The organism is Alkalicoccobacillus porphyridii, from assembly GCF_007293315.1.
Taxonomy (GTDB): Bacteria; Bacillota; Bacilli; order Bacillales; family Bacillaceae_D; genus Alkalicoccobacillus; species Alkalicoccobacillus porphyridii.
Window position 1 is genome coordinate 115,344 of record NZ_VLXZ01000004.1, and the last position, 227,476, is coordinate 342,819.

At 40.0% G+C, this 227,476-nt stretch carries 233 protein-coding genes, 1 tRNA gene, 1 other RNA gene, 1 pseudogene, 3 riboswitches and 1 other annotated feature (1 of these 240 running past the window's edge); of the genes and pseudogenes, 101 read left to right on the forward strand and 135 right to left on the reverse strand.

Annotated elements, in window-relative coordinates:
- The 3 genes in view from nth to FN960_RS08015 are tightly spaced (at most 17 nt apart) and all read left to right on the forward strand, a layout consistent with a single transcriptional unit that may run on beyond the window.
- A protein-coding gene (gene nth / locus FN960_RS08005; RefSeq protein ID WP_143848183.1) for an endonuclease III crosses the window boundary here: on the forward strand, positions 1-342 show its 3' portion. It extends 315 nt beyond the left edge of the window; only the last 342 of its 657 coding nucleotides appear in the window; its start codon lies beyond the left edge, outside the window; its stop codon occupies positions 340-342.
- A complete protein-coding gene (locus FN960_RS08010; protein WP_143848184.1) occupies positions 342-851 on the forward strand; it encodes a YpoC family protein in 510 nt (169 codons plus the stop codon). Before nth ends, FN960_RS08010 begins: the two co-directional genes overlap by 1 nt.
- 17 nt (positions 852-868) lie before the next feature.
- On the forward strand, positions 869-4,429 hold the full coding sequence (locus FN960_RS08015) for a dynamin family protein (protein ID WP_143848185.1): 3,561 nt from the start codon (positions 869-871) through the stop codon (positions 4,427-4,429).
- 98 nt (positions 4,430-4,527) lie between these two features.
- Here FN960_RS08015 and FN960_RS08020 read toward each other — a convergent pair whose 3' ends face one another.
- Positions 4,528-7,266, reverse strand: coding sequence for a PBP1A family penicillin-binding protein (locus FN960_RS08020; protein ID WP_143848186.1), 2,739 nt, complete (start codon positions 7,264-7,266; stop codon positions 4,528-4,530).
- Positions 7,267-7,292: 26 nt separating this feature from the next.
- Positions 7,293-7,898: a Holliday junction resolvase RecU gene (gene recU, locus FN960_RS08025; protein ID WP_143848187.1), complete on the reverse strand. Its 606-nt coding sequence runs from the start codon at positions 7,896-7,898 to the stop codon at positions 7,293-7,295.
- A 150-nt stretch (positions 7,899-8,048) separates the two neighbouring features.
- On the opposite strand from recU, the gene FN960_RS08030 reads away from it, so the two are divergent.
- The 3 genes from FN960_RS08030 to FN960_RS08040 all read left to right on the forward strand — a co-directional run bounded on the left by FN960_RS08030 (position 8,049) and on the right by FN960_RS08040 (position 10,795).
- Entirely contained in the window at positions 8,049-9,008 is a 960-nt protein-coding gene (locus FN960_RS08030; protein WP_143848188.1) for a DUF2515 family protein, read from the forward strand.
- Positions 9,009-9,817: 809 nt separating this feature from the next.
- A complete protein-coding gene (racA, locus tag FN960_RS08035; RefSeq protein ID WP_143848189.1) occupies positions 9,818-10,354 on the forward strand; it encodes a chromosome-anchoring protein RacA in 537 nt (178 codons plus the stop codon).
- A gap of 42 nt (positions 10,355-10,396) precedes the next feature.
- Positions 10,397-10,795 carry a YppE family protein gene (locus FN960_RS08040; protein WP_143848190.1) on the forward strand — a complete coding sequence of 133 codons (399 nt, stop codon included), beginning with the start codon at positions 10,397-10,399 and terminating at the stop codon, positions 10,793-10,795.
- Between the two features lie 25 nt (positions 10,796-10,820).
- Here FN960_RS08040 and FN960_RS08045 read toward each other — a convergent pair whose 3' ends face one another.
- Positions 10,821-11,012: a hypothetical protein gene (locus FN960_RS08045; protein ID WP_143848191.1), complete on the reverse strand. Its 192-nt coding sequence runs from the start codon at positions 11,010-11,012 to the stop codon at positions 10,821-10,823.
- Between the two features lie 222 nt (positions 11,013-11,234).
- On the opposite strand from FN960_RS08045, the gene ilvA reads away from it, so the two are divergent.
- The 6 genes from ilvA (at position 11,235) to FN960_RS08075 (ending at position 15,324) form a co-directional block, all read left to right on the forward strand.
- A complete protein-coding gene (gene ilvA / locus FN960_RS08050) occupies positions 11,235-12,482 on the forward strand; it encodes a threonine ammonia-lyase IlvA (protein WP_143848192.1) in 1,248 nt (415 codons plus the stop codon).
- A 139-nt stretch (positions 12,483-12,621) separates the two neighbouring features.
- Positions 12,622-13,149, forward strand: a complete 528-nt coding sequence (locus FN960_RS08055) for a type 1 glutamine amidotransferase domain-containing protein (protein WP_143848193.1) — start codon at positions 12,622-12,624, stop codon at positions 13,147-13,149.
- Positions 13,150-13,170: 21 nt separating this feature from the next.
- Positions 13,171-14,097 (forward strand): ribonuclease Z, encoded by a 927-nt coding sequence (gene rnz / locus FN960_RS08060; protein ID WP_143848194.1) that lies wholly within the window; start codon positions 13,171-13,173, stop codon positions 14,095-14,097.
- Between the two features lie 15 nt (positions 14,098-14,112).
- Entirely contained in the window at positions 14,113-14,460 is a 348-nt protein-coding gene (locus FN960_RS08065; protein ID WP_143848195.1) for a thioredoxin family protein, read from the forward strand.
- Positions 14,461-14,467: 7 nt separating this feature from the next.
- The gene (locus tag FN960_RS08070) at positions 14,468-14,908 is read left to right on the forward strand and encodes a BrxA/BrxB family bacilliredoxin (protein ID WP_143848196.1); all 441 of its coding nucleotides are present in this window, start codon (positions 14,468-14,470) and stop codon (positions 14,906-14,908) included.
- Positions 14,905-15,324 (forward strand): TlpA family protein disulfide reductase, encoded by a 420-nt coding sequence (locus FN960_RS08075; RefSeq protein WP_143848197.1) that lies wholly within the window; start codon positions 14,905-14,907, stop codon positions 15,322-15,324. Before FN960_RS08070 ends, FN960_RS08075 begins: the two co-directional genes overlap by 4 nt.
- 407 nt (positions 15,325-15,731) lie before the next feature.
- On the opposite strand, the gene FN960_RS08080 is transcribed toward FN960_RS08075, so the two are convergent.
- Complete coding sequence (locus tag FN960_RS08080; RefSeq protein WP_143848198.1) at positions 15,732-16,454, reverse strand: metallophosphoesterase family protein; 723 nt, start codon at positions 16,452-16,454, stop codon at positions 15,732-15,734.
- A gap of 141 nt (positions 16,455-16,595) precedes the next feature.
- Between FN960_RS08080 and FN960_RS08085 the strand changes: the two genes are divergently transcribed.
- Genes FN960_RS08085 through FN960_RS08100 form a run of 4 tightly spaced genes read left to right on the forward strand, consistent with a single transcriptional unit; the run spans position 16,596 to position 19,885 of the window.
- Positions 16,596-17,729, forward strand: a complete 1,134-nt coding sequence (locus FN960_RS08085; protein WP_143848199.1) for a conserved virulence factor C family protein — start codon at positions 16,596-16,598, stop codon at positions 17,727-17,729.
- A complete protein-coding gene (locus FN960_RS08090; protein WP_143848200.1) occupies positions 17,729-17,953 on the forward strand; it encodes a hypothetical protein in 225 nt (74 codons plus the stop codon). Before FN960_RS08085 ends, FN960_RS08090 begins: the two co-directional genes overlap by 1 nt.
- Complete coding sequence (locus tag FN960_RS08095) at positions 17,950-18,426, forward strand: PH domain-containing protein (RefSeq protein WP_143848201.1); 477 nt, start codon at positions 17,950-17,952, stop codon at positions 18,424-18,426. Before FN960_RS08090 ends, FN960_RS08095 begins: the two co-directional genes overlap by 4 nt.
- Complete coding sequence (locus FN960_RS08100) at positions 18,419-19,885, forward strand: PH domain-containing protein (RefSeq protein ID WP_143848202.1); 1,467 nt, start codon at positions 18,419-18,421, stop codon at positions 19,883-19,885. The genes FN960_RS08095 and FN960_RS08100 overlap by 8 nt, the downstream gene beginning before the upstream one ends.
- Before the next feature lie 28 nt (positions 19,886-19,913).
- Here the strand turns inward: FN960_RS08100 and FN960_RS08105 are convergent, their stop codons facing one another.
- The 3 genes from FN960_RS08105 to FN960_RS08115 all read right to left on the reverse strand — a co-directional run bounded on the left by FN960_RS08105 (position 19,914) and on the right by FN960_RS08115 (position 23,039).
- Entirely contained in the window at positions 19,914-20,912 is a 999-nt protein-coding gene (locus FN960_RS08105; protein WP_143848203.1) for a DUF2777 family protein, read from the reverse strand.
- Positions 20,913-21,074: 162 nt separating this feature from the next.
- Positions 21,075-21,989, reverse strand: a complete 915-nt coding sequence (locus tag FN960_RS08110; RefSeq protein WP_260681959.1) for a hypothetical protein — start codon at positions 21,987-21,989, stop codon at positions 21,075-21,077.
- A 36-nt stretch (positions 21,990-22,025) separates the two neighbouring features.
- A complete protein-coding gene (locus tag FN960_RS08115; RefSeq protein WP_143848204.1) occupies positions 22,026-23,039 on the reverse strand; it encodes a toxic anion resistance protein in 1,014 nt (337 codons plus the stop codon).
- A gap of 578 nt (positions 23,040-23,617) precedes the next feature.
- On the opposite strand from FN960_RS08115, the gene gltB reads away from it, so the two are divergent.
- The 6 genes from gltB to FN960_RS08145 all read left to right on the forward strand — a co-directional run bounded on the left by gltB (position 23,618) and on the right by FN960_RS08145 (position 32,252).
- Positions 23,618-28,213 (forward strand): glutamate synthase large subunit, encoded by a 4,596-nt coding sequence (gene gltB, locus FN960_RS08120; protein WP_143848205.1) that lies wholly within the window; start codon positions 23,618-23,620, stop codon positions 28,211-28,213.
- A 72-nt stretch (positions 28,214-28,285) separates the two neighbouring features.
- On the forward strand, positions 28,286-29,773 hold the full coding sequence (locus FN960_RS08125) for a glutamate synthase subunit beta (protein ID WP_143848206.1): 1,488 nt from the start codon (positions 28,286-28,288) through the stop codon (positions 29,771-29,773).
- 37 nt (positions 29,774-29,810) lie between these two features.
- The gene (locus FN960_RS08130; protein WP_143848207.1) at positions 29,811-30,449 is read left to right on the forward strand and encodes a YpjP family protein; all 639 of its coding nucleotides are present in this window, start codon (positions 29,811-29,813) and stop codon (positions 30,447-30,449) included.
- A 178-nt stretch (positions 30,450-30,627) separates the two neighbouring features.
- Positions 30,628-30,897, forward strand: coding sequence for a hypothetical protein (locus tag FN960_RS08135; RefSeq protein WP_143848208.1), 270 nt, complete (start codon positions 30,628-30,630; stop codon positions 30,895-30,897).
- A 26-nt stretch (positions 30,898-30,923) separates the two neighbouring features.
- On the forward strand, positions 30,924-31,295 hold the full coding sequence (gene kapB, locus FN960_RS08140; RefSeq protein WP_143848209.1) for a sporulation phosphorelay system protein KapB: 372 nt from the start codon (positions 30,924-30,926) through the stop codon (positions 31,293-31,295).
- 39 nt (positions 31,296-31,334) lie between these two features.
- Positions 31,335-32,252, forward strand: a complete 918-nt coding sequence (locus FN960_RS08145) for a DMT family transporter (protein ID WP_143848210.1) — start codon at positions 31,335-31,337, stop codon at positions 32,250-32,252.
- A gap of 253 nt (positions 32,253-32,505) precedes the next feature.
- Here FN960_RS08145 and dapA read toward each other — a convergent pair whose 3' ends face one another.
- On the reverse strand, positions 32,506-33,396 hold the full coding sequence (gene dapA, locus FN960_RS08150; protein WP_143848211.1) for a 4-hydroxy-tetrahydrodipicolinate synthase: 891 nt from the start codon (positions 33,394-33,396) through the stop codon (positions 32,506-32,508).
- 116 nt (positions 33,397-33,512) lie between these two features.
- Positions 33,513-33,692, reverse strand: a riboswitch (Lysine riboswitch).
- 77 nt (positions 33,693-33,769) lie between these two features.
- Positions 33,770-33,925, reverse strand: coding sequence for an aspartyl-phosphate phosphatase Spo0E family protein (locus FN960_RS08155; RefSeq protein ID WP_143848212.1), 156 nt, complete (start codon positions 33,923-33,925; stop codon positions 33,770-33,772).
- A gap of 207 nt (positions 33,926-34,132) precedes the next feature.
- Between FN960_RS08155 and FN960_RS08160 the strand changes: the two genes are divergently transcribed.
- From FN960_RS08160 to FN960_RS08175, 5 genes are all read left to right on the forward strand, one after another.
- Positions 34,133-34,999 (forward strand): HAD family hydrolase, encoded by an 867-nt coding sequence (locus FN960_RS08160; RefSeq protein ID WP_185970966.1) that lies wholly within the window; start codon positions 34,133-34,135, stop codon positions 34,997-34,999.
- 672 nt (positions 35,000-35,671) lie between these two features.
- Positions 35,672-35,827, forward strand: coding sequence for a hypothetical protein (locus FN960_RS22780; protein WP_185970967.1), 156 nt, complete (start codon positions 35,672-35,674; stop codon positions 35,825-35,827).
- Between the two features lie 158 nt (positions 35,828-35,985).
- On the forward strand, positions 35,986-36,636 hold the full coding sequence (locus FN960_RS08165; RefSeq protein ID WP_143848214.1) for a ThuA domain-containing protein: 651 nt from the start codon (positions 35,986-35,988) through the stop codon (positions 36,634-36,636).
- 37 nt (positions 36,637-36,673) lie between these two features.
- Positions 36,674-37,849 carry a Gfo/Idh/MocA family protein gene (locus FN960_RS08170; RefSeq protein WP_221936798.1) on the forward strand — a complete coding sequence of 392 codons (1,176 nt, stop codon included), beginning with the start codon at positions 36,674-36,676 and terminating at the stop codon, positions 37,847-37,849.
- 27 nt (positions 37,850-37,876) lie between these two features.
- Entirely contained in the window at positions 37,877-38,839 is a 963-nt protein-coding gene (locus FN960_RS08175) for an aldose 1-epimerase (protein ID WP_143848215.1), read from the forward strand.
- A gap of 20 nt (positions 38,840-38,859) precedes the next feature.
- On the opposite strand, the gene FN960_RS08180 is transcribed toward FN960_RS08175, so the two are convergent.
- Positions 38,860-40,038 (reverse strand): ROK family transcriptional regulator, encoded by a 1,179-nt coding sequence (locus FN960_RS08180; RefSeq protein WP_143848216.1) that lies wholly within the window; start codon positions 40,036-40,038, stop codon positions 38,860-38,862.
- Positions 40,039-40,166: 128 nt separating this feature from the next.
- Between FN960_RS08180 and xylA the strand changes: the two genes are divergently transcribed.
- A complete protein-coding gene (xylA, locus tag FN960_RS08185; protein WP_143848217.1) occupies positions 40,167-41,498 on the forward strand; it encodes a xylose isomerase in 1,332 nt (443 codons plus the stop codon).
- Positions 41,499-41,511: 13 nt separating this feature from the next.
- On the forward strand, positions 41,512-43,008 hold the full coding sequence (gene xylB, locus FN960_RS08190) for a xylulokinase (RefSeq protein WP_143848218.1): 1,497 nt from the start codon (positions 41,512-41,514) through the stop codon (positions 43,006-43,008).
- A 272-nt stretch (positions 43,009-43,280) separates the two neighbouring features.
- Here xylB and FN960_RS08195 read toward each other — a convergent pair whose 3' ends face one another.
- Positions 43,281-43,481: a cold-shock protein gene (locus tag FN960_RS08195; protein ID WP_143848219.1), complete on the reverse strand. Its 201-nt coding sequence runs from the start codon at positions 43,479-43,481 to the stop codon at positions 43,281-43,283.
- 177 nt (positions 43,482-43,658) lie between these two features.
- On the reverse strand, positions 43,659-43,853 hold the full coding sequence (locus FN960_RS08200; protein ID WP_143848220.1) for a hypothetical protein: 195 nt from the start codon (positions 43,851-43,853) through the stop codon (positions 43,659-43,661).
- Between the two features lie 109 nt (positions 43,854-43,962).
- On the opposite strand from FN960_RS08200, the gene FN960_RS08205 reads away from it, so the two are divergent.
- The 4 genes from FN960_RS08205 (at position 43,963) to FN960_RS08220 (ending at position 46,907) form a co-directional block, all read left to right on the forward strand.
- Positions 43,963-44,397, forward strand: a complete 435-nt coding sequence (locus FN960_RS08205) for a MarR family winged helix-turn-helix transcriptional regulator (RefSeq protein ID WP_143848221.1) — start codon at positions 43,963-43,965, stop codon at positions 44,395-44,397.
- A gap of 11 nt (positions 44,398-44,408) precedes the next feature.
- Positions 44,409-45,386 (forward strand): ring-cleaving dioxygenase, encoded by a 978-nt coding sequence (locus FN960_RS08210; RefSeq protein ID WP_143848222.1) that lies wholly within the window; start codon positions 44,409-44,411, stop codon positions 45,384-45,386.
- A gap of 17 nt (positions 45,387-45,403) precedes the next feature.
- On the forward strand, positions 45,404-46,015 hold the full coding sequence (locus tag FN960_RS08215) for an alpha/beta hydrolase (protein ID WP_143848223.1): 612 nt from the start codon (positions 45,404-45,406) through the stop codon (positions 46,013-46,015).
- A gap of 175 nt (positions 46,016-46,190) precedes the next feature.
- Positions 46,191-46,907 (forward strand): hypothetical protein, encoded by a 717-nt coding sequence (locus FN960_RS08220; RefSeq protein ID WP_143848224.1) that lies wholly within the window; start codon positions 46,191-46,193, stop codon positions 46,905-46,907.
- A gap of 124 nt (positions 46,908-47,031) precedes the next feature.
- Here the strand turns inward: FN960_RS08220 and FN960_RS08225 are convergent, their stop codons facing one another.
- Positions 47,032-48,366 carry an alkaline phosphatase gene (locus FN960_RS08225; RefSeq protein WP_143848225.1) on the reverse strand — a complete coding sequence of 445 codons (1,335 nt, stop codon included), beginning with the start codon at positions 48,364-48,366 and terminating at the stop codon, positions 47,032-47,034.
- Positions 48,367-48,881: 515 nt separating this feature from the next.
- Between FN960_RS08225 and FN960_RS08230 the strand changes: the two genes are divergently transcribed.
- Positions 48,882-49,691 (forward strand): ABC transporter ATP-binding protein, encoded by an 810-nt coding sequence (locus FN960_RS08230; RefSeq protein ID WP_143848226.1) that lies wholly within the window; start codon positions 48,882-48,884, stop codon positions 49,689-49,691.
- Positions 49,649-50,230: a GNAT family N-acetyltransferase gene (locus tag FN960_RS08235; protein ID WP_143848227.1), complete on the forward strand. Its 582-nt coding sequence runs from the start codon at positions 49,649-49,651 to the stop codon at positions 50,228-50,230. The genes FN960_RS08230 and FN960_RS08235 overlap by 43 nt, the downstream gene beginning before the upstream one ends.
- 593 nt (positions 50,231-50,823) lie before the next feature.
- Here FN960_RS08235 and pepF read toward each other — a convergent pair.
- Complete coding sequence (gene pepF / locus FN960_RS08240) at positions 50,824-52,629, reverse strand: oligoendopeptidase F (RefSeq protein WP_143848228.1); 1,806 nt, start codon at positions 52,627-52,629, stop codon at positions 50,824-50,826.
- A 151-nt stretch (positions 52,630-52,780) separates the two neighbouring features.
- Between pepF and FN960_RS08245 the strand changes: the two genes are divergently transcribed.
- Positions 52,781-55,096, forward strand: coding sequence for a DEAD/DEAH box helicase (locus FN960_RS08245; RefSeq protein WP_143848229.1), 2,316 nt, complete (start codon positions 52,781-52,783; stop codon positions 55,094-55,096).
- Positions 55,089-56,657: a bifunctional metallophosphatase/5'-nucleotidase gene (locus tag FN960_RS08250; protein ID WP_143848230.1), complete on the forward strand. Its 1,569-nt coding sequence runs from the start codon at positions 55,089-55,091 to the stop codon at positions 56,655-56,657. The genes FN960_RS08245 and FN960_RS08250 overlap by 8 nt, the downstream gene beginning before the upstream one ends.
- Positions 56,658-56,965: 308 nt before the next feature.
- Here the strand turns inward: FN960_RS08250 and phnE (FN960_RS08255) are convergent, their stop codons facing one another.
- The 4 genes from phnE (FN960_RS08255) to FN960_RS08270 form a co-directional block, all read right to left on the reverse strand.
- Positions 56,966-57,748 carry a phosphonate ABC transporter, permease protein PhnE gene (phnE, locus tag FN960_RS08255; RefSeq protein ID WP_143848231.1) on the reverse strand — a complete coding sequence of 261 codons (783 nt, stop codon included), beginning with the start codon at positions 57,746-57,748 and terminating at the stop codon, positions 56,966-56,968.
- Entirely contained in the window at positions 57,745-58,545 is an 801-nt protein-coding gene (gene phnE / locus FN960_RS08260) for a phosphonate ABC transporter, permease protein PhnE (RefSeq protein WP_143848232.1), read from the reverse strand. Before phnE (FN960_RS08260) ends, phnE (FN960_RS08255) begins: the two co-directional genes overlap by 4 nt.
- On the reverse strand, positions 58,542-59,312 hold the full coding sequence (phnC, locus tag FN960_RS08265; protein WP_143848233.1) for a phosphonate ABC transporter ATP-binding protein: 771 nt from the start codon (positions 59,310-59,312) through the stop codon (positions 58,542-58,544). Before phnC ends, phnE (FN960_RS08260) begins: the two co-directional genes overlap by 4 nt.
- A gap of 111 nt (positions 59,313-59,423) precedes the next feature.
- Positions 59,424-60,389, reverse strand: a complete 966-nt coding sequence (locus FN960_RS08270) for a phosphate/phosphite/phosphonate ABC transporter substrate-binding protein (RefSeq protein WP_143848234.1) — start codon at positions 60,387-60,389, stop codon at positions 59,424-59,426.
- 376 nt (positions 60,390-60,765) lie between these two features.
- Here FN960_RS08270 and FN960_RS08275 point away from each other — a divergent pair, with 376 nt between their 5' ends.
- The 18 genes from FN960_RS08275 (at position 60,766) to FN960_RS08360 (ending at position 76,426) form a co-directional block, all read left to right on the forward strand.
- Positions 60,766-62,001, forward strand: coding sequence for a ribonuclease H-like domain-containing protein (locus FN960_RS08275; RefSeq protein ID WP_185970968.1), 1,236 nt, complete (start codon positions 60,766-60,768; stop codon positions 61,999-62,001).
- A 224-nt stretch (positions 62,002-62,225) separates the two neighbouring features.
- Positions 62,226-62,711, forward strand: coding sequence for a spore coat protein (locus tag FN960_RS08280; RefSeq protein WP_260681960.1), 486 nt, complete (start codon positions 62,226-62,228; stop codon positions 62,709-62,711).
- Between the two features lie 66 nt (positions 62,712-62,777).
- Positions 62,778-63,329: an SLOG family protein gene (locus tag FN960_RS08285; protein WP_143848236.1), complete on the forward strand. Its 552-nt coding sequence runs from the start codon at positions 62,778-62,780 to the stop codon at positions 63,327-63,329.
- A 99-nt stretch (positions 63,330-63,428) separates the two neighbouring features.
- Positions 63,429-63,746, forward strand: coding sequence for a cell division regulator GpsB (gene gpsB, locus FN960_RS08290; RefSeq protein ID WP_143848237.1), 318 nt, complete (start codon positions 63,429-63,431; stop codon positions 63,744-63,746).
- 16 nt (positions 63,747-63,762) lie between these two features.
- The gene (locus FN960_RS08295) at positions 63,763-64,161 is read left to right on the forward strand and encodes a reverse transcriptase-like protein (protein ID WP_143848238.1); all 399 of its coding nucleotides are present in this window, start codon (positions 63,763-63,765) and stop codon (positions 64,159-64,161) included.
- Between the two features lie 75 nt (positions 64,162-64,236).
- Positions 64,237-64,619, forward strand: an RNA gene (gene rnpB, locus FN960_RS08300) — RNase P RNA component class B.
- 184 nt (positions 64,620-64,803) lie between these two features.
- Positions 64,804-65,793, forward strand: a complete 990-nt coding sequence (locus tag FN960_RS08305; RefSeq protein WP_143848239.1) for an ABC transporter substrate-binding protein — start codon at positions 64,804-64,806, stop codon at positions 65,791-65,793.
- A 63-nt stretch (positions 65,794-65,856) separates the two neighbouring features.
- Positions 65,857-66,852 (forward strand): ABC transporter permease, encoded by a 996-nt coding sequence (locus FN960_RS08310; protein ID WP_143848240.1) that lies wholly within the window; start codon positions 65,857-65,859, stop codon positions 66,850-66,852.
- Positions 66,836-67,630: an ABC transporter ATP-binding protein gene (locus FN960_RS08315; protein WP_143848241.1), complete on the forward strand. Its 795-nt coding sequence runs from the start codon at positions 66,836-66,838 to the stop codon at positions 67,628-67,630. Before FN960_RS08310 ends, FN960_RS08315 begins: the two co-directional genes overlap by 17 nt.
- A gap of 595 nt (positions 67,631-68,225) precedes the next feature.
- Complete coding sequence (locus FN960_RS08320) at positions 68,226-69,362, forward strand: THUMP domain-containing class I SAM-dependent RNA methyltransferase (RefSeq protein WP_143848242.1); 1,137 nt, start codon at positions 68,226-68,228, stop codon at positions 69,360-69,362.
- A gap of 98 nt (positions 69,363-69,460) precedes the next feature.
- A complete protein-coding gene (locus FN960_RS08325) occupies positions 69,461-69,814 on the forward strand; it encodes a DUF4870 domain-containing protein (protein WP_143848243.1) in 354 nt (117 codons plus the stop codon).
- 142 nt (positions 69,815-69,956) lie between these two features.
- Positions 69,957-70,337, forward strand: a complete 381-nt coding sequence (locus FN960_RS08330) for a hypothetical protein (RefSeq protein ID WP_143848244.1) — start codon at positions 69,957-69,959, stop codon at positions 70,335-70,337.
- A gap of 44 nt (positions 70,338-70,381) precedes the next feature.
- Positions 70,382-71,944 (forward strand): gluconokinase, encoded by a 1,563-nt coding sequence (locus FN960_RS08335; protein WP_143848245.1) that lies wholly within the window; start codon positions 70,382-70,384, stop codon positions 71,942-71,944.
- A 113-nt stretch (positions 71,945-72,057) separates the two neighbouring features.
- Positions 72,058-72,828, forward strand: a complete 771-nt coding sequence (locus FN960_RS08340; protein ID WP_143848246.1) for an N-acetylmuramoyl-L-alanine amidase — start codon at positions 72,058-72,060, stop codon at positions 72,826-72,828.
- Between the two features lie 90 nt (positions 72,829-72,918).
- The gene (locus tag FN960_RS08345; protein ID WP_143848247.1) at positions 72,919-73,116 is read left to right on the forward strand and encodes a hypothetical protein; all 198 of its coding nucleotides are present in this window, start codon (positions 72,919-72,921) and stop codon (positions 73,114-73,116) included.
- Positions 73,117-73,362: 246 nt separating this feature from the next.
- The gene (locus FN960_RS08350; protein ID WP_143848248.1) at positions 73,363-74,622 is read left to right on the forward strand and encodes an ABC transporter substrate-binding protein; all 1,260 of its coding nucleotides are present in this window, start codon (positions 73,363-73,365) and stop codon (positions 74,620-74,622) included.
- A gap of 24 nt (positions 74,623-74,646) precedes the next feature.
- Positions 74,647-75,540 carry a carbohydrate ABC transporter permease gene (locus FN960_RS08355; protein ID WP_143848249.1) on the forward strand — a complete coding sequence of 298 codons (894 nt, stop codon included), beginning with the start codon at positions 74,647-74,649 and terminating at the stop codon, positions 75,538-75,540.
- A gap of 13 nt (positions 75,541-75,553) precedes the next feature.
- Positions 75,554-76,426: a carbohydrate ABC transporter permease gene (locus tag FN960_RS08360; RefSeq protein WP_143848250.1), complete on the forward strand. Its 873-nt coding sequence runs from the start codon at positions 75,554-75,556 to the stop codon at positions 76,424-76,426.
- 145 nt (positions 76,427-76,571) lie between these two features.
- Here the strand turns inward: FN960_RS08360 and FN960_RS08365 are convergent, their stop codons facing one another.
- Positions 76,572-76,880, reverse strand: coding sequence for an iron-sulfur cluster biosynthesis family protein (locus FN960_RS08365; protein WP_143848251.1), 309 nt, complete (start codon positions 76,878-76,880; stop codon positions 76,572-76,574).
- 137 nt (positions 76,881-77,017) lie between these two features.
- On the opposite strand from FN960_RS08365, the gene FN960_RS08370 reads away from it, so the two are divergent.
- Both FN960_RS08370 and FN960_RS08375 read left to right on the forward strand, forming a co-directional pair.
- Positions 77,018-78,526 (forward strand): carboxypeptidase M32, encoded by a 1,509-nt coding sequence (locus tag FN960_RS08370; RefSeq protein ID WP_143848252.1) that lies wholly within the window; start codon positions 77,018-77,020, stop codon positions 78,524-78,526.
- Between the two features lie 102 nt (positions 78,527-78,628).
- Positions 78,629-79,084, forward strand: a complete 456-nt coding sequence (locus FN960_RS08375; RefSeq protein ID WP_143848253.1) for an NADPH-dependent FMN reductase family protein — start codon at positions 78,629-78,631, stop codon at positions 79,082-79,084.
- Between the two features lie 423 nt (positions 79,085-79,507).
- Here the strand turns inward: FN960_RS08375 and FN960_RS08380 are convergent, their stop codons facing one another.
- Positions 79,508-80,140, reverse strand: a complete 633-nt coding sequence (locus FN960_RS08380; protein WP_143848254.1) for a MarC family protein — start codon at positions 80,138-80,140, stop codon at positions 79,508-79,510.
- Positions 80,141-80,296: 156 nt separating this feature from the next.
- Here FN960_RS08380 and FN960_RS08385 point away from each other — a divergent pair, with 156 nt between their 5' ends.
- From FN960_RS08385 to FN960_RS08410, 6 genes are all read left to right on the forward strand, one after another.
- Positions 80,297-81,349: an ABC transporter ATP-binding protein gene (locus FN960_RS08385; protein WP_143848255.1), complete on the forward strand. Its 1,053-nt coding sequence runs from the start codon at positions 80,297-80,299 to the stop codon at positions 81,347-81,349.
- Positions 81,349-82,887, forward strand: a complete 1,539-nt coding sequence (locus FN960_RS08390; protein WP_143848256.1) for an ABC transporter permease/substrate-binding protein — start codon at positions 81,349-81,351, stop codon at positions 82,885-82,887. The genes FN960_RS08385 and FN960_RS08390 overlap by 1 nt, the downstream gene beginning before the upstream one ends.
- A gap of 62 nt (positions 82,888-82,949) precedes the next feature.
- Positions 82,950-83,363 (forward strand): CoA-binding protein, encoded by a 414-nt coding sequence (locus tag FN960_RS08395; protein WP_143848257.1) that lies wholly within the window; start codon positions 82,950-82,952, stop codon positions 83,361-83,363.
- Positions 83,364-83,593: 230 nt separating this feature from the next.
- Positions 83,594-85,570, forward strand: coding sequence for a DNA topoisomerase IV subunit B (gene parE / locus FN960_RS08400; protein ID WP_143848258.1), 1,977 nt, complete (start codon positions 83,594-83,596; stop codon positions 85,568-85,570).
- Positions 85,563-88,007, forward strand: a complete 2,445-nt coding sequence (parC, locus tag FN960_RS08405; RefSeq protein WP_143848259.1) for a DNA topoisomerase IV subunit A — start codon at positions 85,563-85,565, stop codon at positions 88,005-88,007. The genes parE and parC overlap by 8 nt, the downstream gene beginning before the upstream one ends.
- Positions 88,008-88,111: 104 nt before the next feature.
- On the forward strand, positions 88,112-88,606 hold the full coding sequence (locus FN960_RS08410) for a TraR/DksA family transcriptional regulator (protein ID WP_143848260.1): 495 nt from the start codon (positions 88,112-88,114) through the stop codon (positions 88,604-88,606).
- A gap of 46 nt (positions 88,607-88,652) precedes the next feature.
- Here FN960_RS08410 and ytvI read toward each other — a convergent pair whose 3' ends face one another.
- The 3 genes from ytvI to motA all read right to left on the reverse strand — a co-directional run bounded on the left by ytvI (position 88,653) and on the right by motA (position 91,565).
- Positions 88,653-89,774 (reverse strand): sporulation integral membrane protein YtvI, encoded by a 1,122-nt coding sequence (gene ytvI, locus FN960_RS08415; RefSeq protein WP_143848261.1) that lies wholly within the window; start codon positions 89,772-89,774, stop codon positions 88,653-88,655.
- A gap of 194 nt (positions 89,775-89,968) precedes the next feature.
- Positions 89,969-90,781: an OmpA family protein gene (locus FN960_RS08420; RefSeq protein ID WP_143848262.1), complete on the reverse strand. Its 813-nt coding sequence runs from the start codon at positions 90,779-90,781 to the stop codon at positions 89,969-89,971.
- Positions 90,771-91,565, reverse strand: coding sequence for a flagellar motor stator protein MotA (motA, locus tag FN960_RS08425; protein WP_143848263.1), 795 nt, complete (start codon positions 91,563-91,565; stop codon positions 90,771-90,773). The genes FN960_RS08420 and motA overlap by 11 nt, the downstream gene beginning before the upstream one ends.
- A gap of 343 nt (positions 91,566-91,908) precedes the next feature.
- Here motA and FN960_RS08430 point away from each other — a divergent pair, with 343 nt between their 5' ends.
- On the forward strand, positions 91,909-92,778 hold the full coding sequence (locus FN960_RS08430; protein WP_143848264.1) for a YitT family protein: 870 nt from the start codon (positions 91,909-91,911) through the stop codon (positions 92,776-92,778).
- A 192-nt stretch (positions 92,779-92,970) separates the two neighbouring features.
- Entirely contained in the window at positions 92,971-93,852 is an 882-nt protein-coding gene (locus FN960_RS08435) for a DUF6612 family protein (protein WP_143848265.1), read from the forward strand.
- A 703-nt stretch (positions 93,853-94,555) separates the two neighbouring features.
- On the opposite strand, the gene FN960_RS22785 is transcribed toward FN960_RS08435, so the two are convergent.
- The 3 genes from FN960_RS22785 to FN960_RS08445 form a co-directional block, all read right to left on the reverse strand.
- Positions 94,556-94,693 carry a putative holin-like toxin gene (locus FN960_RS22785; protein WP_185970969.1) on the reverse strand — a complete coding sequence of 46 codons (138 nt, stop codon included), beginning with the start codon at positions 94,691-94,693 and terminating at the stop codon, positions 94,556-94,558.
- A gap of 158 nt (positions 94,694-94,851) precedes the next feature.
- Complete coding sequence (locus tag FN960_RS08440; protein ID WP_260681961.1) at positions 94,852-95,877, reverse strand: Gfo/Idh/MocA family protein; 1,026 nt, start codon at positions 95,875-95,877, stop codon at positions 94,852-94,854.
- Between the two features lie 14 nt (positions 95,878-95,891).
- On the reverse strand, positions 95,892-96,653 hold the full coding sequence (locus FN960_RS08445) for a sugar phosphate isomerase/epimerase family protein (RefSeq protein WP_143848266.1): 762 nt from the start codon (positions 96,651-96,653) through the stop codon (positions 95,892-95,894).
- A 366-nt stretch (positions 96,654-97,019) separates the two neighbouring features.
- Between FN960_RS08445 and FN960_RS08450 the strand changes: the two genes are divergently transcribed.
- The 3 genes from FN960_RS08450 (at position 97,020) to katG (ending at position 100,516) form a co-directional block, all read left to right on the forward strand.
- Positions 97,020-97,580 (forward strand): helix-turn-helix domain-containing protein, encoded by a 561-nt coding sequence (locus tag FN960_RS08450; protein WP_143848267.1) that lies wholly within the window; start codon positions 97,020-97,022, stop codon positions 97,578-97,580.
- Positions 97,581-97,703: 123 nt separating this feature from the next.
- Positions 97,704-98,060: a cupin domain-containing protein gene (locus tag FN960_RS08455; RefSeq protein WP_143848268.1), complete on the forward strand. Its 357-nt coding sequence runs from the start codon at positions 97,704-97,706 to the stop codon at positions 98,058-98,060.
- A gap of 221 nt (positions 98,061-98,281) precedes the next feature.
- Positions 98,282-100,516 (forward strand): catalase/peroxidase HPI, encoded by a 2,235-nt coding sequence (gene katG, locus FN960_RS08460; protein ID WP_143848269.1) that lies wholly within the window; start codon positions 98,282-98,284, stop codon positions 100,514-100,516.
- A 71-nt stretch (positions 100,517-100,587) separates the two neighbouring features.
- Here katG and FN960_RS08465 read toward each other — a convergent pair whose 3' ends face one another.
- From FN960_RS08465 to FN960_RS08475, 3 genes are read right to left on the reverse strand one after another with little or no spacing between them, the layout of a single operon-like run.
- Positions 100,588-101,424 carry an amidohydrolase family protein gene (locus tag FN960_RS08465; RefSeq protein WP_143848270.1) on the reverse strand — a complete coding sequence of 279 codons (837 nt, stop codon included), beginning with the start codon at positions 101,422-101,424 and terminating at the stop codon, positions 100,588-100,590.
- Entirely contained in the window at positions 101,421-101,849 is a 429-nt protein-coding gene (gene fucU / locus FN960_RS08470) for an L-fucose mutarotase (RefSeq protein WP_143848271.1), read from the reverse strand. Before fucU ends, FN960_RS08465 begins: the two co-directional genes overlap by 4 nt.
- A gap of 19 nt (positions 101,850-101,868) precedes the next feature.
- Positions 101,869-102,729 carry an AraC family transcriptional regulator gene (locus FN960_RS08475; protein WP_143848272.1) on the reverse strand — a complete coding sequence of 287 codons (861 nt, stop codon included), beginning with the start codon at positions 102,727-102,729 and terminating at the stop codon, positions 101,869-101,871.
- A 182-nt stretch (positions 102,730-102,911) separates the two neighbouring features.
- Between FN960_RS08475 and FN960_RS08480 the strand changes: the two genes are divergently transcribed.
- The 4 genes from FN960_RS08480 to FN960_RS08495 are packed head-to-tail and all read left to right on the forward strand — an operon-like array spanning position 102,912 to position 106,531.
- Entirely contained in the window at positions 102,912-103,682 is a 771-nt protein-coding gene (locus FN960_RS08480) for an SDR family NAD(P)-dependent oxidoreductase (RefSeq protein ID WP_143848273.1), read from the forward strand.
- A gap of 23 nt (positions 103,683-103,705) precedes the next feature.
- Positions 103,706-104,602, forward strand: a complete 897-nt coding sequence (locus FN960_RS08485; RefSeq protein ID WP_143848274.1) for a fumarylacetoacetate hydrolase family protein — start codon at positions 103,706-103,708, stop codon at positions 104,600-104,602.
- Between the two features lie 3 nt (positions 104,603-104,605).
- A complete protein-coding gene (locus tag FN960_RS08490; protein WP_143848275.1) occupies positions 104,606-105,703 on the forward strand; it encodes a mandelate racemase/muconate lactonizing enzyme family protein in 1,098 nt (365 codons plus the stop codon).
- 30 nt (positions 105,704-105,733) lie between these two features.
- Entirely contained in the window at positions 105,734-106,531 is a 798-nt protein-coding gene (locus FN960_RS08495; RefSeq protein ID WP_143848276.1) for an SDR family NAD(P)-dependent oxidoreductase, read from the forward strand.
- A 71-nt stretch (positions 106,532-106,602) separates the two neighbouring features.
- On the opposite strand, the gene FN960_RS08500 is transcribed toward FN960_RS08495, so the two are convergent.
- Positions 106,603-107,913 (reverse strand): alpha-L-fucosidase, encoded by a 1,311-nt coding sequence (locus FN960_RS08500; RefSeq protein ID WP_143848277.1) that lies wholly within the window; start codon positions 107,911-107,913, stop codon positions 106,603-106,605.
- Between the two features lie 352 nt (positions 107,914-108,265).
- Between FN960_RS08500 and FN960_RS08505 the strand changes: the two genes are divergently transcribed.
- A complete protein-coding gene (locus FN960_RS08505) occupies positions 108,266-108,868 on the forward strand; it encodes a CHRD domain-containing protein (protein WP_143848278.1) in 603 nt (200 codons plus the stop codon).
- Positions 108,869-108,915: 47 nt separating this feature from the next.
- Here FN960_RS08505 and FN960_RS08510 read toward each other — a convergent pair whose 3' ends face one another.
- The 9 genes from FN960_RS08510 to FN960_RS08550 all read right to left on the reverse strand — a co-directional run bounded on the left by FN960_RS08510 (position 108,916) and on the right by FN960_RS08550 (position 117,802).
- Positions 108,916-109,350 (reverse strand): SRPBCC family protein, encoded by a 435-nt coding sequence (locus FN960_RS08510; RefSeq protein WP_143848279.1) that lies wholly within the window; start codon positions 109,348-109,350, stop codon positions 108,916-108,918.
- Positions 109,351-109,397: 47 nt separating this feature from the next.
- Positions 109,398-109,772 (reverse strand): helix-turn-helix transcriptional regulator, encoded by a 375-nt coding sequence (locus FN960_RS08515; RefSeq protein WP_143848280.1) that lies wholly within the window; start codon positions 109,770-109,772, stop codon positions 109,398-109,400.
- A 251-nt stretch (positions 109,773-110,023) separates the two neighbouring features.
- On the reverse strand, positions 110,024-110,854 hold the full coding sequence (locus FN960_RS08520) for an ABC transporter permease (RefSeq protein WP_143848281.1): 831 nt from the start codon (positions 110,852-110,854) through the stop codon (positions 110,024-110,026).
- Positions 110,851-111,843 (reverse strand): ATP-binding cassette domain-containing protein, encoded by a 993-nt coding sequence (locus tag FN960_RS08525; RefSeq protein ID WP_143848282.1) that lies wholly within the window; start codon positions 111,841-111,843, stop codon positions 110,851-110,853. Before FN960_RS08525 ends, FN960_RS08520 begins: the two co-directional genes overlap by 4 nt.
- Positions 111,844-112,110: 267 nt before the next feature.
- The gene (locus FN960_RS08530; RefSeq protein ID WP_143848283.1) at positions 112,111-112,929 is read right to left on the reverse strand and encodes a carbohydrate ABC transporter permease; all 819 of its coding nucleotides are present in this window, start codon (positions 112,927-112,929) and stop codon (positions 112,111-112,113) included.
- Positions 112,926-113,828 carry a carbohydrate ABC transporter permease gene (locus FN960_RS08535; RefSeq protein WP_143848284.1) on the reverse strand — a complete coding sequence of 301 codons (903 nt, stop codon included), beginning with the start codon at positions 113,826-113,828 and terminating at the stop codon, positions 112,926-112,928. Before FN960_RS08535 ends, FN960_RS08530 begins: the two co-directional genes overlap by 4 nt.
- Complete coding sequence (locus FN960_RS08540; protein WP_185970970.1) at positions 113,821-115,119, reverse strand: ABC transporter substrate-binding protein; 1,299 nt, start codon at positions 115,117-115,119, stop codon at positions 113,821-113,823. Before FN960_RS08540 ends, FN960_RS08535 begins: the two co-directional genes overlap by 8 nt.
- Positions 115,120-115,482: 363 nt before the next feature.
- A complete protein-coding gene (trpS, locus tag FN960_RS08545; protein WP_143848286.1) occupies positions 115,483-116,469 on the reverse strand; it encodes a tryptophan--tRNA ligase in 987 nt (328 codons plus the stop codon).
- A gap of 107 nt (positions 116,470-116,576) precedes the next feature.
- Positions 116,577-117,065 (reverse strand) — a binding site (T-box leader).
- A gap of 17 nt (positions 117,066-117,082) precedes the next feature.
- Entirely contained in the window at positions 117,083-117,802 is a 720-nt protein-coding gene (locus FN960_RS08550; RefSeq protein ID WP_143848408.1) for a YebC/PmpR family DNA-binding transcriptional regulator, read from the reverse strand.
- A gap of 183 nt (positions 117,803-117,985) precedes the next feature.
- Between FN960_RS08550 and FN960_RS08555 the strand changes: the two genes are divergently transcribed.
- Positions 117,986-118,321, forward strand: a complete 336-nt coding sequence (locus FN960_RS08555) for a SoxR reducing system RseC family protein (RefSeq protein ID WP_143848287.1) — start codon at positions 117,986-117,988, stop codon at positions 118,319-118,321.
- Between the two features lie 282 nt (positions 118,322-118,603).
- Here FN960_RS08555 and FN960_RS08560 read toward each other — a convergent pair whose 3' ends face one another.
- From FN960_RS08560 to htpG, 8 genes are all read right to left on the reverse strand, one after another.
- Positions 118,604-120,223, reverse strand: a complete 1,620-nt coding sequence (locus tag FN960_RS08560; RefSeq protein ID WP_143848288.1) for an extracellular solute-binding protein — start codon at positions 120,221-120,223, stop codon at positions 118,604-118,606.
- Positions 120,224-120,252: 29 nt separating this feature from the next.
- Positions 120,253-121,158 (reverse strand): carbohydrate ABC transporter permease, encoded by a 906-nt coding sequence (locus FN960_RS08565; RefSeq protein ID WP_185970971.1) that lies wholly within the window; start codon positions 121,156-121,158, stop codon positions 120,253-120,255.
- 17 nt (positions 121,159-121,175) lie between these two features.
- A complete protein-coding gene (locus FN960_RS08570) occupies positions 121,176-122,030 on the reverse strand; it encodes an ABC transporter permease (RefSeq protein ID WP_143848409.1) in 855 nt (284 codons plus the stop codon).
- 285 nt (positions 122,031-122,315) lie between these two features.
- Positions 122,316-124,592 carry a helix-turn-helix domain-containing protein gene (locus FN960_RS08575; RefSeq protein ID WP_143848290.1) on the reverse strand — a complete coding sequence of 759 codons (2,277 nt, stop codon included), beginning with the start codon at positions 124,590-124,592 and terminating at the stop codon, positions 122,316-122,318.
- Between the two features lie 90 nt (positions 124,593-124,682).
- A complete protein-coding gene (locus tag FN960_RS08580) occupies positions 124,683-126,149 on the reverse strand; it encodes an alpha-L-fucosidase (RefSeq protein WP_143848291.1) in 1,467 nt (488 codons plus the stop codon).
- 125 nt (positions 126,150-126,274) lie between these two features.
- A complete protein-coding gene (locus tag FN960_RS08585; RefSeq protein ID WP_143848292.1) occupies positions 126,275-127,780 on the reverse strand; it encodes a phytoene desaturase family protein in 1,506 nt (501 codons plus the stop codon).
- Between the two features lie 19 nt (positions 127,781-127,799).
- Positions 127,800-128,360, reverse strand: coding sequence for a methyltransferase family protein (locus FN960_RS08590; RefSeq protein ID WP_143848293.1), 561 nt, complete (start codon positions 128,358-128,360; stop codon positions 127,800-127,802).
- 919 nt (positions 128,361-129,279) lie between these two features.
- Positions 129,280-131,157, reverse strand: coding sequence for a molecular chaperone HtpG (gene htpG, locus FN960_RS08595; protein WP_143848294.1), 1,878 nt, complete (start codon positions 131,155-131,157; stop codon positions 129,280-129,282).
- Between the two features lie 200 nt (positions 131,158-131,357).
- Here htpG and FN960_RS08600 point away from each other — a divergent pair, with 200 nt between their 5' ends.
- Genes FN960_RS08600 through yxiS form a run of 4 tightly spaced genes read left to right on the forward strand, consistent with a single transcriptional unit; the run spans position 131,358 to position 135,366 of the window.
- Complete coding sequence (locus FN960_RS08600) at positions 131,358-132,788, forward strand: spore germination protein (RefSeq protein WP_185970972.1); 1,431 nt, start codon at positions 131,358-131,360, stop codon at positions 132,786-132,788.
- A 12-nt stretch (positions 132,789-132,800) separates the two neighbouring features.
- Positions 132,801-133,892, forward strand: a complete 1,092-nt coding sequence (locus FN960_RS08605) for a GerAB/ArcD/ProY family transporter (protein WP_143848296.1) — start codon at positions 132,801-132,803, stop codon at positions 133,890-133,892.
- Positions 133,889-135,019, forward strand: coding sequence for a Ger(x)C family spore germination protein (locus tag FN960_RS08610; protein WP_143848297.1), 1,131 nt, complete (start codon positions 133,889-133,891; stop codon positions 135,017-135,019). The genes FN960_RS08605 and FN960_RS08610 overlap by 4 nt, the downstream gene beginning before the upstream one ends.
- Before the next feature lie 50 nt (positions 135,020-135,069).
- The gene (yxiS, locus tag FN960_RS08615; protein WP_260681962.1) at positions 135,070-135,366 is read left to right on the forward strand and encodes a protein YxiS; all 297 of its coding nucleotides are present in this window, start codon (positions 135,070-135,072) and stop codon (positions 135,364-135,366) included.
- Here yxiS and FN960_RS08620 read toward each other — a convergent pair.
- The 4 genes from FN960_RS08620 to FN960_RS08635 form a co-directional block, all read right to left on the reverse strand.
- On the reverse strand, positions 135,363-136,364 hold the full coding sequence (locus FN960_RS08620; RefSeq protein WP_143848298.1) for an LLM class flavin-dependent oxidoreductase: 1,002 nt from the start codon (positions 136,362-136,364) through the stop codon (positions 135,363-135,365). The two genes, yxiS and FN960_RS08620, sit on opposite strands and share 4 nt — an antisense overlap.
- A 57-nt stretch (positions 136,365-136,421) precedes the next feature.
- On the reverse strand, positions 136,422-137,444 hold the full coding sequence (locus FN960_RS08625; protein WP_143848299.1) for an LLM class flavin-dependent oxidoreductase: 1,023 nt from the start codon (positions 137,442-137,444) through the stop codon (positions 136,422-136,424).
- Positions 137,445-137,508: 64 nt separating this feature from the next.
- Positions 137,509-138,099 carry a hypothetical protein gene (locus FN960_RS08630; protein ID WP_143848300.1) on the reverse strand — a complete coding sequence of 197 codons (591 nt, stop codon included), beginning with the start codon at positions 138,097-138,099 and terminating at the stop codon, positions 137,509-137,511.
- A 53-nt stretch (positions 138,100-138,152) separates the two neighbouring features.
- Positions 138,153-138,225, reverse strand: a tRNA-Arg gene (locus FN960_RS08635).
- A gap of 123 nt (positions 138,226-138,348) precedes the next feature.
- On the opposite strand from FN960_RS08635, the gene FN960_RS08640 reads away from it, so the two are divergent.
- Complete coding sequence (locus tag FN960_RS08640) at positions 138,349-138,699, forward strand: DUF2606 family protein (protein ID WP_143848301.1); 351 nt, start codon at positions 138,349-138,351, stop codon at positions 138,697-138,699.
- A 175-nt stretch (positions 138,700-138,874) separates the two neighbouring features.
- On the opposite strand, the gene FN960_RS08645 is transcribed toward FN960_RS08640, so the two are convergent.
- Positions 138,875-139,633 carry an exodeoxyribonuclease III gene (locus tag FN960_RS08645; RefSeq protein WP_143848302.1) on the reverse strand — a complete coding sequence of 253 codons (759 nt, stop codon included), beginning with the start codon at positions 139,631-139,633 and terminating at the stop codon, positions 138,875-138,877.
- A 307-nt stretch (positions 139,634-139,940) separates the two neighbouring features.
- Between FN960_RS08645 and FN960_RS08650 the strand changes: the two genes are divergently transcribed.
- Positions 139,941-142,052 carry an ATP-dependent Clp protease ATP-binding subunit gene (locus tag FN960_RS08650; protein ID WP_143848303.1) on the forward strand — a complete coding sequence of 704 codons (2,112 nt, stop codon included), beginning with the start codon at positions 139,941-139,943 and terminating at the stop codon, positions 142,050-142,052.
- Positions 142,053-142,219: 167 nt separating this feature from the next.
- Here FN960_RS08650 and FN960_RS08655 read toward each other — a convergent pair whose 3' ends face one another.
- Positions 142,220-143,002 carry an SDR family oxidoreductase gene (locus tag FN960_RS08655; protein WP_143848304.1) on the reverse strand — a complete coding sequence of 261 codons (783 nt, stop codon included), beginning with the start codon at positions 143,000-143,002 and terminating at the stop codon, positions 142,220-142,222.
- 276 nt (positions 143,003-143,278) lie between these two features.
- On the opposite strand from FN960_RS08655, the gene FN960_RS08660 reads away from it, so the two are divergent.
- Positions 143,279-144,199, forward strand: coding sequence for a C40 family peptidase (locus FN960_RS08660; RefSeq protein ID WP_143848305.1), 921 nt, complete (start codon positions 143,279-143,281; stop codon positions 144,197-144,199).
- Positions 144,200-144,989: 790 nt separating this feature from the next.
- Here the strand turns inward: FN960_RS08660 and FN960_RS08665 are convergent.
- The gene (locus FN960_RS08665) at positions 144,990-145,973 is read right to left on the reverse strand and encodes an acrylyl-CoA reductase family protein (RefSeq protein ID WP_143848306.1); all 984 of its coding nucleotides are present in this window, start codon (positions 145,971-145,973) and stop codon (positions 144,990-144,992) included.
- A gap of 178 nt (positions 145,974-146,151) precedes the next feature.
- On the opposite strand from FN960_RS08665, the gene FN960_RS08670 reads away from it, so the two are divergent.
- Entirely contained in the window at positions 146,152-147,066 is a 915-nt protein-coding gene (locus tag FN960_RS08670) for a diacylglycerol/lipid kinase family protein (protein WP_185970973.1), read from the forward strand.
- 85 nt (positions 147,067-147,151) lie between these two features.
- Here FN960_RS08670 and FN960_RS08675 read toward each other — a convergent pair whose 3' ends face one another.
- The 16 genes from FN960_RS08675 to FN960_RS08750 all read right to left on the reverse strand — a co-directional run bounded on the left by FN960_RS08675 (position 147,152) and on the right by FN960_RS08750 (position 162,307).
- Entirely contained in the window at positions 147,152-147,736 is a 585-nt protein-coding gene (locus FN960_RS08675) for a DNA-3-methyladenine glycosylase (RefSeq protein WP_143848308.1), read from the reverse strand.
- The gene (locus tag FN960_RS08680) at positions 147,733-148,341 is read right to left on the reverse strand and encodes an ABC transporter permease (protein ID WP_185970974.1); all 609 of its coding nucleotides are present in this window, start codon (positions 148,339-148,341) and stop codon (positions 147,733-147,735) included. The genes FN960_RS08675 and FN960_RS08680 overlap by 4 nt, the downstream gene beginning before the upstream one ends.
- A 44-nt stretch (positions 148,342-148,385) precedes the next feature.
- Positions 148,386-149,279 (reverse strand): glycine betaine ABC transporter substrate-binding protein, encoded by an 894-nt coding sequence (locus tag FN960_RS08685; RefSeq protein ID WP_143848310.1) that lies wholly within the window; start codon positions 149,277-149,279, stop codon positions 148,386-148,388.
- Positions 149,280-149,298: 19 nt separating this feature from the next.
- Complete coding sequence (locus FN960_RS08690) at positions 149,299-149,946, reverse strand: ABC transporter permease (RefSeq protein WP_143848311.1); 648 nt, start codon at positions 149,944-149,946, stop codon at positions 149,299-149,301.
- Positions 149,947-151,107: an ABC transporter ATP-binding protein gene (locus FN960_RS08695; protein WP_143848312.1), complete on the reverse strand. Its 1,161-nt coding sequence runs from the start codon at positions 151,105-151,107 to the stop codon at positions 149,947-149,949.
- A 627-nt stretch (positions 151,108-151,734) separates the two neighbouring features.
- On the reverse strand, positions 151,735-152,223 hold the full coding sequence (locus tag FN960_RS08700) for a hypothetical protein (RefSeq protein WP_143848313.1): 489 nt from the start codon (positions 152,221-152,223) through the stop codon (positions 151,735-151,737).
- A 98-nt stretch (positions 152,224-152,321) separates the two neighbouring features.
- Positions 152,322-153,392, reverse strand: coding sequence for a sulfate/molybdate ABC transporter ATP-binding protein (locus FN960_RS08705; protein ID WP_143848314.1), 1,071 nt, complete (start codon positions 153,390-153,392; stop codon positions 152,322-152,324).
- Positions 153,393-153,404: 12 nt separating this feature from the next.
- Entirely contained in the window at positions 153,405-154,259 is an 855-nt protein-coding gene (gene cysW, locus FN960_RS08710) for a sulfate ABC transporter permease subunit CysW (protein WP_143848315.1), read from the reverse strand.
- 19 nt (positions 154,260-154,278) lie between these two features.
- Positions 154,279-155,112 carry a sulfate ABC transporter permease subunit CysT gene (gene cysT / locus FN960_RS08715; RefSeq protein ID WP_143848316.1) on the reverse strand — a complete coding sequence of 278 codons (834 nt, stop codon included), beginning with the start codon at positions 155,110-155,112 and terminating at the stop codon, positions 154,279-154,281.
- A gap of 19 nt (positions 155,113-155,131) precedes the next feature.
- On the reverse strand, positions 155,132-156,169 hold the full coding sequence (locus FN960_RS08720; protein ID WP_143848317.1) for a sulfate ABC transporter substrate-binding protein: 1,038 nt from the start codon (positions 156,167-156,169) through the stop codon (positions 155,132-155,134).
- Positions 156,170-156,389: 220 nt separating this feature from the next.
- A complete protein-coding gene (locus FN960_RS08725) occupies positions 156,390-157,193 on the reverse strand; it encodes an energy-coupling factor transporter transmembrane component T family protein (RefSeq protein WP_143848318.1) in 804 nt (267 codons plus the stop codon).
- Positions 157,193-158,650 carry an ABC transporter ATP-binding protein gene (locus FN960_RS08730; protein ID WP_306461608.1) on the reverse strand — a complete coding sequence of 486 codons (1,458 nt, stop codon included), beginning with the start codon at positions 158,648-158,650 and terminating at the stop codon, positions 157,193-157,195. Before FN960_RS08730 ends, FN960_RS08725 begins: the two co-directional genes overlap by 1 nt.
- Positions 158,651-158,655: 5 nt before the next feature.
- Positions 158,656-159,234 (reverse strand): ECF transporter S component, encoded by a 579-nt coding sequence (locus FN960_RS08735; protein WP_143848319.1) that lies wholly within the window; start codon positions 159,232-159,234, stop codon positions 158,656-158,658.
- Positions 159,235-159,345: 111 nt separating this feature from the next.
- Positions 159,346-159,443, reverse strand: a riboswitch (TPP riboswitch).
- 61 nt (positions 159,444-159,504) lie between these two features.
- Entirely contained in the window at positions 159,505-160,299 is a 795-nt protein-coding gene (locus FN960_RS08740) for an HAD family hydrolase (RefSeq protein WP_143848320.1), read from the reverse strand.
- A 39-nt stretch (positions 160,300-160,338) separates the two neighbouring features.
- A complete protein-coding gene (locus tag FN960_RS08745; protein WP_143848321.1) occupies positions 160,339-161,412 on the reverse strand; it encodes a branched-chain amino acid aminotransferase in 1,074 nt (357 codons plus the stop codon).
- Between the two features lie 82 nt (positions 161,413-161,494).
- Complete coding sequence (locus FN960_RS08750; protein ID WP_143848322.1) at positions 161,495-162,307, reverse strand: uroporphyrinogen-III synthase; 813 nt, start codon at positions 162,305-162,307, stop codon at positions 161,495-161,497.
- A gap of 267 nt (positions 162,308-162,574) precedes the next feature.
- On the opposite strand from FN960_RS08750, the gene FN960_RS08755 reads away from it, so the two are divergent.
- Complete coding sequence (locus tag FN960_RS08755; protein WP_143848323.1) at positions 162,575-163,459, forward strand: cation diffusion facilitator family transporter; 885 nt, start codon at positions 162,575-162,577, stop codon at positions 163,457-163,459.
- Between the two features lie 1,185 nt (positions 163,460-164,644).
- Here FN960_RS08755 and FN960_RS23340 read toward each other — a convergent pair.
- Complete coding sequence (locus tag FN960_RS23340) at positions 164,645-165,664, reverse strand: peptidoglycan-binding protein (RefSeq protein WP_143848324.1); 1,020 nt, start codon at positions 165,662-165,664, stop codon at positions 164,645-164,647.
- Between the two features lie 366 nt (positions 165,665-166,030).
- A complete protein-coding gene (locus FN960_RS08765; RefSeq protein WP_143848325.1) occupies positions 166,031-166,411 on the reverse strand; it encodes a gamma-glutamylcyclotransferase family protein in 381 nt (126 codons plus the stop codon).
- Positions 166,412-166,497: 86 nt separating this feature from the next.
- On the opposite strand from FN960_RS08765, the gene FN960_RS08770 reads away from it, so the two are divergent.
- Together FN960_RS08770 and gnd are read left to right on the forward strand one after the other, a co-directional pair.
- Positions 166,498-167,223 carry a class I SAM-dependent methyltransferase gene (locus tag FN960_RS08770; RefSeq protein WP_143848326.1) on the forward strand — a complete coding sequence of 242 codons (726 nt, stop codon included), beginning with the start codon at positions 166,498-166,500 and terminating at the stop codon, positions 167,221-167,223.
- Between the two features lie 433 nt (positions 167,224-167,656).
- Positions 167,657-169,066 carry an NADP-dependent phosphogluconate dehydrogenase gene (gene gnd, locus FN960_RS08775; RefSeq protein ID WP_143848327.1) on the forward strand — a complete coding sequence of 470 codons (1,410 nt, stop codon included), beginning with the start codon at positions 167,657-167,659 and terminating at the stop codon, positions 169,064-169,066.
- 698 nt (positions 169,067-169,764) lie between these two features.
- Here gnd and zwf read toward each other — a convergent pair.
- Entirely contained in the window at positions 169,765-171,252 is a 1,488-nt protein-coding gene (gene zwf, locus FN960_RS08780) for a glucose-6-phosphate dehydrogenase (RefSeq protein ID WP_143848328.1), read from the reverse strand.
- A gap of 134 nt (positions 171,253-171,386) precedes the next feature.
- Positions 171,387-171,575, reverse strand: a complete 189-nt coding sequence (locus FN960_RS08785; RefSeq protein ID WP_143848329.1) for a hypothetical protein — start codon at positions 171,573-171,575, stop codon at positions 171,387-171,389.
- Positions 171,576-171,772: 197 nt separating this feature from the next.
- Here FN960_RS08785 and FN960_RS08790 point away from each other — a divergent pair, with 197 nt between their 5' ends.
- Positions 171,773-172,051 carry a hypothetical protein gene (locus tag FN960_RS08790; protein WP_143848330.1) on the forward strand — a complete coding sequence of 93 codons (279 nt, stop codon included), beginning with the start codon at positions 171,773-171,775 and terminating at the stop codon, positions 172,049-172,051.
- Between the two features lie 553 nt (positions 172,052-172,604).
- Here FN960_RS08790 and mgrA read toward each other — a convergent pair.
- The 3 genes from mgrA to FN960_RS08805 form a co-directional block, all read right to left on the reverse strand.
- Complete coding sequence (gene mgrA, locus FN960_RS08795; protein ID WP_143848331.1) at positions 172,605-173,600, reverse strand: L-glyceraldehyde 3-phosphate reductase; 996 nt, start codon at positions 173,598-173,600, stop codon at positions 172,605-172,607.
- Between the two features lie 65 nt (positions 173,601-173,665).
- Positions 173,666-174,049, reverse strand: a complete 384-nt coding sequence (locus tag FN960_RS08800; protein ID WP_143848332.1) for a hypothetical protein — start codon at positions 174,047-174,049, stop codon at positions 173,666-173,668.
- Positions 174,050-174,123: 74 nt separating this feature from the next.
- A riboswitch (SAM riboswitch) is annotated at positions 174,124-174,225 on the reverse strand.
- 68 nt (positions 174,226-174,293) lie between these two features.
- Positions 174,294-174,944: an MOSC domain-containing protein gene (locus FN960_RS08805; RefSeq protein WP_143848333.1), complete on the reverse strand. Its 651-nt coding sequence runs from the start codon at positions 174,942-174,944 to the stop codon at positions 174,294-174,296.
- A 343-nt stretch (positions 174,945-175,287) separates the two neighbouring features.
- On the opposite strand from FN960_RS08805, the gene FN960_RS08810 reads away from it, so the two are divergent.
- Positions 175,288-176,019 carry a protein-glutamine gamma-glutamyltransferase gene (locus FN960_RS08810; protein WP_143848334.1) on the forward strand — a complete coding sequence of 244 codons (732 nt, stop codon included), beginning with the start codon at positions 175,288-175,290 and terminating at the stop codon, positions 176,017-176,019.
- 34 nt (positions 176,020-176,053) lie between these two features.
- Here the strand turns inward: FN960_RS08810 and FN960_RS08815 are convergent, their stop codons facing one another.
- Entirely contained in the window at positions 176,054-176,530 is a 477-nt protein-coding gene (locus FN960_RS08815; RefSeq protein WP_143848335.1) for a hypothetical protein, read from the reverse strand.
- Positions 176,531-176,695: 165 nt separating this feature from the next.
- On the opposite strand from FN960_RS08815, the gene FN960_RS08820 reads away from it, so the two are divergent.
- Positions 176,696-176,977: a transposase gene (locus tag FN960_RS08820; RefSeq protein WP_143848336.1), complete on the forward strand. Its 282-nt coding sequence runs from the start codon at positions 176,696-176,698 to the stop codon at positions 176,975-176,977.
- An 80-nt stretch (positions 176,978-177,057) separates the two neighbouring features.
- Positions 177,058-178,245: an MFS transporter gene (locus FN960_RS08825; RefSeq protein WP_185970975.1), complete on the forward strand. Its 1,188-nt coding sequence runs from the start codon at positions 177,058-177,060 to the stop codon at positions 178,243-178,245.
- Between the two features lie 455 nt (positions 178,246-178,700).
- On the opposite strand, the gene FN960_RS08830 is transcribed toward FN960_RS08825, so the two are convergent.
- The 3 genes from FN960_RS08830 to FN960_RS22790 form a co-directional block, all read right to left on the reverse strand.
- On the reverse strand, positions 178,701-179,186 hold the full coding sequence (locus FN960_RS08830) for a spore coat protein (protein WP_143848338.1): 486 nt from the start codon (positions 179,184-179,186) through the stop codon (positions 178,701-178,703).
- A gap of 89 nt (positions 179,187-179,275) precedes the next feature.
- Positions 179,276-179,638, reverse strand: a complete 363-nt coding sequence (locus FN960_RS08835) for a hypothetical protein (protein WP_143848339.1) — start codon at positions 179,636-179,638, stop codon at positions 179,276-179,278.
- A gap of 427 nt (positions 179,639-180,065) precedes the next feature.
- Positions 180,066-180,242 (reverse strand): hypothetical protein, encoded by a 177-nt coding sequence (locus FN960_RS22790; RefSeq protein WP_185970976.1) that lies wholly within the window; start codon positions 180,240-180,242, stop codon positions 180,066-180,068.
- 677 nt (positions 180,243-180,919) lie between these two features.
- On the opposite strand from FN960_RS22790, the gene FN960_RS08840 reads away from it, so the two are divergent.
- Positions 180,920-181,303: a hypothetical protein gene (locus FN960_RS08840; RefSeq protein WP_185970977.1), complete on the forward strand. Its 384-nt coding sequence runs from the start codon at positions 180,920-180,922 to the stop codon at positions 181,301-181,303.
- 250 nt (positions 181,304-181,553) lie between these two features.
- On the opposite strand, the gene FN960_RS08850 is transcribed toward FN960_RS08840, so the two are convergent.
- The 6 genes from FN960_RS08850 to FN960_RS08875 form a co-directional block, all read right to left on the reverse strand.
- Positions 181,554-181,769 (reverse strand): LexA family protein, encoded by a 216-nt coding sequence (locus FN960_RS08850; protein ID WP_143848341.1) that lies wholly within the window; start codon positions 181,767-181,769, stop codon positions 181,554-181,556.
- A gap of 64 nt (positions 181,770-181,833) precedes the next feature.
- Positions 181,834-182,172, reverse strand: coding sequence for a YhjD family protein (locus FN960_RS08855; RefSeq protein ID WP_143848342.1), 339 nt, complete (start codon positions 182,170-182,172; stop codon positions 181,834-181,836).
- A gap of 365 nt (positions 182,173-182,537) precedes the next feature.
- The gene (locus FN960_RS08860; protein WP_143848343.1) at positions 182,538-183,347 is read right to left on the reverse strand and encodes an ATP-dependent DNA ligase; all 810 of its coding nucleotides are present in this window, start codon (positions 183,345-183,347) and stop codon (positions 182,538-182,540) included.
- A 173-nt stretch (positions 183,348-183,520) separates the two neighbouring features.
- Complete coding sequence (locus FN960_RS08865) at positions 183,521-184,519, reverse strand: peptidoglycan recognition protein family protein (protein WP_185970978.1); 999 nt, start codon at positions 184,517-184,519, stop codon at positions 183,521-183,523.
- A gap of 1 nt (position 184,520) precedes the next feature.
- A complete protein-coding gene (locus tag FN960_RS08870; RefSeq protein WP_143848345.1) occupies positions 184,521-184,787 on the reverse strand; it encodes a holin in 267 nt (88 codons plus the stop codon).
- Between the two features lie 49 nt (positions 184,788-184,836).
- On the reverse strand, positions 184,837-185,154 hold the full coding sequence (locus FN960_RS08875; protein WP_143848346.1) for a hypothetical protein: 318 nt from the start codon (positions 185,152-185,154) through the stop codon (positions 184,837-184,839).
- 151 nt (positions 185,155-185,305) lie between these two features.
- Here FN960_RS08875 and FN960_RS08880 point away from each other — a divergent pair, with 151 nt between their 5' ends.
- The gene (locus tag FN960_RS08880; protein ID WP_143848347.1) at positions 185,306-185,977 is read left to right on the forward strand and encodes a hypothetical protein; all 672 of its coding nucleotides are present in this window, start codon (positions 185,306-185,308) and stop codon (positions 185,975-185,977) included.
- Positions 185,978-186,008: 31 nt separating this feature from the next.
- Here the strand turns inward: FN960_RS08880 and FN960_RS08885 are convergent, their stop codons facing one another.
- From FN960_RS08885 to FN960_RS08980, 20 genes are all read right to left on the reverse strand, one after another.
- Entirely contained in the window at positions 186,009-186,542 is a 534-nt protein-coding gene (locus FN960_RS08885) for a hypothetical protein (protein WP_143848348.1), read from the reverse strand.
- A gap of 77 nt (positions 186,543-186,619) precedes the next feature.
- Complete coding sequence (locus FN960_RS08890; protein WP_143848349.1) at positions 186,620-186,832, reverse strand: hypothetical protein; 213 nt, start codon at positions 186,830-186,832, stop codon at positions 186,620-186,622.
- On the reverse strand, positions 186,832-188,895 hold the full coding sequence (locus tag FN960_RS08895) for a phage tail spike protein (RefSeq protein ID WP_143848350.1): 2,064 nt from the start codon (positions 188,893-188,895) through the stop codon (positions 186,832-186,834). Before FN960_RS08895 ends, FN960_RS08890 begins: the two co-directional genes overlap by 1 nt.
- A gap of 29 nt (positions 188,896-188,924) precedes the next feature.
- A complete protein-coding gene (locus tag FN960_RS08900; RefSeq protein WP_143848351.1) occupies positions 188,925-190,514 on the reverse strand; it encodes an SGNH/GDSL hydrolase family protein in 1,590 nt (529 codons plus the stop codon).
- 13 nt (positions 190,515-190,527) lie between these two features.
- A complete protein-coding gene (locus FN960_RS08905) occupies positions 190,528-191,328 on the reverse strand; it encodes a distal tail protein Dit (RefSeq protein WP_143848352.1) in 801 nt (266 codons plus the stop codon).
- Positions 191,325-195,512, reverse strand: a complete 4,188-nt coding sequence (locus tag FN960_RS08910; RefSeq protein ID WP_143848353.1) for a tape measure protein — start codon at positions 195,510-195,512, stop codon at positions 191,325-191,327. The genes FN960_RS08905 and FN960_RS08910 overlap by 4 nt, the downstream gene beginning before the upstream one ends.
- Positions 195,512-196,111 (reverse strand): Gp15 family bacteriophage protein, encoded by a 600-nt coding sequence (locus FN960_RS08915; RefSeq protein WP_143848354.1) that lies wholly within the window; start codon positions 196,109-196,111, stop codon positions 195,512-195,514. The genes FN960_RS08910 and FN960_RS08915 overlap by 1 nt, the downstream gene beginning before the upstream one ends.
- Positions 196,112-196,119: 8 nt before the next feature.
- Complete coding sequence (locus tag FN960_RS08920) at positions 196,120-196,584, reverse strand: hypothetical protein (protein WP_143848355.1); 465 nt, start codon at positions 196,582-196,584, stop codon at positions 196,120-196,122.
- A 115-nt stretch (positions 196,585-196,699) separates the two neighbouring features.
- A complete protein-coding gene (locus FN960_RS08925) occupies positions 196,700-197,155 on the reverse strand; it encodes a phage tail tube protein (RefSeq protein ID WP_143848356.1) in 456 nt (151 codons plus the stop codon).
- Positions 197,148-197,558 carry a minor capsid protein gene (locus tag FN960_RS08930; protein ID WP_143848357.1) on the reverse strand — a complete coding sequence of 137 codons (411 nt, stop codon included), beginning with the start codon at positions 197,556-197,558 and terminating at the stop codon, positions 197,148-197,150. Before FN960_RS08930 ends, FN960_RS08925 begins: the two co-directional genes overlap by 8 nt.
- The gene (locus FN960_RS08935; protein WP_221936799.1) at positions 197,558-197,875 is read right to left on the reverse strand and encodes a minor capsid protein; all 318 of its coding nucleotides are present in this window, start codon (positions 197,873-197,875) and stop codon (positions 197,558-197,560) included. The genes FN960_RS08930 and FN960_RS08935 overlap by 1 nt, the downstream gene beginning before the upstream one ends.
- Before the next feature lie 6 nt (positions 197,876-197,881).
- Positions 197,882-198,223, reverse strand: coding sequence for a putative minor capsid protein (locus FN960_RS08940; RefSeq protein WP_221936800.1), 342 nt, complete (start codon positions 198,221-198,223; stop codon positions 197,882-197,884).
- Complete coding sequence (locus FN960_RS08945) at positions 198,220-198,621, reverse strand: head-tail connector protein (RefSeq protein ID WP_143848359.1); 402 nt, start codon at positions 198,619-198,621, stop codon at positions 198,220-198,222. Before FN960_RS08945 ends, FN960_RS08940 begins: the two co-directional genes overlap by 4 nt.
- Positions 198,621-199,073, reverse strand: coding sequence for a putative Ig domain-containing protein (locus FN960_RS22795; protein WP_185970979.1), 453 nt, complete (start codon positions 199,071-199,073; stop codon positions 198,621-198,623). The genes FN960_RS08945 and FN960_RS22795 overlap by 1 nt, the downstream gene beginning before the upstream one ends.
- A gap of 65 nt (positions 199,074-199,138) precedes the next feature.
- Positions 199,139-200,089, reverse strand: a complete 951-nt coding sequence (locus FN960_RS08955) for a phage capsid protein (RefSeq protein WP_221936801.1) — start codon at positions 200,087-200,089, stop codon at positions 199,139-199,141.
- Positions 200,090-200,110: 21 nt separating this feature from the next.
- The gene (locus FN960_RS08960) at positions 200,111-200,707 is read right to left on the reverse strand and encodes a phage scaffolding protein (protein ID WP_143848360.1); all 597 of its coding nucleotides are present in this window, start codon (positions 200,705-200,707) and stop codon (positions 200,111-200,113) included.
- A gap of 119 nt (positions 200,708-200,826) precedes the next feature.
- Positions 200,827-201,981 carry a phage minor capsid protein gene (locus tag FN960_RS08965; RefSeq protein ID WP_143848361.1) on the reverse strand — a complete coding sequence of 385 codons (1,155 nt, stop codon included), beginning with the start codon at positions 201,979-201,981 and terminating at the stop codon, positions 200,827-200,829.
- Positions 201,978-203,540 (reverse strand): phage portal protein, encoded by a 1,563-nt coding sequence (locus tag FN960_RS08970; protein ID WP_221936802.1) that lies wholly within the window; start codon positions 203,538-203,540, stop codon positions 201,978-201,980. Before FN960_RS08970 ends, FN960_RS08965 begins: the two co-directional genes overlap by 4 nt.
- Before the next feature lie 11 nt (positions 203,541-203,551).
- The gene (locus FN960_RS08975; RefSeq protein ID WP_143848362.1) at positions 203,552-204,910 is read right to left on the reverse strand and encodes a PBSX family phage terminase large subunit; all 1,359 of its coding nucleotides are present in this window, start codon (positions 204,908-204,910) and stop codon (positions 203,552-203,554) included.
- On the reverse strand, positions 204,903-205,748 hold the full coding sequence (locus tag FN960_RS08980) for a terminase small subunit (protein ID WP_143848363.1): 846 nt from the start codon (positions 205,746-205,748) through the stop codon (positions 204,903-204,905). Before FN960_RS08980 ends, FN960_RS08975 begins: the two co-directional genes overlap by 8 nt.
- Positions 205,749-205,821: 73 nt before the next feature.
- Here FN960_RS08980 and FN960_RS08985 point away from each other — a divergent pair, with 73 nt between their 5' ends.
- Positions 205,822-206,229, forward strand: coding sequence for a hypothetical protein (locus FN960_RS08985; protein WP_143848364.1), 408 nt, complete (start codon positions 205,822-205,824; stop codon positions 206,227-206,229).
- 42 nt (positions 206,230-206,271) lie between these two features.
- Here the strand turns inward: FN960_RS08985 and FN960_RS08990 are convergent, their stop codons facing one another.
- The 8 genes from FN960_RS08990 to FN960_RS09025 form a co-directional block, all read right to left on the reverse strand.
- Positions 206,272-206,973: a hypothetical protein gene (locus FN960_RS08990; RefSeq protein ID WP_143848365.1), complete on the reverse strand. Its 702-nt coding sequence runs from the start codon at positions 206,971-206,973 to the stop codon at positions 206,272-206,274.
- Positions 206,970-207,164: a protein YkzS gene (gene ykzS / locus FN960_RS08995; protein WP_143848366.1), complete on the reverse strand. Its 195-nt coding sequence runs from the start codon at positions 207,162-207,164 to the stop codon at positions 206,970-206,972. The genes FN960_RS08990 and ykzS overlap by 4 nt, the downstream gene beginning before the upstream one ends.
- A gap of 84 nt (positions 207,165-207,248) precedes the next feature.
- Positions 207,249-207,644, reverse strand: a complete 396-nt coding sequence (locus FN960_RS09000) for a hypothetical protein (protein WP_143848367.1) — start codon at positions 207,642-207,644, stop codon at positions 207,249-207,251.
- Between the two features lie 17 nt (positions 207,645-207,661).
- Positions 207,662-208,261: a hypothetical protein gene (locus tag FN960_RS09005; protein ID WP_143848368.1), complete on the reverse strand. Its 600-nt coding sequence runs from the start codon at positions 208,259-208,261 to the stop codon at positions 207,662-207,664.
- Positions 208,262-208,541: 280 nt separating this feature from the next.
- Complete coding sequence (locus FN960_RS09010) at positions 208,542-209,021, reverse strand: sigma factor-like helix-turn-helix DNA-binding protein (RefSeq protein WP_185970980.1); 480 nt, start codon at positions 209,019-209,021, stop codon at positions 208,542-208,544.
- Between the two features lie 113 nt (positions 209,022-209,134).
- Positions 209,135-209,293 carry a DUF3954 domain-containing protein gene (locus FN960_RS09015; RefSeq protein WP_143848416.1) on the reverse strand — a complete coding sequence of 53 codons (159 nt, stop codon included), beginning with the start codon at positions 209,291-209,293 and terminating at the stop codon, positions 209,135-209,137.
- Positions 209,294-209,610: 317 nt separating this feature from the next.
- Positions 209,611-210,174, reverse strand: coding sequence for a DNA N-6-adenine-methyltransferase (locus tag FN960_RS09020; protein ID WP_260681963.1), 564 nt, complete (start codon positions 210,172-210,174; stop codon positions 209,611-209,613).
- A gap of 112 nt (positions 210,175-210,286) precedes the next feature.
- Positions 210,287-210,535, reverse strand: coding sequence for a hypothetical protein (locus FN960_RS09025; protein ID WP_143848370.1), 249 nt, complete (start codon positions 210,533-210,535; stop codon positions 210,287-210,289).
- Between the two features lie 84 nt (positions 210,536-210,619).
- Between FN960_RS09025 and FN960_RS22800 the strand changes: the two genes are divergently transcribed.
- The gene (locus FN960_RS22800) at positions 210,620-210,784 is read left to right on the forward strand and encodes a hypothetical protein (RefSeq protein ID WP_185970981.1); all 165 of its coding nucleotides are present in this window, start codon (positions 210,620-210,622) and stop codon (positions 210,782-210,784) included.
- Positions 210,785-210,800: 16 nt separating this feature from the next.
- Here the strand turns inward: FN960_RS22800 and FN960_RS09030 are convergent, their stop codons facing one another.
- The 15 genes and pseudogenes from FN960_RS09030 to FN960_RS09090 all read right to left on the reverse strand — a co-directional run bounded on the left by FN960_RS09030 (position 210,801) and on the right by FN960_RS09090 (position 218,013).
- On the reverse strand, positions 210,801-211,025 hold the full coding sequence (locus FN960_RS09030) for a hypothetical protein (protein WP_143848371.1): 225 nt from the start codon (positions 211,023-211,025) through the stop codon (positions 210,801-210,803).
- 8 nt (positions 211,026-211,033) lie between these two features.
- The gene (locus tag FN960_RS09035) at positions 211,034-211,534 is read right to left on the reverse strand and encodes a hypothetical protein (protein ID WP_143848372.1); all 501 of its coding nucleotides are present in this window, start codon (positions 211,532-211,534) and stop codon (positions 211,034-211,036) included.
- 91 nt (positions 211,535-211,625) lie between these two features.
- Positions 211,626-212,147 carry a Holliday junction resolvase RecU gene (locus tag FN960_RS09040; protein WP_143848373.1) on the reverse strand — a complete coding sequence of 174 codons (522 nt, stop codon included), beginning with the start codon at positions 212,145-212,147 and terminating at the stop codon, positions 211,626-211,628.
- Complete coding sequence (locus tag FN960_RS09045) at positions 212,144-212,446, reverse strand: hypothetical protein (RefSeq protein ID WP_143848374.1); 303 nt, start codon at positions 212,444-212,446, stop codon at positions 212,144-212,146. Before FN960_RS09045 ends, FN960_RS09040 begins: the two co-directional genes overlap by 4 nt.
- 25 nt (positions 212,447-212,471) lie before the next feature.
- Positions 212,472-212,937: pseudogene (gene ssb / locus FN960_RS09050) on the reverse strand (single-stranded DNA-binding protein).
- A complete protein-coding gene (locus FN960_RS22805) occupies positions 212,934-213,110 on the reverse strand; it encodes a hypothetical protein (protein WP_185970982.1) in 177 nt (58 codons plus the stop codon). The pseudogene ssb and the gene FN960_RS22805 overlap by 4 nt, the downstream one beginning before the upstream one ends.
- On the reverse strand, positions 213,110-213,712 hold the full coding sequence (locus tag FN960_RS09055) for a DUF6011 domain-containing protein (RefSeq protein ID WP_143848375.1): 603 nt from the start codon (positions 213,710-213,712) through the stop codon (positions 213,110-213,112). Before FN960_RS09055 ends, FN960_RS22805 begins: the two co-directional genes overlap by 1 nt.
- 15 nt (positions 213,713-213,727) lie before the next feature.
- Positions 213,728-214,975: a phage replication protein O gene (locus FN960_RS09060; RefSeq protein WP_143848376.1), complete on the reverse strand. Its 1,248-nt coding sequence runs from the start codon at positions 214,973-214,975 to the stop codon at positions 213,728-213,730.
- Positions 214,976-215,177: 202 nt separating this feature from the next.
- Positions 215,178-216,218 (reverse strand): RecT family recombinase, encoded by a 1,041-nt coding sequence (locus FN960_RS09065; protein ID WP_143848377.1) that lies wholly within the window; start codon positions 216,216-216,218, stop codon positions 215,178-215,180.
- A gap of 90 nt (positions 216,219-216,308) precedes the next feature.
- On the reverse strand, positions 216,309-216,509 hold the full coding sequence (locus FN960_RS09070) for a hypothetical protein (protein WP_143848378.1): 201 nt from the start codon (positions 216,507-216,509) through the stop codon (positions 216,309-216,311).
- Positions 216,506-216,709 (reverse strand): hypothetical protein, encoded by a 204-nt coding sequence (locus tag FN960_RS09075; protein ID WP_143848379.1) that lies wholly within the window; start codon positions 216,707-216,709, stop codon positions 216,506-216,508. Before FN960_RS09075 ends, FN960_RS09070 begins: the two co-directional genes overlap by 4 nt.
- Positions 216,710-216,841: 132 nt before the next feature.
- Positions 216,842-217,201, reverse strand: a complete 360-nt coding sequence (locus FN960_RS09080; protein ID WP_143848380.1) for a hypothetical protein — start codon at positions 217,199-217,201, stop codon at positions 216,842-216,844.
- A gap of 5 nt (positions 217,202-217,206) precedes the next feature.
- Positions 217,207-217,464, reverse strand: coding sequence for a helix-turn-helix domain-containing protein (locus tag FN960_RS09085; RefSeq protein WP_185970983.1), 258 nt, complete (start codon positions 217,462-217,464; stop codon positions 217,207-217,209).
- Positions 217,465-217,580: 116 nt separating this feature from the next.
- Positions 217,581-217,715 carry a hypothetical protein gene (locus FN960_RS23170; RefSeq protein WP_260681967.1) on the reverse strand — a complete coding sequence of 45 codons (135 nt, stop codon included), beginning with the start codon at positions 217,713-217,715 and terminating at the stop codon, positions 217,581-217,583.
- Between the two features lie 49 nt (positions 217,716-217,764).
- Positions 217,765-218,013 (reverse strand): helix-turn-helix transcriptional regulator, encoded by a 249-nt coding sequence (locus FN960_RS09090; RefSeq protein ID WP_143848382.1) that lies wholly within the window; start codon positions 218,011-218,013, stop codon positions 217,765-217,767.
- Between the two features lie 168 nt (positions 218,014-218,181).
- On the opposite strand from FN960_RS09090, the gene FN960_RS09095 reads away from it, so the two are divergent.
- The 5 genes from FN960_RS09095 (at position 218,182) to FN960_RS09115 (ending at position 222,128) form a co-directional block, all read left to right on the forward strand.
- Complete coding sequence (locus FN960_RS09095; protein ID WP_143848383.1) at positions 218,182-218,547, forward strand: helix-turn-helix domain-containing protein; 366 nt, start codon at positions 218,182-218,184, stop codon at positions 218,545-218,547.
- A 97-nt stretch (positions 218,548-218,644) separates the two neighbouring features.
- Positions 218,645-219,265 (forward strand): ImmA/IrrE family metallo-endopeptidase, encoded by a 621-nt coding sequence (locus FN960_RS09100; RefSeq protein ID WP_143848384.1) that lies wholly within the window; start codon positions 218,645-218,647, stop codon positions 219,263-219,265.
- Entirely contained in the window at positions 219,243-219,599 is a 357-nt protein-coding gene (locus tag FN960_RS09105; protein WP_143848385.1) for a hypothetical protein, read from the forward strand. Before FN960_RS09100 ends, FN960_RS09105 begins: the two co-directional genes overlap by 23 nt.
- A gap of 9 nt (positions 219,600-219,608) precedes the next feature.
- Entirely contained in the window at positions 219,609-221,045 is a 1,437-nt protein-coding gene (locus tag FN960_RS09110) for a recombinase family protein (RefSeq protein ID WP_143848386.1), read from the forward strand.
- Positions 221,046-221,132: 87 nt separating this feature from the next.
- Positions 221,133-222,128 (forward strand): hypothetical protein, encoded by a 996-nt coding sequence (locus FN960_RS09115; protein WP_143848387.1) that lies wholly within the window; start codon positions 221,133-221,135, stop codon positions 222,126-222,128.
- Here FN960_RS09115 and FN960_RS09120 read toward each other — a convergent pair.
- From FN960_RS09120 to ytvA, 5 genes are all read right to left on the reverse strand, one after another.
- Positions 222,112-222,981: a metallophosphoesterase gene (locus FN960_RS09120; RefSeq protein ID WP_185970984.1), complete on the reverse strand. Its 870-nt coding sequence runs from the start codon at positions 222,979-222,981 to the stop codon at positions 222,112-222,114. The genes FN960_RS09115 and FN960_RS09120 overlap by 17 nt on opposite strands.
- A gap of 95 nt (positions 222,982-223,076) precedes the next feature.
- Positions 223,077-223,220: a hypothetical protein gene (locus FN960_RS22810; RefSeq protein WP_185970985.1), complete on the reverse strand. Its 144-nt coding sequence runs from the start codon at positions 223,218-223,220 to the stop codon at positions 223,077-223,079.
- 58 nt (positions 223,221-223,278) lie between these two features.
- On the reverse strand, positions 223,279-224,061 hold the full coding sequence (locus FN960_RS09125; protein WP_143848388.1) for a S1C family serine protease: 783 nt from the start codon (positions 224,059-224,061) through the stop codon (positions 223,279-223,281).
- A gap of 35 nt (positions 224,062-224,096) precedes the next feature.
- Positions 224,097-224,252 (reverse strand): YycC family protein, encoded by a 156-nt coding sequence (locus tag FN960_RS09130; RefSeq protein ID WP_143848389.1) that lies wholly within the window; start codon positions 224,250-224,252, stop codon positions 224,097-224,099.
- A gap of 3 nt (positions 224,253-224,255) precedes the next feature.
- Positions 224,256-225,047 carry a YtvA family blue-light photoreceptor gene (ytvA, locus tag FN960_RS09135; protein ID WP_143848390.1) on the reverse strand — a complete coding sequence of 264 codons (792 nt, stop codon included), beginning with the start codon at positions 225,045-225,047 and terminating at the stop codon, positions 224,256-224,258.
- Positions 225,048-225,206: 159 nt separating this feature from the next.
- On the opposite strand from ytvA, the gene FN960_RS09140 reads away from it, so the two are divergent.
- Genes FN960_RS09140 through FN960_RS09150 form a run of 3 tightly spaced genes read left to right on the forward strand, consistent with a single transcriptional unit; the run spans position 225,207 to position 227,164 of the window.
- The gene (locus FN960_RS09140) at positions 225,207-225,554 is read left to right on the forward strand and encodes a YojF family protein (RefSeq protein ID WP_143848391.1); all 348 of its coding nucleotides are present in this window, start codon (positions 225,207-225,209) and stop codon (positions 225,552-225,554) included.
- A 20-nt stretch (positions 225,555-225,574) separates the two neighbouring features.
- Positions 225,575-226,246 (forward strand): bacillithiol biosynthesis deacetylase BshB2, encoded by a 672-nt coding sequence (gene bshB2, locus FN960_RS09145; RefSeq protein ID WP_143848392.1) that lies wholly within the window; start codon positions 225,575-225,577, stop codon positions 226,244-226,246.
- Positions 226,247-226,264: 18 nt separating this feature from the next.
- Entirely contained in the window at positions 226,265-227,164 is a 900-nt protein-coding gene (locus tag FN960_RS09150) for a 5'-3' exonuclease (RefSeq protein ID WP_143848393.1), read from the forward strand.
- Positions 227,165-227,476: the final 312 nt, after the last annotated feature.

Below are 227,476 nucleotides of genomic sequence, written 5' to 3' on the forward strand. Positions count from 1 at the left end.
CCAGAAACAAGGGAAGAGCTAGTGGAGCTGGCTGGAGTGGGGCGTAAAACAGCTAATGTTGTCACCTCGGTTGCATTTGGAGTGCCAGCCATTGCTGTAGATACCCATGTGGAGCGAGTGAGCAAACGATTAGGAATTTGTCGCTGGAAGGACAATGTGAAGGTTGTAGAAGAGACGTTGATGAACAAGCTGCCGGAGCATCTCTGGTCTGATGCTCATCATCGCATGATCTTTTTTGGACGCTACCATTGTAAAGCTCAATCTCCGCAGTGCTCCATTTGCCCTCTGCTTGAAGACTGCAGAGAAGGCAAAAAGAGAATGAAGGAGAGGTTAATCGGATAATGAGTAAAGTACCAACAGCGTTCATTAGATCTCCCTTTTACGAAGACGGAGCTACCATTAATAATGTCGCGGCAGATGCTTCTTTATTAAACGGGAAGCTGCCGCTTTTTTGGCATGATATCAATGACAAAAAGAGCACAACGATGTCATGGAAAAGGGAGGATCAACTACCTCAGCTGTTTAAGCGCTGGCATATGCTTGACGAGGAGCTTTCTGTCTACCATGAACAAGAGAACAAAGTGGAGGTAGCCAAACGTACACCGGAATTTACGGCTCTGCTTATCCAAGCGGTATTTTGGATCAATCACCAGCTTGTACCAAGGCTAGAAGAAGTAGAGCAAGACATTAAGGGCTTAGACCATGTGCCCCCTAATTGTACAGATCGAGTTGCATTTGTACTTGTTGCACCGCAACGATACAGATGCTACATACAAATGAGATCTTTAATGGAGGAGCTTGAGAAGCTTTATGCACGTCTTCGTGTAATAGAAGCGAGAGGCAAGAAGTGAGAGGAGACATACGGTTCATGGAACACGAGACTGAAGTGGATTTTGAATGGACAAAAGCCGAAAAAGAACGATTTGATGTCATCAATCAAAAGCAAACAGATAAACAATTCCAAATTGCATTTTGTGGACATTTCTCTGCAGGTAAATCAACAATCATTAATGAATTTATAGGTGCAGAACTTCTTCCTACAAGTCCTATTCCCACAAGTGCAAATATTATCTCCATCCGTTATGGGGATTTAGCTATCACCGTCCACTCACCCGTTGGAGAAAAAGAACATTGGATTGGTAGCATTCCATGGGATCAAGTATCCGAATGGGGAAGAGATGGAACAGGAATTAAAGAGATTTCGATCTATGCTCCTCTATCGTTTTTACAGCATGATGCTGCCCTATACGATACACCAGGTGTGGATTCAACCGATCCCAGTCATCAATCAATTACTTTGGAAGCGCTCTATGGGATGGATTTGATTGTGTATGTCATGGATTATAATCATGTGCAATCGGAGACCAATTTATATTTTTTAAAACAGCTGAGCGAAGAAAAGAAGCCTCTCTTTATCATCATTAATCAGGTAGATAAACATGATGAGACGGAGCTTGCCTTCACGGAATTTGATGAGTCTGTACAGGCTGTTTTTGAGCAATGGAATATTCAATTTGTAAACCTACTATACACGAGCATGAAACAAAAAGATCACGCGCTTAATCAATTCTCGCAATTTGAGGCTAAGCTTAAAGCGATTATGCATAAAGGTAGAGACTTGGCTGAGCATTCGGTGACGCGTTTGAAGCAAGGCTTTTATTTAAGCCAAGCAGCAAGATTACTTGAAGAAAAAGAAGAAGAAGTGGAAGAGCTTGTTGATGTGATGAGAGAGCAGGGGCTACACGAGTCTCAGCTTACAAAACAAGAGGAGCTTATGCAAGAACAGGCTCAGCTTCAACAGGCAAAGCAAACCTTTATTGAAACGTTTGAGAAAGAATGGGAGTCATTATTTAAACAGGTGACGATCTTCCCAGCTACAACAACAGACTTAGCTAGAAGCTGGCTTGAGTCGATGGAGCCGTCCTTTAAGATGGGGATATTGTTCTCAAAAAAGAAAACAGAAGAAGAGCGTACCGTCCGTTTACATAAGCTGATTCAAGAGACTCAGGATAAAGTGAACCGTCAGTTAGTATTTCATCTTCAGCAATCAATCGATCAAATTGAAAGGCATACCTTAACCAATACGGAAGAGGTTGATGAGAAGATTAAACATCTTTCGTTTCAAGTAACAGCTGACTTTTTTAGCGAACATGTGAAGAGTGGACCAAAAAATCGTGAATATGTTTATACTTTTACTAAGGAACGAACCACTGCTATCATTCGCAAATTGAGAGAAAGAGCCTATGATGTGCTGCATAGCTTAGCAAAGGGTCAAGAGCAGCATTGGTATAAGCAGCTGGAGCAGGTAAATGTGCAATTAGATGGATTAGAAGAGGTGCAAGCTTATGCTGATCAGCTTCATCACATTCAACAGAAATACAATCAACTAATGAGGGAACGTAAGGCAAAAGCAGATTCCTTTAAAGATGGTGGTTTATTCGATGAGAAGTTAGCCGCCGCTCAATTAGAATCGTTTACCTCCTCACAAGAGCCAATTCAGTGGGAACCACAATTAACTAAGACTGAAGAAATGGAACCTACCGAGCCCTCTGTTTCAGAGAATCTACTTATTGAAGTGCCTAGCTTAGATAAAAGCTGGATTGATCCATTAAAGAAAAGGGTTCAGGCATTTGCAGAGAATAAAGTCTTACAGCACGAGCGCACTCAGCTGATTAACCGCATGACTAGAGTGCAAAATCAAAGCTTCGTCATTTCACTATTTGGGGCATTTAGTGCAGGAAAATCAAGTTTCGCTAATGCGCTATTAGGAGAGCAGGTATTGCCTGTTTCTCCGCACCCAACAACGGCAACGATTAGCACCGTAATGAGGTCAGATTCAGAAAATGCAAATGGTACTGCTCGCGTGCAAGTGAAATCAACTGAAGATATAGCTGAAGAAATTCGAGTCGTGGCTTCGAAGCTTGATGTAGATGTAACATTAGAAAGCCTACATCAGTGGAAGAGGCAAGCGGAACAAAATATGACTGGCTGGCAAAAAAACTATACAGACTATTTAGCCACATTACAGCAAAGCTTAAATGAAACAGAGTGGCAGCTAGGACAAACATTTGCTGTGACTCATGCTGATTTACAAGATCTTGTGGCTAAGGAGCAAGCGGCATGCCTCATACACTCAGTAACGGTTTATCAGGACAGCGATTTAACAACTAAAGGCTTAATCTTAGTTGATACACCTGGTGTTAACTCCATTCATGGTCGCCATACGAATGTGGCATTTAATCAGCTAAGAAAATCCGATGCCATTTTTTATGTGACCTATTATAATCATGCATTTTCAAAAAGTGATCAGCTTTTTCTTGAGCAAATTGGTAAAATCAATGAATCGTTTGAGCATGACAAGTTATATTATCTAATCAATGCCTCAGACCTAGCTAGTACGTCACAAGAGTTACAGGGCGTAAAAACGCATGTGATAAATCAGCTACATTCGCTGGGGATTAAAAACCCAAGACTATTCGCCGTATCAAGTAAAGAAGGGCTTTTAGCCAAACAACAAAACAAAGTTGACGAGTATGGGTTCTCCTTATTTGAACAGTATCTTTACGAGCAGATCGTTCAGCAATTAGAAACATTAAGTATACAGCTACTTGCAGCTGAAAAAGAACGGTATGTATCTAAAATTGTAGAAAGCCTAGATTATGCACAAAAAGAAAAGCATGAACAACAACAAGCACGTGAACAGCTCTTAAAGGATGTTGAAAGATGGAAGATAGAGATTCAGTCTTCCAGTACACAATCAATCGAAAGAAAAATGAAGCAGGAAGCGACTGAGCTATTTTTATATTTAAGAGAGCGAACCGGCTATCGAATGAGAGATGATTTCTCAGAACATATAAACGTAGCAACCATTCGTGGAAAAGGAAAAAAAGAGAAACGGTCTTCTCTTGAGGCGGCTATCATAGAATGGGCACAGGAAGCAGAATATTTCTTAGAACAAGAGTGTAAAGCTACTCACATCCGTTTAGATGAAGCCATGAATCGAGCTGCTAGGAAGTGGCTAGAAACGTGGGAGAAAAAAATACAGCAGGAACGCCATTCATTTTATGTGCAGGTAGATACAAAAGTTTCGGAGACAGACAATCATGTGCCTGAATGTCAATTAACGATTAACCCAAAAGACTATACGTCTTTTTATGCAAACGACAAAGCCTTTTTTGAGGGTCAGGAAATTCGTGTTCTAAAGGAAAAGTTGATTCATGATGGAGCAGAAGTCGCCTCCGTCATTCTTTTAAAAGAAGAAGAATTAACAATGACTCACATATACTCATCGATGACTCGAATAGAGCGTCAGATAAAAGACGAATTGGTTCAGGTGTTAGAGCGTGAAATAGATCAGCTCGATATGCTAACCAATGAAAAAACAATGATTATACTGCAGAAAGAACTAGAAGAGATTCAAGAAAAATAAGTTATAGTACCGAACGATAGGGGAATACAACCCCAAAAAACAAAGTGCCTCTGAGACATTAATACTCAGAGGCACTTTGTTTTGATATATGTTAGCTCTTATTCTTCATCATCATCATCTGGATCTTCAGGGGTAGTTGGATCTGGTGTAGACTCATCATTATCTCCGGAGCCATTTCCTTCACCATTGCCATCTCCAGGGTTTGATCCATTGTTAGGATTGCCTTCACCATTACCGTTGCCATTACCGTTGCCATTGCCGTTATCGTTATCGTTACCATTACCGGATTGATCTTCACCTTCATCACCAGATCCATTATCTGGTGACCCATTTTCACCATCGTCAGGACTATCTTGATCAGGCTGTTCTTCATCACCGGATCCCTCGTCTTGAGTTGGCTCTTCTTCCTCTTCTTCCTCCTCTTCATTACCTGGGATGGTAACAGAGGTGGTAGCAGGTGAGCTGCGTAAGTCAGAATCTTCATCTGAAACAGCTGTCACCGAGAATTGATAGGTTGATCCTGGTGAGATATTACTGTAAATGGCTTGTTGATCTGAGGTCGTTTCAATGGTTTGGCTTCCGCCGCCATCAACGGAAACCTGAACCTCAAATGATACATCTACATCAACGGAGCCTGGATAGTTCCAACTCACGATAATTTGTTCAGATGATTCATCGTACGAAGCTTGAAGACCAGTTGGGCTTGGAAGCTCATCCAGCTCTTCTTCCTCTTCTTCATAGGCTTCTGATTCTTCTGTTGGTTCTGCACCACGTACAAACAGTTCAGTGACAATTTCACTTTGTGGTGTGCCAGCACTTGGCAGCTTTTCAGTGCCTCGCTCAACGCGACGTTCAACTACTGAATCTGGTTGTACAAAGTCCGGTGTATCAACACCAGCTGACACTTCTTCCATCACTGCTTTAAAGATGTGCTGTGCAATGCGGTTTTCAGCGTTGTCGCGGTTGATGTAGTTTCCTTCTTTATCCGTTCTATCATAGCCAGTCCAAACAGCGGCTGTATAGTTCGTTGTATATCCAGCAAACCATGAGTCAGGAGAACCACTACTTGGAACATTGTATTGAGTTCTATGTTCTTGAGTGAAGTTTGTTGTTCCTGTTTTACCGGCTACTGGTAAACCTGAGATATTCGCCTGTTGACCAGTACCTGAAGATACTACAGATTTTAGCATGTCTGTAATCATGTAAGCTGTATAATCTTCCATTGCTTTAACAGATTCAGGTTCTAAATTAATTTCACGATCATCAGCAAATACAATTTTACGAATGGTATATGGCTCAGTATAAGAGCCCCCGTTTCCAAACGCTGCATAAGCTCCAGCTAAATCTTTAGAGGAAATACCTGTATTGAAACCTCCTAGTGCATATGCTTCATAAAAGTCCATATCATCTGGAAGGGATAGTAACTGCTTAGCAAACGGAACAGCTTGGTCCATGCCAACCTCTTGTAACGCTTTAACTGCGGTTACGTTTTGGGAACTAGTTAAAGCAGAGCGCATGGAAATATTACCTTTATACGTACCCCCGAAGTTTCTTACAGGATCTCCACTACTATAAGTGAAATTTTCTTCGTCATTTAAAATGTGAGCAGTTGACCACTGCAAATATTCAATTGCTGGACCATAACTTAAAATTGGTTTGATGGTTGAACCAGGCTGACGGGTACCATCTGTAGCATAGTTAAAGTCGTTACGGTTGTCAGATCGCTCACGACCACTACCAATAGCTTTTATCTGGCCTGTTTGTGTATCCATTAACGTGACAGCTGCTTGAAAATCAGCATTATCAGGATAATTTGCAATAAAATCATCTGTTTTAAGAACATTGTCTACATGGTCCTGAGCGTCTTGATCAAGAGTGGTATAAACCTTTAATCCTGAATTATAAATATCGTTTACAGTAAATTCATCATTTTCTTCGAGTTCTTTTAACACCTCGCTATAAAAAGCGGCGTATGGAGTAGTTGTTTCTGGTTCTGTATAATCAATTTGCTCTTCAATTGGTGTATTACGAGCTTCTTCTGCTTCTTCTGATGTGATTTTACCTTGATCCTCCATCAATCCAATGATGAGATTCCGTCTCGCCTCTGCATTCTCAGGATTTGAGATTGGATCATAATAGCTCGGACGACGCGGAATTCCTGCAAGCAGGGCAGAGTCAGCAATCGTTAATTCCTCTAACGATTTATTAAAATAGGCTTCAGATGCGATTTTTACTCCATATCCTGCGCGCCCTAAATAAATTTGGTTTAAATACATTGTTAGAATTTGTTCTTTAGAATATTGTTGCTCTAGCTTAATGGCTAAATATTGTTCTTGTACTTTACGAGTTAATGCCTTTTCCTGGTTTAAAAATAGGTTTTTGACCAGCTGCTGCGTAATAGTACTTGCGCCTTCTGCACCAAAGCCTTCCGTGATATTTGCACGAACTGCACCAGCAAGTCGGCGTATATCAATACCGAAATGGTCGTAAAAGCGCATATCCTCAACGGAAATAATGGCGTTTTTTAAGTTCTCAGGAAGCTCGTCATAGGAAGCATTAATTCGTTTCTCACCTGTATCAAGCAAAGAAACAAGCTCATCATCCTGATCGTGAATTTGGATAGGTTGTGCAAGCATTAATTTTTCTTCATCTAAAGGAGGGGACTGAGCAATAATCACACCGGCTGTTACTCCTCCTGCGATAATTCCTACAGCTGCTAAAACAACAAGGGTCATAACTATCTTTTTAAATAAACCCTTTTTAGGTCCTTTTTTATTCGCTTTTTGCTCTGTTCTTGCTTTGCGTCGACCTTGTCGAGTATTCATTTGATCCGTCATATCTCGTTCTCCTTTTTAAGTCATGTTCAAGCAAAATAGATGGATTGAACAATCTGTAAGTAATCAAGTCTTGGTGCATATCCAATCGGGACTTGGTATCCATGCGTTTGAATATCCTCTTTACGTAATGATTTACGCTCTTCTTGATTCTCATAATAATTTATTAAAATGGAAGCATCTAATAAAAACACTTCATCGGTGGTAGAAAATCGTAACAATACAAAACAAATGCCTTCTTGTGATCGTACTTGCTTCATATGGTGGATTTGATGATCATGAAAATTTTTAAGAGGGAAGGAGGTTTTGTTTTTAGTTTCCTTAGCCTCAAAGTCAATGTACCGACCTTTAAACACTCCGTTGTAATCAGTCGTTGACGCTTGTTTAAAATAAGCCTCCTTAATAACAGCGGCACTGCGCTTAGGATAGTGAACATCAACTATTTGTACTGGTGTTGGTTTTTTATGAATAACAGCTACTTGATTTTCAAGATAGTATAGATTGGTTTGATTAATATCTTCTTCAAGTGTCATGCCTCGATTACTGTATGTGATGCCTGACTTCGATGACTTTCTGGTGTTGGGAGCCGTCTGTAGTGCAGCATACTTTTTCCCATCCGGATATCGGATTACCATATGACGTTACCCTCCCACAATTCACTGTATGTTTTGGCGTTAGACCGTACAAGCTATTGTAAGGTTCAAACCGTATCATATCATATCACACGAAAAAGTGTATGTAATGAAAACATAAGTTCGTGAAATTTTCGTGAAAGGAGCATAAAAATGTCGATAATATCTCAACAAGATCAATTGACAATGCAGATTAGGAAAAAAACAACAAGTGAGAATATCGACAATATTTCACGTACCGTATTTTATCAACACTTTTTTAAACGACACCCAGAAATAAAATGGTCTTTCTTAGCATCCATGGTTTCTAGAAATGCTGGTTGGAATATGACAGACTTACGTAATGTATGGTTTCAGACGTTATTAGACGAATCTGACCGATTACATTTATTTAATGTATACGAATCAGGTAATTGGACTATCTTTGATGATGCTTGTCCACAATTGTTACTCTATGAACAATCAAAAATAGAAGGGAAGCCACTTTTTCATCTATTAGCAAACTTTAATGTTTCATCCTTTATGATCGAAGAATGGCTCCGATTCTGGCATAAGCGTGACGAAGATCGACTATGCACGGCACTGATCATTAATGAACAGCATGTGCTACAAAAGGCAGTCATTCAAACGAAACTGTACCAAGACCTAATTTCCCAAAAATTGTTTTATAAAATGGAGCAGCTTACTCATTTTAGCTATGTTGTTTTTCCTAGTGATACTGGCTCACTATATACATTATACGTACGACGGTTTCATCTGGTTGCAGAACGTATTAAGTTAGGGAGGAGGCTAGCTTATTTATTGTTTCATCCTAGCGTCTACCCTTATGTATATACGTTTAGTCGCAGACATCCTCACACCGGTTCACGAAATGACTATGCTACATTAACAAATTGGTCCCCTCAGGTAAATAGCTTTCCATTACGTTTGGTATATCCCCGCATTCATCATCCATATCAAAAGAGAGCAGACTGGTATTCTCATCACACAAAAATCGAACAATATTTCGCTCCTATAAAAGAATGGACACCTGTCGCCCGAGACCACTGGATCCAACAAAAGTGGGTCGCAATCTACGCCGCGTATAAGTGTAAGCAATTGCTTAATCCATAAAATTATAAACTTGATGCCCGCCTCTCACCAAGCGGACGAAAATGGAGGGCCGACACCTGCGGGATGAAGAGGAGGCCACTGTAAAAGTCATCTATAAATGAGTTCATGCACCGCTACAGGAGAAACCTACGCTTTCCACGGGAACGGCCTCAGCCCTTGAAGTGGAAGTGTGCCACTTCAATGTCTGTCTGCCGCGTTCTGTTCCGTAGGAGTCTACAGGTACTCCTTCCGCTAACGTTATAACTTAAACAATTGTAGAACATTTGCAGTCTTATAAAGATCGTTTTTCAGTGACCTCGATGAAGAGGTTCATTGAGATAAATCGATGTAGTCGAGTTAGCGCAGGTACCTCCCCGCGGTAAGCGTGCCCCCATTTTCGGGAGCGGCAGCCGAAGAGACAACACATGATCCGTCCACCATTTACAATAAAAAAGCTGAACAATTGAGTGTTCAGCTTGTAGGTAAGAGAGACTTTTACTATTAATTATTCAGCAGGCTTATTTGGCCCACCTAGCTTTTTATCTGTAATCGAAGTGGGATTTACATTTTTGTCTGTCTTTTTGTTTTCTTTATCAGAGCGGTTGCGATTTTCCTTCAATTAAAAACCCTCCTCTCTTGTGTATTTTTCTTAGCGTGCGCAAAAAGCGATGAAGTATGTAGAAAGTCGAATGATTGAAAAACCATACTTTGTTTGCCGAATAGGAACTAGTTTTGTCAGGTGTGCAGGGACTTGTTAGGTACATGCAGAATTTGGGGCATAGGAGCTGGACTACGCCAGCCATTTGAATGCTTAAAAAGGAGGAAGGCAGATGGACGGTACATTAAAAACGAAGGATATTTCGGATCAACTTGGGGTTAATCCAACCACTGTTCAAAGGTGGACAAAGTATTTTGACATTGAATGTAGACAAAACGAGCTAGGACACCACGTATACTCAAAAGAGCAAGCAAGATTATTCATGTTTATTAGTCAGCAATTAAAGTCGGGAAAAAAAATGAAAGAAATTGAGCTTAGTCAGTTGGAGAAATTAAATCAGCCTCTGCCCAAACAGACTCCGGCAATATCAACAAATGAGTATGAACAAAAACTTCATGAAATGATGGATCACCTGAAGGAAATTGATGTGAAATTAGCACAAAAAGCCGACGAGGTTGTAAGCTACCAGTTATTAAAGCACCGTGCAGAAATAGATGACATGACTACTTTATTAAAAAGACTTGAAAATCGTTTAATAAGAATGGAAGCTCAGCAACATGAGCACCAGGAGGATAATGAACTACCTATTGCTTCGGGTGGCGGCGGTCGAAAAAAGTGGAAAACGTTTTTGCATATGTTTACCTTTTAAGTAAGCGATCGCTCTGGTACACTGAGAGCTGGAGGGATTATTATGAAACCGGAACAGTATACGCAGCTTAGGGCGCATACAACACGTTTACTAGAGCTGAACCAATATGCAGAAAATATATATTTAAATGAGACAAGAACAGATGGCTACGAGGTCGATTTTTTTGGAATGGTGAAGCCATTTGCAGACGAGATTAAAGAGCGTTCTGAAGAATGGTTGCCCTTAGCTAATGAATTAGTTGAAGCCAAACTTCCTAAAGACCTTCATCTTAATCAATTAACTCAGACGGTGGATAATCTTGAAGTGGTCGCTATAAAGTCTTTTTATCCTGAAACGGGGCTAAAAAAACAAATCGAAACCTTTAAAGCAGTTGCGTATGTCTTAAAGCAAGTAAGTGATGTGTTAGATGAAGATATCATACAAAAAACGGAACGATCCTAATAAGGTATCGTCCCGTTTTTGTGTATTAATTATTATCTCTAACAGCGTAAAAAGTCATAAGTGCAAGTGTTGCAAAAGAAAAAATAGCTAATACCGTCGCAAACAAGCCCATAGGCTCTGATTCTGCGGCAGTTTCAGATGCTGCTTGAACCGCTTTCAACGGCACTGTTGTTAAAAGCATTACAGCAATTGCTAAAAGGCTTGTCTTCATCCACATGCCATACCCCTCCGTTTCGTCTTTCATGTATCAGTATAAAAAACTATGCGAGGATAATCAAACGAAAATTGAGTAATTTTTCATTTGAGGATAAATCTCTCTCTCGTTTGCTTACCAAACCTATGTCAATATGTTAAACTAATGATATTTACATGTGTTGAAAATAAGACAAGTCACTGTCAGTAATCGTTACGGGCAAGAAGACCGAAAGGATTTAGTAGAATGAGCACCGTTCATCTTGAAGACATTATGATTGCACATCAGCGAATTAAAGATGTTGTAACACATACTCCCCTGCAGTTGGATCAGGTTTTATCTGAGCGGTATGAATGCAATGTGTATCTAAAACGAGAAGACCTTCAAGTCGTACGCTCCTTCAAAATCAGAGGAGCCTTTTATCAAATTTCCAGCCTTTCACAAGAAGAGTTAAGTAAAGGTGTGGTATGCGCAAGCGCAGGTAATCATGCGCAGGGAGTGGCGTACTCCTGTCAAGCCCTTAAGATCAAAGGAAAGATCTTTATGCCAACAACCACGCCGCGCCAAAAAGTAGATCAAGTTAACTTCTTTGGACGTGAATTTGTTGAGGTTATCTTGGTTGGCGATACATTTGACGATTCGTATAATGAGGCCATGGTTTATTGTCAGGACCACGATATGGCTTTTATTCATCCATTTAATCAAGAGAAGATCATAGCAGGCCAAGGAACTGTAGGCATGGAGATTCTTAATGACACAGACACGCCAATCGATTACATCTTTTCTTCCATTGGTGGGGGCGGATTAATTAGTGGAATTAGTACATACATAAAAAGCGTAAGTCCTAGCACAAAGATGATTGGCTGTGAACCTTTGGGAGCAGCGTCCATGAAGGAGTCGCTTAAGGCTGGAGAAGTGGTTGAGCTTGAGCACATTGATAAATTTGTAGACGGGGCAGCGGTCAAACGAGTGGGAGATCTGGCATTTGAAATTTGCAGTGAGACGCTTGATGACATTATTTTGGTTCCTGAAGGCAAGATTTGTACAACCATTCTTGAGCTATACAATCAAAATGCGATCGTGGCAGAACCTGCAGGGGCAATGCCAATAGCTGCGCTGGACTTTTACCGAGATCAAATTAAAGGTAAAACGGTAGTGTGTGTAGTCAGTGGGGGAAATAATGATATTGGAAGGATGGAAGAGATGCGCGAACGCTCATTAATCTATGAAGGGCTTCAGCACTATTTCATGATTCAATTCCCTCAGCGTGCCGGGGCACTAAGAGAGTTTATTCAAGAGGTACTTGGGCCAGAGGATGATATCACTCGATTTGAATATACAAAAAAGAACAACCGCTCAAATGGACCTGTACTGATAGGAATTGAATTAGCCTACAATAAGGATTATGGAAGACTAATCGATAAACTTAAAGAAAAGAATTATGAATATCAAGAGATTAATAAGGATGAGCATTTATTTCACTTGTTAATTTAAGCAAATAGTTCGAACGAATGAGATCGGTGCAGATTGTTAACGGCACCGGTCTTTTTCATCCAACTAGCCCTATGATTTTGGCTGAGGTGCGCTACATGATATACTTGTAGCAAAGCGATATAGAAAGGATTGGATCAGGTTGCGTTTACAGGATAAAAAGATATTGGCCGTTGTAGATGAGGAATTTGAAGATTTGGAGCTTTGGTATCCGATTCTGCGTTTACAGGAAGAAGGAGCCACTGTGGATTTAGTTGGTGATAAAGCCAATCATACGTATGTGGGTAAATATGGAGTACCAGCAACGTCCGTTTATTCGTACGATGACATCGAATCGGATCAATATGATGCCGTTTTAGTACCTGGAGGATGGGCACCAGATAAGCTTAGGCGTTATTCAAAGCTTCTTAGTATTATAAAGGAGATGGACAGGGATCAAAAACCAATCGGTCAAATCTGTCACGCGGGCTGGGTCTTGATTTCTGCTGGGATCCTAAAAGGAAGAACTGTAACAAGTACACCGGGGATTCGGGACGATATGGAGAATGCTGGCGCCACGTGGTTAGATGAGGCTGTTATTGTAGATGGGCACATTGTCTCTAGTCGACGTCCACCTGATTTGCCGCCGTACGCTAAACAATTCGCTGATTTATTAGCGAATGAAAAATGAATTAGTAATGGAGAGGCTTGTATGGAATTTCATTTTCTTGGCACCGGTGCAGGTGTTCCGTCACTGACACGTAATGTCAGTAGTTTAGCTGTACGCTTCTTGCAACAAAAAGGTGCTCAGTGGCTTTTTGATTGTGGTGAAGCCACACAGCATCAACTGATGAGGTCTGCAATATCTCCCTCTCGAATTGACCGGGTTTTTATAACCCATTTACATGGGGATCATATCTACGGTTTACCTGGCTTTTTAGGCACAAGATCGTTTCAAGGAGCAGTCACTCCAATCACAATTTATGGACCACCAGGGTTGGAAGCCTTTATTCAAGCTTCCTTAAATGTTTCAGCGACATACTTGCGTTATGAGCTTATTATTGTAGAGGTGGAGCATGGGTTAATCATTGATACAGACTTTGCAGAGGTCTCAGTTCTTGCTTTACAGCATACATTAGATAGTTTTGCCTTTAGGATAAAAGAGAAGCCGAAACCGGGCATACTTGATGTAGAGAAATTAAGAAGCCTAAATGTAGAACCCGGACCCGTGTATCAAAAATTAAAGCAAGGGGAATCTGTGGAGTTGGCTGACGGACGAATTCTTCATGGTCAGGAATTCCTCGGGCCTGAAAAGCCTGGCAGAGTCGTTGTTATAGCTGGTGACTCAAAGCCAGTTATTGAATTAATTGCTTTCGCTGAATCTGCAGATCTGCTCATACATGAAGCTACGTTCCGGTCGGGTAGAGAAGTGGATGCGCATGAATTTGGACATTCCACTATTGCTGATGCAGCCTCCATTGCCAAAGCCGCTAATGTTAAGCAGCTCATTCTGACTCATATCAGCTCTAGATATGTGATGGAGGAAGAGGAACTGAAGCAAGAAGCGGCAGAAGCCTATGAGGGGACTATGGTAGCGAATGACTTACTGGTCTATACACTTCAGGCAAAAGAAAGGTAAGGCAGGGGAAGTAATATGATAGAGCTCACAGCAGGACAGATAGAACATCGTTTGCAGGAAAAGCAAGAGCTGTTTATTTTATTTGTCTATACGCCACTATGTGGAACGTGTAAACGAGCGGCCTCGATGCTTGAAATATTGGAGCAAACATATGATCAACTTGAGCTTGGGCAATTAAATATTAACCACTACCCACAATTTGCCCAGAAGTGGCATATTCAAAGTGTGCCATGCTTGCTCGTTTTTCAAAAGGGACTCGGTACGAAGAGGGTCTATGCCTTTCATTCGATCCCAGCTCTTTATTCATTGCTTGAACCTTACGTAAAAAGAGATAAACATGTTTTGACTATTAAAGGAGAGTGAATTTTTTATGTCTATGCATTATGACGAATATATGAAACAAGTGGTTCTTCCAATGCGTTCAGAGCTTACTGATGCAGGGTTTAAAGAGCTATTAACCGCAGATCAAGTGGATGAGTATATGAATGAAGCAGAGGGTACAACTCTTGTTGTGATTAACTCTGTGTGTGGTTGTGCAGCGGGACTAGCAAGACCATCTGCTGTTACCTCCCTTTTACATGATCATACACCGGACCACCTGGTAACAGTTTTTGCCGGTCAGGATAAGGAAGCGACAGCTCAGCTACGCTCTTATTTGCCAGATGTTCCACCATCATCACCTTCCATGGCTCTATTTAAAGGGAACAAGCCAGTACATTTCATCCCGCGTGAGAGCATTGAAGGACAAGAGCCTGAAACAATTATTCGCGATTTGGCACTTGCCTATAACAATTACTGCCAAAAATCATGAGTAAAGCACCAACATTCACCTTAATACACACGCAAACAAAGGCAAACTGGTCCTTAGATCAGTTTGCTGGGAAGGCAGTCATGCTGACCTTTTGGACAAGCTGGTGCCCTGATTCAAGAGTGGACCTTTCTTATAAACAGCGATTGTTTCAAGTCATGGATCAAACAAAGCTGCATATGCTGATGATCAATGTGACGGCTAGAGAACGCATTGAACATATCGAAGCGTTTGTGAAGGATCAAGGATACAGCTTTCCAGTGCTACAAGATGACGGCAGAACGGTATATGATGCTTACGGATGCAAAGGAGTTCCGACAACTGTCTTGTTAGATCGGGATCACCAAATCATAGCAACATATGGAGACCAGGCTAGCTTTCAAGAAATTACTACTGGACTTGCACCTCTAATCACATAAAACAAACAAAGCGTGGTTAAGACAGAAGTATTTCTTTCAGGTAAAAAGATGAACAATGCAGCTATAGTAGAATAGTCTGCTTTCATACGGTATGGAATATATGTGATGTTTCCCGAGAGTAATTCCTCATATCTGTGTATAAAACTCGATATCTGCCACTTATTAAGCGGACGAAAATGGAGGGCCGACACCTGTGGGATGAAAAGGTTCAATGAGTTAACGCGACTAAGTCGAGTTAGCTCATTACCTTGCCTCTGGTAAGCGCCCCCATTTTCGAGAGCGGCAGCCAAAGAACCCATATTCAGTTACTCTCCAAAGTTTCCTTTTATACAATAAAAAGCTGAACAATCCAATGTTGTTCAGCTTTTCTATAGTTATAATACTTCTATCCCAGCTTAACTTTGTCTTTATGGACGAACGCCGTAATAGATGACGGTTCCTAGTGCTTTAAGGTTTGGATACCCACTTTGACGATACAATTCCACCACATGTTCACGATTATAAGGAACTCGATTTAAATGGAATCGATGTCTTCCTTCTTCAATATCTACAACTACATAAGAAGCAAGGGGGTGACCGTCAAATGGAAGACCAACACTACCCGTGTTAATGACACTTTTTCCGTGCATGGAACGAACGTAAGGGATATGGGTATGACCATATATATAAATGTCTGCTTCATCTTTTTGCATAATCACATCTTCAATCTTTTGCGCATCATCTGCTGGCACAACTTCGTATAAACTGTCAGGTGTGGCGTGAAATGCATGGATAATTGAATCTAACTCATCCAATAGAATTTCTTTTGGCAGTTGTATTAGATAGTCTAAATCTTCATCTGTAAGCCTTTGCAAAGTCCAGTTGCGTTCTTCGTTTAGCACTGCCAACGCATCTTCCGGAAATTCGCCATCACGAAATCCATCCGTTAACCACTCATCGGCATTTCCTTTAATCACTTCAACATTTGATAACCCATGAATAATTTCAAGCACTCTCTTAGGTTCAGGCCCTCTAAAGCAAAGGTCACCTAATATGTAGATCTTATCAATTTCCTGCTGGTTAAGCTCATTAAGTACAGCCTCAAGCGCAGTAGCATTTCCATGAATATCTGATAAAAAAGCAAGTTTCATCTAGCCTTACCTCCTTTATTATATAGTGTAACAGAGAATAGCAAAAATTGCGTGCAGAAACCACCTATATAAGTGTATACAATTGTTTAACCTCCCAAAATTGTGTTAAAATCGGGCTGTATAAGGAAGGAGCAGATCAATATGAAAATTATATCAATAGAACCAACACCAAGTCCTAATACAATGAAATTAATTGTAAGTGAACATATTAAAGGTGGTTCGCGTAATACATACCAAGCATCCAACTCTGCGGAAGCACCAGCCTTTATTCAAGAATTATTTTCGATAGAGGGAGTAAAATCGGTTTACCATGTGGCTGATTTTTTAGCGATTGATCGCCACCCTAAGGTAGATTGGAAAGTTATTCTGCCTAAAGTTCGAGAGGTTTTTGGAGAGGGCAGTGAAGAGTCTGTAGATGAAGAGACCAACCTCGATGGTTACGGTGAGGTCACAGTGCAGCTTCAAATGTTTAAAGACATTCCAATGCAAATAAAATTAACAGATGGAGAACAGGAAAAAAGGGAAGGGCTACCTGAGCGTTTTGCCACAGCCATTGCCGCGGCGCAGCTGCCAGAGGACAATGTTGTGTTGGAAAGAAAATGGGTGGACCAGGGAGTACGATACGGAGAGCTTGATGTCATTGCTAAAGAGGTGGCGGAGGAAGTATCTGCTTCCTATCCGCAACGACGTTTAGATGCTTTAATAAAAAGTGCCGTCAATCGTGACGAGAATCAGGTTTCAGCATTTGAGGATCGTTATACAGTCACGTTGGAGATGCTAGAAGATGAGGATTGGCGTAAGCGATATGAAGCATTAGATCAAATGAATCCAAAGCTTTCGGACTTACCGGTATTAGAAAAGGCTCTAAACGATGAAAAAGCTTCGATCCGCAGATTAGCAGTAGTTTATCTCGGCATGCTAGAAGATGAGTCAATTCTTCCTTATTTATATCAAGCATTACAGGATCCATCGATCACCGTTAGAAGAACTGCGGGTGATTGTGTATCGGATCTTGGAGACCCAGCAGCGATTCCTGCTATGATTACATCCTTACAAGATAAAAGTAAACTGGTTCGCTGGAGAGCAGCTATGTTTTTATATGAAGAGGGAGACGAAACGGCTATCGATGCTTTAAAAGAAGCAGAGAAGGACGCTGAATTTGAAGTCGCTTTACAAGCCAAAATGGCTCTTGAACGAATAGAGGGTGGCGAAAAGGCGAAGGGCTCTGTTTGGAAGCAAATGACAGAAGCTAGGACTAATCGGGAGGAATCATAATGTCAATTGAACAGGAATTATTAAATGAATTTGAAGCAAAGGAACTTACTGATTTACTTGAGATGATGGAGGATGCTAAGGTAGGGGACCTCAAAGAGGTAGAGCTTGTAGAATCAATTGGCCTTCTATATGACCAAGAATTAAATCAAAAGCTGCTGAAGTGGCTAGAGGAGCAAGGAGTGGAACTCGTTTATGTGACGGACGATGAGGAAGACGAAGGATGAGAGAGGCTCCTTCTAATCGGCTCTCAAAGAAATCAATAACGATTTGGCGAATTCAACGAAGCTTTGAAGGATTGTTTATTTTACTCCTACCAGTAGGATTTCTAATTCTTCAACGCTTTATCGAATTACCTTCGTGGATTCTATATGTGTTAGTAGCTGTTTTTATCCTTTATATTTTGGCCTTTATTATCATTTGGCCGCCTATCCAATGGCGGAGATTTCGCTATCAGGTACATGAGCAGGAAATTGATATTCAACAAGGGGTGCTCATTGTCCGGCGTACCCTGGTTCCAATGACAAGAATTCAGCATGTTGAGACGGAACAGGGACCAATCTTACGTCGTTATAAGATGGCATCAGTAGAAATTCAAACAGCAGCTACCACTCATCGTATTCCTGTCCTGCCTATTGAAGAAGCAGATCAACTAAGGGATCAGATTGCCAGATTGGCAGCGGTGGCCATTGATGAATAATCTTAAAAGGCTTCATCCTTCCGCACTGCTGATCTCTTTTTTGACAGCGGTTAAAAACGCCATTATCCCGATTATTGCTATATTTTTTATTAGTTCCGATGATTCACATTTACGCTTCGCCTGGATAGCCATTCTTGCTTTAACCATTATAAGCTCTGTGTTAACGTGGCTTACATTTTACTATCGTCTGCAAGAAGGTCAGCTTTATATTCAAAAAGGGATCTTTGTGAAGAAGAAGAAATACATTCAAAAACAGCGGGTTCAAAGTATTGATATTACAGCAGGTGTGCTCCAACGACTATTTGGAATGGTGAGTGTCGAAATTGAAACAGCCGGTGGTGGGCCAGAGGCTGAAGCAAGATTAACAGCGGTCACAAAAGCCGAAGCCGAAGCCATACGTAAAGAGCTACTTGAAAGACGCTCTGAGCTAAAAACGGAAGATGAACATGGGGAGATAGAGCAGGATCAAGAAGAGCAATCATCCACCTATGTTCCGGAAAAGACATGGGAGCTTGGGACCGAACGCTTAATTGCAATGGCTCTAACATCCAGCGGTGTAGGACTCATATTCTCAGCCGTTGGCGCATTATTTGGACAGTTTTATCAATTTATTCCGAATAATTGGTTGGATAACACATTTGGTTTTGTGACCCAGGTTGGTTTTTCAATGGTGCTAGCCTTTATTGGAATAGCCTTTCTTGCTTTATTAGTGTCATGGGCCTTATCTAGCGTATTTGCCATCATTAAATATGGTGGATTTAAAATTGAACACTTTGGAAAAGAGCTTGTTATCTCCAGAGGTTTGCTTGAAAGGCGTCAACTAACTTTGCAATTGAATCGGATCACAAGTGTCAGGCTTGTTCAGAATATACTCCGCCAGCCCCTTGGGTTCGTATCGGTATATGTGGAAAGTGCAGGGGGAGGCACTAAGGATGAACAAGCTTCAACTCTACTCATTCCTCTAGTCAAAAAATCCGATTTACACACAGTGTTAGCTGAAATCTTGCCTGACTATTCATTTGAAAAACAGTACACTTCGTTACCTCAGCGCGCATTATGGAGGTTATTGGTTCGTTATACGGCTTTTCCAATCATAATAACTGGAGTGGCCATTTATTTCTTCTCGCCATTTGGATATTTGGGGATACTTCTTATTGCCTTATGCGCAATGCTTGCCTGGTTAACCTATAAAGCGGGTGGATCGGGTTCCTATCAAGATTTTATGTACATTCGCTATCGTACCTTTAGTCTAATAGAAGTGATGGCTCCAAGGTGGAAGGTGCAGGCTGCTGAAACAAGTGAATCGTTTTTACAATCATGGCAGGGTCTGGCCACATATAAAGTTACCGTGCAATCAAGTATCTCAGGTAAAGCCTTTTTTCTAAGTGATCTATCAAGAGAAGAAGGAGATCGAATGCTACAGTGGTATTCATATGCAGAAAAAAAAGATGAGCTATAATTGCTCATCTTTTTTAGTCCAGTCCTCATTATTTTGAAAAAGCGTTAGAGTAGAAGACAACTGAGCGCTGTCCTTTATCTGTTGTAAATTCAAATCGGTCATAAATTTGATCTTCTTTATCTTTATATAATGTCCGATCAAAATGGTGTTGTACGAGCACATATAATTCCGGGCTACTAAATGTTAAAAAGCTGACTCCTTTAAAGCTTTGCGTATTCTGGCTACCTAGTAACTGATTAAGTAAAGCATTATGACAATGGGAGAGGTCTTCATCAGTCATACCAAATGCTTGAAGACTGTTATGAAAAGCACTCAACGCAGCTGGTTCCAGCTCATTTTTCCAGATGAAATATGGATTAAACTGTTGTTCATCCATATAAAACACGTCTCCCTCTTTAGCGGTAAAACGCTGACCCTCGTGACTAACAAAGACGCCATTAGCTTCGTATCTTCCTTTATACCAAGAAGAATGATGATTCCACGCAAACTCAAAAGTAGACCCTGAAAGTGGAAGGATTTCACCATAATCATTAATAAAATAAAAAGAAGAATCGTTTGATTGTAGTGTATATTTAGCCATCTTCTCAAACTCATGGCTTTGTGGTTTATGAGGTCGATCTGGTCTTTGCTTAACGGCTTTTAACTTACTCATATATTGTTCTAATGTCTCGAGAAGCTCCACTTGATCACCAGGGTTCTTTTTTAACTCCTGGTATTTCTTTCGAAGACTGCTGGCAATGGATTGCGAAAATGATTCATTGTGTATATGAGCGGGTGCTAAAGCAATCTTATTACCTGTAACAATAGCTACTTGTGCATCTTTAAATTTCATTTTGTTTACATTAATTTGACCTTTGCTAATGATATGCTGAGGAAGAGTAAGCACAGAAAGTATTCTAACTTTGCCTTTCCAAGGACGCTTTGGTTCAGTCATTACTTCAAGTAATTCTCCTATATAGCGACCTTCATCTCCCTCATTAATAACCACTTTTTTACCTATCGCTTTCTGTGCCTGTACTCGGTCCATGGCCACCCTCACCTTTTTAAACTCTTTAATTTAACCTCTATGGTTTTCTTTCCTATTCACGTGTTGATTATAGTCTATTATGCCAATTGCCATTTAAAATCGCAAGAGAAGGAACAAAAAAACACGAGCTAATTTAATTGATTTAGCCGTGTCTTTTCTCTTTTAGTCCGGTTGGTTTCCATATCTTTTTGATTGGAGACGAATCAGATGATTCATGTGCTCCAGACGAACCTCTTCAAGGTATTTTGTGTATGTGATAAGTGTTAACTCCATTTTTGATAAAGAAACAAACACATTTTCTTTTTGTTCCAGCTGGTGCTTTAAAGATAGACTTAAGTACATGTTCAATAATTTTGGAATATCTTCCCGCAGCATCCTTCTAACGGTATGCCTTTGTTCAAAATCAAGAAAATGAAAATCGCTTTGTAGCTTTTGAACATGTTGAGTGATGCGTAGCAAGCGATTTTCAATCATCCCATCAATTGAAAAATGCCTGATCGTTTCTACATATCTTTTGCTTTCCTCCACTAACAGTCTAATATCATCCGTATAAGAAGCGCTCAGTTGCTTTTCTTGATTTGAAAGAAGCTCAAGGGAGGTTTTTACCTGTTTGCCCCCATGCACATAAGCTTGATCCAGCCTATAAATTTGATAAAATACCCCTCTGAATTGAGGGGAGTCTTTTAAACTACGTACATGGGAGCGCCCGTCTTTTAGAAAATGGATGGTTGCCTCTTTAAAAGCGGCCACGCCATTTTCCTCTTTTACATATTTACGGTAGCACGAGATCGTGATTCGCTTATGAACGGGGGAGCTTGAATAGCGAGAATCCTGAATAAAAAGTTTGATTTGCTTATAATTGATACGTAATTTTATCGTCCACTCTTTTTGTTTGCGCCTGAGATTTCTTTTTTGATTTCGTCCATCTGCTTTATCAACCAATTTTGATAGAAAGCGTTCTGTATCAGCAATAAGGCGGGACGTCGTATCATCGCTTAGCAGATGTTCATCTATTGGTTTTTTGTGAGATGGGATGAAAAACCGCATGAATGCAGAATCCTGCATAGATTTCAGCATCGAGTATTCCTCCTTATGCCAGTGCCCAGATGACGTTTATTTTCCAATCAGCTTTGTTTTCATTTCTTTATTCAGCTCATCCATTTCAATAATAAATTGCTTTCCGCTTTTTACGATGCGCTCATTTGATTGCTCTGTTAGTTCAATAGCATCAAACACATCTTGATATGCTTTACGGAATGCATCAAGTGCAATAGCTGGTTCTTCAAGTGTTTTAAGGGTTTGCTCAGTATTTTGTTTAAGAAGGGCTGCATTTGAAAGTAACATAGATTCAGTCGCTTCATTCACGTTACGAACAGCTTTTATGACCTTTTGTTGATTGTTTAACGCAAGCTGAATAGAAGCGGTAACAGTGATAATATTTTTGGTCATCGTAATTGCATTAAAAATCGCTTCTTCAAGTTTTTCGTTGTTTTCAATAATTAAGTCCACAGATGCTAGTGATTGCTGAAGGACCATCACAGCCTGTGACATATTCTTAATGCGAGTGGTGATTTTTACCTGACCCTTTTTTAATTCGTTCGGGTTATCTTTCCACTCTTCAGATGTCATTTCTTGCTCAAGAAGAGTGTGTAATTCATTTCCGTGTTGTATTTGGGTATTCAGTTTCTCAATTCTTTCTCTAGCTATACCCTTTAATTGTACAAGCATCACATTATCTTCTTCTAATTTGTCTTTTCCACTTAATAAACCTTCAATAATATGATCAACTTGAGCTTCAACCGTTTGATATTTCTTAGCATATTGTTCAACTGGATTTCGTCGTAGCACCTTGTCAAACCATTTTTTAACTTGACCATCTTTAAGGTAATCAGGCTCAAGCATGGCCACCATTTCACGCAATTCATGCAATTGGTTTGGTAGGGCATTTGAATCGTCTCCCATCATTTCTCGAACAGGGCGCTTTAAGGCTTCAAGAGATTCACCAGCTTCACGCTGTTCTTCCTCACCTAACGATTGTAGAGATTCAAGAAGGCTATTCATATCTTCATCTTGTTTGTATTTTTTAATTACTTCAGATGGCATGGATGCCGATTGTTGTTCACTCATATCATTAACCTCCTAATGAAGATGACTATTTATCTGCTTGCTTTGTATACGTATAATGTTGAAAAATGTTTCAAATGTGAATGCAAACACGTATCAACACCTTTTATTATGAAGGAATTATCGTCGCTTGACAATCATTCTAGAGGCGGATAAAGGCGATTGATAACGGATTCTTGCTTTTCACTACACGAATACAAGATTATTTGATAAAATAACCCATAACCCTCATTGGCGAAACTATAGCAGAGCAATCAATCTTAATTGAGAGAAACTGAATGTTTTTGATAGGATGTCAGGGAATGTTCGTCTATAGACAGATGTCTTTTGCTCACGTACATATGTCCGTACGTATATATTCATGCATTATATGTTATATTTATGCGATGGCAACAAATATCATTTCTGTATCCTGTTAAAAGGATAGTAAGTAAGATGCTATTAGCTAGTAGAGTAAAAAGAAATGTAGGCTGTCTGTAAGTTTGCCGAAATGTCAGAATAATGATAGTATACGTGTATATTAACTCGAGGTTTGTTGGGGAGAGTTGATGACATAACTTTTTGGAGAGAGGTGGGTGCCTATGCGGAATGCAGGATATCCGAATAAACAAGGGCTATATGATCCACAATTTGAGCATGATAATTGTGGCACTGGCTTTTTGGCGCACATGAAGGGGAAGAAGTCTCATCAAATTATAGAGAATGCGCTTCATATTTTACGCAACCTCGAGCATCGTGGAGGTCAGGGAGATGAAGTGAACACCGGAGATGGCGCCGGAATCTTATTACAAGTTCCACATCGCTTCTTTCAAAAAGCGAGTGAGTCTCTAAATATAAACCTTCCTGACGCTGGTGAATACGGAGTAGGGATGCTGTTTCTACCTCAAGATAGAAAGAAAAGAGGTTCATGCATCACACGCGTAAATGAATTAGCCGCTGAGGAATCACTTGAAGTGCTAGGTTGGAGAGATGTTCCAACTAATTCTAAGATGCTAGGTAATGCAGCTAAGCTGTCTATGCCGAGCATTAAACAAGTGTTTATCAAACGTCCAGATTCAATTAAAGAGGAACTTGAATTTGAACGGAAGCTCTACGTACTAAGAAAAAGAGCTGAAAAGGAATTAACTCCTTTTGTTACCGATGAAGAGTCTTTTTATTTTGCTAGTTTGTCTAGCAGAACCATTGTGTATAAAGGCATGCTTACAACCGAACAAGTAGGGCAATTCTACGTAGATACTGAGGATCCATTATTTGAGTCTGCGATTGCTCTTGTTCATTCACGGTTTAGTACAAACACATTTCCAAGCTGGGAACGTGCGCATCCAAACAGATACATGATTCACAACGGTGAAATTAATACGGTTCGCGGAAATGTGAATTGGATGCATGCGCGTGAAGCTAAGTTTGAATCAGATTTATTCGGTGAATCTTTAGAACAAGTTAAACCAATTGTAGATAAAGACGGCAGCGATTCTTCCATGTTTGATAACACGCTTGAATTCTTATCATTGTCCGGACGATCGCTTGCTCATTCAGCAATGATGATGATTCCAGAGCCATGGCAGAATAATACGGAAATGAATGCTAAGAAAAAAGCATTTTACCAGTTCCATAGCACATTGATGGAGCCTTGGGATGGACCAACCTCAATTGTATTTACGGATGGACGTCAAATTGGTGCTTGTTTAGACCGAAATGGACTAAGGCCATCTCGCTATTATGTAACAAAGGATGACTACATCATTCTTTCATCAGAAGTTGGTGTGGTTGAAGTTGAACCTGACAATGTTCTATACAAAGAACGTTTGCATCCAGGGCAAATGCTTCTTGTAGACACTGATTTAGGGAGAATCATCCCGGATGAAGAAATTAAAGAAGAAATGATGAATGAACACCCGTATGAAGAGTGGATTGACGAGCATTACATTCAGCTCGAAGACATGCTTGAGTCCTCAGAGGTAGAGCATACGGACTTTGCAAAAGTGAGGTCACGCCAACAGGCTTATGGTTACACATATGAAGAGCTCTCTAAAGTCATTCTACCAATGGCAAAAGATGCGGTTGATCCTGTAAGTTCAATGGGCTATGACTCACCTCTGGCTGTTCTCTCACAAAAACCACAGCTCCTTTACAGCTATTTCAAACAGTTGTTTGCTCAAGTAACCAATCCTCCTATCGATGCCATACGTGAAGAAATTGTAACGGCGCTAGGTACGACGATTGGTGCTGAAGGAAATTTATTGGATGCTAATGCCAAAAGTGCAAGGCATATTCATTTACCTTCACCTATTATCAATAATGAAGAGCTAGCAAAACTACGAAATAATAAATTGGATGGATTTAAAACAGCTGTTTTACCAATCGTATTTAATGCTGATCATAAATCAGGATCTCTAGAACAAGCTATGCAGCGTTTATTTGATTCGGCTGATCAAGCAATGAGCGAAGGCCATACGTTACTCATCTTAAGCGATAGAGAAATGAATAAACATCAAGCAGCTATTCCAGCGCTTTTGGCTGTTGCAGGTCTCCATCATGAATTGATTCGAAAAGGTACTCGTACTGAAGTAAGCATACTTCTTGAGTCTGGTGAACCGAGAGAAGTACATCACCATGCGGTTCTTTTAGGCTATGGTGCAGAGGCAATAAACCCTTATCTTGTTTTTGATTCAATTGATGAAATGATTCAGGATGGTTTGATGGAAGGAGTCTCTTATATCGAGGCTGTTAACCGATACATCAAAACTGCATCAAAAGCTGTCATGAAGGTTCTTTCTAAAATGGGCATATCTACAATTCAAAGTTACCGTGGTGCTCAAATTTTTGAAGCGGTTGGCATTTCAGCAGATGTCATTGATAAGTATTTTACATGGACCACTTCAAGAATAGGCGGCGTTACCCTTGATTTGATTGCAGAGGAAACACTTGTGCGACATCACCAAGCGTATACAAGCCAAGAAGGAAGAGTCGATACGCTTGAACCAGGTGATGATTTACAGTGGAGAAGGAACGGTGAACCGCACCAATACAATCCACATTCCATTCATATGCTTCAAAATGCCTGTCGAAGCAATAAATACGATCTATTTAAAACGTACTCAGCTTCTATAAATGAACAAACTGAGCAACAAACCACGTTACGTGGATTGTTTCGTTTTAAGAAGGTTAACCAATCAGTTCCAGTGCATGCGGTAGAACCTGTTGAAGACATTGTGAAACGGTTCAGAACGGGAGCTATGTCCTTCGGTTCGATTTCAGCAGAGGCACATGAAACTCTTGCTATTGCGATGAATCGTTTAGGTGGCAAAAGCAACACAGGTGAAGGTGGAGAGGATCCTGATCGATTTACTCCGGATGAGAATGGAGATTTACGTAGAAGCTCTATTAAACAAGTTGCTTCTGGTAGATTTGGTGTAACAAGTCATTATCTAGTAAATGCAGATGAGATTCAGATAAAGGTAGCACAAGGGGCAAAGCCTGGGGAAGGTGGACAACTTCCGGGTAATAAGGTTTATCCTTGGGTAGCGGAAGTACGAGGATCAACACCGGGAGTTGGATTGATTTCTCCTCCTCCACATCATGACATTTATTCAATTGAAGATTTAGCTGAGCTGATCCATGACTTAAAGAACGCAAATCCAAATGCGAAGGTTAGTGTAAAGCTAGTAGCTGGTACCGGGGTTGGTACGATTGCTGCCGGTGTAGCAAAAGGCCGTGCAGACGGAATCATTATTAGTGGATATGATGGAGGAACTGGTGCTGCGGCAAGAACAAGCTTAAAGCATACCGGACTTCCGTGGGAAATGGGGCTTGCAGAGACCCACCAAACCCTTGTTCTAAATAATCTGCGTGACCGTGTAACCATCGAAACAGATGGGAAGCTGATGACTGGTAAGGACGTTATGATTGCGGCATTACTCGGTGCAGAAGAGTATGCCTTCTCAACGGCTCCACTCGTTGTGTTAGGCTGTATCGTTATGCGTGTTTGTCATTTAGATACGTGTCCAGTTGGGATTGCAACCCAGAACCCGGAATTGCGTAAGAAATATATGGGGAAACCAGAGCATGTTGAGACCTTTATGCGTTTTATCGCAGAGGAAATGCGTGAAATTATGGCGGATTTAGGTATAACCAAGCTTGATGAATTAATTGGAAGAACAGACCTACTTGAAGTACGTGAAGACGTACAAAATAAAAAGGTTAAACAATTAGATCTTTCAAGCTTGCTGTATCAGCCCGATCCAGCAAACCCACAAAAGAATTACAAAACAAAAGAACAAGATCACCAATTAGAGCTGTCACTCGATATGCGAGAGCTATTAGATCAGTGTATGCCAGCCATTGAAAATGGCACACCGGTTCAAGTAGACACACTCGTTCGTAATGTGGATCGGGTAGTTGGTACCATTATTGGTAGCAAAGTAACAGAAAAATACGGGAAGCAAGGTTTGCCAGAAGATACCATTCAGATAAAACTGAAGGGGTCGGCAGGTCAAAGTATGGGGGCATTTCTCCCAAGTGGCATGACGATTTCATTAGAAGGTGATGCCAACGACTATACGGGTAAAGGACTTTCAGGTGGTAAGCTAGCTATTTACCCTCCTGAAGGAAGCACGTATGTGGCTGAGAACAGTATTATCATTGGTAACACTTCGTTCTATGGTGCAACCTCTGGTGAAGCATATATTAGCGGAATAGCAGGAGAACGGTTTGCTGTGCGTAATTCTGGTGCCAAAGTGGTTGTTGAAGGTGTTGGCGACCATGGCCTTGAGTATATGACAGGCGGCATTGTTGTTAATATCGGTACTTTTGGACGGAACTTTGCGGCAGGTATGTCCGGTGGAGTAGCTTATGTAATAGATGAAAAGAATCAATTTCAGCAACGCTGCAACACAGAAATGGTCCTATTAGAAGATGTGGTGGATTCTGCTGATCAAACGGAATTGAGAGAGCTTCTGGAAGAGCATATTCGCATGACTGGAAGTGAAAAAGCGCAGCGTATTATAGACAGCTGGGAAGAGAGTCTTTCCATGTTTGTTAAGGTTATCCCTAAGGATTATAAACGTATGCTTGAGGCCATCGACCGTGTGAAGCAAGATGGAGTACCTGAACACGATGCAATTATGGTTGCATTTGAAGAAAACAAAAGCGATAAGTCCAGAGTCGGTGGAAAATAGAGCAATGGGGCGCTTTATGCGCCCCATTGGTTTAAAAAGCGATGTATCTAATGGAATTGGGAGTTGAGAGCGATGGGGAAGCCAACTGGTTTCATAGAGTATAAGAGAGAGAATCCAATAAAAAAAGACCCTTTTCAACGGACCAAGAACTGGCAGGAATTTACGATTCTAAGCCCAGAACCAGTCCTTCGCGAACAGGCGTCAAGATGTATGGATTGTGGAATTCCATTTTGTCAGGCTGGAACCTCAACGGTCGGTTCTGGCGAAATTGGTTGCCCTGTTTATAACTTAATTCCGGAATGGAATGATTTAGTTTATCGGGGGAAATGGAAAGAAGCATTGGAAAGACTTCATAAAACGAATAATTTCCCTGAATTTACAGGGCGAGTGTGTCCTGCTCCATGCGAAGGATCCTGTACAGTGGCCATAAGCGATGATCCTGTAACGATTAAGAATATCGAGTATAGCATTGTTGAGAAAGGCTTTCAGGAAGGTTGGATTATTCCGGAGCCACCCGCTAAACGTACGGGTAAAAAGGTAGCAGTTGTGGGATCAGGGCCAGCAGGACTTTCTGCAGCTGCACAACTCAATAAAGCCGGTCACTTAGTCACTGTATTTGAAAGAGAGGATCGTATTGGTGGCTTATTAACTTATGGGATTCCAGATGTGAAGCTTGCTAACCACATCGTTGAACGCAGAGTTGATATTATGAGAAAAGAAGGAATCGAATTCAAAACGAATATAGAGATTGGTAAAGATCTTACAACCAAAGAAATGGAGCAACAGTTTGATGCGACCATTCTTTGTACAGGGGCTACAAAGCCTCGAAATGTAGATATTGAGGGCCGAGATCTCAAGGGTATTGAATTTGCGATGGACTTTTTGACAAGTAACACAAAAAGTTTGTTAGATTCTAATCTAGAAGATGGAAAGTATATCTCTGCCAAAGACAAGCATGTTATAGTAATAGGTGGGGGAGATACTGGTGCTGACTGTATTACAACCTCAGTACGCCATGGCGCTAAATCTATTACTCAATTTGATATCAATAAAATGAAATCAGATGCTAGAGAAGATGGAAATGAGTGGCCACTGTTCCCGGTTATTCATCAAAGCGAGGATGCTCATAAAGAAGCAAAAGCAGTATATGGCAAAGATCCCCGAACGTATATGGTTAATACAGTACGTTTTGAAGGCAACGAAGCTGGCCATGTAACAAAACTACACACGATATCAGTAAAAACAACCATTGATGAGAATGGAATTAAAACACGTCATCCAATCGAAGGCACTGAACAGGAATGGAAAGCAGATCTCATTCTATTGGCAGTTGGCTTTACAGGGCCAGAGAAAGAAATTATTGAATCTATGAAACTAAATACAACCAAACGTTCTATGATTGAAGCTGAGTATGGAAGCTATCAAACAAGTAAAAAAGGCGTATTTGCCGCGGGAGATAATCGTCGCGGTCAAAGTTTAGTTGTTTGGGCTATTCATGAAGGAAGAGAAGCAGCTAGAGAGTGTGATCGTTATTTAATGGGTACGTCAAATCTTCCTTAAGGCATGAATGGTTATTTAGTAGAAGGGGGGAGAGCTTATGATTGCTTGGATGAAGCGCTTATTTTTAGTCGCATCAGCGATTTTGACATTAGGTTTAGTAGATTTTGAAGAACCGGCTCAAACCCTTTCTCTTTTCACTGCTACAAAAAGCAGTGATGAGCCTAAAGATAATAAATCCTTTGTCTATAAGATTGACGAATCAGATTATGCCTTGTTTCATTCAGTTTTACCAGCATCTGTCACTCAATATGTTCATTATGATGATGAACAAGCAAGGCTATTGGCAAAATCATTAGCAATACTTGCGAAGGAGCAAGGTTTTCATAAATTTGGCGAGGTCATTAGCGATCGAATTGGCAGAGATTTTGAACGCACCGTTTTGACATCGCTTGAGCCTGTATTAGCACGTTTAGTCACAGACTTATCCGTTGATCAGCAACGGCAAATTGATGTCACCGAGCAGCCTTCTTCAAAAAAAGGCGAAAAAATCCTGCATGTTTTTTCAAAGGAAACCGGTGAAGATATGCTTCGTTTTCATGTCAGAAGGGATCAACCCCCAAAACAAGGGCATTGGTTTAATTTCCATTACCACATCGCTTCAGATAACTATGAGCATCATTATCCGTTAGCGACCATTTATTGGGGGAAAGATGTACCACCTTCATGGAGTGCATAGAATCATCATTGGAAACAGTTCTTTTGTTGTTAAGCTATTAAGGCGAAGCAGATAAATGAACTGTTTTTCTATTTAAGGCACCACTAGCGTCAGCTGTTCAAGTATTAGTCAAAAAATACACTGTTTTTTTCTACTCCATTTGGTACGATAATAGAAGATCGTGTATGGAGGGGTTTGTATGGAAATGAAAGCAACCAATGAAGCTAATCAAACCAAAAGAAAAAAACCTGTATGGTTAAAATGGTTGATTCGTTTATTGTTAGCCTATTTACTTATTTTAGCTATTATTTTATCAGCTACTATCATTATTTTACTTGGCACGTTTGTACTTGTTATTGTGGATACTTTTACCGACGTTGCAGGACTTCAGGAGTTTACAGAAACAAATTTAGTTCCTATTACGAACTGGTTATGGAATCTATTTATCTGGCTTATTCCAGGACTTTAGTTTAATTATAGGGGGGATCCAAGCAAATGAAATTGGAAAGAGCACTTTTTAAAACGGGGAAATATGTGTGTGAGCGTTTGGAAACAGATGAGGCAAATAGGCGTGCGTTAATTAAAGTACTCGCTGTATTAAAGCACCCTACTCAAGGAGATCTTCATCACCCTAAACAAACGGATGTACCGCTTTTTCATGAAAGAAAAGCACTTGCTGAATTCGAAAAAGCATGGGTGCCGTTGTCCACGCTTCGCCCATACGATGGAGAAAAGCTCTCCTACCAGCATTCGTTACAAGAGGCCTGGGAAGAGCAATATCAGCAGCTTGAGCAGGATGGTTCCGAGTGGGCGAGACAGAGCCAGAATGCATTGTTGGAATTAAAAAACGAGTATCGCTTTGAGTAAAGGGCGACTCGTTTTTTTAAGTGAGGCGAAGCTGTTTTTATGAAGCAACCACTAACATCGTTTTATCATTATTTTGCGGTATGTATAGCAACCGTTCTTTGGGGCGTAAATATTGTATCCTTAAAATTATTAGTCACGTCTTTTAGCCCAGTGACGATGACAGCTTTTCGAATCCTAACCGCTGGGCTGTTCCTAGCAGGCATCCTACTACTTAATCGAAAGAATAAACGATTAACGAGAAGCGAATGGTATTTTATTCTATCGGGTGGAGCACTAGGCGTGTTTGCTCATCATCTATTTTTGTCCATAGGTTTAACCACTATTAATGCATCAACTGCTGTATTAATTCTTGGGTTGGTACCAGTAGTAACAGCTATATGCAGTCATATATTTCTAAGAGAATCCTTTTCCTTATGGAACGTTATCGGGATCAGCCTTGCCTTCATTGGTGTTTTGTTTGTACAAGGTGGAGTTATGGAGATGACCACTGGTACAATGTATCTACTAGTTGCAGTTGTTGTTCAGGCAGTTAGTTTTTTGTTTGTACGTAAAGCCTCTGAAACAGTGTCATCTATACAAATTACAGCATATACGCTAATTGCTGGAGCCATTATGTTATTTCTGACGAGTATGGTCATGGAGCCAAGTGGAGTACACTCCATGTTGGTTGGCAATATATCGCTATATAGTATCTTTTTATTTTCAGCCATCGCCTCTACAGCTTGTGGTCAGTTATTATTTAATGTATCAATACGCCATGTGGGACCTAGTAAGAGTGCGTTGTTCTTAAACTTTGTACCATTCTTCGGGTTGGTATTTTCTTACTTTTTATTAAATGAAGTGATCTATTGGTATCAATGGTGTGGTTTTGTATTAATTGTTTCCGGAGTCTTATTCGGTACAGGTTATATTGAAAAAGTATGGTTCAAATCCAAACGAGTGAAAAGAATGGCTTAGCGTGTTAATTGATATCCTTTATCTACTGTGAGGAGATTGAGAGACTCACGGTCATGCCCTTATTATTATGTAAATTAATGCCTACCTAAAACAAGCGGACAAAATTGGAGGGTGGGGTTCGGCCGAATATAGTAAGCCTTTTTTCAACTGCTCGATTAATACATTTATTCATTAAAAAACCCGAAGGTCATCGTCATTGACGATATCCTTCGGGTTTACTGTTTTTGCTCATATTAAGCGACATTGTCTGAAATTAACTTACATACGTAGCAGTCCAGATTGGCTCTAAGGTTTGACGCAATACCTTTTCTTGCTCTCCTGTAAGTGGTAAAAGAGGTAATCTTACAGAGCCAGTACGGATTTGGTACATTTCTAAGGCGGCTTTTACAGGGACGGGATTTGGAGCTGCAAATAATGCTTTCATGCCTGGTAGAAGCTGGCGATGAATACTGGCTGCTTCTTTAATTTGTCCATGTTCAAAGCTTGATATCATTTGTTGCATTTCATTTCCAAATATATGTGAGGCTACTGAAACAACACCTGCGCCGCCAATCGAAAGAATAGGTAGCGTTAAGCTGTCATCCCCACTATATACCGTGAACCCTTTTGGTGCATGCTCGATAAGTAGTGCCATCGCATCCAAGTCTTCACTTGCTTCTTTCATGGAAACGATGTTAGGAATGTCTGCTAATCTAAGAGTCGTTTCTACATCAATAGATACAGATGAGCGACCAGGAACATTATACAGCATGACGGGAAGAGCGGTTGTCTCTGCTATTGCTTTAAAGTGTTGATAAAGACCTTCTTGACTCGGTCGGTTATAGTAAGGGGCAACAAGCATAACAGCATCAACACCTAGCTTTGTTGCTTGTTCTGTTAGTTCAATAGATGCTTTTGTACTGTTAGAACCCGTTCCTGCGATGACCGGAATACGTCCATTTACACAATCTACAGCTGTTTTAAAAACTAGCAGCTTCTCATCTGTTGTTAATGTTGGCGATTCGCCTGTTGTTCCACCTACAACAATGGCGTCAGAGCCATTATCAATGAGATGTTCAATTAAACGCTTAGTTGCTTCAACATCTACCTGATTAAATTCATTAAAAGGCGTCACCATAGCCGTAATAATTTTACCGAAATTCAATATTATCACCCTCGATTCTGTTTTTTTACTACACAAGCGGGCAGAATCTAAAAATCACAAAAAAACAACAATGACGGGGACTCATTGCTGCATGGTGATGCGAAACCCATACCAGTGTGTAAGATAGCCCCCCATATAGTCTGAAACTATATGACAGTCCTGCATCTATTAAATACAGGCCCAGCACTTGATCATGAGTAATCAAACGCTTCGGCAAAAGCCCCTTTCATCCAGCTTCAACAGAGCCCATTCTCTTCTACAGGATTACTTTTGGTTTTTGCACCTCTATCCTCACTTCAACTATTGAAGTAAAGATTGTTCTATTAAATTCAACATAACAAATTGGCGTCATGATTGCAATGGTTTTCTTTCATTAGATGGTTGAGCGTCCGCTGGGAGTGTGCTGAATATCATTTAACATCTGGTCTAACTCCTGACTACATCGAATGGTTCGCTCAGCAGTCATCCCATACTCCTTTGCTAATTTAAACATTTGAAGCCTTTTTTTTTCGATTGCTTTATAAATCATACATTTCACCTCATTACATTCATTATCTAAGCTTATACGGACATGGTCTCAAGATAAGTATACTCAATTTTCCCAACAGTAAAAGGGATTCTACGAACACTGTCATATCTCGCTAGAAATAGTTGTATTTCGACAGATCTCAAACGACTTCATTTGAACAATGAGAGGATAAAGAGTATGATAATTAGGGAGAGTGAGGAGGATATCATGATAAAGCTAATCGCAACAGATATGGATGGGACTTTACTAAATAGAGAACATAAAGTATCTTTACAAAATGCAAAAGCCATCCATTCTGCACAAAAAAATGGGATAGAAGTAATCGTTGCTACTGGTAGGAGCTACGAGGAAGCGATTATTCCTTTACGAGAAGCAGAGATAAATTGTCTGCTAATTTGTGTAAATGGAGCAGAGACTTGGGATAATTCTGGTCAGCTTCAAGCAACCAACCCACTTAATGTGGAGGATGTGCATTGGGCGATGCAGAAATTACGAGAACATTCCATTTATTTCGAACTATATTCATCTAAAGGTACTTATAGTGATAACAAAAAGCTTGCTTTGGATGTAATAGTTGACCTATTAGAAACAACCGGTGCCCTTACAACTCATCAAGAAATGAAAAAACTTGCCCAACGTAGAGTCTCTAACGGTTCAATACAGTTTGTTGAACACTATGAGCAATTGTTAGAACAATCATCGGATCCCGTCTTAAAGCTATTAGCGTTTTCAACCAATTTAAAGGTACTAGATCAAGTAGAGGAAGAATTAGGTGAACATAAAAGTTTATCTGTTACCGCTTCTGCTAGAGGTAATCTTGAGATTAATTCAATTTACGCTCAAAAGGGTTTAGCAGTTCAAGCCTATGCGCAAAAGCTAGGAATTGGACTGGATACAGTAATGGCTTTAGGTGACAATATGAATGACTTATCTATGATGAAATTAGTAGGTTACCCTGTAGCCATGGAAAATGCAGCGTATGAAGTGAAAGAACTTTGTAAATACGAGACACTTCATCACGATAAAAACGGTGTTGCTGAGGCCATCTATACCTATACGCATGTAAATAAATAATTAATATTAATAATATAATACTAAATTAATTCCAAATCCGAAAACCTGTTGTAAATGCAGGTTTTCGGATTTTTTTGTCATTAGATACAAGTGATAAATTTTGTGGAAATTGTTTACGATACCATCTATTTGGGTACATACAATTTAGAAGCAATACTAAAAGGGGTTGAAATAAAAGTTAATTCAAGTTACAATAAAGAGTGACGGTTTGAATCTTTTACAACGTTAGACGTCTCGCACTCAGCTGGCGCGGTCATTGGAGCCGCAAGGATGAAAGAGAGGCAGGGCTTTCATTGTTTGGGAGGAGAAACAGAATCCTAATTACATGGCTATTAAATAGCTATACAGAGATATCCTGTATATGCAGAAAGCCTATTAACAGCAAGAAGAAAGAATAACCCACTTTTTAAATGCAATGAGATCGACAGTCAGTTGATCATTCATGAATTATATGTAATCGATTCGGTTTTTTTATGAAGAGAGAGTCATTAAATAAATACAATCATTCTTCAGCGACTAGCTAAATGAAGAATTCAAATCCACCCGAGCACAATCGATGCTCGGGTCTCTTTATGTGCAAATGAAAATTTCACGTACCGTACGAATTGTAGGTTTATTTATTTCAAAAAAGGAAATGAAGTATAAAGACAATAAAGAGAGGTTGTGAATGTTGTGGATAATGGTAAGGATCCTGGACTACATGAATTAAAAGAGAAAATCCAATTTATGAAGCGTGATCAAAGACAATACAAAGCAGAAGCGTTTATAGAGATTTATGAGGAGTATGTTGAGAAACTAGAAAAAAGAGTAGAAGAACTTGAAAATTAACATTTAAAATAGACATGACAACATTGAACTGCTTATTGAAACAATACATAATGAGCGGTTCTTTTTTTTTTGAGTAAAGGATTGCCATTTTTAGTTGATTCACGTACGATAGTTTCATAGGCGTGTAAACGCTATCATAATAAAGATGAGGTGATGGTTTGAAGAAGGCACTGATTTTTCAAGGTGGATGGGAAGGTCACGAACCAAAAGAAGTGGCTGAGATTTTGCAAGGTATTCTTGAAGAAGAGCAATTTTCAGTAACGGTGACGGATACGCTAGAGTATTTAGAGCAAAACGATCTTACGGAATTTGATCTTATCGTTCCAAACTGGACACAGGATAAAATCACTCAGGAGCAGTTGCAACCTTTAATGAAAGCAGTTGAAAATGGCACGGGCTTGGCTGGTCTTCATGGAGGGATGGGGGATTCTTTTCGCCAAGAAACAGACTATCAGTTTATGGTAGGTGGGCAGTGGGTCGCGCATCCTGGTAATGATGGGGTAAAATATACGGTTCGCATTCATGATTCAAATCATCCACTAACAAAAGGAATGCAGGATTTTGAGGTTGAGAGTGAGCAGTATTATCTTCATGTTGACCCTGCTGTAACAGTGCACGCATCGACACGATTTCCACTTGCTGAGGGTCCTTACACAGCTAACGGACCTGTAGAAATGCCTGTAGTTTGGACAAAACGCTGGGCAGAGGGGCGAATCTATTATTGCTCGTTAGGTCATGTAGCAAAGATTGTTCAAATGCCTGAAGTGATAGACTTAATGCGTAAAGGAATGACCTGGGCAGCAAGATAAAATAAAATCACAGAATTGATCAAAGGAGCGTGACCCAATGAACCAGACAAAAGTAGATGTCAGAATTGGAATGATCGGTTATCAATTTATGGGTAAAGCCCATAGTCATGCGTATCGTGACATACCTTTTTTCTTTGAACCAAAAGCAAATCCTATACTTAAAGCTCTATGCGGACGAAATAAAGAGGCTGTAGAGGAAGCAGCTGAGAAAATGGGATGGGAGTCAGTAGAAACGGATTGGCGTCAATTAATTGCACGCGAGGACATTGATGTTATAGATATTGTGACACCGAACCATACCCATGCTGAAATAGCCATTGCTGCAGCTGAGGCAGGTAAACATATTATCACTGAGAAACCACTTGCTTTAACTGTAGAAGAGGCAAAACGAATGAAAGAAGCAGTTGAAAAGCACAATGTGGTTCATATGATTTGTCATAACTATCGTTTTGTTCCTGCTGTCCAATATGCAAAGCAGTTAATAGATGAGGGGAAGTTAGGACGCATCTTTCACTTTAGAGCAAATTACTTACAGGATTTTATCATAGATCCGGCGTTTCCACTTATTTGGCGTCTCAAAAAAGAAGTCTCTGGATCTGGTGCCCTTGGTGATATTGGTGCGCACAGTATAGATCTTGCTCGTTTTTTAGTTGGCGAGATAGATGAGGTGACAGCCATGACACAAACCTTTATTGAAGAACGACCAATGGGTGAGATGGCTGGCGGTTTAAAAGGGGCAGTTAATAGTGATGAAATGGGCAAAGTCACAGTGGATGACGCAGTCGCTATCATGGCTAGATTTGCAAACGGAACGTTTGGAACCTTTGAGGCATCTCGTTTCGCCACGGGAAATCGAAACAAAAATACATTTGAGATTAATGGGGAGAAAGGCTCCGTTCGTTGGGATATGGAAAATATGAATTTTCTAGATGTATATTTTACGGACGATGATAAAGGAGTACAGGGCTTCCGAAGAGTTACGTGTACGGAAGAAGAGCATCCATATGCTGGTGCATATTGGCCTCCTGGTCATATCATCGGGTATGAACATAGTTTTATCCATTTATTATATGAATTTGTGGAGGCGGTCGTTGATAAACGACAACCATCTCCGGACTTCAAAGATGGGTATATTAACCAATTAATTCTGGATGCTATTGAAAAGTCAGCAGAAGATAAAAGCTGGCAGTCTATACCGTATCAAACGGAATAAGCAGACCAAATAAAGGTGAGTGAAGAGATGACCTTTTACGTAAAGGAAGATTCATTTTTAGATCAGCCCGCTGTGAAAGCTGGTAATGAACAATTAGAAATAACCATTGTTCCGAATTGGGGTTCAAATTTAATCTCGATTGAGCGTTTACAGCCAAAGGTTCACATATTAAGAACACCTTCTTCAATAGAAGAATATGAACAGGCGCCTGTTCAATTTGGCACGCCTATTTTATTTCCGCCAAACCGTATTCGAGATGGTCAGTTCACGTTTTCAAATCGAACCTATACGTTTGAATTAACTGAACCTGATAAACACAATCATATTCACGGGTTTGTTTATACAAAACCATGGAGACTGGAGCATATGGAAGCGAATGATGAACGAGCGCAAATCATTACAACGATTCACTCAACAGATCATCCTGATATCTTAAAACAATTTCCCCACTCTTTTGAAATTAAAATGATCTATACATTAGAGGGATCCTCGCTAAAACAAGAAGCGATCATTACAAATGATGGGGAAGAGATGTTTCCATGGGGAATAGGCTATCATACGACGTTTTGCTTTCCCGAGCAGACAAGTACATTCTCATTGCAAGCATCTAAACAATGGGAGTTGAATGATCGTTTATTACCAACTGGTGAACTAATGGAGGTGCCAAACACAAGCTTAACTGAAGGAATGAACTTAGGAGGAGTCGAACTGGATGATGCCTTCTTAGCCAATCAAAAAGAGGCCAACGAAGCAGTTATGAAGCTGGAAGAAGAAGGACTAAACATTACCTATAAAGCAGACCATCATTTTAAGCATTGGGTGGTATATAATGCAGATGGAAGAAAAGGTTATGTATGTCCCGAACCCTACACATGGATTACGGACGCGCCAAATCTGCCGCTGCCTAAAGAGTTAACAGGAGTTCAAACCTTAGAACCAGGCACATCCATCTCAACGACCACTGAAATAACTATAACAAAGACGAATTAAAAAGTACCCCAGCTCTTCCTTTACGATGAAGTAGAGGAGGAGTCTGGGGTTTGTTTGTTTGTATTTTCAAGAAATTTCTCGGTGGCAAAGCTGGATGCTCCCATTGCTGTTGCCTGTGTCCCTAAGCTCGAGAATCGGATTTCAGTCGCCTTAAATTGTTCAGGGAGCATGCGTTTCTTCATAGCCTTAACGAGTTCGGGCTGAAGTAAGCTTTCAGCTAATGCCAGACGATTCCCAACAATAATTTGATCTGGACTAAACGTATGAACCAAAGAAACAATGCCAGCTCCTAAATACTCGGCTACCCGGTTAAATGCTAATAAGGTCTCGGAGTCTCCTTCTTCAGCTCCTCTAATCAGCTCTTCTAAGGAAGTGTGTTGCTGAATAGATGAAAGAAGAGCTTGCTCTGAAGCAAATAGTTCCCAGCAGCCATAGTTTCCGCATCGACATAATGGGCCTTTTACGTCCACAGTCATATGTCCTACTTCACCAGCATGCCCCGTAGAGCCCTTATATAAGTTCCCATCTAAAATCATACCAGCGCCAATGCCTATCCCAGCACTTAAGTAAAGGATATTATGGCCAGTTACTGAGGAGCCATATATCTTCTCTCCATGTGCACCAAAATTGGCTTCGTTATCAATCCAAATAGGAAGTTGAATCTCTGTTTCTAATTGAGACATTAAGTCAACATGCTTCCAATTCAGGTTAGGTGCATTAATAATCACACCAGTAGTGGAGACGATACCGGGCACTCCAACACCCACACCTATTACTCCGTATCTAGATGGGGGAGCTAGCTGACGCAAAGTATGAATCATTTCTTTAAGCTTTAAGAAAACACTCTCATACTCTGTTTCATGGAGTGGTTCATGAAGAGAGGAGATAATGTTCCCGCCAAGATCAGTTAAGACTGCCAATATATAATTAACACCTAAATCTATTCCTATTGAAAAAGCAGATGTGGCATGAAAATGAAGCATGACAGGTTTACGCCCACCGCTAGACTCTCCGGGCCCGCTTTCACGTATTAATTCCTCGTTAAGTAATTCAGCGACTAACGAAGAGACGGTGCCTTTATTTAAACCAGTTTTTTGAGCAGTTTCTGCTCTGGAAATAGGGGCATGCTCTCGAATCTGTTGCAATACATGTTGTTTATTTTCTCTTTTTATCGTTGATTGATGGAAAGGAATAGACATAGGAAAAACACCTCGAAAAATTTTCTCTTTAACTTAGTTTATTCAATAGACAAAGTGAAATCAAGCTGTTATACTTTTTTTAATTGATGGAAGCGCTATCAAAAAATGCTGAGTGGAGGAATATAATTATGGCAGTTTTTAATGAAGTGAATAAGGTTCAATATGAAGGGCCAACGTCTAAAAATTCTTTAGCTTTTAAGTATTACAATCCAAGCGAACAGGTTCAAGGTCAAACGATGGAGGAGATTCTAAGATTTTCTGTCGCTTATTGGCATACATTTACAGCGGGTGGAGAGGATCCATTTGGTGGAGCAGTTATGCAGCGCCCTTGGAATCATCTATCTGGAATGGATCTTGCCAAGGCAAGACTGGAAGCGGCCTTTGAATTATTTGATAAGCTAGACGTACCGTATTTCTGCTTCCATGATGTGGATATTGCCCCAGCTGGTGCAAGCTTACGTGAATCAAATAAAAACCTAGATGAAATTGCTTCTCTAATGAAAGACTACTTAAAAACGAGTAAAACTAAACTGCTTTGGAATACGGCTAATATGTTCACACATCCCCGCTATGTGCACGGGGCGGCAACGTCAAATTCAGCAGACACATTTGCCTATGCAGCAGCCCAGGTGAAAAAGGGTTTAGAGCTTGGAAAAGAATTAGGTTCTGAGAACTATGTTTTCTGGGGTGGAAGAGAAGGATATGAATCACTTCTTAACACCGATATGAAACTCGAGCAGGATAATCTCGGACGATTTTTGCATATGGCTGTTGACTATGCAAAAGAAATTGGCTACACGGGTCAGTTCCTAATTGAACCGAAACCTAAGGAGCCGACAAAACATCAATATGATTTTGATGTAGCAACAGGTTTATCCTTCCTACAAAAATATGATCTAACGGATCACTTTAAATTTAATGTTGAAGCAAACCATGCTACTTTAGCAGGACATACCTTTGAACATGAACTTCGCACGGCTAGAATTCATGGTATGTTAGGTTCAGTTGACGCGAACCAGGGAGATCCATTGCTTGGATGGGATACGGATGAATTCCCGACGGATATGTATTCCAGTACACTTGCAATGTATGAAATCTTAAAGAATGGCGGACTGGGTAGCGGTGGATTAAACTTTGATGCAAAGGTTAGAAGAACGTCATTTGAAGCTGTTGATTTATTTGAGGCTCATGTAGCTGGAATGGACTGCTTTGCTATTGGATTAAAAGTAGCAGCAAAACTAATTGAAGACCGAGTGCTTGAAGACTTTGTAGAGAATCGCTATTCAAGTTTTAAAGAAGGAATTGGGTTGGATATTGTAGAGGGACGAAGCAGCTTGAGTCAATTAGAAGAGCATGCTTTAAGTCTTACAGAGATACCAAACTATTCTGGAAAGCAAGAAAAACTAAAAGCAACCATCAATCAATATTTGCTTGAGACCATGCAATCGGTTCGTGCATAAAAGAGGTGTTGATATGTCCTACGTAATTGGAATTGATCTAGGTACTAGCGCCGTCAAGATCCTACTTGTTTCAAAGGCAGGAACGGTTACTCATACAATTAGTAAAGCGTACCCCCTCATTCAGCATCAATCGGGGTTTAGTGAACAGGAGCCTTCAGAATGGGTAACACAAACGATAAACGCCTTGGCTGAATTAGTGCAAACGTTCCCGGAAGAATCAAAATTAATTGAAGGCATAAGTTTCTCAGGACAAATGCATGGATTAGTCCTTTTAGATGAGCATCGTCAAGTACTCAGACCTGCTATTCTTTGGAATGATACGCGAACGACAGCTCAGTGTAAGAGGATTCAAGAGATTATTGGTAAAGAAGAGCTACTATCAATTACTAAAAACCCAATTCTTGAAGGGTTTACGCTACCAAAACTTCTGTGGGTAAGGGATCATGAGCCCGACGTATTCCGAAAGGCAGCTACATTTTTACTACCTAAGGATTATTTACGCTATGCTTTAACCGGTACACTTCAGTGTGAATACTCCGATGCTGGCGGGACCTCACTATTGGATATTGAAAAGCAGACATGGAGTCAGCACATTCTTTCTAAGCTAGAGCTGGATCCAACGTTATGTCCACCTCTTGTTACATCTCATGAAGTGGTTGGCTGTTTAACAGCGAGCGTGGCAAAGTCTACTGGACTATCAGATTCAATTAAAGTGATGGCCGGTGGAGCGGATAACGCGTGTGGAGCTATAGGTGCAGGCATTTTAACACCTAAAGACACACTTGTTAGTATAGGGACTTCTGGGGTTGTCTTAGCTTATGAGCAGGATAAGCAAGCAGAGGCAAATGGAAAGGTCCACTTTTTTCATCATGCGAAACCAGAAGCCTTTTACAAAATGGGTGTGACCTTGTCAGCAGGATACAGCTTAAGTTGGTTTAAAGATACCTTTGCTACAGAAGAAGATATAGGTACGTTAATTGAAGAAGCTGGCTTGCGACCTGCGGGGGCCAAAGGATTATTGTTTTCTCCCTATTTAAGTGGAGAAAGGACTCCGCATGCAGATGCTGCCATTCGTGCAAGCTTTATAGGAATGAGTTCTACACACACTAGGGCGGATTTTACAAGGGCTGTTTTAGAAGGAATTACTTTTTCATTAAAGGATTCTGTGGAGCTATTTCGAGAAGAGGGTATTGCGATTGATCGCATCGTATCAATCGGAGGTGGTGCTCGGAGCGAGGTTTGGCTGCAAATGCAGGCAGACATCTTTAATTGTACCATTGTAAAGCTAACCAGTGAACAGGGGCCAGGTATGGGAGCGGCTATGCTCGCTGCGTATGGATTAAATTGGTTCGATAGCTTGGAGGATTGTGCAGCGGAGTTTCTACAGGAGCAAGAAGTTTATAACCCTGATCCAGTGCAAGTCCAGCAGTACGACTCTATTTATAAAATCTACCGCTCTGTCTATCAGCATACAAAAGAAATGAACCAAGCATTATCTGTTTATCGCTAAAAAACATTTAGGTGTTCCAGCTACAAGAAGGATAGAATTCATGCAAATATCAATGCTGTATAGACAGTAGGACGGCTAAGGTTTGTTTCTTTGTCCGTTGCTTGTTTAGATAGCTATTGGAATCAATATATACACAATCACAAAGATTTTACCACAAGAAGAGCCGAGCCGTTATGTAGGTAGATTAACATAATGGCTCGGCTTTTATTTTTGTATTAAAAACGGGGTAGATAAATAAAAAAACCCCCATAAAGGGGGTTTTATGTTAGTTATTATGCTTTTTCAACGTTAGCAGCTTGCTCTCCACGAGCACCTTCAACGATATCAAAACGAACAGCTTGACCTTCTTCAAGAGTCTTGAATCCTTCGCTTTGAATAGCAGAGAAATGAACGAATACGTCATCTCCGTCTTCACGCTCGATGAAACCAAAACCTTTTTCTGCGTTAAACCATTTTACTGTACCTTCTAGCATGTGTGTTTCCTCCTTGAAAATTGTAGTACTATTTACGTTGACCATCAAGCTTCAAGAGGAGACAACAACAAGCGTTCCTTCTATCCAACTTAATAAAACAATAAGTAGCATTATTAGAATAGCACAGATGAAAGCAGGATGCAAGGGGACAATCATCTGTGTTTCTATTATCATTATTTATTTGCTAGTTGAATCATCCTTCGTTTTTTCCGGTTTACGCTCTTCTTCTTGCTCTTTTTTTATTTCATCTAACGGTAGTTCGTCAATGGGCATGGATGATTGATCATGATGACTTTGTTCATCCTTAGTCGGTTTAAACTTTGCTTTTTTTACTTGTTCTTTTTTTGAGTCTTTATTTGAGTTAGAACCCATTCTTCATCACTCCCTTGTCCATTAAATTCCCAATAGAGCAAGTTGTTAAACATCACTTGACATTTATCAGTTTAGTGCTAAACTGATAAATGAGAAGGGTGGTGAATAGTTGACTACTACACAACGCTTAAGTATCTTATTATGGTTTCGAATAGCAAAGTTCTATCATCAAAGCAATAAATTGTCCAATGAACATGTGAAAGCATACGACCTAAGTATTTCTCAATTTGATTTACTTGCGCAGACCTATGCAAATCAACCAATATCACAAATGGACCTTGCGGAAAAGTTACTTGTGACTAAGGGAAGCATCACCCAGATGCTGGCCAAGCTTGAACAACGTGAACTTATCAAAAGAGAACAGCAGTGGCGAGTGAAACATATCTCATTGACGGAAAAAGGGAAAGAGCTTATGGAGAAAGCGCTACCTGATCAATCGGCGTTTCAGTCCTCTCTATTCTCCTCTCTAACTACAGAAGAGCAAAAGCAGTTAAACCATTTATTAAAGAAGCTACAAAAAGGAATGACATCTCAATCAAATTAGGAGGTTTTAACATGGAATTATTACCATTAAAAGGACAGCACCACGTGTCAGCTATTACTGCTAACGCAAAGGAGAATCTTCATTTTTATACCGAAATATTAGGAATGAGGTTAGTGAAAAAGACAGTTAACCAAGACGACACCTCTGTGTATCATCTTTTCTATGCAGATGAGAAGGGTAATCCTGGAACGGATTTAACATTTTTTGAAATTCCTCATGCAGGAAGCACGTATGAAGGTACAAACAGTATCAGTATGACTTCTTTACGAGTACCCAATGATGCAGCTCTAGATTATTGGTTGAATCGATTAACCGAATACAAAGTAGAACATGAAGCAATTACAGAGGATTCTGGAAGAAAAGCGATCCATTTCCGTGATTTTGAAGGCCAAAGACTTCAGTTTGTTTCAGACGAGCACAATAAAGGTGTAGCAGGAGGGAAACCGTGGGATAAAAGTCCAGTACCTGCTCATGTGGGAGTAGTAGGACTTGGACCTGTTCGCCTGACAGTTAGTCGTCCAGATGTGTCAGCAAGAGTTTTAGTTGAAGTGATGGGCTTTAGAGAAATTGCGGGTTATACCGAACAGGATCAGACGATTCGTGTCTTTGAAACAGGTGAGGGTGGAACGGGTGCAGAAATTCATTTACTTGAACGTAATGATGTACAGCGTGAACGCCCAGGCCGTGGAAGTGTACACCATGTAGCATTTCGTGTTGAAAACCAAGAAGAGCTGATGAAGTGGGTGGATCATATTACAGCTTCTGGTATGCCAAATTCGGGTTTTGTTGAGCGCTACTATTTCCGCTCCCTGTATTTCCGTGAGCCAAATGGGATTCTATTTGAGCTAGCAACGGATGGTCCGGGATTTGAAGGAGATGAGTCATTTGAAACGTTAGGGGAGACATTAGCCCTTCCTCCGTACCTCGAGAATCAGCGTGAACAGATTGAAGCAAACATTAAACCGCTTCACACAGCTAAAAAAGATTGACACAAGGAGTGATTTCTATGCATCATGAGCATCGATTTATAAAAGGCGAGAACACTTTTCTTCCAACGATCCTGCTATTACATGGGACGGGTGGAGACGAGAACGATTTGATACCATTAGCTGAGATGATGGCTCCAAAGGCATCTATTTTAAGTGTTAGAGGCAATGTATCCGAAAACGGAATGAATCGTTTCTTTAAAAGACTAGCCGCTGGAGTATTTGATGAGCAGGATTTAGCTAAACGCACCGAAGAGTTATATGCATTTGTCCAGGATGCAGCAAAGAAATATGATTTTGATGCAAACAATGTAGTAGCCGCTGGCTATTCTAATGGAGCAAATATTGCTGCGAATCTATTGTATACCATCAAAGATGCCCTTGCAGGCGCAGTGCTCTTTCATGCGATGCAACCACAAGCAAATGTACAGCTAGATCAGATTACAGCACCTGTGTATATTTCTTCTGGTAGAAGAGATACAATGATTCCGGCAGCAGAAGCAGAAGGACTCATTCAAGCTTTACGGCAGGTTGGAGCAGATGTCACCGAGTTTTGGACAGATGGTGGTCATGAGCTAACTAGAGCCGAGGTAGAAGAAGCCGGAGAGTGGATTCAACAATTTAATGCGTAGAAATAACACTTGAGTCAATCTGGCTCAAGTGTTATTTTTTTCACAAACAGGTGAAATCCCTTTACACTTGTGTAAGATAGTGCGAAAATCGATTATACAGTTGACATATCGTACAGTGATTTTATAGTATGAAGGGGTTTCAACGGCTTACTTTATCTAGAGAAGGGGTCATCCTATGACTGAAAAAGAATCTCCTATAAATGATCATCAAGGCACGACACGAAAAAACTGGGTGTTATTTGCTATTATTGGCGTTATGACTGCAGGTGTAATATACTTAGCTATTTTTCAAGAAATATGGTACCGTATTGTTGTTTTAACGGTACTAATTACTGGCGGCGTCCTTATATATCGCCAGCTTGCTGAGATGCTGAAACTATTAAGAGAATCTCCTGGACAAATCGAAGCTCCATCTGCTATGAGCGAGGAGCGGCCGAAGCTTTCGGAGCCGGAGTTACTCGAAAAAGAATCAGAGCTACAACAGCTTGATTTAGATCGAACACAAATGTTTGAGGAATTATTAAGTCGTTCTGCCATTGAGGAACATGAAAAAACGGCGTATCGTGAAAAACTCGCTGAAAAAGCGACTGAAACAACACGAATTCGTGAGGAGCTTGGTCATGAGCCAAGCCGCTTACAAATGGTTTACGAAGGAACAAAGAAATATTTTGTTAAAGATAATCCAATGAAGGAAATTGCCGCTTCCTTGGATGCATCCGTTATCGAAAATGGAACATTAGCAGAATTAAATGATGAGATTCAACGTATGATCCCTCGGTTATCAAGGGAAAGCTTGGAATCTCTCGAAAAATCGAGCTACATGGATGATTCCTATAAACTAACACGCTCAGGATATAAAGAGCTTGTACAGGCAGCAGATCAGCTAAAATAATTTGATGCTCGAAGCTCGAAATCAATCGTTGTAAGAGGACTAAGAAACTCAGTTATTAGAAGAGCCGAACCAATATGGTTCGGCTCTTCTATATTGAATTGGTAGGATAGATTACACTATCATACTAATTTATTAAAGCTTCTTTAATGCCTTTAAATACATCCGTGTTATCTATATTCCCATTAAACGCTTCTGCATGTGGTCCGTATGCGTAAATCGGAACATCGATGGCCGTATGGTCTGTACTTGTCCAGGCCATACCAGCTTTTTCACTGACGATGGTGTTTAAGGCAAGCTTCGGATCGTCGCTTTCTTTAATCGTTGTTAACTCGTCTTCTGTAAAACTCATTGAGGTATTTTCTGTAACCACCTCTTCTAAGTTAGAGAACGAATGATCGACTTTTTGCATCATTTGTTCACCTGTTGCTTTCACATTATGAAGATTTGCTGGATTGTAATCGTCATCCGGCTGAATCGACAAACCACCAGTATCGTGGTCACCTACCATCACAATTAATGTTTCACCATCTTTTTCAGCAAAGTCCATTGATAGAGCCACTGCCTCTTCAAAGGCTTCTGTATCCTTCATCGCATAAGCCGCATCATTATCATGACCTGCCCAATCAATTTGACTGCCTTCCACCATTAAGAAAAATCCCTCATCCGCTTGGGATAAATGATCAATGGCAAAGGAAGTCATTTGTCCAAGGCTCGGCTCAATGGTGTTTATGCCAAAGCTAGGCATCAATTCATCGTCAGCAAACAAACCCAGATACTTAGCATCATCTTTTGCTTCTTCATGAAGTAAATCTCTTTTAGTTTCAAGATATGTAAAGCCCTGCTCTTCAGCTTCGGTAATTAAGTTGGCTCCATCCTCTCGAATTCCACCTTCTTCAGGTGGGAGATACTGTTCGCGACCACCACCAAGCAGTAAATCAATAGATTCATGATTAATGAATTGGTTTGCTATTTCTTCGTAATCACTTCGACCTTCAACACTTGCAGCAAATGCTGCCGGGGTAGCATGGTTAATCGTTGAAGTAGCAACTAATCCATTTTTCTTACCAGCTTGCCCAGCTAAATCAACAATGGTTTCAAGGTCTTCACCTTCAGGGGAGATTCCTAGCATACCATTGTTTGTTTTGGTTCCTGTAGCGAGGGCTGTACCTGCGGCGGCTGAGTCTGTAATTTTCGAATCAGCAGAATGTGTCGCTACCATACCTCGTAGCATGTCCTTTTCTTCCCAAACTGGTAGACCTTCTTGTTTAAAATGTCTGTAGCTATCAGCGTAGCCCGTTGAGAAACCGTCAGGGATTAAAAAAATGACGTTTTTAGCATGGCTCCCATGATCAGGAGTTGTACTCTCTCCCGCGTCTGAAGCTACAGCCTTTTGAAAAGGGGACACAGTTAGTCCAACAACAAGGGCCGTTGTAACCAGTACAGGTAGATTCTTTTTCATAAAAAAAAGCCTCCTTTAGAATAGGTTCGCCCCAATTCTAACAGAGGGTTATTTCCTGCTTGTAACATGAAGATTAAAATTATTTAAAAGAATGTAAAGCAAAATTCTGCGTACCATACTAAAAAAAGGAACGAATAACCAAGAGATTTTCTTTAGTGGTAGAATAAGGTCCAATGGCTGCTAACCCATAGCATAAACCCATCAAAGCTCCAGAAAAAAGGCTATGGCGGTAGGTTAAACTATAGGATAAAGTTAATCCAGCATGTAGTAAAACAGAAGGCACACATGGAAATTTTAAATAAGTGAGCCGTTTTATTAATTGACTTATAAGGCAAACGACAGGGGTCAAGAATGCATAATCCAAAATCGCTGTCTGAATAATGGGAAAGACCACCTTACTCGCTCCTTCGTTTTTTTATTAGTGTGTACAGATATGCGTAGCTTATCCAAAAAAAATAAAATACCTGTGATATACTCAATTTGTTGAAACTGTAACCTGATTATGGAGGTAGAAGATGGTCAACGTAATTAAGCTTGAAGGGGTCAATTGGGAACGCGATCAGAAGCGCATTATTCAGAATATTCAGTGGGAGGTTAAGAGTGGGGAGCATTGGGCGATACTCGGTGCCAACGGATCTGGAAAAACCTCCTTACTAAAACTAATTACAGGATACGAATGGGCTACGAATGGAAAAATCACAGTGTTTGGGGAGCAGTTTGGTCAAACCTCTATTCTTGAAATAAGAAAACGAATCGGTTGGCTTAGTGCATCCCTTGAAGAAAGACACCGGCATTATAACGGCCTGACCTGTGTCGATATTATTGCGAGTGGAAGGCACGCTTCCATTGGAATACATGAGGAACTATCGGATCACGATGTAGAAAGAGCCTATATGCTTGCAGATCAAATGGGTTTATCAAAAGTGAAGGAAGCACAGCTTGGAACGTTATCTCAAGGTGAGCGCAAAAAGACCTTTTATGCTCGAGCGCTTATGGCGGCTCCTGAGATGGTTATTGTAGATGAACCGACAAGTGGCCTTGATTTATTAGCCAGAGAGCAATTTTTAAATCAGCTTCACACACATCACCAAAAAGAAAGGAGCCCCACACTGCTCTACGTTACTCATTATCCTGAGGAAATAGTTCCTGCTGTTACACATGTTTTGCTTTTAAAAAATGGTGAAGCACTTGCGGCAGGTCCAAAAAAAGAGGTACTGACCAATGATTATTTGTCAGAGGCTTTTGATGTACCGATCCATGTAGCTTGGAGAGACGAGCGCCCATGGATTCAAATATCTTCATTAGAGAATATTGGAAGCAAGTAATGGAAGGGGACTCAATCTATTTACGTTCACTCAAACCAGGGGATGAAGAGAAGCATTTACATTTGCACATGAACAATAAGCACTTCTTTGAACGCTATGCTATGAAAAGAATAGAGAATTACTACACCTTAGAATTCCAAAAGCACTTGCTCGAACAATTTGACTATTTAAAGAAGCAAGGAACGGAGTATCACTTTGGTATATACACAAAAGATTCAAATGAATTAATTGGCACAACAGAATTGTATCAGTTATTTAGGGGAGCCCTTCAAAGTGCCCACATTGGTTACTCTGTTGCAAAAAAATATAATGGCGCAGGTTACGCCAGTGAGGCATGTAGACTAATCACTACTTATGCCTTTACCAATTTGAAGCTGCACAGAGTAGAGGCGGGGGTGATGCCTAGGAATAAAGCCTCCATTCGTGTACTCGAGAAAAATGGATACGTAAAAGAGGGAATCGCCCGCAAAAATGTGCGCATCCAAGGGATCTGGGAGGATCATCAAATCCTTGCTATCATAAATCCAGAGGATGTATAAAAAAATTCACTAGAAATGAGCTCCATGCACCGCTACAGGAGAAACCTACGCTTTCCACGGGAACGGCCTCAGCCCTTGAAGGAGAAGAGCACTCCTTCAATGTCTTCAGACGCGTTCTGTTCCTTAGGAGTCTACGGTTTCTCCTTCCGCTCATGTTCTGACTTAAACAATTGATGAACGTTCGAAGTCTTATAAAGATCGTTTTTCAGTAGCCTCGATGAAAAGGCTCAAAGAGCTAACTCGACTCCGTAGATTTAGCTCATTACCTTCCCGCGGTAAGCGTGTCCCCATTTTCGGGGAACGGCAGCGAAGAACCAACACTCAGATAACCTCCAATTTCACTATGTACTTATGCAAACGAAGTGTATTTCTAGAGCAGTATTCGTCCACCATCTTTTATTTTTATACAACCAAAAAGCTGAAGAGTGAATGGAGAGACTCCAACATTCTTCAGCTTTTTGATTAGTATAATTTTTCTGTCCCAACCGCTTCTTATAGCTAAAATACTTGGGAGAAACGAAGGTTAACAATCTTACACACCCAATGAATATTTGTTCCAAAACCTCTTTAGTAGCTCCTGTTTAAGAATGAAATTATTCTTGATAGCTTTCTTCAAGCTCAGTAATTAAGTCACCTACATAACGGACAGCTAAACGAATGGTTTCAGGATCACTCATATCAACTCCAGCATCTTTAAAGAGATCCAGAGGTTTTTTTGTGCCTCCAGCTTTAAGCATATCTAACCAGCGATCAATAGCAGGTTGACCTTCTGATTCAAATAATTTATAAGCCGCAGTGGAAGCAGTCAGGCCAGCAGAGTAGGTGTAAGGATACAGACCCATATAATAATGTGGCTGTCTCATCCATGTACGCCCAGCTCCTTCATCCAACACGACCGCGTCTCCCCAGAACCCTTCCAATACTTGATTCTTAGTTAGTCTGAGGACAGAGGCTGTAAGTGGCTCACCTGATTCTGCTAGCTGATAAACACGACGTTGAAACTCACCTTCTAGCAAGTGGGTTACAAAATTGTGATAATAAGTCCCAAGGAATTGAAGAATGACCCATCGCTTCATTTGTGGATCATCTGTTTTCCTAAGAAGATGGTTACCAAGAATCAATTCGTTCATTGTTGAAGGTGCTTCAATATTGTATAAGCTTGGACGAACAGAGGATAGTGGCTGATGTTGATTAGCTAAATAAAAATGACCAGCATGTCCAAGTTCGTGAGCTAACATAAAGGCGCCACGCATATTACCTGTCCACGTCATTAAGATGTATGGATGAGCCCCATAAGGACTTGAACAAAAAGCACCTGTACGTTTTCCAACATTACTAGATCGATCTACCCAACGCTCATGTAATGCTTTTTGCAGCATCATTGAATATTCAGTCCCCATGACGGTGAGAGCTTCACTAATGAGATTAGATACATGCTCATATGTGGTTTCAGGCTGAAAGTCAGGATCAAGAGGGGCCTTTAAATCACAGAATAAAAGCTCATCAAGTCCAAGTAAACGTTTCTTTAGTTTGGCAAATCGCTGCATGTGCGGGGCGAGCTCTTTATAAATGATATCAAGCTGATTTGTATACATTTCTTGATTCACTTGTTGGTCATGAAGCAGCATGTCCGTAGCTGAATCGTACTGTCGTAGCTTAGCCAAGGTAACCTGCTTTGTGATCTCAGTTGCATAGGTACTTGCATAGGTGTTCTCATACTGCGCCAACGTAGCATCAAAGGTTTTGTAGGCGTTTCTTCGTTCGTTTGTATCTGGGGATAGTTCATATTGATCCTCAAATAAAGCAAAAGACAGTGACTTCTCTTCTCCATCTTTACCAGTAAATGAAGGAAAGGTCATATCTGCAGATTTACTGGCAGAATAAATCATAAAGGGAGAAGAGAGGGTGGGTGATAAAGCTTGAAGAACCTTCTCAGTTTCTGCATGTAACGAATACGGTTTTTTCTCAAGTATTTTATTAAGTAAAATATCGAATTTTTTAAGTCGGTCTTCATCTTCTTTAAACTGTTTAATCGTTTGGTCAGGGATTGAAAGAATCTCGGATTCAATAAATGAAAGGGATGCCGCAACCTCAGCTAGAATATCCGTTGTTAGTGCTTGATCGGATTGAGCCTCAGCGTTTGTCCCGTCTACAGAAAGCTTTAGTGTGGCATATGTAGAAATTAAAACAATACGCTCCATGAGAGCTTCTCTTGCTTCAAGGCAGTTTAGTAGATTTTCTGCACGCTCTGCAAGCTTCCCTGAAAAACCTGTGATTCCCTCTAAAGCGGGTTGCAAGGCATAGAGCTCTTTCTGCCATTCCTCTCTACTAGTAAAGAGATCCGTTAGATCCCAAGTTTCTGCTTCCTTAATTTCTGTTCGATACGCTAGCTTAGTCATTTGTCATTCCTCCTCTTTTTTTCGTGAAACGAATTAAATGTAGTGTACACTATTCTAGCTAAGATGTTTAGTAAATTGATTGGACAGCTACTATGGAAAAACAAACAAACATTCGCTACAATAGAAATAGTTGACCATTAGGGGTGCGAGTATGTTTAAAGAGAGTTTACAGCAAATACTGATGGACTTAAAGAATAATGAAAAGTATAAAGAACAAATTGTACATTGGAAGGAGATGGAGGCAGTAGAGGCACGTACAGCTCCCTTTCCTCTATCAATGAATGAAAAGCTAGTCCAGGCGTTGCAAAGAAGAGGAATAGGAGAAATGTATACTCATCAGGAATCCGCTTTCTCTGCAGCTCAAAAAGGGGAAAACGTTGTAGCTGTTACTCCAACCGCTTCAGGGAAAACACTCTGCTATAATTTACCTGTCTTGCAGAAAATCACTGAAAATGAAGAGAGTCGTGCCTTATACATCTTCCCAACTAAGGCCTTAGCTCAAGACCAGATGAGTGAGTTAAATGAATTAATAGATGAGATGGGTATACCTGTACGCTGTAATACATATGATGGGGATACTTCTCCTACTATTAGACAGGCTGTGCGCAAAGCAGGCCATATTGTGATTACCAACCCGGATATGCTTCATTCAGCTATATTGCCCCACCATACAAAATGGATCTCATTCTTTGAGAATTTACAATACGTGGTCATAGATGAACTTCATACCTACCGTGGGGTGTTCGGGAGTCATGTTGCTAATGTCATACGCCGGCTTAAACGAATTGCAGCATACTATGGCGCAAATCCGCAATTTATTTGCACGTCAGCAACGATTGCTAACCCGAAAGAGCTTGCAGAACAATTAACGAATCTGCCAATGCGGCTTATTCAAAACAACGGAGCACCACGTGGAAAAAAACATTTTATTTTTTATAATCCTCCAGTCGTTAATAAACCCCTGAACATTCGTAAGAGTGCGACGGTTGAAATTAATGATCTGGCCAAACGATTTTTATCAAATGATATTCAAACCATTGTTTTCGCACGAAGTAGAGTTAGAGTGGAGATTATTTTAAGTCATTTACAACAAATGATTAAGCGTAATTTTGGCCCTGATGCTATACGTGGGTATCGTGGGGGATACCTCCCTAAGCAACGTCGAGAGATTGAGCGCGGTCTTAGAAATGGAGAGATAAAAGGGGTCGTTAGTACAAATGCATTAGAGCTTGGCGTGGACATTGGTCAACTACAGGTGTGTTTACTAACTGGTTACCCTGGTACGATTGCAAGTGTATGGCAACAGGCAGGAAGAGCAGGTAGAAGACAAAATGAATCAGCCGTTATTATGGTTGCAGGATCCTCCCCTTTAGATCAATACATTGTTGGCAATCCGGGTGCGTTTTTTGATCGCACACCTGAATCAGCACGTATCAATCCTGATAATTTAATCATTTTAATTGATCACTTAAAATGTGCGGCATATGAACTTCCCTTTAAGAAGGGTGAACTGTTAGATGGCGTTGATGTAGAGGAGCTGCTGGAATACTTAGCTGAAAATCATGTACTTCATCAACGTGTGGATAAATGGTATTGGATGAACGAGGCTTTCCCGGCCCACGGAATTAGTTTGCGTTCGGCCTCTCAGGAAAATGTAGTGATCATTGATCAAAGTGATGTCACAAACCATATAGTGATTGGAGAAATGGATCGCTTTAGCGCGATGACTCTTTTACACGATGAAGCTATTTATTTGCATCAGGGCATTCAGTACCAAGTGGAATATCTTGACTGGGAGGAGAGAAAGGCGTTTGTGCGTGAGGTATCTGTAGAATATTTTACGGATGCAAACCTAGCTGTAAAGCTAAAGGTTCTCGAAGTAGATGAGAAGGTGCAACTTCCGAAGGCTGAGCTCTATTACGGTGATGTAATGGTCAATGCCAAAGCGACGATCTTTAAAAAGATAAGAATGAGTACATTCGAAAATATTGGATCCGGACCGATACACCTGCCTGAGGAAGAGCTTCATTCCAACGCCATGTGGTTTAGTTTTCCTTCCGCATTAATCGAGCGCTATGGGCACTCATTAGAAGCCGGTTTAGTGGGACTTGCTCAAGTTCTTGGCTCGGTTTCTCCGGTGTTTGCAATGTGTGATCGTAATGATATACATGTTGTACCACAGATAAAGGCAGAGCATTCCGAGCTTCCGACAGTCTTTATCTATGATAGCTATCCGGGTGGAATCGGGTTAGCTAAAACGATTTACAATCAAGCAGACACCGTGCTAAAACATGCTAAGAGTCACATAACATCCTGTCCATGCAAAAATGGATGTCCAGCATGTGTTGGCGTTCCTTCAGATGGGAACCAAACAAATACAAAGCAATTGGTCATTCAGCTTATCCACCAATTAATAGCAAGAACATCCAACGATGAAATGAGTATTCAGGAGAGATTATATGAATAAAATTCAATTACACGTTATTGAAACAAGTGATGTACATGGTCATATCATGCCCCATCGTTACCGTACAGAGAATGATCTTCCACTAGGGCTTGCTAAGCTTGGTACATTGATCAAGCAGGAGAGAGAGAAGCATCCACATGTTTTAGTAGTGGATAACGGAGATTTGATTCAAGGGACGCCATTAACAACTTATTTTTCAAAGCTAGAAACAGAGCAGGTGCATCCACTTATAAACGTAGCTAATTTACTAGAATATGATGCAGTTGTTCCAGGAAATCACGAGTTTAATTTTGGCAAGCAAACATTAGATGCAGCAGTTCATCATTCAAAATTTCCCTGGCTCGCAGCAAATATTGTTGATGAAAAAACAAAGCAACCTTATTTTGGACAACCATATGTCATCAAACAATACGGTCCAGTAAAAGTAGCGATTCTTGGGTTAACAACACAATACATTCCGAATTGGGAGGATCCAAATCATATTCTTGGCTTGGAATTTGAAGATTGCATAGAATCGGCCAAAAAGTGGGTACCATTTATTAAAGAAAAAGAACAACCAGATGTATTTATTGTGTCTTATCATGGTGGCTTTGAACGTAATCCTGAAAATGGAGAAATGGAAGAACGGGAAACGGGAGAGAACCAGGGCTATGCGTTGTGTCATGAAGTAGAAGGAATTGATTTGCTTTTAACCGGACATCAGCACCGTTTACTAGCCGGAACATGCGGCCCTGTTCATATTTTGCAGCCAGGATCATATGGAGCAGCTGCGGGTAAGGCTATCATTGAATTAGAAGAAATAGAGGGATCCTATCAAATTAACTCTATTCACACGGAGCTAATCGAACCCGTGCATGTTCAAGCGGATGAGTCAGTAGTAGAGGTTTCAAAGCTAATTGAACAAGAGGTTCAGAACTGGCTGGATGAACCGATTGGACATGTCAAAGGCAGTTTATTATTAAGTGATCCATTAGATGTTAGACTAAATGAACATCCTTTTATTGAATTTATTAATAAGGTGCAAATGCATGCATCTAATACAAAAATCTCAAGCACAGCTTTGTTTGATAATACATCTAAAGGCTTTCCCGAAACGATTACCATTCGTGATGTGATGTCTAATTATATCTACCCAAATACTTTAAAGGTCCTGCGAGTAAGTGGGGCAGATATCAAAGCGGCATTAGAACGCTCGGCAGGTTATTTTATGTTAACCGATCAGCAGCCGGATGTGAATCCAGCCTTTTTATACCCTAAACCTCAGCATTATAATTATGATATGTGGGAGGGAATTCAGTACACAATCGATCTATCCCGTCCAGAAGGGGATCGAATTATTGACCTTACGGATATGGATGGCCATCCAATTGTGGCTGAACAATCATACGAGATTGTTATGAGTAATTATCGTGCAAGTGGCGGAGGCGAATATACGATGTTTAAAGACCGCCCTGTTGTACGTGAAATGCAGGACGATATGACCGATCTCATCATTCAATATGTTCAGGCTCACCAAACCATCTCCTCTGAAGTTAATCAAAACTGGAAGGTGATTTGGTAGAGTGATCTATACACAAAAACCTGTCGACCGTCTCCTTAATTGAGACTTGGTTGACAGGTTTTTGTGTTAAATAAGAGTTCATGCTTTTTGAAAGTATACCTAGTTTTAAAGATAGATGACGGTTAACATTTTTTCGACATCAATCCTTAAGAAATGAGGGACACTTTACCCTTAAACAGCATTATACTATCTGTTGCCATTACATCACAGGTAACAGGTAAGTGTCCTAGCTATTATTTCGTGATTGTATCTAGTGAAATAATGACATTTTAAAACAATGATAGGGACTTCATTTAGATGATTTGTTATTAAACTAGCTTGGCTCTTATTTTACCGGATACAAAATCAACCAGTGTAATCATGATTATAATTCCAAGTAAAATAATACCGACTCGTTCCCAATCTCTAACTTGAAGAGCAAAGATTAATGGTGTTCCAATTCCTCCAGCACCAATGATACCTAGAATTGAGGCGGCACGGATATTCACCTCAAAGCGATACATAACAAAGTTTAAATAACTAGGTAGGATTTGAGGAACTACTGCAAACCATAATGTTTTAATCGGATTCGCCCCTGTTGCAATTAGAGCTTCTGTTGTACTTAAGTTCACACTTTCAACGTCATCTGAAAAAAGTTTACCGAGCATCCCAATGGAGCTAATTCCAAGAGCCAAGACACCAGAAAATGATCCAGGACCCACTGCTTTAATAAAGAGTAAAGCGAAAATAATATCTGGGAACACACGGATAAAACTTAAAATAAACTTACCTACTTGAGAAATCGCCCGTGATTTTACAATATTCCTTGCTGCAAATAGGGCAAACGGTATACACAATACTGCGGCAATAAAAGTCCCAAGTATTGCTATGGCTAAGGTTTCAATTAATTTTCGAAGTAGGTCTTCTCCCGCAGGATCATATACATAATCCCAATCTGGACTAATAAGGCCCTCAAAAATGGCCTTTACAATTTGCCCTGAGGTTTCTTTTACTTCAATCGTCGGTAAACCTGCAAAGGCCCAAATATAAATGAGCATCAAGGTGATGACAACAACAAAACGTGTAAAGATTTTCTTCTTTTGTGGGTTCATGATAATTTCTCCCTTATAGAAGTACTGATAAAGTCAATAATCAGTACCACGATTAAGGTATATAAAATAATCGTTGCTACTCTAGCATAATTAAAGAAGCCAAGAGCCTGATCATAATAAAGTCCAATTCCACCAGCGCCAACAAGTCCTAACACAGCTGCCGCGCGTACATTTACTTCAAACGAATAAAGAGTAAATGACATGAATTTAGCAGTAATCTGAGGGATGACACCAAACATAATTAGTTTTATTTGATTTGCACCTACTGCACGCATGGCTTCAAGAGGTCCTTCTTCAATACCCTCTATTGATTCATAGATTAGTTTTCCAAGAATACCTAACGAAAACCCAATCAGTGCTAGCACACCTGAAAAAGCCCCAATTCCAAAAATGGCCACAAAAATAGCAGCAAGTAATAGATCAGGAATCGTTCGAATAAGATTTAACAACCATCGAGCCAGAACATTAAGTATTTTAATGCGAAACACGTTTCTCGCAGCTAATAGAGCAAGAGGCAGGGCAAGTATGGCGCCAAAAGTAGTCCCGAGCACAGCCATACGAATCGTTTCTAAAATCGGTTCTGTAATTCTAGTAAAATAAGCCCAATCGGGAGGAACCATTTGAATTAACAAATCATTCATTTTAGGGAGACCTTGTTGTAAGTCTGTAAATGAAAAACCTACAGCTAACCCACTAAAATATAAAATCGCTATAAATAAGATGACCGTGAGATATTGCTTTGTCTTTTTTTGCCGATAATACGATATAGGTTTTTGATTAGGTGAGGTAGGGGTCATGCGTCAACACCAAGCATTTCTTTTTCATCAATTGGTCGACCATAAATCTCAGCAAATGCCTCATCCGTTGCTTCTTCTACCGTACCATCAAATACAATTTCACCGGCACGTAAACCAATGATTCTTGTCGCATAGGCTCGAGCTAAATCAATAAAGTGTAAATTAACGATGGTCGTAATACCTAAGTCTTCATTAATTCGTTTCAAATCATCCATAACTTGCTTCGTCGTTAAAGGGTCTAAAGAAGCTACAGGTTCATCTGCTAATATAATTTTAGCTTCTTGTGCCAGCGCACGTGCAATAGATACACGTTGTTGTTGACCGCCTGAAAGCTCATCTGCTCGATTAAAGGCTTTATCAGGAATATTTACACGCTCAAGTGCCTTCATAGCAAGTTCTTTATCTTCTTTAGGAAACAGACCGAATAGCATTTTAAACGTTGAGTGATACCCAACACGACCAGACAGAACATTACGAAAAACAGATGAACGCTTAACGAGGTTGAAGTTTTGAAAGATCATACCAATATCACGTCTAATGTTATATAGCCCGTTACCACGAGCTTTTGTAATGGACTTCCCATCAATCATAATCTCACCCTCTGTGATTTCATGAAGGCGGTTAATTGAACGTAGCATAGTGGATTTTCCTGCACCAGACAAACCAACAATCACGACAAATTCACCCTTATTAATGGTGAGGTTCATATTATTTAGACCTTTGGTTCCATTGGGATATACCTTTGATACATTTTTAAACTCAATCATGATAAATCCTTCCTTCTTTTAAAAGATCATTAAAAATGGCTGATGAAACCGTTATGGCACGGAATCATCAGCCACTTCATTCTTTATTACTTCATCTGACCCGCATTCGTTCTACTCTGTTTTTACTTTTTCGTTGTATTCACGAACAGTTTCAAACTTGCTGTCATCAGATTCTACATATCCTTCATGTGTGTATACGTCTTTAATGATTTCGCGGCCTTCATCGCTTTCACCAATTGCAATAAATGCGGCTTGAATTTTATCTTTCCATTCTTGATCCATGCCAGGAAGTACAGCGATCGTATCATTTGGGATAGCTTCCGTATATGCTAAGATCTCAGTATCTTCAAATACTTCAGGGTAATCACTTTCTACAACATTACGTGCATCTTGGAAGGAAGCAGCAGCATCGACATCACCATTTAATAGGGCAATGATGGCTTGGTCATGACCTTTAAGAGTCACTGGCTCAACATCCGTTAATGGGTCTAGACCTGCATCAATTAAAACAGCAGCTGGCCATACATATCCTGCAGAAGAGGTTACACTTTGATATCCAATCTTTTTACCTTCTAGATCTTCAATACTTTCAATACCAGAATCTTTCTTTACAACAATTTGAGATAGATAAAAATCTACTAATTCATCAGTTGGAGATCCATCATCATTTACTCCATAACGCTGTGCTTGAAGAATAACCTCAGCAGCTCCTTGCTCTGCTGCTAAAACGTATGCTGTAGGAGGTAGGAAGCCAACGTCAACTTGCTCTGATGCCATGGCTTCAACAATCGTGTTGTAGTCTGTAGAAACACTTACTGTTACAGGAATATCCAGCTCTGCTGTTAATAATTCCTCTAATGGTTTTGCCTTAGCTTCTAAAGTATCAGCATTCTGCGAAGGAACAAATTGAACTCTAAGCTCTTCAGGCACATAACCTGTTGTTTCCTCTGAATCGCCTTCCCCTGAAGTACCGCCATTTCCGCCCGCATCAGCATCCGAATCTCCAGAACCACAGCCAGCAAGTAGAGCAGCTGTAAGAGCAAACGTTAATCCAGTTCCATACCAATGTTTCTTCATTAAAAGAACCCCCAATTATATGTATAAAAATAGTGAAGCAGAGTAATTGTAACAGAACATTATTAATGAAATGTAAATCTTACGTAAAAAATACAGCATTAAGGACCATTAATGAGGACTTATAAATACTCCCTCCCAGTTCAGTCTATATTTAAATAATAAATATAGGCTGGTTATAACAATGAAAAATTGACCAAAAAGCTAGTCAATATTTCCACATGTTTATTATACAATCTATTAATGATAAAACAATAACTTTTGTAATAAAATTTATCATTGTCAAATATTATCGAATAGTATGTGAGCTGTATACTAGAAATACAAACAAACATTCGCTACAATGGTTAATTAGAAGATGAAAGAATGGGGGATGAGCGTGCCTATTCGTGATAAGTTAAAGCGTTTAGAGAGTCATACAGGGCTAAAATCAAAAGATAATAAAATCGAACCGAAACCTTACTTACCTTCACAGGATGTTCCATATCAACATCAATGGTCAAAGCTTGAAGCTACAATAAAATGGCTAGATGATCAATATGTGATCGTCCGTGATGTAGAGTATCCATTGCATACTATGCATGGTTCATTAGATTTTTCATCATTATATAAAGCTGTTCATGCTTGGAACGAAACTGAACAGAATCATCCACTTTCTTCAAAGGGATTACAAGCGGAAGAGCTGTTGTTTTTTGATACGGAAACGACAGGTCTCTACACTGGAGCGGGGCACCACATCTTTCTATTAGGCTACGCACAGATAAAACAGTCAAAAGTGCATGTGAAGCAATACCTACTACCCGGACCAGAGTCGGAGGCAGCTCTTTATTATCATTTTTTATCTGACGCTAGTGAGCTGCGTCATTTAGTTACGTATAATGGTAAAGCCTTTGATTGGCCACAGGTGAAAACAAGACATGCGTTCGTGCGTGATCAAGTTCCAAAGCTACCTGCATTTGGCCATTTTGATTTATTACATGCTTCGCGCCGGTTATGGAAAAATGAATTGCCTTCCTGCAAACTAGCTGTTGTGGAAGAAGAGATATTAGACGTGTACCGAGAGCATGATACACTAAGCTATCTAGTACCTATGATGTATTTTGATTTTGTGAAAGAACAGTCACCGGATTTAATGGAGGGGGTCTTGAAACACCACGAGACTGATTTGCTCTCCCTCATTACTTTATATAGCCAATTAACCTTCAAGATACTTGATTGCTCAGAAAAGAAACTGACAGGTAACGAGCATTATGAAATAGGAAGATGGTTTGCTGCAATGGAAGAAGAGGAGAAGGCCACTTATCATCTTGAAAAAGCATTAAATGATAAAACAGAACCAAAAAGCTTATATGAACTAGCTTTACTTAGAAAAAAACAAAAGAAATTTGATCAAGCCCTTTCTCACTTTCAACAGGTCTGCCAAACAAGCTATAAAAAAATAGACGCAGCTGTGGAGTGTGCGATGATTTATGAACACCAATACAAACAGATAAATGAAGCGATACATTTTACGCAAATGGCACTAGATGAAGCATCTAGCTCTAACAATGCTAAAGTAGAGCGGGACATTCAATTAAGATTAGCTAGATTAAAAAAGAAGCAGGCGAAGAAATAAAAGTCCGCTATTTCCTGGGCAAGCGCATAAAAAGCGGACTTTCAGCATTTTTCTTCTTATCAGCTAACGAAGATTGTAGGAATCTGTAGAAATGTATGAAAATCAATAGATAAACTGCTTTTTTACATTCAGCTAAGGTAAAATAGGTCATACAACTAGTACACATGTGCTGACATCAACATAGGTTATTAGTGATTCTAAATATAAAAGGAGGCACTAAACCTATGTATGGAAAGCATAAGAAACACTGTAAACCCTGTAACCCTACAATGCCTGCGTACACTCAAAAACCAACAACAACCAAGATGATGCCGGCAGTTGTTCATCCTACAAAGCATAGTGTAGTCGAAAAAACATGTGAATATATTGTACCTGAGGTTCATCCAACTCATACGGATTATGTAACAAACCATGTATATAAACATGTTCATAGCTGTCCTCATACTGAATCTGCGTATGAGAATATCAGTAACCAACAATTTGTCAGCAATAATGCACCAGTAATGGGCGCCCAGAGTAACATGCCTGTGATGGGAGCTCAAAGCAATGCACCCGTAATGGGAGCTCAAAGTAATATGCCTATAATGGGAGCTCAAAACAATGCGCCTGTGATGGGAGCTCAAAGTAATATGCCCGTAATGGGAGCTCAAAATAACATGCCTAATTGGCCTGTAATGGGAGCTCAATCAGGTAAAAAGAAACGTTGGTAAATGTCATTCACAAGATGGACCTATGGTCCATCTTGTGAAATTTTATAACAAAGGAGTGGAACGTTTTTGTATCGGTCGGTTTTAATCACTGGATATAAGCCTCACGAGTTAGGTGTGTTTGATAAAGAACATCCTGGTATTAAATACATAAAAAAAGCAATCGAATATAGATTAATTCCACTGATTGAAGAAGGTACAGAATGGTTTGTCATTAGCGGGCAGCTTGGAGTAGAGTTATGGGCAGCTGAGGTCGTTTTAGAGCTGAAGTCTACTTATTCTCATATTAAGTTAGCCGTGTTGCCACCATTTCTAAACCAAGAGGATCAATGGAAAGAAGCTTCCCAACAGCAGTACCGCCTTGCTTTAGAACAAGCTGATCTTGTTAAACCTATAACCAATCGAGTGTACGAGAGTCCTGCTCAACTTCGACAAAAAAATGACTTTCTTATTACGAAGTCAGATGCTCTATTGGTTCTTTATGACGAAGATCACCCGGGAACGCCAACATTTTACCTAGAGCCAGCTCGCAAGAAACAAACACAGGCTGAATATGATATTATATACATAACACCAGATGATATTGAGGATGCAAGAAGAAATGAAGAAGATCAATTTTAAAGTATAGAATTGTTTATTGAATCGAAATTGACTTTTTAATAGACTTTTGAAAAAATATAGTCAATAACATGTAGTTTAGACTAAGCAGGGGTGATACGTGTGAGTAACCAGGAAATTAAGCATTCAGCAAAGGAAATTCTTAATAAAGATTTTAAAACAGGCATGAGAGGATACAATCAAGATGAGGTAGATAAGTTTCTTGATTCCATTATTCAAGATTATGAATTATTTCAGAAGAAAATCGAGCAGCTTGAACAAGAAAATCAGCAGCTCCGTAAAGAGAATAAAAAGCTTCAGGACCGTCCGTCAAGACAGGCTCAACCTGCGGCCCCATCAAACAATAATACGAACTATGATATCTTACAACGCCTATCGAATCTCGAGAAAAAGGTGTTCGGCAGCAAAATGTATGAATAGGTAATGGAGGTTTAGTTTGATTGAGGTCTATTTTGATGGAGCAAGTGCTGGTCAAGCTGGTCGATCAGGAGCTGGTATTTTTATCAATTTTAAGGATGGTCGAATTGAAGAACACTCTATTCCTCTAGAAGAGATGTCTAATCATGAAGCGGAATATGAAGCCTTTCTGCTGGCACTAAACAGATGTATTGAGCTTGGCATCACTAAGGCTTCCTTTCGTACGGATTCTCAATTGATTGATGAAGCGGTAGAGAAACAATTCGTTCGTAATCCTTTATACAAACCCTATTTGGCGTCCGCTCTAAAGAAAATAGATCAATTTGAACTATTTTACCTTAAGTGGATTCCAAGTAAAACTAACCGTAATGCGGATCGATTAGCAAGACTTGCGGTTGAAAAGCAAAAACGTAAATAACGAAGAGGTAGTTGCACTCTTTTGTGGATCCGTATATAATAGATAAGCGCGACTAGCGTATCAGGTTCAAGTTAAGCATTCAGGTGGCCGCTGTGCTTAAGTGCATAGAGGAAAGTCCATGCTCGCACGGGCTGAGATGCCCGTAGTGTTCGTGCCTAGCCAATTCATAAGCTAGGGTAGCCAGGTTTATGGCTAACGGCAGGAGGAATACCTACGTCCTTTGGATATGGTAGACACTCCTTGAAAGTGCCACAGTGACGGAGTCCGTTTGGAAACAGACGGAGTGGAACGAGGTAAACCCCTCGAGCGAGAAACCCAAAATTAGGTAGGGGCATTTTTCGGTTTGGAATTGAACAAAACCGGAAGAACAGAATGTATTCTGTAGATAGATGGTCACCACCAGCGTACGAGGTTCATCACCGCTTGCAGTACAACGGAACAGAACATGGCTTATCGAATGCTTAACGATGCAAAGCCGATTGTAGTTAAACAAAATCCCTCTAGCAGGGATTTTTTTGTTTTGTCTGAATCCTTTATTACCCGCACGCATTAATGTGCAAAAATTTATGTTTACACCTTCTGTAAATTCTATTAACATAAGTAATAGTTAAGTAGTCGATAGATAATAGAGGGGTGTCCAGTATGAATAGAAAATGGGGAATGATCATTTCAGCTTCAGTTGCTTTAAGTGCTTTAGCAGCCTGTGGCAACGGAGATAATAGCAATGGAGATGAGGCGACAGTTGTTATTGGAGCCACTCAAATTGTGGAGCACCCTTCACTTGATGCGGCCTATGCTGGGTTTCAGCAGGCCATTGAAGATGCGGGGATAACGGCTGAATTTAAATTTCAGTCTGCACAAGGGGATCCGAATAACTCCTCAACCATTGCAACAAATTTTGTATCAGATGGGGTCGATATGATTTTTGCTAATTCAACGCCAAGTGCGATTAGTGCGTTGCAAGCTACACAGGACATTCCCATCGTGTTTACTTCTGTTACTGATCCTGTCGAAGCGGGTCTTGTAGCAGCGTTAGATGAGCCGGGTGAAAATATTACAGGCGTTCGCGACTTACATCCTGAAGCTATCGACGAAACAGTTGCCTTTATTAATGAGAACTTTCCAGATTCAACAGTCGGTCTCGTATACAACGCTGGTGAATCAAACTCAGTTGTTCAAATTAATGCCATTAATGAAGCTGTAGAAGGCACGTCTCTATCAACAACGGAACGAACTGTTGCTACGTCTGCTGATGTTCAGTCTGCTGTGGCTGCACTCGCCGAGGATGCGGATGTGTTCTACTTGGTGACAGATAATACGGTCATCTCTGCGTTAGAATCCATTGTTGGAATATCAAACGATCGAGGCATCCCTTTAATTGCGAGTGACCCAGAATCTCTTGGATCAGGAGCGTTTGCCGCATTTGGAGTAGATTTTCATACGCTTGGTTACCAAGCGGGAGAGATAGCTGCTAGCATTCTAAATGATGAAAGTGCTCCATCTGACATTCCGGTTGGTTCACCTGCTGAGATTAATCTAGTCATTAATCGGGAGGCTGCAGAAGCTCAAGGGATTGAATGGAATGAAGACTGGGAAGACGCTGCACAAACATATGAATCAAACGAACAATAAATTCGAGACCGGCCTACCGCTTCGGAAGGTCGGTTTTCTTTTCAATTAAGGAGTGGGGTTAACATGCTTGCAATGTACGGTGCTTTAGAGCTCGGCTTTATATATGCACTTATGGCACTTGGTGTTTATATGACTTTTCGAATCTTGGATTTTCCCGATTTAACGGTTGATGGTAGTTTTGTTACTGGAGCTGCCGTAGCGGCACTCGCCATTGTAAATGGAGTTGACCCAATTTTCGCAACCGTGATGGCTGTGCTTTCTGGATTTATTGCGGGGTGTTTCACAGGCTTACTTCATACAAAAGGAAATATTAATCCGTTACTCGCTGGAATATTAATGATGATCGCTTTGTATTCAATTAATTTACGCATAATGGGTATGCCTAGAATTTCACTATTAAATGAACCAACTATCTTCGCTCATGTTCGTGAAGGCTGGAATGCGCTTGGGATTGATGACGCTCTTCGTTCTCTCTTCCAAGGCATGGGCATGACGAATCTTCCTTCTACATGGTCGTTATTATTCGTAATGGTTGTTGTGATTGTGATCATTAAAGTCATTATGGATTATTTCTTGAAAACAGAGGTTGGGCTTGCTATTCGTGCAACAGGTGATAACAAACGCATGATTCGCAGCTTTTCCGCTAATACCGATCATCTAATCATTCTGGCGTTAGGTCTTTCCAATGCGCTTGTTGCTTTTTCAGGTTCTCTTATTGCGCAAAGGGACGGTTTCGCAGACGCAGGCATGGGTATTGGTATGATTATTATTGGACTCGCTTCTGTCATTATTGGAGAAGCACTGTTTGGCACAAAATCTATTTTCAGAACGACAATAGCTGTCATTTGCGGAGCGATTATTTATCGAATTGTTGTAGCGCTCGCTTTAAAAGTAGATTTTTTAGAAGCAGGAGATATGAAGTTGATAACTGCTGTGCTCGTAATAGTGGCGCTTATTTCACCAAGAATTATTGAAAAACAACGAGAGCGGCGTAAACGAAAACTAAAGCATCAACTTGCTAAACAAGAGGGGGGTGGAGAACATGCTGGATCTGCATAATGTCGCTTTGACATTTAACGAAGGAACGCCTGATGAGAAAAAAGCCCTTCAATCTATTAAACTGCATATGAAAAAAGGTGAATTCATCACGATTATTGGCAGTAACGGGGCAGGGAAATCAACACTAATGAATGTGATCTCAGGTGCATTATTACCTGATCAAGGGGATATTCAAATTGACGGTCAGACCGTGATCCGTCACCAGGAATACAAACGTTCTACGTTTATTGGCAGAGTGTTCCAGGATCCTATGGCTGGCACCGCTCCCTCGATGACCATTGAAGAAAACCTGGCAATAGCCTATTCTAGAAACAAAAAAAGAACACTCAAGCTAGGTGTTACTAAGCAAAGGAGAGACTTTTTTAAAGAATCTCTCGAGACGCTTCACCTCGGTTTGGAGAATCGCTTTACAGCAAAGGTAGGATTGCTCTCAGGCGGTGAAAGACAAGCTTTATCGCTTCTAATGGCTACTTTCACGGAACCAAAAATTTTACTTCTTGATGAGCATACAGCGGCTCTTGATCCATCTAGAGCGGAGCTTATCACGTCCCTTACTCGAGATATTGTCTCTAAGTTTAATTTGACCACATTAATGGTTACTCATAACATGCAACAGGCATTGGATTTGGGTAATCGTTTAATTATGATGGATCAGGGTCAAATCATTTTAGATATTCCTGAATCAGAGAAGCAACGCCTTACGGTTGAAGGCCTGCTACAAGAATTCAAACGAATCCGCGGTACACAAATGGAAAATGATCGCGCTGTTTTAGGATAAGGATTAATAGAAAAGGAGAACGACTTGAAAGTGGGTCGTTCTCCTTTTTTTGATTGGGGTGTGGGGTTGAAGCTCTTATGATTGTGTAAATACTAATTTCAATACCTACCCTAAAACAAGCGGACAAAATAGGAGGGCAGACACCTGCAGGATGAACAGGAAGTTCACTGAAAAACTATCCTTATAAGATTGCGAACTTTCATCAATTGTATAAGTCGGAACGTTAGCGGAAGGAGAAACCGTAGACTCCTGCGGAACAGAACGAGTCTGAAGACATCGAAGTGGTGGTTTTCCAATTCGAGGGCTGAGGCCGTTCCCGCGGAAAGCGAAGGGTTCTCCTGTAGCGGCGCCATTCAGCCATTCTTACATGACTTTTTCAATTGCCTCGATGAAAATGTTCATTGAGATGAAAGTGCGTAGTCTGTTAGCGCGGATACTACCGAGGTAAGCGTGCCCCCATTTTCGGGAGCAGCAGACGAAGAATCAAAACAAATTTACACTTAAGCCTGTCCTCCCAATCTCAGTTCATTTCTTGTCAGCGCTTGTTCCAGCCCGTATAATAGAACAAGCTGAAACAAAGAAGGAGTTTTGAAGGATGGATAAGGTAACGCTAATTGCGACTGCCACAATGGGGCTTGAAGCAATTGTGGCGAAAGAGATCAAAGATCTTGGGTACGAGGATATTAATGTGGAAAATGGGAAAGTAACCTTTACAGCTACTATGGATGCCATTCCTAGAGCTAATTTATGGTTACGGACGTCAGATCGAGTTAAATTAAAGGTTGGCGAATTTAAAGCTTATACCTTCGATGAGCTATTTGAAAAAACTAAAGCATTACCTTGGGCAGATCTTATTCCAGAAAACGCCGAATTCCCGGTCATTGGGCGATCAGTCAAATCAACATTATTTAGTGTTCCCGACTGTCAGGCAATCGTCAAAAAAGCGGTTGTTGAAAGTATGAAGAAAAAACATCAAACAAATTGGTTTGATGAGGATGGTCCACTTTATCGAATTGAAGTTGCGCTTCATAAGGACATAGCCACATTAACCATAGATACGAGTGGAGAAGGGCTTCATAAAAGAGGCTACCGTTATTTGCACAATACAGCTCCATTAAAAGAAACACTTGCCGCAGCACTAATTAAATTAACAACCTGGAACCCGGATCGTCCGTTTGCTGATCCTTTTTGTGGATCGGGCACGTTACCAATAGAGGCAGCAATGATTGGGCAAAATCTAGCGCCAGGGTTTAATCGAGATTTTGCCTCGGACGAATGGGCTTGGATTGATAAGGATCTTTGGAATAAAGCAAGACAAGAGGTGGAAGACTTAGCGCGATACGATCAGCCCCTCGACATTCAAGGGTCAGATATTGATCATCGTAGTGTAGAGCTCGCACAGAATAATGCGAAGGAAGCAGGTTTTGCCGACCTGATTACGTTTAAACAAATGCAGGTACGTGATTTCAGTCATAAAGGCAGCTACGGAATTATTATCGGCAATCCACCATACGGCGAACGAATCGGAGAGAGAGAAGAAGTAGAGCATATGTATAAGCAAATGGGCGAGGCATTAAAGTCATTTGATACGTGGTCTGTATATATGCTGACATCTCATGAACAATTTGAAGAGCTTTACGGGAAAAAAGCCTCAAAAAAACGGAAGCTGTATAACGGAAATATTAAAACGGATTATTATCAGTACTTTGGTCCAAGACCGCCGAGAGTGTAAATAGTGCTTAAAAGAATGTGTTTAATTCACATAATTTAGGTTATAGAGAAGTATACTTACATTCACATACTCTATTTACAGTAAAGGGGGTTATCGACATGTCAAATGATATTGTACATTACGTGGAAGAACCATCACAGGATGAGCGTGTTTTGGCCATGCTTATTTATTTGTTAAGCTTTGTTACTACAATTATTGCTCCTTTGATTATCTGGTTGTTGAAAAAAAATGATTCTGCTTTTATTGATTCTCATGGTAAAGAGTATTTCAATTTTATTATCTCTTACGCCATCTATTCAATCATTGCCTCGATTTTAATTGCTGTGTTTATTGGTCTTATTCTCCTTCCCATTATAGCAGTGATGTCGTTTATTTTTATCATCATTGCTGCCGTTAAAGCGTATAACGGAGAAGAGTATGTGATTCCATTAACCATCCGTTTTATTAAATAAAGAAGTAAATGAAGTAGAGTATATTAAATGATAGTCGGATGAAGCGACTATCATTTTTTTTGAGGAATTATGTTTGGTTCATCCCTTTCATCAATGCTATGATAGCCTTATCAAATCAATCATGTATCTTAGGAGGCACCTAATGAGCAAGCTAACGATCGTAAGCTACCCCTTAGGTTCTACTGTTGGCAAAAAATCTGTAATCTTTGATAATGAATCAGAAAAAAGGATTAATCAGTTACTCTTTGAGGTGTTACACCTTCATTTCAAAGACGACATACCTGTTGAAATACCAAATGAGGGAGAAGTACTTAATGTTAATTTGCTAGAGGAGAGAAAGGACAGTTCATTACCGAACATTAGGCATTTTTCGTTACTAGGTCCACATGACCTTGCACTCTTGGATGCAATTGATATCATTCATGAAGATCTGGATAGCGTGCAACAGCGGTATAATTTAGATGAACCTACAGACTATCAAGAAGCTTTGCAAGAGTTAGTAGAGCACCTTAAGCAACAATAACAAATTTCACGTACCGAACTGTATAGATAAAAAGGAGGAACATAATGACTAACGATATCGCTATGCTAGGTATTGATATTGGAACAACAAGCACTAAGTCTGTTATTTTTCGAACAAACGGCTCCGTTTTAGCATCCTCTGAGATAAGTTATCCAACTTTATCACCTCAGCCCGCGTGGTCTGAACAAGATCCAGATGTCATTTTGAACGCGGTTAAACAGTCCATTACGCAAGCGGTAGCTTCCTCAGGTGTCTCACCTACATCGATTGCCTCTGCAGGATTTTCAGCTGCTATGCATTCACTCTTGGCTGTATCAAAAGAGGGAAAACCGTTATCTAAAAGCATTATTTGGTCAGATAACCGCAGCTCAGAGCAAGTTGATACCTTAAAAGCAACAGTTGAGGCTAAAGGATTTTATTTACGCACGGGTACACCTATTCACACCATGTCACCACTAGCAAAATTGCTATGGTTTAAGCAGCATTCTTCTGGTTTGTTTACTCAAGCAGACAAATTCATTTCAATAAAAGAATATGTATGGTTTCACTTGTTCGGCGAATTTGTCGTAGATCATTCCATTGCTTCAGCAAGTGGGTTGATGAATCTAAGAGAGCAACAATGGGATCAAGAGATTTTACACTATATCGGTATAACAACGGATACATTATCGGAACTTGTGCCCGTTACCTACAAAAAGGTCTTACCATCTGAATCTATCGCACATGAGCTCGGTTTATCTCCGTCCATGCCATTTGTCATAGGTGCAAGTGATGGAACATTGGCTAATGTGGGCGTAGGAGCAGGCTCCTCTGATAAAACGGTGATTACAATTGGTACGAGCGGCGCTGTAAGAAGAACGGTAACTGAGCCTGTAACAGACCCGAATCAACGAACATTTTGCTACGCGTTATCAGATAATAAATGGGTTATTGGTGGGGCCACCAATAACGGAGGGAATGCGCTACGCTGGTATAGAGATGAATGGAGCAAAGGTCAATTTGCTACAGATGAGATGCAAAATAAAGGAGAGCTATATGAGTATTTACTCTCATTGGCTGAGAAATCGCCTGCTGGAGCACAGGGATTGTTGTTCATGCCTTTTTTAAATGGGGAACGAGCCCCATATTGGAATCCGAGTGCTAGAGGAGCCTATGTAGGGATTGGTAATCATCATACTCAAAATGATTTTATTCGCTCCTTATTGGAAGGTGTTATTTTTAGTGTCTATTCAGTAGGAATTGCATTAAAGGAATTAAGTGGCCCTTTTACTGAAATTAGAGCGTCCGGTGGCTTTGCAAGATCTCCGCTCTGGTTGCAAATTCTTGCAGATGTCTTTAACAAAGAAATACATGTGCCATCCAGTTATCATGCATCCGCATTTGGCGCCGCCATTATTTCACTTATAGCTACTGGTCATCTTGACTCATTCGTGGAATCAGATTCATGGACAACGATTGATAAGGTTTATACACATCAGGCTAATAATCATGAGACGTACCAAAGGCTTCATGAGTTTTATGCCGAGATCTATCAATCTCTTGAAACGCCTTTTTCCAAGCTTGCTGCGTTTCAGAAGGAGTATACAAGCCATCTTCCATTAAAATAGGCAAAGCATCAAGTTCTAATGTAATTTCCGCTATTAGAAATAAATTGATCTCCCCATACACTGAATAATTAAGCGATCTATTAGTTAAACAGTTTTAAAAGGAGGAGATCAATATGGTAAGAATATTCATTGATCCTGGCCACGGCGGAAGAGACTCAGGAGCGATAGGAAATGGGTTGCAAGAAAAAAATATAACGCTGCAAATCTCGCAATGTATTCGAGACTACCTCTTGTCAGATTATCATAATGTTGAAGTGAATATGAGCCGGACAAGCGATACATTCGTGTCTTTATCAGACCGAAGCAGGAAGGCAAATCAGTGGTCAGCTGATTATTTTGTGTCTATTCACATTAATGCTGGTGGAGGCACGGGCTTTGAATCCTATGTCCATTCAAGTAGAGTGCAGCGGACGGTAAGTCTTCAAACCATTATTCACAAGCTAATCATGAGTCATGTAAATGTGGTAGATCGTGGCAGGAAATCAGCAAACTTTGCTGTGCTAAGACACACTTCCATGCCTGCTATATTAACGGAAAGCGCATTCATCGATCATACTAGAGATGCAGAGAATTTAAAGAGAATCGCATTTATTAGACAGGTTGCACGGGGCCATGTTGAAGGAATGGTTCAAGCTTTTGATTTGAAAAGAAAAGCGAATTCTTTAAGTTCAGATCGTCTATTTAAAGTGCAAAGTGGATCCTTTCAAAAACACCAAAACGCCGTGGACTTAAAAAATAGATTAGAACAACAAGGATATCAAGCCTATTTTCAATTTGAGGCCTCTTTCTATCGAGTACAAGTTGGAGCTTTCTCAAAACGAGAGAACGCGGACTCGCTTGCAAATGAACTTAGAAATAGAGGTTTTGATGCGATTATTGTATAGTCATAAAACGTCATAATCAACTTCCTGTATGAATAAGAATAAATAAGGGGAAACTTGCTATTATTCTTCATTCTATTTGGAGGTATGTTTGTGAGAGAAAATCAACATCACGCAATTGAAATGCTACAAAGGGTAGATAAAGCATTACGCACTGTAGAGCAGCACATCCATGTAAATATGCAAACGATGTCAGCGCAACAATTTATTGCGGCCAAACGTTCTCTTCAAAATGCGCGGGCTGACTATGAAGAGGCCACAAGTTATTATACAGCTGGATCATTTAAGTAATAATTCAAAAAGAAACCTAGGATTTTATTCCTAGGTTTCTTTTTAGTTGAAAAATAACTATATTTATACCTCATTGCTATGATATTTAAGACTCCTTGACAATTGTATGAAATAAACATAAATTAAAGTGAACAATGCAATATAAGGATTTAAACTATTCACTCAATCACCTGACAGCTTTTTTTTAGTGTTTATTGAAAGCGCTTCCTTTTTTTATTTGAATGATCATGTTTAGGGGGAATTGCCATGAGAAAAAGAGTAGGATTATCCTCATTAGCTTTAGTCACTTTGATGATATCCGCTTCATGTAGCAGTGGTGAGGAAAAGCAGGAGATCGTTGTATGGAGCTTTACTGGCGAGGCGGAATATGCAGTTGAGGCTTTCATGGAAGAAAATCCAGACGTATCGATAGATTTTCAATACGTTCCTGGCAATCAATATGAAACCAAACTCCGTTCAGCTTTGGCCACAGGAATTCGAGCACCTGACGTATTTGCACTAGAGGCAGGAGTGGTACGAAAGTTTATTGATCATCCATCTTTAGAAATCCTAAGCGGGCCGCCTTATAATGCGATGGATTTAATTGAAGATCAATACGACTATATTCAGGATATGGAGAAGGATTCAGATGGTGAAGTTCGCACAGTTGCTTACCAAGGGACAACGGGTGGTTTTTATTATCGCCGAGATTTAACGGAGGAATATCTAGGTACTGCTGATCCAGATGAGGTGAGCGCTCAGATCCAGAACTGGGATGACATTTTTGATTTAGGTGAACGAGTGTACGAAGAAAGCGGAGGGGAGCATCATATCTTTGCTAACTGGTCTTCGATTGGCGCTATCCAAAACGCACGGGCGGAAGTTCCATGGGTGGTTGAAAATGAATTGGTTATCGATGATTCTAAAAGAGAAACCCTTCATTTGGTCGACCAAGCAATTGAAACAAATTCGTTAGCGATGCTTAACAGTTGGACGCCAGGCTGGACTACATCTATGCAGCAGGGAACCGTTATGTTCTATCCTCAGCCATCTTGGTTTTTAAACCACGTACTCAGATCAGATGCACCAGACACAAGCGGATTATGGGGCTTAGCTAGTGGTCCTGCTGCGTTTAGTGGTGGTGGAACATTTTATGGGATGTATTCGGACGGTGATAATAAGGACTTAGCTTGGGAATTTATTAAATTTTATGGATTTGATGTTGATTTCTTAAGCAATTTAGCGGTAGACGAAGAGTATTATACAAGTCATCGAATCGCCAATGAAAACGTAGCGGACGAAATTTCAAGTGAATTTCTAGATGGCCAAAATTACTTTCACTTTTTTAACGAGGAATCTGAAAATGTGCAAACAGTTGTCCGTACGTCTTTTGATGGGAACATTGAAGATATCTATGGAGAACTAATGGAATCGTACTCAAGAGGCAATTTCTCTTCTCATGACGAGTTTTGGGAGCGCTTTAAAAGGGACGTACAAATCTATTTTCCAGAGTTAACAGTCAACTAAAAAGGTGTATAAGGGGGGATTAGGATGTTTGTAGGACGTATCAATAAAGGAAACAGCGGTTATTTCTTTATCGCACCATTTTTTATTATATTTTTGTTGTTTGGGTTATATCCCATTCTTTACTCATTTTATTTAAGCTTTACGAATTGGGATGGGCTCAATCCACCAGAGTTTATTGGCTTTGCGAATTATATACGTGCTTTTATGGATCCACTTTTTCTTCAATCCTTATACAACACTTTTTTTATATGGACGATCTCCGTGGTACCACAATTAACGGTTAGCCTTGTTCTAGCCGTTATCTTAACGAAACGTTTTTTACGAGGGAAAGACTTCTTTCGAGCGATTTACTTCTTTCCTAATATCGTCACCGCCGCATCCCTGGGGCTACTTGTAAGCTTAATGTTCGACTGGCAAACAGGTAGTGTGAATCAAATGCTTATGTTCTTAGGGATTACGGATGGAGCTATTGACTGGAAAAATAATGCCCTTTTTATGCAGCTACTCGTATCTGCGATTCTTTTCTTTCAATATTTTGGTTATTCGATGCTTATTTATATTGCGGGTTTACAAGGCATTTCACCTGAATATGAAGAGGCGGCAACAGTAGATGGAGCTTCAAAGGTACAAATTTTCTTTAAGATTACCGTTCCATTATTAAAGCCAATCATTATCTTTCAAGTTATCACTTCTTTAATTGGTGGTGTGCAAATTTTTGACCAACCATTTATGTTAACAGAAGGGTCTGGGGCACCGGATCATGCAACGTTAACAAGTGTCATGTATCTATACCGAACAGCATTTGAGCAAGGAAGGTTTGGATATGGTGCAACCATTGCGTTCTGTCTATTCCTCATTATCGTGACCTTATCTGTAACATCTTATTTAATCAGCAGAAACCGAAGTAAAACAACGTAAAGGAGGCGTGGATATGGCTAGAGCAGATACAACAATCAACACAAAAGCACCACTAAACAAAGACAAGAAGTTATCACTTACAAATGTTGTGCTGTATATTTGTTTAATTACTCTTGCGTTTGTATGTTTGTTTCCGTTTTACCTAATGATCATGTATTCAACGCATACAAATGCGGATATCGCTTCACAATTTTTACTTTTACCAGGAACAAACTTGATTGAAAACTTCACCCGTATGATTGAGAATGTAAACATATTCAGAGGGTTTATGAACAGTCTTATCATTGCATGCGGATCCACGGCCTTAACGCTTTATTTCGGTGGAATGACTGCGTATGGTTTCTCAAAATTTAAATTTAGGTTTAATACGCCATTATTTCTCTTTATGCTTGCCACGATGATGATTCCCGCTCAGCTTGCGCTTATTGGGAGCTATCGTTGGTTAGGGATGCTTGGCTTATTAGATTCTCATGCAGCTATTATCTTGCCCGCAGCAGCGAATACCTTCGCCGTCTTTTTCATCAAACAATTTATTGATGGCAGTATTCCCGATGAAGTACTTGAATCGGCAAGAATAGATGGGGCCGGCGAGTTACGTATTTTTCATCGAATTATTTTACCGATGATTGTTCCCGCTCTAGCGGCTATTGGAATATTCACATTTATTGGTTCCTGGAACAACTTCATTAGCCCACTCGTGTTGTTATTCTCAGAAGAAAAGTATCCACTACCAGTTATGGTTGCAATGATACAAGGATACTATAATACGGATTATGGGTTGCTGTACCTTGGGGTAGCGTTATCTGTAGTGCCGATCATTATTGTATTCTCCATTCTTTCTAAGAGAATTATGGGAAGTGTAGCCATTGGGGCAGTGAAAGGGTAAAAGGGATGGATCAAGAATATTAAGCAATAGAATAGAGGCTGGACAGAAGTATTATAAGTAATAGAAAAGCTGAAGAATGTTGGAGTCTCTCCCCTCATTCTTCAGCTTTTTAATTGTATAAAAAAACAGTCTACTTTTTCAGATTCTACTGTTCTTCAGGGTAGAACGCGTCTACAAAACGTGGCTGAAGAAATTCAACTCTATCAAGATCTGAATTATAGTCAATGGTCATACCATCTAAATACCAAAAATCATCTTCTTCTACAAAAAAAGTAATACTCTCCGCATCAATTATATAAGCTTTATCTGTAGGGTTATCTCTCATGATCCCAACAGAAAACCCACCTGATCCGACTCCTCCAACTCTAACAAACAATCGAACGGACTCACCGAGTGTAAGTTCCATTTCTTTTTTATATAAATCTATAACAGATTGAGATAATGTCAGATACATAGCTACCTCCCTTACTTCCGTTTATTTTAACATATATCCAGCCTTTTTTAGCAAATAAGCAGGAGTTTGGCAATTCATGTCGAAAAAGAATTAGTGTTGGTAAGTACATATAGAATAGAAATGGTGGGACTTAAAAGATGAAAGCACTTAGCACAGAAGAAAAATATCTAGCGTTAGTTAAAAAGCAAAATCATTATAACCAAGCATTAGCCTTACTTGGATGGGATGCAAGAACAGGAGCCCCTAAAAAAGGAGCAGGGCAGCGTTCAGAAGTTATTGGCTCACTGTCATCAGAGGTATTTGCACTCTCTACTTCGGATGAAATGAAGGACTATCTTTCAGAGCTTGAACAAACTACCGATTCTTTATCAGACATTACGAGTAAAAGTGTAGCTGAGTCACGTAAGGACTATGACCGTAATACAACCATTCCTGCTGATGAATATAAGGATTATGTCACGTTGCAATCTCAAACGGAAACGTTGTGGGAGGAAGCAAAGGATAAGTCCGATTTTGAAATGTTTAGACCTAACCTTGAGAAGCTGATTGAATACAAAAAGAAGTTTATTGGCTATTACGGGAAAGAAACAGATCATCCGTACAATACGTTATTAGATGATTATGAGCCGGGTGTATTTGTTCAGACCATTGATGAAGTATTCTCTGAGCTTCGGGATCATTTAGTTCCCCTTGTGCAAGCAGTAACTGAAGCAAAGAAGCAGCCTAAAATGGATAACTTATTTAGTCATTTTCCAAAGGATAATCAACAGGCATTAAGTAAAGATATTTTAACAGAGATTGGCTTTGATTTTAATGCGGGTAGAATGGATGAAACAGTTCACCCATTTGCAGTTGGCATCAACCCTTATGATGTTAGGGTCACAACCAAATATAACGAGCAAGATTTTAGAGTTTCTCTTTTTGGTACCATTCACGAGGCAGGGCACGCACTTTATGAGCAAAATATTTCACCAGACCTGATGGGAACACCTTTATGCAGTGGAACCTCAATGGGAATTCATGAATCACAATCGTTATTTTGGGAGAAATTTGTCGGACAGAGCTACTCATTTTGGGAGCGAAACTATCCACTCTTAAAGAAGCATGCAAATGGACAATTTGATAACATGTCATTAGATGATTTCTATTTTGCCGTAAACCAGGCTAAACCTTCATTAATTCGTATCGAGGCAGATGAGCTGACGTATTGCCTGCATATCATACTTCGCTACGAATTAGAAAAAGCTTTAATTGAAGGAAGCTTAGCGGTGAAAGATCTTCCACACGTATGGAATGAGAAAATGAAAGAATATTTACAGGTGGAACCATCACATGATGGGGAAGGTGTTTTACAGGATGTTCATTGGTCGTTTGGTGCATTTGGATATTTTCCATCATACGCACTAGGATATATTTATGCTGCACAGCTTAATGAGGCATTCACTTCAACCAATCCAAAGATTGATTCACTTATTAAACAAGGGGATTATGCTCCAATTAGGAACTGGATGACCGAGAATGTGCATCAGTTCGGCAAAAGCAAAAAACCTTCTGAGATCTTGAAAGATACAACAGGGGAAGGCATTAATGCGAAACCACTTATTTCATATCTTCAGAAGAAATACACTTCTTTATATGAATTGTAAAAAAACGGGCTACGGCCCGTTTTTCAATTCTTTAAATCCGAGTTGACTAATATGAATAATGTGATTATAATAGATATAAATACATGGAAGGGGCGGTTTAGGATGACATCAGTTGTTTTGCTAAAAGGGGATAAGATCAGTCACACTAAGCACCCAATGTTTGTTACTCAATTAGAAGATTGGTTCCAAGAACAAGGTCATCAATTAACTGAAGTATTTATTGATCATTATAATAACGAGATTCATGATGCAGATATTATTATTTTGGCTATACCTGTTGAACAAATAGAGTATCAAGCCTTTAAACAATTCCTTCAATCCTTACCAAAGGATAGTTTCACCGGTAAGAAAGTATTCTCGTTTGTACTTGGTGGAACGGTTGCTCACGTTAGTATTATGGAACTTTATTTGCAGCCGTTGTTAACTAGGCTTGGAGTAAATGAGACAATTAAACCTATCTCGATCCAATCTAATCGTAAATCAAAACGAAAAAATCAAGTGGTTAATATAGAAAAAATGTACGAATTCTTTAAAATGCACATTCCGCAAGTTGTTTAATGAGCTAACTAAAAAAACAGAACAAACGTTAATAGCCTTATCACAGTATGAATTGTGGTAAGGCTATTTTACATGTAGCTGAATCCGTGCATTTCAACTTTGTTTATAATAGTCCCCTGTAAGAGGCTTCGGCTTCGCTCCCTGGATGGCAGGCACGCTTTCCTAGGGCGGGCGTTGAACTAAACTGGCTACGCCAGTGTTATTTCAACCCTGCCCGTAAATCCCTTAGGAGTCGACCTGCCATCCCGTCCGCTGTAAGAGTGGATATAACCTGTGATAAACATGCTGCTGAACGTTGTGATTTAACACGTATAAGACTGATGCTATTAGAAGCTAGTTATCTCACAGGCGATTACATGACCCATGCCTACATCATTCTCGTCCATTTTTTATTAATTTCTGAGGTGATTATTTATATTTGTTTTAGCCTAAAACAGGGATGATTTTTATTAGACCGCTGACAATCATTTCTACCGCGATGACTGTTACAATTAAACCCATTAATCGGGTAATGACTGCTAATTCGGTTTGATTTAGTTTGTCGTTGATCCAGCTGGAGTAATAAAAAATGAGATAGGTAACGAGTAGGATCGCTGTGTATGCAACTAAAATGCCAAGAGAGTGGCTTAGTTGATCTTCCTGCTTTGTGGATAGGCTCATGACAGTAGCGATCGTTCCTGGGCCTGCTAAGAGCGGGATGCCAAGGGGGGTAATGGATACGTCCTCTTTTTCAACAGCCACTTCATGCTCCTTCTCATGAAGTTGATGGCTATGAGTTGAGGTTCCGATAACTAGCTTGTATCCGATTCCAAATATAATTATTCCTCCGGCTATCCTAAGTGCGTCAACGGTAATGTTAAATGCCTTAAAAAGAATGCTTCCGGACACTAAAACAATCGTCAAAATAATAAAAGCGGTCAGGCAGGCTTTGAAGGCCATTTGCCGTCTTTCTTTTGAAGAATTTGATTTAGTTAACGCTAAAAATATAGGTACATTGCCTAACGGATTCATAATGGCAAAGATCGAAATGACCGCTTGTAAAGTAAAGGAAAACATAGTCTCAAGCTCCTTGTGATAGATGTCTATCTAAGATTGCCCAAGGGTAAGAAAAATAATTCATAAAAAAATGCTTAAAAAGGAGTAACATGGGGTATATATAGCGAGAGCTTTTTGGCTGAAGGATAAATTTAAATTGTGAGAGGTTGTGCCAGATTGATAACGTTTGAGGGAGTCACTAAGACATTTGCAGATGGAACTAAAGGAGTGGACAATCTTTCTTTAACCATTAATAGTGGTGAATTTTTTGTATTGATTGGACCAAGTGGCTGTGGAAAAACGACAACCATGAAAATGATTAATCGTCTTATTGATCCTACTGAAGGAATCATCAGGATTGATGATAACCATGTTCAAGATATGAACATACATAAGCTTCGTTGGAATATAGGGTATGTACTACAGCAAATTGCTCTATTTCCGAATATGACGATTGCTGAGAATATATCTATTGTGCCAGAAATGATGAAATGGTCTAAGCAAGATATTCGCTCGAGGGTAGATGAATTGCTGACCATGGTAGGATTAGAGCCTAAGACCTTTAGAGATCGTATGCCTACAGAGCTTTCTGGAGGACAGCAGCAACGAATTGGCGTTGCAAGAGCTCTAGCGGGTAATCCTAACATTATTCTAATGGACGAGCCCTTTAGCGCCTTGGATCCTATCAGTCGGGAGCAACTGCAAGAGGATATTCGAAAGCTACAAAAGGAAATCAAAAAAACGATTGTATTTGTAACACATGATATGGATGAGGCTCTACGTTTAGGTGAGCGAATTTGTATGATGCGTGAAGGAGCTGCCGTTCAAATTGGGACTCCAGAAGAACTCCTTAACAACCCTAAAGATGAATTCGTTAAACAGTTTATTGGTTCACGCGCTCCAAAGGATACACAGGCCTTAAGCGAACAAACAATAAAAGAATTTATTCAACATAATCATGACTATTTAAGTAGTTTTATTCAAACGGAAGACCCTTCTTTACAAATGACAGTAAATGAGGATGGCGCACTCGATGAACTATATTATCAAACGAAAAAATATCCTAACGAGGCTTCCGTGAGCGTTGATTCAACTGCAGCAGAAGTGTATTCACTTCTGCAAACATATGACTTGCCAGCATTGCCTGTGACTGACTCCGATAAGTTGGTGGGCGCCATTTCTTATAAAGACTTGGCAAGAATGGCTGCCAAAGGGAGTGTGATGAACTAATGTCCTTTTTACAAGACTTTTTCCAATTATTTATGCAACGTCAAGACATGCTTTGGACGTCTTTATGGGAGCATATTCAATTATCTATTATTTCATTGTTAATAGCCGTAATTATTGCTGTACCCGTTGGTATTCTCTTATCACGTAAGGGCCGCGCAGCAGAATTTGTGATTGGTATTGCTGCTGTCCTTCAAACGATTCCAAGTCTTGCACTACTAGGATTTATGATCTTATTTGTTGGGATTGGTACAACGCCCGCAATCATTGCGTTAACGGCCTATGCACTGCTTCCCATCCTGAGAAATACATACACGGGAATTAAAGAAGTGGATCCCGCCATTCGTGAGGCTGCAAGAGCAATGGGAATGAATTCATATAGGAGTCTCATAAAAGTAGAATTGCCAATTGCCCTACCTACTGTAATGGCCGGTATTCGTACATCTATGGTGCTGATTGTTGGTACTGCCACATTAGCCGCCTTAATTGGCGCGGGTGGTCTTGGAGATTTGATTATGACTGGTATTCAGCGCTCTAACAATGAATATATCCTTCTAGGTGCCATTCCAGCTGCATTATTGGCCCTTTCCTTTGATGGTATATTACGAGTGACAGAACGATTATCAAAACGAAATTCCTATAAACCAGTTATCGCAGTGATTGGACTTTCTCTAGCGCTAATTTTTGTGCCTATGCTCGCCATGAGAGGAACCATTGGTCCTGACTTAGTAGTAGGAGGCAAAATGGGGGCTGAACCAGAGATTGTTGGGAATATGTATAAGCATTTAATTGAAGATCGTACAGACTTAACAGTTCGGGTTCAAGGTAATTTAGGAGCGACTGATTTTGTATTTAATGCTTTACGTGTGGGAGATATTGATATGTACCCGGAATTCTCCGGTACCATTGTTGGAGAATTATTAGCTTTGGAGGATTTCAGCTATGATCCTGATGAAGCCTATGAGCAGGCAAAAGAAGGTATTTATGATGAGTATCAATTCCGCTTCTTAGAGCCGATGGCATACAACAATACATACGCCATTGCAGTTCCTAGAGCAGAAGCCGATGAGAATAATATTCAAACAATCTCTGATTTAGAAAATGTTGCTGAAGAATGGACGTTTGGCTTCTCATTTGAATTTATTGACCGTCAAGATGGATACGCAGGCTTTCCAGATCATTATGGTTTTGAACTTGCAGATGTTCGTTCACTTGATGTCACTGCAGGAATTCGTGCAATCGAAAGTGGAGAGGTCCAAGGAATTGATGTGTTTTCAACAGATCCACAGATTGTTGAAAATGATCTCGTGGTCCTAGAGGACGATCTAAGTCTATTTCCGCCGTATCAAGGAGCTCCTTTAATTCGCGCGCAAACACTAGATCAATACCCTGAGCTTGAAGATGTGCTTAATCTATTAGCAGGTGAAATTACGGAAGAAGAAATTCAAGAATTAAACTATCGTGTGGATATAGAGGACGAAAACCCATCAGACGTGGCTATGGATTATCTGGTGGAGAATGGTTTCATCGAAGAATCATGAGTGACTATTCCTTCTTTAGGGTATGATGTATTATAGAATTGAACTTCAAAGGAGCGATGATGATGCCAATCGAAAATCCTTCAAATCAAGCGATCCAGAATATCTTTCACACAAGCAAACGTGTAGCTGTTGTTGGATTGTCTGATGATCCTAACAGAACCTCCTATATGGTTTCAGAAGCAATGCAAAAGGCTGGATACGAAATCATCCCCGTGAATCCAATGGTTAGTGAGGTATTGGGAGAAAAAGCAGTCGCATCACTTACTGATATTGAAGGCGATGTTGATATTGTAAATGTATTTAGACGGAGCGAGTTTTTGCCAGATATCGCAAAAGACACAGTGGCCATCAAGGCGAACATATTTTGGGCGCAGCTTGGCGTTTCTAATCAAGAGGCTTACGATTACCTGAGAGAGCATAACATTACAACGGTTATGGATCGCTGTATTAAGGTAGAGCATGCCAAATTTAAATAATTAGAACCAAAAGGAGGTCAGTGAAATGCTGACTTCCTTTTTTCTGCAAGGGAAAGCGATTGATTTTTACTCGTTTTTCTGGTTAAATCTGTTGACAGGCCTAACAAATATACAAAGAAGCCTTGATATAACTGAAATAACCTTTAGAATAAATGTATATACCTAATTAAAGAAACGTATGTTCGTTTTATGCTACAATACGTGTAGCGATATTGAAAGGGGTTCAGACTTTGGCAAAATCACAGATAGAATATAACGATGATGCAATTCAGGTACTCGAGGGGTTAGAAGCCGTTCGCAAACGTCCTGGAATGTATATTGGTAGTACAGATGCACGCGGTTTGCATCATCTCATTTACGAGATTATGGATAATGCAGTGGATGAAGCAATGGCTGGATATGGCCAATACATAAAAGTAACACTACATTCTGATGGAAGTGTTTCCGTTCTAGATGAAGGACGAGGCATGCCGGTTGGAATGCATAAGATGGGGAAGCCGACACCCGAAGTTATTTTAACCGTTCTCCATGCAGGGGGTAAATTTGGACAAGGAGGCTACACAACGAGTGGCGGTTTACACGGCGTTGGTGCTTCTGTTGTTAATGCCTTATCTGAATGGCTGGTTGTTGACATAAGACGAGACGGGAAGCAGTACTCTCAACGCTTTGAAAATGGCGGGAAGCCAGTAACTACTTTAGAAACAAAGGGCAACACTCGCAAATCAGGAACGGTTGTTCGCTTTAAGCCAGATCCTTTAATATTTAGCACAACGACCTTTAATACCGAAACCTTATCTGAAAGACTTCGTGAAGCAGCGTTTTTATTAAAAGGACTTCACATTGAATTAGAGGATGAAAGAGGCTCAGAGGTGGTTAAGGAATCCTTTCTATTTGAAAATGGAATCGAGGCGTTTGTTCAGTATTTGAATGAAGGAAAAGAAGCCTTACATCCTGTCATTACGTTTAGCGGGGAACAAAATGAAATTGAAATCGAGATGTCGTTCCAATTTCATGATGCCTATACAGAGAATATCATTAGCTTTGTTAACCATGTGCGTACAAGAGATGGGGGAACCCATGAGCTTGGTGCGAAGTCAGCCATGACACGAAGCTTTAATGAGCATGCCAAAAAACTTAAATTACTGAAAGAAAAGGATAAAAATCTTGAAGGAGCAGATATTCGTGAGGGGTTTACAGCGATTATTTCTGTTCGCGTACCCGAAGCAAAGCTCCAATTTGAAGGTCAAACAAAAGGGAAGCTCGGTACACCTGAAGCACGTTCTGCCGTTGATGGCTTAGTCTCAGAGAAGCTTGCGTATTTCTTTGAGGAAAACCCAACTATCGGCACACAGTTAATCCGTAAAGCAATTAAAGCATCACAGGCCAGGGAGGCGGCACGTAAAGCACGAGAGGACTCCCGTAATGGCAAGCGAAAAAAACGTGATGTTTTGCTTAGTGGCAAGCTTACCCCAGCGCAGTCTAGAAACCCAAAACGGAATGAGCTTTACCTTGTTGAGGGTGATTCAGCAGGTGGATCAGCAAAACAAGGTCGTGACCGCAAGTTCCAAGCTGTACTGCCTCTAAGAGGAAAAGTTATCAATACAGAGAAAGCCAAACTAGACGATATTATGAAAAATGAGGAAATACGTACGATCATACACACAATTGGTGCTGGAGTTGGGGCTGATTTCACTATTGATGACGTGAATTATGATAAGGTCGTCATCATGACGGATGCGGATACAGATGGTGCACACATCCAAGTACTTCTGCTCACATTTTTCTATCGCTACATGAAAGAACTTTTCGATAAAGGAAAAATTTATATTGCGCTTCCACCTCTTTATAAGGTTAGCAAAGGCAGCGGCAAAAAAGAAGTGGTAGAATATGCCTGGGATGAGCGTGATTTAGAGAAAGCCACAAAAAAAATAGGCAGAGGATATGCCTTACAACGCTATAAAGGTCTAGGGGAGATGAACCCTGTTCAGCTTTGGGAAACAACCATGGATCCAGAAACACGAACGCTTATTCGAGTAACCCTTGATGATGCAGCCAGAGCCGAGAAACGTGTGACAACCTTAATGGGGGATAAAGTAGAGCCTCGTAGAAAGTGGATCGAATCTCATGTAGCCTTTGGACTTGAAGAAGAAACAAATATCCTTGAAAATGAAAATTTAGGCATAACGGAGGGTGAACAAAATGTCTAAGAGTGAACGCTACCTTGATCTTCCGTTAGAAGAAGTAATTGGAGACCGTTTTGGACGGTACAGTAAATATATTATTCAGGAACGTGCTTTACCAGATGCAAGAGATGGATTAAAGCCCGTTCAGCGCCGTATTTTATATGCGATGCATAAAGAAGGCAACACAGCTGATAAAGCCTACCGAAAATCAGCCAAAACGGTTGGTAATGTTATTGGTAATTACCATCCACATGGTGATTCCTCTGTGTATGAAGCCATGCTTAGAATGAGTCAAACATGGAAGGTTCGCCAGCTTTTAGTAGACATGCATGGTAATAATGGTTCCATTGATGCTGATCCACCTGCGGCCATGAGGTACACCGAAGCTAGACTGTCTTCCATTAGTTCAGAGCTATTGCGTGATTTGGAAAAGGAAACCGTAGAATTCATTGAGAACTTTGATGATACCGAGAAGGAGCCAGTCGTTTTACCGGCAGCTTTTCCTAATCTTTTAGTTAACGGCTCTACAGGAATATCCGCAGGCTACGCTACTGACATTCCCCCGCATAATTTAGCCGAAATCATTGATGGTGTCATTATGCAAATGGAGAAACCAGATACCACATTAGACGAGTTGCTGCAGGTTATCCAAGGTCCTGATTTTCCAACTGGTGGTATTGTGCAAGGACTAGATGGAATTAGACAAGCCTATGAGACAGGTAAGGGTAAAGTAGTGGTCCGAGCGAAAACAGAGCTTGAGGATATGCGTGGTGGTCGTCAACAAATCGTCATCACAGAAATTCCTTATGAAGTTGTAAAGTCTAATTTAGTGAAAAAAATGGATGAGATTCGTTTTGATAAGAAGGTTGATGGAATTACTGAAGTGCGAGATGACACCGACCGAACGGGTCTAAGAATTGTTGTGGAATTAAAAAAGGACGCTGACCCCGATGCCATCCTTCACTACCTTTTCAAAAATACCGATCTTCAAACAACCTTCCACTTTAACATGGTTGCGATCTATCACAAGGCACCGCGCCTTATGGGGTTAAGAGAGCTTAACGATGCCTATATTGATCATCAAAAGTCTGTCGTCAAAAAACGGACTGAATTTGATTTGCGTAAGGCTTTGGCCAGAGAGCACATTGTTGAGGGGTTAATTAAAGCCGTTTCCATTCTTGATGAAGTGATTAGAGTGATCCGTGCTTCTCAGGATAAAAAAGATGCAAAAAATAACTTAATCTCATCTTTTGAATTTACTGAGGAACAGTCAGAAGCGATTGTGAATCTCCAGTTATATCGACTAACTAACACCGATGTGACCACTCTTCAAGAGGAAGCAGCTGAGCTTGAGAAGCAAATTAAAGAGCTTCAAGGAATTTTAGCTAGTGAAAAGAAGCTTATCCAAGTTATTAAAAAGAATCTATTGCGCATCAAAAAAGCGTTCGCTGAAGAGCGTCGTACAGCTATTACAGCGCAAATTGAAGAGCTTAAAATTAATATGGACGTATTGATTGCAGCTGAGGATGTGCGAGTGACTGTAACTGAATCCGGCTATGTTAAACGAACAAGTCTTCGTTCCTTCTCTGCATCTAGTAAAGAACCAACTGGCATGAAGGAAGGTGACCGAGTTCTTTATAACGAAGAGCTGAATACGACTGACACGTTACTTCTCTTTACAAAACAAGGGAACTACTTATTTATGCCAGTTCACCAGCTTCCTGATATACGCTGGAAGGATAATGGCCAGCATGTGGCTAATCTTGTTAGCCTCGATGGCGATGATGAGTTTCTGTGTGCCATGGGCGTAAGGGAATTTAGCGAAGAGGATTCATTATTATTCCTTACAAAGGCTGGAATGGTGAAACGGTCTCAACTTTCACTTTATCAGGCAGCTAGACATTCTAAAGCATTGGTTGCACTTAAGGTTAAAGACCAGGATGAATTAATTGCTGTTATGCGCACAAAAGGAACAAGTGAGATTTTTCTTGCGACACGAAATGGCTACGGATTATGGTTTGGTGAAGAAGAAGTCGGTCTTGTTGGGCAACGAGCAGCAGGTGTTAAAGCAATCAATTTAAAAGAAGATGATGTCGTGATAGGAGCAGAAACCTTCTCCCTTGATGAGAAGGTTGAGTTTATCCTTGCCACACAAAGAGGCTCTGTAAAGAAAATGTCGATATCAGAGTTTGAAAAAGGCTCACGAGCGAAACGTGGCTTGGTGATGCTTAGAGAATTAAAAAGCCAGCCACATCGTTTAGTAGGCTGTAAACGAATCTTGAGAGATACCGATACATTTACTTTACACACAGAAAAAGGGACAGAAGAAACAATTTCAGCTAAATCCTATCGACCAAGTGATCGTTACAGTAATGGATCCTACGCTGTAGATACACAAAAAGAAGGAGCTTTAATTGATATTCGACGAGACCCCCAAACGGAAGAAGATGATAAGGAGTAAGCCATTGTGGCTTACTCCTTTTTTTGTTAGCGAATGAGAAGGGAAGAGGTAGGTTTATATCCAATGCAGAGGGGAATAAAAGAAGATAAAAGGAGGGCATCATTATGCCATTAACTGAAAAACAAGTTCAACAATTAAAAAACGACTTACTGGAGATAAAAAAAGAACTCGAAGGTGCTAATGACAGCTTCTCAACTGATTATAGTGAATCAACAGGTGAGATTTCGAATGGTGTTGATAATCATATGGCTGATCAGGCAGCACAATATGAGGATCGTATGAAAGAACAGACATTCCGCCAGGCTGATCAAGAGAAGCTACAAGAGGTGGAGGAGGCATTAGATAGAATTGAAGAAGGTACGTATGGTACATGTATCGACACTGGAGAGGACATTCCGTTTGAGCGCTTAGAAATCGTCCCTTATGCGAAACGAACAATTGCTGCTCAAGAAAAAGCAGATGAAGCGACAAATGACAATGACCAAGACTACGATCAGCAATTCGCTGAGACTATGGAGCGAATCACTGACAAAGATACCTTAAAAGAAGATACTTTAACAACCAGAAAGCTAGATAAGGAACAGGATGCATATAAATAAATATTACGTAAAAAGGAGCTCTCCCCATCGGGAAAGCTCCTTTTTATTATGGTTGTTTCCACCCATCACGGATAAAGCGACCAACAGAGGCTGACAAACCAATATCATGACAGATCATGAGCAGAACAAGAACAAGCGGCCCAACAAGGATCCCGACTGCTCCCATAAGCTGAAGGCCAGCAAACATTGAGATTAAGACGGCCACTGGATTAAGGTTTAAGCTACTCGAAAGAACTTTTGGCTCAATCATCTGACGAATCACCACGATAATGGCATATAGAATAAGAATCCCAAAAGCTAATGAAAAATCGCCGCTAAATAGTAAATAGATGCCCCATGGAATTAATATTGTACCCGTTCCAAGGTATGGAAGCAGCTCCGCTAACCCTACAATAATGGCTATCGTAAACGCACCGTCTACTCGGATAATAAGCAAGCCAATATAAACAATCACAGCCGTGATGAACATTAAAATAATTTGCGCGCGGATAAATCCAACTAAGCGAATTCGAACGCCCTGGATAAATGCTTGGATTTTGTTACGGATACTAAACGGGATTACTTTTCGAAATGCGGCTTGATAACTGTGCCAGCTTTTACCCATAAAGTAAATACTGATGACTCCAAATAGGAAAGCAACAAGAAAGCCCGGCAAGCCAAAAATAAATCCTGTTGTCCAATCAAGTAAGGATTGGCCCGTTTGACTAATTAAATTGCCTAACTGATTTCCAAGCTGAGAGATGCTTTGTCTGAGGGCATCCTGCTGAGTCTCGTCAAGACTATTAAAAAGACCAAGTCCTTGCTGCCAGAAAGGAAGCACTGTTTCATTAAAGAAACTCTGCATCCTTACAGAACCCATATCAATCCAAGTAGGTAGCTGCTCTATAAAACGCCGCACACTAAAATAAATTAAAAACCCAATGCCGGTTAGTAGGGAGGAGAGAACAATGATACCTACAAGTAATCCAAAAAAACTCGCAAAGCCGGAATTAAGACGTAATTTATTTTTGAGCAGCCTCATAAAGGGTTGCATCATCCAAGCAAATAATGCGGCAATCCAAAAAGGATACGTAATGGCGAAGAGTTTAATAAACAACCAGCTGGCTGCAAGTAATACAATCGTAAACAGAACTGCACGTAACGCCATGAAAGCATGTGCTTGGGACATAGGTATATTCCTTTCTCATTGACCATCGTGTAAACATAATTAACTACATACTGTTTTTCTTATTTTAATTCCCTCAAAATTCAGTGTCAAACGTACCGTGAATTTAAATTAATATTCACTAGCTTATCCCTTAGTGTTAGGCACTTACTATTAAAAAAAAACCCCTAGAAAATGAATCTCCAGGGGGGGTGGCTTTATTCTCCGTATTCTGCTTCAAGTCGTTCACGTTCGGCGTTAAATGGCAGGATAAGTATCTCTACACGTCGATTTTTCTGTCTGCCATCTTCTGTTTCATTTGTATCAACTGGTTTATACTCACCATGGCCAGCTACAATAAATTGGTTTGGTTTAAGTTGTTCATTTTCTAGAAAGTCATTTAAAACATTTTCTGCCCGAGCGATACTCAATGTCCAATTCGATTGAAATTGAGGTGTATTAATCGGTCGATCATCTGTATGACCTGAAATCTGTATGTAGCGCGGGGGATCCGTTGCAAGCATAGCTGAAATTTCGTGTACAAGATTTTGGGCAGTTGGTTTTAATTGATCACTTCCTGAATCAAATAGAATGTTGTCGTTAATCGTGATCAGTAATCCATCCATCCCAATTTCAGTCGATAATCGATCGCTTAATCCTTGTTCCTCAATGTAGCGATTAAGTTCTCGTTGTAGCTCCCAAAGGTCTTCAGAAGGCCCATCCATGCCAGCACCATCTAAATCATAGCGCTGCTCATCCTCATTCTCATCATCTTCCTGCTCCGGTACGGCAGCAGCTTCAGGAGGAGAGGTACCTTCACCTTCCAATGAGTCTGAGTATTCAAGTATACTCGTCCCACCAAGTGCATCGTTTAGTGCAGATTTTAAAGATTCATAACGCGCATTGTCTACTTGCCCCATCGCGAATAGGATAATGAAGAGGGCCAGTAATAATGTAAGCATATCAGCATATGGTAGCAACCAGCTTTCATCTACGTGATCATCGTGAACTTTTTTTCGTCTAGCTGACATTTTCCTGATCAGCTCCTTCGATAAATGAAAGCTGTTCCTTTTCACCCATGTAAACAGTTAGATATTCTTCAATTGCGCGAGGGGAGCTTCCGTTTAGGATAGCAATCGTTCCCTCGACAATCATGTGGTTATGTAGGATCTCTGCACGTGATTTACGTTTTAATTTGTTAGCAAACGGGTGCCATAACACATAACCACAGAAGATCCCAAATAAAGTAGCAACAAAGGCAGCCGCAATAGAATGACCAAGCGCTTCTGTATCATCAAGATTTCCAAGTGCAGCGATAAGTCCTAGAACCGCTCCCAATACCCCCAAGCTCGGTGCATACGTACCAGCTTGACTGAAAATCGAAGCACCTGCCGTATGACGATCCTGCATAGCGTCAATCCGCTCATTTAAAGTATGACGTATAAATTCAGGCTCCTGGCCATCAATCATCATACGAACCGCTTGTTTAAAGAAAGGGTCCTCAATTTCATCTACTTTAGCCTCTAAAGCTAACATTCCTTCTCGGCGTGAGATGGTTGCATATTCTACAAACTGTTTAACTAAGTCTTCCTGAGTTACCTGCTTTTTTTCAGTAAATAATACTTTAAATAAGCTTGGAATCCGTTTTACTTCAGAGGAAGGGAAGGCTATGAGTATTGCTGCAGCCGTTCCTGCGAAAATAATAAGCAATGCCGCGGGATTAAAAAGAACGATCAGGCTAGTTCCTTTAAAAATCATACCAACCACAACTGCAATGACTCCCAATATAATCCCGATATACGACGTTTTATCCATATCTAATAATTCTCCTTCAACAATCAAAATAATAAATATAGTATACTATACTTAAGTCCTAGTTAGTAAGAATGGGTTCATCTATTCTAAAATACTTGTTAAGACTTAGGTAATTACCAATAATTGAATATAAAGCAGGATAATTGATGTATAAACATTCCTGTGCAACCAACCGAATTAGGTATTCAATAGGGACCTGTAAGCAAAGCATAAATACATAATAAAAGGATAACTTTTAGTTCTAAAAGCCCACTTTACTGAGATGTACATTTCATAAAATCGACAACTTTTGATATACTTTATATCAGCAGGACGTTTGTTGTTTGGAAAGGAAGAAATGAACATGGTCAATCCAAAAAGAAAAGAAACTACTTTACACTTAGCAGGACGAGTTCTTCTCATTATCATTGGAGCAGTCCTAGCAGCTGGCTCAATTGAACTATTTTTGCTTCCAAGCTCCATCATTGATGGAGGCATCATTGGAATTTCACTCATTTTGAATAACCTCACTAATATTAACTTCGGCATTCTTGTCTTTATTATTAATCTCCCTTTTCTTTATTTCGGTTATAAATTTATCGGAAAGAAGTTTTTGTTCTCTTCATTAATAGGTATTATTACGTTATCTCTCGGTGAATCCTATTTGCATCATCTACATCCACCAGCTTTTACAACCTCACCATTGTTAGCAACAGTTTTTGGGGGAGTGTTCCTCGGGGCGGGAGTAGGAATTGTTATTAGATATGGCGGAGCGTTAGATGGCACAGAAATCTTAGGAATTTTATTATCAAAAAAAATCCCCTTTACAGTTGGGGAATTTGTGATGGTTTTTAATGTTTTTGTTTTTGCCTGGGCTGGTTACGTTTTAGGAGCGGAGCAAGCGATGTATTCCATCATTACATATTTTATTGCAGCTAAAACAATCGATGTCGTTATTCAAGGAATCGATGAAACAAAAGCCGTTCTCATCGTCTCAGATCACTACGAAGACTTGGCAGAGGCTATCACCTCAGAACTGGGGAGGGGTATTACCATGTTAAGTGGGAAGGGTGGTTACAAAAACGACAAAAAAGAAATATTATATGTGGTCGTCACCCGACTTGAAGTCATTAAACTAAAAAATATAATCTATGATATAGACCGTAGAGCCTTTGTCACCATTATGAATACTCAAGAAGCACATGGCTCAACATTTAAATCAGGCGCGCATTAGCATCGTAAACACCAGCAGGAGTTCTGCTGGTGTTTTTTAAAGATCTTTTGACTTACAGATTGTCTAGGTACATAGATATAAATGAAAGCATTTTTTTAAATGTATGATTTTTTCACATTAATCATGATACAATATGTATAAATATGAAATTGATCTTAGTGTTACTAGGCTCAGCAAAGGAGTACGACCATAGTGAAAGAAACGCTTACAAGGCTTTTCTTACTGCTTAGTCTATGCCTATTGATTTCGTGCGACTCTAACCACACGGATCCACAAACAAGCATACCTGAACAAGATCAAACGCCTACAATTAATGAAATCATCCAACGGTCAGAAGCACAAATAAAAGATGCTGATACATTTACCCTCCAGCTTAATATGACACAAACAATCTCCGAGGGTAATTTTAGTGAGGAAACGGTTAAAAGTAACACACGTACTTATTACAATGTATCACCGCTAGCGTATCACCAAACTGTAGATACAGAAACAAATACAAGCAAATCCTCTGATAGTATACAAACAAGAGGGGAGCAGTACGTGACTGAAGATGGAGCATTTATGTTAAGTCATTCTTCTGATGAATGGATGGAGGTCCCGCTTGAATTAACGCAGGACGTTATTGCCTTTCAAAACGTACAGCTTGAACCAATTCGCTATCTAGAAATTATTAAAGAGCATGCTGAGGACATTCAATTAATAGAAGAAGACACGCATTATAAACTAGAAATAGATGGGGAAGGCCCTAAATTACGTGATTTGGTTATGCAACTGTATCATATAAGCAACTTAGCCAATGAGCAGCAATCATTTGAAATTGTGAATCAGATGAATATTGAATTAATTGATTATGATATATATATAAACAAGGAAACATATCTTCTGGATAGAGTTTCAAGTGAGATCGATTTGCTTACCAATTACGAAGGAGAGCAAGTACAAATAAATTTAAATCTAGAAACAGAAATGATGGATTATAACTCAACAGACACCATAGAAATACCAGAAGAGATTATCCATAACGCAAAGGAATACAAAATCAATATCATCAATTCAGATGAAACCAATAGCTAGATCTATTGGTTTTTTTAAATTTCGTCTCAAAACTACGAGTATTCAAGGATTATGAGACGTAATCCGTGTTAAACTAATCGGTTCCGATAATATATATTATGTAAACTTAAATAATAAATTAGATTTTTGTCTGTTTACTGTTACTTTACAAGCTCCTCTCTCCATCTTATATTTACTGATAACTGATTAGCCTTTAAAATATATTAAAGGAGCGATCTTAATGAAAAATAAGAATTCGTTACAATTGCTGTCCTTATTTGCTATATTGCTTGCATTAATGGTAAGAAACTCAAATCTCCATTTGATGTTAAATCAAGTTTTTATGCTGCGTCTGCTCTGATGCTTTTGATTGCTGCATTCTGTAGTTTTAGAAAAAGATCATAAAAAATTAAGCTATATATGTGCTATTAGAGCTTAGACACTGTTTTTAGTATACTGTTTGAAAAAAATATTTCGGTAAATGAAATTATATAGTGTTGAAGCTTCTTTGTCATTCACTCATATTTTTCCGAATGACTTCTATTTTTATTTACTATTAAAGATTTTAATGAGTCTGTATCAGTTAATACAATAACCAAAGTAAGTTGCATACAGTGAATAGATAAGGTAAAATACACATATAATTAAACAAAGCACCCACGCCTTGCAAGTTGCCCGCTTGAAGAGCGGCCAGCCCATCTTGGGATCATACGAAAAAAAGTAATTACCCAGCACAGCCGGACATAGCTATGGGGTGGTTACTTTTTTTGCTTATTTCTACGATCATAATTACAACAATAACTAAAGTTAATGTAAACATCCCGAAACCGAGAATAACATTTGCTGAATCTGTTGTAATCATGGGCCTCACCTCCCTCCTTACGATGGGAAGATATTGGCCACTCACCCCGCTTTATGCAACTATTCTGTTATTATATCATTTTTGTCGTATTCTTCCTCTTGCATTAGCTATTTACCCATCAATTTATCGCACTAGCGTCTTTCTGCTACTTATCCCTTTCACCCTTCTTTCATCAAACCTTCAGCATCAAAATAAACGATTCTTTGTTCTTTCGCAGAGTGATAACAAGCCTCTAGTAAAGAAATTGTTTTTAAATTGTCTTCACTACAATTCGAAGCGCTTACATTATTCTCAATTGAATAAATGAGCTGACGGATGCCTTCAAATGCACTTTCAGGTTTCTTTGCTTGACCTCCTGTTTCAGGTTGCCAGACCTCTACTGGTTCTTTTATCCCTTTTTTGTACAAGGCGACTTCATTATAGCCTGCAACGAGTGTGCCTGTCTCTCCAACCACAATTAGCTCTGTCCGAGAGAATGCAGAGGATAAGCTTTGAGAATAAGAAACGGTAACACCATTTTGGAATGTGATTTGTACAGAAGCGTCAGTATCACCCGCGCAATTGATAGCTGGTGATGAATAAGTTTGGCAGACTAATCTTTTTGCGGGACTTCCGAGAATCAATCTGAAGCCATCCAACCAATGTATCCCCATGACAGATAGTGAATTCCGCTCACACTGCGTCCTCCAGCCTTGATCTTGCCTGTGATGGAAATCATGAAATTTTACAGAAGACACACTGCCAATTACGTTTTCCTGAATCTTTGTTTTGGCAAAATCAAATGGATAATGAGTTCTAAAGTTTTGGTTTATACTTATAGGTACTTGATGCTTACGTGCTTCTTCTGTTATCTCAATCGCTTCTCCTAGTGTTTCGGTAAAAGGCTTTTCACAAAACACAGCAATCCCCGCTTTAATTAAAGGCAGGATTACATCTTTTCGAATGACTGATGGAGTACATACAACAGCAATGTCAATGTTGCTCTCTTTGATAAATGCTTGAAGTTCGGTATAACGTTGCGGTATATGGTACATATCTGCGCGTAATTGTAATACCTCTGAATTTGGATCGCATATTGCCGTAACCTCTACTTGTTCTTCATGATTTTTAAAACCTTCTAAATGCATGTTCGTCACATTTCCTGCACCAACCATGCCTATTTTATATCTGGTCTTCTTAGACAAAATGAATATCCCCCTTACAATGATGTGTAGGATAACCCTTTAGACATATACGTGTAGCAATCTTCCATTCCTTGTTGAAGATCTCCACCACTTTCCTCATCTGCTGAAACCCAGCCTTGAAAATTCAATTTTTTGATTGCATGAAATACAGGAGCAAAATCAATCTCACCTTCTCCAAGAACCTTCCACTGCCCTTGAGCAAAATCCTTCAAATGAAAATTATCGATAAAGTTCCCGAAACTATCTATCACTTCAGAAATATCCTGGATCCCAGATTTATATAGATGAGCTGTGTCAATTGTTAACGTAACGGTATTTTCTTTAACCTGATCAAAAAATACATCAAAATCTTCTCGATACATCACGGGTTGGTCGTGGTGATGATGTAGCGACAGTCCAACTCCATATTGCTGCCTGGCTTCTAGACCTAGTTCAGAAAGTGTTTTTGCAAAGTCCTTAATGTCAGAGTTAGATACCTTTTTCCGTGAAATACCGTGACAAAAAACGATTCGTTCTACACCCACTTTTTCGGAAAATGAAAAGAGGTTTCTTAGATCATCTTGATTCTGTTCATCTAAGCTGCCACCTGCGATTAAGGCAGAAGCCATTCCTTTTTGCTCCCCCCATACTTCTAAAAAATGCGAGGCATCTTTTATATAGGGAGAATATTGAGGTGGTTTTAACTGAAGACCTTCGTAACCAATCGACCGAAAACGGGTAAATAAAATGTTCCGTTCTGCCTCTGTTTTTGTTGGACTTGAAAAAGCTAATTTCATTTCCCTTTAGTCCTCCTTTTTAAAGCAATGTAAGGTCATTTTGCAGAGAGACAACCATGAATATGAGCGGAATAAATTGAACGGGTTCGCTTTTTTATGACTGACTACCGTAACCCTCCCCCTCTAGAGCGACAAACGAAGAAATAAAGAATTCACCTTCATCTGTCTCTATACATCAATATCCTCCTCTCAAAAGGAGATTTATGTGTTTATCTTAATTCAACCTAGTTGAACAGTCAATCGGAAATTCTCTGAATTCACACTTAATTTCTTTCAACTTTGTGGAACCCAGCTATAGTCACTCTTCCTATTTGCCTATCATCGAATTATAATGTAATTAATCGTAAATCAGAAAGGGATGCAGACATGTCTATTGGTAAACAGTTAGGATCACGAATTCGACTTATCCGCAAACAACAAAATAGAACATTAGAAGAGATTGCCTCCGCTTGTGGTTTCACTAAAAGCCTTTTATCTAAAATCGAGAATGGCGTAACAACCCCGCCGATATCAACCTTAATGAAAATAGCTGAATCGCTAGGAGTCACTGTCTCCGATTTACTTGAAGAAAGCAAGGTTGACGGCACGGTATATACCCCCTCTGAAACATATAAGAATAATGACAGCTGGATCAAAACAGAAAAAGGATATTCGTTTTATGCATTTGCTGCGAGTCGTCAAGATAAAATCATGCAACCGTACTACTTCGTTGCTAAAAAAGGCGAAATAAAAAGTCACGTCCTCTCTCATAGCGGAGAAGAGTTTCTATACGTTTTAGAAGGTGAAATGAAGTACAGAGTAGCGAACACTGAATATACGCTAACTCCCGGCGATACGATTTACTTTACCTCTTTAGAGGAGCACACGTTAACACCCATTACAGAAGAAGTGAGATATTTAGCCGTTTTTGCGGTTTTTCCCGAGTGATCGCGATTCCGCATCACTCTTTTTTATTCTATAGCAAAATAGTTGAATGAAATTAAACTTGATGTATTCAACTTTGTTGAATTATAATAAAAATACGTTAAATATATCAAGGAGGATATGTTCATGGCGACCATTACGAATCTAAATGACGAAAAACATGTGCTAGATATGGACTGGGGAAAGATTCAGTGGCTGATCGGGAAAGAGATTGATCCAGAGTGTGAAATGACATTTGGTATGGTGTATATCGATGCAGGTACATCCAATCCTAAGCATCGGCATCCAAATTGTGAGGAACTAATCTTTGTTTTATCAGGAGAATGTGATCATTCTCTTGGAGAAGAGACCCATCATTTAAAACCAGGAATGATGCTTCGAATTCCTCGTAATGTTATACATGATGCAAAGGTTACTAGCTGGGAACCTTGTCGGATGTTGATTATCTATTCCTCTCCAGACAGACAAACAATCGGTGAATAATTTCCCTTTCAACATTTGAAAAGCTTAACTAATGAACTTGAGGATGGCCCTGGACGTTTGTCGTGGACCATCCTCTTTTTATCCAAGTTAAACAAGGATTTTCATATATATACCTTCCCATCCACCCAATATGTTAGTATAATAATTATATGATAACAATTATTATCTAATAGTTGTTAGTCTAAATTCTACTAAATTCGACATAGAAAGGGAGATTCAGTATGAGTAGGAACAATATCATTTCTGAAGCAAATGAATCTGACGGAAATCAATCTGGAGGAAAATGCCCTTTTTTACACGGGAGTGCAACGAGCGCGGAATCGAGCGGGACAACAAACAAAGACTGGTGGCCCAATCAACTAAATTTAAACATACTACATCAGCATGACAGAAAATCGAACCCAATGGGCGAAGAATTTGATTATGCAGAGGAATTTAAAAAACTAGATTACCAGGCATTAAAGCAAGATCTTCACAACTTGATGACAGATAGCCAGGACTGGTGGCCAGCGGACTATGGTCATTACGGTCCGTTATTCATTCGCATGGCTTGGCATGCTGCTGGTACATATCGTACTGGTGATGGCCGTGGTGGCGGTAACACCGGGAATCAACGCTTTGCTCCTCTTAACAGCTGGGCAGACAACGCTAATGTGGATAAAGCACGTCGCTTGCTGTGGCCAATTAAACAAAAGTACGGCAATAAAATCTCTTGGGCCGACTTACTCCTTCTAACGGGTAACGTTGCGATTGAATCTATGGGCGGTAAGACGTTTGGTTTTGGCGGCGGACGAGCAGATGTTTGGCAGCCTGAAGAAGATGTTTATTGGGGTAATGAAACAGAAATGCTTGGTGATAACCGCTACACGGGTGATCGTCAGCTTGAGAACCCACTTGCTGCAGTACAAATGGGACTAATCTATGTAAATCCTGAGGGTCCAAATGGCAAGCCAGATCCCGTTGGCAGCGGACGTGATATTCGTGAAACCTTTGCCCGTATGGGAATGAATGACGAAGAAACGGTTGCACTTGTTGCTGGTGGACACACCTTTGGTAAAGCACATGGTGCTGGTGATCCTGAGCTGGTTGCAGCAGAGCCAGAAGCCGCTCCAGTTGAGGCACAAGGCTTAGGATGGTTGAGCTCACATGGAAGCGGTAAAGGTCGTGACACAATTACAAGTGGAATTGAAGGCGCATGGACCGCTAATCCGACACAGTGGGATAACGGATTTTTTGATACGCTGTTTGGGTATGAGTGGGAATTAACAAAAAGTCCTGCAGGTGCCTATCAGTGGGAAGCGATTGATCAAGATGAAGACCATCTTGCTCCAGATGCTGAGGATCCATCCATTAAAGTAAAAACGATGATGACAACTGCTGACATGGCGTTACGTATGGATCCAGCTTACGAGAAAATTTCACGACATTTCCACGCAAACCCTGAGGAATTTGCAGATGCGTTTTCACGTGCCTGGTTTAAACTGCTCCACCGTGATATGGGACCACGTGACCGCTATTTAGGACCAGAGGTACCAAAGGAAGAATTAGTATGGCAAGACCCGATTCCAGCTGTTGACTATGAATTAAGTGAACAGGAAATTTCCCAACTAAAAGAGACGATTCTCAATTCTGGGCTTTCCGTTAGTGAGTTAGTGACAACAGCATGGGCTTCTGCTAGTACCTTCCGCGGATCTGATATGCGAGGAGGTGCCAATGGTGCACGCATTCGCCTTGAGCCACAAGTCAGCTGGGAAGTTAACGAAAAGGATCAGCTAACTAAGGTCATAGCTATACTTGAGAAGATCCAAGGAGATCTAGATAAAAAAGTGAGCCTTGCTGATTTGATTGTTCTCGGAGGAAGTGCCGCAGTCGAGAAAGCTGCACAAGATGCCGGCTTTGAAGTAACTGTACCGTTTGCTCCTGGGCGCGGTGATGCCACTCAAGAGCAAACAGATGTTGAGAGCTTTGAAGCATTAGAGCCATTTGCTGATGGTTTCAGAAACTATCAAAAAGACACATATAGTGTGTCACCTGAAGAGCTATTAGTAGACAAAGCGCAGCTACTTAACCTATCAGCTCCTGAAATGACGGTACTTGTAGGTGGCTTGCGAGTGCTTGGAGCCACTCACGGAAAGTCAAAACATGGCGTATTCACTGACAATGTAGGAGCTCTTTCAAATGAATTCTTTACGAATCTACTTGATATTAGCCTTGAGTGGAAGCCTGTTGACGGCAGTGTCTATGAAGGGCGTGAGCGTAGCACAGGAAATGTGGTGCGAACAGCTACTAGAGTAGACCTTGCTTTTGGATCAAATTCCGTACTACGTGCCATCTCAGAGGTCTACGCACAGGATGATAACAAAGGGAAATTTGTAAAAGACTTTGTCTACGCTTGGGTAAAAGTAATGAACGCTGATCGTTTTGACCTTAAATCAAAGAAAGCACAGTTAGCTTAATAAATAATCATTAGATTTTCATTTAAGCTTGTCGACACCTTAAGAGTCGACAAGCTTTTTTTAATAAATTCCTATGGATTGGTTAATCCATAAAATTTCGCTGCATTGGCCCCAAACAGCTTCCCCATCTCCTGTTCCTTACATTGTGTACTAAGCGCTTCCTCAACGATCTCAATCACCTCATCATACGTTGCGGCTAACAGACACACTGGCCAGTCACTTCCAAATAAGACTCTATCTACTCCGAACACCTGTACGGCATGTTGAATATATGGAGTAAAGTCCTCCCTCTTCCACTCCTGCTTCGCTTCAGTCACCAGTCCAGACACTTTACAGTACACATTCTCAAAGGAAGCAACTTCACCAAGATAGCGCTTCCAAAATTCTATATCACCACTTGCTATATCTGGTTTAGCCATATGATCCACCACCGCTTTTAAGGATGGGACTCGGTTTAATAAATGAACAATGTCAGGTAGCTGCTTTTCCCTAATAAGAAGATCCACTGGGATCTGTTTGGATTCTAAATAGATAAACGAATCCACATACTCTTTGTTCAAGATTACCGCAGCATTCTCCATATCTTGAATCATCACACGTATGCCTACAAACTTCGGGTGTTGCTTCCATTTACCCAGATCTTCTTTAAACGTATCACTTAACAAATCAACCCAACCCACAACACCCGCAATGGAGTCATTCTTCTCGCTAAGCTGTAATAAGTACTGGGTATCCTCTAGGAGCGGAGAAGCTTGAACTGCAATCGTTTGCTTTATTTTATTTGATTGCAAGTTCTTACTTAGGTCATCTGGCTGGTAATCTTGATACAGTGTTTCCTCACTAGGATTAATCCAATCATAATAACCTTTATTTATTTCCCAGTAATGCTGATGGGCATCTATCCTCACTTGCGCTCCCCCTCTTTCACCACACCTTTTTTCAGGATTAGGTTAGCATATTGTGCATGTTCACTTGTTGCGACAATGGCATAGGCTTGTTTGGCTCGTTTGTAGAATTCAAAACGCTCAACATGTTCAAATGAATAGGGTCCAACCTTCTCTTGATACACCGTCCAGATAGATGTGTCGGCATCGTCTCCAGGTACAATGTCCATTAAGGTCAGAGGTGCCTTTACGTACTCATCTAATGGGAATAAAGGAAGGATTGCTTCAACTAATTCGGGAATCGTGTTTCCGTCACTTCTCACCAGTTTTTGTGTATGACTTGCGGCCGGAAAGTGTGCATCGGCTAATACAATTTCATCTCCATGGCCCATTTCCATTAAAATTTTTAGCAAATCCGGGCTAAGTATAGATGGGATACCTTTTAACATATTGTTCTCCTCTCTAGCTCTACTGCTTATGTTCTTTGCGATACAAAGAGGGTGTAATCCCCGTTGCTTTTTTAAATGAGCGGTAAAAATGTGGCATACTCTGATATCCTAACTGCTCGGCAATCGCTTGAATACTCTCATCTGTTTGAATAAGCAGCTCCCTCGCTCTCAGCAATCGTTTTTTTGCCAAAAAATCACTGATTGTCATGCCAATGGTTCGTTTAAATTTTTTGCTGAAGTACACAGGACTAACATTGGCCTCTTTGGCTAAACTCTTTAGACGTATGGGCTCATGTAGATGCTGATCCATATAATCTAAACTATTCTTTAACCATTCTAGATTTGTCGGTACGCTCTCTTGTTCCGTGACCGGACGTTCCATCCACCGGCTCATTTTTATAACCAGCATTAGAATTTGTACGGAAACATGTTCTTCCCAATGCGTATTCTTTGCTGTTTTTTCTTGATGAATTTCATCAAATTGATGCCGAACGATCTTCTGTTGTCCGGTTGTTAGCTTATAGCGGTAGATCCGTGCCTCTTTGGCTTGTGTAATCGCTTGAAATAGAATCATTCGATTGGCTGTCGTTAAGCTAGGCATCGTTGTCGAAAAAAACAGTACCGATGACGTCAGTGTTTGTTCTGCCTCTAAAATTGATTTGTGAATGATGTTAGGAGGAATAAAAATAAGATCCCCCTCTTCCAATTCTAAAAAGGTCTGATCAATGAAAAATGTCCCTTTACCACTATGGATATAAATTAATTCACACCATTCATGAGAATGATCTGGCAACTCCTCCTTCCTACCCTTTGTGAGGTTGTACAGAATCGAAAAAGGCATCGTTCCTACAGGAGACAGCTTCTTTCGAATAGGTTCCATTCACACACACCTCCTATGTAATGACAGGTTAAAATAAGCAATAATAAGGCTAATAAAAGCTATTATTATAGCTTTTGCCATATGATAGAATAGTTAAAAAAATCATACCATAGTGTGATTCTTTTTTGAGAAATAATTTAATATTCACAGAAATCGAAACATATTGGCGAGGAGGTGTTACAATGCGCCTAACAGGAAAGATCGCTCTTATTACTGGAGCTGGGTCAGGAATTGGTAGAGTGACAGCAGAGCTTTTTGCAAAAGAAGGAGCGACTGTCATCGTAAATGATATTGATACTGTTCGGGCAGAGGAGACCACTCATACCATTCATAAAAATGGCGGGAAAGCGATGTTTATCCAAGCAGATACAACAGATGCTGTTTCAGTAAAGCTGATGATTGATGAAATCATCCAAACGTATTCCGTTATTGATATTCTCTTTAACAATGCTGGAATTAGTGGCATAGGACGACTTCATGAGCTCGAAGAAGAGGATTGGGATCGAATTATGAGGGTGAATGTCAAAGGTGTCTATCTACCAAGTAAATACGTCCTTCCCCATATGATGAACCAAAATAGTGGTACGATTATTAATATGTCCTCATGTATTGCCGAGATTGGCTTAGCGGATCGTGCTTCCTACGCAACAACAAAAGGAGCGGTCCTGTCGTTAACAAAATCAATGCAGGTAGACTATGCCCCCTACAATATCCGTGTGAATGCTTTATTACCGGGAACGATTTTTACTCCATTTGTAGAGGATTACTTAAGTAAATCTGCAGATCCTGATGCGGCGATTGCAAAAGTTAAGACACGTCAACTGTCAGGAGAGCTTGGCAAACCTGAAGATGTTGCCAAAGCAGCTTTATTTCTCGCTTCTGATGAATCAACATTTATAATGGGCTCCCCCCTTTATGTTGACGGCGGAGTGGTTTTTGGAAAAAATGCATAACGAATAGAAAAGGAGAATGAGAGATGAGAGTTTGTCATTTGATTGATAGCGAGCCAGATGTTTTAGGTGTTCAAGTAAACAAGGACATTATAGATATCGCGAAAGCGTTAGAGGTCTTTCCTAAAGAACATGTATCGAAAACTGTAAGCGGATTCATTAACGGTGGCCCTCAAGCTATTCAAGCACTAAATTCTTATATAAAGGAACTACCAATCTCAGATAACCAGCCCTATGTATTAAAAGAGACGGAATGTGAGTTCGGACCGGCTGTACCTAATCCAAGTAAAATTATCTGCGTGGGCTTAAATTACCGACGCCATGCCGATGAGACGGGAGCAGCCTACCCGGAAGTCCCTATTTTATTTAATAAGTTTAACAACACCCTAACAGGTCACAACCAAGAGATTGCCATACCTAATGTCACCGAGCAGTTGGATTATGAAGTGGAGCTTGCCGTGGTGATCGGTCAAAAAGCAAAAAATGTTAGCGAAGATGATGCGTTAGACTACGTGCTTGGCTACAGTACAGCAAATGACTTATCCGCACGCGATTTACAGATGAAGACGCCCCAGTGGCTTCTTGGTAAGACCTGCGATGATTTTAGTCCAATTGGTCCCTACCTGGTGACCGCTGACGAAGTGGAAGATCCACAATCTATATCCTTACGCACCACCGTGAATCAAGAGGTACGACAAGATTCCAACACATCGGATATGATTTTTAGCTGTAAAGAAATTATCAGTTATATTTCTAAGCATTTCACTCTTGAACCTGGAGATATTATTCTAACTGGAACCCCCGAAGGCGTAGTGCTTGGTCTGCCAGAAGACGAACGTGTGTACCTTAAGCCAGGCGACACGGTAACTGTTGAAATTGAAAAAGTAGGCACATTAACAAATACCTTTGTGGAGGAAAAATAAGGGATGAAGATAACCAATGTTGAAACGTACTTGCTTGATGTTCCACTAAAGCAGAAGGCCATCACTGATTCTCAAACAAGGTTAGAATCAGTTGAATTTGTTGCCGTTCGCATTGATACGAGCGAGGGCATTAGCGGTTGGGGCTTTAATTGGAACTATACAAAAGGCTCTCGAGCCGTGCAGGCCATCATTGATGATACGTATGCTCCTGTTTTAAAAGGTAAGGATCCTCTGCTTCATAAAGCACTCATGAATGAGCTCCATTATACCAATCATTTTATTGGTCAGGTCGGAATTACAAGAGTAGCAGCTTGTGCCGTAAACTTTGCATTATGGGATATCCGCCTTAAGAGTGTTGGCCTGCCCCTTTGGCGTTACCTTGGACCCGTTAAAGACAAAGTGAAAGCATACAATACGGACGGAGGCTGGCTTCAGACAACAACGGACGAACTGGTCCATGATATGACTGCCCTAATTGACCGCGGTTTCGACGCTGTAAAGATGAAGCTTGGACTGCCAGACCCTAGAGAAGATTATGAGCGTGTGAAACAGGTACGCAAGGCCATCCCTCCAGAGGTAAAGCTGATGGTGGACGTAAACACGGTATGGGACTTAAAAACCGCGATGGTTTGGGGCAGGCGCCTTGAGGAATTTGATATTTATTGGCTGGAGGAACCGATGAACCCCTTTAATAAAAGCGACCACGCTAAGCTCGCCCATGCGCTTGATGTGCCTATAGCTGTTGGTGAAACCATTTACACTAAATACGATTTCCGTGAATACATTGAGGCTGGTGCCGTTGATATTGTTCAAGCGGATGCCACTAAGCTCTCCGGTATTGATGAATGGTTAGATGTCGCAGCTCTCGCCCGTTGCCACGATCTTGAAGTCATCCCACATACTAATGTTCAACAAAAACTACATGTTCAGCTCGCAGCAGCCTCCTCGAATGTTCCAATGGTTGAATGCTGCTATGAATCGATTAGCGACATTTGGGAGGATCCCATTAAAGTTGTGAATGGCTATTACACCCTCCCCGAAGAACCTGGGTTAGGCTGTAAATTAACGGATTATGTATTAAAGAAATATAGAATTGGCTAATGCACCGTATCTATGTGGGGAGGTTTATCTATGAAACGATTAGCGGACAAAGTCGCTTTAGTTACCGGGGGAAGCAGAGGTATCGGTCTTGCAATTGTAGAACGCCTTGCTGAAGAAGGGGCGCATGTTGCGATTAATTATTACCCATCAGAATCAAAACACCTCGCTGAAGAAGTAAAAAAGAAAATCGAATCAGTGCATAACATTAAGGCAATGATCATCCATGCCAATGTTGGTGTTAAAGAGGAAGTAGAACAAATGGTTACGGATATTGAGAATAGTCTGGGTGAGGTTGAGATTCTCGTAAATAATGCAGGCATTGCTCCCTTTGAATCATTCTTAACCTTATCTGAAGAATCATGGGATTTGACCTATCAAACGAACGTTAAGTCCATTTTTCTATTAAGTCAACGAGTTGCTCATAACATGGTGAAGAAAAGAGCCGGCAAGATCATAAATATTACATCTACAGCCAGTGTGTTGGTGACGAGCCCGGTAATCCCACACTATATTTCTTCTAAAGCTGCAGCTACCCAGCTTACAAAAGCACTTGCCATTGAACTCGGTCGCTATCAAATTAACGTCAATGCCGTTGGGCCAAGTACCATTCAAACAGATATGACTACGGAAATGTTTGAGGATGAAGAAAACCATAAACGAGAAATAGAAGCAAACCCTATGAAAAGAATTGGAACGGCCAAACAAATTGGAGATGCGGTTGTTTTTCTCGCCTCAGATGAAGCCGAGCAGGTGAATGGACACTTGCTTATGGTTGATGGTGGATTAACTGTAAAAGCAGCGCAGCCTGATGATCATTTAGAGCATTAAGTGGTGAGCGGATCGATTCATTATTAAAAAAGAGGGAAATGGATGATTTTCACGTCCATTTCCCTCTTATGTTATTTTCGTAGGAATAGTTCAATGACAGGAACTACAACGTCAGGCTTTAGTGTAGGAAGTTCAAGAACAACTTCATCTGTTTTCATAACTGGCGCTGTGTGATTGTAATTTTCAGGTTCCCTATATTCTACATACTTCACTTCTGAGGCATCATGTAAAAACTGCGCATACTCAATTTTGCCCGCTAACCCTTTCAAGTGAATCGTTCGAAATGGCCATGAATGTATATGCAGATATAACCGGTTTCCTTTTTGCGTGAAGCGACAATCCAACGGTGCTTCAAAGTTACTTTCTGATGCACCATAGATTGAACGTGAATGAAGCCTCATCCACTCCCCAATCTCTTGTAAGCTTTCCGTTGCCTTTTTTTCAAATTCGCCGCGTCCATTTGGACCAACATTTAATAACAAATTTCCGCCTTTAGACACCGTGTCGCTTAACATCTTTATTAACATCTCAGGAGATTTCCATTGTAAATTATCACGATCGTATCCCCAACTACCGTTTAGCGTTTGGCACGCTTCCCAAATAACTTGCTTGCCATCCTTTGTGATGTTAGCTTGAGGCTGGAACTGTTCTGGAGTGATAACCCCTCTACCCAAATCAAGTCGATTGTTTAAAATGATTTCGGGTTGTAGCTCAAAAATCATTTGTTCGAGCCCTTCAGAATCCCAATCATCAGCACCTTTTCCATTAAACCCTCGATCTTTATACGAGAAGTCAAACCAAAGGTAGTCAACCTTACCATAGTTCGTTAAAAGCTCCTTAACCTGACCATGTAGGAACGCTCGATATACACTTATGTCCCGATCTTTTTCTGCGAGTTTGAAGGATTCATCCTCTCGTTGAGGATGCACACAATCAACCGGGAATTCAGGATGATACCAGTCAATTAAGGAATGATAGAAACCAATCTTTAACCCCTCTGCTCGAAAAGCTTCCACAAATGCCGCTAATAAATCCTTTTGTATAGGCGTATTTGTTGCCTTATACTCAGTAAGCTCGGAATCCCACAACGCAAACCCTTCATGATGTTTTGTTGTAAGGACCACATATTTCATTCCTGCCTCTTTTGCGGTTTTTGCCCATGCTTTTGGATTATACAAATCAGGCTCAAAGAATGTAAAGTATTTATTGTATTCCGCTGGATGGATGTGCTCATAGTTCATCACCCATTCATGTCTTGCCGCCAATGAATATAGTCCCCAATGAATAAACATGCCAAAACGGTCATGTAATAACCACTCAGGATTTCCATAGCTCTCAGGCCAAATATATGAGGCTCCTTGCTTTTCCTTTACTTGAGTCATATTTTGCATCTTCCCTTCGAATAAGAATATTATCGTCTAACTTTAAAGCGCTTACAATACAATCTCCTTTCTTGAAGTGCTAAACACTTTTTTAAAATTCCCTCATTAATGACAGAATAGCATAGGTATTAAGCAACTTCGATAGCCTGGTTTAACCCATTTATTGCTTATCTTAGCTTTATCTGAGCCTCTTTTATTACACACAAATATATGTTATTAAAAAAAGAAACTCTATTGATTATCAAAATCTTATAACAATAGTGATCCTAGCCTATCTTTCTTTCGTTTACTTGGTAGGTAGTTATGTCATGAGGAATAGCTATTAACCCTACTGGAAGGAGAATTTCATTTCATGAAAAAAGTTATGGTTGCAACGTTCGCTGGGGCATTGGCATTTACGACGTATGCAGGAACTGCTTCTGCCGATCACGAGGGAAGAGAATTTTTAGTTAAATTGACATCTGATGAAGTAGTTAATGAGGAGATGTCAGTAGAAAGCGATGCGTGGGGTGAAGCTCATGTTAAAGTCAGTGAAGACGGAGATTCAATCGAGTATTGGCTTGAAGCTGAGTATTTAGAAGACGCAACAGATGGTCATCTTCACAGTGGACCAAAAGGAGAAAATGGACCTCCTAAAGAGTTAGTTTTGTTTGAACACGATGAGCCGATGGATTATCACGGTGAAGTTGCCTCAGGAACCTTAACAGAAGATGACCTAGTAGGTGAATTAACCTGGGAAGAATTTTCTATGGCATTGGTAGCTGGAGAAGTTTACATTGATATCCATACAGAGGAATACCCTGACGGGGAACTTCGCGGTCAATTGGATCAATACGCACAAGACGCTGCAATGGACATGCCTAAAGAAATGCCACAAACAGGCTTTGGTGGATCGAGTAATGATAGCTGGTTAACAAATGTATGGACAAGCATCACTTCTTTCTTTTCTAGATAAATATGTACCATCATTTTCGGTAAGCTCTAAAAAGAGTTTACCGATTTTTAGCTTTCACTTGTACGTAATTTTATTCCATGCTCCATGTACGCTTTTAGCAGCATTAATGCTTCTCCCCATCCTCCCGCACAGTAAACCAGAGTATGTAAGTGGTCTTCCATATAACCTGTCTCAGTTACGGTGATGTCTGTACCCAAATTATATTCTTCAAGATCAAAATTTACAGTTGTTGTTAGTTCGGGTCCAGGCGACCATTCAAATGAAAAGTGTTTATTTTGGATTTTATTAATAATCCTTCCGCCATCTTTGATCGTGACTTTTTCTTTACCCCAATTGGTCCAGACTAGTGTAATGTGATGATTGTCTATTGTTGTTTCATCCGTGAACCATTGATTCCAATCTTGAGCTGAGAGTAACGTTTTATAAACCTCATCAATTGAACAGTTGATATGTGTTTTCTGAACAATGCTTGGGATCTCCATCTGTACACGTCCTTTCAATTATTTAATTAGGAAGAGCACTATATTAACTAATCTTCCAAATCATCAAGTGCTTTTTTCAATAATGCCGCAGAGTCTTTTAATTCTTTAATTCCTTGTTCTTTTATTATGGCTGCTTTTTGCGTGTCTCGAATATAATAAATCAAAATTTCCTGATAGGAATCCTCAGTCAGCTTTCGTTTACTTGCTTTGATGACTCCTGAATCGACTAATTCATGTAAAGCTCGATAAATATCCGCGTGATTTGGTTTGTAGCCTTCTGATTGAAATCTGTCTCTGATTTGTTCTAGCATTTGAATGCCATAAAGTCGGCCGTCCTCTATATATTTTAGCAAATATAACTTAATAAATAATCTTTGTTTTATGAGAAAGCGACTCGTTGCTCTTTGCTTTTCATTCATCATTCATCCCACCTTTATAGTAAATAGCGTGAGGGTGAAAATGTCGATCGAACTCCCCTCCCCTTATTGTACAAATTGTACAATAATGATGATACCTAGCACAATAAAATGATTCGTGTAGAATGATGAAAACTAAAGGATTCATCATAACGGTAAGCATGAAACATTTGACTCGCCGAACTAACAAAAAAGCCTGGCGACAAACTCAATAATGAGACGTTGTCGTCAAGGCTTAATTGTTACTGTACTATCTGTTATTTTTTATTTCGATACAAATACATCGTCAACGGAGCAAAGATTACTAAAAATATGGCAGATGCGAGTAGAACCCACCCTACTTCTGCAGTGGTTACTGTCCCATACATACATCCTCGAACGGCTGTAACGAGTAAGGAGATGGGATTGATATCAACAAACCCTTGCAACAAGTTCGGTAGCGTCTCTGGATCTACAAAAACATTACTGACAAAGGTTAATGGGAATAAGACCATCATACTGACCATCATTAATGATTTCTCTGAGCGCATGATGATTCCAAGTGTTGTCCAGATCCATGAGAGACTGAAACAAAAGATTAAAATAAGACCTAATGCAGATAAGACTCCGATAAACCCACCCTCTGGTCTAAACCCTAACAATAATCCAAGAAGTACCATAATCGTGGATGCCATTAGGTAGCGAACTGCATCTACGAGGAGTGCCCCAACTAGAGCTGAGGGTAGCCAAATTGGAAGTGTACGGAACCGGTCAAATACGCCTTTTCGAATATCATTATTTAAATCAACGCCTGTATACATCGTGATTTGTGATACGGTCATGACGAGAATCCCTGGCAGCAAAAATTGTAAATACTCTGTTGTTGAGCCTGCGATGGCTCCTCCAAACAGATAGGTGAACATTAACAGAAAGATAATCGGAAACATTGTTACATCGAACAATTGTTCTGGTACATGCTTTATCCTTAGTAATGCTCTAGATGAGAATGTTAGTGAGGACGATAATGCGTTCGGATTAGGAGGTCTAACACTTGATGCAATAGCGTCATGCAAGCGTTGATCTACTTTATTCGTTGTACTCTGACTCATGCGCTCTCCTCTTCCTTGTTCTCATTTTCTTCAGCAGGTTTTCCTGTTAATGTTAAGAACACCTCATCCAGGCTTGGTTGCCCCAATGAAAAATCGCTTAATGTAATACCTGCCTCTTCTAGCTTGCTAAGTGCTTTGACCACTACCGATGAGTTAGCGACTTGAGAAGTAATCGCTGCTGAATCGGAGCCTGTATGTACCTGTACTGCAAGCACTTCTTCTAAAATACGGATGGCTGGCTCACGTTGCGCGACATCACTTAAGCGTATTTGCAATGTACCTGAGCCGACAGATGCTTTTAGTTCGTCACTTGTACCTTCAGCAATAATTTTCCCTTGATTAATGACAGCAATTCGGTCAGCGAGTTGATCTGCTTCCTCTAAATATTGAGTGGTAAGGAGAACGGTTGTTCCTGCGCTCACTAATGCGCGAACAATATCCCATACCTGGTTACGGCTTCTTGGGTCTAACCCGGTTGTTGGTTCATCTAAAAATAATAGTTCGGGGGTAACAACGATACTAGCCGCAATATCAATTCGTCGTCTCATTCCACCTGAATATTTTTTGACTTGTCTTTTAGCTGCTTCCTCCAAGCCAAATGCGTGCAAGAGCTCATTCGCCCGTGCCTTTGCTTGACTACGATTATAGCCCATCAACCTTGCGATAAGAACTAAATTTTCTATGCCCGTTAAGTCTTCATCAATGGAGGCATACTGACCAGTTAGGCTTATCCGACTTCTAACTTCGGAGGTTTCAGTAGCGAGATCATGGCCAAATACGTGGGCACTGCCTTCATCTGGAGTGAGCAATGTTGCGAGCATACGAATGGTTGTTGTTTTCCCTGCACCGTTCGGACCTAAGAAACCATAGACGGTTCCTTTTTTAATTGATAGATCTACTCCGTCGACTGCACGATGTTTTCCAAATATCTTCACCAATCCTTTTGCTTCAATTGCAAGGTCAGATGATGCTAACTCATTTCTTGTCATTTTCTTCTCACCACTCATTTCTTTCTAATTATTGCTTTAAGATTTCTATTTTAACGGTTCTAGTACTGTTATACCAGTACCTGAAGTCACTTCCTATAAATCTTATCCAAATTCTTTGTAAATATGAACAAAACCATCTAAGTGTAGTATGAAGTTTATACGGCTACATGGGTAAGGTAAGGTCCTTATCACTCCTTAATAAAAATTAAAAAACCAGGGAGAACGGATCCTATTCAGGTCCATCTCCCTGGCTACCTTATTAACAATCTACTCCTTCACCGCTCCACTTGCAATTCCTGCAATAAAATAGCGCTGTAAGAAGAGGAACATGATGAAGATTGGCAATACTGATATGGATGCAGCTAACATTAACTGACCATAATCGAGATTATCCTGTCCTGCCAAAATAGATAATACAATCGGCAGTGTGTACATATCCTCTGTTACGATGGCAACAAGAGGCCATAAAAAGTTATTCCACTGGTGCGTAAACAAGAAAATAGCGACAGCACCAATTGCCGGGAGCATCATAGGTAAAGAGATTTGAAAAAAAATCCTGTACTCTCCACAGCCATCAATACGTGCGGATTCTAATAGAGAGTCGGGAATCGATTTCATGCTTTGTCTCATAAGAAAAATCGCAAATGGATAGGCGAGCTGTGGCAAAATAATCGCACTATACGTATTTAAAATCCCAAGATTAGCAAAAAGCTCAAATTGCGGAATAATTAAAGCTTGGTATGGAATCATCATCGATACAAGTAGCATGGCAAACAATGTGTTCCTGCCTTTAAACTTATACTTCGCAAACGCATAGCCCGCCGCTGCACTAAACAATCCTGCCACAACTGTAAATGTGACTGTAATAATCGTTGAATTCAATAAAGCTTGAAAAATATCAATATTATCTAAGAGGTTTCGGAAATTCTCAGCTAACTGGTCGCCAGGAATTAAATTAGGAGGTACTGAAAGCAGTGCTCCTGATGAGTTTGTTGCACCAACTAGCATCCAATAAAAGGGTCCAAGTGTAATGAACAATCCAATAGCTAATACAACATATTTTAATACCTTCCCTAGAATGCTCAATCGTCATCACCTGCCAGTTTGAACTGAATAAATGATAGAACGGCTATGATGAGTACCACCACATACGCTATGGCTGATGCATAACCAAAATCAAAGTATTCAAAGCCATTTTCATATAGATACATCGTGACTGTGGTTGTGGCATTAATTGGGCCACCACCCGTTAAGTTAAAGGCCTCATCGAATAGCTGAAAGGTACCAATCGTTGACATGACTACGGCAAATAGCAGCACCGGTTTTAATTGCGGTAAGGTAATGGAAAAAAACTTACGTAAAGGACTAGCGCCATCTATACTAGCTGCCTCGTAGAGATCCTTTGGAATCACTTGCAGTCCAGCTAAAATAATGATCATGTTGTAGCCTGTCCATCGCCAGATCGTCACCATAATAAGTGAAACCTTGGCCCAAAACGGATCATTTAGCCAGGGAATACGATCAATCCCCACATTAGAGAGCATAAAATTGATAATCCCAAAATCCTGATTTAGGATTAAAAGAAAGATAATCGCAGCTGCAACGAGTGAGGTCACTGTTGGTGTAAAAAAAGCGACCCGCAGCACACCTTTAAACCTGTGAATCCCACTATGCAAAACATTTGCGAGTATAACCGCGAACATAATCATAATGGGCACTTGGAAAATCAGAATAATAAAAGTGTTAAAGAGGGATTCATAAAACAAACTATCCTGAAACAAACGAATGTAATTTCCAAAGCCAGCAAAGGTGTTTACTCCCGCTTCATTTGTTGTGAAGCTTAGAATTAATGAATACACTACAGGATAACCTGTAAACATTAAAAATAACAGAACAGCTGGTGCTATAAACACATAGGGGGCAAGTCCTGCCTGATTCTTCGGTCCCTTGCCTTTTGGTCTGCCTTGAGTGACTGAATTACTCATCGCTTGCCTCCCGTCCAGTGGCTGCTTCAAGTCGATTACCTGCTGTTTCAAGCCCTTCCGCTACAGACACATTTTCTAAAATAACCCGACCGATCGCATCATTGAAGTTATTTTGAGCCCTCAAATAATCATCTGTGAAATTGACAACGGGTAAATCAACCGCCTCTTCACCAAAAAGGGTAAAGATTTCTTGACCACCAAAAAACTCATCTCCTTCAGCAAGTTGAGGATGATCAATCGCTCCAATAAGTGCTGGGTACGCTCCATATGCAAGTGCACCATACACTTGATTATCAACATTCACTGAAGCAAACTCCCCAAATAAGTATGCTGCTTCTTTGTTACTGGAAACAGAAGTAATAGCAAGGTTCGAACCACCATCATTCGCAGCAGTTAATCCACCTTCCTCGAAAACAGGCATCTTCATAACTCTCCATAGCCCTTCCTGTTCAGGCATTTGATCCTCAATGATTCCTTTTTGCCATGAACCACTAATGACGGAGGCAACGGCATCATTTTTGATCGCCGCATTCACTTCTTCACCTGTTGAAGCATAGAGGAAAATCCCCGCATCATCCATTGCTTTTAATGTTTCCATCGAACGATAAGCAGCATCTGTATTAGCGGTAACATTCCCATCTAAGTCAAAATATAATAATTCATGCTGCTGAAGCATGGCACGATAGAATTGAGTATCTCCATTAAATTGCATACCTGTCATGAGTGTGCCTGTTTCTTCAAGCATTTGTTCCCCGGCAGCTATATAATCATCCCATGTAACAATTTCGTCGGGGTCAATCCCAGCTTCTTCAAACAAGTCTTCTCGATAAAAGACCGCCATTGGTCCAGTATCCCTCGGAAATGCCATAACTCCATCATCGTCATTAATTAAAGGAGCAATTTTCCCTTCAACAAATTTGTCTCGATGTTCATCAAAACCCATCTCAGATAAGTTGACAAAGCTTTCACTAAAGTTCTCCATATAGAGATCAATTCGTTGGTTCTCCACTTGAACGAGATCTGGTAACTGACTTTCTACTCCAGCAGCAAGACCTGTAGTGAGTCTTTGATAGACTTGATCACCACTAAGCTTTAAGATGTGAACATTAATATTCGGATACATTTCTTCAAAATCCGGGACAATATCAAGTAAATAATCAGCCTCTAAATTCCATGCCCAAACCGTTAAATCACCTGAAGGTTCATCGGATAGGTTTGGTTCAGTACTCTCATTACAGCCCCCTACGGCCAGTAGCATAAAAGCTAAAAACGCAGGTGTTTTATAGCGCATACTCTCCCCTCCCATAGTAAAAATTTATCTTTCTGTGAAGTCTTCATGTTGTGAGAACGCTTAATGGTAACGTTTCCATCTTTAGCACAGTGTATTTTTCACGTCAAATAATAAGGTCTAAATTCGACAAAATTATACTATTATTTTCGACTTTTATTTTTGTGATTAGTGGTTGATTGGTATTTATAGATAAGAATATGGTACGTGAAATTATTTAATTATATAATGTTTTTTTCTATGTATTTTGTTTAAGCATTTATATATTATTGCTCTTATATCAGTGTGATGACTATGTCTCTTTTTGGCTATCAAAAGATTAGTTTTAGTCCGTTTGAGTACATTCAAACGGACTAAAACGGTAGCTTAGAAATAATTCATATTCATAGCTTCTTTCACCTCATGAAGCGTTTCTTTTGCAATATGTTGAGCTCTAGCTGTCCCTTCCATTAGTATCTCATCTAATTGAGAAGGATTTTTTTGGAACATATCTCTCCTTTCTCTCATCGGTTCAAGGAGCTGATTGATACTTTTAGAAACTTTATCTTTGCATTCGGCACAACCAAGTGATGCCGTTTTACACCCTTCATATATCTCTTCGGTCGATTCATTTGCAAAAGCTTGATGATAGGTGAATATGACACAACGTTCTGAATGACCAGGATCAGACTTCTTTACTCTTGCTGGGTCTGTTTTTGCTTTTTTTATTTTGTTAAGGACTTCTTCATAAGTAGAGTCTAAATGAATGGAGTTCCCCTTGCTTTTACTCATTTTACTGTCACCATTTATACCGGGTAATCGTGGAAACTCACCAACAAGAGCTCTCGGTTCTGCAAATACGGGTTTATATAATTGATTAAACCGGCGTATGATTTTTCTTGTTTGTTCCATATGAGGCAACTGATCCTTACCAACGGGGACAACGGTTGCTTTGCAAAATGTAATATCTGCTGTTTGACTAATTGGGTACCCAAGGAAACCATAATACAGATCCTCATAGCCTTTCTCTAACGCTTCCGCCTTAACAGTTGGATTGTGTCGAAGAGAGTTAACCGTTACAAACATTGAATAATAGATGGTTAACTCTGCGATTTCTGGAATCATTGACTGAACAAAAATAGTTGTTTCATTTGGGTCAATACCAGCGGAGAGATAGTCCAGCGTAACTAGTCTTAGATATTGCGATAGTTGTTTAGGCTCTTTAAAATGCGTGGTTAATGCCTGCACATCTGCAAGCATCACAAATGTATCATATTGATGTTGTAGCGCTACTCGATTTTTTAAGCTGCCTACATAATGGCCAAGATGAAGCTTGCCTGTCACACGATCTCCTGTCATCATTCGTTCTTTCATATAAGTTCCTCCTTCTATTATGTTGCTGAGAACCGTTCATCTTTCTTTGCCACCAGTCATCTTCCATGACCATCACCCCCTTAAATAAACACAAAAAACCCCGTCCAAATAAGGACGAGGTTTTCTCGCGGTACCACCTTTTGTTAGCTAGTAGAATCAGCTCACTCACACATACGGAAAGCATCTACTTTCGATATGTCTCTAGTTGATAACGGATAGAGAAACCCGACTTCACCTACTAACGATTTAGGTCACTGAAAAACGATCTATATAAGACTGCGAACGTTCTTCCATTGTTTAAGTCAGAACATTAGCGGGTGTGAACCCGTAGACTCCTGCGGAACAGAACGAGGCAGACCGACATTGAAGTGGCGTACTTCCACTTCGAGGGCTGAGGCCGTTCTTGCGGGTGCTAGGGTTCTCCTGTAGCGGCGCTATTCAGCTCATTCTTACATGACTTTTTCAGTGACCTACTAACGATTTCGGAAAAGTAATTCAGAAGCCCATTCCAAAACAAAGGATGATTGGTTCACAGCCACCACCAACTCTCTGAACACCCAATCTGTTTTGTACTTACTCTTCATCATTATTGATTTCTATATAAGATAAATATTTACTCAGCTAAGTCAACATTGTGATAAACCTGTTGAACATCTTCCAAATCTTCCAGTGCATCTATTAGCTTCTCAAATTGCTCCTTACCCTCTTCAGGAATAGACACATCATTTTGAGCTAACATGGTAAGTTCAGCTACTGAGAATTCCGTCACACCTAACGTTTTAAACGCCTCTTGGACAGCATGAAATTGTTCAGGGTCTGCATAAACGATAACCGTTTCATCCTCTTGAACAATATCTTTAATATCTACGTCTTCTTCCATCATCAATTCAAGTATCTCATCCTCAGACTTGCCCTCTACACCAATTACAGCAGCCGCATCGAACATATAAGCAACTGAGCCACTAACGCCCATGTTCCCTCCATTTTTTCCAAAAGCCGCTCGAACATCAGATGCGGTGCGGTTCACATTATTAGTTAGCGCATCAACAATCAACATAGAGCCGTTTGGTCCAAAACCTTCGTATCTAAGCTCATCGTATGTTTCATCTGAGCCACCTTTAGCTTTTTCAATCGCTCGATCGATGATTGCTTTTGGAACATTATAGGTTTTAGCTCGTTCAAGAACGACCTTTAAAGCTTGGTTTGATTCAGGGTCTGGCTCACCCTGCTTGGCTGCCACATATATCTCACGTCCAAATTTCGCATAAATTCTACTTGTATTTGCATCCTTTGATGCTTTTTTTTCTTTAATATTATTCCATTTACGTCCCATCATTAACACTCGCTTTCACTTGTTCTCTTAACCTCCATCATAGCCTCATCTAGCGATTCTGACAAGCTATTAGGACAAACCTTCCATAATTACACTGTAAATAGTTGTTTGCAAGTGGAATAAACAGGGTATAAACTCCTGTGTATGAATATATACATATTTTTATGAAGAGGAGTTGAGTGTATGAGAAAAGTGGAAGTTAAGAAATTTGGTATTGTTAGTGTTTTAAAAAGTACGCTTTACCTTTATTTTATTCCCCTTATTATTTTTGTCCTGATTTTTCTTATTGCTACTTTAGTAGGGGTTACCCAGGAAGGGGCTGCAGGTTTTGTAACTATCCCGCTTTTTTTAATTGCCATTATTTTTTATACTGCTTTCTATGCAGGCATAATATCACTAGTCACATTATGTTATAACTGGTTAGCAGGTAAATTTGGCGGCCTTGTATTAACGGTTGAAGATGTGGATACGCACACGGCAATAAATGAGCAACATCATGACGAATCTCAATTGAGTTAAGAAATGAGTATTTAATGAGATATTAACTTTCGAAAAGAATGGGTTTATTGTAACTTGGACGTGGAACCAGGTTAATGGCAAGTACCTGTTCGCTCTAACAGTACTCAATTTATCTAAATTGGTAATGATTCTACCTGAATTAAAGAAAAGCTAAACAATATTAAACATTGTTTAGCTTTTCTTCTATTGATAAACCCCCACTGGAACACTTTCCTTATATCTCTTTGTTGAGATTAGGATAGGAGATCTATGTCACTAAACTGTCGCAACGAACCTATACATTTAATTCACATTTTCAAGATATTGATCATACGCTTCCTGCATGATTTCTACATAACGGTCTACGCCCAAGGATTCTAAACCAGCTAAATAGCTGTCCCAGTCCGAATCAAAATCTAGTTCTCCTACGATAAATCGTACAGCACTTTGCTCCACGTTCGTCTTAATATTAGTTTCAAGTGTGGCTACTTCCTCTTGCACTATTTCATCAAACCAAACACTCCAATAAGGGAATACTCGTTCCGGCTCCGTTCCTTCATATAAGTAAGTGGCTTCTTGTAAACGGCGTTCATAGCCCTCCTGTGTATAAATATCCTCAGCCTGAACCCAAGAATCTCTAAATTCTACTGGATGATAATATTGAGCGCTGGCTCCCCAATTGTTATTACGTTCATCATCAGAATGTATCTCTTTAACAAGTGGTTCTACATCTTCATTAATAGCCACATCACCTTCTTCAGCCTGTTCCCATGATTCTCCTTCTTCTCCGAACATGGCGCGAAGAGACCCCTCCGTTGTGAACATATAATCTAATAGCTTTAGGGCTTTCACTTGCACCTCTTCACTCGCTTTATTTGTGAGGGCAAAGGTTGCACCTTGTTCTATGGGATACTTATAAACGGAATACGCAGCATTTGGTCCTGCTAACGGAGCAATGGCATCATATTCCAAACTATTATCATTGTTGGCAAATTCATTAGGATGCATGGAGGGTCCAGCGCCAAGGATTACTTCATCCGCATTACTTCCTAATTGAGTATAGGCTTCAGCGTTTTGAGTAAAAGCTCCAGGATCAATAAGCCCATCTTCATAAAGCTCATGAATATATTCCAAGCCTTGTTTCCATTCCTCTTTGTTCGCCACAAATGAAACTTGATCATTATCTACAGTCAAACGCGTTTTGACATCATCATACACAAATCCATTCATTAAAAATGGTATAACAGAATGCTGACCAATTGAAATTGAACCACTAAGTGGAATCTCGTCTTTCTCACCATTTCCATTTGGATCATCATTCTTAAATGCAGTCAGCACTTCTTTTAATTCTTCATGTGTTTCTGGAACGTCCAGTCCTAAGTTATCAAGCCATGTACTATTTAGCCACATTTTATTTGGCCAAGTACAGTGGAAACATTCAATGAGTTGAGGTATTCCATATATATTTCCATCAGGTGCAGTAGCAAGAGCTCGATATTCAGCATCAGTATCTAAAACCTCCTGTAAATTAGGAGCGTGATCTTTAATAAGGTCGTTCAAGGGCAAAAGAACACCTTGATTCCCGTAACGAAGCATCTCATTTGCAGAGAATTGATCTACCCAAGGAATCATGAAATACACATCTGGGTAATCACCACTTGAAAGCGAGATCTGGCGTCGCTCTTTTGCTGCTGCTGAGTCATAAGACGTAGTCTCAAAGATAAGGTTTACATCAAATTCCTCCTCAACAAAAGCTGTAAAAGAATTTGTCTCTAAGTCTCTTTCTGAGTAGTTCGGCATAAAAATTTTCATATCTGTTTTTCCTTCAACTGTATCCTCTGAAGCCTCTTCTCCTGGAGAGCATGAAACAAGAAGTACCATCCCTACAAGTAATATAAATATTCTTATGAACTTGACTTCCATGTGTAAATCCCCCTTAGTGTTTAAAGTATTTATCCTTTTACAGATCCAATTAACATACCTTTCACAAAATACTTTTGTGCAAAAGGATAGATAACTAGGACAGGCAAACTAGAAACAACGATTAATGAATACTTCATTAGATTTGCTAAGCGGTCACGCTCCGCTTGTACTGCAATATCCATATTTGCACCTGAGCTTGTTTGTGTGATAAGGATCTCCCTTAGCTCCAATTGCAATGGAAATAGATCTCTAGTCTTAAGAAAAATCATGGCATCGAAATAGCTGTTCCATTGAATAACTGCATACATAAGAGCTAACACAGCAATAATTGGTTTTGAAAGTGGTAAAACAACGGACCATAAAAAACGAATGCTACTACACCCATCCATTTCACTTGCTTCAACTAACTCCTCAGGGATACTCGTTTGGAAAAAGGTTCTAGCTATAATCACCTGCCAAACAGCAATGGCCTTAGGAATAATAATAGCCCATATACTGTCAAGCATGCCTAGTCGTTGTACTAAAAGATATTCGGGAATTAACCCCCCTGAAAAAAGCATGGTAATCAAGATAAAGAACATAAGGAAGGTGCGACCATAAAAATTCCTTCTTGACAAAGGGTACGCAAACACAACCGTTAAGACTACCGCAAGCAATGTATAGCTTATGGTGTAGATGATTGAATTCTTGAAACCTCGTAGTACATCAGAGTTAGTTAAAACCTCTCTATAACCTGCAAACGATATGTCAACAGGCCATAGCCAAACCTCACCTGCGGTTACTGCTTCGGCGCTACTTATGGAAGAGCTCACTATATAAACTATTGGATATAGCACAATAATCAAAACCAGAATTAAAAAGGCATAAACACTATATAAGAAGAGTTGATCAGTGAATGATTCTTTTATTCTACTTTTTTGCTTTCTTCTTTTCATAAGCCCTCCTCTCTTCATCACCATAGCCCTGTACCTGTAACCCTACGAGCGATGACATTCACTATGAGAATCAATATTAAATTGATAATGGAATTAAATAACCCTACAGCAGCACTAAAGCTGAAGCTTGCATTGATTATACCCATTTTGTATACGTAGGTCTGTAGAATTTCTGACGTGCTTAGGTTGAGTGGATTTTGTAATAAATAAACCTTCTCAAAGCCAATAGACATTAAATTCCCTACACTTAAGATCATGATAATGACGATCGCAGGCATAATACCTGGAATATCCACGTTAAGTATGCGTTGAATTCGTGAAGCGCCATCCACCTTTGCCGCTTCATACTGTTGCCTGTCTACCCCAGCCAATGCAGCAAGATATATAATGGCTGCATAACCGGTCTGCTGCCATGCATCTGACCATACGTACACAGATCGAAAAGCATCTGATTGTGCTAAAAAATTACTTGACTCAAACCCTAAGAATATAAGGATATCGTTAATAATCCCAGTACGTGGAGAAAGCATAATAATAATCATAGACACAATGATAACTGTTGAAATGAAATACGGTGCATAAGTGAACATTTGTACCGTACGCTTAAAGATCCCATGCCTGATTTCATTTAACGCGAGTGCAAGAATAATCGGTAGCGGAAACGTTACAGCCATTTGATAAAGACTTAAGTATAGTGTGTTTTTGATGAGGTCCCAAGCTACTGGGTTTCTAAAAAACGCTTGAAAGTGTTTTAACCCTGCCCAATCACTTCCAAAAACACCTTGAACAATGTTATAGTCTTTAAATGCAATGATCGTTCCAGCCATAGGGACATATTTAAAAATAATGAAATACATTATTGGTGGAATCATCAGCAAGTATAGTTGCCAATGTCTTCGAAAGCTTTTTTTGGCTAATTCTCGGTGAGTTTCTCGCCTGAACTTTGGTTTAAACGTTCTCTTATTGATCCTTTCAGTTGTTTTCAAAGCCACACTCCTTTCTTAAAGCCCCTTAATGAAAGCGCCTTCATTTAGAATGATATCAGAGGTTTTGACTATTGAAACCGTACACTTCAGAAAAAGACGTACACCTGTATTTTCGTTAAATAAAAAAACCGTACACTTTAAAAATCAAGGTACAGTTCTAAAAAGATACTATTAAGCTTTTGAGGAATGTAAATTTTCTCGATATTGTACAGGTGTGATTGCATGTAATCGTTTAAATACTCTACGAAAGGAATGGGCACTATTATATCCAACCTGCTCTGCAATTTCTTCAATGGTTAGTACACCTTGACTGAGTAGGTCTTCAGCCTTTTTTATTCTAACTCTTTCAATATACTCGTTTAACCGTTCCCCGGTTTCATATTTAAATAAACTAATCATTCTCTTCTCCTCATCACCTATTTTCGATGCAATGAGATTCGATGTTAGACCAGCGTCCGTATAATGCACATTTATACATTCTTTTACTTTTTGTATTAACACATGATCTTGCACGGCTTGTTTTTTATCCTTCCAATCACAAAATAGATAGATAAGAGAGATGATCATCTGCTTTAGCTCTTCTGATTTATTTGTATTGATTTGTGTTAATAGTAATTTTTCGTAAAGTTGTTTAATTTGACCTTCTTGTCTTGTTGCATCAATAGCTCTCATAACCGTTCCTTTAAGCGCTACTAAAAAATGCTCCAGCATCTTTGGTGACAATGATTTTTCATATTTATTCTTATTAAATAAAGTATCAATCATTGAAATCGAGGCCTCTGCATTTCCATCTTTAATGTTCTTAAGTAGAGAAAGCTCCCAATCATATGGATAAAAATAAATGGTAGAGCTATGAACAATTCTTCTGAAAAGAAAAACGCCAAAGTCAGCTAGATCCTGTCCATATTGAAGTGCAACTAACGCTTCATGGTATGAGCGATTAATATCTGAGAGCCGCTCATAAGATTGGCCAATGCCCACATGTATATCAAGTGTTTGTCTTCCTTCAACTTTATCATTCAATTCTTTAAATAGTATTTCGGCTTTTTGTGGAGAGTGCTGATGCTCAATCTTGTCAATAAGCAACAAATAGATAAGCTTTCGTTGACTTATGGTCTTATGAAGAAATGGATATAGCTCGCCCATTTTTTCTTCTACATACAGATCAAATTCCATCAGTCGTTCATGATATTCCTTCGTTGGCAAATTCTCTTTTTTTGATGCAATCTCAGCTACAAAAACATTTCCAACATGATGATTTGAGAATTTTTCTCCGTAAGAATTATTATACGATTCAACTGCTTGCTCTGCAGTAATGCTTCCATGTAATAATTGCTTAATAAACAAATCCTTCAAAACAGGCATTTGATTCGATAATGTCTGCCGTAATTCAGTATGACTCTTTAATAAGTGTGAAACATGGTCCATCAAAGAATCGTATTCATTTTTTGATTTTGCCTCTGCTCCCATGTATTCGTTTAAACGCTTTACAATTGAAGTGATTGGCCTACTATTCCGCCGTGAAAATTGCAAAGAAATACATAGCCCAACTAATAAGGTTACACTTGTTACGATGAGTGTGATATCTTTTATTGGTTTAGCTTGAGCTGCAATTGTACTTTTAGGTATACCTGCAGTATAGATCAAATCATTCTTATCCGAACGCATGGTAACGACTAACGTACCGTCTTTTAAATACTCAACATCTTGCTCATTTGAATTAATAGCAATCTCAGTAATCCGGTCTTTAGTAATATTTGTAGCTGAAATCACCTTATTTTCTCCATCTCGAATAAAGGTCCAAGCATCCAGCTCATTTGGCATACTCTTTACAATATTGTTAATATCATTTTGTTTAATTGGAACAACTACTGTTCCTAAGGAAGCATACGCACTATCTAAAGGAATAGACTGAACAAAGGTTAATCCAATGCTATCCATATCCTCTGTAGGACTAATAAATGAATGAGTACGATTCTCTGTTTCTACTAGTTTTGATAGGTACGCTTCACTATAATCAGTTCCAGCGAAAAATTGCTGAGGTCTAAAATAAACTGAGCCAGGCGTAATAATTAAGTTGCTTTTATTAATACGGATGTAATAATCTTCAATAAAATCATTTGTTGAAGCGAATGGTGTTACAGCGGAAGAAAAACTTGATAGTAAAGAGATTTGTCGTGTAGATTCATCACTGCTTAATAGTAAAATTCGTTGTAAATCATCATTTATTGCAATGTGTCTTGCAAATCGCTCTACTTCCGATAGCCTTTGTTCCAGTAAAGACTTACTCTGGTTTAATGATTGTATACTAGTTCTAATTGCATAATTCTCAGCTTCTTTTATAGCAGCGTGATAGGTAAAGAAACCAGTCATAATAGGGATGAGCAAAATAATAACATAGGATATAAGGAAACGCCTATAAACGTTTAATGTCCTTCTTCTGAACATATTGCCCCCTCCTCACGTGTTACATTCAACCTCTCTATTGGGAACCAAATAAAGGCACCACTAGTTAGAACGTGACATGTTATTCCCCTACTAATCTAATAATATCTTTATGACAACCGGTTTATCACTTTGAACAGTGTTTGTGTGTATATTTAGACCCTCTTCAGAACGCTCCCATGTCGGTTTCTCGTCAAATCCTAATATCTCCAAATCTTGAATGATTCCATGAAAATGAGGTAACTTTGATGCATCCTTATCACTTAAAGACTTTATGCAAACGTAGCCGTTTTTAGGGTAATGTAGCACAGTAGCAAAAAGGTAGGAACCATTTACGGTAAAGCGAATATCTTCTGCTGTAAATGTTTTTGATTCTGAATCTGTAAATTGTCCTTCCTTAATGAGTGTAGGTCCCTCAGCAGCTACTCTCCATACCCCTGAATCATAAATGGCTTCACCATTCACTCGTAACCAATCTCCAATTTCAAGTAAAATAGCACGGTCTTCATCAGGAATGCTTCCATCTGCTTTAGGTCCAATGTTTAATAAAAGAGAGCCATTTTTACTTACAATATCCACAAGATCTGCAATAATTTCATTTGCCTTCTTGTACTCATTATTTTCTGTATAACACCATGAGTTTTTGGCAACGGCTGTGTCCGTTTGCCAGAAATAAGGCTTCTGGTCAGCAAACTGTCCCCGCTCAATATCTACAACGGCCGTACCAAACATAAAGGCATCATGCTTGTAATTGATCGCTACCTCCTTCCCCCATTCCTCTGCACGATTATAATAATACGCGGCAAATTTTTTTAAATAAGGTTTAGCAGCATGATGTTGGATCCACCAGTCAAAATACATAATACGTGGTTGATATTTGTCTACAATTTCACACGTACGGATAAGCCAATCGTCTAAAAACTCTTTAGAAGGAGAGGAGCTATATATATCATGGTGATCTGGCTCTGGCATGGCCGGCCAATAAAAATCCCCCACTTTTAACGGCTCTTTTATATCACTATCAAATTCCTTACCATGCCCCATAAAAAACCAATGTTCGATTCGATGGGAGGATGCACAAAGTGTAATGTCTCGTTTGCTTAAAGATTCACCTAACTCTCCCAGCACATCACGCTTGGGACCCATTTCATACGCATTAAAACGAGAAATGTCGCTCTTATACATTTGAAAGCCATCATGATGTTCTGCAACCGGCATCACATAACGCGCTCCTGCATCTTCAAATAACTGCGCCCATTCGTCAGCATCAAAATGCTCTGCTTTAAACTCTGGAATAAAGTCTTTATAGCCGAACTCTTTGTGTGGACCATAGGTGTTAATATGATGGTCAAATTCTTTCGATCCTTGAATATACATATTACGCGAGTACCACTCATTACCAAAAGCAGGAACAGAGTAAACACCCCAATGAATAAAAATTCCGAACTTTGCTTTTTGATACCAGTCAGCTAATTTGTATTGAGCTAAGGAATCCCAGTTATCTTTAAACCTGCCTGATTTAATGACGTCGTTAATCGTTTCTAAGTATGATGATTTCATTGCAGCCTCCTTTTTGTACGTACTTATTTTATATTAAATCTTTTTGTAAGCGTTATCAATTGTCAAAATATAATAACAATAAAAAAATCCCACTAATATTTCATTAGTGGGATCCTATCTTTTCATTAGCCTGTATGATGATCCGCTTGCAATGCGTCCTCAAAAATCAAATCTGCGGTTAATTGTCCAGACAAAGTAACCATTGGAACCCCACCACCAGGATGGGTAGAGCCGCCTACAAAATAAAGATTTGAGTACACACCACTCCGGCTTGGAATTTTGAATCCACCATTCTTTTTGCGATCAGCCGCGACCCCATATATAGAACCACCATTAGAACCATAGAGCTTGTTCAAATCGTTAGGCGTAAAAGCATATTCAAACTCAATATGTTCACGCAAATTGGTTAGGCCATTTCGCTCCAGCTTAGCAATAACGGTTTCCCGGTAGGTCTCTTTGTACTTGTCCCAGTCTTCTCCCTCTTTAAGAGGCGGCACATGTGTAAGGACAAAATGATTCTCTTTGCCTTCAGGTGCCTGCTTTGGATCGGACTTAGATGAAATCCCAATATACACTGTTGGATCATCGGCAGGTCGTTTCTCTTCGAAAATCTGCTTAAATTCCAACTGCGGGTCCTTTGAGAAAAAGAAATTATGGTGAGACAGCTGATCATAAGTCCGGTTAATACCTAAAAGTAGCACTAACCCAGATACACTTGGCTCAAACTGACTTAGTTTTTTAATTTCCTGCTTGGATTGTGACTCCGTTTGCATCAATTGATCATAGGTTGGAATTGCTTCCAGGTTTGAGACCACGATGTCCGCATCCAATGTCTCTCCAGAATGAAGCTGGACGCCCTGTGCCTTTTGATCAGATCCTAGTATACGATTTACCCTTGCATTAGTTCGTATGTCAACATCAAGTTCACCTAATAAGCGCTCCATTCCTTTAATAATTTTATACATACCACCCTCGACATAATGAATCCCTAAGCCAAACTGGACGTAGGCAAGCTGTGATAATACAGCAGGTGATTGATATGGAGATGACCCGACATACATTACCAAAAAATCAAGGAGTTGCTGCAAATGAGGGTCGCGGATATGTTTTTTTGTAGCCTGATTCATGCTTTTCATTGGATCCATTGCAAGTAGATCTTTAAAGCTATGCATGAGACGTAAATCCTTTAATCCAGACAAACTTTTTTGATAAAAGCTTTTCATGCATTGGTCGTAGATTTGCTTGCTGTAATCAAGATAATGAAGGAAACCAGACGTATCCTTTGGAGATATCCGTTCAATTTCAGCTAGCATATCGGGCAAATCACCCTTCAGATCAATGGAAACACCATCCTCAAAAAATGTGCGCCACTGTGGCTCGACTCGTTTGATTGTCATGTAATCAGATAGTTTACGATCTGCACGAGAGAACAATTGCTCTAATGTCCATGGCATCGTCAGGATGGATGGTCCCGTATCAAACGTATAGCCTGCACCACTTCGAATATTGCATTTGCCTCCGATGCGCTCATTCGCTTCTAAGATCTGAACCTGATATCCTTCTGCTGCAAGAGAGATCGCTGAAGATAAACCACCAATTCCGCCACCAATTACAATCACTTTTTTCGTCACACGTAGTTCCCCCTTTTAGTTAATAAATCCAAGGTACTAAGATCCAACGCTGTTGCTTCCACTCGTCATAGTTTTTGCCCAATGCTTCTGTTAGCATACCTTCTTCCAGCTTTATTCGAAACAGCAATGCTGGTAGAACCAGAATAAGAGTGATTAATAAGCCCGTCCACGAGGCCAAATAACTAGATAAACCAATCATAATGACAAATAAGGCTGTATATAATGGGTGCCTCATATATCGGTAAGGACCATGACTTACTAGTTTTTTATCTGCGGATACCTCTACATGCCTTGTAAATTGTTGCTTTAACGTCAGCATTGACCAGTATCTGAGAAAAATACCTACTCCATATATAAATAAACTTAACCACGTAAAAGAAGCATTTTCGATTGTAAAAAACGATAATTCACGAAAAGAAAGACTCGCCATGACGGTAATAGTAATCGCAAAAAGGATAAGGTAATAGCTTTTTCGTTCAGACGAATGGGATTTCTCGGATTCTCGTTGACCTTTAAAGATGAGAAATTCCATTAACCAAACGATACTGAGTATAAGAAATAACCATTCGTTAAATGACATAAGTCTCCTTCCGTCTTTGTAAGTAGTCTCTCTATCATGGACTAATTTATAGAATAGTCAAACAAAACGATGAGTTGATCTTGATTATTAACGTCCCTTTAAGATTAAAGTGTATGGGACTGTGTTCAAATTTATATTTAAATGAATCTTGTGTTATGGATAGAGGGGGGCTCATGATTCGTTGCTTCTTCCACCGCTCCCAAAATAGGGGGCACTTACCCTAGGGAGTGGACAATGAAAAATTCATCTTGTAATGAGCTCATGCACCGCTATAGGAGAAAACTTCTCTCATGTTCCCGATCAGACAAAATGATTAACATTCCTACCTAAGTGGATTGGCTGCGCTTACTGGCTTCCGCGCACGTACTCGCTTTTTCGCGCATTTTACTTTTTTTCGCGCATCCCCTACCTATTATCGCGCATATTCCATCCGTGGGGTCGGGATGGTGACTGGATTGGCTGTGCTTACCGACTTAGTCATGCGAGTTTAGTTAATCTTCCGATGGATTTCTGATGATTTTCTTGTTAAGAGCTACTGCTTCTCTTAGTATGTAGGCTTTTCTACTTGCTATGAGCTCTTGCTTCTTGCTATATCTACCGCTTCTCTTGGTATGCTGGCCTTTTCTCTTGCTATGAGCTCTTGCTTCTTGCTACTTCTACCGCTTCTCTTGGTATACAGGACTTTTCTCTTGCTATGAGCTCTTGCTTCTTGCTACATCTACCGCTCCTCTTGGTATGCTGGCCCTTTCCCTTGATATGAGCACTTGCTTCTTGCTGAATTACCTGCTCCTCTTGGTATACAGGCCCTTTCTCTACGTGCCCCATTCCTGGAGTGATGCCGAAGCCTTTTTTTCAGCAATTCTCCCCCATTACACAAAACAGCCGACTCAAGATTGAGTCGGCTGTTGCTTGATTCTTCTTATACCATAACCTTACACATATCTTTCGTGAACTCCACCGGATCCTCAAGTGGTAGCCCCTCAATTAGAAGGGCTTGGCTGTATAACAGATTTGTGTATAGCTTCAGTTTTTCTTGGTCCGTATCGTGTGCAGCTTTGATCGCTTTAAACACATCATGATTTGGGTTGATCTCAAGAACCTTCTCCGCTTTTACATGCTGATTATCAGGCATGGCTTGAAGAACTTTCTCCATTTCAATCGTTACTTCACCGTCTGCTGCTAGGAAAACCGGATGAGTCTTCAAACGCTTGGAAAGACGAACGTCCTTGACCTTGCCTGCCAGTACAGATTTCATTTCTTCAAATAAAGCCTTATTAGCATCAGCCTCTTCCTCAGACTGCTCGGTATCGTCTTCATCCATTTTTAGATCAGCACTAGAAACAGATTGGAATTCTTTTTCCTGATAGCTTTGTAGCATTTTGATTGCAAACTCATCTACATCCTCCGTAAAATAAAGGATTTCATAGCCTTTATCTGCAACTAACTCTGTTTGCGGAAGCTTTTTAATACGGTCGATAGATTCTCCACCAGCGTAGTAGATCTTTTCTTGATCTTCCTTCATACGAGTCACATATTCAGATAATGAAACCAGTCCGTCCTCTGTAGAGGAATGGAACAATAATAGATCTTCTAGCACTTTTTTGTGCGCACCATATTCATTGTACACACCAAACTTAAGTTGGCGTCCAAATGATTGATAAAACTTCACGTACGCGTCACGATTATTTTTTAACATCGATTGAAGCTGAGACTTAATCTTTGACTGAATATTTTTAGCGATAAGCTTTAGCTGACGATCGTGCTGAAGCATCTCACGTGAAATATTTAATGAAAGATCCTCTGAATCAACCATTCCTTTTACAAAGCTAAAGAAGTCTGGCAGAAGATCCGCACACTTCTCCATAATGAGGACGCCATTTGCGTAAAGCTCAAGTCCCTTTTCGTATTCCTTTGAATAAAAGTCAAACGGAGTATTCTCAGGAATAAACAAGATGGCATTATAACGAACGGCTCCATCCACACTTAAATGAATATGGTCAAGGGGTTTATCGAAGCCGTAATGCTTCTCTTGATAAAAATGTTCGTAATCCTCTTTAGTAAGCTCGCTTTTATTCTTGCGCCAAATTGGTACCATGCTGTTAATCGTTTGTTCTTCTATAACCTCTTCCGTTTCTCCCTCTTCGCCATCTTTCGGCTGATGCGTGCTTACTTGCATCTTAATTGGATATCGGATGAAATCAGAGTACTTTTTGACGATAGACCTTAAACGGAACTCTTCAAGAAACTCATCGTAAGATTCGTCTTCTGTATTTTCTTTAATATGTAATGTAATCTCGGTGCCTGGTAAGTCCTTCTCCGCTGGTTCAATCGTATATCCGTCACTGCCATCAGATTCCCACTTATAAGCCTGTGGATCATCCACTGATTTACTAACCACAGTTACTTTATCAGCCACCATAAATGCAGAGTAAAAACCAACACCAAATTGACCAATAATATCGTGGCCATCTTTCGTTTCCGTTGCTTTTTTAAAGGCAAGAGATCCACTTTTTGCAATGGTACCCAGGTTTGCTTCTAATTCTTCTTTTGTCATTCCCATACCAGTGTCAGTTAACGATAAGGTACGTTCTTCTTTATTCGCATCAATATGAATCGCATAACGATCTTGCTCGAAGCTAATCGCTTCATCCGTTAATGCACGATAATATAGCTTATCAATCGCATCACTAGAGTTTGAAATCAACTCCCGTAAAAAGATTTCCTTTTGAGTATAAATGGAATTAATCATCATCTCTAAAAGACGTTTCGATTCTGCCTGAAACTGCTTCTTTTCCATTTCTACATGACACCTTCCCTTATGACCAATTTATGATTAGCACTTGTGATCCTAGAGTGCTAACCACTTATTATTTTACACGTTTGCCAGTTGGCGTCAATAGATTCACATTTGATTGTAATTACTCAAATAGATGAATGAATAATCTTATGCCTCAAGAACACACTACGTATATCTCGATGTGTAGAAAGGAGAAGCGTATGGCTGAAATTTTGGAGTTCCAATCTGATTTCGATTACAACAAACAGCTATTCTCGACCTTTTTCTCCAATCAGTCGGATTATGGTCATCGAGATGTTTATATAACTGAGCTAAGTAAAAACTGTACCTTGTGCTTTTTGAAGTCCAGAACAGATTTTGCAACGCTTATGCAGTTTATGAATAAGCTAGAAAAAGTTACGCCATCATTGTTTCAATCCTCCTCCGAAGAAGAGGTTATTCTACATACATTAGAAACGCTCTCGTACCAATCCACTTTTTCATTTGATGATGCTATTTCCTTCATTTTCGAAGGGAAGTCTGTGCTCATTCTTGAAAATCACGCACAAGTGTTTATATTGGATACTGCCAATACAATAAAAAGATCCATCGAGGACTCTTCAAGCGAGAAAGTCATCCGCGGACCTAAGCTCGCTTTTATTGAAAGCATAAAAGACAACATCGGCATACTTAGACAATTAACACGAGATCAAAATATCATTGTCAAAGATCACAAATTAAACGTTCAAAGTAATGAAAAGCTTGTTCAATATGTCTATAACCAGAAATTGATTAAAGATGAGTTATTAGAAGAATTGGAGTCACGGTTATCAAAAATAAAAACAAGTAATTTAGAAGACTCAGGTATGCTCGAGGAATTAATTGAAGACCATCCGATGTCGCCATTTCCGCAAATACAAAATACAGAAAGACCAGACCGAGTGATTGCTGCGTTAAATGAAGGAAGAGTGGCCCTCTTTATAGATGGCTCTCCCTTTGCACTCATCGTGCCTTCAACGTTTGATATGCTTCTGCAATCACCAGATGATTATTATGAGCGATGGATCGCTGGAAGTTTCTTAAGAGTACTTCGTTACCTATCAATATTAATTACATTGTTTCTATCTGCCTTTTACATTTCATTGGTTTCGTTTAGCCAAGGACTCTTACCTACAGAGCTTGCCATAACGATTTCAGGTACACGACAGAATGTCCCTTTTCCACCGTTTATTGAAGCAATCATTATGGAAATTACGATTGAGCTATTAAGAGAAGCTGGTATTCGATTACCTACTCCTCTCGGGCAAACGATTGGGCTTGTGGGTGGAGTAATTATTGGTCAAGCAGCTGTTGAAGCTAACTTAGTTAGCTCCTTAATGGTTATCATTATTGCGCTGACCACCATTACTTCTTTTACAGTACCTCAATATAGCTTTGGTTTGTCTTTTCGAATGTTACGTTTTGTTGCGATGATATCAGCTGCTATATTTGGCTTATTTGGAACTGTATGCTTTTTCATCTGGATGTCCATCCACCTTTCAAATTTGAAGAGCTTTGGTACAACCTACTTTTCACTACAATTTAGCTACTCAAGGAAGAAGTTTCTTGATTTATTCTTTAGATTGCCAAAACGTATTCGTTCTGCTCAATAAGGAGGTCATCTGTTGAACACGAAGGTAGATCCGCTATCACCGTTCCAATTTACAGTCTTGATTATCAACGTCATGCTTGGAGTTGGCTTTCTCATACTCCCGAGAAGGATAACGGTTTCTCTCGATTCTGCAGAAGGCTGGATTACCCTACTCTATTCGGGCAGCATCTTTCTTATTGCTGTCTTGCTTATTTTTTTCTATTTCTACAAACATAAAGTCGGTGATATCGTCGAATACACTCAATTAGCCTTTCCATCTATTTTGTCTAAAGTCATTTGTATACTGCTTGTGTTGTATTTCTCAAGTCTAGCAGGCTACGAAGCAGTGGCGATGAGTGAGATGGTTCGGTTCTTCCTTTTAGAAACAACTCCACAAATGCTAGTGGTTTTTATCATCCTTGCTTTGGGCGCTTATTTAGCGAGCAGTTCATTTAATAGCTTAGTTCGTGTGTGTGTCTTCTTTCTCCCATTTTGTTTAGTTGTTGTGTTCTTTATTTTTGTATTAGGAGTACGTGAGATTAACATGAATAATTTATTGCCTATATTTCATAATGGTTTTGCGCCATTTACTAGAGGTTTTTTTAGCAACAGCATATCGTTTTTAGGCTTAGAATCGATTCTTATTCTTACAGCCTTTACCACAGCACAGACCAAAAGAGTGAGAGCTGCCGTCATTGGTATTTCCTTTACTACAATCCTCTACGCATTAACCTATATTTTAGTGGTAGGCACACTTAGCTTTCAGGAAGTGAAAACGTTGACATGGCCAACGATATCTTTTATTCAGACGTTTAGTATACATGGAATCTTTTTTGAACGATTGGATTCATTTTTATTATCTACTTGGATTCTTCAATTTTTTACGATTTGTTCCATTAACTTATTTAACTGTTGTTATATTTTAGAGAAGTTATTTTCTATTCGCCCAATCGTTTCTTGCCTGTTCATTGTACCAATAGCATATTTCGTGGCCTATATTCCCGCAGATTCCACAGAAATCTTCCTATTGGGTAATATAGTCAGTCAAAGTGGTTTTGTTATTTTAACGGCTTTACCATTTGTATGCTTCATTATCGTTTCTATTAAGAAGAAGGTGAGTGCATGACTATAAAGAGAATATTCATTGGGATTGTCTGCATGTTTTGCTTAACAGGCTGTTGGGACAGTCGAAGTATTGAAGAGATATCTTTAGTTATTGGTGTGGGTGTAGACATAAGTGAGAGTGGTGAATATCTCTCCTTAGGACATCAAATTATTGTCCCCCCAAGTAACAGTGGCGACAGCTCTCAAAATGCCCCGTTCAAAAACATTTATACTACAGGAAAAACGGTTCATAGTGCTATTCGTAACCTTGCTCTTCGTGATCACGCTGTAATTAGTGACCATCAGCGGGTTTTAATTATTCGAAAAGACGTATTACGAAAGTGGACAATTGAGGAAGTCATCAATCAGATGATTAAAGATGATCGCACACGAAGAAGCCTGTTTGTGTTCATTACCGATGAACCAATAAAACAAGTGCTCGGAGTGTCTGACGCTGGAGAAATCCCTTCTAATCAATTGTATGATTTGATTGATAATCGCGGCAGATCTGCAAAAATTCTTCCTGAAGTCTCTTTAGGGAAGCTTTCTTCCAATTTGCAAAAAGGTGTTAGCTTTCTCTTGCAGGATGTTCAAATCATTGACAATCGGTTAGCTTTATCCGGAGGGGGAGTTATCAAAGATAGTATGATTTTGGATCAAGAGCTCTCGATTGATGATATTGGTACGTTAAATTATTTAACCGGAGATATTGAAGGTGGAATCCTTTCTACAACACTTGAGGGAATGCCGCTCGCCTTTGAAATTCTTGATGATATGAATGTATCCATTAAAACAGATGTGAAAGATGATCAAGTCACTATTAATGTAGACGCTGAAACAACGGGAAGGATTTCTGAGGATTGGAATGAAGATGAGAACTCTTACACACAGGCGTATAATGACCAAAGACAAAAAGCGATTGAAATTGAAATAAGCAAACGGGTTAATCACCTTGTAAATAAGCTTCAAACTGACATTCATGCTGATGTAGCTGGCTTCTCTGAATACATGAGAGTGCAGCAGCCTGAATTCTGGAAGCAGCATGCAGCTGAATGGGATGACTACTTTTCAAATGCTGATATTTCATATTCTATTTCTGTTGTTATTGAAGATTTCGGTACAAAAGGCTCCACGATCAAAATGAAGTAGGTGTCAATTATGTTATGATAAAGGTAACCCAAGTAAGGAGCTGTTAACCTTTGAATCAATCCGAGCAGGAAGCCTTTATCATAGAAAAATACAAGCAGGAAGAGCAACTCATGATCCTATTATTCGCTCAGTGGTGCATTAATTTTGACCTTGATCCAAAGGTTATTTACCAAAAAGCTTTTCCTGGAGATATCCATAATCAAAAGCTTATCGAAGCCATTGATTTAACCTTGCCAAAGGAAGAAGCTGACGACGTTTCTCTAACCTCATTACTCGAGGTGTTATCCTGGTTTGAACAGGATCAGCTTGCCTATATTGTGATGGAGGAAGCCCAACGTTTAACTTAATCGTGAGAAAACACCTCCGCTAGTAGGCGATAAGAAGCCACTCTATCTTGGTGCGAATGGACATTTGTTAAAACCATACATTCATCCGTTTGAAATTCAGCTGCTACATCCTGCAGCTGTTTTTTTACTGTTTGCGGAGTACCTATAAGCTGTCTTTTCGCAAGGTCCTTTAGCTTATCTTCTTCCTCAGAAGTCAGTTGATAGTTAATAGTCGTTTGCTTGGACGGTAATCCGTTTGTTAGCTCACCCTTCTCTCTTTGTATCGACCAGACCTGGGCACTTCTAGCCATCTGTTCTGCTTGCTCCAAGGTTTCTGCGCAAATAACTGAAGCAGCAACAACAAGCTGAGGCTCTTCTAGTGTACGAGTAGCTTGAAATTGCTTTTTATAAATGGTTGCCGCCTCTTTACTGCTATCTGCATTCATAAAATGACCAACCGCATAAGGTAAACCATGCTTTGCCGCAAGCTGTGCGCTTTTAATACTTGTTCCAAGAATCCAAGGAACGGGCGGTATGGTTGGAACCGGAGCAGCTTGAAGCGAGGAATATGTATGATCTCTAGGAAAATCTTGATGAATAAAGTGTAATAACTCTTCTAGTTTTTGCGGCATGCTATAAATCGCTTGCAGCATATTTGAACTAAGTGCTTGCGAAGCCTCTGCCGATCCACCAGGAGAACGACTTAACCCAAGATCAATACGACTCGGATACATTGAGGCCAAAAGATTATACGTTTCTGCAACATGATAAGGCTGATAATTAGGTAATAAGACCGCCCCAGCTCCAACACGGATGTTTGACGTTTGCGCTCCAATAAGACCTATTAATACCTCAGGTGCTGGACAAACAAGCCCGGGAAGATCATGGTGCTCAGCAATCCAGTAACGAGTGTAGCCCCACTCTTCAGCAAGAGTCGCAAGCTGCACTGTCTCTTGCACTGCATTTTGCGCCGAACGCCCTTCTGACATCACAACTTGATCTAAAATACTTAATTTCATATGCGTGCTTCCTTTCAACAGAAAAGCCATGACAGAACAGCCATGGCTTTTTGCATATTACGACAATAATTCAGCTACAATCTCATGAGAGCGAACTCTTGCCTCATGATCAAACGCATCTGAAGAGATGATAATCTCATCTGCATGTGTTTCTTCAATAAACGAAGTTAACTGCTGTTTAATCGTTTCTGGGGAGCCTGTCATATATGAGCTTGCTCCTCTATTTCGTTCAAGCGCAGCAATTTCACCCGGTGCATAATGATCAGCCAAGTTCTTAACTGGCGGTTTAAACTGACCAGGGTTGCCACGCATTAAGTCAAGCATCTGCTGCTTACGAGATGTAGACAGATATTCCGCTTCCTCATCTGTATCTGCTGCAACCACACTGACACCAAGCATGACATGAGGTTTATCTAGTTTATCTGATGGCTCAAAACGACTACGATACAAATCCATCGCTTGATGCATATAATCAGGAGCAAAATGCGATGCAAATGAAAATGGCATACCTCTACTTGCTGAAAGTCTTGCACTAAATCCACTGGAACCAAGCAACCAGATAGGAATTGATAGACCAAGTCCAGGGTATGCTTTGACACCAGTTGTTGCTTCCTCACTCATATATGCTTCAAGCTCTTCCACTAAATCAGGAAAGTCATCACCATTACTAAAAAGGGTACGGCGTAACGCTCGTGCTGTCAGTTGGTCACTGCCCGGCGCCCGACCAAGCCCCAAATCTATACGACCCGGATGTAAGGATTCTAATGTTCCGAACTGCTCCGCAATCATTAAAGGTGCATGGTTTGGAAGCATAATGCCTCCCGATCCTACACGAATATGCTTCGTTCCTGATGCGATATGATTAATGATAATTGATGTCGCCGAAGATCCAATACCAGGCATATTATGGTGCTCTGCCAACCAGTATCGATTAAATCCCCACGCGTCTACCTTTTGCGCAAGGTCTAAGCTACGTTTAAACGTTTCAGAAGCATTTGATCCTTGCGTAATAGGCGCCAAATCAAGAACGGAAATCGGTGTATTTAAAAAACGCTTTGCATTTTTTTGAATGAGTTCCATGAGTCATCTACCTTTCTTATTTCCAGTACATGCACCCATTGTAATGAGTTCGGAGCTGAAGTGTCTACTTTCCTGCCTGAGGTGTAAATCCTTTTCGACTGGAAAGATATGTGTACGTCTCATCAAAAGTATAACCTAATTCGTGTAAGCCCTTTGAAATGGTATCGGCGTATGGCTTTGCCGGAGCATAAAATGGATTGGTTCCTAGATCAAGAGGATTAGTGAAGGTTACCTTAGGATACCCCTCATCCATGCCAAGATACACCACTCGACCATACCAACCATCATCTAATGTTACCGAGCCTTTTTCCATCAACTCATCAAATGACAAACCTGACGCATCTGCTTGATTCTCCTGCTCCACTACATCAACAAACTGCTCGAATGTAATGAGATATTGCCGCGCGATCGTTTGTTCAGAAGGATCCTCCTTGTGACCAATAAACGCAACGCCTCCCTCTCCCCACTTACTTCTATCCTTTGCAAAATAAAGTGGATATGGAAGAACACACGAGCGATTTCGAAGAGGAAGTGTTGTATCACGACAACCTTTTTCCGCTTGGGTCGAGCCGATAGGGATGCCTCCTTTAATATAACAATGGAAACGCTCCTCCATTAAATTGGAGCCGTAGCTTACGTACCAGACTAGGTTCATATAATCGCCTCTTTTACTGATAAAATATCTATTGTTCTAACCTGTAATTCATATGCCCCAGGAGAGACTCGAACTCCCGACCTCTGGTTTAGGAAACCATTGCACTATCCACTGTGCTACTGGGGCTATCTAGGTACCTATTCCATAGTAAAGAACCATTTTTACTTTAGCAAGTTTCATGTATTTGATTTGTAAGCTTAGATTATTTTTGTTTTAAGCAAAATGAATCAATTTGGAGGATGATCATTCATGAGGCGTTCTTTCTACTTATGCTTCGTGCTAGTCTTTTCACTTTTCATTGCTGCCTGTAGTCAGGAATCCGAGGAACCAAATGTATTAGTGGTAGAAGATGTGACATTTAAGTTTATTGATCAAGATGGGGATCCAGTTTCTCATGTTCAAATACCGATGGACAATGATATAAGAGATGGCTCTAAAGAAATTGGACGTTTTTTAGGAACAACTGATAGTGAAGGCATGATCTACATAGATGAAATGGAGGCTAGAACGTATAAGCTTGAAGCCTATAATAGATCATTCACCATAGATGAATATGATACCGGTGAAACGTTTTTGATTGATATTTGGATTTATAAATAAGTTCGTTAAATAAAAAAAGTGCTCGAGCCAAGGCCCGAGCAAATACAAAACAAAGTAAGAGGTTAAAGACGGAGGGGAGCCCGTCCGCATGTATAGCTTACACTACCTTTTTTATCTAGTTCAACAGATAAAATCTATATTTACAAAAACTTAACTATTTTTCTGCTAATACTCATCAACTGATTTTAAGCTCTAGCTTCACCGGACAGTGATCACTACCATAAATATGTGCATCAATAGCAGCATCTTTAACATGTCCTTCAAGCTGCTTTGATACTAGAAAATAGTCTATCCGCCAGCCTATATTTCGTTCACGAACTTTGGCCATGTAGGACCACCACGTAAACGCATCATCTCTTTCTGGATAAAAGAGTCGGAATGAATCAAGATAACCCGCCTCGAGTAATCGATTAAACTTGCCTCGCTCTTCATCAGTAAAACCAGCGTTCCCAATATTGGCTCGATCATTTTTTACATCAGTAGGCTGGTGCGCAACATTTAAGTCTCCACATAGAATGACTGGTTTTGTTTCTTCTAGCTGTTTAATGTATGTACGCGCAGCTTCCTCCCAAAGCATACGATAGCCTAAGCGCGTGAGATCCCTTTTTGCATTTGGCGTATACATTGTAATGAGATAAAAGTCTTCATATTCTAGAGTGATCACACGCCCTTCTAAATCCTCGATTTCCTCTCCTAGTCCGTACGTTACCGAAAGTGGTGCTTTTTTTGCGAAAATCGCTGTACCGGAGTACCCTTTTTTCTCTGCATAATTCCAGTATTGTTGATAACCTTCTAGGTCAAGATCAATCTGACCCTCCTGTAGCTTTGTTTCCTGCAAACAAAAGAAATCTGCGTCCTGCTCGTGAAAGTAATCTAAGAATCCTTTTTTCACACAGGCCCGAATGCCGTTTACGTTCCAAGATATAAATTTCATGTCTTCCCCCATAATGCTTCAAGCTAATTTTTTGACGTTTGTCGACTCCTCCATCATAATAAACAAAACTTCATCGGTCTACCTTTTCACCTTAGCAAAAAATAAGTCATAAAACTTGAAAGGTCAAAAAAGGTCAGGTATAATACAACTATAATCAAAAAACAAAGAAGCAGTTCATTTGACTATGCTCTGCTTAGGTTTTATGATTAAGGTCAGACTTAGTCAACACCTCTTGGTCTTTCTTTTTTATCCAAAAGGTCAAAGTTAATCAAAGTCTAATTCACTCTTATGTAGGAGGAATGTAAAAATGAAATGTCAACATTGTCAAGAACGCAACGCCGAAGTAAATGTGAAATTAATGATCAACAACCAGGCTCGTAACATACATCTTTGCACTGAATGCTTTCAAACGCTCCAGCAACCGATGAACAATCAAGGTGGATCCTTTGATGATCTGTTTAATCAATACTTTGCCAACCAAAGTGCGAATGCACAGCAAGGCACAAAACAAAAAGTACGTGATGGTCAAGGTTCAGGCAACGGATTTTTAGATCAGTATGGTCGTAACCTAACCGCAAGCGCTAAGGAAGGTCAAATTGACCCAGTCATTGGCCGCAAGGATGAGGTTGAACGTGTGATTCAGGTGCTTAGTCGCCGTACAAAAAACAACCCCATCTTAGTTGGTGAAGCCGGTGTCGGTAAAACGGCGATTGCTGAAGGTCTAGCTCGAAGAATCGCTGAAGGTTCTGTACCATTTAAAATGAAGGATAAGCAGATTTACAGCTTAGATCTTACATCTCTTGTAGCGGGAACAAGCTACCGAGGCCAATTTGAAGAAAATATTCAAAAACTGATTCAAGAGGTTGAGAAAAGGCAAGATGTGATCCTATTTATGGATGAGATTCATATGATGGTTGGTGCAGGTGCTTCTTCAGAAGGTGGCATGGATGCATCCAATATTCTTAAACCAGCGCTTGCACGTGGAAAATTTCAATTAATTGGAGCGACTACGTTAAAAGAGTTCCGTCAAATTGAGAAGGATGCAGCTCTTGAGCGTCGTTTCCAACCAGTCACGGTAAAAGAGCCAACGCTTGAGCAAACCTTTGAGATTCTAAAGGGACTACGTCCAATCTATGAAGCCTATCATCATGTCGCTTATTCTGATGACGTGTTACGCTCAAGTGTCGCATTATCCGATCGCTACATTCAAGATCGTTTCCTACCGGATAAAGCGATTGATTTGTTAGATGAGGTTGGTTCTAGATTGTCTCTTTCTGATGAAAATCAAGATAAAGAACAAATGAAAGAACGCCTTAACAAAATTAAAGCAGATAAGCAAAAAGCCTCTGAAGTAGAAGACTATGAAAAAGCTGCCCTACTTCGTCAAGAAGAGCTTGTGCTAGAAGAGCAATTGGATAAGACAAACGGAGAAGCATTAGAAGTCTCTGTTGAATTAATCCAAGAGATTATTGAAAAGCGCACTGGCATTCCAGTCAAGAAACTTCAAAAAGCTGAACAGCAAAAAATGAAAGATCTAGCTTCCCGTCTTGAAGGACAGGTCATTGGTCAAGACGAGGCTGTTGAAAAAGTAGCCAAAGCCGTTAAACGTAGCCGCGCGGGATTAAAAGCGAAAAACCGTCCAATTAGCTTCATGTTCATTGGCCCAACTGGTGTCGGTAAAACAGAGCTAAGTAAGACATTAGCGGCTGAGGTATTTGGTAGTCGTGATGCGATGATTCGTCTCGATATGAGTGAGTTTATGGAGAAACATTCGGTTTCTAAATTAATTGGTTCCCCTCCTGGTTATGTTGGCCATGAAGAAGGTGGACAGTTAACAGAGCAAGTCCGTCGCAAGCCTTACAGTATCATCCTACTTGATGAAATTGAAAAGGCACATCCGGATGTTCAGCATAGCTTCCTGCAAATTTTAGAGGATGGTCGTTTAACTGATAGTCAGGGTCGTGTGGTATCCTTCCAAGATACAATTATTATCATGACATCAAATGCGGGAGCCGGAGTTCAAAAAGCGACAGTTGGTTTTAACGGTAGTCAAAGCAAAACTCTTGGCATGCTTGAAGCATTAAATGATTACTTCAAGCCAGAATTCTTAAACCGTTTTGACGGCATTATTGAATTCAACCAGCTGACTCAAGAAAATCTAGTAGCCATTGTTGACGTTATGCTTGATGAACTACGTGACCGACTAAGTGAGCAGCAGATTGAGATGACAGTCACGGATGTTGCGAAACGTAAGCTAGCCGAGCTTGGCTATCACCCTGCATTCGGTGCTAGACCATTACGCCGAGTAATTCAAGAAACAATTGAGGATGAAATTACAGAATTGATCATTGATCATGAGACTTTAGAGAAAGTTCAAGTAAGTGTATCAAAGGATCAGATTCAATTAAAAAAAGCATAAAGTTTTAGAAGAGAGTCTTCCAAATGGGAGGCTCTTTTTTTGAGGGTTTTGCGCAGGCAGAGTTGTATGAGTCATGCCTAGACAAACAGGATTCATTGTATGACGTAAAGTAATTTCATTCATTCAATACAAAAAAACAGCAAGCTAAGCCCGCTGTTTTCATTCCATTACACTAAAGATTGAGCGCCATCTACATACATTTCCATACCAGACACGTGACTTGATTGATCAGTTAATAAGAAACTTACCACGTCTGCTACCTGCTCTGGTTTACCTTGTCCTCCAAACGGGACGCCTTCTGGGTACTCAACTTTAATACGGATCTCTTCTAGATTCTCTTTAGGATGAGTGTTTTCTCCAATATTGGTTTCAATGGCACCCGGACAAATGGCATTTACTCGAATATTGTAACGTCCAAGTTCCACAGCTGCCATCTTCATAAAAGCCACTTGCGCGGCTTTTGAGGCACTATAAGCGCTCATACCTGTTCCGATATATTTTCGATTGCCATTAATAGAGCTAGTAATGACAATACTGCCTCCTCCATTTTTTAAATATGGAACGGCATGTTTTGTGGTAAGGAAAGTACCCCGTAGATTAATATTTATGGTTTGGTCCCAATCCTCTACATCCATATATTCAATGGCTGAAAATACTCCGTTCACTCCGGCATTCGCGAAAACGGCACGGATGGTGGCATCCGACCACATTTCAGATACTTGTTTAAAGGCTTGTTTAATCTCATTTTCATTCTGAACATCTACTTTAAAAGCGGCAGCCTTCCCTCCACTATCTTCAATTTCTTGAACGGTTTCTAAAGCCCTTTCCTTTTCTATATCAAAAACAGCCACATTAAAATGCTTCGTAGCTAATTGAATAGCTGTAGATTTTCCAATTCCTGAACCAGCTCCTGTAACAACTGCGATAGAAACATTTTCAGACTGAGACATGGTCAGCCTCCTTTTCAACTTTTAATAATGATTTCTACCCCTTGGTAGTTTGTTTCAAACTACATCAGAAGCAACTTCCCTTCTACTTTAATACTTTTTCATGCACTTTCGACACCATTCAGTTTTTTTCAAAAATAAACTACAAATTTTAAATTGTAATCAAACTGTAATCTCATTAAAATCTCTCTGTTATTAAGTTACGTTAAATTGGTAAATGTGAAACAACATAGAATTTTTACATACGATCGTTAAAACAACTATTCGGAGGTACATAATATGAAAACTAAAAATAACGTTAAAGGGCTTGTTATTAAAACGAGCTTTGTAGTAGGACTAGCTTCAGCTGCCACTTTTATGGCAGATTCAAGTGCGTATGCAAATGTAGACATGAGTAAGGTGGTTGAAGAAGATAAGGCGGCTGCTTCTCAACAAGCTGCTACTGAAAATGCGGTAGCTCAAGAGGAAACTCAAGCTGTCTCTAGCTCAACTCTTCGCCAAGGTCAAACGGGACAAGCTGTTAAAGACTTGCAAGCAAAGCTAGTAGACAAAGGCTATAATACAAACGGTGTAGATGGAATTTTCGGATCTGGTACTGAGCAAGCTGTTCGCTCATTCCAAGCTGATAATGGATTAACAGTTGATGGACTTGCTGGTCGTCAAACTCTTGGCGCACTAGGTGGGGCTTCTACTGCTTCAGCTCCGGCAAGCTCTAATACGGCATCAGCTAGTTCTTCATCTGATAACAGCACTGCTTCTGTATCAGAGGTTTCTGAAGCAAGTAACACTGTATCTGATGACTCTCAGGTTGCAGGAACACAAGTTTCAGCAAGCTATGGTTCTGCTATCGCAGCAGCTCAAAGCCAAATTGGAGCTCCTTACAAGTGGGGCGGAACGACTCCTGCTGGTTTTGATTGCAGTGGTTTTATAAACTACGCATTTAATCAAGAAGGAATTAGTCTTCCACGTACTGCTCAAGGAATTCATGACGCTTCAAACAAAAAATCTAAAGCAGATTTACAAGCTGGTGATCTAGTATTCTTTACTGGAACTTACAGTGGGGCTCCAACTGTTTCCCACGCTGGTATTTATGTAGGCGGCGGTCAATTTATTCATGCAAGCAGCAGTGGTGTTTTGCAAAGCAGTCTTAATAGCGGATACTGGAGCAACCATTACTATGGTGCTGGGTCTGTTAGATAAATAAATATAAAATATATATATTATAACTTATAGAAAAGCTGAACAGAAGACTGTTCAGCTTTTTTTGTATAAAATGAGCAAGGGTGAATGTTGCTCCAGAAATACCCTTGGCAATAATAAGTACAAGATGAAACCAGAGTCTTATTATACAGAGCGTCTTCTATCTAAGCATATTGAGGAATTGGAAGGTAACTGAGTGTCGGTGGGGTCTTCGGCTGCCGCTACCAAAAATGGGGGCACGCTTACCGCGGGAAGGTAATGAGCTAACTCGACTTCGACGATTTAGCTCATTGAACCTTTTTATCCCGCAGGTGTCGGCCCTCCATTTTCGTCCGCTTGATTAGAGAGGTATTGGAATTAGTATTTATATAAGCATAAGGACGTTACCATGAGGCAAAGATACTCTTGGTAACGTATTTTAATTCTTTGCAAACTCCTCATTTTGTTTAATTACGAACATGAGCGGAAGGAGAAAACGTAGACTCCTGCGGAACAGAACGTGTCTGAAGACATCGAAGTGGTGGTTTTCCGCTTCGAGGGCTGAGGCCGTTCCCGCGGAAAGCGAAGTTTTCTCCTGTAGCGGTGCATAAGCTCATTTCTAAATGACTTTTTCAGTGACCTTCTTTTTATCCCGCAGGTGTTTACCCTCCATTTTTGTCCGCTTGGTGAATGACAGGCATCAATTACAAATGCAGAGTCTAGATAACTCCCTACACAAGAAGATGTTTTTTCTTAATGAAGATTTTTTGCAGTGAAAGGAGTACGGCTCAACTTCTGTCCCTAAATTTTATTATAACTTCACTATGATTCGCCCTTTCACTTTCCCTTCTAAAATGTCTGCAAACGTTGTTGGTAATTGTTCGAGAGTGATTTCCTGAGATAATTCTGCCTCTAAACTCGTTGGTTTAAGGTCACTCGCTAGATGCTCCCAGACTTGCTGACGGATAGACATTGGACAGCGAACGGAGTCAATTCCTAACCAGTTAATGCCTCTTCCAATAAAAGGTCTAACATCTGTTGACACATCTAGCCCTCCAGCGAGTCCACTTGTAGCAACGGATGCCCCATAGGATAGCGTTGATATAATATATTGTGTGGTTTTCCCTCCAACTGGATCAATGGCACCAGCCCATCTTGTGGACCTTGTCGACTTACCTTCTTCATCAATTAGTTCATCCCGGTGAATCACATTTGTTGCGCCTAAGGATTTAAGGTAATCATGCTCCTGCTCTTTACCTGTTCCAGCTGTCACTTCATACCCACGGTTTGCCAGCATATTTACAGACAGACTGCCTACACCCCCGCTTGCCCCAGCAACCAACACAGGGCCCTGCTCTGGCGTTAACCCATTCTTTTCTAACTGCAAGATCGAGAGCGCAGCTGTGAATCCTGCCGTACCAAGGATCATCGACTCTCTTAAGCTTAAGCCGTCTGGTTTTTGAACCACCCAATCTGCTGGAATACGCGCTAATTCACTGAATCCTCCATGATGACCCGTTCCAATTTGATAACTTGTTGCAATGACTTCATCTCCCTCTTTAAATCGAGAATCCGTTGATTCCAAAACGGTGCCCGCTAAATCAATACCAGGGATTAATGGTGTCCATTCAGCAAGCATCCCAGAATGACCAACGATGCCATCTTTATAATTGACGCTTGAATAAGCGATTTTAATTAGAACGCCATCCGTAGAAAGCTGATCCACTCCCCACTCCTCAATGCTTGTTTTAACAGGGTCTGTATTATGTAATACAAATGCTTTAAATGTTTTCATTTACGCTCATCCTTTCAATTGTACTCTTCTTCTATTTCCCTTATTCTTAGATTTAAACCAATTTAGTTTACATAATAAATTTACGATTAACTTAGTGTTTCTCTCCGTTTAGACATGTCTTGAAATAGCGTAATTAGGGTAAAGATAAAGAGATGGGAAACTCGAAAGGGAGATGTTTATGTACAAAAAAGCGTTATTAATTTATAACATAAAAGCAGGACAAGAAGAAATTCAGGATCAACTTGGATTAATTGCTTCAGAATTAGTTCCTCTTGCACATACATTTATGTTTATTCAAACCTTAGAAAAAGGCGAGGCAGAAACACTTTGTGAATCACATGGGTCAGAAATTGATTTATTACTAATTGTTGGTGGTGATGGCACGGTTCATGAATGCATTAACGGCCTAATGAAACTTCCTGAAGATAACCGGCCTACTGTAGCGATTCTACCCGCTGGAACATGTAATGATTTTTCGCGTTCGCTTCAAATTCGCACGATTGAAGAAGCTATAGCAGCTATCAAGGTTGGGGCGCATCAACGACTTGATATTGGAGAAGCGAATCAGCGTTATTTCACGAATTTTATTGGGCTAGGATTGATTACTGAAGCCTCCCAGGCAAAAGAGGGTGAATTAAAAGATAAATGGGGGAAAATCGGATATATGGTGAGTGCACTCCAATCCCTTAAAAATCCAAATCTATTTACGTACAATTTAAAAACCGATTCTGAAACCTTTGAAGGTGAAGCCGTCATGGTTCTTGCTATGAATGGACACTATTTAGGAACGACTGGCCTTTTTGTTGAAAACAATCAAATGAACGATGGGCTGATTGACATCTATATTTTAAAAGAAGCTGGATTCTCACTTTTAAAAAATGTTTATAATAAATCTCGCTCAAACACTGAAAAGGAATGGCTCCGGGAAGCTGAAGATGTTCAAGTCATTCGCACCAGCTCATTTCAATTAGAAACAAACGATCAGCAATTAGCCGATTCTGATGGAGAGCTATATTTAGAAGCCCCTCTTACTGTTTCCATGCATGAGAAAGCACTTGATTTTATCTACGCGGAAGAGACAAATAACACGTAATTACTTGCTTTTTAAAAATATAACCGCGTACCAACTCTTAAAGTTGTACGCGGTTATTTGTCTACGATTTTGTTAAAGAACTTATCTATCTTGATACATATGGATTGTCCTTAATCCAAAAACGATAAGGGTAATATCTGGCCTCTCCTGTGTTATCTATCCCTATCCTCACACCTTCTTCAATTGCTTCCGGAGTCTCCCCTTTTGTTATATACAGCGGCGGCTTGGTTATATCCCACCCATAAAAATCCATGGTTATCCCCAGCGCTTTCGTTAACTTACCTGGACCATTAGAAACCTGACGACCCTTCCCCTTCTCTCCTCTTCTACTCCTCATTAGCTCATGACCCTCTATTGGTTCAACAGCTCGAACAAGAACAGCCTCAGGTATGTCCCGCTCATTGGCTACAATATTAAATAAACAATGTGTATGCATGACATATGTGTAAACCGTACCTGCTGACCCAAACATGACCTCCGTTCGTTTTGTTCGCCTTCCTAAATAGCTATGGGCTGCCGCGTCTTCGATTCCAAGATACGCTTCCGTTTCCACAATCCGACCAATGACGGTTCCTTCCTTACTTTCATGGACCAAATAGGTGCCTAATAAGCTTTTAGCTAACTCAAGGGTGGGTTGATGATAGAAGTCTGTCGGCAAAATATCGTTCATTGACTAGCCTTCATTCTACGCTCAAGCTTGCCTAAGATCATGTCGGCGATGATGGCAATCAGACACGCTGGAATGGCCCCAACATAAATTCTTACATCATTACGAGAATTAATTCCCGAAAAAATCTCTCTTCCTAACCCATCTCCCCCAACAAACGGTGCTAAGCTTGCTACACCTATCGCTATGACAGCCGCAATACGTAACCCTGCCATAATAAACGGCATAGCAAGAGGCAGCTGAACTTTAGTAAGCATTTGCCAATACGTCATCCCAATCCCAATACCTGCTTCTTGAATGGAAGAATCAACCTCTCCCAAGCCTACATACGTATGTCTAATGATTGGTAAAAGCGAGTACAAAAATAAACCAATAACTACCGTATAAAAACCCAGTCCAAAATAGAGCATTAAAAGAGCAAGAAGAGCTAGACTTGGTATGACTTGGAGTATATTCGCCACGGCTAAAATAAATGGTGCCAGCCGTTGATATCGATGAGCAAGAATCCCTAGTAACGTACCAACTAAAAGAGCCCCAGCTACCCCGCAAAAGACCATAAGCAGATGTTGTCCTGTGTATAATAAAAGCAGATCCACGTTGCTCGCCATATACGTTATGATTTCAGTAATAAATTCGATTTAGATCATCCCCGTTACTCATTGATTAGCTCTCGGCTTTCAAGAAATTCAATTGCTACATCTCGTTCACTACGATTATTAATATCTACTTCATAATTTAAACGAGTCACAAGCTCTTCATCCATGGACCCAATTAACTCTTTCATGATGTCATCTATTTCCGGAAACTCTTCTAATGTGTCATTGCGAACGAGCATGGATGCATCATATGGAGGGAAGAAACTCAAATCATCTTCTAAAGTTTGCAAATCAAATTCATATAAGCGTGGATCGGTTGAATAGGCTAAAACAACCTCTACTTCCTCCTGTGCTACTGCCTCATAGACAAGGTTAATGTCCATGGTGTATGTATTCTCAAATGTGAAATCATAGTGCTCAACAAAGGCTGGGTAACCATCTTGCTGTCTCTCCATCCACGAGGAATCTACTCCAAACCTCATTTGATTCTGATTTTCTTTCAAGTCAGAAATATTCTCAAGATCATATTCATCTGCATAAGCACCGCGAACTGTTAAAGCATAGGCGTTCTCCCAGCCTAATGGGTCATACCATGTAAAGTCATAGTATTCCTGAAAACCATCCTGCGCTTGTTCCAGCACTTCATCTCGATCTGTTGTTTCTTCAATTGGGAAGAAATTATTAAGAATGACGCCTGTATACATAAGGGCCATATCTAAGTCGCCACGATCCATCGCATTTATGATCATTGGATTAGACAATAAATCAGGTGTGACATCTACCTGTATATTCGTTCGATCTTCAATGAGAGCCTTATAAACCTCAGCCATAATTTTTGTTTCAGTATAAGTTGCCGCACCAATTTTTATTGTGTCCCCGGAATGGCAAGAGCCGAGAAAGATCATCGATGTTAGCGCAGGCCATATCATCCATTTTCTTAGCTGCTTCATATTTATCTCCTTTTTCTCATTACTGAGTACTGCCTTGACGCTGCTTACTAAATAGTCCTAACACTAAGTCAACCAATAATGCTAAAATGACTGCCGTGGCTGCACCTGTAAAGATTAGAAAGTTATCATTGTTTGACATGCCCGCCATAATCAAATCACCTAGGCCTCCTGCACCAATTAATGCTGCCAGTGTGGTCCAGCTAATAATGTAAACGGTCGTTAAGCGGATACCAGAAAGTATATAGGGAAACGCAAGCGGTAATTCAATTTTCCATAGACGCTGCATCGAGCTGTATCCCATTCCTATGGCAGATTCAACTACACCTTCATCCACTTCTTTAATACCCGAATAAGTGTTACGTAATAACGGTAACAATGAATATAAGAAAAGTGCTATAACTGCTGGTGTCATACCGATACCCAAAATAGGAATAAAAATCGCTAAAAGAGCGATCGTTGGAACGGTTTGAAAGATATTAGCCAATGTGAAAACCACACTGTTCAGTACGCCTTCTTTCATACGGGTTAATAAGATTGCTATTGAAATGGCTACTAAGCAGCCTAGGAGAACAGCCAAAGCAACGATAGATAGGTGCTGCCAAAGGCTCGCAAGGATGTCCCCATAACGATTGGCAAGAAACGCACCATAATCCTGTATGACCGTCATCTACCCCACCCCATTCTCTGTAGGGAAAACATCTGCCATTAAACGAACCATGCTGCCCCTCGTAATTACACCTAAAAATTCATCCTCTTTAGAAACCACAGGAACATACGGAATGTTATGTTCACTCATATACTCAAGTGCTTCAGTAAACGGACGATCTGGCTCAAGTGTATATTGAACAGGAATCATAACATCCTTTAATAATTTGGTTTCATCTTGATACTGCTGAAGCACCGTCAAAATAGGTGCGTAGCCCAGGAGCTTTCGTTTACGATCAACAACTAGTAATGAATCTACCTTTCTTTGCTCCATTAACTTAATGGCTGCTGCCAAACCGCGTTCAGGATAGGCGGTGGCAGGGTTTTCAACCATCACTTCGCGAACGGAGGGAATTTCATCTATGCCCATTATGCCTTGATCCTGTTTATGCTCCTGCAGTCGCTTTTTCCCTATAAACGTTTTTACGAATTCGTTGGCAGGATGTCGGATGATTTCGTCAGGTGTTCCTGTTTGTACAACCTCGCCATCCTTCATTAAGATAATATTATCTGCAATTTTGATTGCCTCATCCATATCATGCGTAACAAATACAATGGTTTTTTGTACACTCTCCTGGACCTGTATAAGCTCTGCTTGAAGCTGTTCACGACTTATTGGATCAAGTGCACTAAAGGGCTCGTCCATGAGAATGATATCAGGCTCTGCAGCTAGCGCTCGGATGACTCCTATACGCTGCTGCTGCCCCCCACTCAACTCTTTTGGTTTTCTTTTTCGATATGTATCAGGTTCTAAATGAACCATCTGTAATAATTCGTCTACCTTAGCCTGTGTCTTTTGCTCTTCCCACTTCAATAACCTTGGTACAACTGCTACGTTATCTGCTATTGTCATATGTGGGAATAACCCGATATTCTGAATTACATAACCAATCTTTCTTCTTAATGAAACAGCGTTCACTTGACTAATATCCTCATTATTGATTAAAACAGTGCCTTCACTCGGTTCAATTAATCGATTAAGAAGCTTCATGGTCGTTGACTTACCGCATCCACTTGGACCAATAATGACATGGATTTTACCGGCCTCCAGCGTAAGATTAATATGATTTAACGCTTTAAATCCATCAGCATATTTCTTAGTAATTCCTTTTAATTCAATCATTTTGCGCCTCCATCTAAATTGAATATACCTAAAGCTTATATGTACCCTATTCATGAACATTTAACCCCTAAAATAGAGGGTTAGTTCTTAAGTATTTTTATTACTATTTGAAAATGAAGTAGATCAGTAATGCTTCGAAATAATCATTTTAAAAATGGAGCGGAGAAAAACTTTAAAACTAACTATATCACTCGAACATTGGAACAAATCCGCTACAGGAGATTCCCTCGCTTTCCGTGGGCACGGCCTCAGCCCTTGAAGTGGAAAACCATCACTTCAATGTCTTCAGACTCGTGCTGTTCCACAGGAGTCTCGGGTTCTCCCTACGCTAGATACGATCAAATCAAGAAAAGACAAGTAATCCTTCTTCTTAATGCAATACATTGTCCAGTGAAGAAAGCACAAATTCAAGCTAATGGGATAGATAAACAAGATGTCCTTCTAACTATTCATTCACCACGTTTCATTTAAATACATGACTATATTTCACCATTTAAAAAACACCCCAAACGTTAGAATTTTCTAACATTTGGGGTGTACTACTGGATTATTTGTCTTCTCATATCCATTGATCCATTAAATGTAGTAGATCTAAAAGCTTCTCTTACCCATCCACTTTACTACCATCTATTCAAGGTATTCTATGTTGTGTTCTTCCATTAAACGTTCTAATTCATTATGGAAATCAGTCATATTTTGATAGTCTAGAAACATTTCATCAGCTTCGACTAATAAATCTTCATCTTCTTGATAAAATCCTTCCACTTCTTTTTCGCCCGCTTCCCAGTAGACCTCATTCTCTAAAAGATAAAGTTCATGTAATTCCTGTACTTCAGTTGTTTCAGGCTGAATTCCGTGTAAAAATTCATATTGTTCATCTAAATAGGGCTTAAAATCTGAGTGATAAAACTCATAGAATTCTTCATTTGATAAATCTTCTGTTTCTAAATAAAAATCTTCCCATGCTGCGGAGACTTCTTCTTCATGTGGAACTATTTGCTCATTCATATAGGTTTCGAGGTCGTCGACAACCGCATTCCCAAACAGACCACAACCACTCAATATGAAAGTCAAACCGAGTCCGACTACACCTACACCTGTTTTCCAGCTACTCATTCTTATATCTCCTATTCTATGAATAATCTACGATACAAATTCTACCATGAGTAGACATTTATATGCAAAGATTGATCAAAGAAGACGTACATTCATTACTATATACTGAATTCTTCAGGTGAAAAGACATGGACCTGTTTGGGCTTACTGTAGACAACTTCACCAATGGTAAGGTTCAGGTCTGTAAATTCATTCTTAGGCAGCTCGATTTCCATTGTTTCCTGATTGTCTAAATTGGTTGCCTCGAGGAAAACAATGGGACCTACAGGCTGAATATGAGTAATTTTAATAGGAAAGGCTCCTTCTCCACTCACACGATGAAGCTCCATTTGATGGGGACGTATATAGCCGACGACATCTGAATCCTCCAGATGCCCCCCACCAGCAGCTCTGAGTGAGATGGTCCCTGTATTTAAATTACCTGCCTTTAAACGACCTTTAAACAGGTTCACATTTCCTAAGAAGTCAAATACAAACGGACTGTTAGGATGCTCATAGACCTCATCAGGGGTACCCACTTGCTCAATTCGCCCATGGTTCATGACAACAATTCTATCTGCCACATCCATTGCCTCTTCCTGGTCATGTGTAACAAAAATACTGGTGACATTAAATTGGTTATGCAAATTACGTAACCATCGACGTAGCTCTTTTCGTACCTTAGCATCTAAGGCTCCAAATGGTTCATCTAGTAGCAGTACCTCTGGTTGCACTGCAAGTGCTCTGGCTAAGGCGACTCGCTGTCTCTGGCCACCAGAAAGCTGTGAAGGGTAGCGTTTCTGCAGCCCATCCAGCTTTACTAGGTTAAGTAGTTCATCCACTTTATTTTTAATTTCTTGTTTTGATGGGCGTTTGCTTCTTGGACGTACACGCAGTCCATACGAGATATTATCGGCTACTGTCATATGCGAAAATAGAGCATAGTGTTGGAATACAAACCCTACCTGTCTTGAGATCGCATTAACATTGGTCATATCTTTTCCATTAAAAACAATCGAGCCCTCACTTGCTGCTTCCAGCCCAGCTATGATTCGAAGCAAGGATGTTTTGCCTGAGCCCGATGGTCCGAGTAATGCAATTAGCTCTCCCTTTTGAATGGACAATTGTATTTGTTCTAATGCTTTAAATGACCCGAAGTACTTTGAAACTTGATTAATTTCTATCGACATCTTGCATCCTCCTTATAGCTCTGGACTTTTTCGCTCTACAATATTCTTAATGACTAGTGTGATAATCGCCAAAATGGACATGAGCGAAGCCACCGCGAATGCAGCTGTGAACATATATTCGTTATACAAAATTTCCACATGTAATGGCATGGTATTTGTTAAACCACGTATCTTTCCGGAAACAACGGATACAGCTCCAAATTCCCCTATTACACGAGCATTACAAAGGATAACTCCATACAGTAGTCCCCATTTTATATTTGGAAGTGTGACATGCCAGAAGGTTCGAAGCCCATTCGCACCTAATGAAAGGGAGGCCTCTTCTTCAGATGTTCCTTGTGCTTGCATTAAAGGAATAAGCTGACGTGCCACAAAAGGAACGGTCACAAACATTGTCGCAAGCACGATACCAGGAACAGCAAAGATAATTTGAATATTATTTGCAAGTAACCATTCCCCAAGTAGGCCATGAACCCCAAATAACAGGACAAATACAAGCCCTGCAATAACTGGAGAAACCGCAAAGGGGAGATCAATTAATGTGATGAGAAAGCTTCTACCTTTAAACTGAAATTTTGATAATGCCCAAGCAGCCATTACGCCGAAAATCGTATTCAGCGGAACAACAATCGCCACAGTGAGTAGGGTTAATCGTATGGCAGATAAAGCGGCTGGTTCTGTAATGGATTCTATATACACTGTCCATCCCCCAGCAAATGCTCGCACAAAAATGGCTGTTAGCGGAAGAATTAAGACAAGGGCTAAAAACAAAAAGGATAAACTAAGTAAAATCCATTTCACCCAAGTCTTCTTTTTTTGCTGATTATGTAGAGGCAATGGTTTAGATGTTTCCATTTCTATACTCATAGGTTACTGATCTCCTCCTTTACGTATGACGTCTTGATGCCCACCATTGAATTAAATTCATAACAAATAACAGGAAAAATGAAAATAGCAGCATAACAGCAGCAATTGCCGTTGCTCCTTCATAATTAAATTGCTCTAGCTGATTCATAATAAGAAGTGGAGTAATCTCCGTTTTCATTGGCATATTACCAGATATAAATACAACAGAACCGTACTCTCCTAATGCTCTAGCAAAAGCAAGAGAGACTCCAGATAAAAGGGCTGGGACTAGCACAGGTAAAATAACCTTTGTAAAGGTGTGAAACCCACTGGCACCAAGACTGGAAGAGGCTTCCTCCATTTCTTTATTTAAATCCCTTAAAACGGGCTCCACCATTCTAACAACAAATGGTAATCCAATAAAAATAAGTGCTGTCATAACCCCTAAAGGAGTAAAAGCAACCCTGATCCCAAGCAATGCTAGGTATTGTCCGACCCAACCATCCGTCGAATAAATTGTAGTTAAAGCAATACCAGCTACAGCCGTTGGAAGAGCAAAAGGTAAATCTATAAGACCATCAATCACTCTTTTACCAGGAAATTGATATCGTACGAGTACCCAAGACAGGATTAATCCGAATACTCCGTTAATTAGAGCTGCTGCAAGAGCAGCTCCAATACTTAATTGATACGATGCCACAACTCGTGGTGATGTTACGGTTTGCCAAAAATCCGAAAAACTCATGGTTGATGTATTAAGGAAGATCATTGACAAGGGTAGTAAGACAATGAGACCTAAGTACATCATAGTCATTCCTAAAGTAATAGAGAATCCAGGAATAACACTTTCTTCTTTTATGCGCCATGTTCTCATATGTTCCTCCTACCAGCTCTTACTGTTGATAAATTTGATCAAAAATTCCTCCGTCACTAAAGTGCTTCTCTTGGGCTTGCTGCCAGCCTCCAAACACTTCGTCTATCGTAAACAAATTAATATCAGGGAAATACTCTCCATACTCTTCCAAGATCTCTTCATTACGCGGGCGGTAATAATGCTGCGCCGCTAGCTCCTGGCCTTCATCCGTATATAAATATTCCAAATACGCTTCAGCCACCTCTCTTGTACCTTTGCGATCCACATTTTCATCGACAACCGAGACAGGTGGTTCAGTTAAGATGCTAATTGAAGGAGCAACGATATCAAATTGATCCTCCCCTAATTCTTCAGTAGACAAAATAGCTTCATTCTCCCAAGCGAGCAACACATCACCTATCCCTCGTTCAACAAAGGAGGTAGTCGCTCCTCTAGCTCCTGAATCTAAAACAGATACATTTTGATATAAATCGCCAATGTACGATTCAGCTGCTTCTTCTGTTCCATACTCTTCAAGTGCCCATGCCCATCCAGCTAGGTAATTCCATCTAGCCCCTCCTGATGTTTTGGGGTTTGGAGTAACAACTTCAACATCATCACGAATCAGATCATCCCAGTCGTTTATATTCTTTGGATTTCCTTCTCGCACCAAAAATGTAATGGTTGATGTATAAGGTGTTGAATTATCAGGTAAACGCTCCTGCCAATCTTCTGGAATTAAATCCCGACTTTCATGAAGAACATCAATATCATACGCTAACGCCAATGTAACGACGTCCGCTTCCAATCCATCAATTACGGATCTCGCTTGACTGCCTGAGCCTCCATGTGATTGATTAAACGTTACCGTTTGACCCGTTTCTTCTTGCCAATACTCAGCAAATGCCTTATTAAAATCATCATATAATTCTCGAGTTGGGTCATAGGAAACATTTAATATTTCTACAGCTTCTCCATTTTGACCTGTCTCTTCGGACCCACAAGCTGCTAGAGCTCCTATTGCAGCAGTGATGATACTAACAGTCAGCCACTTCTTTTTACTTTTCGCGTTTGTCATGTACTCTCCCCCATCCATTTTCCAATACTTAATTAATCATATTGATTTACTTTGTTTTAAATCCAAAAGAAAAGACCTCTACTAAGGATAATTCCAATAGTAAAGGCCTTCGGGTGTCCGATCAGCTTTTGTATATGAAGATATACATTATATTATTCTACCTTTTCCGATGTGTCAAGTTGATTTTAATTGATTTTGGTCCATATCTCCTAAGCAATATTTAATTAACGTATCGTACATCAGTATAAGTAAACATCGGCCATACTAGTGCAAGTGCATATCCAATAAATGGAGTTGCCGTAAAGATTACTAAGAATAGAACATCATAGCTTGAAAAACGTGTGTCGTAATAATAGGTCCGTTCTTTTCCCCTCATAAAACGTTTAGCTTCCATAGCAACAGCTATACGCTGTGCTCTTCGAATACTTTGCGCTAAAAGCGGGATAGAAAAGAAGGAAATCTTTTTGTAAATCGCTTTTATTCCTTTGTCTGGAACTGCTCGCCTAATATGTAAGGCATGTCGAAGCGTTTGAAATTCCTCTACCATGATCGGAATCATTCGGATGGAAGCAAGAAAACTATAAGCGTACTTGGAGGGCACTTTAAGCTGTTGCATGAGTGAGTAAAACAGCATTACAGGTTTAGTTGTTAAGGCAAAAATCATCCCAAGTATCGCAAAGGCTAACGCCCTTAAACCTAAATGAACCCCCCTAAAAAAACTCTCCTCTGTCACGTGAAAAATCCCCCATTTAAACCATGTTGTATCCCCACGACCAAAAAAAGTCATGGATACCTGTGACGATATAAACACGAGGATAAATGGTGAAGTAAAAATCAATACGTATTTGAGCGGATGGCCAGAGTAAGTGAAAAGAATGAACCCATACATGAGAACAAGGAAAAAAAGGTGAGTTGGATTATGGACAAAAATCACGTACGCAAATAATAAGATAAACAATAGTAATTTTACACTTGGGTTGACTCGAGCAATCCATGTTTGTTTTACATCATATAAAGCTTGCATTATGGAACCACCCTCACTTTGTCATCCACCCGTTTATCCTCATTTAATCTTCCGGCTTGGACAGTCCATATTCGATTGGCAAAGTGCTTTAAAATATCCATGTCATGTGTCACCATGACTACGGCAACCCCACGCTTTTTGCATGCTTCAATCATCTCTAATAAGGCAAAGGTATTTTTGGCATCCTGTCCAAATGTCGGTTCATCAAGGAGTAAAACCTTCTGGTCCTTTACGATAGCAGTAGCTACGCTTAATCTTCTCTTTTGTCCGACTGAGAGTTGATACGGGTGTTGTGTCGTATAATCTGCTAAAGCAAATGCCTCCAAACACGCTTCCACCAAAGCTTGGCTTTCACTTCCTCCTACGCCATCTTGAGTTAGCGTGAAGGCTACCTCATCCCACACATTATTTGTAATGAATTGGTGCTCAGGATTCTGAAAAACAAAGCCAATGTCTTGACTAACCCTATCCTTCTTTTTTACCTGGACATCATTTAGTAAATAGTAACCACTTGAAGGCAATACATTCATTAAACCTAATAAAAATGTACTTTTTCCCGCCCCATTTTCCCCAGTGATGCATATCCAGTCACCTGGATAAATCGCAGCGCTCTCTATGCTTGTGACTACTTTCTTACCACGCTTCACATGATAATCTTCAAGTTGAATTATCGGCTTGTCCTTTTCTTGATGCTTGTGCTTATGCCATACGCGGGCGGTAGCATACTCTTCCCAAACACCCGGATACCATATTCCATAATCCTTTATTTGGTCTTTCTGTTGCGCAAACACCTCGTGTACTGGTCCATCGGCTGCAATCTGACCATCCGCATTAAATACAATCACACGATCAACAAAGTCGAGAACGTGATCAATTTTATGTTCTACGATTACGACCGTTTTATCTGCCCCAACCTCTTGAATTGTGTTCCATATCTCTTTTGTACCCTCAGGATCAAGCAAGGCAGTTGGTTCATCAAATACGAGCATAGATGGCTGGAGAGCAAGAACGGATGCAATCGCCAATCGTTGTTTCATTCCTTGGGAAAGCTGATTAATAGGTATGTGATGATTGTTAAAAACAAGACCCACTTCTTCTAAATAAGTACGAATTAAAGCATCCATCTGATCCCGTTTAATACCTAGGTTCTCTAGAACAAAGGCAATCTCTTCATCAACATAAGGCATACAGAATTGAGTATCAGGATCCTGAAAGACATATCCCCATGATTCTGGTGTAACACATTCGCTATATTTTAATGGTAGCTGAATCGCTTTAGGAATCAGACCAGTTAATACTTGAAGAAGTGTTGATTTACCGCTCCCACTTGGACCGAGAATCAGTACTTTTTCTCCTTCATAAATAGAGAGGGACAAATCCTTATATAACAGTTCTCCGCTCCCAGGAAATGTTAGTCGTAAGTCTTTGACAGCAGCCATTGGTTTCATTTTATCCATCCTAATTACTTCTCTAGTGTCTCTAAGTCTGATTTTGAAGTCGGTCGTAGGAGGTCTGTGACACCCGTCTTCTCAAGTGCTTTAACCAAATAAAAGGCTAAGACTCCAGCTATAACAATGCCACTAATCGTTCTAAATGAAAGCACCAAGATTAAATTCCAATTTACAAGGTCAAATAAGTATCCTCTGTTCCAATCCATGATAAAGGACCCTCCTGCTGATGCAGCCCCCGCTAAAGACGTAGTAAGTAAAGAAAAGCTTCTGTAGAAAAATAAAGCAAATACTAGCTCTGCTCCAAGCCCTTGCATAAACCCATACACAAGTACTTCTAAGCCATATTGTGAGCCAACAATAAATTCTCCTGACGCGGCAGCTGTTTCTGCAAGTAAGGCAACTCCAGGCTTACGAATAATAAGAAAGGCAACGGTTGCTGCAATGAACCACATCCCATACATCAGCTCATTCACCTGGAGTGGAAAGAGCTTTAAACTGTCATTTACTGGCCCCCACAATCTGTACACAATTGCAAATACCACAGCAATAATGACGGTCACCAATACATCTGTTAACGTTAACCTTTTCATACAATCATCCCTTCTTGTTCCACAAGCAGCAAAAAAAGAAGCCACCCCTATGGAGTGGCTCCTTCACATATGTAAATAACTGCTCAAGTAAAATGAGCAGAACAACAGTCTGAAGAATCAACTCCACTTTCCTACGCTAGTATTATCTAGATCAGGTCAAGGGTTAAGGCATAGGCCTCTCTCAGCAAATCGCGCCCCTAGTGGAAATTATCAAATTTATTTTATACATATCATTGAAACATAACTCTTCCCTATTAACAATAAATATTTTTATTTGTTTGTATGGGATTCTAAGATTGAAGCCACTTCTGTTAAACTCTCCACTTCAAAAGTAGGAACAACATCTGTTGCAGTTTGATTATGACGGTTTACCCAAATTGATGCTATTCCTGCACGTTCGGCTCCTAAAATATCTGTCATGAGGTTATCACCAACCATCATCACTTCATCCTTGTCAAGCTCCATTAATGAAAGAGCATGCTCGAATATCCCTTTATCTGGTTTGCCTTTCCCGTATGCTCCTGATATAACAATATGATCAAAATAAGGAACAAGCTCAGGTGTCAGTTCAAGCTTAATATTCTGTAAATCTGGAGAACCATTGGTTATCAGTAATAGCTGATATTCATCTCTTAATTGATCAAGAACCGCAAACGTTTCTTCATACACAAATGGATGCTTACGACGTTCTAATGGAAAGCGCTCTGACAATTCCTTGGCTAAATGCTCATCATCAATTCCAATCTGCTTTAATCCTAAATCCCATGAAGAAAAACGATAGCCTGGAGCCAGTTCCTTCAGCTTCTGGAAGCTCTGCTCATGGTCCTGAAAATTAGCCCATAGCCCTTCAAACGGATTAATACCAATCAACTGTGTGAACTCATAGGTTTCGAAAGAAGCGTATAACCGTTTCGCTTCAGACCTGACTGATTCTTCAAGCTCTTTCACATCGATACGACGATCCTGTTCCTTTGCATATTCGCATGTAGCCTTAAAAGCTTGCTCTACACTTTTTCGGTCCCATAAGAGCGTGTCGTCTAAGTCAAAAAAAACGGCTTTAATCATTGATACTTCCCTTTCTATATTCCATTTTAAATAAGCTCTTTACTTTACTTCATATGTCCAATGAAGTGGATCTTCTATTCTACCTTTTTGAATACCTGTTAACGTTTCATATAGTTTCCTAGAAAGCGAACCAGTTTCACGTTGGTTAATCAACGTTTTCTCGCCTTTCCAGCTTAATTCACCTATTGGAGAAATCACGGCTGCTGTACCCGTTCCAAATGCTTCTTCCAAGCGCCCTTCTCGTACAGCGTTTAAGATTTCATCAATTGAAATCCGACGCTCAGTTACTTGCTCTCCCCAGCTTTTTAGCAGCTCGATAATAGACTTGCGGGTTATCCCCTCTAAAATACTTCCACTTAACGAAGGCGTGATGATCTCTCCATCAATTTTAAAGAAGACATTCATACTACCTACTTCTTCTACGTATTTCTTCTCCGAACTATCAAGCCAAAGGACCTGGGCTTGTCCATGTGCAGTAGCCTTATCCTGAGCCTTGTACGCAGCAGAATAATTTCCAGCTGTTTTAGCCATGCCCGTTCCACCGAGAGCTGCCCTTGTATATTCATCTTCTACGTATATTCCGACTGGTGCAATGCCTTCTTTATAATAAGACCCTACAGGTGACAATATAATCATAAACTTATAAGTTGTCGAAGGAGCTACACTTAAATTAGGCTCCGTTGCGATAATAAAAGGGCGAATGTATAAGGACGTACCTTCATAGGTAGGAATCCAATCCTTATCTAATTTAAGTAATTCAGATAAATATTCTAAAACCATTTTTTCATCAATGTCTGGAATACTAAGACGATCACTTGAGCGGTTTAATCGCTTGAAATTCTCGTCTGGTCTAAATAATAAAATACGATCGTCGTCCGTCCGATAAGCCTTCAAGCCTTCAAAAACCGTTTGTCCATAATGATAAATCATAGCTGCTGGATCAAGTGTTAACGGCTGATAAGGAATGATTCGTGGGCTATGCCAGCCATTCTCTGAAGAATAATCCATAATAAACATATGATCTGTAAATGTTTTACCAAATTGAAGTGTCTCTGGATCAGGCTTTGTTTTATGATGAGTTGCTGTCATAACTTCTAATGCTTGATGTGCCATATTGGAAAACTCCCTTTTTTTACGCGTTACTTATAATGGAACGAAATTATTATAACATATGAGATTTTTTTTGTAATAGGGCTTATACTCTAGTTTCTTTCAGATGATGTGCCAGCTCCATAATCATAGCACCCATTCGTTCATGTTCTGGATAAATCACTCGTTTGACCCCTTGGCTAGTTAATTCTTCTGTTGTCACTTTACCAACAGACACTGCCAACACCTGTTCATCAAAAAGGTTCAGTAATGCTTCTTTTTGATGGTTCGCTTCAGCCACTTTAAACAATTCGCGCGCTTGAATCGCTGTTGTAAAACAAACAGCCTCGTATACATGATTCATCAGCTCATCCAATAAGATAAGCACATCTTGTTCATGAACAGAGATATGCTGATATGGCAATATTTCTTCAACTTTAGCTTGTTTCTCTTCTAAAAATGCTCTTAAACTTGGTGCATCCATTCCATGAAGTTGAACCATTACTTTTTTGTTTAGTAGATCTAGATCTTGCATGGCATTAATCAAGCCTGCAGTGGTGCCGTCCTCATCCCTCACGTCAGGTTCGTATCCGTATTTTTTTAATACTGAAAGGGTCTTATATCCTCTAATAGCGATCGTTGATTGTTGTAGTGCTAGATGTAGCTCTTCATCAAATGATTCCTTCTCAGCCACTCTAAATAGCGTTTCGGTCCCAATCCCTGTTGTAAATACAAAAACATCGGGTTTGGACGTAACAGCTTTTTTAAAATCAGCAGCGACGTCATGATCTGCTAAAAAAACGGTCCCCTGCAACGATCTAACTGAGCTTGTACCCCCTTGCTTTCTAATAATCGCTTGCATTTCATCCGTTTTTCGAGAAGCAGCCAATGCAATATGACAATTAGCTAAACCTTTCATGAAAAGAACATCCTTCCTTGATACCTAGTCTTTCAGTTTGTAGCCCATTTTTATTAATCTGAATATATCATGTTTTTTGATTTTCGTTAAGTTATTATAAATAACGACTCAATACGGTATGTGAAATTAATAAGTTTGCCTAGGGAAACTTATTTTTCTCTTACCTAGAATGCTGTTTAAAGCTAATCATCTTGCTATAGACTCACTCGCCATCTACCTGTTACGATACGTAGGTAAAAAAAGTTTACTTAAAAGCGAGGAACATATATGGAACGTTATAGCGAATTAAAAAGAGGAGAAAAGGGAGCTTGGCTCAGTATTGTGACGTACGTTATATTATCTGTCGTTAAGCTGGTGATCGGACATCTCTATTTCTCTGAAGCCCTACGTGCTGATGGTCTTAATAACGCAACAGATATTGTTGCCTCCATCGCCGTCTTAATTGGCTTACGTATTTCGCAAAAACCACCTGATGCCAACCACCCTTACGGACATTTCCGTGCCGAGAATATTGCCTCAATGATTACTGCTTTTATTATGGCCGTCATCGGTTTACAAGTTCTTGCGGAAGCTGGTCGGAAATTACTTTTATCAGAAACAGAAGCACCAGATATGGTAGCAGGATGGGTTGGATTTATCTGTGCAATCATTATGTATCTGGTTTATAGATATAATAAAAAGCTAGCGAAGGAAGTAAACAGTCAAGCGCTTACGGCTGTGGCTGCAGATAATCGATCGGATGCCCTCGTTAGTATTGGAGCAACAATAGGTATTATCGCTTCACAATGGAACCTAGCGTGGATAGATACGCTAACAGCCTTTGTCATCGGAGCTCTAATCTGTTACACCGCATGGGAAATTTTTAGAAATGCGACTCATTCATTAACAGATGGCTTTCACGAACGAGATTTAAAACAATACAAAGCAAGCATAGAAGTAATTGAACACGTAGAATCTTTAAAAATCGTTAAAGCAAGGCAGGTGGGCTCCTCAATCCATGCTGACGTTGTGATTGAGGTATCTCCAGATCTAAACGTTAGAGACAGTCATGAGATTGCAGATCAGGTGGAAGATGTGATGCGTGAGAAGCATCAAATACTAAGTACCCATGTTCATATTGAGCCATCAACAGATCATGACGAGAAACAATAGAGACGAAACCTTTGTGTGAATCTGCTCAAGGTTTTGATATGATATTGATAAAGGCCGGCTAAAGTTTTGTTTCTCCTTCCACTACTCCCAAATTAGAGGCATGCCATGGGGAAGGTACCAGCGCTAACGGACGATATCCTTTTATCTCAATGAAGCTTTTTATCGAGATCACTGAAAAAGCCATCTAAAAATGAGCTCATGTTCCCGATCAGACAAAATGATCAACATTCCTATTAAAGAGGATTGGCTACGCTTGCTGGTTTCCGCGCATGCCCTACCTATCGCGCATTTTCCATTCGTGGCGTGGGGGATGGTGACTGGATTGGCTGTGCTTACCGACTTACGCACTCGAGTTTAGATCGTCTTCCGATGAATTTCTTGCTAATAGCTCCTGCTTCTCTTGGTATGTAGGATTATTCTCTTGGTGCAGCTCTTGCTTCTTGCTATATCATCAGTTTCTCTTGGTATACAGGCCTTTTCTCTTGCTATGAGCTCTTGCTTCTTGTTATATCATCAGCTTCTCTTGGTATGCAGACCTTTACTCTTGCTATGAGCTCTTGCTTCTTGCTACATCTACCGCTTCTCTTGGTATGCAGGTTTTTCCTCTTGCTATGAGCTCTTGCTTCTTGCTACATCTACCGCTCCTCTTGGTATGCAGACTTTTTTCGCTTTCCTCCCGATGTATCTACCTCTCTTTCCCGATACCCTTGTGACAAGAGGTACATTGTTCATTTTCCACGTCATTAATCTAGCATTTATTTTTAAGGTAAAACGTCTTTTTCAGTGGCCTCCTGTTCATCCCGCAGGTGTCGTCCCTGCATTTTCGTCCGCTTGATTAGATAGGTATTGGAATTAGTATTACACAATAATGTGGACTTGACCGAAGATACAGGTATAAAAACACGCTCGGACTGTGTGTTCCCCAAAAAAGAGCTGAACGATTGTGTGTACTTAACCACATCATCGTTCAGCTCTTTAATGTTGAAAGTAAAAAAACTACTCTCCATTACTCATTCTCAATCATTTAAAACCATTCACGAGGCATAGAGTAGTTCCCTTTTCTTTTGCAATCGTTATTGTACGATCTTAGAATATTTGTTACCTACCAAGAAAATTAAATGTTTAGACAATTTTGAACCGGGTACAAATGAAAAAACGGGGCTAGACGCCCCGCTTCCACAAAAATTAATCTAAAATGGTTACACTGATTGACTGACGTCCAAATTGAACGGCTTCATCGTGTGATTGCATATATAGATCTACTTTATTTCCGTTAATTGCACCACCGGTATCACCAGCAATGGCTTCACCGTATCCTTCAACGTATACTCTTGAACCAAGAGGAATTACGTTTGGATCTACTGCAATAACTTTCTGATTAGGGTTTGCATTTAAATCAATCCCTGTAGCTGTTACACCCGTGCAACCCGCACAGTTTGCTGTATAAGCTGTTGCTTCTACTTGCAATGTTTGGCCGCTTTCTTGTTGTGCTGATTGTTCACTTTCTTCTGCTTGAGACTGACTTGAAACCTCTTCACTAGCAGGTTCTGATTGCTCAGCTGGCTCTGCAGCTTCTTCTGCTGGTGCTGATTCTTCTGATTGAACTTCCTCTGATTGTTGCTCAGTAGTGGTTTCCTGAGCTTGATCAGATGTTACCTCTTCTGATTTTGTTTCCGTTTCTTGCTTCACTACTTTTTCAGCTTGCGTATAGTAAAGTTCTTTGAACGTTTTTGGTCCAGCAATTCCGTCTACCGAAAGACCATGATCAGATTGGAATGATTTAACAGCCTCTTCAGTAATAGGTCCAAATATGCCATCTTGGCCTCCATTTAAGAAACCTTGATCAATTAGTTGAGATTGCAATTCCTCTACTAGTTCACCTTGATCGCCTTCAGAAAGGACATGGAGTGCTCCTACTGTTTGGGCTCCAGCAATACCATCTTGCTCCAAGCCATGTTGCTTTTGAAATGCTTTTACAGCTTCAAACGTTTCAGCTGTAAAGGAACCATTTATATCTTTTGAAAAGAATCCTTTTTCAGTTAGAAGCTCTTGGAGCTGCTCAACCTGCTCTCCTTTTTCACCCTTATGTAGGGCATCAAAGCTGCTTGCCTCTGAGATGCTTGGTGAAGCAAATAAGACAAATCCAGCTGTCGCTACCGGTAGTGTTACATACCTTAGTGTTTTAAATGGAATTTTAGCATTCATTGTGCCAACCTCCTTTGATTTCAACCACTGTTGCATACAGTACCAGTCACTTTAGAATCTATCAATGCTTTAGTGACCTACTTAAATGAATTGAAATCTGAATGTAACAAAAGTCAAAGGAGGGACATCTTCTTTCCATAAATTAGGTTTTGGGACTTGCGTTTTTTAGAGATTTACACACAATTTGCGTTAAGAAGTCCACAATTGCATAATAAATGACGGAATAGCCCCGTCTTACGCCTATTTCTGACGTAAATTTAACCAATACAGCAAATTTCGCCCCTTTCTTCTGGCTTTTACATGTCACACATGTAACCGGACTGTTATAATTCCTATCATTCGACAAGCTGATTTTTAGATTATGTATTACCGATTTCTCCATCTACCTGACGTAATCAATGACATATGCGCTGTTTTAATAGATGGGTAGACATAAACAAGTGCCTTTGTCACTGCTTGTCTACGATAAACATTGATCACGAGACGATCGTAATCATTTGCAAGCTCATCGCCAATGTAACCTTCTAGTGCATCAATTTTATGTAGTACTTCATCTCTTACTTCATATAATTCGCCCCAAACAACTTGATCTGTTTCCATCTCTACACAAACAGTAGGATAACCTAAGCTTGTATCATATAACTCTCCATATATGTAACAGTTTGCATCCAGAAGAACAGAGCCTGCTAATAAATGACTGTTTGATTCATTTTTTAATAGTGTTCCATATACAAAAACCGTAGGCACATGTCATCATCCTTCTTTATTCTTATTCTTAATACGGTATCAGATTTTCTGAATATTGCATAGGTTGTATATGAAAGAGGTGACCTATGATTTATTCATATACTGATGTATTAGCTGAGTTCGGAGTTGGAAGTGCTCATCCTGGTGGTTTTCTTCTTACTAAAGAATTACTAAGTACACTGCCAATCAAAAAAGAAAACCGCATATTGGATTGTGGATGCGGAACTGGCCAGACTGCTTCCTATCTTTCTTCCACCTTTCATTGTGACGTTACAGCAATCGACGCCCATCCTGTGATGATTGAAAAGGCAAGGAACCGCTTTAATGCAGAGGATCAGTCCACTAGATTAATTAAAGCCAGTATTGAAGCCATGCCCTTACCTGATCTTACGTTTGACATCTTAATTTCGGAATCAGCTGCCGTATTCACAGATTTAGGACGTACATTGCGTGAGTATGCAAGGGTATTGAAGCCAGAAGGAACTTTATTATTAAATGAGATGGTGCTATTAGAGCCGCTTAAGGAAGAGGAAGAATTAAAAATAAAGGATATGTATGGTGTGAACGAATTACTATATACAGATGAGTGGCTAAAGAGATTGTCTGAGGTCGGCTTCTCAACCATTCATTCGTGTCTGGCGAGTCCTGTTTCTTCTCTACTGGATCAACAACAGGACCGTGGGAATGATTTTTTTCCGTCAGATGAAATTAACCCACACTTTCACGAATTACTAGCCAAACATCAGCAATTAAGCCGAACCTTTGCTTCAAAACTCGGATTTCTTTTAGTTATTGCAGAGAGAAAGAAATAACATCGCAATCATGAGAAGCGGAGTGTATTTCTGAAGCGCATCCTTCCTCTACCCTTTCTAATATGGAACACCCAAATGAAAGGGTTGGAGGTTACCTAATTATCAGTGCTACGCCGCCGCTCTCGAAAATGTAGGCACGCCTACCGCGGGAGTACTTAAGCTAACGGGCAATGCCCTTTTAACTTAATGAACCTTTTCACCGAGTCCAGAGTATGTGGCGAACCATTCTACTGCATCGTTCGTCTTTTTATCAGAAAGATGTACTCTCAGGCACTTTCTTATGGAAAAAAGCTTCTTGAAATGACGTTTTTTATTTCATTTAAGAAGTTTCTCTTCTTTCATTTGTTAAAGCTTGATAGCTTGAGCAGACTTACCCGTTGTGGTATGTTCATTAAGATAGATATTACGCACGCAGGAAGGAAGAACTTGATCCATGGAAAAACAAAACATTGGCATTATCGGTGTTGGTGTAATGGGCAAAAGCCTTGCCATTAATCTTGAAGGCAACGGGTACTCTGTATCAATGTATGATGTGTCACGTGAGCGAGTAAAGAAAGTGATTGAATTAGAAAAAAGAGATCGACTAGTTGGTACATATAGTATTGAAGAATTTGTTGCATCATTAGAATCACCAAGAAAAATCCTTTTAATGGTACAAGCAGGAGCAGTAACGGATTCAGTCATTGATGAATTGGTTCCCCACTTAGACGAAAAGGATATTATTATGGATGGAGGAAATACCTTTTACACAGATACCATCCGCAGAAGTAAAGCACTTGCCGAACACGGCATTCATTTTATTGGTACTGGGGTCTCAGGTGGCGAGGAAGGTGCATTAAAAGGTCCTTCTATTATGCCTGGAGGGCAGAAGGAAGCCTACGAGTTAGTTAAACCAATATTCGAGAAAATTGCAGCGAAAGTGAATGGCGAGCCATGCACAACATACATTGGACCAGATGGTGCTGGACACTACGTAAAGATGGTTCATAACGGAATTGAATACGGAGACATGCAATTAATATGTGAAGCTTATTGGTTAATGAAGCAGCATCTTGGTCTATCCGCAGATGAACTGCACCAAATTTTCCATGAATGGAATCAAGGTGAGTTAGATAGTTATTTAATTGAAATAACAGCAAATATCTTTACCAAGGTAGATGAAAAAACCGGGGAACCACTGGTTGATATGATTCTAGATACAGCAGCTCAAAAAGGCACAGGTAAGTGGACAAGTCAGAGCTCACTAGATCTCGGAGTACCTTTGCCTGTTATTACGGAATCTGTATTTGCCCGCTTCATATCATCAATCAAAGAAGAACGAGTCCATGCAAGCTCTGTCCTTCCAAAGCCTGCTGGTCAATTCTCTGAGGCAACAAAAGAAAAATGGGTTGAAGCTATTCGTCAAGCCTTGTACTTTAGCAAGGTGCTTTCCTATGCGCAAGGTTTTTCTCAATTAAAAGTCGCGTCGAAGGAATTTAATTGGGATTTGCAATACGGCCATATTGCCAGTATTTTTAGAGGTGGTTGCATTATTCGTGCACGTTTCTTGCAGAACATAATGGACGCGTATGAGAATAACCCAGAGTTGGACAACCTGCTGCTTGATCCGTACTTTATTGGCATAGCCGAGAAGTATCAGCAGTCCTTACGAGATATTGTATCATTGTCTGCCCAAACAGGGTTGCCTACACCAGGATTCTCAAGCGCCCTTTCCTACTATGATAGTTATCGCTCGGCAAAACTACCGGCTAACTTGCTCCAGGCACAACGTGATTATTTCGGTGCCCATACGTACAAACGAATTGATGATGAGAAGATTTACCACACAAATTGGCTTGAATAGTTTAAAAAGTCCTCAGTAAGAGGGGTTAAGCTTGTCGACTAGGTCTCGTTTAAAGAGACAAATCGGCAAGCTTTTTTTTAAATAGTTGGATCATGTGCATTACATGTGCCTAAACAACAAAACGTCCTTAATATTGTTTAAATAATAATTCCATTACCTATTTAAAACAAGCGGACGAAAATGGCAGGCCGATACCTGCGAGATAATAAACAAGTGGCACTGAAAAAGTCCGCTAGAAATGAGCTCCTTGCACCGCTACAGGAGAACCCTACGCACCCGCAAGAACGGTCTCAGCCCTCGAAGCGGAAAACCACCACTTCGATGTCGGTCTGCCGCGTTCTGTTCCGCAGGGAGTCTACGGGTTCTCCTTTCGCTTCTGTTCTAATCAAACAAATGACGAACGATCTTTTTAATGAAATGAGAGCTATTTTGTTGTTAGAACATTCACTATCATATAAAGCTTCTTTTACAATAGCCTCGTTAGAAAAGTTCAATGAGATCAATCGACGTAGTCGGGTCAGCTCTTTCTCTCCCCCTCGGGTAAGTGCCCCATTTTTGGAGAGGCAGCCGGAGAAACTAATTTACACATAAGCATGGACTATATCAAAAGAACATCCTTTAAATAAAAAAGTCAGCTGATTACCTCTTAAGGAAAGAGTTTATCAGCTGACTATAGGTTACTTCGGAGGTATTTCTAGTTACATCTTTTCTATTGGCCACCAGTGGAAGCCATCTTTTAGTAGTAAGTCCTCCGCTTCCTTTGGACCCATTGATCCAGATGAATAGGACGGAAGTGAGTCTTTATCACCCTCCCATGCCTCCGAGATGGCATCAATATAGGTCCAGGACAGGTTCACTTCATCCCAATGTGCGAAGTTTGTAGCATCTCCAATCATACAATCAAATAACAGTCTTTCGTATGCTTCAGGAGTATTAATCCCATCAATTCCATGCTGCGAATAATGTAAATTAACTGAGCTTGTATCACCAGTTGTGCCTATCTTCTTTCCATTTAGCATTAAGGACATGCCTTCATCAGGTTGAATATGAATAACTAGTAGGTTAGCTCCTGGATCATCTCCATTATTCAAATACAAATTATGTGGTTGGGGTTTAAACTCTATCACAATTTTGGTGGATTTCGCCGCCATTCTTTTTCCAGTTCGTATATAAAAAGGCACGCCAGCCCAACGATAATTATCGATTAATAGCTTTCCAGCAACAAAAGTTTCCGTTTTGGAATCTGGGGCTACGTTTTTTTCTTTTAGATACCCTTGTACCTTTTCTCCATCGTACACGCCTTGACCATATTGAGCGCGAACAAACGAATCCTTCACCTTTTGTTCCACAATGGGTCTCAAGGCACGAAGTACTTTGATCTTCTCACTTCTAATTTCTTCTGTTGTGAGGCGTAAAGGGGGATCCATGGCTAATAGTGTCACCATCTGTAGTAAATGATTTTGGACCATGTCTCGTAGGGCACCCGAGTTCTCATAATAGCCTCCGCGATCTTCAACTCCTAAGCGCTCACTAGAGGTTATTTGCACATTTGCGATATGCTGATTATTCCACAATGGTTCAAATACAGCATTTGCAAAACGAATAACCTGTATATTTTGCACCATCTCTTTGCCTAGATAGTGGTCAATGCGGTAGATTTCATCCTCTCGAAAAGCCTCTCTAATTTCAGTATTTAATGTTTCGGCTGACTCCAAATCATGTCCAAAAGGCTTCTCAATCACTAATCTTGTCCAGCCTTCTGTATCTGTAAGCTGTTCAGACTTCAGATAACTGGCAATCGTTCCGAAAAACTCGGGGGCCATCGCCATATAGAACACACGGTTTCCACCAATATGGTAGCGACTGTCTAACTGATCAAGCAAGGTTTTTAGTTCGGTGTACGATTGTTTACTTGTCACATTTAGTGCTTTGTAATAGAACTGGTTACAAAACTCTTCCAGCTTTGTGTGCTCTCCTTCTATTTCATTTTTAATTGAATCCCGAACCTGTGTCCGTAGTGTCTCATCCGACCATTCCCTTCTACCAATACCTACAACGGCAAATTGTTCACTAATGTGTCCCTTTTGAAATAGATGAAATAAGGATGGATAGAGCTTTCTCTTTGCCAGATCACCTGTTGCTCCGAATATAACAATGATTGATTTAGGCTGTTCATTTTTATGCATGAGATACCTCTTTTCTGGACTATATGTAAGGTCATCATTGACTGACTATCCTGTCTGTAAGTACATACCTGTTGACCAAGCTTCAATTAGTATACAGCAAAATGGCTGTTTTAGAAATTTCCTTGCTTCAAATTTTAAAATAAATTAAAAACAGCCAATGGTAAGGAAGATCCATCAGCTGTTATCTTTGAAACTTTATTATCACCAAAATGCTCATGTAATTCAGTTTGCTCCTGTTCGTTTTGTTTAGATTGTACAGATATTGGCATAAAAATCATAACTAGTAGCCATATGATTATACATAATACACTTCGTTTATACACACGCGCTCCTGCTTTCTCTCTTAAACGATTGATAGACTTTTCTATAAACTAACATAGCACAACCCTTGGCCTATTTTTCTCAAGTTTTTATAAAGAATTTCGAGATCTGTAGATAAGTGTCGAAAGAAAATAAAAGGGAATGAATGCAATATATAGAATAAAGTTATCTAGCACAACTTATGGACGGAGGGCCATCAATGTATCACATTAGAGAGAAAAAAGAGTGGATGACTAAATATATCAACAATAACAGCTTATCCGGACATGTAACTGCTTTAATCGAGTTACAGCAAGCAAGCGATCTATCACTAGAAGAGCTTTTTGAACTATTAGATGAATTGGTAGAAAACGACATTGTTCAATGGACAAGCGAAGAGCATGTGATCTCCAAGCCAATACCAGAATGGTACACTCAGAGGTTAAAGGATATAAGCCACATTCATGAAATGGCCCTGAGCATTCGTTATAAAGCGTAAGACAACTAGAATAGTTAGGAACATTGTGGCGCTATGGTATGACTAAATAAGTCCCTAAATCAAAGGAACACACCTAGGCAAAAATGCTTTTGTTTAAATTACATCGTTTCTTGGGCTACTGCTCTCGAAAAATGGGGGCACTCACCCGAGGGAAGGGCAGTAAGCTTATATGCACCGCTACAGGAGAAACCTACGCTTTCCACGGGAACGGCCTCAGCCCTTGAAGTGGAAGAACGCCACTTCAATGTCGGTCTGCCTCGTTCTGTTCCGTAGGAGTCTACGGTTTCTCCTTCCGCTCATGTTCCCGATTAAACAAATGACCAATATTCCTTCTAAGGAAACTGAAGTTGTTTTTTGTTTAAAAGAAGATTCACTATCATATAAAATGACTTTTTCAGTGTCCTCCTTTTCATCCCACAAGTGTAGGCTCACCATTTTCGATCGCTAATTTAGATAGATATTCGCATTAGTAGTTCCAATATAATAAAGACTTGACCCCCAAAAAGACCCGAGTACCTTCTTAATAGAGATGTCGGGTCCAATTAATATCCGTTTACGTAGCTAAAATGTCATCTATAGCAGTTAATTCTTCTTCACTGAATTCTTGATTGGATAACGCTTTTACATTCTCTTCAATTTGACTTACACGACTGGCACCTATTAACGCAGAAGTCACTTTTCCTTGCCTCAGTACCCAAGCTAAAGACATCTGTGCAAGCGTCTGGCCTCTTTGCTCGGCTATACTATTTAGCTTCGTCAGTTTATCTACTAATTCTGGTTGAACTTGGCTTTCAGAAAGAAATTGACTACTACCTGCCGCCCGCGAATCGTTTGGTATATTGCCTTTCAGATACTTTCCAGTAAGTAAACCTTGGGCAAGTGGACAAAAGGCAATGCTTCCAACGCCATTTTCTAAAAGCACGTCTTGAAGGCCCTCCTCAAGCGTACGATTCAATAATGAATAGTTTGGCTGATGAATGAGCAAAGGGGTGCCTAATTCATTTAATATCCGAACGGCTTCAGTTGTTTGTTCTGCTGTATAGCTTGATATCCCTACGTATAAAGCTTTACCTTGGCGAACAATTTGATCTAGCGCACTCATTGTTTCTTCCAGAGGTGTGTCAGGATCAGGTCGATGAGAATAGAAAATATCTACATAGTCTAGCCCCATTCGTTTTAAGCTTTGATCAAGACTTGATACTAAGTATTTTTTTGATCCCCCATCTCCATAAGGACCTGGCCACATATAATAACCAGCTTTTGAAGAAATAATCAATTCATCACGATAGGGAGCGAGATCTGTAGAGAGAATTTTTCCAAACATCTCTTCTGCCGATCCAGCAGGTGGGCCGTAATTATTTGCTAAGTCAAAATGGGTGATACCTAAATCGAATGCTCGCTTTATCATAGCCCTACCATTTTCGTATGGATCCACTCCTCCAAAATTATGCCATAGTCCTAACGACAAAGCTGGTAGCTTTAATCCAGAGCGACCGCAAGCATTATAGTTCATTTGTTCATAACGATGTTGATCTGCCAAATAAGTCATTTATTCCTCTCCCTTGAAAGCGTAATCATTGATAGTTTATCCTACTTTCATGTTAATAGCGAGAATTAAGAATACATACGCTCAACTGCTTGTTGCTCTAGATACTCTTGATAAGCTTGATCTAGCAAAGAACAAAAGGAATGATATGTAATAGCTGCCGACTGCAAACGAATAGGTACTCCTCTAAAATCTGTGCGTATGACTTCCATTACTACTAGATCTCCCTCCTTTTGAAGTTTACAATTTGACTTCCTCCCATCTATATAATAGATGTTACAAGCACAATCACTATGTAGCTTCTGTAGATTGTTCCAGCCTTTTTCGAGGTCTGCTATTACATCATTTTTAGTGAGCATTTGTAAGGAACCAATACGCAACTCAATCGACCCTGTTACAAGATTCTCTCTGCTTGCTTTAGAAGAACTAAAATGTGTTCTTATACTTATCACGGTTTACCTCCCTCCTCTTTTAGACAAAATAAAAACCCCTTTTCAAAAGAAAAGAGGTTGACTAATCATGTTCGCTCTTATCTCCCAGGCTGAAGCCTGCTGGAATTAGCACCTTCCACCTAAGTGGGGTTGCTGAAGCATCAAAGGGCCAGTCCCTCCGCTTCTCTTTATAAGTATGAATATTTATTTAATTGAAGTTTAGCAAAGCTAGTAGATGATATCAAGCTTACTTTGTTATTTTAGTTTAATTAAAGCGTTCTTTGATTCGTGAAAAATGCGCATACCATTTTTCTGATAAATGTTCGTTTTGTAATAATCTAGTTAGTAGGTCTAGATCTTTTTTCTGTTGAAAGAAAAGTTGATTTGCTGTTAGTACAGATATATGATCCTTATGTTTGGAAACAAGTGAAATAGCTGAGTCCTTATGGATTGTACCCTCTCTTAACACTTTCGCAAAATAGCCTGTACTTCCTGTTTGCATGATTTCTTTAAATAAACCATTTGCTCCGGTTCTGCGATCAATCGTTACGCATGGAACTCTTCCTTGCGTGACAGCTACCACCGCATCTCCTATTTGATAAATATCACCAATACAAACATCGTTTTCACACATGCCTTCAACCATTATATTTTCGCCAAATGCAGCTGGAGGAAGCTCCGTGTTAAATTGACGATTCCATGTTTCATAATGCTCAAGAGGATAAAAGCATACAGCTCTCTCCACCCCTCCATGATGCTTTAAATCTGCCACTCCGTCCCCTTCAAAACCAGCTGTTTTTAAAGAAACAGACTCAATCTCTTTTTTACAAATGGCACTGTTCATTTGTTTATTGGATTCATACGTGATTTCCTCTGGCAGTCCTACAGCAAGATGCACCAATTTAAAAGTCATCATTTACGCCACCTTTCCATTTTCCACACGCTTTATTTTACCATATGGATAAATACTCAAAGGAACTAATATCTAAATAAAACAGTTAAGTTTACATAATAAAATTATTTATAATACATGAAGATTTTAAGTTTTATTTAGACCTTGTCTCTTTCTTGAGCTCTATGTTTTTTCATGCTTTTGAAGGACCCATCAATGCGAGTAAACCGCCTTCTTAAGAAGAATTGATCATGCCTAGACCTAGCCATCCTTCACCAAAAAATGCATTGAGAATCTTGCCTTTGAAGAATATTTCGTCTTCCTTTTACATATCCATAGGTGAAGTCTTTCATTTAGGGGGCTTACTATGATAATGATAAATGGGCAAGTCTTACAAGAAAGCCAACTGCAGTCCATACAAGTCACATCAAAAGAGAGGCCAATTTTAAATACCTTAGCGTCTAATCAAACCGCTTATTATTTTACTTCTATAAATGAACTCACTTTTGAAGTAAAGGTTCGTGCCAACACCACCCAAGCGTCATATGACCTATTGCAAAGCGGGGCAGGTTTTGCTGATTTTGAACACTCTACTTGCAATCAAGCTCTGTGGACGCTAACCCCTGAAGGCGGATTTTTATTAAAATCTTCCGTCAGTCCTCAACGTGGTATTGATGATATTTTTAAGAATGGCTCATTGTATTCCTTCGAGTGCGCTGTCGCTATCATTATTATCTTCTATAAAGCAACGCTGGATTCTATAGGAGCAGCTAGTTTTAATACATTATTCCAGGGTATGTATCTGTTTTCATGGAGATATGATGAGGATTTGCACCTGATTAGTCATTCAGGTTCAGAATTTGTTCCAGGAGACTGTGTCTATTTTAATAATCCAGAATTTAATCCGAGAACTCCTGAATGGCGAGGGGAAAATGCGATTGTTATGGACTATGATTTATATTTTGGACACGGAATTGGTATTGTCCCTGGTCAAAGCATCATTCAATCTTTAAATGAAGAACGTCGACCAGGTGCACGTTTATCCGCTTATCTAGAAAACCGCATCACACACCCAGAGTACCGTTACTTAGGTCCATAAAAGACTGCTTACTTGGCAGTCTTTTTATTTTTTCCTAGAGTTTTTTAAGCTCAATAAAATAAATCACACCATTTTCATCTAACCAAAACCGTATCTCTGCTTGTTTATCCAGATAGCTTAAAATGAGGTCTTGATCACTGTTTGTTTCACTATGATAGTCTGATCCGTATTGAGTCATTACTTTATTCTTATGATCTCCAACTGATATCCCTTCATTTGTCTTAATTCCCCTATGAAATGTGGAAACATAAATGATTTGATTAATTTCATTTACAGAAAATATCATGTCATAATACGTGAAGCTAGCATACGATGAATCGTTTTGATCAGGAAGCTCCTTAATGCTGGAGGGGTCGAGTTCGTCTATATTACCTCCTAAAAAAATCTCGCCGAGCTGTTCATTTGCCATATCACGATTAACTTCCTTTGACTCCACTACAAACGAATGGAGTATAAATACACTTGTTACAGACAGAATGACACCCAACACAACGATCCACATTCTTCTCATATAAACACTCCAACAATATTGTTTATCTATAGCATGAAGAATGAATCTAAAGAAATTATAAATACATTCTCAAGATTTTATGAAGTGTCCTAAAAAATTTCCAATACATACAACCCTGCTTATTGCTAAAACTATCCGTACGATTGATTAAAGAGGGGTTATTACATGACGATTATGGTATTTATCATTCAATTACTCATTTCAATTATTATGGTGGTAACGCGAAGAAAGTGGGAAGTTCTTAGCTTCATTTATGATGGATTGGCTTTGGCAAGCTTTCTCGTTTTTTCAAGTATTGCAGCTGCCTCCGTTTTTGAAATCATCGTTAATCATACTGTTTTTATGACTAACATCCATGCTCTTTTCTTAAATGGTGTTGTGTTACTATCAGCTAGCTATTTAATCTTGTTCATCCCTTATAAATTGCTTCTTTCTCTTCTTGATTAAGTTTAGTACATGTAAGCAAGTCAAATATGATATGCTTTTATTGCAGATTTATTTCGAGTTCAGAAAGAAGTGATCGATATTTGTTTCACTTAACCAACTTAAAAATCTGGAATAAGTATGGTTGGAGAGCCACCATTTTAATTGCAACAGAATTTTTCCTTACATTTAGTTTTTTTATGTTTGTTCCATTTATTTCATTATACGTAACAGGACATTTAGGCTACTCGCTGACTTTCGCGGGAATTCTACTCGCGTTGCGCTTACTAGGTCAGCAGGGCTTTATGATGTTTGGCGGATATTTTGGAGATGTGTTTGGATATAAAAAAATGATGTTTATAGGCTTTTTATGCCGTGGTATTGGATTTGCTGGTCTGGGGTTTGCCTCATCTGTTTCATCTTTACTCATTATGGCTGTGATTGGTGGATTAGGTGGAGCGTTGTTTAGTCCCGCATTAAAGTCTCTGCTAGTGTACAATCAACCAAAACCATTACATCGAGAACTTTTTTCATTCATTAATGTTACCGGAAATGCCGGAATTATTTTAGGACCCCTTTTCGGCTTACTTTTTAGCGTAGATCAGTTTCCCATTTTAAGCGTGATCTCAGGGCTGTTGTTCATTTTTATAGGATGCACATTATTATTTATTCCTATTAAACAAACAAAACGTACTGAACCCATTTCTTTTTCTGAAGGTATTCGACGTATTGTTCAAAATCGTACATTGTTAAATATGATTGTGCTAATGATTCCTTTTCATTTCATCCATCAGCAATTGTTTTTAACGTACCCTATTATTGCTACTAGATTAACTGGAAGCTCAGGATGGCTATTTACATTAGTGACCATTCTAGTTGTATGCGGTCAGTTGTTTGTCACCAGCTATACAAAAGCTTTATCTACACATACTGCTTTAATTTTAGGATATCTAGTGTTAACACTCACCTTTATTCCTTTATTTATTTACGAACACCCGATAAGCCTTATTGTATCTTTAATAGGCATTGCCTTTAGCTTGATGTTAATGCAACCCACCTTCCATTCCTATATTGTTAGCCAAGCCACATCTGCTACTTTAGGTATATTTCTTGGTTTTTCAAACCTTTCAATGGCAATTGGTGGCGCCCTTGGAAATGTCTTTGGTGGAAGCACCTATGACTATTTTCAAACTAACAACCAAACATACTATTATTGGATGATCTTAGCGCTAGTTTGTATTAGTGCTTGTTTATTTGGGAGAAGAATCTCTGGGAAGATGGAGCAAAGATAATTAGACGAGATAACTTAAAAAAGTGACATCAGGAATGAAAACTGAGGTTCACTTTTCATTCTTTGGAGATTATTTATTAAGATTAATATTGAAATGCCTGAAATAACTCTGAAACTCAATAATTCCCTCAACTGCAAACATAGTAATAATTATGCCCATTATAATTAATAGGAACGAGCTTTTCTTAACTTTTTGATTTAAATAAGTATGTATTGTAAGTAAAAATAAAGTGAGTGCCGCCAAACAATTAAACATCGCACTTAACCAAACTTGGTCAAAGAGTAAACCTATAAATAAGAAAAAACTCGCGAAAAATGCGGCATACATCCAATAATTCCCTAGTTTACCCACGTTTCCCCCCTCAGACTACAAAGACATAGTAACTAATTTAAGATGTACCTTAAGTACATCTCGATATTATATGTATAAAGAGGGGTACTCCCTCTTTACAATAATTATAGGATATCTAATTTTACCAAAAGAGCTAATAGAATTTGAAGTAATAATTGAATATTAACCGCGATTTGAGTATCTGTAGTTGTCACATCTACTTTTTTCGAGTTTTCAACTACTGTCTTTTGATAAGTTAGTTGTTTCACTTTTGAGCTTTGAAGTAACTCTTGAGTAATTTTTTCTGCCTTTTCACTATCTGCAATAGAAATACTAATCACTAATGCAATAGCTGTTTGTAAAGATGCTTGTAATGAGAGAGCAGCCTTTGTATCTGTTGAATTAACAGTAACGTCACAAGAATCTTTAATTAAGATATATTCCTCTGACAATTGAACTGTCTTATTTACTTGATTCGCCTCTTGAACAAGGTCACCTTCTCTATCCATTGGATGACATGCTCGAGGATCTAGTGCAGACCACTTCTTTTCTTTCTTGTCTTTCTTTTCACTAACCTCTAGTTCTACTTCTGGTGTAAATTGTTCACTCATTTGTAATCCCCCTTTCGGTATGATCTAATTTAGAATATGTTTTAAAAAATGTAATGCTTGGACTCGATGATTAATTGTTTTACTTAAATTTAAAATCTTCTTCTATTCCGATTATTAAATTTATTCACAGGTCTTCTAACAATTCGTGCAACCTGTGGCTCCTCATAATAGCTGGTTGAGTCATCTTCAATGTCTTCGATAGCTTCTTCTTGCACACTTGGTCTGCTTGTCAGAGACTGTTTAAAGCGATCTTCAAATAGGCTATCTGTTGCACCACCAACAGTATCCATATCTATACTACTTAAAAATTTGTCCACTTCTGTCTGGATATCTAACACTGTGCTTTTCACTTTCAATTTGTCTCTTGAAGAAAGATCGGTTGCCATCGACACATTGTGTTTATCCAAAATTTTTCCAACCACTACTTCAATAAGATCTTGTTGATTTTTCATTGTGCTTTCCCTCCATCTCTACATGTTCTAGCCATAAATAGCTTGGCTGATGTAATTAAAAATGAACTCCTGATTTCCACAGAATTTCTTGATAGTATATGTTAAAAAAAGTTGAGTTGTTTGGGCATGATGTATCGGTGGGACGTTTGTTTAGAAGTTTGACTTAGAAGGGACACTGACCTATCGTTTGTCTAAATGAAATAGTATGGAAATGCTGAATTCACTTCAGAAACTTAATGATATTTTGTCTGCATGTAAAAAAACTTAGAAATTTTAAAGGCGAAGATTGAATTTTATACTTGCAAGGAACCCTCACGACACTTATTACTTACTGTAGAAACAAAAAAGAGCCCCCTTAGGCTCTAGTCATTAATTCCTCTACTCGTAAAAAGAGAACTAATCTAAAATTATTCCTCTTTTTTATGTACTATTCTTTTCTCAGAACTGCCGATTGATCGCCAAATGTGAAACCGAATAACATATATGGATGTAGTAAATGATCTAACACCCAACCATTCGATGCTTCTTCACTGAGAATGTCAGCTAATTTTTGACGGCTTTTATCAGTCGTAACATAAGGTAATTTTATTATTTTATATTCCATATTGATCCCCTCCACCCATATTATAACAGAAGGTCTTACGCTTAGTAATACGAAAAAAAATTCCAATTCTGCGTTCGGACGCTCCTTCAAACTATCAATAATGAGAACCAACTTATACTATTTAGCAGCTACCTTATTTCTTGTGCTTGGAGCCATTATGTTTCTATCCAACTCCAGTTAGATTCTTCAATATCTTCGCGGGACTTAGCTTTATGGGCGCTGCCGTTGTTCAGAAGAAAAGGGACAAGGTGAAAACAAGTAGTAGTCAAATTAAAAAACTAAACCTTCCCGCTCATACTTCTGCGCCTTCCTCATTCTTCTTGAAATGCACTACAATCCTCTGCTGCCTGTGAACAAATTAAGACTTTTCAGCAATTACCTATAGCTGACCCTCAGTAAAAATGAGCAACTGCGCCTTTATCCACTTGCTCCATATCATTCTCCTGAGATTAACTGCCACCTCCGTAAGCTATTCCGTTTGCAGGCGGTGAGCTTCTTTATCTGAGAGACTTGTTGGATTAAGGTATAACAATCATATAAATTTATTGTGAATTCTTTATATTAAGCAATGGACTCCATTTTCCATTAACACCTTTATCAATCCTTTCCTATCCTGTCACCCCCACCCCCTCTCTCACATAGGCTAATGTACTAAGTTCAAAGAGGAGAGGGTCACCATGGTCGAGCTTACACTGGCACACTGGATGTATCTCGCTGGTACGGTATTGATTATCGTCACGATGCTCGTTCGGCAAAATGTATTGGTTCCGTCATTACTCATGACGTTTTTAGTGGGTTGGATTTATCTGGGGTCGTTTGCGGAGGGACTGCAAACGCTGTTTACCGCTAGTTTGGTTGCGGCGGCGGAGCTTTTTAATATTTTCCTTATCATTACGGTGATGACTGCGCTTTTACATGCATTAAAGGTTCTTCAAGCGGATGAGCGGATGGTTAGGCCGTTTGGGTACATTATGAAAACGGGACATTCGTCGTTTTGGGTGCTGGCTTTTATTACGTATGGGATTTCTTTATTCTTTTGGCCGACGCCTGCTGTAGCTTAGGTAATGGTAGCAACAAAAAAGAGCCCCATTGGCTCTTATGCTCTTTTTCTTATTATATCAGAGGCGGACAAGATGTTCTCTTTTTTAAATATCCGCCTCTGCTTTTTTAAATGGCAGTAACAATCAATATTAATATCATCCATGGAGCGGATCGTAACAAACCTCTGAGTAATTCTCTGATTCCTGTCCATGTAAATGATTTGAATCTTTTGTTTGGTCTCAGCTGCGCGCTTTAATATCCCATCCATATTCAAGCACCTTTTAATACTTTCATTGTACGGGGTTTAGCCTCTTCCCAATCAATATAGCCTTTATCTTTCAGTCTAACAAAGTGTCCATGAACAGTGGAGCTTGATTTGATACCTAGAATGACGCACAATTCTCTGCTTGTTGGAGGTAAATTATTTTCATTAATAAAAGATTTTATGGCCATGAGTACTTTCTCTTGCTTAGTTGTGAGACTCATATAATCACCCTTTTCTTTATAATTTTAGCAAACGTACGTTCTATCTATAAACAAAAAAAATTTGCTATTTCTTTTTTAACTTTTTATCTACAGCTGCTGCAGCTTCTTTTATTATTTGATCAACATCAGTTTGGATAATTGACTTCATCATCTGATGTTCTGATCTCCAACCGTTTTTATAAACTGTATAACCATAGAATATAGACGCATTTGCTTCAGCTTTAACAATGGTTATATTTTTGTAATGAAGCTCCTTTTTCAGGTCATGAATATCAGCACCAATCATATTGGAAATTTGTATCATCCGATCAGAGCCATTCACTCTTATTTTACGACTCATGACGTTTCTAGCTGTTGCATACTTTATGTATTTGATTACGAGCTCATCATCAGTAAGAGCCATTATAATCACCTCAACCATATTATATGCGAACGTTAGTTCTTTATTCAACAAGAATATATCTCCAAATCTTATGTCTTTTCTTGTCGAACCGCTATTACTTTAGTTATGAGTCTGCTGAGGATTGCGTGCAAAGAACATAAAAAGAGCCCCTCCATACGGAAAGACTCTCGCCACCTATATCAAAGGAGTATCCTCGATAAAACAAATTTAGCAAATGGTATATAATTGGTCAAGCCCTCTATAGAGAGGGCTACCAGGAGGCGACCTGATAGAAATGACCGCAGAGTGAAACCACGCAATTTCACTCTAATTTAATTTATCAGATTATTCAATAAAAGTAAATATAGTTATATATTAAGAATACTTTAGATAAATGACACAAACACAGGTATTCTCAAATACCCATTTTTCGTATAGTTCCTGAACTTCACTTGGCACCTTATTGGCTCATGCCTAACAAATTCCCCTTGATCCTCTAAATCCTTCACCCTACTGTAATACTCTTTCCTAGGCCCCATATGCTCCATGATCCCTAACGGCTTACCCTCCGCATCAGTCAACAGCAAGCCGAATTCACTCTTGCGATAGCCAGTAATAAATACATCAGCGTATTGATAATTAATCACCTTTAGCCACTCTTTGCTCCTGGTGTTAATCTTATAAGATGAATGCGGATTTTTAACGACAATCCCCTCTAATCCCATTTGTGCGACTAATTCATAATAAGCTGAGGCATTACCATGGATGTAATTATGTGCAGCGATAGAGGATTGATCGTGAGGGATAACGGTAGGTATAAGTTCTTTGCGAAGTACGAGGGGTTTGTGCGTCACCTTCTCCCTTCTGTGATAGAGGATATCAAAAGCAACGAATTGGAGGTTTGCTTCATATTTATTTGAGCGTGATCGTTGCTGGAGGAGTTCAAAATCAGGCTTACCATCTTCTCCAAGAGCAACCAATTCACCATCTAATATCGTTCCCTCTTCTATCTCTATTGAGGCTATCTCAGGGTACTTGGTGGTGACTTCGTTTCTGTGGCGTGTATATAGTCTGGTCTTGCCGTTGAAGCGACTTACAATCATTCTATGCCCATCTAGCTTAAGCTCTGTTATATAGTCCTCTGAGTCATCAGGAGGCTCAGGGATCGATTGTAGTAACATCGGTGATACAAACATTCTCTCCACCCCTTACTTATATTGTAAGGCTGATATAGAGGAGTTTCTATGTATAAATAATGGTAAGAAAAAGAGCCCAACCAATGGTTGAACTCTCTCCGTGGATGTTTTAAATTTTAAAATCTACAAACGACGCTCTCCGGCAAAAAGTAAGCGTATGATTAATATACCATCTAATTCACTAACTTATCAAGCGCACGTCTTGTATTAGGACCGTAAACTCCATCAACTTCACGTGGTAAATACACAGATTGGAAACGCCTTACGGCATCATGTGTCTTAGGACCGTAATCACCATCGACATTATCCACGCGGAAGTTAGCAGCGTTTAAGGCTGTCTGTAATTGTCTCACAGCATTTCCTTTGCTTCCTCGTCTAAGGACACCACTTGGAAGTGTGTACTTTGTCTTAGGTGCTGGCTTAGCTGAAGTTTGTTTCTTAGGCTCAGGCTTACGACCAGTATCAATTGCCTCCCATGTAAGAGCACCAACAATACCATCAGCATCAAGATTTAGAGAAGACTGATAAGCTCGTACCGCTTTTTCGGTGTTAGGACCATACCACCCATCTACCTTGGCTCCTACTGCACGTTGAACCGTTTTGACATCCTCGCCACTCATCATGTTGTTAGTGTTTAAGCGTAAAGTTCTTGGCTTAGCTGGAGCAGGTGCAGTGACTGTTTCAGGCTTAACCTCAGCTTTAGGTGGTGTATACGTATTGCCTTCCAATAGTGCCTTTCTAACCTGATCCATATTGATACCAGGGCACGCTGTGGAAGCCCCTTGAAATTCACGGTGTCCTAAAACACTCACTAATGGAATGTTTAAACGCTTCTTCCAATGAGCAGCACGTTCGTTCCAAGTCTTTTCTTGCTCTTCAGTAAAAGATGCATTTCCAACTAAGCAAATGTGATAGGTTCCGGTGTTATGATTAGCCACTCCATTTGTAATGACGTCAGGATCGTAACAGAGCTCAATGGAGCCATCTCGTAAGATAATTTCATGATAGCCCCCTGTTTTCCATCCGAGTACACCTGACCACCGCTTATCAAATGCTGAGTAATTTCCATCCTCAGTTCCAGAATGGTGACGCGCAAGCCTATTTACTCTGGATAATGCGCGTTTACTCTTACCACCCTTAGTGCGATGGCGAATATCATGTATTTTAGTCATATTATACATCCTCCTTCGTTTCGCCTTTACGGCTGTTTCCTAACTCAAATAAACCAACTGACGCTAATCCTGCAATTCCCCCAGCCCACAATCTTGAGGCAGCGTCTATATCACTAAATGGATAAGACAAAAAACCAAGCGCAATACCCAAGACCATAGCGATTAGAGGTAGAAAGTTCTTTGAAAGCGTAAAGCCAACCTTTACAGCTTGCACAACTCCTGTGACCATTGGTGCAATTAACGTGGATAACAATAAGATTTCATTCATGTTGTTCATCTCCTATTTAGTTTTTTGACATTAAAAATAGCCCGACTAGTTAGCCGCGCCCATACTGGCGATTCTCCATTTTCTCAACACGTTCTTCGAGTGAACCAAGGTTGTTCCGGATCTGTTTAAGCGTCTTTCCAATCTCATTTTGTGCATCATTAGACTCTTTTAAATGTTGTAATAACGCTGCCTCTCTCTCTTGTGATTGCGACCAGTGTTGCTGATAGAGAGCAATAAGATCATTTTCTCTTTTTACATTCTCTTTTCGTTGCTCTCTAATAACTCCTGCAGCAAGAAGTATACAAAGTATTGACCATACGACTTGGCTCATTGCAATCTCTGTTAGTACGTCCACAATGGTACCCATCCTCCCTTTTTATATAGTGAAAGTGGAATGAGGTAATCACCCCTTTCAAAGACATAATAAAAAGCCCTCCGGTTGGAGAGCTTTCTTTAATAGTTTTTCTTGACTTTATTCAACCATAAGGTTTCCATATATATGAAAGGTGGTTTTCTTTATGTCATGGTTAAAGCCTACAGTATCAGTATTACTAATAATGGTGCCTTCATTAGCATTTGGTTGGCAGGGGAACAATACAGCAATGGGACTTTCCATCATTGCCAGTTCCTTAACAGTATGTTTTCTTCACCTAGATAAACTAAAGAGTTTTAAAGGCGGAGGTGTTTCAGTAGAGTTACAAGAAGCCATAAACGAAGCTTATGCGACTATAGAATCCGTAAAAAAACTAGCCAAGCCTCTACTATCACATACGGTCACCAACTTATCTATAGGTGATGTTTTAGTATCAACTGATGCGAAAATAAAAAAAGATTATTTAGATCAAGTCATTAGTGTAGCATCTGAACTAGAATTGAATGATTTAGACTTCCAGAATTTAATTAAGGGATTTTTTAAAGTTGAAGCATTTAAAAAGCTCCATGATTTCCACAACTGGTTAAGAGCTGAATTACCTGAATACTCAACAGAATATGATAAAGATTTACTAATCACAGAAATTGGTGTTTTCACTGACCTAACTAAGTTAAGCAACCCCCAGGAAATTACGCTCCCTTCAGAAGAAGATATAATCACAATAATAAATCGTTATGGTCAAGAAGGAAAATTGCCACCATCAACTACTGAAGCATTAAATGCTTACATTTCTTTTTACAATCATCACATCAGGTAATTAGAAAAAAGCTCTCCTAGATTAGGAGAGCTTACATGTTTGATTCTCTTAGTTCCTGCGCTTCCCTCATACGAACAGGCACCGTATCTAATTCGCCTTCAAGGATTAAATCCCCAATTTCTCGTAATTCGTCGAAATACTCATCATGCTCAGGGTAGTAAGGCTCCGTTTGCATAACGAATACATTTATATATCCATGCCAGAACCTATCTTGAATACCACTCTCATAGACTATAATCACTTCATCTTCCAATGCTTCAGCATCATCCATGATGAAAACCGTCTCATCCTTAGCTAGAGCTAGAATGTCCGTTGTGTTATAAGATTCCCACGGTTCTCTTCCATCTAATTCAACTGTCCGTTCTGGTGCTTCTGGAGCTTCTTCTATTTCCTCTTCTGGTTCTTCCTTAGCTTCTTCTAGTGGCTCATTTACTTCCTCGTCTATCTGCTCACTATCTACAGCCATTGCAGCACTTACCTCCTCATTTTCAGAAGGTTCTTCATTTCCTTGCGAACATGCAACAAGAGCTACTGAGCAAGCTAACGTTATCATAATCTTCTTCATTAATATTCTCCCCTTGAATATAATACTTAAACTTTACCATGTAATACATAAGATAGGGGAGAAAAGTTGTGATTTGTTTATGTGTTTTCCAAATCGGAATAACCTAGTTCAGTTTCTTTTTTTACAGGCCTTACAAACTTAAACTCAATGCGAGAAAAAATATGATCTCCTAAAGCAATTGTATTAATATCATGATCGTTAATCTTATTGTTTAATTCCTGAGCATTATACTCCTCAACCTCAACCTCGACTCTTTCCCCGCTATGCGTAACCACTTCTAGTATTGTCATTAATGGTTTCCTCCTATTCTTGATTGGATAAATAATCGGCTGATTACGTCCGCTGTGACTCTTCCTAATTCATTAGGTGTGATTGTTACCTCATGCCATGCTCCTCTTTGGATCCTTCCCCCACTATCTGTTGATAGATAAGGGATTATGTTAATTTCAGAACCGCTTGTACTATTAATAGGTACTAAGTTACCGTCAACTCTTATCTGTACTGAGGATGGCCTGCGGTTAAACTCAAAAATACCATGCTCAATTTCATGAGTATGGTCAGGTAATTCTATTTCATGAGTGTGATCAGGTAATCTAACCTCATGTGAGTGCGCCGGGATATCTACGCTGTGAGTATGATTGGGTATATCAATCTCATGCGTATGGCTAGGTATATTGACTGTATGTGAATGGTTAGGCGTACTAAAATCATGAGTATGCGCCGGCACTATAAATTCATGCGAGTGACTAGGGACATTTACGGTGTGGTTATGGTTAAGCTGTCCAGATACTTCAACAGAGTGAACGTGATCCATATAAGGAGGGGTCCCGCCAAACGGCAACGGATCAGAACTAACTACGTAGAAACCCGGGTTAGAAAATCCGCTTGTTGTTGCTGCTCCTCCTCCGCTATTGGTAGAACGACTTGTGCCGCCTCCTGACGCTGTACTTGTGCTCGTTCCCCCACCGCTACTAGACGTTTGTTGACTACCTCCACCAGAACCTGATGATTTAACAACTGAGCCTCCAGAAGAAGTTGAGCGGACTGTAGCCCCTCCTGACTCCGTAGCCTTAACGATAGCGCCACCTGCCTTAGTGGAATCAACTAAGGCCCCGCCTCCTTGAATAGCTCTAGAATAAGCTCTAAACGGATCAATTTGATAGCTGAGCATCATTGTATTCACGTTGACTAGATCGCTTGGCAGATAGAACCTGATCTTTGCAGGGTTCTGAGGATCACAGTTATCAGCGTAGTTGTACGGCAGCATATTCGTAGAGCCTTGACTGTAGGTTTCCTCTGTCTTTTGTCTGCGGTCCCTGTCTGCGTTAGTTGTGGCGGTGTCATCTAGCTTATCGCCAATTTCAAGCGATACCTCGTGTGGTTTACCTGTTACATCAGGCTTCTTATAGTTCCTCACTCGTACCTCAACACGTCCAAAATCCTCATCTATAATGGCAACAATCTTACCTACATCGAAGCGAGTCAGATCACCTAATGCCTTTAGTTCCACAACATCAACTGAGTATGTGGTTTTAGGTCTGCTCAGTTCATCTAATTTGGCTAGAGAGGATTCATACATGGACTCGATATCCTCAAAGCGACGATCAACCCAGTGATACTTAATGATGCCGTATTCTGCGACAGCTGCGGCGTTCTCTACGTACCGTCTACCTGTAGGATTGATCTTGGATATGTTCAACTGGTTAACACCCTCACCGTAGCCGTATGGATATATGCGAGTAGCCATAGGGAGTGGATCAGACTCTTTCTCTATCCCCCTGACATTCTTCCCCCACCTAGCCTCACCGACTAGCTGAGTGCTCCCTCTCTCAAGGTTCAGCTTCCACGGAAATACAGTGGTGTCCCACGTCCACTGGAAGGGGTCTCTAAATGGTCTGGCTACAGATAGGATGGTAGGCAATAGATCCTCTTTCTCTACGCCATAATGAAAGTAGCGGGTAATCTCACACCTTCCTAGCTCCCACCGCTTCACCTCTTGATACTCAAGCATCCCTCTCAGTACAACCTCTGTACGAAGGTTCGTCCACTGCGCGTAGTCATCTATGCCATCGTCGTAGAGGCAGGCTAGAACGTGTTCACATTGATAGTCCACTTTACGGGCCTCTACACTTTTAAATGTACGTGCCGGCATGATACGGAACAGATCTACTCTCTTCTCACCATCGAATAGCTCAATGTAGTTAAAATGCTTGCAGTACTGATTCTTAGGGTCATCCAAGGGCAATGAAAAAGACGCCTTCCAAATTTCATTGAGAGGCGTCTCATATCCTATACTGTATGCATTTTTGAGGTGGGCGAGTAATCGCATGTTACGGTCATATACTTTTATCAAAAATAATCCTCCTTTCCAACAAACACACTTTACTTTTGCAAGGTGTAAGGCATGAGAATATCTTTAAATACGCTCATATAATCTGCGGTAGATACATGGTCAGGATGAACATTATCGCCGCTCGTGCTCCATGCTGAGCTGTACTTTCTATCGTATTGATGTGCCGCTAAGTCAACAAAAGCACATTGGAAGTCTCGACACGCTTTTTGAATAACTGGACGAATATAGTTATGCCATTTTTCGGGTGTTCGACTGTTATTCTCGTTATTTGTGCTAACAGGTGTACAGATAATGATAGAAAGTTGATCGGCATTTCTATTGTAACTTGCGCCACTAGGAAATGTATGGTTCCTTCTAATTCTCCCGAGACCTTCTCTAAGTCGTTGTTCAAAACTCTGCACTCGTTGTGTAATAGTAGTCCCCGGAAAATAGTTTGTACCTCCATCGTTCAAACCATAACCCAACACTAATAAGTCGGGATTTGAAGCTATATCCCCGTCAAGATAATCAGCAAGCCAATCTCCCGTATGTCTACCCCCGAAACCTCGATTTAAAGATGTAATTTTTTCGCTTTCATAGCCTCCAAGAGTCAATATCTTTTTCCCTAAATTGTTACGGTGATAGCTTACGTCACTTATTCCAGAGTTTGCAGTTGTCGAATCCCCTGCCCATGTCATGACAAGGTTCTCGTCTTCTGCAATTTTTTTATACCACCCGTATAGGTATTCGTGACCCCACACTTTACTTTGCGGATATTTCAAAACATCTCTTGTTTTGTACTCCTTATCTCCATTAGGATGCTCTATGAACTCCACTATTGAGCTGTTTACATTCTCTTCAGTATTAAATTTAAGCTCAATACCTTTTTTTTCTAGTATCATTACACGCTTGAATACATCCGAAGCCTTAAAAAGATTAAGTGATTGATCCATCTGCACTTTAAACTCTTGTGTAGACGGAATGAACTCTAATGGATAGAGTTTGGTAAGGTTTTCGACAAAAGCAAAAGATATTTCCATCCTTTTCCCTGCCGAAGATCCTGAATATAAATGATCTATAACGATACTCATCCCAATATTAGAAACAGGTTCCGTTATGGTTGCTTTAGCCAGAATATCGTATTCCACATTAGCGGATGGATTCTCTAACATATGATTTAAGAATATCGTCCCGCTATTACCATTTCTAATGAGGATTCTAATGTTTGTTGCATCTCCATTTTCAACCTTAGCTTTCACTCTAAAAAAAATAATATCTCCAACTGACGGATTCTGCGTAAGGTATGACCTAGTCCTTGCGAATACTCCACCAGTTCCTGTTGTGATTAATCTACCGTTATTCATAGACAATGTTGAATTATCAGCAATCCAATTCGTAACTCCTAATGGATGCGTCTTATTTTCAATATCATGAACAATGATATCTTTCGTTTGAGGTGTAAATTTCTTTTTATTTACCGATTCATCTTTTACTTCTACCCCTTCGGTCATAATTTTGACTAGCTGATCCTGTGCATCATCTGACTGAAGCTTAAGTGCATTTGTTAAGTCAATCGCCTTGTTTATCTTATCTGTTCCATCTTTTAATTTGTCTGTATCTTGAATTTTATTTAAAGGCATCCCCTCAACTCCCTTACATGTATTTGTTCCTAATATCTGTGTAGAATGCAAAATTCATATTAGAACCACTTATCTCCAACCTGTTGACTCCCTCTACAAAAGCAAGGAAGTCGCCGCTCATCAAGTGCAAAGCATTTTCTCCGTTTCTTTCAACTGTATAATTAGATGTATCTATATTGAATGTCCCTGTTAAATTTGGTATCGTCAGGCTTTTACCATTAACAGAAAGTCGCACATTTTCACCTGTTCCACTTAACCGTATTAACGGGGAGGAATTTAACCCGTCCACTGTATAATTTATGGTGGTGTTCTCTATAATCCGCTGCGCACTAACACCTAAATGTCCCATTAAAAACTGTGTATTTTCAAAAGTTATATCCATACTTCCCCACGTCACTTCATCCTGCTTAACGACTGCGTAAGAATGAGGGTCATACGCGATAAGAGGGAGCTCAAACCTTTTGAAACGGAATAATTCTTGCAAAGACATAGATCCGTGAAAGCGAACTTTATAGTATACATCAGGTTGTGTAAGAATGATCAGTTTTACTTCTTTCGGTCTACCAGTACCATCCAACAGCACTTTTTTCAATTTTTTTAACGTTAGGTAAGAATCCCTTCTAGTTTCTTGTTCGGTTTGGGAAATAGGTATATTGATTTCCCTTGGCTGAAAATCAGACCCAAAGTAATGGGCCCCGTGCATGCCGGGTATTGAAACAGTTACATCATTGGTTGAGGGGAGAGCAGGCTCAAGGAACTCTGCATGAATCCTCAAGCCTAACTCTTCGGCTGTATGACCATCTAAAGTAATCAAATCCCCATCCCCCTCGCTTGCATAGCTTCATATCTCTTTAGCTCTCTTGATAGCTTGGCAATGTCCTGATCGTCTCTTACTTCCATTCGTTGGATCACGATATCGCCATGCTCATACTTAGTTGACTGGTTAGTGACGTTGCTTGTCGTACTTCCTGACATGCCAAATAGTCCTCGGCTCATATTCGCCCCAAGGACTGCTTCTGGTGTTGCCATTCTCATACCACTCACACCATCTGATATACCGTTAATCGCTTTGAATACTGAATCTTTGTGACGCTCAATCCCTACTGCTATCCCCTCTGGAATCCAGCGTCCTACATCATCTCGCATAAGATGAGATGGAGAATTGATTTTAAGAGCACTCTTCATGGTTGAGGCTACCTGATTGGCTATACCCCTCGCTGTGCTCATCACGCGCTCTTTCCCTGCGTTTAGACCATTGTTAAGACCTAGCATGGAATTCACGCCAACCTCTCTCAATTGAGACGGGAGGTTGTTAAAAGCGCTTCTGGTGCCACTCGCTGTCTGTTGAGCAGTAGCAATCTGCTGCCTAGCCCCATTCTGATAAACCTTAACGACACTCTCCATTGCTGTCCATGCAATCTGAGCCAGTTGCTGGGGTAGCGGGCGCATTGTTTGCAATTGAGCTTGGACTAGGTGACGCAATACGTCTAATTGCTGTCTGGATCCATTTTGTACGGTTTGGTTCATTTGGTTCATTGCTTGGACCATTAGCTGGTTTAGTTGAACAGGCATTGTTCTATAAGCGTTGACCATGGCTTGTGACGATTGTTGCATGACTGATACCTGTTGCCTTGATCCTGCCTGAATAGCGCTAGTGTTCTGTGCCATGATTCGCTGTGTAAGTGGTATCAATGTACTCAAGACATTTTGTGCAGCTGATACACCAGCCTTATAATCATTGGCCATGCCATCAAACATGCCTTTACTGCTTTGAGCTACTTCTGCCACCATTTTCTCAACAGCTTGCATGACCTTGTCAGTTCCTTCACTGATTCCAAGAGCCAACCCTTCAGGTATAAACACACCCATACGTTTGAATACTCTGGATGGGCTGTTTACTTCAAGTGCTGCCTCAGCGGATGAAACTGCCTGATTTGCCATATCATCTGTAGCATGCACCGGCTTATCTGTCCCATCTGCAATTCCTTCAGCTAAGCCCTCTGGAATGGCACCACCAATGGATTCAAAGTCAGAAGCGGCAATTTGATCAGCTAGTGAGGTTTCAGCACCGGTTACGAGGTGGCCAATGGCATCCATGACTCCTGATTCTTCAATGCCTAGCGATGTACTCAATGCATCAGTTGCAGCATCCCCGCCTTTAGAGAATGCCTCACTTAGTCCTTGTAGCTCTGAGTCAGAAGCATTAACTAATTCGTTAACATGACCTGCAGAAGATGGACCTGCAGCTCTCAATGTTTCAAGTAAGCCTTCATCTACGCCACGTTCAGCAAGTTTAGCAATGTTATCAGCCCACTCACCCATTATCCGTTGGTTTTCTTTGAGGTTCTCGGTCATTTCGGCAATGGTTGTCTCTGATTCATCACTCAGGGTATTGAACATGTCCGTAGCGCTGTCTTTATAATCCTGCCACGTTGATTTCATGCTCTCTACAGTGGCTTGTTGACTCTCCGCTAGATCCTCGAACAAGATCCGTTGACGCTCTGTCCCTTTTTCTGTTGCATCTGCCACCGCTTCAATAGAAGCTGTTAGTTGTTGTTCTGTTTCCTCATACTGAGTACCAAGCGCTTGTTGACTCTCAATGAGGGAGTCGTGTTGAGTATCTAACTCCTCCATGGCATCTTTATGCTCTCTTGCTTTTACGGACCCGTCTGCTAGCTTCTCGTTCCATTCCTCGCGCAATTCGTTGGTTTCTGCTAGTTGTTGTTCTACTTCGCTTTGCTCCCTCAGAATGTCCGTTAAACGCGACTGAGCTTCCTGCGCTTTTTCCTGCTCACTAAATAAGGCGATACGTGCGGCCATCTGTTCAGACGACATATTCAGTGCGTCAGCTTCCTCGCTATACTGGACGTTTAACCCTTCCATGGATCCGTTTAATTCCTCAACATAGGAAGCGAGTAAATCCTTCTCAGCAGCTGACTTGTTCTCTTTATTAGCTAAGTCCTCTACCTTGCTTGCTAATTCTTCTGTTGCATCCGCATTGGCTATGATTCTTGACTGATTCCGTTCGTAAGAAGACGTGGAGCCTTCTATGGAATCGTTCAATGCCTGTGTCTTTGATGCTAGAGCTTCATTGGCAGCGCCTAATCGCTCTCCCTCATCTGTAGCCTTATTAAACCAACCAACTAAAGCTACTACAGCACCAACTAAAACACCTAATGCAGCAATAATCCATCCAATAGGACCAAGAGCGAATTTAATGGCTGCGTCTAGTACTCGCACCGCCACTGCCATGGCTGTTGTTGCCACAGTTGATGCGGTAATAGCTCCTGTCATTAACCCTGTAGCGATAAAAGCTACACCTTGGATAACGTTGTATGCTTTCAATCCCGTAGAGAGAATCGCCAACCCTGCTGTTTGAGCTTTTGTTGCAATTGTCATAACGGTAATAGTGCTAGCAAATGCCGTATTAATGGATGTAGTTGTTCCTGCTACAATGGCATATGCTTTCATGGCTACTGTTTTAGCAATGATTCCAGCGGTTACTACCCCAAGACTAATAGCTAAACCTGTGAATACTGGTGATAGAGCAGAAACAATGGGCATTAGCGGTTGAATAGCTTCTTTCAAACCTACGATGTACGGTGTAGAACTTTCTATAGCCGAATTGATTATTTTAAAGGAAGCATTCACGATATTTTTCATACCGTCTATGTTTTCGGCTATACCGCTTCCTGTTACTTCTTCGGACAACGTATTAATAGCTGCAACACTATTAGCGACACCACGAGAAACTGCTGTTTGTAAGTTTGAAAATGATGTAGCTACACCTAAGCTGTTCTCTCTTGCAAGATCGGCCATGATACCGGTACCGGTACCAACTTCAATTAACTTATCGTTAAACTGAGTAAGTGTAATTTCTCCTTCTTGCAAGGCTGTATACAATTGACCTTTAGCCGTTTTCCCTGCATAACCGAAACTCTCAGCTATCTTCACAAGTCCAACATCCATCGTTTCAGAAAGGGTATTCCATACATCCATTTCAAACTTACCTGTTTGTAGCGCTTTTAAGTATTGCTCGGTACCTCGTTGAGCTTGTCCGGCACTTGACCCCGATCCTAATAAAGCGTTATTTAACGCAATAGCTGAATCAGTTGCTTCGTCCATATCACCAAACGATGTATACATACGCTGAGCTGTGGAGGCAATTTCATTTAACTTGGTCGGCAACCCGTCTATTCCATCGGATAGATTACTCATAGCTTGCTCAGCTTCCTCAGAGGAAACGCCAAGTGCTTCTAGTACTTTAGGAAACTGGTTTAATGTATCAAACCTTGTGATTGCATCATCTAATGAATTGCTGATTAATTTCCATGCAGCTGCAGCTACAGCAATAACCCCGAATGCCACGGCAAGCTTATTTGTAGATTTGGAGGCCTTCTCTGCGCCATCAGCCAATCCTTCCGTTGATTGTTTAGCACTATCAACGCCACCTGCAGCACCCCCAGCATCTTCACCCATGCCAGATACGCTGTCGCCCATGCCCTTGACGCTACCGAATGCATTCTCACTACTATCACCTAGACCATCTACAGCACCGCCTATGCCTTTGACGCTCGACTCAGCACCTGCGCTACTATCAGCCAATCCATCTACAGCACCACCAGCGCCATCTACACCTTTGGTTGCATCAGCTCCGCTATCTCCTAATCCCTCAATCGCATCTCCTGCACCCTTGACGCTAGAGGAAGCGTTCTCGCTACTATCAGCAAGGCTATCTACAGCACCCTCAGCACCTTTTAAGCCTTTGCCCGCCTGTTCGCCACTGTCGCCCATACCTTCGATTGCATCCCCAGCACCTTTGGCGCTTTGACCTGCTTCTGAGCTTTTATTTGATAGTCCACTTAAGCTATCCTCAGCAGATTTAATCCCTTTTCCTGAGTTTTCAGCAGAGGCTTTGAGGTTATCCAGCTCTTTGGCAGCAATAGATATCTGTTTACCATCAACTTCTATCGTTATCTTTACTGTGCCATCGGCCATTAATCCTCCTCCTCTTCTTCAACGTCATGTAGAGCAAAACGTTTTTGTAACTTCTCCATTTGCATCTTGTATTCGGCTGTGTCATGGCTACTCGGCTCATATGCTCTAATTTCAATAATTCGCTTCAGGATAGTGTCGCTAGGTAGTCCATTAAGCAAAGCTTGAAATTCACGCCACTGAAGCTTACCTTGCGCCTCATGTAGATTTAATCCGTACGCTTGTAAGAACGACGAAAAAATGAACTCAGAGTCTTGCTCCAAGTCCATTAATTTCTCCTGCTCCTCCTCTTCTTCTTCCACTTCTAGCGGATTACCAAGAAGGTCATATTCAATTACTTGCTTTTGTTCTGTATGAATAAATTCATCAAAAATATAATTCCAGAGGTCTATCACATATCTTGTATAACTATCATCTTCCGGATCCACTGCTAGCTCATCATCGATTAAGAGGGCTAAGCATGTTTCAGCTTTCTCATAATCAAGTAAATCTTTGTCTGTAAGTACTTCGAATACATCCAGAATGGTATCAAACGCTAAATCTATATTGTATTTAACCTCGTTGTAGTCAAATGACGTAACGAGAGGGTCGTTTAACCTCATATTGCCACCTACTTCTTTTTAGCGGCTTTTTTCTTCAAATACATTTCTTTTTTTGCGTTTGCTTTCTTAGTTCGTTCATTTAATTGCTCATCAATTCGCTCGTTTATAGCAATGCCAAGGGGATCTAAAGCATTCTCTAACGCCATGAAATCAGGAAATTCAGCGTATACCTTCTTGAATGATCCATCACCGAACAAAATATCATACTGAGCAGCAACAAATTCCTTGTTAACATCAATAGCTGCATCAACAGTCGCCACATCTACTGTTTCAATATTATCTTTATCAATATCAGCTGGAAAATGAATATGTTTTGCTTTCTCCTGTGCTTCTTTTAGCTTTTCATTAGCTATATTTTCAACATCAAAGAACCTACGTAGATTCTCAACCGAACTATCAAACCACAGCTCTACTTTTCCGATCTTTATAGGAAACCCCGAACGTTCTAATTCAATACTTATAGCTTTTGTCATGTGATACACCTCCAATAATTATAAAAGAGACGCCAATAGAGCGCCTCTTATGATCAATGTAATTCTACAATTGCCCCATCTGATGAAGGCTGAATATCTTCAACCTTCGGGGCCATTACTCCCCCTCAGGAATTAATGTTTCCTCAGGAATAGCATCAAAACGAATATTGCAGCTGAACTCTTCAAATGCACTAGCATCACCAGCGCCAGCAATAATAGCTGAAGTTGTTGCTCGACCTACCCATTCTTTCTTACCGTTTGATGAAACTACACGATGCCATACCTTTCTACCAACACCGGTTTTACGCTTTTTACCTGCAATAAGCTCTTGTGCAGGATCGTCTGGATCATAGTGACCTGACGGAGTATAAGCTTCAGCAACAGAGGTGATTTCTGTCTCAGGTGTTCCGTCTCCGTCATACCATGCTTGCTCCTCTGTAGCCTCCTGTGTATCATCACCAATTGAGCTAATTGACTTAGCAAGTCGTAACCAATCCGTACCTGGTGTTTCTTCTCCTGGAACATAATCCTGTACATAGTGCTTACGTAAAGCATTCTTCTTTTTACCCATTTGTTGTTGCCTCCTCTTTAATGACCGTTATTTTTGCTTGTATATCTAATAAAAAAACGAACCATCCTTGATCATCAGCATTGTTGATGAAGGGTGTGTTCGTTATCTCAATACTCTCAAATGAAAAGCTTTCATCTGAACTATCTAGTAATATCAATTCATCTAAATGATTTTGAACAGTCCAGAGTGTATTTGATGCCTTCTGTTGATCTTTGGACCTTATAGCAAACTCAAAATTTAATTCGCGGTCCTTGGTACCATCCATATACTCCTCAACTGTTTTTGAACCAGGTAGGGGATAAACGACAAATGATTCTTCAGTACCTAGATAGCCTGTACTTAGTTCAAGTTCATGAGGTACGATCTCGTTTACCTCGTCTACTAACCTATCAACAAAATCCACTACCACCCTGCTCCTTTCGTATAGGCTTTGATCCAGTCACTCATAAACATACCTTTTGCTTTTAAATCCCATCGTGGTCCAGTTCCTGGTGTAGTGTAATTGTACATTGGCATATAGAATAACCGAGCAGCATAAGGAGTGTTCCACAGAACGTCTTTACCGTTAGTTGTCGCATGCCCTGTTGTTCTAAGGATATTGTCATCCTTAGGAACAAATCTGTTCATGTCTGCAAGCATCTGGTTAGCCGCTGCAGTGCGCCCCTTGTTAAGAGCCTGACTATTGAACTTGTTCTTAACACCGTTAAAACGCACTTGCATTTTCACCTAAACCACCTCTATCTCATAAGCATAAATTGTCTTAGAGTAGGCTTCGTAGACTGGTATAACTCTTGTCACAGTGTGATCTTGCCCATCAAAATGTATGATTGATTCAACCTTAAATTCAGGTAGTGGATCCGTTAAGCCTTCATAGCAAAATATCAGTGCATTATATAGCAGTTGCTTGCCTGATGATGAAGATGAGTAAGATGGGCCTCTATCGATCCGGCAAAAATTGATTGTCATTGGCTCACTATACTCGGGTTTTTGCCATTTATCTTTTTTTCCCGTTAGGTATTTATAATCGAATGAATCAATTAAGAAGTTAAGCGGGGGTTTCGGCATCATTTGACGCTCACCCCGCTATATAACAACCCTGTACCGTCTAAGTAGATAAACACATCCTCAGCAATGAGAGGCTTGCTCTCGTTGGCGCCGTTCGGATTATAACGACTGGCGTTAGATACGCTCGTCCTACCTGCTGAGAATGTCTGTGGTGCGTTGTTTATCTCCTCGAAGGTTGTAGCTCCTAATACATTGAAATACTCAATCTGAGCGCATAGACCTTGTTTAAATAAATTCACACGCCATGGGTTATCCAGTTCCATCGGACGGTACTGATAGAAGTTGTTGGTAGCGCCATTAAGAATGGCAGAGGCTTTTGGCAAGCGCTTCTTAAACTCTGCCTCCGTGATATGATCTAACCCTGATAGCTCTTGAAACTCTTCATATGTCAGATAAGCCATTACTCTGTCTCCGTAAGAGTAAGTACGTGGCTATCAGATTGATCACCAGCGGTAACGGTTGTCTCATAGCTACCTGCAGGAACATCCTCAGTCCAAGTGATATTTCCTGTCTCATTCACTGCAAGGCCGTCCGTCTCAGGCTCAATGGTAAAAGAAACGTCTTGGTTCGTTGCATCCTCAGGTGAAACAGTAGCGGTTAGCTTACGGGAGCCAGACGTACCCGCTTCTGCTGTTGACGTCTTAGGAGATAGTGACACTCCTTCTACCTCAATAGCAAGAGTAGAGAAAGCGGGAATATCCACTCTCTCACTCTCTTCATCACCATCTAGCCTCACAGCTTGATAGGCTCCCTCCGTTACTTCTGTTCCTGCTTCAACACCAGTAATAGCCAAAGGGGAATCCCCTTCAGCTATAACCTCGTCTTCTTTATAAATTCTAAATGTATTAGCCACTTGGCTATACCTCCTTTAGTTAAACTCAATGACTGCCCCGTCAGTCGTTGTTTCCATAGATTGAATTACGAGGCTTGATCCTCCCCCACCGTACCATCAACAACCTTAATGACCGCTTTTTTGTTGGCCGGAAGGATATATTCTCCCGCTTTACCAGCACCTTGGAACGCTACGCCGTCAAAGTCCTCAGATTCAATAGTACGAGAGGTATTAATACCCGTGAACTGTTTACCTACACCAATAATAGAAGTGTACGCAAGCTCACCCTCTTGGAATTTCGTCTCAGGTACTTCTTTGATTTGGAACCCTTTAAAGCGGATAATGGCGTTATCATCAACGTTAGCGCCAGAACGTTTGGCAGTGGTTGTAATAGGGTGATCTACAATAGCGTTGTACAGCTCAGGTTTAACCCACGCCATCTTCGTCCCTACGGCTTCCATGTTCACATAGGCATTGGAAAGCTGGTTGAACAGTCTCAATACAGCCTCGTTAGACATAGTTTCTAAAATTAGAGACTGATCAGCAATCTTAGAAATGAACTCTCCACCTTTGTTATCAAACAACTGTACTTTTGCTTGTGCTTGTAACTCTGCACGATCAGCAATAGTAGCAGCAAAATCATTGTTTACAGTGTGGCGGTCAATACCTTCATGAAAAACCCATTCCCAGTCATAAGGTACATCCGTGTCAGTGTAGATGATTTCTTGACGCTCACCGAAACGAGTAGAGCTACTTGTACCAGTTCCAAATGCTACGTTAGCTCCTTTGTTGTACTCTGTGCCGATTACAACCGGAATATCACTTGTTTTAATAGAGAAAGCCGTTTTATTGTGGGTTACACCATCTAATGCCTCAACACCACCGCCAAAGAATTCACGGAAGTATGCTTGCTTTTGATACACGGCTTGCAATAGCTCTTTAAATTGCTTTTGATAACTACGTACAGCTTGGTTATTATTCTCCCCAGCCGCGAATGTCTGCAGATTCATAGGGATTAGACTTGTCTTATGTTTCATATGTTCTACCTCTTTCTGTTTTTAATTGTATTTGGCCATCTTTGCAGCAAACGGGTCAACTGGATCACTATTGCTCGTACCGTTTGCATTACCACCGTTAACAAAGTTGGGCGTGGGCGGTGTCTGTTCCTCTGATTCAAATAGATAAGAATCATTTTCTTTTAGGCTATTTAACTGATCATCAAGCCCTAATAGCGTGTCACCATCTAGCTTGATTTTCTCCATATCTAGCAAGGACTTAATCGCTTTTAATGATTTGCCTGTTTCGCCATCCTTACCTTTGCGAGGATTGGCACCAGATAAGGCACGTTCTAACGTGTGATCAAACGCCTGTTGATTCAACTTCTCCTCATACTCAGCTTTCGCTGTATCATTCTCTTGCTTTAGTGCATCGATTTGCTGAGTAAGCTCTTCATTCCCTTTTGCCTCGTCCCCAAGCTTTTGCAATTGCTTGTCACGATCCTCTAATTGCCCTTGATAATCAGCGATTTGGCTTTCAAGACCATCCACCTTATCGGCTTTGACCTTATGCTCATGCACTGACTTACCATGCTCGGCCATGATCTTATCAATTACATCATCCTCAAATCCCAATTCTTTCAGAAAATCACGTTTCATACTTGCACTCTCCTCACATTGTTTTACGTGGTACTGTCCACGATAGGATAGCTAGTTAACGCATAGCTGCGGACATAATAAATAGCCCTGTTTAACGTCTATTGGCTAAAGACAGGGTTTTAGTCACCCTTATACGAAAAGTCGTTTAAAAGCGTATCTAGTGGCGTGTACACTTTCTCTCGTTTGTAATTACGAGAAAGGAACTCATCGTTTGCTGAGATATGTTTCCGTAATGCACCTTGTCGCTTGCGGACCATGCTTTTCCAGTAAGGAGCTGTGTCACTCTCCAATGCCTCTGTAATCATGGCATTCTTTTTGTACTTCACAATCTCTCGTTCCATCCTACGTTGAGTATCCTTTGCTACTTTGACTCGTTGGTTATACTCTGGATCGATGGTAGGTTGATTGTTGGTATTTACACCTGGAACAAATACCATATGCAAATGTTCACAGTTAACGCCCCTGTGTCCTCCTGGCGTTCCGTACTGAGCTCCCCAATCAGGATCATATATGGACTTGTACTCACTGTCAGGCGGTACATTCTGACGTAAATCAACGACATTCCCTTGGATCTTTTCGCATTGTTCCCTTGCCCCTGCATGAGCAGTGACAATAACCGTATGCACTCCGTACTCACTCATGCGCTCTTTTCTAATTTCGTCATACGTATTTGAGAGAGTAGACTTTAGAACGGTACGTGTATAACGCTCCATGCTCCATGTGTGCCCGCCTTGATCGATAAAGGTACTTTTGATCCCGTTTTGCGCTAATTCGACCACAGCACGTTCCAAGGCTTGCTCCATGGTATACATTCCAGTGTTAAACATAGCAGCCGTTCGATTAAGGGTAGATTGATAAGCTACTTGGGCTTGCCCGACACCATAATTGGTTGTAATGAGAGTCTGATTAACGTAGTTATCGACCTCTAACCATGATTGCCTTGCATATCCTCGTAGCACCGTATCCAGTTGCTGTGGTAATGGCTTGGTTTCAAATGGCATGGCTTTGTCAATATCCTCAATGATCTGACCACCAGCATCCTCAAACATTTTGACGATCTCTGATTCCGCTACCTTCATAACGTCAGCCAAGTGCCTAGCTACCTCGTTATTATATAGCCTTAGTTCCTGCAGCTTCTGTGCTTGCCATTCTGTAATATCCCTAGAACCAGAACTGAGGCGACGTATTAGAATGCGTATCATTTCACCCTCTAAGCTGTTGTATATCTCTCCCATACTAGCGGACCAGATATCTAACTGATGAGGTGTAATCATTCTGAATTACCGAACATAGATTGAGAGGATCGGTTAGCAATCTCCATAGGATCCATGGCAAACTGTTCTGCTTCCATTTGTCTCACCCAGTCCTCAGCAACCTCTTTCGGTACCTTGAACACTCTCTGTATGGCTTCCACAGCTGGAATGAACCCTAATGACTTTGCTTTTCCATAGAAATTAAGCTGAGCTTCTTTATCTGTGAATATGCCATCGTCAAAATCAACGCCTATATGCTCGAATGAGGGGATTTCACCTGTGTACAATCGTTTACCCTCTTTTAGGTTTGTAAACTTCGCTAGTTCGAGAACAGACACGATTAAGCCCTTGATAAACTTCTCAACCTCATTGACGTGGTTATTCCGTGTGCGATAGGTCAAGCTGTTCTCGCTGACAATCTCTGTAGCAGTCTTAACAGACTTACCATCAAAAGAGAAGGTACCAACAGATAACTGCAGCTGCATTTCCAGCGTCTTTAATGATTGGTTGATAGCAGCAATATATTGTTGGGTACGAATGTCACCTGTAACGTCCACAATTGCCTTTTCTTTGTCAGACATTCTCATGCTTTTATAGACATTAACTTTTGGATCGAATACCTGTTTAGGCGGCTTTCCATTCTCAGCCGGCATAGTCTGCAACACACTGTCATTAACGAATACCGTACGCTGTCCCATTTCAATCTCCCAATTGAACTGATCATACGTATTGTTGATCTTTCTAAGCGTAGGCTTGCTATTATCCGTAATCCCTAATCCAAGCGGACTAAGAGGAGAGATATTATTAAATCCGGCGGGCTTCAGATAATTAAAGTTAGGGCGACTTAATCCGTTTATTTCAGCCGTTTCTTCCATTTCATCATAAATCTCAGATAATAAAGTCTCTTTACCGATCTCAGAAGCATTAGAAGATTTATATAACTCATTTTTAACAATGTACTTGTCATTCTTCCACTCATGAAACTCTAACAGCGTGTAGTAAATCGTCTTCTTTTCTTTCATTTTGGTAGTTGTAAAGATCATGACACCCTCAGATATTCCGTTACTATTTGACCGCAACGGATAAAAGGCATCAGCTAAAGCCCATGAGAACTCGATTTCACCATTATCGTGATTGACGTAGGGACGAACAGTTAGACCGCCAGTTGCGAATGTCGGTTCTAGGTAGCGCATCAGGTTCTTTTTGAAATCGTTATGCTCAAATACATGCTCAATGAATTTATGAGCATCACTCAGGCTGTCTGTGCCCGTTCCCTCTGCTTTGTTTGCAGATATATTGATTTCGCATTGTTCGTTGAACACAAGCCCAGACAATAGCTCTGCGCTAAGCTTCATCATGTTAATATACATATAATCTCGTTTCTCTAACTTGCCCTGAGAGTTAAAGTACTCTATCTGTGGATGGTCGCCTCTGTACTCGCTGAAGCTTGACTTAATCCTAGCCAGTTCCTTTGGGTCTATATTAATCTTAGGATGATCGTTTAACGTCTTTAGCTCTAAACCAGCCAATGCATAACCTCCTCTCTTAAACAGATTCTTGATGCTCTGTATGAGATCCAATCCCTCACCCCCTACACTGTAAGTCTTAAATCAAGAGCATTCCCTACACAGAAGTACTGCAGCTCATCACAAGTATGATCATCCTCTTTGATTACTTTCGGATCGTCCGAATTAAGGGTCTTAGCATCAAATTGGTACTTCTTATGCTCTTCTATGAATATCTCGTTACTATCGCAGTACTCTAATCCTGTTTCAAACGGCTGCTTGAGATAATAAAAACGCCCCTGAGCTAATAACTCATGGACGAGGTCGATCATATCTATTTTCTTTTTCTTGGCTACTGGATCCCAATGCTGACCGTAGTCGTTATAGTACTGGTTGCGTAACGCTGCTTCTGCACTATCAATGGTTCGCGTCATAATACTTGCGCCTCGCCATTGCTCACTTGTAGATGTAGCTTTAATGAACTCGTATATATCCTTTGCCAGCTCACTAGGCGCTTTTTTCCTCACTCTACCTGCTGGGCTATAGTAATACGTATTCAATCGTATGACTCTGCCTTTAGCAGTAAGCCCGTAACAGCCACAGGTGGTCGCTGAGACAGAGTGTCCAGTATCCATAGCATAATAGAGGTACAGGACCCTATCGTCCGTAGGAAGCGAATCTAACGGCTTGAATAGGTTCATATTGTAGACGTTGGTGCCTAATCCAACCGGCTCGCCTAAATAAATATAACGGTAATAGTCATAATCATTGTTTTTGATACGCTCAATGTCTTTAAGCATCTGCTCTGTGACAAAGCCTAGCTGATCATCAAGATAGCTAGAGTTGTGTACTAGGTAATCCTCTTCCCCGATCATCTTATCCGACCAGTCATTGATCCAGTGGTATGGATTACGTGGTGGGTTATAGGACCAGAAGAACAGAACAAACTTCGCTAACTCATGTTTCTGACGCATAAACGTTACATTTGATTGATCAAACTCTTCCTGGCTACCAAATTCAGCAGCCTCTTCATACCAAACCCCAATGATATTGTTAATATCGTTTGATTTAAGTTTCTGGAAGTCATCCTGACCATAAAAGTAAAACGTGGAGCCTGTTGCCCTATGCGTAATCTTAAACGGTGCAACAGTTTCTTTAAAATCACCATTGAGATTAATAGTAAAACCGAACTTGCCTATGGCCCATTTAATTTTATTGAATACAGAGTCACGGATTGTATTACCTACCTTACGGATAACAACCACATTCGCCTTTTCTCCTCTGTTAATGTACCAGAGCATCTTAAAAACCAGCAGCAAGGCGATAACGGAAGATTTAAACGAGTTACGCCCACCCTTTAGAATGTTGTAAGGCGCTTTCGTTCTCCATACTTCCTCAAAGTTAGGGTTTACCTCTTTCTGGATGTCAATCGTAGGCTTACTCATCAATATCAGTCCAAGCATCAACTACGATAATTTCAGTTGTACCTACGTTCTTTTCCTCTTTTTGCAGCTTAGCAGTCTCAGCTTTGATCTTCTCCTCTTCCAACTTACGTTTAACGCTATCAGGCAGCAATTCAAAGTACTTGGCGAGAACATCAAGGGCCTTCATCTTATCGGCTAATTTAATGGCCACCCCATCACGCCCTTGCTTAACCTCAGTGATCAATGTACCGTCTACTGTTTTATAATCCTTGAAATCAACAAATGATACCGTATGTGTTTCGGGGTTTCCCTTAGGATCAAATATAGGCTTCCCTTCTTCGGTGTAATCCTGCTTCTCCACGGTGCCGAACTCAACAAAGTCCGTAATGTCAGCAAATGCTATCTGAACGTATTTATTAAGCACGTCCATGGCATCCACAAACACACCTTGGAGCATGTCGCCTTTTAGCTTTCGTATATGATCAGCAACCTTAGCATTTCTTAGCAACCTACTGCCCTCCACGTGGGCACTTTCAGGAGCATAACCAGCCTTGATTGCTGACTGTGTAGCATTGAAGCTCTTAACATAATAAACGCAAAAAAGCCCTTGTTTATCGGTGATTCCCTCCGATTCCACAAGGATAGGTTCTACTATTTGCGATTGCTGCTGCATCTTTTTCTCAGTGGTTGCATCCCTTATACGATTGGTTGCATCCTTTTTAGGGGTTGCATCCCTGCTCCACCCTTCACGGCTCTTTCTACTTTTCAATGTTCCTAGCTTTAGATCATGTTTATCAGCTAGCGCTTTAAGCGTAATGTTAGAGCTCTGATATTCTTTTCTGATCTTGTCCCAATCCATTACATGGCACCTACCTCCTTTTACTTTATTTTTAATTAAATTGTTCCGATACAGATACTTAGGAGGAGTAAATATGAAAATACACAAACAACTAAGTAAGATTTTGAAAGAAGAATCTTCGAGCCTCAGAAAGAAACATTACAAATCCTTTATAGACATAGAAGTTGAATGCGATTTAGCGAGTTTAGATACTATAAATAAATTATTGCGCTTAGCTGAAGCAGACAAAGCATTTCAAAGTCAGTCTGTATTTGGGCATATGGCAGCTTTTATTGCAATAACATTTACTATAATTTCTTTCATATTCAACATATCAAATAAAGATTTTACTGAGATGGGATTATTTTTATTTTTATTCATATTATTAATCGTATTAATACTCTATATTTCTTTTCGTTTAGAGTTCAGACGAATAAATAATTACAAAGCAACCTCTTATTTTATTGAATATCTCCGACAGCAAAAAGAATTAAGAAAATAAATTTCAAACTCAAAGAGAGCCACCCGCTTGGATAGCTCTCTTTTATGTATTAGTATAACTACCTATACTTAATTCTTCTTTCATTCCATCTCTGATCTGAAAAATAAGCATATTAATTTCTTCTCTTAATATGCTTTCAGTATTAAGCTCCTGCAGATAATAGTCTTTCCCTAAACTAATGATTTTTTCATTAGTTTTCTCGATTAAATCCGCTATATCCTCACTTAGAAAAAGTTCGTTATTTCTAAAAATATCATTGAAAGTACCTATTTTCTCTAAGTAGCCTTGAGTTTCATTGTCAATTCTTCTACGAATAAGTAAATGTTCAGCACCCAGTCCTTTGTTTTCTTTCTCAAAATTATCAATATCTATACTGCTGAAATTCATTTCTAAGTCAGCTCTTATTTCTATAGGACTGGTGGTTAATATATCATTATAGATGCTTTCACATTTCACTTTGTAGTGATGGAATAGCACACTTTTTGATATTAGAAGAGCTTTATAAACTTCGTGGTAAACCTCATGTTTTTTTGTTGAATACATACTAAAATCGTGTATCTTGCGCTGATAATCAAATTCGGCTTCTTTTTTAATTGATTCTAAATTAGCTTTATGATCCTCAAGTCCTTTATCAAGCTTTTGCTGAACTTGTCTCTCTGCAAGCCCTCCGATATATTTAATTACCAATGTAACCGCGACACCTGCACCTCCAACGAATGCTAAGGCTTCTGACAACCAATTCACGCCGTCCACCCCGGCTCATAAGTGTACACTATCGCTCCACCGTGCTTAGCTGCACCTCTAAAGTTCTTGAACTCCTCATGATTAAATAGCACTGGTTGAAAGATAAGGAATTCCTCTTTCTCCACTCTATATTCGCTTAAATCACCATTTATAAGCTTACTGAGCATTTCACTCGCTAATCCTTCTGTCATATTGATCCCCTCCACCCATATTATAGCAGAGGTTCTTTGCAGAGTAATACACAAAAAGAGAACTACCATGTAGGTAGCCCTCTATTATGAGTTATGAGTTCTCTTTCTCTTATATTGAGAGGACTCGCGTCTAAGATTTCTTGTTCGCCCCCTATACCCTGGAACACTTCTTTCAAATGGTTTAAGCGAAATACCAAAATCTTTAGAATCAAGCTCTGGAATTGGGATAGCAATTTCATACTTAGGTTGTTTTACTTGTCCTACTTCATCCCCCTTTTTTTCTGTTGTTTCTTTTGCTTTAGTTGTATCTTCTGCTCTAATTGTTTCTAAAATCTTAGCTTTAGCCATTCCACGCCTTGTTAACCTGTCGTATTGTAACTTAGCTTTTTTTCTAGTATCAATGGGTTGGCTCTTATCGCTAGCAATTGCATAATATTCTTCCCAAAGTTCATATTCTTTACTGTTGAACACCGGACGCATATTTACCCCTCCATTGCTCATGCCTCTTTTGTTGCGGCACTTTGTTTATGGTCATTTTCGTATTGCTCAATTAAGTCGTTAAGATCATTGTCAATAACCACTGGTTCAGGTTTTTCGCTTTTCGCCATCGACTCATCATGATTGCCGACCTCTTTTTTTATAATATACGATAACCCGGCGAATCCAGCAAGAAAGGAAGTTACGATGACAGGCATACTCCCCGGATCTCCCGCAACCGACATGCCGGCTTTAGCAAGAATTCCTGCTCCTATAGCTACTAGTAAGTCTCCAAGATAACCTAAATTGACCTTAATGCTTTCTTTCTCTTTATTATTGCCCTGCCTTACTCCCAACAAGTACAATAAATAATCAATAAGCCCATGCATAGTTCGCCAACTTTTTATTAACCAATTACTCGCTCGATTCTTTCCGAATCCAGTATATACTAAGGGCTCATTTCTTATATATTCGTCTACAACTAAGGTCGGCATCTTAAAAGATAATTGGTTTTTATGAAAGTGACCTAATAAACCGCCTATGCAAGCCGATAGTACCGGTAACCAAAAGTAATCATAAAAATCCGAAAAAGTTTTAATAAATAATATTTCATTATCCAAAGTTATACCCTCTTTAAATTTATTCTACATAATTTAATTTTACCACATTTTTCATTTAAATTGTTTTATTTCGCTAATTACACCGTATGCTTAGAATTTACTTGAGATTTAATCTTTTTTTCAGATCGCTCGCTTTAAGCACTTACTAAGTTTGACTTTTTTAGTTTTCTTATTCTTTTAATCTAAAGCCATGAGGCTAAGTATAAAAACGCTTTTCATAACGTATTTTAATGGGCCTTTCATATATAGTAGGCAAGTGTACGACAGTTGCACGACAAGATTATATATTTTCTAAAACTTTTTTTTTAGCTCTTTCTACGTACTTTTGCACAGTTGTTCTTCCTACTTTCAATTCTGCTGCAATTTCCGCATAACTCATTCCATAACTCATATGTAACACGTATGATTCTCTTTCTCTGTTTGATAGAGTCCAGAGTATATCTATCATTGCCCTCTTGTCCTTATCATCAATTGGCTTCTCTCTGTCATCTTCCATGTTCATTGATGGGAATAGATTCATGTCTAATAAAGCAGTCCTTTTGTATATAGCCTGTCTTTCAATACCTCTCCTATTACCTGGACGCCTACCACGACTTAACCAATCCATGGAGTATACTAAGTCTGATATCATTCCACCTACAATATCAAATTCATCCTTCTCAACTGCATCTCCTTGATCTAACTGTTTTCTATAGCTCTCTAATTCCTTCTTAGTAACGCTGCAGCTTCTGATGATGTTATCTACCCATGTATTGACCATGATCATTCTCCTTTGGTTTCGTTTTATATATAAGAGGTCTGACAACTTAAAAAGGACACCAAAAGAATGCAGGTGTTCTGCACTCAATCAGCGTCCTCGGTTGTTCCAATAGACTATATTTTCTTAGAATACGTAACTTTGGTGTGTACTGGCTTACCATTTTGCCAAGTTATGACTTGCTCCCCGAAGCCACGGGGCAAATCGTCTATATGATGTATGACTCCATCTACCACGATATATGCTCTGTTAACACTCAAATCTATCTTGGCCATTTCTTTATCTTCCAACGTAGCCCCTCCCAAGTATGTTATAATTGCGGTGTTGGGCGCTCTGAAAAGGGCGTTTTTTTATGTGGGTATAACTCATAAAAAATTTTGAAGCAATTATTACACCGATATTTTTCAATACCTACTTCCATTAATTCTTGCTGTGAACAGCATGGACATGTAGTCATTCTCATAATCTATCCCCTCCTATATAGGCATGTAGCCTTAATCAGTAACTTTTTCGCCACAGCACCCGCAAAACTCACCATTCTCATAAACTTCAATGATTCCTTTTTCGCACTTACTACATTCCTCACCAGTATTCAGCAACCAGTTACCTTTGTTAGACAATGTTCATCCTCCTTTTGTAAGTTTGAGGTCATTCTTAAATCAATTAACTTCCCCCACTGTTCGACTTTCTTTAAAGTTGCTACGTTATTTTCCCCATATGCTATTAATACAGAAGGTGCTCCAGCATTAGCTTTAGCTCGCACACCGTCAACATGATAAAAGTGCAGCCTTCCTTTAAAAAACAGTAGCGCATCCGCTTTGTTCCATACGTGATTGAAGAACATTTCTGTTTCTGTTCTAGCGAAAATAAGAGCTATTCCATTACCGTGATCAGCAAGTTTGTCCAACCATTTAGTAGTTTCACGACCGTAAGGAGGATTAAGCCAGACCCGGCCGCTCCAATCAGTATTAAGCCCGTTATCCAAGATCGATAAATGTTTATTTGCAGTGTTCCAAGGTCTATCAATAGGAGCGCAAGGGTCTAGATCAAACATTCCTAGTGATTCAACGATCTCTGGAGGCGTAAGCCATTCATCTTTCCCCATTGCTGAAGAATGATGACCACCCATTCCTGTGTTTTTAACTTCTATTTTCACATTATTCCCCCTCAAAATAGTAGTAAGTAAATCCCCGCCCATATCAGGAGTGACATGGGGAGGGCGTACAGGATGCCGCGGAAGAAGTTGCCTTGTTCCATCGTTTAGCCTCCTATCGATTCTTTATAAAATCAGGAATCTCATCATACTTCTCAGACCACAATGCATTAGCAACATTTAGCGCATATTCATCCGTCATATATCCAATAACTGTTTGCGCTTTTTCTTTCGTTTCATCCTCTGAAGGGTTATAAGTTAAACCTCTTAACATGTCTATAACTTGACTCTGATGCGGTTCTCCGACTGAATGAACAATCGCTCTCGCTTGCTGAAGGTCAGTAATTGAATCCTTCTTATCCATCCTTGTATCCTCCTTATAGGCGGTAGCCTAAATAATATTGAAACCAAATTTACATTTATTCGTAGTAATACCGAGGTGATAATAATGAATTCATACCACTTAATCGCTATTATTTTTTGCTTAATTGGACTATCTACTTTCATTTTTCTTGAATCAACGTTGTACTTCGTTTATTTCACATTAACCATCGTTTTCTTTTTTATTGGAAATACAGAGGCTAAAAAGAAAGATAAAGAAGAAAAAAGTTAGACCGGGGGATATCCTCTCATATTCGTCTGTTTGTACATTGGAACCGACCAGATATACTTAAAAACTTACTCGAGTACAACACAGGATCCTGAACAAACCTGGTGCCTTGTTCTGCTGCCACCGTATCTAATAGCAAGGTACAAACCTCTGCTGGGTTATATCCTTTATTTGCGATCAGCTTGGCTGTCATTTTGATTACTTCCTTGTCACCCTCGCTGATCATTACGTGATTACTTTTCATGGTGCCTCCTAAAATAAGCTCATTTGCTCCCAATCTTCCTCAGGTAATAGTTCAGGTGGTGATTCTTCAACAAGCGCTTGCTCTTCCTTTTGGGGAATCGTTTCGATAGGTTCATAGTCAGTGAAATAATGTTTCTGAAAAATTCCTCTTAGCTTCTTACACTCAGGATCCTCATAGAACCATACTTGAGAAGAAACTTTGTCATGTTGTTTCAAATAATAATGCTTGCCTTCTAAAGACCAAAATCCTCGCTTGCTTGTCCACACTAAGAAGGCTTTATAAACTTGACCATGTTCTAAATCTGGATTAAGCTCAGGTGGCTCAGGAGGACGCACAGGATCTTCTTCTACTATCTCTTGAAAGAAGTCCTTCTCGTAACAGCCGAAATGCGCTCCTTGGTTATCAAACTTACTGACATAGACATGCGATTCTCCGTTAGGAAAGATGAAGTACTCTTTTTGCTCCTGCAGTAATGCGGTATCGCCAGTCTCTATACAAACGGCCTTCATGATTTATCATCTTCCAAAATCTCCGCGTGCTCTTTAATGAGCCTCGAAAACAATAGGGCAACGACTAGATACATAGCGAATCCAAAGTATTTCATGCCCCTAGCCCCTGTAACTGATCAACGATGGCTAAGTAATCCAGTGACACCCTACCCTGTTTCACTTCATATGCATTTGCCTCAAAATCGACAAAAGGAATGCTTTTACCTCCACCAGCTGCAGCTTTAATGTAATACTCGTTAACAAAGCTAATAGGGCAATAGAAAATCTTGTGATGTTTCCTAAACTCCACAATTAGGAAAGAAACGGCCCCATGCTTATCTGAATCTATTAGATGCTTTAATTGATGAGCAGCTAACATATCTAAAGGAAAACTAGGCTTTTCTGTACTCTTTGCCTCAAACACAATTGATTTACCTTTGTAAGTACCGTCATAGTCAACAGTAGATTTAACATCAAAGTGCGCTTGAGTGATTCTTCTCCCTGCTGACTTCAATATCTTTACTGGTGTAGGTCGCTTGTTAATTAACGCTATCTGTTGGTTCTTGTACTGCGTGTTGATTATGTTGAGAAGCATTTCAAACGCTTGTCCTCTGTTTGCGTAGGTTGATTTCATCTTTTCACCTCCGCGGTTACATCTCCCGACAACATTTTCAATTTTGCATCCTGTAATGCACGAATAACTACATCAACGCTCTCAGACTTCTCAAATATCATTCTTACTGGGGTTTCTTCAATACTGACCACTTTAGGGACTTTAAAAGTATTTTTTGTACCTATGGGCCTTGGTGCAGTATTGTTGAAAAAGCAAACAACACCGACTCTACTTTCTGGCCTCATTAAGCCTGTTCCAACTTCTATATCTCCGTAACCAAATGTCAATTGTTTGCTATCGTTTATATCTGATATAGGCATTAGTTACCTCCGCTTTTTATGATGATCAGAACGGTAAATCGTCGTCTGATATATTAATAGGTTCACCGTCATTAGCAAATGGATCATCGTTATATCCGCGATTGCTGTTAGTTGACTGGTTTGTATTTGTTCTTGAAGAGGAATCGGATGCGGAATTATCTGCCCTGCTTCCTTTTGGCTCCAAAAATGAAACCGTCTCTGCTACAACTTCAGTCACATAGACCCTTCGACCTTCGTTATTGTCATAGCTTCTGGTCTGTATGCGTCCTGATACACCTGTTAGGCTTCCTTTTGACAAGAAATTCGCTACATTCTCAGCTGGTTTCCGCCATACCACGCATTGAATGAAATCAGCCTCTTGATCTCCGTTACCGTTTTTTGAAAGTACGATTGACAGCAAGCGTGAATGTTGCGACCGCTATTCCATTAGGTGTGTATTTGAGTTCTGGATCCTTGGTCAAGCGACCAACGAGAGAAACATTATTCATCATGAGGTTTTCACCTGATCACAAATGAATTTTGTGGCTTTAGATAAGCTATGACACAGCTCGTCTACTCCATTCACTTTTGCGATATAGCTCGATCCAAAAGGAATAATATATCCCGCTTCCTTATCGTCTACAGAAATAATTACTCCTGTAGCCATATGATTAATCTGAATCATTAAATCGCCTCTTTTCTGTTTAATTCGTCCATGAAATTGATATTAGATGCCTGTTGCACTAGCTGCTGTTCGTGAAGCAAATCTATGAGATCAAGCTCATGTCTTTCTTTTTCCAAGCATGTTGGACCATATCCAATCATTTGGCTTTTTCTCGACCTTAAAGGTCTGTTACAACGTAAGCATGTGTAGTAAAGCTTCCCGTCCTTTGAAACCACGTCTTTGGCAAGTAGTTCATCGACTGTTTGGTGTTGATCAATCATAATACCAGCAGAAGCTAATATCGCATGACATATTGCCAAGGCAGCTGTATCTCCTTCGCCAGTGCCTAACTGATCTGCACCGATCTTTTGATATGGCTCAACAATCGCTTGGTGCTTTTCACCAGGAATGAAAGTCAACTTAACTGAACCTAAATCCTCTGCAGCTTCCATGGCCTGATTCAGATCGTCTGTAGGTGTATAGCGCCCCATTCGATGTACTGATTCACCCTCTGCGTTGTACCAAATTACAGCTGATGTCTTACCCGACTTGGTTATGTTAGACCAACCATTGACCTTAGTAGCAATTAAGGCGTTTATAATCCGTTTCTGTTTGTGATCCATATCCTCATCCCTCTCTTAGTAGGTGTGCTGCTGTTTCCTCTCTCTCAGCTCCCGTAACATGTCTTCAAAGGTCTGCTCGTTACTATCATCATCCGGAGTTTGAGATTCTCTATTGTTCTTCTCTTCTTCAAACCACTTAGGCATCTGGTCTTTTCGTTCGTTCCGCCTACCGCCAAACTTCTTCTTTTGCTCTGATTGTTTCTGGATCGCCAGTGAATCAAATCTTGCTTTATCTACTAGCTTGCCTGGTGCAATAATCTTTGATTTCCAGAAGGCATCAGCATGAGCAAATTCCATTACCTCAATGATTTTTTTGGGGGATCTACCAGAGTTGAGTATTCTCTGCATATCGTACGTCCATTGGGCCATATCAGGCTTGCTGAAATCAGGCATTATTTTTAACATGCTCTGCAAAAACTTCTCTGCAAGCTCTGCAGCTGGACCCTCCTGCGTTTGATCGTTATCTGAGTCTCGTTGGTGCTTGTCCAAGATGTACCCAACGCAATAGGATAAACTGTTGATCCGATCCCTCGAGTGTTTTGGTTGATGAGCCGAGAACATCTCTTGCATTAGTTCAATTGCTTTTTCAACTGGAACACCTGTATTTAAAATCTCAGTTGCTGATTGCTCGTCATTAGGTGACCAGTTGAAACCGCTACCTCGTAATCTGACAAACTCATTTAAAAGATCAATTTTCATAGATTCAGAATTAGTAGCAGCTTCTTTTAATTCTTTATTCTCTTTGTCTTTTAAATTGTTATTTATATTGTCTTTTAATATAGAGGGATCATTTTTGGAATGCTCCGTTCCATTTTCTGAACGTTCCGTTTCATTTTTGGAATGGTCGTCGCTATCTTGCGTTCCATTATCTGAATGGTGCGTTTCATTTTTGGAATGCTGTATTCCATTTTCTGAACGACTCGTTCCATTATTGGAATGGTCGGTTTCTGATTTATTCCACTTTTTCGACTTCATTACATGGATAATGTTTCCCCTTGTACTAGCCTTAACAGAGATATAACCCTCTTTTTTTAATAGATCGCAGTGCGCTTTAACTGTTGGAATCGGAATGCCTAATTCATCATGAATGATGCGGAAAGGCACCGGATTACCATGAAAGACCACACCACTACCTTGTCCGTCTTTTGACTCTCCGGTCGTACGATCAATTAGCCATAGAAACACCCATATTGCCTTTCCAATGCGTTCTCGGTGCTCTGGTGACATCAGTCCCGAATACACTCTGAAATAAGTGTCGGACATTAAAGGACCTCCTTACTCTTCCTCTATTCGCTTGCACATGACATAAGGTCTGGAACCTGCTTTCACAGGCTCCATTTTGACTAGCTGCATCTTAGGGTGGTATTTCTTTAAGAACCCAGTAACATAGCTTTTGTAAAGCTCTGCGGGGTTCTCAGAGTCTTTGCAGAATCCGTAATAGCACATGGGTAAAGCTATCCTATGCTCACTCATTATTTTCCTCTGAAGGTGGTTCTACGTTACTTGAGTAGTCACCGAATGGGTCATCATTAGAGCTACTAGAGACTGCATTTTGCTGTTTCTCAAGTTCCGCTTCTAAATACTCTTTGACCTTTTTTATATCTGGTAAAGTCCAATTTCTCGGGTCTGAATCAATCGCTATTTCGAATAGCGCAATAGAGTGCATCTTCTTATCATCAAAACCTAGCTTTTCTTTTAGTTCCTTAATGGCTTTTGAGTGTTGCTTCCATTCATCATCAGTGTTTTTCTGAGGTGCTTGAGTGTCGATAGCGTTGTTTTTATATTGGTGATTCTGTTCTAAACGCTGTAAATTCGGATCATCATATTCCAATGAATACTGCTTGGGCATTTCTTCTTCTGTCACTAAGCCACTAATATTAAATTGACGTTTTAGAACAATGACTTCAGCAACTTTTTTAATCATGGCACTTGGATAGCTCTTCCAAACAGGATTTGAACCAGCAGCGTTGTTATATTCTCTAAAGTCCACAACCGCAATAGCCGGATCGCGCCCTTTCTTTTTACAAATAGCCCATGCTCCAGTAATTTCTCCTCTATCGGATCCGAAATCATGGACCATTTCATTAGTCATTGGATTAAATGAAAAGTTATCTTTCTTTCTAATCTCAAAACTATTCATACCTTCAAAATCAGGGTCAGTTTGAGCGACCTTTAGATATCCATCACGACTTGTCATGATGATGGGGTCTACACCTTCATAATCAATTTCGCCATTTTCTAAGCGCTTGTAATCATAATTCCCTTTGTTATCCTTTTGTTTTTTAGGACGTTTTATGAACCATATTTCTTTTGTAAAAGGATCTAGTTGGTAACGTTGTGCCAAGTGCATAAACATTTCTAACTCATCGTTTGTAGCACCTTTTGCAACCGTTCTGCGTATAACCTCAACCTTCTCTTGTGAAAATTGAAGTAGACTGCCATTAGTCATTGCTAATTCATTTTTTTCTTGAGTGGCAACCGATGTATCTTTTGTTTCTTCTGCCAATGTAAGAACCTCCTGTGGGTGTATTTGCAATCTCAAGGAGGAAAGCCTATACTATGTTTAACGAGTAAGCATAGACGTTCCAATGAGTCCTCAGACAGCCATCTGATGGGCTCTTTTTTCTTTGTGCATGATATAAAATAGTCTTTCTACTTCTCTAGGAGTGATATCAAGTTGATGAGCTACCTGAGCACACCCTCTATCGGTTCCTAGCACCGCTACATGGTTATATAGGTAAGTGGCTTCCCCATTTCCTAGAGGCTTCTCTCGTCCACCTGGTGTTTTGTACGTCATACCGTCGCACCTCCAACCAAACGCTGATTTAATTGTTCAACCTCAGTAATTGTTCCGGTGTAAGTCAAATCATCAATTAAGGACTCCAATAGATTCCTTGCTTCAACAACGTTCTCCGGTTTAGGATCTCCCTTAAGTAATTCAAGAGCATCACGAACAGTAGACCTTGTTTCCGCTAACGACACAGTATGTCCCAACATATGAACAGCTCCTTTTCAGTTTTAAAAATAATGAGTGCAGCTGCACCGTGAGACGCACAAGAAGGGGATGGACTTGAACGCCTCACGGCAAAGCTGAGCTTGCCGTCTTGATCTGTTTTTGATAAGATCAAATTATCCAATTAAAGTTTTATCTTGCGAAGCGCTAACTGTTCCAGCAGTGAGTGCTTTTTTTAATGGGTGATGCATGTTCTGGTGGGCTATGCGTGCTCTTTCTACTCGATCAGCAAGCTTTCTTAATGAATCGCTGTTCTCTACTTCTCTGCAAAGAGCTACAAATTTCCCATGTCTTCTAAGCGATTGAGTAATGTAGATCATTTCCTCTGAGTCAAAGTCCTTCTTACCTTTCACAACCTTGTCCAAAATTAGATCAAAACGTTTTTGTTCAAAAGAATATCTTTTAGGCCTTATTACTTCCATGGCTTCAATGATCATTTGCTGATCCTTGATATTAAGCTGTAGGCGCTTTTTCAATACATTCAACCTCCTGTAATAATCTGCATAGCACTTTGTAAGACGTTTAATCCATCCCCTGTTGCGATATAAGCAATAATTAAATCTTTTGCGTTACACGCTTCAGCCCATTGAATCATTTGGGGGAAGCTAGGTATTTTTTTGCCTGTCTCGAATTTTGAAACGCACGACTGTGATAGGTTAAGTTCTGTAGCAAATGCCCTCTGATCCAATCCTGTCTTATCCCTCATAGCGCGCATCATGGCGCTGAGCTTCAATTTCATTTCACCCCCTTTCATATTCCAAAATGGAATATATGACGTTTTGGAATCAAACCAGTACTAGCAATTTAGTAAAATATATTTAGATGAAGTAGCTTGTACTATATTGTTCAGGGCACTTATGCCCTTTTTTGAATTTCTTCACTTTTCTGTTGCTCACGATTTTTCTTTATTAATCGTGGCACTGAGGTTTTAAGAAGAAATTTTGCTAAATTGCGTAATGCTTGATCGGATGGCCCTTCTTGTTTGCTCATTTCTGAAGCCTCCCTTCAATGTGATATCTATGTGATGTGTACAGTTGGACTAACCATGTAACTTAGACTTATTATTTATAGCGTTTTTCGCAACACTGACTTCAAAAAAATTTTCTACTTTCTGTCCGAAAAATTTAGCTAATAGAAATATTTCATTAGCTAAAAACGGTTGCTTGCCTTTTTCTTTTCTATAGTACGAATGTAAAGTACTACATCCAATGACTTTAGCCATCTCTTTTTGAGAAAGGTTTTTGTCTTCTCTTAATTTTTTTATCTTATTGATGTCAACTACTGCCATTAATACCACCTCCAATTAGCGATAATCGCTATCTTATAACCTAATAATACATAGCGATTTTCGCTAAGTCAACAACAAAATATCATTTTTCGCTATTTTTGTTTTATCTTTCGCAAAAAATGCTATAAATAATATATACTTAATCAAAATGAATCGAAGGAGCATGGCATGAAAGCTGAGAATATATTAGGGACTAGGTTAAAAAAATTGCGCGGAGAAAAGGGATTTTCTCAAAAAGAATTTGGTGCAATTTTTGGTTTAACTAATTTTCAAATTTCTCGTTATGAAAAAGGAACCGCGAATCCTGATCCCGACTTAATAACTAAATTTGCAGATTACTTTGAGGTTACGACTGATTATTTATTAGGAAGAGTAGATGAACGAGACTCTTACATTTCAATTGCATTTGAAGATGGAGGAAAAGAACCTCTTTCTGAAGATGAGAAAGAACATCTGGAAGAAATGCTGAAGAACTTTAGAGAAACAAAAAAACGTTGGTTAAAAGCACGTGGCTTAACAGAGGATGATCTTTAACTAGTGTTATTACATTATATTTTATGAAGTTATTAGCCCTTGGGCTATTTCTTTTAAGTAAATATACGAACATACATTCTAAAAAAGGGTGATAAAATTGCGTTTTGCAACTCAGAGAGACACAAATATAAGTAAATTCTATAAGCAACACAGCATCTTAACTGTTGAACAATTAGATATAGAATACTTAGCCGATATTTTTAGATTGGAAATCAATTATGGTGATTTTAAGAGTAAAGTTATTTATGAAGGACCTTTCGCTATTATGGCATTGACAGAAGGAAAATCTATTGAAGAAACAAGAAAAACATTTTTTCACGAGTTAAGTCATCATCTCAATCATTATGGCCGCCAAAAAAAGATGAGCAACAGCTTCAGGGATTTACAAGAATCATCAGCTTATTGGCTCTCTCTCTATTACGCTATGCCTTTGCATATATTTGAACCGCTGCTTATTAAACACAAAGATCCTGAATACCTTGCAGAATTATTTGAGCTTCCTAAAGGCATGGTTATTGAACGCATTGAATCTATACGCCGGGAACGTTCTAGATCTGAACAACACGACTTACACACGCGTAAAGAATTTGTACATCGACTTAAAAGTAAGAGTTTACAACCTGGAAAGGTACATGATGGGACTCTATTAATCTTAAATCAATTAAAAAATCAAGTTGGAGAAGAAAGGATGAGTAATGATGTTAAACGTTTACTTTGATGAGTTAGACGGAATATTAAACCCCCAATGGATGCTGATAACCACTAAGACAGATGAGGAGTATATGAGTGTTACAATTGACTCGCCTTTTGAGCGATTCTATCAAGAGGATTTTCACGACGAAATGGCTATTATTACAGTTACTTCTGGAGCTATGACAAGAGACCCTTTCAAAGACCGGCAATTCAGTATTCATATTCCAACGGTCAAAATAGATATGACATCAAATGATATTCATCCAGATAATATATATCAAGCTGATTACTTTTTGATTAGGTTGGAGGATTTAGAAGAACTACTTCAATTTGATGTGAGTAAGTATTTTATTATTTGAGGTGATTTTATGAAATGCGCTATCTATACTCGAGTATCGACTGAAGAACAAGCAAAAGAAGGTTTTTCTATCCGAGGTCAAAAAGAAAGATTAGATATGTTTGCTCAATCTCAAGACTGGGATATATATGACTACTATATTGATGAGGGGAAATCTGCTAAAGATATTGATCGTGATGAACTTCAGAGAATGCTTGAAGATATAGCTAATGACAAAATTGAAGTAGTACTTGTATACAAATTAGATAGGCTTACAAGGTCTGTGATGGACCTTTACAAGCTCTTAGAAAAATTTGAGGCTAATGGTTGCATGTTTAAGTCTGCAACTGAAGTCTTTGACACCACTACTCCAACAGGAAGATTATTTATTACTCTTGTTGCTGCTGTCGCTCAATGGGAACGAGAGAATCTTGGTGAACGTGTAAAATTCGGAATGGAACAAATGGTCGAAGAAGGTAGATGGCCAGGTGGTCCCCCTCCTTTTGGGTTCAGATTAAATGAAGAGGATAAATTAATCGTTGATGAAGAAGAATCAGGATTATATAAATATATGTATGAACTATATGAAACCTTTCATGGTGATTTCAAAATATCGAATATATTGAACCATGAATTACAAGTCAAAACTAGGAAAGGTAATGATTTTAGTGCTAAGACTGTTAGAGACATTATGAAAAATCCTATAGTATATGGTGCCTTTAAGTGGTCAGGGAAATTATATGATAATTTCGCACCTGCAATTGTGCCTAAAGACCGCTATGACAATGTTATGGAACTAAGAAATTCCAGGAAAAATCACCATCCACAGAATGTAGCTTCTGATTATATTTTCACTGGTGTTGTAAAATGTGCTAGATGTGGTGCGCCTTTGAAAGGTGCACTTAGAGATATCAACGGTACGAAATACCGTTATGTAAATTGTACTAACCAGCGTGAAAAGAAATGCGACCTCCCTTTAATCCGTGAATCCAGCATTGAACTTTATTTCCTAAATGAAATCCAAAATCAACTAAAACAATTCCATGAAATTGCCTTTGAAGTTGGGAATGAACCCGACCAGGCGACAGTAAAAGCCAATTCACATATTAATCAGTTACAAAAACAATTAAAAACAATTAAAGAACGAAAAAAGAAATGGCAGCTAGCCTTTGCTAATGATGTTATTGATCTGCAAGAGTTAAGAGAACATACAACAAGTGATCGGAAGCGGCAGGAAGAGATTGAGGCAGAATTAATCGAATTAGTAAAAGACGATCCTCAAAATACATCAGAGGAAATTGTGAAAGCTTTAACCGATTTTCTTGGTAACTGGGATCTATTAGAACCAATCGAAAAGAAACATAGTGTAATGCTCTTCCTAAAAAAATTTGATATTGACTGTGATAATGGAAAAGGGATCAATTATAAGAAAAGAAAGCTATACCTTTCTAACTTTCAGTACATCTAACCTTTTTTTGTGCCCATTGCTACCTTAGCTGTTCCTTTAGTTGGAGCTATACTCATTCCTGTTGCCGTTAAAGCGGGGCTACCGGCAATGGGGACCGGGGTGGCGATTGCGATTGCGGGTCAGGGTATGGCGTTATCTTCTGATTACATGATTAAGATTGCACCGATGCTTAGTGCTACCGCTGCGGGCGTTGAGGTTTCAGCTGTTGCTGATAAGGCGTTGATTCTTTCGCTCATTACAGGATTAACTGCTCTTGTTTTGGCTTACTTTCGCTTAAGAAAAACATTCCAGTCCCCTTCTATGCGCCATTTGCAGCATTGGATGAAGCTGAATGGAACGGAGCAGGTTACAGCTACAAGAACACAATCGGCAGCTGAAGCCAAAACGAGCCTCTTTTTTGCTATTCTTGTTCCTGTTGCCTTTTTGGCAGTGGTTGTTTATATGGTGTATGCCACGTTTAGTGGGGCTGATTCTCTTGAGGGTGGTGCGGGAGCTGCATTAATTGGCGGAGTGGCGATTCTGATTTTGATTGCCGCTGCTACGGTTTATAACTGGAGACAGTCATTAAATCAGGTGAGCGAGCATTTAATTGAAGGGTTCACATTTGCCTTTCGAGCCATGGGTCCGGTTATTCCGATTGCAGGCTTTTTCTTTCTTGGAAGCGGGGAGATCTCTGCTCGAATTTTTTTACTTGAAGAAGGAGTGCAAGCCCCGTCCTTTCTATTTGAGCTAGTTGAAGCTGGACAGCAATTCATCCCTGATAGCCCTCTATTTGCGGGGTTCGGATTATTAATTGTTGGTATGGTCACGGGGCTTGACGGATCTGGTTTTTCAGGGCTACCACTAGTTGGAGCCTTGTCTGGTGCATTAGCTCCAACGGTAGGTGTGGATGCTGCAACACTTGCAGCGATTGGTCAGATGGGGGCTGTTTGGGTAGGCGGAGGAACGTTAATTGCATGGTCTTCGATTGTTGCTGTAGCCGGGTTTGCCAAGGTTTCTGTGATTGAGCTGGTTCGTCAGTGTTTTATTCCTGTTATGTCTGGATTAATCCTTTCCACTCTGATTGCTATTTGGTTGTTCTAGATAAGGTGATGGACACAATTTCCGGCCGGTTAAATAAACGAATTGGAATGACACTGTTTCCTAGCCCGCGGTTTACAATCATGGTTGTTCCATTGGATTCATATGGGCCACTTGTATACGTTGGAAAAAAACCTTGATCTGGGGCGATTAAACCACCAAGAAAAGGGATTCTGATTTGGCCTCCATGTGCATGTCCAGCTAATACCACATCAATGGCTTCCGCCGAGTAGGTTAAAAAATGCTCTGGACGATGTGATAACAGAATTGTATAGTTCTCTTGATCGAGACTGGAGCTTAATGCTGCCCGGATTCCGGTTTCTATTGCTGCTTTATTTGAAATTCCTTCCGAAAAAGCTGGATCTTCTATTCCTGCTAATTGAATAGAGGCATCACCCTTCTCAAGAAATACGGATTCATTTTCTAATATAACTGCACCTGAGTGAGTCAGCTGTTGTTGAAGTTCATCGTACCTATTGGAATGCCATTCGTGGTTACCTGTTACGTAATATACTGGTGCTAGGTCTGTCAGTTTTTCGATTAATTGAATAGCTGGATTTGCATCATATCTTCGGCTATCAATAAGATCTCCGGTAAACACAATAAGGTCTGGTTGCTCTTCTTCTACACTTTGCGCTAATCGATCCTGGTTTCGACCAAAGATTTTATTATGTAAATCAGATAAGTGAATGATTTTATAATCATTAAACTCGTTTGGAATTGAATTAGATTCTATTGATAGATGTGTAGTTGATAGGGTATTTTGTTGATAATAAATAAACATAGCGAGCAATATACTTGTAGCAAAAAATATGGTAATAATTAGCCCTCGATAGCGGTAGATGGTTGTGATCATGAATACGTTCAATCCCCTTAATGATCTATTACATTATTATAATACAAAGATACCTCTTTATACTGTTATCTACAGCAAAAGAGGTATCTGAATTATTACTTTTCCTTTTTTTTCTTATCATTCTCTTTTTTGTTCTCGTCTTTATCCTGATCTATCGTTCCGTCCTCTAAACTCCTGTCAAAGAGATCCTTTATTTCTTCTTCACCTGTTTTTTCTTGGTCTTTATTTTTATCACTCATCAGAACACTTCCTTTCTGTCTATATAGATACTTACCCCTTATGAGAACATGTTAAGCGTTAATCTTCTTCTAAAAATTCATGTACTCGATTTATAGGCACAGCTAATCCAACAGAATCTTCTTCACTCATAAAGCCTGGAATGGTTTTCGCATAGACCACTCCAAGTACCTCTCCCTCTTCAGAAATAACTGGACTGCCGCTATGACCTTGAAAGATACTGGCTTCAATCTGAATAGCATCATAGAGTTGATCACTATCAATGATAGAACCTTGGATCGAAATCTGGTTGTGGGTTAGTGGATTTCCAATAATATAAACCAGTTGATTTCCAGATGCGGAGGATTGACTTAATGGAAGGAAGGGATGTTCTGAATCAGACTCTATCTTTATTTTAGCCAAATCTAATTCCTCATCTTCTTTTTCAATCTCCCCTTGATACTTCTCGCCCTCTGAAGTTGTCACAATAAGCGGGCCCTCTCCATCCGCAACATGGTGATTGGTTAGTAGCAAACCGGACGCATCAAAAAAGAACCCCGTCCCTCTAGATTGCCCCCTTTGAATGGTAACAACGGTTGATTTATACACCTCAAGCTGTTCATTATCCGACAATTCTTCTGACTCGCTGACAAGCTGCCTCGCATCCTGCCCGTAGTGCTGTAATAGAAACGCACCGGCATTGCCAATTAAGATAACAGACACAAGAATGGCGCCTAGCTTCACCCACCATTTTGATTTTTTTGACTTTGGGGATGCATCAGGCAAAAAATCCTCTGGCTCCGGTTCGCCCTCCATGCGTTCTTCTGGTAATCGATCGTCTTGCTTCGAATCGTGATCTGACATTTTTATCACCTCAAGCTAAAAAAGACCTGATCGAATCAGGTCTCAGAATCATTTGAGTTTTCTTTTTGTGAAAGAGCGGAAAGTTCTGCGAGTAAAACATGCTGCGGCATATGAACGAGATGTTCGATTGGAACTTTAAGATGCGCTGCAAGCTTTTGTGCTGTTTCTGGTGATAATTGTAGTGGTCTCATTACCTAGTCTCCTTTACTGTGAAAGTAAAGCTCCGATAATACTTTTTTAACTGAGCTTGCCGTTTTAATTGTGCCAAGTCCTGATCGATCCAGTTCAATTGATTTCATAGCAAGATCAGGTCTCATCCCACATACAAGTAATTCCGTACCAATCAGAGCTAACACATCTCGTAATTGGTAAATGCCATCGACAACTTGATCATCAAAGGTTTGCAGACCAGATAAATCAAGGAGCAATGTATCAATTTGTTTGGTTACTACTTCTGAGGTAACATTTCGAAACATCTCTGTAAACCGCGGCCCGTCAATCTGTCCTATTAAAGGTAAAATGGCCACTCCACTCATGAGGGGCACAACGGGTGCAGAGAGGGAGCGAATTTGCTCTTGAGACTTTTTAAAGCTTTCTAGCGCTCGCTTTTGATCAGTAATATCCTTTTGTACACCGACAAAATAATGTTTATCTTCTTCTTCAAGATATACAGGATCAATGGTCAGCTCGTTCCAGAAAGTTTCCCCGTTTTTTTTATAGTTTAATAGTTCAATTGTGATTGATTGATGATTTTCAATCGCCTGGCGGAGAAGTCGGACAGCATCTGGATCTGTTTCCTCACCTTGTAGAAAACGGCAGTTGTTATTAAGTGTCTCCTCTACTGAGTAACCTGTCATTGACGTAAATCCTTCACTGACATAAATAATTTCGTTGTCTGGAAGATCTGGGTCGGTCACGAGTATGCCTACCCTTGTGAAATCAAGGATCTTAACTAAGAGTTCGGCTTGTTCAATAATCGCTTTCAACTAAAAACCTCCATTTGGGCACTTCTTGTATATATTTAACACTTTAGAGTCTCGTTCGTTGCTTGAAGCTATTCTTTGAAATATAATAAGATAATTCTATCCTAACTTGTTTAGTAATTCCGGTCAATTATTTGCCTATTAGGATCTGGAGGGATACATATGAAACCAATATATCGTGAAGACGTGCAACATCGTTTGCAGGATTTTTTTAATCAACCTGTTTATATTCACTTAGAAACGACCAATGGGGCCTATGCCACACATTTTGATGCCAGTTTTTTCTCCGCGAGTGCTTATATTCGGAATGCTAAGGTCACTATAGAAACCGGAAAGATCCTTGGTGAGGGACCGTACCGAGCAGGACTAAAAATTGAGCTTGGCTGGATCTATGCAGAGGGGCTAACTCATTTTGAGGATGAAGAACCCGGCCGACTTTTGCTTGCAGGTCATGGGGCAGAAGGTAAACTGGCTGTAGCCTTGCAAATCAGTCACACACCCTTTGAATAATAGATAGGAGAGATTACGTGATGAAACAAGAACGGCAAGTACTGGTTATCTTCCCGCATCCCGATGATGAAGCGTTTGGCGTTTCAGGAACCATCTCTGCACACCGTGCACAAGGTACCCCTGTTACGTACGCGTGCCTAACACTTGGAGAGATGGGTAGAAACTTAGGGAACCCACCTTTTGCTACTAGAGAATCACTTCCTAAAATACGAAAAAATGAACTATTACAAGCTGCACAAGCAATGGATATTCAAGATTTACGTATGATGCGATTACGAGATAAAACCCTTGAATTTGAAGAAGATGAGAAGCTGAAACAAATGGTTATTGATTTAGTTGAGGAACTTAACCCTTCTTTAGTGATCTCTTTTTATCCAGGTTATTCTGTTCACCCTGATCATGAAGCAACAGCCCGCGCAGTTGTTGCTGCCCTAGCTGAGCTTCCTCCCGCAAAGAGACCCGTTTTACACTGTTTAGCTTTTTCTAATGGACATGAAGAAGAAATAGGAGAACCTGATATGATTCATGATGTTAGTGCGTACGCTGAGCAGAAAAAGGATGCGATGCGTGCCCATCTTTCTCAAACAGCTTGGATGCTTGCAGATATGGAGCCAAAATGGAATGATGGAGATCCTGAAGCTCTCGCATGGCTTCAACGCGAACGATTCTGGACATATCGATTTGATGATTAAAGAAATGAGGTGAGCGCAATGGCACAAGAAAAAGCTTTACTGCTTATTGACGGATTTAACTTATTAAGCCGTGGTTATTTTGCAACGGCCTACGGCAAGGAGGAGGCGGATCTCCCAAAGACAGAAGATGGCCTTTACACAAATGGACTTCGCGTTTTCTGGCAAAAGCTGTTTCAACTCATTAGCAAGCATGACATCTCTCACCTTGCCATTGCCTGGGATGTTAAACGCGAGGAGTCTATTCGTAGAATAAACTTTCCAGATTATAAGGCAACCCGAGGCGAATTGCCTGAACCGTTAATTCAGCAGTATCAAACATGTTTAACATTAATTGAAGAGTTCGGGATAAAAGAACTGACCACTCCCCCATACGAAGCTGATGACGCCATCGGGGCCATCGCATCCATTTGGGAACGTGAAGAGACCGGACCTTGTTATATCTATAGTAACGATAAAGATCTTCTGCAGCTATTAAGTCCGCAGACCTCTCAAATCATTGCAAGTAAACAAGGAGAGCACATCTATTCTCTCAGCCATTTCCAAGAAGAGTACGGAATAGAACCTGTTCAATGGCCAGATGTAAAAGCCCTACTTGGTGATAAAAGCGATAATATTCCAGGTTGCGCCGGCATTGGCCCCAAGACCGGATTGCCTCTCATTCAACGATACGGCACAATAGAAGGAATCTATGAAAATATCGATTCACTAGAGCCACAATTCGCACGGTGCTTAAAAAAACTCCATGCCGGCCGTGAACATGCACATGTCAGTAAAGAGCTCGCAACCATTATTTGCGAGATTGAAAGCCTAGCTGATACCTCCTTTGCTGACTATGAGATCCAGCTTCACTCTGATACCGTCGCCCAGGTACTCAAACCATACTCTATTCGCACGACATATCAGCAACCATTATTTTAATATGAATGAGTAAGTGAAAGTACTATACAATATTGAATAAATCTATTCATTTTCCTGCCTAGCCCATCCATTTTATGGGTGGGTTTTTTAATGAGGAGACAGGGGTTCTTGGTAACAGAGGGCTAATTCTTGGTGTGCGGAGCTTCTTTTTTGGTATTGCCCTCCGGCTCTTGGTAAGGCGCTCGAGCTTCTTGGTATGGGGGGCTTCTTTCTTGCTATCACCCTCTGGCTCTTGGTAAGGCGCTCGAGCTTCTTGGTGTGCGGGACTTCTTTCTTGGTATCGCCCTCCGGCTCTTGGTAAGGCGCTTGGTC

Coding starts and splice junctions, on each gene's coding strand:
- FN960_RS08010 (WP_143848184.1), top strand. CDS start 342: ATGAGTAAAGTACCAACAGCGTTCATTAGATCTCCCTTTTACGAAGAC.
- FN960_RS08015 (WP_143848185.1), top strand. CDS start 869: ATGGAACACGAGACTGAAGTGGATTTTGAATGGACAAAAGCCGAAAAA.
- FN960_RS08020 (WP_143848186.1), bottom strand. CDS start 7,266: ATGACGGATCAAATGAATACTCGACAAGGTCGACGCAAAGCAAGAACA.
- recU (WP_143848187.1), bottom strand. CDS start 7,898: ATGGTAATCCGATATCCGGATGGGAAAAAGTATGCTGCACTACAGACG.
- FN960_RS08030 (WP_143848188.1), top strand. CDS start 8,049: ATGTCGATAATATCTCAACAAGATCAATTGACAATGCAGATTAGGAAA.
- racA (WP_143848189.1), top strand. CDS start 9,818: ATGGACGGTACATTAAAAACGAAGGATATTTCGGATCAACTTGGGGTT.
- FN960_RS08040 (WP_143848190.1), top strand. CDS start 10,397: ATGAAACCGGAACAGTATACGCAGCTTAGGGCGCATACAACACGTTTA.
- FN960_RS08045 (WP_143848191.1), bottom strand. CDS start 11,012: ATGTGGATGAAGACAAGCCTTTTAGCAATTGCTGTAATGCTTTTAACA.
- ilvA (WP_143848192.1), top strand. CDS start 11,235: ATGAGCACCGTTCATCTTGAAGACATTATGATTGCACATCAGCGAATT.
- rnz (WP_143848194.1), top strand. CDS start 13,171: ATGGAATTTCATTTTCTTGGCACCGGTGCAGGTGTTCCGTCACTGACA.
- FN960_RS08065 (WP_143848195.1), top strand. CDS start 14,113: ATGATAGAGCTCACAGCAGGACAGATAGAACATCGTTTGCAGGAAAAG.
- FN960_RS08070 (WP_143848196.1), top strand. CDS start 14,468: ATGTCTATGCATTATGACGAATATATGAAACAAGTGGTTCTTCCAATG.
- FN960_RS08075 (WP_143848197.1), top strand. CDS start 14,905: ATGAGTAAAGCACCAACATTCACCTTAATACACACGCAAACAAAGGCA.
- FN960_RS08080 (WP_143848198.1), bottom strand. CDS start 16,454: ATGAAACTTGCTTTTTTATCAGATATTCATGGAAATGCTACTGCGCTT.
- FN960_RS08085 (WP_143848199.1), top strand. CDS start 16,596: ATGAAAATTATATCAATAGAACCAACACCAAGTCCTAATACAATGAAA.
- FN960_RS08090 (WP_143848200.1), top strand. CDS start 17,729: ATGTCAATTGAACAGGAATTATTAAATGAATTTGAAGCAAAGGAACTT.
- FN960_RS08095 (WP_143848201.1), top strand. CDS start 17,950: ATGAGAGAGGCTCCTTCTAATCGGCTCTCAAAGAAATCAATAACGATT.
- FN960_RS08100 (WP_143848202.1), top strand. CDS start 18,419: ATGAATAATCTTAAAAGGCTTCATCCTTCCGCACTGCTGATCTCTTTT.
- FN960_RS08105 (WP_143848203.1), bottom strand. CDS start 20,912: ATGGACCGAGTACAGGCACAGAAAGCGATAGGTAAAAAAGTGGTTATT.
- FN960_RS08110 (WP_260681959.1), bottom strand. CDS start 21,989: ATGCTGAAATCTATGCAGGATTCTGCATTCATGCGGTTTTTCATCCCA.
- FN960_RS08115 (WP_143848204.1), bottom strand. CDS start 23,039: ATGAGTGAACAACAATCGGCATCCATGCCATCTGAAGTAATTAAAAAA.
- gltB (WP_143848205.1), top strand. CDS start 23,618: ATGCGGAATGCAGGATATCCGAATAAACAAGGGCTATATGATCCACAA.
- FN960_RS08125 (WP_143848206.1), top strand. CDS start 28,286: ATGGGGAAGCCAACTGGTTTCATAGAGTATAAGAGAGAGAATCCAATA.
- FN960_RS08130 (WP_143848207.1), top strand. CDS start 29,811: ATGATTGCTTGGATGAAGCGCTTATTTTTAGTCGCATCAGCGATTTTG.
- FN960_RS08135 (WP_143848208.1), top strand. CDS start 30,628: ATGGAAATGAAAGCAACCAATGAAGCTAATCAAACCAAAAGAAAAAAA.
- kapB (WP_143848209.1), top strand. CDS start 30,924: ATGAAATTGGAAAGAGCACTTTTTAAAACGGGGAAATATGTGTGTGAG.
- FN960_RS08145 (WP_143848210.1), top strand. CDS start 31,335: ATGAAGCAACCACTAACATCGTTTTATCATTATTTTGCGGTATGTATA.
- FN960_RS08155 (WP_143848212.1), bottom strand. CDS start 33,925: ATGATTTATAAAGCAATCGAAAAAAAAAGGCTTCAAATGTTTAAATTA.
- FN960_RS08160 (WP_185970966.1), top strand. CDS start 34,133: ATGATAAAGCTAATCGCAACAGATATGGATGGGACTTTACTAAATAGA.
- FN960_RS08170 (WP_221936798.1), top strand. CDS start 36,674: ATGAACCAGACAAAAGTAGATGTCAGAATTGGAATGATCGGTTATCAA.
- FN960_RS08175 (WP_143848215.1), top strand. CDS start 37,877: ATGACCTTTTACGTAAAGGAAGATTCATTTTTAGATCAGCCCGCTGTG.
- FN960_RS08180 (WP_143848216.1), bottom strand. CDS start 40,038: ATGTCTATTCCTTTCCATCAATCAACGATAAAAAGAGAAAATAAACAA.
- xylA (WP_143848217.1), top strand. CDS start 40,167: ATGGCAGTTTTTAATGAAGTGAATAAGGTTCAATATGAAGGGCCAACG.
- xylB (WP_143848218.1), top strand. CDS start 41,512: ATGTCCTACGTAATTGGAATTGATCTAGGTACTAGCGCCGTCAAGATC.
- FN960_RS08195 (WP_143848219.1), bottom strand. CDS start 43,481: ATGCTAGAAGGTACAGTAAAATGGTTTAACGCAGAAAAAGGTTTTGGT.
- FN960_RS08200 (WP_143848220.1), bottom strand. CDS start 43,853: ATGGGTTCTAACTCAAATAAAGACTCAAAAAAAGAACAAGTAAAAAAA.
- FN960_RS08210 (WP_143848222.1), top strand. CDS start 44,409: ATGGAATTATTACCATTAAAAGGACAGCACCACGTGTCAGCTATTACT.
- FN960_RS08215 (WP_143848223.1), top strand. CDS start 45,404: ATGCATCATGAGCATCGATTTATAAAAGGCGAGAACACTTTTCTTCCA.
- FN960_RS08220 (WP_143848224.1), top strand. CDS start 46,191: ATGACTGAAAAAGAATCTCCTATAAATGATCATCAAGGCACGACACGA.
- FN960_RS08225 (WP_143848225.1), bottom strand. CDS start 48,366: ATGAAAAAGAATCTACCTGTACTGGTTACAACGGCCCTTGTTGTTGGA.
- FN960_RS08230 (WP_143848226.1), top strand. CDS start 48,882: ATGGTCAACGTAATTAAGCTTGAAGGGGTCAATTGGGAACGCGATCAG.
- FN960_RS08235 (WP_143848227.1), top strand. CDS start 49,649: ATGGATTCAAATATCTTCATTAGAGAATATTGGAAGCAAGTAATGGAA.
- pepF (WP_143848228.1), bottom strand. CDS start 52,629: ATGACTAAGCTAGCGTATCGAACAGAAATTAAGGAAGCAGAAACTTGG.
- FN960_RS08245 (WP_143848229.1), top strand. CDS start 52,781: ATGTTTAAAGAGAGTTTACAGCAAATACTGATGGACTTAAAGAATAAT.
- FN960_RS08250 (WP_143848230.1), top strand. CDS start 55,089: ATGAATAAAATTCAATTACACGTTATTGAAACAAGTGATGTACATGGT.
- phnE (WP_143848231.1), bottom strand. CDS start 57,748: ATGAACCCACAAAAGAAGAAAATCTTTACACGTTTTGTTGTTGTCATC.
- phnE (WP_143848232.1), bottom strand. CDS start 58,545: ATGACCCCTACCTCACCTAATCAAAAACCTATATCGTATTATCGGCAA.
- phnC (WP_143848233.1), bottom strand. CDS start 59,312: ATGATTGAGTTTAAAAATGTATCAAAGGTATATCCCAATGGAACCAAA.
- FN960_RS08270 (WP_143848234.1), bottom strand. CDS start 60,389: ATGAAGAAACATTGGTATGGAACTGGATTAACGTTTGCTCTTACAGCT.
- FN960_RS08280 (WP_260681960.1), top strand. CDS start 62,226: ATGTATGGAAAGCATAAGAAACACTGTAAACCCTGTAACCCTACAATG.
- FN960_RS08305 (WP_143848239.1), top strand. CDS start 64,804: ATGAATAGAAAATGGGGAATGATCATTTCAGCTTCAGTTGCTTTAAGT.
- FN960_RS08310 (WP_143848240.1), top strand. CDS start 65,857: ATGCTTGCAATGTACGGTGCTTTAGAGCTCGGCTTTATATATGCACTT.
- FN960_RS08315 (WP_143848241.1), top strand. CDS start 66,836: ATGCTGGATCTGCATAATGTCGCTTTGACATTTAACGAAGGAACGCCT.
- FN960_RS08320 (WP_143848242.1), top strand. CDS start 68,226: ATGGATAAGGTAACGCTAATTGCGACTGCCACAATGGGGCTTGAAGCA.
- FN960_RS08325 (WP_143848243.1), top strand. CDS start 69,461: ATGTCAAATGATATTGTACATTACGTGGAAGAACCATCACAGGATGAG.
- FN960_RS08330 (WP_143848244.1), top strand. CDS start 69,957: ATGAGCAAGCTAACGATCGTAAGCTACCCCTTAGGTTCTACTGTTGGC.
- FN960_RS08335 (WP_143848245.1), top strand. CDS start 70,382: ATGACTAACGATATCGCTATGCTAGGTATTGATATTGGAACAACAAGC.
- FN960_RS08340 (WP_143848246.1), top strand. CDS start 72,058: ATGGTAAGAATATTCATTGATCCTGGCCACGGCGGAAGAGACTCAGGA.
- FN960_RS08350 (WP_143848248.1), top strand. CDS start 73,363: ATGAGAAAAAGAGTAGGATTATCCTCATTAGCTTTAGTCACTTTGATG.
- FN960_RS08355 (WP_143848249.1), top strand. CDS start 74,647: ATGTTTGTAGGACGTATCAATAAAGGAAACAGCGGTTATTTCTTTATC.
- FN960_RS08360 (WP_143848250.1), top strand. CDS start 75,554: ATGGCTAGAGCAGATACAACAATCAACACAAAAGCACCACTAAACAAA.
- FN960_RS08365 (WP_143848251.1), bottom strand. CDS start 76,880: ATGTATCTGACATTATCTCAATCTGTTATAGATTTATATAAAAAAGAA.
- FN960_RS08370 (WP_143848252.1), top strand. CDS start 77,018: ATGAAAGCACTTAGCACAGAAGAAAAATATCTAGCGTTAGTTAAAAAG.
- FN960_RS08375 (WP_143848253.1), top strand. CDS start 78,629: ATGACATCAGTTGTTTTGCTAAAAGGGGATAAGATCAGTCACACTAAG.
- FN960_RS08380 (WP_143848254.1), bottom strand. CDS start 80,140: ATGTTTTCCTTTACTTTACAAGCGGTCATTTCGATCTTTGCCATTATG.
- FN960_RS08390 (WP_143848256.1), top strand. CDS start 81,349: ATGTCCTTTTTACAAGACTTTTTCCAATTATTTATGCAACGTCAAGAC.
- FN960_RS08395 (WP_143848257.1), top strand. CDS start 82,950: ATGCCAATCGAAAATCCTTCAAATCAAGCGATCCAGAATATCTTTCAC.
- parC (WP_143848259.1), top strand. CDS start 85,563: ATGTCTAAGAGTGAACGCTACCTTGATCTTCCGTTAGAAGAAGTAATT.
- FN960_RS08410 (WP_143848260.1), top strand. CDS start 88,112: ATGCCATTAACTGAAAAACAAGTTCAACAATTAAAAAACGACTTACTG.
- ytvI (WP_143848261.1), bottom strand. CDS start 89,774: ATGTCCCAAGCACATGCTTTCATGGCGTTACGTGCAGTTCTGTTTACG.
- FN960_RS08420 (WP_143848262.1), bottom strand. CDS start 90,781: ATGTCAGCTAGACGAAAAAAAGTTCACGATGATCACGTAGATGAAAGC.
- motA (WP_143848263.1), bottom strand. CDS start 91,565: ATGGATAAAACGTCGTATATCGGGATTATATTGGGAGTCATTGCAGTT.
- FN960_RS08430 (WP_143848264.1), top strand. CDS start 91,909: ATGGTCAATCCAAAAAGAAAAGAAACTACTTTACACTTAGCAGGACGA.
- FN960_RS22785 (WP_185970969.1), bottom strand. CDS start 94,693: ATGATTACAACAGATTCAGCAAATGTTATTCTCGGTTTCGGGATGTTT.
- FN960_RS08445 (WP_143848266.1), bottom strand. CDS start 96,653: ATGAAATTAGCTTTTTCAAGTCCAACAAAAACAGAGGCAGAACGGAAC.
- FN960_RS08450 (WP_143848267.1), top strand. CDS start 97,020: ATGTCTATTGGTAAACAGTTAGGATCACGAATTCGACTTATCCGCAAA.
- FN960_RS08455 (WP_143848268.1), top strand. CDS start 97,704: ATGGCGACCATTACGAATCTAAATGACGAAAAACATGTGCTAGATATG.
- katG (WP_143848269.1), top strand. CDS start 98,282: ATGAGTAGGAACAATATCATTTCTGAAGCAAATGAATCTGACGGAAAT.
- fucU (WP_143848271.1), bottom strand. CDS start 101,849: ATGTTAAAAGGTATCCCATCTATACTTAGCCCGGATTTGCTAAAAATT.
- FN960_RS08475 (WP_143848272.1), bottom strand. CDS start 102,729: ATGGAACCTATTCGAAAGAAGCTGTCTCCTGTAGGAACGATGCCTTTT.
- FN960_RS08480 (WP_143848273.1), top strand. CDS start 102,912: ATGCGCCTAACAGGAAAGATCGCTCTTATTACTGGAGCTGGGTCAGGA.
- FN960_RS08485 (WP_143848274.1), top strand. CDS start 103,706: ATGAGAGTTTGTCATTTGATTGATAGCGAGCCAGATGTTTTAGGTGTT.
- FN960_RS08490 (WP_143848275.1), top strand. CDS start 104,606: ATGAAGATAACCAATGTTGAAACGTACTTGCTTGATGTTCCACTAAAG.
- FN960_RS08495 (WP_143848276.1), top strand. CDS start 105,734: ATGAAACGATTAGCGGACAAAGTCGCTTTAGTTACCGGGGGAAGCAGA.
- FN960_RS08500 (WP_143848277.1), bottom strand. CDS start 107,913: ATGACTCAAGTAAAGGAAAAGCAAGGAGCCTCATATATTTGGCCTGAG.
- FN960_RS08505 (WP_143848278.1), top strand. CDS start 108,266: ATGAAAAAAGTTATGGTTGCAACGTTCGCTGGGGCATTGGCATTTACG.
- FN960_RS08510 (WP_143848279.1), bottom strand. CDS start 109,350: ATGGAGATCCCAAGCATTGTTCAGAAAACACATATCAACTGTTCAATT.
- FN960_RS08515 (WP_143848280.1), bottom strand. CDS start 109,772: ATGATGAATGAAAAGCAAAGAGCAACGAGTCGCTTTCTCATAAAACAA.
- FN960_RS08520 (WP_143848281.1), bottom strand. CDS start 110,854: ATGAGTCAGAGTACAACGAATAAAGTAGATCAACGCTTGCATGACGCT.
- FN960_RS08525 (WP_143848282.1), bottom strand. CDS start 111,843: ATGACAAGAAATGAGTTAGCATCATCTGACCTTGCAATTGAAGCAAAA.
- FN960_RS08535 (WP_143848284.1), bottom strand. CDS start 113,828: ATGAGTAATTCAGTCACTCAAGGCAGACCAAAAGGCAAGGGACCGAAG.
- FN960_RS08540 (WP_185970970.1), bottom strand. CDS start 115,119: ATGCGCTATAAAACACCTGCGTTTTTAGCTTTTATGCTACTGGCCGTA.
- trpS (WP_143848286.1), bottom strand. CDS start 116,469: ATGAAAGAACGAATGATGACAGGAGATCGTGTGACAGGCAAGCTTCAT.
- FN960_RS08550 (WP_143848408.1), bottom strand. CDS start 117,802: ATGGGACGTAAATGGAATAATATTAAAGAAAAAAAAGCATCAAAGGAT.
- FN960_RS08555 (WP_143848287.1), top strand. CDS start 117,986: ATGAGAAAAGTGGAAGTTAAGAAATTTGGTATTGTTAGTGTTTTAAAA.
- FN960_RS08560 (WP_143848288.1), bottom strand. CDS start 120,223: ATGGAAGTCAAGTTCATAAGAATATTTATATTACTTGTAGGGATGGTA.
- FN960_RS08565 (WP_185970971.1), bottom strand. CDS start 121,158: ATGAAAAGAAGAAAGCAAAAAAGTAGAATAAAAGAATCATTCACTGAT.
- FN960_RS08570 (WP_143848409.1), bottom strand. CDS start 122,030: ATGATTCCACCAATAATGTATTTCATTATTTTTAAATATGTCCCTATG.
- FN960_RS08575 (WP_143848290.1), bottom strand. CDS start 124,592: ATGTTCAGAAGAAGGACATTAAACGTTTATAGGCGTTTCCTTATATCC.
- FN960_RS08580 (WP_143848291.1), bottom strand. CDS start 126,149: ATGAAATCATCATACTTAGAAACGATTAACGACGTCATTAAATCAGGC.
- FN960_RS08590 (WP_143848293.1), bottom strand. CDS start 128,360: ATGTCATTTAACGAATGGTTATTTCTTATACTCAGTATCGTTTGGTTA.
- htpG (WP_143848294.1), bottom strand. CDS start 131,157: ATGGAAAAGAAGCAGTTTCAGGCAGAATCGAAACGTCTTTTAGAGATG.
- FN960_RS08600 (WP_185970972.1), top strand. CDS start 131,358: ATGGCTGAAATTTTGGAGTTCCAATCTGATTTCGATTACAACAAACAG.
- FN960_RS08610 (WP_143848297.1), top strand. CDS start 133,889: ATGACTATAAAGAGAATATTCATTGGGATTGTCTGCATGTTTTGCTTA.
- FN960_RS08620 (WP_143848298.1), bottom strand. CDS start 136,364: ATGAAATTAAGTATTTTAGATCAAGTTGTGATGTCAGAAGGGCGTTCG.
- FN960_RS08625 (WP_143848299.1), bottom strand. CDS start 137,444: ATGGAACTCATTCAAAAAAATGCAAAGCGTTTTTTAAATACACCGATT.
- FN960_RS08630 (WP_143848300.1), bottom strand. CDS start 138,099: ATGAACCTAGTCTGGTACGTAAGCTACGGCTCCAATTTAATGGAGGAG.
- FN960_RS08640 (WP_143848301.1), top strand. CDS start 138,349: ATGAGGCGTTCTTTCTACTTATGCTTCGTGCTAGTCTTTTCACTTTTC.
- FN960_RS08645 (WP_143848302.1), bottom strand. CDS start 139,633: ATGAAATTTATATCTTGGAACGTAAACGGCATTCGGGCCTGTGTGAAA.
- FN960_RS08650 (WP_143848303.1), top strand. CDS start 139,941: ATGAAATGTCAACATTGTCAAGAACGCAACGCCGAAGTAAATGTGAAA.
- FN960_RS08655 (WP_143848304.1), bottom strand. CDS start 143,002: ATGTCTCAGTCTGAAAATGTTTCTATCGCAGTTGTTACAGGAGCTGGT.
- FN960_RS08660 (WP_143848305.1), top strand. CDS start 143,279: ATGAAAACTAAAAATAACGTTAAAGGGCTTGTTATTAAAACGAGCTTT.
- FN960_RS08665 (WP_143848306.1), bottom strand. CDS start 145,973: ATGAAAACATTTAAAGCATTTGTATTACATAATACAGACCCTGTTAAA.
- FN960_RS08670 (WP_185970973.1), top strand. CDS start 146,152: ATGTACAAAAAAGCGTTATTAATTTATAACATAAAAGCAGGACAAGAA.
- FN960_RS08675 (WP_143848308.1), bottom strand. CDS start 147,736: ATGAACGATATTTTGCCGACAGACTTCTATCATCAACCCACCCTTGAG.
- FN960_RS08680 (WP_185970974.1), bottom strand. CDS start 148,341: ATGGCGAGCAACGTGGATCTGCTTTTATTATACACAGGACAACATCTG.
- FN960_RS08685 (WP_143848310.1), bottom strand. CDS start 149,279: ATGAAGCAGCTAAGAAAATGGATGATATGGCCTGCGCTAACATCGATG.
- FN960_RS08690 (WP_143848311.1), bottom strand. CDS start 149,946: ATGACGGTCATACAGGATTATGGTGCGTTTCTTGCCAATCGTTATGGG.
- FN960_RS08695 (WP_143848312.1), bottom strand. CDS start 151,107: ATGATTGAATTAAAAGGAATTACTAAGAAATATGCTGATGGATTTAAA.
- FN960_RS08700 (WP_143848313.1), bottom strand. CDS start 152,223: ATGAGTAGCTGGAAAACAGGTGTAGGTGTAGTCGGACTCGGTTTGACT.
- FN960_RS08705 (WP_143848314.1), bottom strand. CDS start 153,392: ATGTCGATAGAAATTAATCAAGTTTCAAAGTACTTCGGGTCATTTAAA.
- cysW (WP_143848315.1), bottom strand. CDS start 154,259: ATGAGTATAGAAATGGAAACATCTAAACCATTGCCTCTACATAATCAG.
- cysT (WP_143848316.1), bottom strand. CDS start 155,112: ATGAGAACATGGCGCATAAAAGAAGAAAGTGTTATTCCTGGATTCTCT.
- FN960_RS08720 (WP_143848317.1), bottom strand. CDS start 156,169: ATGACAAACGCGAAAAGTAAAAAGAAGTGGCTGACTGTTAGTATCATC.
- FN960_RS08725 (WP_143848318.1), bottom strand. CDS start 157,193: ATGCAAGCTTTATATGATGTAAAACAAACATGGATTGCTCGAGTCAAC.
- FN960_RS08730 (WP_306461608.1), bottom strand. CDS start 158,650: ATGGATAAAATGAAACCAATGGCTGCTGTCAAAGACTTACGACTAACA.
- FN960_RS08735 (WP_143848319.1), bottom strand. CDS start 159,234: ATGAAAAGGTTAACGTTAACAGATGTATTGGTGACCGTCATTATTGCT.
- FN960_RS08740 (WP_143848320.1), bottom strand. CDS start 160,299: ATGATTAAAGCCGTTTTTTTTGACTTAGACGACACGCTCTTATGGGAC.
- FN960_RS08745 (WP_143848321.1), bottom strand. CDS start 161,412: ATGGCACATCAAGCATTAGAAGTTATGACAGCAACTCATCATAAAACA.
- FN960_RS08750 (WP_143848322.1), bottom strand. CDS start 162,307: ATGAAAGGTTTAGCTAATTGTCATATTGCATTGGCTGCTTCTCGAAAA.
- FN960_RS08755 (WP_143848323.1), top strand. CDS start 162,575: ATGGAACGTTATAGCGAATTAAAAAGAGGAGAAAAGGGAGCTTGGCTC.
- FN960_RS23340 (WP_143848324.1), bottom strand. CDS start 165,664: ATGAATGCTAAAATTCCATTTAAAACACTAAGGTATGTAACACTACCG.
- FN960_RS08770 (WP_143848326.1), top strand. CDS start 166,498: ATGATTTATTCATATACTGATGTATTAGCTGAGTTCGGAGTTGGAAGT.
- gnd (WP_143848327.1), top strand. CDS start 167,657: ATGGAAAAACAAAACATTGGCATTATCGGTGTTGGTGTAATGGGCAAA.
- zwf (WP_143848328.1), bottom strand. CDS start 171,252: ATGCATAAAAATGAACAGCCTAAATCAATCATTGTTATATTCGGAGCA.
- FN960_RS08790 (WP_143848330.1), top strand. CDS start 171,773: ATGTATCACATTAGAGAGAAAAAAGAGTGGATGACTAAATATATCAAC.
- mgrA (WP_143848331.1), bottom strand. CDS start 173,600: ATGACTTATTTGGCAGATCAACATCGTTATGAACAAATGAACTATAAT.
- FN960_RS08805 (WP_143848333.1), bottom strand. CDS start 174,944: ATGATGACTTTTAAATTGGTGCATCTTGCTGTAGGACTGCCAGAGGAA.
- FN960_RS08810 (WP_143848334.1), top strand. CDS start 175,288: ATGATAATGATAAATGGGCAAGTCTTACAAGAAAGCCAACTGCAGTCC.
- FN960_RS08815 (WP_143848335.1), bottom strand. CDS start 176,530: ATGAGAAGAATGTGGATCGTTGTGTTGGGTGTCATTCTGTCTGTAACA.
- FN960_RS08820 (WP_143848336.1), top strand. CDS start 176,696: ATGACGATTATGGTATTTATCATTCAATTACTCATTTCAATTATTATG.
- FN960_RS08830 (WP_143848338.1), bottom strand. CDS start 179,186: ATGAGTGAACAATTTACACCAGAAGTAGAACTAGAGGTTAGTGAAAAG.
- FN960_RS08835 (WP_143848339.1), bottom strand. CDS start 179,638: ATGAAAAATCAACAAGATCTTATTGAAGTAGTGGTTGGAAAAATTTTG.
- FN960_RS22790 (WP_185970976.1), bottom strand. CDS start 180,242: ATGGAATATAAAATAATAAAATTACCTTATGTTACGACTGATAAAAGC.
- FN960_RS08840 (WP_185970977.1), top strand. CDS start 180,920: ATGGTCGAGCTTACACTGGCACACTGGATGTATCTCGCTGGTACGGTA.
- FN960_RS08850 (WP_143848341.1), bottom strand. CDS start 181,769: ATGAGTCTCACAACTAAGCAAGAGAAAGTACTCATGGCCATAAAATCT.
- FN960_RS08855 (WP_143848342.1), bottom strand. CDS start 182,172: ATGGCTCTTACTGATGATGAGCTCGTAATCAAATACATAAAGTATGCA.
- FN960_RS08860 (WP_143848343.1), bottom strand. CDS start 183,347: ATGTTTGTATCACCGATGTTACTACAATCGATCCCTGAGCCTCCTGAT.
- FN960_RS08865 (WP_185970978.1), bottom strand. CDS start 184,519: ATGACTAAAATACATGATATTCGCCATCGCACTAAGGGTGGTAAGAGT.
- FN960_RS08870 (WP_143848345.1), bottom strand. CDS start 184,787: ATGAATGAAATCTTATTGTTATCCACGTTAATTGCACCAATGGTCACA.
- FN960_RS08875 (WP_143848346.1), bottom strand. CDS start 185,154: ATGGGTACCATTGTGGACGTACTAACAGAGATTGCAATGAGCCAAGTC.
- FN960_RS08880 (WP_143848347.1), top strand. CDS start 185,306: ATGTCATGGTTAAAGCCTACAGTATCAGTATTACTAATAATGGTGCCT.
- FN960_RS08885 (WP_143848348.1), bottom strand. CDS start 186,542: ATGAAGAAGATTATGATAACGTTAGCTTGCTCAGTAGCTCTTGTTGCA.
- FN960_RS08890 (WP_143848349.1), bottom strand. CDS start 186,832: ATGACAATACTAGAAGTGGTTACGCATAGCGGGGAAAGAGTCGAGGTT.
- FN960_RS08900 (WP_143848351.1), bottom strand. CDS start 190,514: ATGCCTTTAAATAAAATTCAAGATACAGACAAATTAAAAGATGGAACA.
- FN960_RS08910 (WP_143848353.1), bottom strand. CDS start 195,512: ATGGCCGATGGCACAGTAAAGATAACGATAGAAGTTGATGGTAAACAG.
- FN960_RS08915 (WP_143848354.1), bottom strand. CDS start 196,111: ATGAGGTTAAACGACCCTCTCGTTACGTCATTTGACTACAACGAGGTT.
- FN960_RS08920 (WP_143848355.1), bottom strand. CDS start 196,584: ATGACAAAAGCTATAAGTATTGAATTAGAACGTTCGGGGTTTCCTATA.
- FN960_RS08925 (WP_143848356.1), bottom strand. CDS start 197,155: ATGGGTAAAAAGAAGAATGCTTTACGTAAGCACTATGTACAGGATTAT.
- FN960_RS08935 (WP_221936799.1), bottom strand. CDS start 197,875: ATGCAAGTGCGTTTTAACGGTGTTAAGAACAAGTTCAATAGTCAGGCT.
- FN960_RS08940 (WP_221936800.1), bottom strand. CDS start 198,223: ATGATGCCGAAACCCCCGCTTAACTTCTTAATTGATTCATTCGATTAT.
- FN960_RS08945 (WP_143848359.1), bottom strand. CDS start 198,621: ATGGCTTATCTGACATATGAAGAGTTTCAAGAGCTATCAGGGTTAGAT.
- FN960_RS08955 (WP_221936801.1), bottom strand. CDS start 200,089: ATGAAACATAAGACAAGTCTAATCCCTATGAATCTGCAGACATTCGCG.
- FN960_RS08960 (WP_143848360.1), bottom strand. CDS start 200,707: ATGAAACGTGATTTTCTGAAAGAATTGGGATTTGAGGATGATGTAATT.
- FN960_RS08965 (WP_143848361.1), bottom strand. CDS start 201,981: ATGATTACACCTCATCAGTTAGATATCTGGTCCGCTAGTATGGGAGAG.
- FN960_RS08975 (WP_143848362.1), bottom strand. CDS start 204,910: ATGAGTAAGCCTACGATTGACATCCAGAAAGAGGTAAACCCTAACTTT.
- FN960_RS08980 (WP_143848363.1), bottom strand. CDS start 205,748: ATGGATTGGGACAAGATCAGAAAAGAATATCAGAGCTCTAACATTACG.
- FN960_RS08985 (WP_143848364.1), top strand. CDS start 205,822: ATGAAAATACACAAACAACTAAGTAAGATTTTGAAAGAAGAATCTTCG.
- ykzS (WP_143848366.1), bottom strand. CDS start 207,164: ATGACAGAAGGATTAGCGAGTGAAATGCTCAGTAAGCTTATAAATGGT.
- FN960_RS09000 (WP_143848367.1), bottom strand. CDS start 207,644: ATGCGTCCGGTGTTCAACAGTAAAGAATATGAACTTTGGGAAGAATAT.
- FN960_RS09010 (WP_185970980.1), bottom strand. CDS start 209,021: ATGGTCAATACATGGGTAGATAACATCATCAGAAGCTGCAGCGTTACT.
- FN960_RS09015 (WP_143848416.1), bottom strand. CDS start 209,293: ATGGCCAAGATAGATTTGAGTGTTAACAGAGCATATATCGTGGTAGAT.
- FN960_RS09025 (WP_143848370.1), bottom strand. CDS start 210,535: ATGGATAAGAAGGATTCAATTACTGACCTTCAGCAAGCGAGAGCGATT.
- FN960_RS22800 (WP_185970981.1), top strand. CDS start 210,620: ATGAATTCATACCACTTAATCGCTATTATTTTTTGCTTAATTGGACTA.
- FN960_RS09030 (WP_143848371.1), bottom strand. CDS start 211,025: ATGAAAAGTAATCACGTAATGATCAGCGAGGGTGACAAGGAAGTAATC.
- FN960_RS09035 (WP_143848372.1), bottom strand. CDS start 211,534: ATGAAGGCCGTTTGTATAGAGACTGGCGATACCGCATTACTGCAGGAG.
- FN960_RS09040 (WP_143848373.1), bottom strand. CDS start 212,147: ATGAAATCAACCTACGCAAACAGAGGACAAGCGTTTGAAATGCTTCTC.
- FN960_RS09045 (WP_143848374.1), bottom strand. CDS start 212,446: ATGCCTATATCAGATATAAACGATAGCAAACAATTGACATTTGGTTAC.
- FN960_RS22805 (WP_185970982.1), bottom strand. CDS start 213,110: ATGATTCAGATTAATCATATGGCTACAGGAGTAATTATTTCTGTAGAC.
- FN960_RS09055 (WP_143848375.1), bottom strand. CDS start 213,712: ATGGATCACAAACAGAAACGGATTATAAACGCCTTAATTGCTACTAAG.
- FN960_RS09060 (WP_143848376.1), bottom strand. CDS start 214,975: ATGTCCGACACTTATTTCAGAGTGTATTCGGGACTGATGTCACCAGAG.
- FN960_RS09070 (WP_143848378.1), bottom strand. CDS start 216,509: ATGACGTACAAAACACCAGGTGGACGAGAGAAGCCTCTAGGAAATGGG.
- FN960_RS09075 (WP_143848379.1), bottom strand. CDS start 216,709: ATGTTGGGACATACTGTGTCGTTAGCGGAAACAAGGTCTACTGTTCGT.
- FN960_RS09085 (WP_185970983.1), bottom strand. CDS start 217,464: ATGAAATTGAAGCTCAGCGCCATGATGCGCGCTATGAGGGATAAGACA.
- FN960_RS23170 (WP_260681967.1), bottom strand. CDS start 217,715: ATGAGCAAACAAGAAGGGCCATCCGATCAAGCATTACGCAATTTAGCA.
- FN960_RS09090 (WP_143848382.1), bottom strand. CDS start 218,013: ATGGCAGTAGTTGACATCAATAAGATAAAAAAATTAAGAGAAGACAAA.
- FN960_RS09095 (WP_143848383.1), top strand. CDS start 218,182: ATGAAAGCTGAGAATATATTAGGGACTAGGTTAAAAAAATTGCGCGGA.
- FN960_RS09105 (WP_143848385.1), top strand. CDS start 219,243: ATGATGTTAAACGTTTACTTTGATGAGTTAGACGGAATATTAAACCCC.
- FN960_RS09110 (WP_143848386.1), top strand. CDS start 219,609: ATGAAATGCGCTATCTATACTCGAGTATCGACTGAAGAACAAGCAAAA.
- FN960_RS09115 (WP_143848387.1), top strand. CDS start 221,133: ATGGGGACCGGGGTGGCGATTGCGATTGCGGGTCAGGGTATGGCGTTA.
- FN960_RS09120 (WP_185970984.1), bottom strand. CDS start 222,981: ATGATCACAACCATCTACCGCTATCGAGGGCTAATTATTACCATATTT.
- FN960_RS22810 (WP_185970985.1), bottom strand. CDS start 223,220: ATGAGTGATAAAAATAAAGACCAAGAAAAAACAGGTGAAGAAGAAATA.
- FN960_RS09125 (WP_143848388.1), bottom strand. CDS start 224,061: ATGTCAGATCACGATTCGAAGCAAGACGATCGATTACCAGAAGAACGC.
- FN960_RS09130 (WP_143848389.1), bottom strand. CDS start 224,252: ATGAGACCACTACAATTATCACCAGAAACAGCACAAAAGCTTGCAGCG.
- FN960_RS09140 (WP_143848391.1), top strand. CDS start 225,207: ATGAAACCAATATATCGTGAAGACGTGCAACATCGTTTGCAGGATTTT.
- bshB2 (WP_143848392.1), top strand. CDS start 225,575: ATGAAACAAGAACGGCAAGTACTGGTTATCTTCCCGCATCCCGATGAT.
- FN960_RS09150 (WP_143848393.1), top strand. CDS start 226,265: ATGGCACAAGAAAAAGCTTTACTGCTTATTGACGGATTTAACTTATTA.